This is a genomic window from Parvibaculum lavamentivorans DS-1 (assembly GCF_000017565.1).
GTDB classification, from domain to species: Bacteria; Pseudomonadota; Alphaproteobacteria; order Parvibaculales; family Parvibaculaceae; genus Parvibaculum; species Parvibaculum lavamentivorans.
The window spans coordinates 1,584,218-1,808,540 of record NC_009719.1 but is presented as its reverse complement, the minus strand read 5'-3'; the positions used below and the strand labels follow the sequence as shown (position 1 = coordinate 1,808,540).

The window sequence follows — 224,323 nt, the reverse complement described above, 5'->3', positions numbered from 1 at the left end:
AGGGCCTCGCCTTCCTGAAAGAGATCAGCTCGGTGATCTTCGGCGGCGTGAAGAACTGGCATGAAGGCGACCACCTGAAGGAGGCGGCGGCGCGGGCCGGCCTCGACATGGATGCGCTCGACCGGATCGTGGAGGAAAAGGCCGACAGTCTCGAAGCCGTGATCGCCGCCAACGAGGCGGCGCAGAAGGCGGCGGGACATTGGGGCGTGCCGCTGATGGTGTTCGAGGGCGAACCATTTTTCGGCCAGGACCGCTTGAGCCATCTGAAATGGCGGATGGAGCAGAAGGGGCTGAAGCGGCGCTAGGAGAGCTTGCCCACAAGCCCGAGCTGCGCGGCAATGGCGGCGGCGTGGGCGCGGTTGCGGGCGCCGAATTTCGCCACTGCATTGTCGAGGTGATAGCGGACGGTGGTGGCGGCGATGCCGTTCATCTCCGCGACATCCGCCTCGCGATAGCCCTGCGCAGTGAGGCGCAGGCAATCCCATTCGCGCTGCGTGAGCCGGGCGCGCTCTTCCTCGCGGACCGGATCGCGGCCGGACAGCCGGTCGAACAGCGCCGCGAAATAATGGCCGGCGGCGAGGAGATCCGGCGCGGCGGCGGCGAGCAGCGTCTCCGCTTCATCCAGCATCTGCGGCCCGCACCAGCCGAGCATCGCGACCCGGGCGCGCGGCAGATGGACGGGGACGATCAAGAGCGAATTGAAACCGAGCGCCGCGATCATGTCGGCGACACGCTTCTGCACGCCCTTGTAGGGCGCACGGCGCTTCCTGTGTTCGTCGTAAAGCGTGATGGCGAAAGGCGTGTGCTCGAAGCGGCAGCGGATGTGAACCGGCATGCGGAGCGGCACGCCATCTTCCCACATCGCGGCAATGACATCATCCGCCCAGCCCTGGCGGCGCATGAAGGCCTCGGCGCCCGGCTCCTGAAGCGGCGAGGCGACATCCGGCGTCCAGACGAGGCGCGGCATGGCGAGGAGGCCGGAAATGGCGGCAAGGGCGGCCTCGGCATCGGCCAGCGTTTCGGCATTGCGGAGGGCCCGGACAGGCGCGTGGAAGGCCCGAGGATCGAGCTCGCCTGCGTGGACCTGTTTCGTTCCCGGTTGCCGGCCGACCATTGCATTACCCTGCGGATTTCGAGGGGACGCCGTCCGTTTTATATCCGATATTGCAGATCCGAAAGAGGAAAGGCCGCCGCTGGACCGCCATGCGGCGGGCGGATAGCCTCGCCGCCTGACGCCAAGGCCACACCGGAACGGAAAACCCCATGCAGCGCGACCTCCACGCCATGAGCGCCACGGACTACGACCTCGTGATCGTCGGGGGCGGCATCACCGGGGCGAGCACCGCCTGGGACGCGGCGCTGCGCGGGCTGAAGGTGGCGCTGCTGGAGAAGGACGACTTTGCCCATGCGACGACATCCGGCTCGTCGAAGCTGGTGCATGGCGGGCTCCGCTATCTCGTCAACGGCGAATTGAAGCTCGTGCGCGAGTCGCTTCGCGAGCGGCGCATCTGGGAGAATGTCGCGCCTCATATGGTGCACCCTCTCCCCTTCGTGCTGCCGACCTATGGCTGGGGCATGAAGGGGCCGATCGTGCTCGGCATTGGCCTCGCGCTTTACGACCTCCTCTCCTTCGACCGCAACTGGCTGTCCGACGACGACAAGAAGCTGCCGGGCTTCCGCCGCGTATCGAAGGGAAAGGCGCTCGACCTGATGCCCTCTCTCCGCCGCGAGAACCTGACCGGCGCGATGATCTATTACGACTGCCAGATGTTTGCGCCGGAGCGCCTCTGCCTCGAATGTATCGAAGGCGCGGTGGAACAGGGCGCCGATGCCGCCAATTATGCCGAGGTGACGGGCTTCGAGACGCAAGCCGCGATGGGGCGCGGCGTGCGCGTCACCGGCGTTCACGTCACCGACCGCATGACGGGCGAGAGCGTGACGGTGCGCGGCCGCGTGATCGTGAATGCGGCGGGACCCTGGGCCGACAAGACCATGGCGATGGCCGACGAGACGCCGGCGCGCCGCCTGATCCGCTCCAAGGGCATCCACATCATCACCCGCGACATTTCCGGCGCGAACGCACTCGCCGTGCAATCCGCCATTGGCGGGCATTTCTTCGTCATCCCGTGGCGCGGCCTCACCATCATCGGCACGACGGACACCGTGTTCGAAGACGACCCGGACGAGCTGGGCGTGACGGCGAAGGACATCACCGATTTCCTCGCCGTGGTGAATGACGGGCTGCCGGGGCTGAACCTGAAACGCGAGGACGTGATCCATTTCTATGCCGGCATCCGCCCGCTGGTCGACACGACGCCGCAGGAAGTGCCGGGCGTCGAAACGGGCGAGAGCGCGAAGGATGCGGAGAAGAAGGACAGCTACAATGCGAGCCGCGCCGCGGAGGTCTATGACCACGGCGCCGAAGAGGCAATCGACGGGCTGATCTCGGCCATCGGCGGCAAGTGGACGACATCGCGCCACCTCGCCGAACAGGTGGTGGACCTCGCGCTGAAGAAGCTGGGGAAAAGCGCCAAATGCGAGACGCATTGCACGCCCGTCTATGGCGGCGACATGGCGCGGCTCAAAACCTATGTGGTGCGCGCGCAGAAGCGGCACGCGCATCTGGCGGCGGATGTGGTGGAAAACCTCGTCAATTTCTACGGCAGCCGCATCGACGAAGTGCTGGCGACGGCGGATGAACGGCAAGGCGAGCGCGAGACGCTGCTGCGGCGGCTCGGGCCGGAGAACGCCACCATCGGCGTGCAGGTGGTGCATGCGGTGCGCCGCGAAATGGCGCTGCATCTGGAAGATGTGGTCTTCCGGCGCACGGGGCTCGGCACGGCGGGACATCCCGGCGTTGACGTGATCGGCCAGGCAGCCGAACTGATGGCCCGCGAACTCGGCTGGGACGCAACGACGCTGGCACGCGAAATCGCGGAGACGACGCGGCAGTTCGACACGATACCGGGCGCGCAGAGGGAGGCCGCCGAATGATGCCGCATGTTGCCGCCATCGTGAACCCGCGCTCGGGCGGCGGCCGCACGGGCCGCGCCTGGCGGGTGATTTCCGAGACGCTGGAAAAGGAACTGGGGCCGGTGCGCGCGTATTTCACAGCCTCGCCCTCGACGCCGCATTTCCTGCCGGCCGCCGAACTGACGCGCAAGGCGCTGAAGGACGGCGCGCAACTCGTGATCGCGGTGGGCGGCGACGGCACGATCAGCGAAGTCGTGAACGGCTTTTTTGAAAATGGCGCGCAGATCAACCCGGACGCGCATCTGGCGATCCTGAATGCAGGGACAGGCGGCGACTTCCGCCGCACCTTCGACCTGCCCGACGAAGCCGCCGACTGCGTGAAGCACATTGCGAGCGGCAAGACGCGGCGGATCGACATCGGCCGCCTCACCTTCGTGGCCGAGGACGGGCAGGATACGGACCGCTATTTCGACAATATTGCGAGCTTCGGTCTTTCGGGCGAAACGGTGCGCGCGGTCAACAGCGCCACCTGGCAGAAGTCGCTCGGCGGCAATTTCACCTTCTTCTGGGCGACGCTGGTGACGGCCTTTCGCCACAAGACAAGGCCCGTGCGCATCGTGACCGATACCGGCTTCGACGAGACGCTGAATATCGGCCTCGCCGCCATTGCCAATGGCCGCTATTTCGGCAGCGGCATCAAGATGGCGCCGGAAGCGGAGCCGGATGACGGGCTTTTCGATATCGTGATGATGCGCGACCTCACCTTCATGGACCTGCTGACGGGCACCGGCTCGATGAAGGAAGGCACGCATATCGGAAACGAGAAAGTTTCCGCCACGCGCGCGACATGGGTGACGGCGACACCGCTTGGGCCGGACCCTGTATTGCTCGATGTCGATGGCGAGGGACCGGGCCGCCTGCCCGCCCGCTTTGAAATTCTTCCCGGCGCGATCACGCTCCGGTGCTGACAAAAAGAGATCGGGAGAAACGACCATGACGATCGACCGCACCACATTGCGCTGGAACGGCTGGGGCCCGGTGCGGCAGGAAAATCCGCTGCCGGGCGATGCACCGCAATGGCACTGGATCGAGGAAACGCTGGGTCTGTCGCGCCTGCCCTCGACGCCCGCCGTCGCGCTCCACGACATCCGCCTGCCGCATACGCGGCTGAGCAACGGAACGCTCGGCAAGCTGCGCGAGATCGTCGGCGAGAACCAGCTCCGCACCGATGATTACGAACGCGCTTTCCATGCGCGCGGCAAGAGCTATCACGACCTGCTTTATGTGCGGGCGGGCAATCTCGACATGGCGCCGGACGCCGTTGTCTATCCGCGCAGCGCCGACGAAGTGCTTGCCGTGGTGAAGCTCTGCGCCGAGGAAGACATCTCGCTCATTCCCTATGGCGGTGGCTCCTCCGTGGTCGGCGGCGTCAACGCCATGTCGAAATCGCTCGGCGGCGCGGTCATTACCCTCGACACAACGCTGATGACGCGCATCGTGCAGATCGACAAGGTGTCGATGACGGCGCGCATCGAAGCAGGCATTTATGGGCCCGCGCTGGAAGAGCAGTTGCAGAGCCATGGCGTGACGCTCGGCCATTATCCGCAGAGCTTCCAGTATTCGACACTGGGCGGCTGGATCGCCGCGCGCGGCGCAGGCCAGCAGTCGAACCGCTACGGCAAGGCGGAGAAGTGGCTCGTCTCGGCGAAGCTCGCAACGCCGAAAGGCTTCTGGACGACGGAAGCGACGCCCGCTTCCGCCGCCGGACCGAACCTCAACCAGCTCGTGGCGGGCTCGGAAGGCACGCTCGGCGTCATCTGCGAGGCGGTGGTGAAGATCCACGACCTGCCGGAGCGGAAGGATTATCGCGGCTATCTCTTCAAGAATTTCCAGGCGGGCGTCGACGCGGCGCGGCGCATCAACCATGCGGAAATTCCCGTGGCGATGGTGCGTCTCTCCGATGCGCCGGAGACCTATTTCTTCCAGACCTTCTCCGCAACGAACACCGGCGGGCTGAAAGCGAAGCTGCAACGCGCCTATCTGAAAATGAAGGGCTTCGACAACGCGCCCTGCCTGATGCTGATCGGCCATGAGGGCGACAAGGACACGGTGGTCTGGGCGCAGGAGCAGACGGAGGAAATCTGCAAGCGGCTGGGCGCGCTGGCGCTCGGCACGGGCCCCGGCAAACGCTGGTATCACGGCCGCTTCAACTCGCCCGCCGTGCGCGACCCGATGATGGACCGGGGGCTCGGCATCGACACGCTCGAAACCTCGACCCGCTGGTCGAACATCGCGAACCTGCATGAGAAGGTCATCGCGGCCATCGACACCGCCATGTCGGCCAATATGCCGGAGCAGAATGCGCGCGGCATCGTCATGGCGCATGTGAGCCATTCCTATCCCGACGGCGCGAGCCTCTATTTCACCTTCATCTTTCCGCGCCAGCTCGACCGCGAAGTGACGCAGTGGCAGGCGCTGAAACGCGCGGCATCGGATGCGATCCTGATGAATGGCGGCACGATCAGCCATCACCACGGCGTCGGCACCGACCACACGCCCTGGCTCGGCGAAGAGAAAGGGCCGATCGGCATGTCGATCCTGAAAGCAACCAAGCGCGAGATCGACCCGAAGGGTGTGATGAACCCGGGGAAGCTGCTGGGGTAGCCCCCTACCCCTCCGTCACCATCTTCTTCGACATTTCGATGGCGCTCGCGAAGTCCGTTGCGCGGGTGACGCGGGCGAGTACGCCCATGTCGGCCAGCACGCGGGCGGGCTGCGGCTGGAGGGCGGTGACGATGACTTTCGTGCCATTGCGCTCGCAGCGGTCGATCATGGTCTGGAGCGCGGTGACGCCGGTGGCGTCGATGATGGGCACGGCGCGCATCCGGACGATGAGAACTTTCGGCGTGGCGCCGATGCGGTCCAGCGTCTCGCCGAGACGCATGGCGACGCCGAAGAAGAAGGGGCCGCGAATGAGGCTGGCGGCAACGCCCTCCGGCAATTCATATTCCTGCATGGGCACGAAATCGCGAGGGCTGCTGTCGCTCACATCCTCGTCGATCAGATGAAGATGCGACTGCACTTCGACCGCTTCCGACATGCGGTGCATGAAAAGGAAGGCGGCGAGGACCACGCCGACCTCGATGGCGACGGTGAGATCGACCAGCACGGTGAGCGCGAAGGTGATGAGAAGCACGGCGCGGTCGCCGGCCGGCGCCTTCATCATGTGGCGGAACTTGTCGATCTCGCTCATGTTCCACGCAACCACGAGCAGCACGGCGGCAAGAGCGGCGAGCGGAATATAGGTCGCAAGCGGCCAGGCAAAGAGCATGAAGCCCAGGATGAAGACGGCATGGAGCATGCCGGCGATGGGACCGCGCGCGCCGGCGCGGATATTCGTCGCGGTGCGCGCGATGGCGCCGGTGACGGGAAGACCGCCGACGGCGGCGGAGGCGCAATTGGCAATTCCCTGCGCGACCAGCTCGCCGTTCGAGCGGTGGCGGCGGCCGGTCATGCTGTCGGCAACCATGGCGGAGAGAAGCGACTCGACGCCTGCGAGGAAGGCGATGGTAAAGGCGCTCGGGAAAAGCACGATGAGACGCTGCATCGTGAATTCCGGGAGGGCGGGAGCCGCGAAGGTGGGCTCGAGCCCCGCAAAGCGCGTGCCGATCGTGTCGGTCGGAAGCTGGAAGAGCCAGACAAGCGCGGCGGCGAGCACGACGGCGATGAGAAAGCCCGGCCAGTTGGGCCGGTGGCCGCGCAGAAAGACGATGAGGCCGAGCGAGCCGAGCGCGACCGCGACCGTTTGCGGCGTGATGCCGGGAAGCGCCGCGCCGAGCGCCATCACCTTCTCGATGAATTCCGCCGGCTCGCTTGTCATGGAGAGGCCGAGGAAATCCTTGATCTGGCTCGTCGCGATGATGACGGCTATGCCCGCCGTGAAACCGGTAACGACGGGCTCCGGGATATATTTGATGTAGGTGCCGACGCGCAGAAGCCCGGCGCCGATGAGCATGATGCCCGCCATGGCGCTGGCGATGACGAGGCCGTCATAGCCATGGACCGCGATGACATTGAAGACGACGACGACAAAGGCGCCTGTCGGCCCGCCGATCTGGAAACGGCTGCCGCCAAAAGCGGAAATGAGAAAACCGGCGACGACCGCCGTGATGAGCCCCTTGTCCGGCGTGGTGCCGCTGGCGATGGCGAGCGCCATGGAAAGCGGCAGGGCGACAATGGCGACGGTGAGGCCGGCGATGAAATCGGCGCGGAAATCCCCGAAGCGATAGCCTTCGCGGAGCACGGTGACGAGCTTCGGCACGAAGAGGCCGGATGGTGAGTTCTTGTCGCTTGCGGCCAGTTGCTTGCCCCCCGCTCCGATCAGCCGTTCTCGACGATACGCCTGAGTTCAGCCTTGGCGATCTTTTCGAGCGTCGAGCGCGGCAGCGCATCGACAATCCGAATCTCGCGCGGACGCTTGAAATCCGCAAGGCCCTTGGCGCAGGCTGCGTCGATCTGCGCAGCAAGGTCTTTCGGCGCCGACGCCTCGCCGCCCGGCACCAGAACGAAGAGAACCGGCACTTCGTCCAGCATCGGGTCGCTTTTCGCCACCACCGCGCATTCCTGGATGCCCGGCACGGTCATCACGACGCGCTCTATTTCGGAGGCCGCGACATTTTCGCCGCCGACCTTCAGCATGTCCTTGTCGCGGTCGGCAAAGGAGATGAAGCCGTCTTCGCCGAGCGTCACGCGGTCGCCGGTGATGAAATAGCCTTGCTCATCGAAGCTCTTCGAGGTCGCTTCGGGATTGTTCAGATATTCAAGGAAGAGCGAGAGGCCCGGATATCCGCGCACGAGAAGATTGCCCGTCTCGCCCGGCGCAACAGAAGCGCCATTGTCGTCGAGGATCGCAATTTCATAAGCCGGAGAGGGCTTGCCGATCGACATGGGCCGGTTCGGCAGGTGAATGTCGCCGACGATGCCATGCGTGATCGTTTCCGTCATGCCCCACCAGCCGATGGTCTTGACGCCGAAATGTGCGTCCGTCGGCGGCGCGGAAATGCCGTTGCCCCAATAGCGGTAGCTGTGCGACTTCGGCTTTTCCTGGCTCATCAGCGCGCGGACGCAGAAGGGCACCATGGAGGTCCAGGTGCAGCCATGCTTCGCCGAGATATTCCAGAAGCGCGAAGCGGAGAAACGCGGCTGCAGCACCACGGTGGCGCCCACCCAGAGCGCGGCCAGCACCGAATAGGACTGCGCGTTGGTGTGGAAGAGCGGCAGATAGGTGAGATGCACGTCGGAGGCGCGAAGGTCTTCATGCATGGCGCAGAGCTTCGCACCCCAGAGCGCGTTCGCATGCGTCCAGACGACACCCTTGGGCCGCGAGGTGGTGCCGGAGGTGTATTGCACACCGACGGCGAGCATGGGATCGGGCGCGCGGAGCGGCACATCCGCCGCGTCGCCGTAAAGCGCGGAGAAGCTTTCGGACTTCGCCGGGCGGTTCGTCTCTTTCGGCGCGGCGCCATTATCCGTCTCGGTGACGGCGAGCCATTTGATCTTCCTGCAGGAGGCGGCGACGAGCGAGGCGAAAGCCGGCTGCGTGATCGCGCCCACGACTTCGGCATGGTCGCTGAAGTAGATCAGGTCATCCTCGACGGAGCGTGCATTGGTGGTGACGGCGACGGCACCGAGATGGGCGCAGGCATACCAGGCGATGAGGCTTTCGGGGCAATTGTCGAGATGGATGAGAACACGCTCGCCCGTCTTCACGCCGCGCTTCTTCAGCCCCGCCGCAACTTGGGCCACCTCATGCGCGAAGGCACGGTAGCTCCACGTCTTCGCGGCACCCTCGAACGGCTCCCAGATCAGGAACGGATGCTCTGGCCGCGCCGCGACATGGACGGCCAGCAAATGCGGCACATCGAAATTCGAGAATGGATGAACGAGCGGCGAGCGGAGCGCAGGCATGTTTCTCTCCCCATGTTGTTCCAAGTCCTATAGCGCATGCTTGTGCGCGGTTCCATTCCCGCTCTAGAGTTTTGACCGGGCGTATAAATCCGGGAGGGGACGCGAGCAAAAGCGAGGTCCCACATGACGCCGAAAACAAGGCCGCTTGAGGAAATCCGGGGATTGCTGCTCGATGTGGGCGGCGTTCTCTATCAAGGCAGCGAGGCGCTGCCCGGCGCCGTCGAAGCCGTTCGCCACCTGCGCGAGCGGCAGATGCCGTTCCGGCTGCTGACCAACACGACGCGGACGACAAGGGCCGGACTGACGAAACGGCTGGCGGAGATGGGTTTCGATGTCGGCGAAAACGACATCGTGACGCCGGCGAGCATTGCAGCCTCCGTGCTTGAGCGGGACGGCGCAAGCGCACATCTCCTCGTTCATCCAGACCTTCTGCCCGACTGTCCGCCGGAAGCAACAGCGCCGAACGCCGTGCTGATGGGCGATGCGGGCGAGTATTTCACCTTCGAGCGGCTGAACCGCGCTTTCCGCATATTGGTGGATGGCGGCCGGCTTTATGCGCTCGGCAAGAACCGTTTCTTTCGCGGCGAAGACGGTTTCGAACTGGATGCCGGGCCTTTCGTTGCCGCGCTCGAATATGCAGCGGAGGTGGAAGCAGAGCTGATCGGCAAACCCGCCCGCGATTTTTTCACGACGGCGGCAGCGGAATTGGACCTGGCGCCGGAAGAGGTGGCAATGGTGGGAGACGATCTCGAAAGCGACATTGAGGGCGCACTCGCCGCCGGGTTGCAGGCGGTGCTGGTCAGGACCGGCAAATATCGCGACGGAGACGGTTCAAAAGCAAAGAGAGGCGGCGCACATGTCGCCGCCTCCCTGGCCGAATTCGTGGATGAATTGTTGGCCTAGGCCAGTGCTTCCTTCAGCGCCTTGGCTGCTGCCTTTACCGCGTCGCGCGATACATCGAGCGCGCCCTGCAGGTTGAAGAAGCCGTGAATCATGCCTTCGTAATTGACATACTCGACCTCGACACCGGCTTTCTTGAGCGCCTCGGCATAGGCCTTGCCCTCATCGCGGAGCACATCGAAACCGGCAGTGACGACATAGGCCGGCGGCAGACCGGTAAGCGTCGGCGCGCGAAGCGGCGCGGCGAAGGGATTGGCGGGGTCCTCGCCGGCGTTGACGACATAGTGGTTCCAGAACCAGTCCATGCCTTCGGCTTCAAGAAAATAGCCTTCGGCGAAATCCTTGTAGGACTGTGTGCCGCGCGGCGCATCCGTGACCGGATAGATGAGAAGCTGGAAGGCGATCTCCGGGCTCTTCTCCGCCTTGGCGCGGAGGCAGACGGCGGCCGCGAGATTGCCACCCGCGCTGTCGCCCGCGACCGCGATGCGGTTCGGGTCGATGCCGATTTCGGATGAGTTGCTCTCGACCCATTTGACGGCGGCGAACGCATCATCGAAGGCGGCCGGAAACGGCGCTTCGGGCGCAAGCCTGTAGTGAACCGCAATGACCTTGCAGCCGGCTTCGTTGGCCAGCGTGCGGCAGAGCGCGTCATGCGTATCGAGATCGCCGATGACCCAGCCGCCGCCATGATAATAGACGAGCGCCGGGCCGGTGCCGCCTGCGGCGACGGGCGTATAGATGCGAACGGGAATGTCGCCCGCCGGGCCCGGGATCGTGCGGTCCTCGGTCTTGCCGATGGCGACGCCCTGAAGGTCGAGCATGCCGGCCATGGCGCGGTACATCTCGCGCCCCGCGGCCGGCGGCAGATCGATCAGGCGCGGCGCGTCCGGATCGGCGGAAAGCTGGTCGAGCAGCGCTTTCGCTTGTGGATCGAGTGACATGTCGGAAAGGCCCTCCCCGGCTCTTTTATTTCCTGGAGGACCCTTTTAGCCGCCGGGCGCTATCCGCGCCAAGCGGCAAGTTCGGCTAGTGGAGAACCTCGCCTTCGCGGCTGCGGCGCCCTTCCACCATGTCCAGAACGACACAACGCAGCGTCCGCCACGCGTCGGCGCGCATGTTCTCGCCGATCTGCTCAAGCTCGGTGACGGCGGTATCGGCGTAATAGAGCGCCTTGCGCCCATGCGTATCGACCATATAGGCGGCAAGCAGGTTGATTTCGTGGTCGGTAATCATCGGCATCTCCGGGTGAGCTTTTATGTCCGCACAACCGGTTGCAACCGCCGGACCACAAAGGCCAGCCGGATATTGCTCTTTCAAATCAACAGTTTAATGAAGGCCTCCAGTTCCGGCCCGCAGCACTGGCGGCAAGGTTTACCGGACCGGAAACGCACCGGCGGCGAAATTTGCCGCCCTTCCCTACCAGGGCTCGGCATGGGTGCGGATATCGACCTCGAAGCTCCAGGCCGAGCGCTTCTGGCGGTGGAGCTGGATATAGACATCGGCGATGCCGTCGAGATCGATGAGCCGGCCCTCCTGTTCCCGCTGGGCGGCATATTGCGGCACCATCGTATGAAGCTTCTCGCCCGAGATGCCGCCATCTATGACGACATGGCCGACATGGAGGCCGAGGGGGCCGAATTCCTTGGCAGCACTCTGGGCGAAGGTGCGAAGCCCGCCCTTGGCGGCGGAGAAGGCGGCAAAGCCTTCCTTGCCCCGCATGCTGGAGGAAGCGCCCGTGAAGAGGAGCGTACCCTCGCCGCGCGGCGCCATGTGGTCCGACGCCTCACGCGCGAAGAGGAAGGCGCCATAGGTGCAGACGCGCCAGCTGCGTTCGAAATACTCGGCCGTCATGCCGGAAATCTTGCCGGGGGTGTTGTTGCCCGCATTGTAGATGGCCAGCGCGACGGGGCCCGTCTCCTCCGCGCAGTTCCAGAGGTCGATCACCTGCGCTTCGTCCGTGACGTCGCAGATGATGGCAGTGGCCGCGCCGCCTTCCGCCCGTATCGCCTCGGCGACCGCTTCCAGCTTTTCAAGCGTGCGGCCCGCCACAAAAACGTGAAGCCCCTCGCCCGCCGCCCTGTGAGAGAGCACCGCGCCAAGCCCCTTGTGCGGGCCAACCCCCGCCACGATTGCCGTTGCCGCCATAGTGAAAGCCTTCCGCTGGTTGAGCTGGAAGATATATGGTCAGTTCAGAAAGAGAACCAAGGGCAAAAACATCAGCCGGCGAAGCCGCCTTCATCGAGGAAGGATTGCTCCTCAGGCGTCGTGACCCGGCCGAGCACGGCGTTGCGGTGGGGGAAGCGGCCGAAGCGATGGATGATGTCGCGATGCTCGACGGCAAACTTCATCGTCTCGGGATCGTCGAGACGTTCGGCGAAATAGACGAGGCCGCGCTCCTGCGCCGCGAGATCTTCGGCATGCATGTAGGGCATGTAGAACCATTTGCGCACGGTGACCGGCGTTTCGACATCGAAACGGCGGCGTACCGCTTCATCGGCGAGCGAAAGCGCCTTCGGGTCCTGCAGGAAGGCGCGGTGATCCCCGCGGTAGAGATTGCGGGAGAACTGGTCGAGCAGAATGATGAGCGCAAGCGCCCCTTGCGCATTGCCCATCCAGTCATCGAAACGCCCTTCGGCGGCGGCGCGATGCGCCTCGCCGAAGCGGCGCTTGATATCGGCATCGAAGGCATCGCTCTTCTTGAACCACTTTTCCGGCCCCGCGCCGAACCAGAAATCGAGAACATCGCGAGGCCGAACGCTCTCCATCGTCACACCACGATCACATCGGCGGCGGCAGGCTCTTCATAAAGCCGCTCGACCAGATGCGCGCGGCGCGACGCTGTTGCCGCCTGGTTCACATAGCCCTTGTCGGTGATTTCATGACCGTCGATGGAAGGCGGTTCCAGCATGAGATGAATGCGCGCAATGCGGGTCGAAGAGCCGCCGCCAGCCTTGTTGTGACGGGAAAGCGCCTCGCGGAGATAAGTGGCGACCTTGGGATGCGTGACGACTTCTTCCGGTGCCGCATCATCGGCGAACCCCGCTATCTTGCGGGCGGCGGCGATATTCGGCCAGGCGAGAAGCGCGATATAGGCCCGGTCCAGACCGCAGACGACGGCGTCCTGGACGAGCGGCGAGCAGGCGGCGACGACGTCGGCCCGCAGCGTACCAGTCGACACCCAGGTGCCCGACGAGAGCTTGAAGTCTTCCGTCACGCGCCCGTCGAAAACGAGGCCGAGTTCTGGCTTCTGTTCGTCGAGGAATTTCGCGGCATCGCCGAGACTGTAGAACCCTTCCTCATCGAAAACTTCCGCCGTCTTTTTCGGATCGTTGAGATAGCCGGGCGTTACGGTGCCACCCTTGACGCGCACTTCCATCTTCGCGCCGTTCGGCACGAGCTTCAGCGTGATGCCGGGGACGGGAAGGCCGACAAGACCGACGCGCTCCGTCACCCAATGGACAACGGTGATGCCCTGCGTCTCCGTCGCGCCATACATGGTGGTGAGTGGAATGCGATGGCCGGTCTCTGCGACGGCAAGCGCCTGCATCCGGTCATAGATGTCGCTCGACAGCGTTGCGCCGCCATAGCCCATATATTCGAGATTGCGAAAGAAGTTGGCGCGGAGTTCCGGGTCACGCTCCATCGCATCGGCGAGCATCGCGAAAGCAATGGGCGCGGAGCCGAAGACGCGAGGAGAAACGTCGCGCAGGTTCTTGATCGTCTGCTCGAACATGCCGGGGACGGGCTTACCCGCATCGAGATAGACCGTGCCCCCGGCGTTCATATTGCCGTTGAAGCCGATATTGCCGGCGGAGATGTGGTTCCACGGCATCCATTCGAGGCTTTGCGGGATCTCGTCCGGATCGGGCTCTTCGCTCCGGAGCGCCTCGGCGGCGGCAAGCTGCGTCATCATCATGCGATGCGTCTGGAGGACGCCTTTCGGCATGCCGGTGGAACCGGAGGTGAAAAGATATTTCGCCACCGTGTCATGGCCGATGCGGTCCATCGAGGCGCGAACATCGGCACTGACGGGCGTGGCAACGAGATCGGCATAGGAGGTCGCGCCTTCGATGCTGCCGGTGCAGGTGACGATTTCGGCACCTTCGCCGACGGCGGCGAGCGCACGGGCAAAGAGATCGCCATGATCGGCAAAGATCATCCGCGGGCGCGCGAGCGACACGACATGACGGAGCTTGGAAAAATCCGAGCTCATCAGCGAATAGGGAACACTGATGGGCGCAACGGGCACGCCCGCCTTCATCGCGCCGAGTGCCATGACGGCATGAGCGAGCGAATTGCCCGACAGGATCATCAGCGGCGTATCGGCATCGAGCCCGCGCGCCAGCAGCCCGGTCGCAACGGCATCTGCTTTCGCATTCGCTTCGCCGTAAGTGATGAAGCCCCACGCACCATCCGCGCCGCGCTCACCGATGAATTTACGCTCGGGATGCATGCCCGCGCGCTCTTCCAGAATATGCACGACGCTGCGCTTCATCTCGGGCAGCGGATGATCCGAGGAGATATAAACCGTACCGTCCGTCTCGCGCCGCACGGTTATTTTCGGCGGCTTCTGTTTCAGCGGCTTGAAAGGCGCGGGCGCGCGCGTGTCTTCTGCAAGGCTCATGGGACGTCCTCCGGTTGCGATATGGCGGCGGGCCGCGCGTTCATGGCGCGCGGCCCTTGTTTTTCAATTTTGCCGGCCAGTGGCGCAGGTCAGTTGACCATGCGCGCGCGGCCTTCCCAGAACGGTGCGCGCAGCTCGCGCCGGAGAATCTTTCCCGACGGATTGCGCGGCAGCGCCTGGATGAAATCGACCGATTTCGGCACCTTGTAGCTGGCGATACGCGTCTTCGCGAAGGCGATGATCTCTTCCGGTGTGGCTTGCTCGCCAGGCTTCAGAACGACGATGGCCTTTACCGCTTCGCCCCACTTCTCGTCCGGCACGCCGATGACGGCGGCATCGGCAATGGCGGCATGGCCGAAAAGCGCATTCTCGACTTCGGCGGGATAGATGTTTTCACCGCCCGACACGATCATGTCCTTCACCCGGTCATGGATGAAGAGATAGCCGTCATTGTCGAAGAAGCCGGCGTCGCCCGTATAGAACCAGCCGTCGCGGATCGCATCCTTCGTTGCGTCGGCGCGGTTCCAGTAGCCCTTCATGATCGAAGCACCGCGAATGACGATTTCGCCGACCTCGCCGGTCGGCACATCGGCGCCCTTGTCGTCCACCACGCGCACTTCCATGCCGGGATTGGGGATGCCGCAGGAGCGGAGCTTGCCCTTGGCGGGATCATGCGCCTCCGGCGGCAGGTTGGTCGCGCCGCCCGCCGTTTCGGTGAGGCCGTAGACTTGCACGAAGTCGGCGCCCTTGAACGTATCCTGCGCCCGGCGCAGCACGTCTTCGGCAATCGGCGAAGCGCCGTAGAGGATCTGGCGGATCGACGAAACGTCCGTCGTCGCCATGTTGGGCTGCTGCAGGAGGAAGAGAATGACGGCAGGCACCATGAAGGCGATGTTGATCTTCTCGCTCTCGATGAGCTTCAGGATCGCCTGCGGATCGACATCCTTCAAAATGATGTTCTTGCAGCCGTGGATATTGCCGATGAGGCCGATATTGACGCCCGCGACATGGAACAGCGGCATGCAGACCAGCGCAACTTCGCCCTCGCCCCAATTTGCCCAGCCGGCCTCGCCGCCCTGGGCGAAGATCGACATGTAATTGGCATTTGTAAGCTGCACGCCTTTCGGATGGCCGGTGGTACCGCTCGTATAGAGCTGGATCACGTCATCGTCGGGATCGGCGGGCAGCATCGGATCTTCGGATTTCGCGGCATCGCGCCAATCGTCGAAGGAGGTCCAGTCGTTGCGGCCGCCATCAAGCGCGATCACCTTGCGCACCGTCGGACACTCCGGCAGCACCTTTTCCACGATGTCGTAGAATTCAGCGCCGACGAACAGGATTTCGGTACGGCTGTCATTCAGCACATAGGCAACCTCCGGCGGCGCGAGACGCCAGTTGACGCCCACGACGACGGCCTTCGCCTTGAAGGCGCCATAGAGCATTTCGAAATAGCGGTCGGACCCCTTGCCCATGAAACCGATGCGGGCATCGGGCTTGCAGCCATCCGCGATCAGCGCCTGCGCGACCTGGCTGGCGCGGCGGTCCAGCTCGCCATAGCTCGTTTCCCGCCCCTCGAAGACCTGCGCGATGGCATCCGGCGCGCCCGAGCCCCATACCCGCGTGATGTCGGCTACCGAGCGAACCTGTGCGATATCCACCATTTTCCGTTTCCTCCCGTTGCGCCCGGCTGTCCCCGCGCCGGCTCTCATTGGGGCCGAGTTTAGCCAGCCCTGCGGGCGGGGCAAGCAAAGCCGGGCGCGCCCACGCTTTGTTGATCGCCGGCCCGATTATCCCGCGACCGCTTCCTTGCGCTGGACGCAGCGTCCGCGCCGGTTAGACTGCCTGCAACCAGAAACGCCAGCCAGCGAAGGAACCGACAGAGATGGCCCGCATCCCCTATTTCGATACCGCCAAGGCAACAGGCCGCGCCAAGGACGTCTATGAAAAGCTGCCGAACCTCAACATCTTCCGGATGCTCGGTCATTCGGGCGACATGATCGACGGCTTCATCAAACTCGGAAACGCGATCCTGATTCACAGCGAACTCGATCCCGTTCTCCGGGAAATCGCCATCGTGCGCGTAGGGGTGCTGAAGGGTGCCTCTTACGAGGTCTACCAACATGAGGCGATCTCGCGGAAGCTCGGCATGTCCGAGGAGCTCATCAAGGCGATCCATGAGGGCCCGGACGCGAAGATTTTCGATGAGACGCAACGGGAGGTGATGCGCTTCACCGATGACGTGGTGAAAAACACCCGCGCCTCCGATGCGACCTTCAACCCGCTCGCGGAAAAGCTCGGCTACAAGCAGCTTCAGGAACTCGTCATCACCATCGGTTTTTACACGACCGCCTGCTATTTCCTCGAAACCTTCGACGTCGATATCGAGGAGGCGGGACATAAGTCGGGTGTGAAACTGCCCGGCATGCAGGACTGAGCGATGGCGCGGATTCCCTATCCCGATCCGGCCGGCCTGCCGCCGGAGAACCGGGCGCTGCGCGAAACGCTGCCGCCGCTGAATATCTTCAGGATGCTCTCCGGCGCGGGCACATCCTTTCCGGCCTTCATGCGGCTCATCAACGCTTATCTGAACGATGGCGTACTCGATCCGGAATTGCGCGAGCTGGTGATCCTGCGCGTCGGCCACCTCTGCGGCTCTCGCTACGAGGTGCACCAGCACAAGCGTGTGTCGCGCATGCTGGGTATGAGCGCAGAGCGGATCGAGGCGGCGGCAGGCAGCCTGCCCTCGCCTTACCTGAGCGGCAGCGAAAACGCCGTTCTTGCCTTCACCGATAACCAGGTGGCGCAGGTAAAGGCCGATGACGCTCTTTTTGTCACCGCGCATGAACATCTCGGCGATGCCGGCATGCAGGAACTCGTTATCGTGATCGGCATCTATCTTCTCGTCTGCCGCTACCTCGAAACTTTCGAGATCGAAATCGAGGACGAGGACATTCCGACCAGCGGGCTCGATGAAATAAGAAGGAGCATGGAAAAGCCATGACCGCGAAAGAGGGCTATGTCAGGCCCCTTCCAGCTGAATCGGAAGGCCGGGCGCCGGGCCGGGGACGGCTTCAGGGCCGCAGTATTCTCGTGGTAGGCGGCGGACAGCGCGTCCTCGATGCCGCGACCGACCCCGTGGGCAATGGCCGCGCCATGTCGCTTCTCTTCGCGCGCGAAGGCGCGGAAGTCGCCGTGGCCGACATAAACCTTCCCTCGGCCGAAGAAACCGTTGCACAGATCGTGGGGGAAGGCGGCAAGGGCCACGCGATAAAGGCCGACATATCGAAGCCTGACGACATCACCGCGATGCTTCAGGAAGCCGAAAAGGTGCTCGGCAAGATCGACGGGCTGGTGCTGAATGTTGGCATCGGCGCCGGCGGGCTCGGCCTTGAAGGCGCGACGCCCGAAGATTGGGACAAGGTTCTCGCCATCAATCTGCGTGGTCCGATGCTCTGCTGCAAGGCGGCGCTGCCGAAGCTTGCGGACGGCTCGCCCGTGGTTTTCATTTCATCGATCGCCGGGCTGATCGCCGGTTCGCGCCTGCCTGCCTATGACGCATCCAAGGCAGCCCTTGGCGGCCTGATGCGCCATGTGGCGCTTGAAGGCTCAAAGCGCGGCATTCGCGCCAACATCGTCGCGCCCGGCCTCGTGGACACGCCGCTCGGGCGCGTCGCGACGCAGGGCCGCCCCTCGCGCGGGCGCACGCCTGTGCCTTTCGGCCGGCAGGCTACCGGCTGGGAGATAGCCTATGCGGCGCTTTTCCTTGTCTCGGACGAAAGTGTCTATGTGACGGCCCAGACGCTCGCGGTCGATAGCGGGCTTACCGGCATTTCCTGATCGTCAGGATGCGGCCTTGTAGCCGAAATAGTGCGCGACATTCGCCGTGCGACCTCGAATCGCATGGAGTTCTTCCGGGCTGAACTCGGGCCGGTAATATTCCGGCGGATGGAGCCGCAACCGGGCCCGTTCGACAATGTCCGGTGAGGCGTCGAGCCTGCAGTGCTCGATGATCTGCTGCATGACGAGGTCCGGCTTTTCGCAAAGATCTTCGTAGCGAACGACAAGTGCCGCCTCGGCAAGCGCCGGATTGGCCTCGAAACGCTCCGCGAGATAGCCGTAAACTTCCGCCCATTGCAGCGCCCAGCCTTCGGCCTCCTTGCCTTCAGCCCAAAGGCCGGCAATTTCCGCCGCGGCGCTTTCATTACCGCAATTGATCGGCATCCGGTCCAGACCGAACTCGAAGTGCCCCGCCCGCGCCAGGTGCGCACGCGCTTCCGGATGATTGACCTCTCCCTGAACGAACAGCTTGTGCTGCTTCATCAAGGACGCGATATGCCAGATCGGTCCGCGCACCGGAACGACGAAGCGCGCATCCGGAAACATCTTCAGCAGGTATTCGAGCCGCGTCGTATTGTAATTTGCCTTGGCGAGATAGCGCTGACCGTCGCGCACGAAGAGCAGCTTCCGAATATGAGCACGAAGAAACTCTTCAAATTCCGGATGTCCGTCATCACCTGAAAAAGTCTCGTCCCAGACGCGCTTGTGCAGATGCGGAAAGAAATTCATCCAGATCGGCTCTTCGAATGCCTCGGGACTTTCCGAGGTGACATAGATGCCGTCCTTGTGGGCTCGCTCCGCCGGCTTGTCGTCCTTGAAGGGCATATAGTCGACCAGCTTGTTCCAGAGGATCGGCGTGAAGAGCGGCGGGAAATCGCGGTAACGCTGCGTCGCCACCTGCGGGTGTTCCGCAAGCAGCTCCAGCAACACGGTGCTGCCGCTCCGCGCGAGACCGCTGACCCAGACCGGCGACGTGACCGGAATATCGTCGAACCGGTCCTCGAACAGTTTCGTCTCGAATTTCGCAAGCGACTGCATCAGCTTTGGCCGCTCGAAAAGAAGCCGGCCCACTACATCCATCCACGGGCTGACCATGAATTTGTCGGTCGGCGACGGAGCGGAAGAGAATTCCATGGTCATGCTATTTTCCCCACTTTCTTGATGATGAGCGAGAAGGCGATAACGAAGGTGAAGAAGAGAACCTCCCATCCCCGGAACCATGAAGGACCGAAGGAGAAGACCTCTACCTTCGGCATGGAAAGCTCGACGCTCTCGACAGGGCCGTCATCCGGCAGATAGCCGGAGGGGTTGCCGATCAGCACGTTCCACCATCGATATTTCTCGACAACGGGCGTTGGGCGCGGCAGCGCTAAATCCGAGACGATGTCGCCTTCCGAGGAGCGAACAATGACGCGCCGTTCAACCATCGCAGCTTCGAAGCCGTTTGGCCGCGCTTCTGCCGAAACATCTTCGCCTTCGGCCGGAAAGCGATATCCGTAGTCGTTGGAAATCCAGACGATAAGGGCGAGGACAGGAAGCGAAGCCGCCAGCGCCGGGGGCAAGGCAAGCCATAGCCTCTTGCCGGCGGTGCGAAAGACGCGCGAGATGAGGGGCGAGGCCCCGTCGAACTCTCCATCATAGGCATTGAGCTCCTGCCGGGCGGCAAGCGCTTCAGCTTCCGTAGCGACGAGCTTTTTTTGCGGCGACAAGATCTTGTAGAGCCACATGGACAAAGCCGAAGCGACGAGCGCCCAAAGAACAAGGCGAATTGCCACCGGCAGCGGCGCGAGCGGCATGTCCAGCAATCGAAACAGCGGCGTAGGCAGATCGAAGAAGCCCATGGCCCTAGACCGGCCCTAACGGGCCCGCGACGACCCTGCCGTGTCGCGCGGGTGAACGCGGTCCTCGACAGGTGCGCGACCAGACGTCTGCGCCAGCTGCTGGCGGCGGCGCATCATGCGGCGTATTGGCCAGCCTATGACGAAAGCGGCCGCGGCACCCACTGCCAGCAAGACACCAATCAACGCACCGATGACGCTGAGACCGGCGCCAGGTCCGACATAGGCAAGAGCCGGGCTGGCGACACTCATGGTGAAAATCGCAACGAAAGCAAAAGTCGTTTTACTGCCCATCACTCGTTCCTTTCGGTTAGGGCTACCGATCAATTCGACACCGGCCTGAAAGAAGCATCGATCTCCTCCGGCGTGTAGCGCTTGGCCCAGGCGACAATCGGTATCTGCTTGTCGCCGTCGCCGCCGCGCACAGGATTGACGTATTCCCAGACAATTTCTCCTTCGGGCGTCACTTCCAGAAAGCGGCCCGCTTCAGACTCGGTAATGAGCGTATTGCCGTTCTCCAGCCGCGCAGCTTCAGAACGAAGAACGCTTTTGAGGGGGTCCTGTTCCGACCCCTCATATTGCCAGACGATCTCCATTGTTTCGGGCTTGAACTCGATGACGCGAGAGCCAGCGGGGCCGTTGAAGTTTCCGCCATTGTCGAAGAGGAGAATGTTGCCGTTCGCGAGCGGCTCGGCATCGTGCTGGCCGATCCACGGACCAGTCGTGCCCCAGACAATTTCCTCTTTCTCGGGATCGAGAACGCCGACAAGCTTGATGTTGCGGAAAGAGATCATCAAATCGCCTTCCCGCGCGATGTTCATGGCATCGCCCGCTTCTGCGCCCACATACTTCACCGAATTGCTATGAAGGGGATCTTGCGCGGCGCGGCGCGTAAGGCCGCCATAGAGCCATTTGAAGCGCGACTCGGCGATTACATCGAGTAACGAAAACCGTTTCTGCACATCTCCATCGGGCGAAAGAATTGTCAGAAAATCCTCGATAAGCGGAGTTTCGAGATTTCCCTGTTCCGGCACGGGCTCATGCCGCATTTCATGCGTCAGGAGATAGATTTTTCCGTCGGGGCCGACATCGAGATCGTGATGCGCGCGCTCGTCCAGATAAGTCCAGAGAACATTCGATTCCTTGTCGAGTTTCACGAGGCCAAGGCCCCAAGGCGTGTCGCCAGACCCTTCATAGAGAGCCAGCAGATCGCCATTCGGAAACATGTAGGACTTGCGTATGTAAACGAACGGACCGATGGCTCCGGCTGCTTCTCGTTTCCCGTCCCATATTTCCTCGGGGGGCACATGCCAGCGGTGCACCTCTTTACCGGACATATCGACCAGGAATGCGCTGGCTTCATGGGACGATGTGTAGAGCGTGTAGCCGTTGTGTGCCCGGTCGGCGAGATATGTGACGACACCCCTGTTGTCGTTTCTCGCTTCGTACCAGAGGTCCGTCTTGTATGGATCGCTGTACTGCGTCGATTTAGCGTAAAGCGCCACAGCCGCTTCATGTGCATTTGTCAGCAGCCGGTAAGGCGGGACTTTTGCGATTATGACGTAAGCCCCGACAAGAAAGGCAATGAGGGCTATCGACAGAACGAAGAGAGAAGTGCCGATCCATCCTCCGCCGTCAGACATCGCTTCATTCTCTGAAGCGTCACGGCGGGAAGGGGAATCTGCGGGCTGATAGGTCATTGCTCCTGCCTTATCTTCGCTCGTAAATCCGCCCACCTGGATCGGAGCCCGGAGCTATGGCGATAAAAAGACAGAAGAGGGGCGAGAGAGAGGCAATTGCCGCGATGCTCTTTCGGTCAACGGATTGAAACGGCATCTTGAATAACGGACAGCTTCGCCTGACACTCCCTGAACAAAAATCAGGGGGAAGTACCATGGGTTTGGGTCTCAGCCGGTTTCAATATACGAAGGGCCTGCACGATCTCGGCAATGGCGGCTATGCCTGGCTGCAGCCGGACGGCGGATGGGGCTGGTCGAATGCCGGCCTCATCGTCGATGGGGGTGAATCGTTTCTCATCGATACATTGTTCGACGTACCGCTCACCCGCGACATGCTCGATGCCATGCGGAAGGCGGAACCGAAGGCCGCCGCAAAGATAAACACACTCGTCAACACGCATCACAATGGCGACCACTGCAACGGTAACGAATGCTGCCAGGGTGCTGAAATTATTGCACACAAGCTCGCGGTTGAAGGCATGCGGCACGAACCGCCCGCCCTGCTCGCGGGCTTTCTGGACATGGCACCAGGTCTCGGCGACCTCGGCAAATATGTGAAGCAGTGCTTCGGTCCCTTCGATTTCAAGGGCGTTACGCAAACCCTGCCGGAAGTGACTTTCGAGACGGAACTCACGCGCCATGTCGGATCGAAGGAAATTCGCATCATGCATGTAGGCCCTGCTCACACGCCGGGCGATGCGCTTGTTTACGTTCCGGCCGACAAGACGGTTTTCACGGGCGACATTCTGTTCATCGAGGGGCATCCGATCATGTGGGAAGGACCCGTCTCGAACTGGATCGACGCCTGCGACAGGATCATGGCGATGGACGTTGAAACCGTCGTGCCGGGCCATGGACCCATCACTGGCAAGAACGGTGTGAAGGCGGTACGGGATTATCTGGTCTATGTCCGCGACGAAGCGCGTAAACGCTACGACGCCGGCCTGTCTGCGTTTGACGCCGCGCTCGATATCGACATGACGGACTACGATAGCTGGGGCGACGGAGAACGGATCGTCGTCAACGTCACGACGCTCTACAAGGAATTTTCCGGCGACGACACACCAAACGACGTGCCAACGATCTTTGGCCAGATGGCGGAAATTACAAAAAGACAAGGCCGTCTGAAAGGCTGACGCAGGGGCAAGCTTTCCTCACGCAGGCGTGATGGTAGCGCGGCTGGACAGCGCAACGCACCGCGCGGATGATCCGCCCGAACAAAAACCGGGAAAGCCAAACCCATGCTGACGCTCTACGAACATCCCTTGTCGCCCTACGCGCAGAAAGTGAAGATTTCCGCCCGGGAAAAGGGGCTGGATCTCAACCTCAAGACACCTGATGGTATCGGTGCCGGCACAAGCAGGGGCGAATTCATCGGTGCCAATCCACGCGCGGAAGTGCCCGCCCTGATCGACGGCTCGGTTCAGATATTCGATTCGACCATCATTCTCGAATATCTGGAGGACAAGTTTCCTTCGCCCGCCATGCTGCCCGCCGCGCCCGCGGACCGGGCGCGCGTCCGCATGATCGAGGAAGTGTGCGACACGCATTATGAAGCGATCAATTGGGGTCTCGGCGAGATCGGCTGGTTTGGCCGCGCCACTGGCGCGAAAGCGGACGAGATAAGGCGCCTCGCCGCGGAACAGACTTCAAAAATCCACACATGGCTGACAAGAAAACTCGGCACAGCCGATTGGTTCAATGGCGAGAGCTTCGGCTGGGGCGATCTTTCCCTTGTGCCCTATATCAACGGCTCGGCCGGTTTCGGAAACGCACCTGATGAAGGCTCGGCTCTCGGCCGCTGGCTCGCCCGCACAAACGCGCGTCCAAGCGTCGCACAAACGGCGAAGGAAGCACGCGACAGCATAGCCGGCATGACGGCGGTGGCGAATGTGCTGGAACAGGGGCTCTTCAAGCGCGAGTATCGCGACCACCGGCTTGAATGGATGATGAAGACAGGCGGCGCCGAGATCGTCCTCGAAGGCCTGAAGAAGAATAACATCCGCTTCAGCTACGACTTCGAATAGGGGAACGCATGTCCGCCAACGCGCAATCGATCATCCTGCATCAATACGATATCTCGCCGTTTTCGGAAAAAGTGCGTGTGGTGCTGGGGATAAAGGGGCTCGACTGGTTCGCCTGCGAGGAACCGGTCATCATGCCGAAGCCGGAGCTGGTGGCTCTCACCGGCGGGTATCGGAAGATCCCGGTGATGCAGATTGGCGCCGATGTCTATTGCGACACGCAGATCATCATTCGTGAGCTGGAGAGGCGCTTTCCGAAGCCTTCGATATTCGTCGGTGGCGACCGGGGGCTCGGCTGGGGCATGGGGCTGTGGACCGACCGCAGCTTCTTCATGGCGGCCGTTGCGGTGATTTTCGGCAATGCACCGGATGCAATGGGCGAGGATTTCAAGGCGGATCGCACCAAGCTGATGGGCCGGCCCTTCGACACCGAAGGTATGAAGGCGGCCGCGCCGATGATGGCCGAGCAGCTCCGCGCCAATCTCGGTTGGCTGGAAGAGCAGCTCGGTGACGGACGCAGCTTCCTTATGGGCGATTCGCCCGGCATCGCCGACGCCAATGCCTATTACAACCTTGCCTTCATCCGGTGGATCGTTCCTGCCGCCGCGAAGAGCGCCGACGAAATGCCAAAGCTCGCCGCATGGGAAAAGCGCGTGCGGGAAATCGGCCACGGCAACAGGCAGGAAATTTCGCGGGACGAGGCGCTCGACATCGCGAAAGCTGCAACCTCTCAGGAACAGACGAAGGCGGATGCCGGCGAACCGAACGGCCTGAAGCCGGGTGAACGTATCATGGTGATGGCGGATGACTATGGCCGCGATCCGATTGCCGGCGAGCTTGTTTCATCCTCGGCGCAGCACATTGCCCTGAAACGGAACGACCAGCGTATCGGCGATGTCGTCGTGCATTTTCCGCGTGCGGGCTTTCTTGTGATGCGGGCCTGACATGACTCCCGAACTTGGCACCATAGAGGGCTTTTACGGCCTGCCCTGGGACTGGGACGCGAAAGCCGCACACGTCGCCGCGCTCGCGCCGCAGGGCTATAGCTTTTATCTCTATGCGCCGAAAGCCGATGCCTTCCTGCGCCGCCGTTGGACCGAGCTTCACCCTATGGATGAAGCGGAGCGTCTTGCTGCGCTTGCCGGACATTGCCGGGCTCATGGCGTGCGCTTCGGCATCGGTCTCAGCCCTTATGAGCTCTATCTGAACTTCGACACAGCTGCGCGCGAGACGCTCATACGCAAGCTCGAAAACCTGGATGCCATTGGCATCAACGATCTCGCCATCCTTTTCGACGACATGCGGGGAGACTTGCCTCAGCTTGCCGAAAAGCAGATCGAGATCGTGGACTGCGTGGCTGCACACACGAAAGCAGACCGGCTCATCGTCTGTCCGAGCTATTATTCGGACGACCCTGTTCTCGACCGTGTGTTCGGCGAACGGCCGGCCGGCTATCTTGAGGAGCTGGGCACAACGCTTGATCCTGCTATCGATATTTTCTGGACCGGGCCCCGCGTCTGCTCGAAGGAAATGAGCGTGGAGCATCTGGAGCGCGTGACGGAGACGCTGCGGCGGAAGCCGTTCATCTGGGACAATTATCCAGTCAATGACGGCCAGCGCATGTCCCCCTTCCTGCACTTGCGCGGATTTACCGGACGAGCCGCCGCCACGGGCGCACATGTGGCGGCGCATGGCGTGAACCCAGCCTCACAACCCATGCTGAGCCGCATTCCGATGCTGACCCTCACCGCGCTTTATCGCGATGGTGCATCTTACGATGCGGAGACGGCATTCGATGCGGCCGCAAACGAAGTTGCAGGCGCCCCGCTCGCCCGCATGATCGGGGATGACCTCACTCTCTTCCAGGACAAGGGGATCGACGCCCTCACGGAAACGGAAACGGCGGCGCTGCGAAACCGCTACGCCGCCGTCGACCATCCTTGCGCCCGTGAAATCGTTCTATGGCTGGACGGCCATTGGCGTATCACCAACGAGATCGTCGAGACGCAATAAGGCGTCAACGCGCCGTCATGCCGCCATCGATGACGAGTTCGGTGCCGGTCATGTAACGCGATTCGTCCGAAGCAAGGAAAACGATACCCGCCGCAATATCCGCCGGCAGACCCGCATAGCCGAGCGGCGTCGCCACGGCGATGGCGTTCGGATCAATGGAATTGGCGCCTTCGGCAATCGGCAGAACGCTGGAGGAGACGGATGATGTTCCGCCCGGCGTCATCTTCTGCCAGATCGCTGTGTCGATGATGCCGGGATGGACCGAGTTCACCCGCACATTCATCTGCGCCTGCGCGCATTCAAGCGCCACCGCCTTGGTGAAAAGACGGACGGCCCCCTTTGTCGCGCAATAACCTGCAAGACCGGGTGCGCCCTGAAGGCCGGCGACCGAAGAAATGTTTATGACGGAGCCACCGCCCGAAGCCGCAATAAGCGGGATAGCGTGCTTTACGCCGAAGAAGACGCCATCCACGTTGATCGCCTGCTGGCGCGACCACTCGGCATGAGTCATCTCGAAAATCGAGGCGCCAACCGCAATGCCTGCATTGTTGACCAGAATATGAAGTCCGCCGAACTCCGACTTCGCCGCTGCCACGACCTCCTGCCAGCGCCCCTCATCCGTCACATCCTGCTTGTGGGCCGAAGCAGCACCTCCCGCCTTGACCACAAGCGCGGCCGTTTCCTTCGCGCCCGCCTCGTCCACATCCGTCACGACGACCTTGGCGCCTTCCGCCGCGAGAGCCAGAGCCGCCCCGCGCCCGATACCGCTCGCGGCACCTGTTATCAGCGCCACCTTGCCACTTACCCGACCCATGTTTCTCTCCCGTGAAGTTCGATTATTTTGGTGATTATTGGCTCAAGTCTTAGGGTATTGGCCCTAGGGCCGCAACGCCCCCACTCAAGAGCGGGGGCTGGGCGCAAAAGCGCACTTGTGAAAAAATGTACCTCGGTCTATTTTTGTCGAAATAAAGGAAGGGTGGATGACCAAGCTGTTGAAAGCCGCTGCACGGAAGGCCGACGCTGCCGACGCACCGCCGCGCCGCGCAGGCAAGAAGGAACGCACCCGGCAGGAAATCTACCGGACGGCGATGCGATTGTTTGCCGAGGACGATTACGACAAGGTGACGATCGAGGACATTTGCGCCGGAGCCGGAGTGGCGAAGGCGACATTCTTTCTGCACTTCGCCGGCAAGGCTGCGCTCATTACCGCCTTCAACGAAGAAATCACGCAGGCGATGTCTGAACGCCTTGCCGAACATAAGGGTACGGCGGAGGAGCAATTGTTCTTCATCGCTTCGGTTTTCGAGGAAGCCTGGCGCGACAATGCGACGGTAATGCGCAAGATGCTGAGCGAGTACATGGACCAGCCTGCGAAGCACCTCGTGGCGACAGACCTCAACAAGAGTGTCATCGACCTCGTGTCGTCGATCCTCCGGCGCGGTCAGGAGCGCGGTGAATTTCGGCCAGGCTTCACACCGGAAGTCGGCGCTGCCGCCATCGTCGCAACATGGAGCGCGATCACAGCATGGTGGCAGGAGCATCCGGAAACCGACACCTCCACTTTCAACCGCGAATTTCTCGACATTGCCCTCAACGGGCTGAAAGCAAAGCCGGAAGGCCGAAAGTAGAACCGCGCCGGAAACCGGGCAACAAAATCGCCAAACGGAAAACTCAGGAAAGGATTATTCGACATGGCCGGCAAAAAGATGCGCTTCGGCGCCTTCATCGCCCCGTTCCACCCGCTGAACGAGAACCCGACACTTGCCATCGAGCGAGACATGGAACTGGTCCAATGGATGGACAAGCTCGGTTACGACGAAGCCTGGATCGGCGAACATCATTCTGCCGGCTATGAGCTGATCGCAAGCCCGGAAATCTTCATCGCGACCGCGGCCGAGCGCACCAAGCACATCCGTCTCGGCACGGGTGTTTCCTCGCTTCCCTATCACCACCCGCTCATGCTGGCCGACCGCATCAACCAGCTGGATCACATTACGCGTGGCCGCGTGATGTTCGGCGTTGGCCCCGGCGCGCTTCCCTCCGATGCCTTCATGATGGGGATTGAAGTTGCCAAGCAGCGCGACATGATGGACGAAGCCCTCGACGTGCTCGTACCGCTGCTGCGCGGCGAAACCGTCACCGCGAAAACGAGCTGGTTCGAGCTGAACGAAGCGCGCCTGCAGATGACGCCTTACTCGCGTCCCAGTGTGGAAATCTCGGTCGCAAGCCAGGTTTCGCCGACAGGAGCGACGGCGGCAGGCAAGCATGGACTTGGCCTCCTCTCTATCGGTGCCACATCAGCGGGCGGCTTCAACGCGCTTGCCACCAATTGGGCTATCGCGCAGGACAACGCCAAGGATTGCGGCCAGACTGTAGAACGCGACCAGTGGCGGCTTGTAGGTCCGGTACATATTGCCGAAACCCGCGAGAAGGCGCGCGAGAATGTACGCTTCGGCCTCGAAAAGTGGCTCTACTACTTCCGTGAAGTCGCTGCGCTGCCGCTCGCGCCCTCCGACGGCAGCGACCCTGTGGACGCACTGATTGCCTCGGGTATGGCCGTGATCGGCACGCCTGAAGACGCGATTGCGCAGATCGAACGGCTGCAGAGCCAGTCGGGCGGCTTCGGAGCCTTCCTTCAGATGGCGCACAACTGGGCCGACTTCGAGCAGACAAAGCGTTCATACGAGCTGATGGCACGCTATGTCTTCCCGAAATTCCAGGAATTGAACGTCAACCGCGAAGCGTCGCTCGAATGGGCAAGCACCAACCGGCCGACCTTTATGGGACAAGCCATGATGGCGGTCGGCACACGCGTCGCTCAGCACATCGAGAAGAAGGGGACAGAGAATATCCGCCCGGAAATTCTCGAAGCCATGGGCTTGGGCAAGAAGCCGGACGCCGCTCAGTAAAAGCGCGATGATCGAAACGAAAAGGGCGGCTCCCGCGAGCCGCCCTTTTTTTGACAGGCCCTTCCTCTAAAGCCTGAAATTGCCCGCACAGATTTCGCCGTATAGATGCTGATCGACCAGCACGTACTTCTTTTGCGCCGGGCAATTGAAATAGATCGGTTCGTTGATCACGGAGGGATCAAATCCCTCCTTTACCAGCTCAACCTTGCGGTGCTTGAACGTCCCTGTAACTTCCATTTCCGGCTGCAGCCGCAGGAAGACCGGTACGGCATAGTCGGGAAGCTCCTTCAGCATTTGCTCGCGGAACCGGTGCAGATCGAGAGAGCCGTTCTCCGCGACGATGGAAGCCATGCCGGCCCTGCCATCCGCTCCCGGCACATGAACGCCGTAGACGTTCGCCTCTTTGACGCCTGGAAAAACGGAAATCGCCTCGGCCACTTCGGATGTAGCGACATTCTCACCCTTCCAGCGGAAGGTGTCGCCAATACGGTCGACAAAGTAGAAATAGCCTCGCTTGTCCTGACGCAGAAGATCGCCGGAACGGAACCAAGCATCGCCCTTCTCGAAGACATCGCGAAGGATTTTCTTCTCCGTCTCTTCTTTTTTTGCGTAACCGTCGAAGCGGCCGGTCGGCTGATCTGGGTCATCTGAAATGCGACCCAATGCTTCGCCCGCTTCCCCGGCTTCCGCACGTATGCAGAAACCATCGGGCCCGCGCACGGGCTTTTCGTTCTCGATATCGAATTTCACGATCTCGACATTGAATTTCTTCTTCGCCCAACCCGGAATGCGCCCGATCGCGCCCGGTGTGCCATCGAAATTCATCAAGGCAACATTGCCTTCAGTCGCGCCATAAAATTCCAATATGTGCGGAATCTTGAAACGCTTCTGGAAGGCCGGCCAGATTTCCGGACGCAGGCCATTGCCAACCACCATGCGCAGTTTGTGCTTGCGCTCTTTCGGGTGCGGCGGCGTATTGAGCAGATAGCGGCACAACTCACCGATATACTGAAACAGCGTCGCCTTGTACTTCACGGCGTCGTCCCAGAAATTCGTGGCCGAAAACTTCTGCCGGATGATGACCGATCCACCCACCGTCAATGTCGTCCCGACCGCACAAACGCCACCGGCCGAGTGATAGAGCGGCAAGACGACATACATGCGGTCTTTTTCGGTCGCATTCGTGCCGGCGGCGAAAGCGCCCATCATCGACAGAAGACGGATATGCGGGATACGCGCCGCTTTCGGGTTTCCTGTCGTGCCGCTGGTGTAGATAAAAAGGGCGTCATCATCGAGCGTAACGTTCTTGCGCGTATCGGCAGGCAGCGCGTCATCCGAGTGCTGGGTGAGCGCCGCATTGAGGTCGTTCGCGCCTTGCACCATGCCGCCTTCGGACCAGACTGTCATCGGCCGGTCAAGCTGGTCTGCGGCCGTGGAATAATTCTCCGCGAGTTCGGCCCCGAGAATGAGGTGATTGGCATTGGAAATGTTCAGGCAGTGGGCGAGCGGACCCTTGGTGAGATTGGTGTTGATGAGGGCCGCCGTTGCGCCTGCCTTGATGATGCCGAGCCAGGCCACGAGATACTCGGGGCGGTTTTCCATCATCAACGCGATGACATTGCCGCGACCAATTCCCTGCGATATCGCCCAGCGCGCATAGCGATTTGCCTGCGCGTTGAGGTCTCGATAAGTGATCTTCCGGTCTTCGAAGTAGATCGCGATGTTATTTGGCTTCGAGCGCGCCAATTCTTCGATCTTGTCGGAGAACGTCGCCTCCGGGTTCTCCTTGATCGCCGTCAGCTTTTTCAGAGTGCGGATAGCCGCTTTTGCGAACGTGATTTCGTTGCCGATCCGCTTGACCAAGCCCATCTTCGCCGTGCCTCCCGAGTTTCAATGAACGCTCCGAGCGCTTTCGCCTTTTATGCTTTGACGCGGCGAGACCGTCAAGAAAAGCCGGATTTTTCAGTGTAAAATCGACGTTACCAGCCTCCACGGGTGACAGGGGGGCACGACCACGCCATTATCCCGCACCGCATCAATCGGCTGAAAGCCCGCAATCGAACTGATCTGCAGCGATGAACGACGCGAACGAAGGAACCGAAATCATTCTCGACGTAATCGGACAGCGGTGCCCGCTTCCGGTGCTGCGGGCCCGCAAGCGCCTGCTTCGCCTCGATCCGGGCGCCCTCCTCCGCGTATTCACCAGCGACCCGGTGGCGCGGATCGACATGCCGCATTTTTGTGCGGAAGCGGGGCATGAACTCCTCGAAACGCGCGATCGCGGAACCTGGGTAGAGTTCCTGATCCGGCGCGGTGACCGGCCCGATACGTCCGAGGATGACCTCACAGCAAAGCCGGTCCGCAACCTTCAGACGTAAAACTCCTCGGCAAGAAGGGCGTAGAGAAATTCATCCCGCCAGCCGCCTTGAATATATTTGCTCCGGCGAAATGACCCTTCACGGCGCATGCCGAGCCTTTCCATTACCCGAGCAGATGCCTTGTTGCGCTGATCGCACGTGGCGACAATCCGCTGCAGGCCAAGATCCCTGAAGCCCGCCGCAGCCAACCCCTGTGCCGCCTCCAGCGCATAGCCCTGCCCCCAGTAATCCGGATGAAGAACATAGCCGATATCGGCCGTACGATTATCCCAGTCGACAAGCTTCAGGCCGACGCCACCGATGAGCTTCGGTTCATCGCCCCGCCGCGTGGTGCCCTTCCGGACAATCGCCAGATCGAAGTTGATCCGAGGCCGTTCCTTCTGATCGTCCAGAAAGGCGCGGATTGTCTGCTTGCTTTGGAGAAGCGTATTCGGTCCCCAGATCAGGTAGCGCGTTACCTCCTTTGCGGAGGAATAGGCGTGGACCGCTTCAAGGTCGCGCGAAACAAAGTCCCTCAGCAGCAGCCGCGATGTCTCTATCGGCAGTGCAAGAGAGGGGTCGGCCGACAGCCGCCGCCGCAGTCTCATTTGCGACCTGCCGCCTTGAGTGCCGTCTTTTGCTCCTCGCGAAAGCCGACGACCACGGCACCATTCTCCAATTCGAATACCGGCCGCTTGATGAGCGCCGGATGCGCGGCCATGAGCGCCAGGGCTTTCGCTTCGCCGACATTTTCGCTCTCGCTCTTCGGCAAGCTGCGCCATGTGGTGCTCGACTTGTTGAGAAGCACGTCCCATCCGGCGGCGGCAGCAAATCGCTTGATGTCCGAGGCTTTTATGCCGTCCGCGCGCAGGTCATGGAAACGATGCGGCACCCCCTCCGCGTCGAGCCATTTGAGGGCCTTGCGGCAGGTATCGCAATTCTTCAATCCGTAAACAGTCAGCACCGGCCCAATCCCCCGCCTGCAAGCTTGGCGCTTAGCATAGCGGGGGATGCGGCCGGTGCCAAAGCCCCGGGGAATGATGATGACTGGAAAGCCTCAGGCGGCTTTCTTGAGCTTGCCGTTCTCGCGGTAAACCTGTTCGGCGGCTGATGTAATCGGCTCAACCGCCCGGTAGACGGCCGGTTCTTCAATTTTCAGAAGGGCACGGACTTCCGTCAGCGGCTTCGCGAGCATCGCTTCCCAATCGGTCTGCGGCAGCCATGCAGCCTGTTTGCCATGCCGGTATCCTTCGCGCACCACGCGCCAGATGCCCGCATTCGGCACATGCTTGGCCGTCACGCGCGCACCGACGAGGACGATGAAGCCGATGCCACGATTGCGTGTCTGCGCATAGGTGAAAGCAAGCAGCGCCAGTTCGCCGAGCCCATCTCGCCCATAGCCGGTGGTGACGTGCCACAGATCGTGCTGGTCGCGAAGCCGCTCGCCGAAAATGCGTTGCGCTTCCGAACGCTCTTCGCGCACCCGCACTTCCTCGCTGGCGGCAACGAGACCATCGGCCGTCAGGTTCTCTTCGGCCATGAACGCATAATAGGTGCGGCCGAGCGTCCCTTCCGGGAGACTCGACAGATAAGCGCGATCATTGAGGGCGGCGATCAGGTCCCGCTTGTCGGCGACAATGCGCTTGCCGCTTTCCGTCTTCATGAAGCGAATGAACTGCCTGTCCGTGGAATTGCCGGAAAGTGCGTCGATAATCTTGAAGACTTGCGAAGTGTCTTCCTTGTCCGCAATGAGAGCACGAATAGCGCGCAGCGCCTTGAGAGGCTCGATGCGCTTCCGGCGCGGCTTCGCCGCAGGCTTGCCTTGAAACTCTGCTGGGCTTGCAATCGTCATTGGTCACGTCCCGCTGCTATAATGGTTTAGTGCCATCAGCCTTGGTGAGATATATAGCCATTACTGACATTGTTGTCAATATAAATGTCGCTCAAAAGGAGCTATGTGTGTCCAGCGTTGCTAAGAATTCCGCCGCAAAAGTCGCCTTGTCCGGGAAAACAGCCGAAAAAGCGCCCAAGCGGGTCCGCCGGACAGCAGAAGAGGCGCGGCGGTTGATTCTCGACGCGGCGGAAGAACGCCTGGCCAAGCAAGGTCCCGAAGGGCTGCGGCTGCAGGATATCGCTCGTGACGTCGGCATTTCGCACCCGGCGATCCTTCATCACTTCGAAAGCCGGGAAGGCCTCGTGCGTGCGCTGATTGCGCGCGCCAATGCGCAGTTGAAAGACACCATGCTCACCGCCCTCGGAGGTGGACATGTCAGCACGGATGCCGCCGATCACATCGGCCATGTTTTCGAGGCTCTGAGCGACCGCGGTACGGCGCGGCTTCTTTCCTGGCTGCTCCTGACAGGCCGCGCCTCTGAAAGCTCGGACGCTCACAACATCATGGGCGAGATTGTCGCGGCACTTCAGACGCGGCGGGAGGAATATGCGGCAAGCAAAGGCAAGCCGGCGCCCGACAAGGAAGATACGTTGTTCATGGCGATGCTGACGGCGAACGCCGCTTTCGGGGAAGCAATTGTGGGCCGGCAGCTTGCGGAAGGCGCGGGCCTCGATCAGGACGGCATAAAACGCTTTCGCGCATGGTTCGCGAAGCTGCTGAACGATCACTGGGATGGCGACAGGTAAGGCCGGCCTATTTTTCTTTCCGCCCAAGCAGATTGCGCATCACCGCCACAAGCCGCTCGGAATCGAGTTCCGGCCTGACCACGCGGGCGACCATCAGGCCGTCGAGAAAAACCGACACCAGACTTGCGAGTTCGTCAGCTTCGGGTACTGCGACATTGCCCTCCTGGCGAAGTGCATTTGCAAGCAACTGGACTTCCGTGTCGTAGAAGCGGGCGATCGCTTCATCCGTTTTCGGCGAACGGCGGCCTGAATGCGCATAGTCCAATATCACCTTCAGAAAGCGCGTGATCTCGCCGAACAGCAGGAGATTGCTCGAAAGCCATGCATCCAGACTGTCGATGCCGCCGCGATCGCGTCTTATCTCTTCATAGGCGGACAGAGCATCCGCCAGAGCCTTGCGCACAACAAATTGAAAGAGATCCTCCTTGTCCTCGAAATAATAATAAATCAGCGCCGGATTGATGCCCGCCGCTTCGCCGAGTTCCTTGTTCGACACAGCGGCGAACCCCGACTCCGAGAATAGTTTGAGCGCGGCCGCCGCAATCGAATCGCGGCGTTCTTCGTTCGGGCTTTCCACAGGCGGCCGGCCGACCTTACGGGCTTTTCCGCTCGGGGCTCCTGTCGCGGTCTCTGATTTCCGACCAGTCTTCTTCATGAACCGTTTCTTTTCGTTGGACGGCGCGGCGTGTCATCCTCTCGCAGGACGGGGAATGGCCGGCCACGCCTCCTCCTCGGCTTGCTTCAGCATAGTTTCGAGGTCCTGGATGAGTCGGTCCAGCATTTCCCGCCCTGCCGCAGCGGACGAGCCCGATGGCCGGCCAACGACTCCGTTCGGCGTCACCGCCGGCATGGCATAGCGCCATATCAATCCCGCCGTGACATCTTCGACATCCTCCGCCCTCTCCATTTGGACGCTCTGCGGATCGATAGCCATCACCATCGAGGTCTCCGCCACATTGGCGTGAATGTCGGCGGCGTCGGAGGTGTAGAGCCTGAGAGCTTCATCGGAAATCTCCCAAAGCCCCCGCGCAGCAAACCGCGCATGAGGGTATTCATAGCGAAGCTGCAGAATGGCGCTCTCGATGGAAGGCCCGTTGGTCGCATGGCCCGAGATGAAAAGAAGCCGGTCGATGCCGGAATTGTCGATGGCCCAGCGCGCAAGCTCACAAATCACCCGCGTCAGTGTCTCCGGCGAGAGGGACAGTGTGCCCGGCCATGCATTCGTGTGGCCATAGGAACAACCATAGGGAAGCGCCGGCAACATCGGCAGGCCGCGCCGCCGGCACGCTTCGCGGCAGATTGTGTCTGCGAGAAGCGTGTCGGTGCCGGTTGCAAGATGAGGCCCGTGCTGTTCGGTAGCGCCGATCGGCAGGACCGCCAGCGAACGTCCTTTGGTTTTGACCAGATCGCCGAGTTGGGGACCGGTCAGTTGAGCCCAGGAAGTCATTCGTCGTGCCTCCTCTTTCAATCTTTCAAACAAAAGTCAGGTATTGATCCCGTTCGGCAGGCGAGACCGCATAGAACTGTGCCTCCCATTCCTTCTTCTTCTGCGCGGCGAATATCTCGACGAAGGCGTCGCCGAGCACTTCCCGCGCAAAGGCACTCGCCTCCAGCGCTTCCGTTGCTTCCAGCAAAGTACGGGGCAACCGACGGACATTGCGGCCGGCCCTGAGCGATGTTTCCAGATAGAGATTGTCGTTAAGCGGTTGGCCGGGATCGATCTTCCTGTCGAAGCCATCAAGCCCTGCGTGAAGGCTGAAGGCGGAAGAAAGATAGAAATTGGCGCTCATGTCCGGGGCACGGTTTTCGATGCAGGGCCGGTTCATCGGCAGCCGCAGCATCGCCGAGCGGTTGTTTCTGCCATATGCCTGGAGCACCGGTGCCCATGACATATCCGGCATGTCGCCGCGCGCGATCAGGCCCTTGTAGGAATTGTGCGTCGGGCACGTTATCGCGCACAGCGCCTCGGCGTGTTCGAGCAGTCCGCCGGCGAAATGAAGCGCTTCATCCGTCGCGTCGAGCCCGTAGCCGCGTGCGATCTCACCGGCCTGGCGTGCTTTGGCATCGAACAGATGCTCGCCCGTCTGCGTATCCATCAGCGATATGTTGTGATGCGCGCCGGACCTGAAATCGTTGCTGAAAGGCTTCGGCATGAAACTCGCGACGGCGCCGTGCGCGCGGGCGAGGCTCTTCACCATGAAGCGGAAGAAGGTAAGCCGATCGGCCGTTGTCAGCGCGTCGGCATAGCCGAAATCGATTTCGAACTGGCCGTGTCCGCCTTCCTGATCGAAGGAATAGAGGCCCCAACCCAAATCTTCGACATAGCGCGTCAACTGTTCGAGAAACGGTCCCGCGAGAGATATCTGGTGGAGATCGTAGGCAGGCGTGGGCCCGTGAAAAGCCTCGTGCTGAAGGGGCGCGAGGCCCTCGGCCGTTCGCCGGTAGACATAGAATTCAGGCTCGATGCCGAGATTGAACTTCAGGTTCCTCGTCGCCGCTTTGGCGAGGGCCTTCTTGAGAATGATGCGGCTGCAATTCTCATAGGGCTCGCCGTGGAAGTAGAGGTCGGACGCAAACCAGCAATACTTTTTGTCCCATGGCAGGATCGTTGCCGTCGCAAGATCCGGAACGGCAGCGCATTCATCGAAATGCGGCCCGACAAGTCCCATGCCTTCAAGCGCGCCAACGGTAAAAAGCTCCGACCCACGCACCATGTCGGCCAAGTGGCTGATGGGAACGCATTTCGTTTTCGAAATGCCGTGAACGTCGACATAGGTGGCAAAGCAGTACTCGACGCCCTCACGGGCGAGACGCTCTTGCAGGTCCGTCGCTTGTTGCTGGTCGGTCATCGTCAATCCCTTTATCGGCCGCTTACGCTGTTGTGCACTCACCCCAGACACGCCCGGGCCGAGGCGTATCGATCTGGTAGTCGGTGGCGTGTCGTGTGAAAAAATCCCGTCCGAATTGTTCGGCGCTTGCCAGCGGCCGATGCGGATCCCGCCCGAGGTCGCCGCGCGCATTGCCGTAGCCGTGAACGGTTCCGGCGAAGGTCGACCTCGTGTAGCGGCTGTATTCCTGGAGCTGATGAACGATGCCTGCCGCAACCGTCGGGAATGTTTCCTCGGAGCTCAGCAAAAGCCCGATCCGCTTTCCCGTCATCTGCTCGACAACCAGGGAAGATTGCGGATGGGACGCCGCGACGTAGCAGAACATGCGATCGAAGAAAGCCTTGAGTTGTGCGGACATGCCGTACCAATAGACAGGCGTCGCGACGATAAAACCGTCAGCAGGCAGAAAATCTTCGAGGAAGGTCGCGCGGAAACCATCCTCGATACCGCATTCCCCGTCCGCTCTCCGGCACTGACGGCAGTCCCTCAGGAAACCCGCGACGGCATCGTCCGCGAAAATGAACCTCGTCTCGTGGCCGGCTTCGATCAGTCCCTTTTTGACGGCCTGCGCCAGCGCGGCCGAATTGCCGTCTCGCCTTGGGCTGCCAATGAGGATGAGGGCTTTCATCGTTTTTCTCCGAATTCCGTCGCCGGTTTTGGAGTCGTATTCTAATTTAATTGATCGGTCAATTAAATATATAGCCGGGCTTCTGCGGGGTGATTCAGGGGGTTTTTTGGCCGGGTTATCCCGCGACTGTCATCAAACTGTCATTGAACTGTCACAAACACGCTTCCATCCGTGTACAGATGATATTTCGGGGATAGGCCCCGCCCGAAGCCGGCCCGCCGGACCGCCCCGCCCTGCGGCGAAAACCGGGGACAAGTTTCTTTCACGGAAACTTATCCAGCAAAAAGACCCTCTCCTGCCAAACCGGGTGGAATGCGGCAGGAGGGGGCGGGGATAAATCCGGAGGGGGCGGAAGAGTGGCGAGCCCAGGCTCGAGCCATTCGAAAGGATTTGGTGCCCCTGGCCGGACTCGAACCAGCACGTTGTTGCCAACAACAGATTTTGAGTCTGCCGCGTCTACCATTCCGCCACAGGGGCCCTGAGCGCGGGCGCATCATAATGGGCTGGCCCGCACCTTCAATCGAAAAGAAGGCGGACCCGATATGCGGCGACAAGGCACGGGACAAGGGCCGGGACCCGTGCTTGAATGCCGGTCATGACGGAACGCATCCCCTCCAACGCCATTCCCTGGATCCTGATTGCCGTAAGTGTCGCCACCCTCGCTGGCGCGCTTTTCTTCGAGCATGTCCTTGGCTACGTGCCCTGCTCGCTCTGCCTTCAGGGCCGTCTGCCACACTATTTCGCGATAGGCGCGGCGCTGATCGCGGGCATCCTCTCGCGGGAGGCCAATATAGGGATCGGCGTTCTCGTCTTTCTCGGCCTTTGTCTATTGGCCTATCTGGCGGGAGCGGGCCTCTCCTTCTATCACGTGGGCGTCGAATACAAATGGTGGCCGGGGCCCGATACCTGCGGCGCCGGAGGACTTGTTTCGAACTCGCTCGAAGACCTGCAATCGGCCCTCAACGGCGGCGCGAAGCCGCCACGCTGCGACGATGCCGCCTGGTCGGTATTTGGCATCTCCCTCGCGGGCTTCAACATGCTGATCACTCTGGCACTCGCCGCCCTTTCCGCGCTGCCCCTGCTGCGCTATCTCCGTGAGAGCAGAGGAGAAGCCTGATGTCTGCCACGCCGAAAGCACCCCGCGTCTCCGCACAGCCCGGCCGGGCGCGTGACGCCGCCATCGAGGAAATGATCCGCGTCGACCATGCCGGTGAATATGGCGCCGTGCGCATCTATGAAGGCCAGCGCGCGGTCTTCCGCTACCTGCCGCACAAGCAGGAGATCGCCACCGCGCTCGACCGGATGGCGAAGGACGAGGAAGTTCACCTCGCGCGCTTCAACGAGATCGTGAATGAGCGTGGCGTCAGGCCGACGGCCTTCGCGCCGGTCTGGCATGTCGCCGGCTTCGCGCTCGGCGCGGCCACCGCGTTGCTGGGCGAGAAAGCGGCACATGCCTGCACGGCCGCGGTCGAGGAAGTGATCGACGAACACTACAAGGCTCAGGTGAACCGGCTCGACCAGATGGGCGAGGAAGAAAAGCCGCTTCGCGACACGATTGAAAAATTCCGCCTGGAAGAAGTGCAGCATCGCGATGAAGCGATCGAGGCCGGGGCGAAGGAAGCGCCCGCCTATCCGCTTCTCTCCGGCGCGATCAAGGCCGCCTGCCGGTTGGCAATCAAGGTCTCCGAAAAGGTCTGACGGACCTTACGGCTCCAGCTCGCTGTCCCAGTAGAGATAATCCTGCCAGCTCTCATGCAGATAGTTGGGCGGAAAGGCACGCCCGTTCTTGTGCAGATCACCCACTGTCGGCCGGAACGGCGCCTGCATCGGAAACATTGCGGCGTGCTCGGGCATCTTGCCGCCTTTTTTCAGATTGCAGGGCGCACAGGCCGTGACGACATTTTCCCAGGTTGTCTGCCCGCCCCGCGAACGCGGAATTACGTGATCGAAAGTAAGCTCGAGCCGGGCACTGCAATATTGGCAGGTGAACCGGTCGCGCAGGAAAAGATTGAAGCGGGTGAAGGCGGGAAAGCGTGTCGGCTTCACATAGGATTTCAGAGAGACGACGCTCGGCAACTGCATCTCGAAAGTCGGCGAGCGCACGAGCGTTTCGTAGGAGGAGACGATGTTGACGCGGTCCAGGAACACGGCCTTGATCGCGTCCTGCCATGACCAGAGCGACAAGGGGTAATAGCTGAGCGGTCTGTAATCCGCATTCAACACAAGAGCCGGACAAGCATCCGGTGCCGCAAACGTTCCGTGCACGCCACCCTCCTGAGGCCATTGGCTTCAAAACGATAGGCCTCTACAACGCCTGATCTTACTATATCTGGTGCGACGGGTTTGTGAAGCTGCCAACTTCTGGTTGTGCGCTCATGCTGCCCCGGCCGAACCCTCAAGCCGGCCCGCAAAAGCGTCCGCAATGAAGCGCCCGCCGAGATCGAGGCCCGTCTGGTCGATGCTGTGGCCGAGGCCCGGCGAAACATGCCACTGGACCGCCAGCCCCGCTTCCCCCAACGCCTGAACCGCCTGATGCATGCGCGAAACCGGCAGCATATCGTCCAGATCGCCATGCACCATGAGAACCGGCGGCCGGCAGGTGACTTCCCCGGCCAGCCGTTCAGGGGCGGCCAATGCGCCGGAATAGCCGACGATGCAGGCGGGTGCCACCCTTCGGCGAAGGCCGACGTGAAGCGCCATCATCGTGCCTTGGCTGAAGCCCACCAGAGCAAGGTGGCGGCCATCAAGTCCGCGCAACGCCAGTTGCTCGTCAATGAAGCGGCCGAGAAGCGGCGCGGCGGCGGCGACACCGCGCTCGATTTCCAAAGGATCGAGCCGTGAGATCGGAAACCATTGATAGCCCATCGGATTGCCGTCGCAGGGCGCAGGCGCGTTGGGCGCTATGAAGGCCGCGTCGGGCAGCAAACGCTGCCAATAGGGAGCGAGCGAAATCAGATCATTGCCGTCCGAGCCATAGCCGTGACAGAGAACCACGAGCTGTCTCGCCTTGCCGCTTGCCGCCGCTACGCTCGGTCCCGTCAAAAGCATGGTCTGAAGCCTCCTCTTTCGCCACGGCGCTATGCCGGATAACAATGCGCCCACACACTAGTCGGGGTTTCGATGCAGGAGAAGACAAGCGGGCAGGAGACATTGCGGTTCGCCCCGAGCCCCAATGGCTGGCTGCATCTCGGCCATGCCTATTCCGCACTGTTTGCGTGGGAGATGGCGGCGGCATTGCACGGCCGCTTCCTGCTCCGTATCGAGGATATCGATACCGGCCGCTGCCGGCCGGAATTCGAAGCCGCTATCTATGAAGACCTCGCATGGCTGGGCATCGATTGGGAACAGCCGGTCCGCCGCCAATCCGAGCATTTTGCCGATTATGAGCAGGCGCTGAAAAACCTCCGCGATATGGAAGTCGTCTATCCCTGCTTTGCGACACGCAAGGAAATCCAGGACGCCATCATTGCCTCCGGCGTTCCCCTTCAGAACTGGCCGCGAGACCCCGACGGCGCGCTCCTCTATCCCGGTATCTACAAGGACATACCGCGCGCGAAGCTCAACAAGCTGATGTGGGAAGGCCGCACCTATGCCTGGCGGCTCGACATCGCGAAGGCATTGCAGCTTGCCGAGGCGCGGACGGGAGCACTCATAACCTTTCGTGAAGAAGGAGAAAGTGCCGGGGGTGAACCGAAGAGACTGCCGGTGAAGCCGGAACTCTTCGGCGATGTGGTCATCGCCCGAAAGGACGTACCCACCAGCTATCATCTGGCGGTGACGGTGGACGACGCGCTGCAGGGCGTCACGCTGGTCACGCGCGGGCAGGACCTTTTTCCGGCGACCTATATCCACCGCATCCTGCAGGTGCTGCTGGACCTGCCTGAACCGCGCTATCACCATCACGGTCTCATCCGCGACGAGGAAGGCCGGCGTCTTTCAAAAAGCGCCAAAGATATGGGCTTGCGGGAACTGCGCGCCGCCGGCCACAGCCCCGCCGACATAAGACGCATGGTCGGGCTTTAACCTTTTCGGCTGCGAGAACTGGCGCAAAAGCTGCTTCTGAAGATCAAGACAGGGCGGTTACGTCTCGGAAGAGAACGAAACCGCGCATTTTTGAGCCTCGGGAGCCCCAAAATGACCGGCGCGAGCACATCGGTTGTATCGAAACAGCGCATCGACTGGATCGACGCCGTAAAAGGCCTGACGATCATTCTGGTGGTGATGGAACACACGACCTTCGGTGTTTCGAACGCCATTGGCCAAATGCCCGCCATTTTCGGCGCCATCGCGGAATTCGCCAAACCCTTCCGTATGCCGCTTTTCTTTCTCGTCGCCGGCCTCTTCGCCTACAAGGCGCTTTATGGCGACCTGCGGAAATTCATCGACGGAAAAGTCGTTCACTTTGCCTATTTCTACGTTCTCTGGTCGGTCATCCAGATCGGTATCAAGATGATCCCCCACAGCGGCGCCTGGAACGTCACCTATGTCGACCTGCTGATGATCCCGATCCAGCCTTTTGCCGTGCTCTGGTTCATCTATTCGCTTGCGATGTTCTTCGTTGCGATGCGGCTTCTGCGTGACGCGCGGCCGGCATTCGTTTTCTTCTTCGCGCTGGCTTTGTATTTCACGCGGCTCGACACCGGCTGGATGCTGCTCGACGAATTTGCCTGGCGTTTCATCTGGTTCGTGACGGGTGTCTATGGGGCGAAGCAGATCTTCCAGCTCGCCGACTGGGCGCGTGTCTATCCCGCAAAAGCCGCGGGGCTGGCGATGCTCATGCTCGTTTGCGTCTCGACCGTCGTCTTCTCGCATCTGGTCGATATACGTGCCGTCGAGCTGCTGATGGGATTTGCGGGCGCCGGCAGCGCGATCGTGCTGGTAAGCCTCCTGGCCAATCGCGGCCTCGCCGGCCCGCTTGCCTATGTCGGGCAGCACTCGCTGCAGATCTTCCTTTCCTTCTTCCTGCCCATGGCGGTCATGCGGATCGGGCTGACCCGGCTCGGCCTCGAGAATGGCGATCTCATCACATTGATTTCGGTCATCGTGGCCGTTGCCACGCCGATCCTTGCCTTCAGACTGATCGAAAAAACGCCCTTCGACTTTCTCTACAACCGCCCGGACATGTTCCGGCTGATCGCACCCCGCGCGCACAGGCCGAACATCGTGATGGCAGCGGGCGGCGACTGAGATCAGCCGAGGAAATATCCGAGCAGGAATGTCAGCGTGACGAGGCTGAGCCCGGTCGAAAGCACAACCGTGCTCGAGGCCGCGCCCGGCGCGGCACGGTAGCGATTGGCGAGGATCGAGGAATAGACCCCGGTCGGCGTGGCGGCAAGCAGCGTCGCCGCCGTGACCCAGAGCGGCTCCAGCTCGAAAACATATTGCGTCATCACGAAAACAAGCGCCGGGTGAACCATGAGCTTGAAGAAGGTCGTGATGGAGGCGGCGCCGACCGAACGGCGGATGCTGTAGCGCGTGAGCATGGCGCCGAGCACGAATAGCGCGCAGGGAATGGCGGACCGCGCGATCATCTCAAGCGTCGTGTCGACGATGCCCGGAAGCGGCACGCCGAGCTGGCCGTAAACACCACCGCAGGCAATGCCGATGATGACGGGATTGCGCAATGTGTTCAGCAGGCCTTCTTTCAGGATTGCACCGAAACGCGGCCGCTCCTCGCCTTCGCGCGTGCGCGTCAGTTCCAGAAGAAAGGTCGCGATGGTGAAGAGAATGATCCCGTGGAAAGCGAGAATGAGGAAGACGGGCGTGCCTGCTTCCGGCCCGAAGCCGGTGAGAATGATCGGCAGGCCGAGCATGATCGTATTGCCCTGACCGCAGCCGAAACCGAGCATCACCGCATCGGGGGCCGGACGGCGAAGAATGAAAAGCGCGATCAGCGATCCAGCCGCCCAGACGGCGAGCATCGCGCCGTAATAGGAAATCCAGAGACCCCAGGGAAGCGAGGACGGAAACTCCGTGCCCGCGAGATTGCGGAACAGCAGCACCGGCATGGCGAAGGTGAAGACATAGGTGTCGAGCCCATCGACACCTGCATGACTGATGAGCCTGGTCCGCGCGCCGAAATAGCCGAAGGCGATGACGCCGAAGATCGGCAGCACGAGGCTGAGAGCTACATTCATCGGGTGTTCCGGGGAGGCAGGTGAAAGGCGGGCGGACCTTACAGACCGCCATTCATGCCGTCAAAACACTACCAGTCATAGAGGCCGGTGAATTTCCGGAAGCCCGCGGCCTCCGCCCAGCCTTGCCACTGCGCGCTCACACGCTTCGTTACCGTGGGGCTGCCGCCGCCCTGCCCGACACCCAGCATCATCAGCTCGGCGCAGCCCGGATAAAGCGCCTGCGGACGCGGCAGCGAACCGCCGCCCGCGAGCTTCGCATATTCGGAATCCTCGAAACCGTCGGTGAGCAGGATGATCCGCACATCCGATGCCTCGCAATCGACAAGCTGCGAGGTCGTTTCGAGGAAGGAGACGATATTCGTATAGCCTTGAGCCTTGAGCTTGCCTTCGCCCACCAGCTTCGGCATCGCCGAGATGAGCGCGCCGATCCCTTCCGCCACTGTCTCCGGCTTGGCGCGGGACGAGATCACTTCGTCGATCTTGAGCGCATTGGCGCTTGAATCGTAGGAGCCGAACGTCCGCAGCATGATGCGCGACCTGACCGGCAATGTATCGAGTTCATCGGCTGTGCGCTGGCCGACACGCGCGGCATAGGCGGCGTCCATGACGAGCGGATTGCTCTTCGAGAGATCGAGCCCCACGATCACGGTTTGCGGCCGCGCAGGCGCATCGACGGCCGCGGCGGGGCCCGCAACGATCGGCACCAATGCGAACAGGGCGAGCGCGGCAAGCCGAAACAAACGCGCCCTCATTCGCCGGCCGTAAAGCTTGTGTTCTGGCCGGCAATACGGCGCGAGCCGCGCGGCGGCAACAACTCGCCGACCGGCTCCCGGATCGCTTCGAGGCGCGCGGGGCCTGCCTTCATGGCGTTGCGCGAACGCCGCTCCCACCAATCGTCGAACAGTTTTTCATAGCGGGCGAGATGCCGCGATTCCTCGCACGCCTTCATCCGCTCCGAAAAGGGCGTCGCCGCGCCATTGACGAGTGCGGGCTCCTTGCGGCGTCCAAGGAAGCCGCGTCCGCCTGAGGGTGCCGAGAGAGCCGCGTTGCCCTGACGCCGCGCTTCATCGAGCCCCTGCTCATAGCCACGGCATTCGCGCATGAGCCCGGTCCACAACAAATGCCGCCGGTTCTCGGGGCCTTCCATTTCGGAGAGCGAATGGCGATTGCCGTCATATTCCGCTTCGAGCGAGGCGAGCTTCTCCATATCCGCGCGGCGGTGCCGGAAATCGCGCGCGTGGAAGACGCGGCGAAGCGACTGCACGGCGTAATGAATGCAGAGGGCGGCAACGCCCGTGACGACGAGGAAGACGATGCCGAGAGATGCCATCCAGGCCATGGGTTGCCAGCCGCGCATCTGGTCGACCTCGCTGGCGGTGCGCGCCGTTTCCTGCGTCGCCTCGGTCGCAATGCCGAGGCCCGCCAGCGCATTGCCGAGCGACGAGCCGACGCTGCCGTCGCTTGTCGCGGCGACACCGTTCGGCAGCGACATCAGCGCCAGCAGAAGGCCGACGCCGAGCAGCATGGCGAGCGCGAGCACGAAGACGATGCGCACGAAGACCGCCTTGCCGAACGCACCGAGCTGCTCATAGAGGATATGCGCCGCGACGGTGGCGAAAAGAACCTGCATCGACTTGAAGGCAACGGAGGAGCCGAGCGCGCCCGGCAATTCCAGGAATTCATTCGCGAGGGCCCGCGTCCAGAATTCGCTGACGATCATGTAATCGACGATCAGCGCGCCGAGCGCGATGAGACCGACGATCAGGAAGGCCAGAAAATGGAAACTTGCGAACCGCGCTTCGCGCTCGCTCGCGACGTAATTGCGGGTCATCTGCTCCCGCATGTCTTCGGAGATGAGAGAGACCCGGCCGTTCATGCCTTCACCCTCCGGCTGAAGAAGCCCTTGCGCTTCGGCGCTTCCGTGGCCGCTCCTTCGAGCGGCGCGGCGAGCCGTTTCGCGAGCTCGAGAATTTCGCGTTCGAGCGTCTCCTGCCGCGCCCGCCGCCGCGCAAGCTCGGAGGCATAGGCCGCGTCGAGCTCGGAGAGCCGTGAGAAGATGTGGAGTTCCGGCAAAGGTTCGCCGTTCCGCCCATAATGCCAGGCCGTCTGGGCCTGCCCCTGACCGGCCTTGCCGTTCTGCCCCGTTGTATCGAAACCGTCGCCCATCAGCCGGTCCTTTCTCCACGCACCCCTGCGTTAACAACTTGTTAACTATAACATCGGTGACGGCGGGAACGGAGTCCGCAGAAAATCAATACGTCCGATCGAAACACCGCCAGCCAAATCCTTGAACTGTCTCATTCAAGGACTCCAATGCGGCGGAAACATTATGGGAATATGGCGAGAATGTGATCCGTGTGTCTCAGGCTCACGCCGCCTCTTCGGTGGTGTAGTCCACGAGGCGGACCACATCGGCCATGATGTCGTTGATCTGGAAATCCTTGGGCGTGTAGATCGCGGCGACGCCGGCGGCGCGGAGCGTCTCCTCATCCTCCGGCGGGATGATGCCGCCGACGATCACCGGTATGTTGGCGAGCCCGGCATCGCGCATGCGGTCCATCAGATCCGCCACCAGCGACACGTGACTGCCCGACAGGATGGAGAGCCCGACCACATGGACCTCGCCATCGAGCGCCGCCTGGACGATCTGTTCCGGCGTCAGGCGAATGCCCTCATAGACGACATCCATGCCGCTGTCGCGGGCGCGAACCGCAATCTGCTCGGCACCATTGGAATGACCGTCGAGGCCGGGCTTGCCGACAAGGAATTTGAGACGGCGCCCAAGCTTCGCCGAAACGGCATTGACCATCTCCCGCACGGGATCGAGATCGCCGGGTGCATTGCGCGCCGCGCGTGAAACACCCGTCGGCGCGCGATACTCGCCGAAGGTCTCGCGCAGCGCCGCGCCCCACTCGCCGGTCGTGACGCCCGCCTTCGCGCAGACGATCGAAGGCTCCATGATATTGCGCCCGTCCTTCGCCGCGCGCCGAAGATCGGCAAGAGCGGCTTCGACGGCGGCGGCGTCGCGCGTTTCGCGCCACTTCTTCAGCGCCGCGACCTGCTCCGCCTCGACGCCCGCATCGACCACATGGATCGAGCCAGCACCCGTGGAGAGCGGCGACGGCGCCGATTCCTCGTATCTGTTGACGCCGACCACGACCTGCCGCCCGGCTTCGATCTCTTCGAGCCGCGCGGAATTGGATTCGACGAGGCGCTCTTTCATGTAGGCGCTCTCGACGGCGGCAACCGCGCCGCCCATCTCCTCGATGCGCGCAAGCTCCTCGCGCGCTTCCGCCTTCAGCGCCTCGACCTTCGCATCCATCACCTTCGACCCGTCGAAGATGTCGCCATATTCGAGAAGGTCACTTTCATAGGCGAGGATCTGCTGTGCGCGGAGCGACCATTGCTGGTCCCACGGGCGCGGCAGGCCGAGCGCCTCGTTCCATGCCGGAAGCTGCACGGCACGGGCACGCGCATTCTTCGACAGCGTGACGGCCAGCATTTCGAGCAGTATGCGATAGACGTTGTTTTCCGGCTGCTGCTCGGTGAGGCCGAGCGAATTCACCTGCACGCCATAGCGGAAGCGGCGGAGCTTCGCATCCTCGACGCCGTAGCGGTCGCGGCAAATCTCGTCCCAGAGATCGACAAAGGCGCGCATCTTCGCGATCTCGGTGATGAAGCGCACGCCCGCATTGACGAAGAAACTGATGCGGCCGACGACCTGCGGAAAATCCTTTTCCGGCACCTGCCCGCCTTCCTTCACCCGGTCGAGCACGGCCTGCGCGGTCGCCAGCGCAAAGGCAAGTTCCTGCACCGGCGTCGCGCCCGCTTCCTGCAGATGGTAGGAGCAGACATTGGTGGGGTTCCACTTCGGCACCTGCGTGTAGGTGTAGGAAACGACGTCGGTCAGCAGCCGCATCGACGGCGCGGGCGGAAACACATAAGTGCCGCGCGAGAGATATTCCTTGATGATATCGTTCTGGACCGTGCCCTGAAGCTTCGCGCGGTCCGCGCCATGCTCGTCGGCGACGGCGATATAGAGCGCCAGCAGCCAGGCCGCCGTCGCGTTGATCGTCATGGAGGTGTTCATCTGCTCCATGGGAATGCCGTCGAACAGCGCCCGCATGTCGCCGATATGGGAGACCGGCACACCGACCTTGCCGACCTCGCCTTTTGCCAGAACATGATCGCTGTCATAGCCCGTCTGCGTCGGCAGATCGAAGGCGACCGAGAGGCCCGTCTGGCCGCGCGACAGGTTCGTCCGGTAAAGCTCGTTCGAGGCCTTGGCCGTCGAATGACCGGCATAGGTGCGGAAAATCCAGGGCTGGTCCTTTTTCGGACCGCCCGCGCCGTTTCCACCGTTCCCGCTCATCGCCTTACCTCGCGTCCACAAACCTTTGTCATGCCATTATCACAGGCTTTGCTGCGCTGCAAAAGAGCCAAGCAGCGGCCGCAGGCCCGCAAACGGCATGACGGACACCGCAATAGATTTCGCCGGGCGCCGCAACGCGCTACCCTGCGCGGATCAGAACTGAATCACCATGAATGGACAGAATTTATGTCAGACCTAGATCAAGACCTGTTTCAGCTTGCCATGTCGGAAGAGGCGCGGCCTCTGATGGCGGCTGTGAAAAAACACATCGCCGAAAACGTCGATCCCATCACGGAGGAGTTCTTCCGCCTCCAGGACGAAAAGACCGATCGCTGGAGCTGGCATCCGCGCCAGCTTGAGCTGCTGGAAGGCGCAAAGAACAAGGCGAAGGAATCGGGCTTGTGGAACTTCTTCCTGCCTGAGTCCGAAATCGGTTCCGGCCTCACCAATCTCGACTACGCCTATATCGCCGTCGAACTCGGCAAATCGCCGCTCGCATCGGAATCGCTCAATTGCAGCGCGCCCGACACGGGCAACATGGAAGTGCTGGAGCGCGTCGGCACGCCGGAGCAGAAGAAGAAGTGGCTGGAGCCGCTCCTCAACGGCGAAATCCGTTCCGCCTATGCGATGACCGAACCCGATGTGCCGAGCTCCGACGCCAAGAACGTGCGCACCAGCGCCGTGCTTGACGGCGATGACTGGGTCATCAATGGCGAGAAGTTCTATATTTCCGGTGCCGGCGACCCGCGCTGCAAGATCATGATCGTAATGGTGCGCACGAGCCCGGACGCACCGCCCAGCAAGCAACAGTCGCAAATCCTCGTACCGATCGACACGCCCGGCGTCGAAATTCTCGGGCCGATGAAAGTCTTCGGCAAGGACCACGCGCCCCACGGCCACATGCATATCCGCTTCAACAATGTGCGCGTGCCCAAGGAAAACATCCTGCTCGGCGAGGGCCGCGGCTTCGAGATCAGCCAGGTCCGCCTTGGCCCCGGCCGCATCCATCATTGCATGCGCTCGATCGGCAAGGCGGAGAAGGCGCTGGAACTGATGGTGAAGCGCGCCGCGACGCGCGAAGCCTTCGGCAAGCCGATTGCGAAACTCGGCGGAAACCTCGAGATCATTTCGCGCGCCCGCATCGAAATCAATGCGATGCGTCTCGCCGTGCTTCAGGCCGCGAGGGCGATGGACGTTCTGGGCAACAAGGAAGCCCGCGTCTATGTGAGCGCCGTGAAGGCGATGGTGCCGGAGAAGGTCTGCCTCATCATCGATCAGGCCATCCAGATGCACGGCGCCGCCGGCATCTCGCAATGGACGCCGCTGGCCGACATGTATACCGACATGCGCCACCTGCGTTTTGCCGATGGTCCGGATGAAGTCCATCACATGGTGGTGGGCCGCGCCGAGGTGCAGAAACACGGCCTCTGGTAAGCCCAGCCCGGCAAGCCGGCACGTACAGGAAAGCCGCTATGTGGAACGCCACATAGCGGCTTTTTCGTAGGTTTCCGCCAAATTTCACCGCCGCGCACAGTTTCCGTTGCATCGCGCCGCAAGATCGGAAGAATAGGAAAAAACAAACTGACAAATTATCATATTGGAAACGCCTGATGACCACGACGACCGAGAGCACCGCGCCCGCCCGCACGCCCATCGACAAGGAAGCCCTGCTTGCACGCTACCGCGCGGAACGCGACAAGCGCCTGCGGGACGATGGCAACGAGCAATATCTCCAGATCAAGGACCAGCTCGCGCATTACCTCGACGATCCCTACACGCCGCGCGCCGAACGCGAGCCGAAAACGGATCATGTGACTTTCGCTTTTGTGGGCGGCGGCTTTGCCGGTCTTGTCACGGGCGCACGCCTCAATGAAGCGGGCATCACCGATGTGCGCATCATCGAGAAAGGCGGCGACTTCGGCGGCACCTGGTACTGGAACCGCTATCCCGGCGCGCAATGCGACACGGCATCCCTGATCTACATGCCGCTGCTCGAAGAAACCGGCCATATGCCGAGCGAGAAATACGCCCACGCGCCGGAAATTCTCGCCCAGTGCCAGCGCATCGGAAAACAATACGGGCTTTATGAGAACGCGCTGTTCCACACCGAAGTCGAGAACATGACGTGGGATGCGGACCAATCGCGCTGGGTGATCGAAACAAATCGCGGCGACCGTTTCACCGCAGACTATGTCGGCATGGGTACCGGGCCCCTGCATGTACCGAAACTGCCGGGCATTCCGGGTATCGAGAGCTTCAAGGGCCACTCGTTTCATACGAGCCGCTGGGACTACAACTACACGGGCGGCGACCCCAAGGGCGCGCTGATGGAAAAGCTCGCGGACAAGCGCGTCGCCATCATCGGCACAGGCGCAACCTCGGTTCAGGCCGTGCCGCACCTCGCCAAGGCATGCAAGACGCTCTATGTCGTCCAGCGCACGCCCTCATCCGTCGATGTGCGCGCCAACAAGCCGCTCGATCCCGAATGGTTTGCCTCCATCGCCACGCCGGGCTGGCAGAAACGCTGGCTTGAAAATTTCACCGCCAACCAGGGCGGCGACATCGTCGAGGAAGACCTGGTGCAGGACGGCTGGACGGACCTCTCGCGCCGCATCCGCGCCAGGATCATGGAACTGCCGCGCGACAAGATGACGCCCGAAAACATGATGGCGGCATTCGAGGATTCCGATTTCGAGAAGATGGAAGAAATCCGTTCCCGCGTGGATCAGATCGTTGCCGACAAGGAGACGGCGCAGAAGCTGAAAGCCTGGTATCGCCAGCTCTGCAAGCGCCCCTGCTTCCACGACGCTTATCTTCAGTCGTTCAACACGCCCGGCACGCATCTCATCGACACGGACGGCAAGGGCGTCGAGAAGATCACGGAGAAGGGCTTCGTCGTCGCCGGCGTCGAGTATGAGGTCGATTGCATCATCTATGCGTCAGGCTTTGAAGTCGGCACCGAATGGACGCGCCGCGCGGGCTTCGACCTGACGGGCCGCGACGGGTTGAAACTCTCGGAAGCCTGGGCGGAGGGCATGCGCACCAAGCACGGCATCCACGTTCATGGTTTTCCGAATGCCTTCTTCGTGCAGCCGACGCAAGGCGCGAACCTCATTTCCAACGTGCCGCACAATCTCACCGAAGCGGGCGCGACCATCGCCGCGATCATTTCCCACGCACAGAAGAAGGGCGCGAAGGAAATCGAAGTGACGAAGGAAGCGCAGGATGAATGGGTGGCGCTGCTGCTAACCGGCATGGGCCGGATGATCGGCTCCCCCGACTGCACGCCGGGCTACTACAACAATGAAGGCAAGGCCGCAGGGCCCGCCGCCAAATACAATGTCGGCTACCCGGCAGGCGCGACGGCCTATTTCAAATATCTGGAAGGCTGGCGAAACTCGGGAGAGTTTGACGGTCTCGCCTTTCGCTGAGACGGCATGAAACGAAAGCGCCGGAACCAACCCGATGGTTCCGGCGCTCACGCAACATGGTAGCCGGCAACTGAATTTAACGCTCAGTCGGCGGCGGCCGTCGCCGTCATGCCATTTGCGCGCGCCGCCATGCTCTCGATGTGGCGGCGGCGGGCATCGAACTCGAGCGCGATGCTTTCGTCGTCGGACTGCATCTGATCGACATCCTGATTGGCGTAGTCCATGACGCCCATCTCCTCATAGCCCTTGCGGATGCGCGGGCCCCAGAGGCCGACATCCTTGACGATGGGCACGATGCGCTGGAAGAGCGACGAACGGAACTTCGTCATGAAGCCCGAATTATACATATGCTCGCCGCAGGCGACGGGATCGAGGCCGAGATTTTTCCAAACCTCGACCGCGTCGAAACGGTCGCGCATGAGGTAACTCGCTTCGAGCAGGAACTCCTCGCGCTCGTCGCGTTCCTTTTCGGTGAGCTGCGGATAATAGTCGCGCAGCGCCAAGCGCCCGAAAGCGACATGGCGGCTTTCATCCTGCATCACATACGCATTCACCGCCGCGGCAAGCGGGTTCTGCGCATTGTCGCGTATCTGCGCGAAGGACGCGAGCGCCAGCCCCTCGATCACGACCTGCATGCCGAGATAGGTCATGTCCCAGCGGCTATCGAGCAGCGTCTGCTCGATCAGGTCCTGCAGCGGCTTTGTCATCGGATAGGCAAGCTGGAATTTTTCGAGCAACCGCTTGTAGCTCTCGACATGGCGCGCCTCGTCGATCACCTGCGTCGAGGCATAGAACTTCGAGTCCATGTCCGGCACCTGCGTGACGATCTTCGCCGTGCAGATCAGCGCACCCTGTTCGCCCTGCATGAATTGCGAAAGCTGCCAGGCCTGAAAATGCTTGCGCACATTGGCCTTCTCCTTGCGCGACATCTTCTCGAACTGCGCCATGCCGTTGATCGGCAGCATCTCGTCGGGCAATTGTTCGGGATTGTCTTCGTCGAGTTCCTGGGACCAGTCGAGACGCTCGTTCGCGTCCCACTGCATCTCGACGCCCTTGCGATAGAGGCCCATCATCGCGTTGCGTTCGGGGTCGTAGTTCCAGTTGAACATCGCATCGAAATTCTGCGGTACGGACCAGTGGCTGTCTTCCAGCGCTAATGCATAGGTGTCCTTGATTTTCTGCATCGGTCTCTCCTCCTCCGTGCAATGTGCGTAGTATAACTCCGCAATTGCCTTCCCGCCACCGCAAATAACTGGCGGAATTCCGGCCTTCCGGCCCCGGCCTTTTGATATTGCACCGCAAAATACCCTTGCATCCGCAGCGTCAAATGCCAATGATCCGCGCCAAAGCGGCACCTGAGCGAGCGAGGCAAATATGACGTATACGGAGAAAAAAGATCTCTACGAGGTCGGTGAGATACCGCCCATCGGTCATGTGCCGAAAAACATGTATGCATGGACGATCCGCAGGGACCGGCAGGGACCGCCGCAGCAGGCGATGCAGGTCGAGGTCGTGCCGACATGGGAGATCGACAGCAACGAGGTGCTCGTTCTCGTGATGGCGGCGGGCGTCAACTACAATGGCGTATGGGCGGGCCTTGGCACGCCGATCTCCGTCTTCGACGTTCACAAGCTGCCCTATCACATCGCAGGCTCGGACGCTTCCGGCATCGTCTACGCGGTTGGCGCCAAGGTGAAGCGGTGGAAGGTCGGCGACGAAGTCGTCATCCATTGCAACCAGGACGATGGCGACGACGAGGAATGCAATGGCGGCGACCCGATGTTCTCGCCGACGCAGCGCATCTGGGGCTACGAGACGCCGGACGGCTCTTTCGCGCAGTTCTGCCGCGTGCAATCGCAGCAGCTGATGCCGCGCCCGAAGCACCTCACCTGGGAAGAGAGTGCCTGCTACACACTGACATTAGCGACGGCCTACCGCATGCTCTTCGGCCACCGCCCGCACATCCTTTCGCCCGGACAGAACGTTCTGGTGTGGGGCGCGAGCGGAGGTCTCGGCTCCTTCGCGGTGCAGCTCTGCGCGACGGCCGGCGCCCATGCCATCGGCGTTATTTCCGACGACAGCAAGCATGATTTCGTGATGTCGATGGGCGCGAAGGGCGTCATCAACAGAAAGAATTTCAATTGCTGGGGCCAGTTGCCGAAAGTGAACTCCGAGGAGTTCAACGACTTCATGAAAGAGGCGCGCAAGTTCGGCAAGGCAATCTGGGACATCACCGGCAAGGGTGTCGACCCCGATATCGTGTTCGAACACCCCGGCGAGTCGACCTTTCCGGTTTCCTGCATGGTGGCGAAGCGCGGCGGCATGGTCGTCTTCTGCGCCGGTACGACGGGCTTCAACCTCACCTTCGACGCACGCTTCGTCTGGATGCGCCAGAAGCGCATTCAAGGTTCGCATTTCGCGCATCTGAAACAGGCGAGCGCGGCGAACCAGCTCGTTATCGAACGGCGCATCGACCCCTGCATGTCGGAGGTGCTTCCGTGGGCGGATATTCCGCTGGCGCATACCAAGATGTGGAAGAACGAACATCTGCCGGGCAACATGGCAGTGCTGGTTTCCGCCGCGCGGCCGGGCCTCAGAACGGTCGAGGATACGATTGAAGCGGGGATAAGGGCGGCCTGAAGAGCCGCCCTCAGGCGCGCAGCGCCCGGTTCCACGGCATAGCCGTGAGGAAGCGCGCCATGCCGCAAAAGCCGGAGACGCCGGCAAAGACGAGGCCCGCGCCGACGAAAGCCGAAAGCGCGTAGAAGCCCGGATGCACGCCCGCGCCGAGCGCCACACCGAGCAAGACGAGCGAGCCCGCCGCGATCTGCACCTGGCGCATCAGCTCGAGGGGCTGCGCGGCATCGGCCGCGACGGGCAGCTTCGCCGCCTTCCAGGCATCGATCCCGCCTTCGAGTATATAGGCTTCGCAGCTTTCCGGGGCGGCGAGCTTCGCGGCATTGGCTTTGGTGCGCATGCCGGATTTGCAGTGATAGACGACGATGCCCGCGCCCGCGGCGGCCGGATGGCCGCCAAGCTTCGAGAGCGGCTCATTGACTGCGCCCGGAATATGCTCGCGGGCGAACTCGTCCGGCTCGCGTATGTCGACGATGACGGCGCCGCGCGCGGCCATCGCCTTCGCTTCTTCGGGGGTGAGGGTCCTGAGGCTCATTTTCCGTTCTCCTTGGGGCGCGGGCACACGACGCTCACGCGCAATAAATGTCTTTCAGCGTCTTCATGATCTTCGCGGCATCGGGATCGTCGATCCGGTAATAGACCGTCTGCGCCTCCCTCCGCGTCGCGACGAGGCCGTCGGCGCGGAGCTTCGCCAGATGCTGCGACAGCGCCGACATGCCGAGATCGGCTTCGGCCGCGAGCTCGCCGACACTCGCCTCGCCTTTCACCGCCAGTGCGCACAGCACCAGCAGGCGCTTTTCGTTGGCAAGCAGGCGGAGCATCCGCGCCGCCTCGCCCGCGCTTTCGGCGAGTTTCGAGATATCGCTTTTCATCATCCGCATCGTCCGGCCTCCGGCCGATCTTTATTTCACGTATTGCTAAATTAGTGAATGCTAATATATGTGTCAAGAGACAGACCGGACGGGATGTTGAAAACCGGCCGGAAACGAAGAAGGAGAACCTCATGAGCAACGACAAAAGGCCGGAAATACAGGGCTTTTTCGACGAGGCAAGCAATACGGTGAGCTATCTGGTGGTCGATCCCGACAGCCGCGCCGCCGCCTTCGTCGACCCCGTGCTCGACTACGATCCGAAGTCGGGCAAACTCTCGACGGCAAGCGCCGACAGGCTGCTCGACGCCGCCGAAAAGGCGAAGGCGCGGATCGAATGGATCCTCGAAACCCATGCCCATGCCGACCACTTGTCCGCCGCGCAATATCTGAAGGCAAAGACGGGCGCGAAAATCGGCATCGGCGCGCATATCAACGATGTGCAGAAAATCTTCACGCCCGTCTTCAACCAGAAGGGCCCGACCGACGGCCGCGAATTCGACCATCTGTTCAAGGAAGGCGAAAGCCTCGCGATCGGCGGGCTGACGGTTGAGATGATCGGGACGCCGGGCCACACGCCGGCCTGTGTGAGCTACAGGATCGGCGATGCGGTGTTTGTCGGCGACACGCTCTTCATGCCGGATTACGGCACGGCGCGGGCCGACTTCCCCGGCGGCGACGCGCGCACGCTCTACCGCTCGATCCGGAAACTGCTGGCCCTGCCGCCCGAAACGCGGCTCTTCATGTGCCACGACTACAAGCCGGAAGGCCGCGACCATTATGTGTGGGAAACGACGGTAGCGGACGAACGCGCCCGCAATATCCATGTCCATGACGGCGTGGACGAGGACAGCTTCGTCGCCATGCGCGAAAAGCGCGACTCGACGCTGGCGGCGCCCGTGCTGCTCTTGCCCTCGATCCAGGTCAACATCCGCGCCGGCCACGTGCCGCCCGCGGAGGACAACGGCAAGCGGTACCTCAAGATACCGCTGAATGTGCCGGCGGAGGTGGAGGAGAGCCTCTAGGTTCTCCTACCGCTTTGCCTTGCGGTAGACGTCTTTCCTGTCGCCGATGCGGACGACCAACACGCGCAGCACTTCATCTTCGATGTCGCAGATGATCCGGAAGTCGCCGACGCGGTAGCGCCAGAACTGGCCGAGCGGACCCGAGAGCGGCTTGCCGAAGCTGCGCGGGTTGGCTGCGCCGGCAATGCGTTCGTCCATATACTCGACGATGCGCCGCGCCGATTGCTTGTCGAGCTTGCGAAGCTGGTTTATGGCGTCGTCGGTATAATCAATCGTCCAGGCCAAGGTCTTTTCTCACCTTGGCCGCGGAATGCGTTTTTTCCTCGCCCTTGCGGACACGCTCCAGCACGTCGGCGGCGAGATAATAGTCTTCCATCTCGTCGAGCCCCCGCTCGATGATCTCGCGCAGATAATAGGCGCGGGTGCGCCCCGTCTTCTTCGCGAGAAGATCGAGACGCGCTTCCAGTTCTGCATCGAGGCGGACAGAGGTGGGCATGAGTACCTGCTGTGAATACAGGAAATATATGTATTCAAAGTAGGTAGCTTAGTTCCTTGATGCAATCTCGTACTATCTTGCATGATTCGTATTCTCCTGTTATACGAAAATACGCCGTATTCCTCGTATAGCGAAATGAAAAATGATAGAGCACGAGATTAGAATCAGCGCAGCGACCTTTCAGCGGCTTCAACAGCACGCCGTGCCGTTTGTCGACACCACTCCAGAAGCCGTCATCAACAGGGCCCTGGATGCGCTAGAAGGAACGAGACCGAGTGTGGCTTCGCGCACTAGCGCGCCAGCACCGACAATGGAAAGACGTATCGACCCCCGGGCATTGCCCCGGCTAACTCACACAAAGGTGCTAAGCGCTGAAATCGATGGAAAGTTCATCGAAAGGCCGAACTGGAATCATCTGCTCGACGAAATCTTGCTGATTGCAGCAAAACGATTCAGGAGTTTCGATGAACTTCGTAGTCATTGCCCGGCAAATCTCGTGCAAGGCAAAAAGGAAACAGACGGCTTTGCCTACCTGCAAAAGATCGACTTGTCCGTACAAAGACAGGATTCGAACGCTGCGTGTCGAACGATTGTCACCCTCGCAGAGCGCCTCGGCATTGCCCTCGAGATCAGCTTCATTTGGCGCCCCAAAATGGATGCGCTGTATCCCGGCGAACGCGGCCTGATCAAACTTACTGGCTCGCAGACTCTCTAACTCCCCTTACCGCTCCCAGTAATCCTTCGAGAACATCACTAGCACCGTCAGCAGTTCGAGGCGGCCGAGGAGCATGGCGAAGGCGAGGATGATTTTGGGGCCGTCCGGCAGGGAGGAGAAATTACCGGCGGGGCCGACGACGGGGCCGAGGCCGGGGCCGACATTGGCGATGGCGGTGACGGCGGAGGAAAGCGCCGTCACGAGGTCGAGGCCGAAAGCGGCGAGCGCCAGCGAGACGGCAAGGATCGACCCCATATAGACGAAGACGAAGAGCGCGACGGAGAAAACGATCTCCCGGCTCACCGTGCGGTCGGCATAGCGCAATGTCTGCGCGACATGGGGATAGAGCGTCTGGCGGACCTGGCTCTTGAAAAGGAGCGCGAGAATCTGCAGACGGAACATCTTGAGGCCACCGGACGTCGATCCCGTGCAGCCGCCGATGAACATCAGGATGAAAAAGGCCATGATCGCGAACGGCCCCCAAAGCGTGTAGTCGGTGCTGGCGAAACCCGTTGTGGTGACGACGGAAACCACGTTGAAGGCGGTGAGCTGCAACGCCTCAAAAAAATGATAGTCGCCCCGGGCGGCGAGCCAGAGTGCCATGAGGACGGAGGTGACGGCGAGCATGGTGATGAAGGCGCGCACCTGCGGATCGCCCCACAATGTTTCGCCGGTGCCGCGCAGCGTCTGCACATAAAGGATGAGCGGCAAGGCACCCGAGACCATGAATATGATGGCGGCCCAGTGAATGAAGCTGCTGTCGAAATAGCCGAACGACGCATCATGGGTCGAATAACCGCCGGTCGAGATGGTCGTCATCGCATGGTTGAGCGCATCGAACGCGCTCATGCCGCCGATGATATAGGCCAGCGCGCAAAGCAGGGTGAGCAGCAGATAGACCTCGCCGATGGCGACCGCGATCTGACCCGGGCGCGGCAACACTTTTTCCGTGCGGTCGGAACTTTCGGTACGAAAGAGCTGCATTCCGCCGACACGCAGGAACGGCAGAATGGCGACCGCCGTGACGATGATGCCGATGCCGCCCATCCATTGCAGGAGCGAGCGCCAGAGAAGAAGGCCGGGCGGCGTTGCATCGAGGCCGACCATCACCGTGGAGCCCGTGGTGGTGAAACCGGACATGGCCTCGAAGAAGGCGTCCGTATAGCTCATATCGACCTTGGAGAAGGCAAAGGGCAGCGCCGAGAAGGCGCTGAGCGACAGCCAGCCAAGCGTGGTGACGAGGAAAGTGGCACGGTGGCCGAGATCGCGGTCCTCCGTCTGGTTGGAAAGCATCAGCGCGCCGCCGACAAAGCCGGTGACGACGGCGCTCGACAGGAAGGCTTCCCAGTCGCCGCTCTCGGCGACAATCTCAGCCAGAACCGGGACCAGCATCACGACGGAGAGCGCGATGAGGAGCGCGCCGATCACGAGGCCGACGACCTTGGTGCTGTCGGCGAAGGAGACTCTGGCGCCGTCCATGAAAACCCCCGTCAGGCCCGCCCGGAGAAGGCGATTAACCGAATCGTCCGTCCGGCTGGCCGGAGCGGAGGGTTCGAGATATATAGATATTGAACGGCCCATGCCATGACCCGTGGGCCTATTCCCGCAATTCCGGTTTCACTTAGCGTGAGATCCGCCCTCCCGCGCCGTCCGTATCAGAAGCCGTCACACGAGCGAGTTCCTCCATGAGCCAGACCCAGAGCGCCGCCTCCGCATCCCGCACGGGCGCCAATGCCGACCTTCTGCTTGCCGATCTGCTGCTGCTGACGGGGCAGGCGGTGGAGGCGGCGAACAAGCTGCTCGCCCAGGCGAAAACAGCCGTGTTCGCCAAGGTGGCGAAGGACGGCAAGGTTTCGGCGGCGGCAATCGAGCGCGAACAATTTGCGGTGCATGGCTTTGCCTGGCTGGCAACCTATGTGGAGGCGCTGCGCCAGCTTGCCGCCTATGCCGCGCGGATGACCGAAGAGGGACGCTTCGGCGAGTTCGAGGCGCTGATCGTGCAATTCGCCTTCGGCGAATATCTGAACCAGATTTCCGGCGGCATTCCGATGAGCCAGGTGGAGACGGTCCGGCCGCTCGATCTCGGCATTTCAGATGGCGACCATGCAGGCTTCCACACCGAAGCCGTGCGTACGCTTTGCGCGGCAGGCAACACGCGCGGAACGCGCGCGCGGCTCGCCGAACTCATCGCGGCGAATGCGGGCGCGGCGACCTTCGGCGACACGGGGCTTGAGGAAACCTACGACGCAATCCGCGACCAGATGCGCCGCTTCGCCGATGCCGAAGTCATGCCCCATGCGCATGAGTGGCATCTGAAGGACGACTACATTCCGATGCCCGTGGTCAAACAGATGGCGGAGCTTGGCGTCTTCGGCCTGACGATCCCGGAAGAATTCGGCGGGCTCGGCCTCGGCAAGGAATCCATGTGCGTCGTCTCCGAGGAATTGAGCCGGGGCTATATCGGCGTCGGCTCGCTCGGCACGCGCTCCGAAATCGCGGCCGAGCTGATCCTTGGCGGCGGCACGAAGGAACAGAAGGACAAGTGGCTGCCGAAGATCGCGAGCGGCGAAGTGCTGCCGACGGCGGTCTTCACCGAGCCGAACACGGGCTCCGATCTTGCCAGCCTGAAGACGCGCGGCAAGCGCGACGGCGACGTCTACAAGGTGAACGGCAACAAGACATGGATCACGCATGCGGCGCGCGCCGATGTGATGACGCTGCTCTGCCGCACCAATGACGAGCCGGGCTACAAGGGACTGTCCATGCTGCTGGCCGAAAAGCCGCGCGGTGGCGACGAAGAGCCCTTCCCGGCGAAGGGCATGTCCGGCGGCGAAATCGAGGTACTCGGCTATCGCGGCATGAAGGAATTCGAAATCGGTTTCGACGATTTCGAGGTGAAGGCGGAGAACCTTCTGGGCGGCGAGGAAGGCCAGGGCTTCAAGCAGCTCATGCAGACCTTTGAGAGCGCCCGCATCCAGACGGCGGCGCGCGCTGTCGGCGTTGCACAATCTGCGCTCGAACTCGGACTTCGCTACGCGCAGGACCGCATCCAGTTCGGCAAGCCGATCTACGACTTCCCCCGCGTGAACGGCAAGCTCGTCATGATGGCGGTCGAGATCATGGTGGCGCGCCAGCTTACTTATTTTGCCGCGCGCGAAAAGGACGGCGGCAGGCGCTGCGACCTTGAGGCGGGAATGGCAAAGCTTCTCGCCGCGCGCATCGCCTGGGCGGCGGCGGACAATGCGCTGCAGATCCATGGCGGCAACGGCTTCGCACTTGAATATCCGGTAAGCCGCGTGCTGTGCGACGCGCGCATCCTCAACATCTTTGAAGGCGCGGCCGAAATCCAGGCACAGGTAATCGCCCGCCGCCTGCTGGAAGGCGGAAACTGATGGCCGATTATGTTGTCTGGCTTGGGCCCGTCGCGCTCGGCGCCGTTCTCGTGGTGCTGCTGCTCGGATTGCTGAACATGATGCGCGGCGGCTCCGCGAACCGCTCGCAGACGCTGATGCGCTGGCGGGTGGGGCTGCAGTTCCTCGCCATCATCGTCATCATGACGGGGCTCTACCTGACGAGCCGGTGACGGCGGAACTGCCTCTGCCTTTTCGCTTGGCCGTTGCGGGACGAGCCTTATGATGCGGTCCGCCCTATCTCCTTCAAGGAGATCTCGATGAGAGGAGGCCCCCCATGACCACCAGGACGATTTCCGCCGCCGAACCGCCGAAAAAAACCGTAACGATTGCCGGCCGTTCCATGGCCTATAGCGAGATGGGCGAAGGCGACCCGATTGTTTTCCTGCATGGCAATCCGACATCCTCCTATCTGTGGCGGAACGTCATGCCGCATCTGGCCGACCAGGGCCGCTGCATCGCGCCCGACCTGATCGGCATGGGCGACAGCGACAAGCTCGAACCCTCAGGCCCTGAACGCTACACCTTCCGCGAGCACCGCCGTTTTCTCGAAAGCTTTCTGGAAGCGCTGGGCATCCACAAGAACGTGACGCTGGTGATCCATGACTGGGGCTCGGCGCTCGGCTTCGATTGGGCGAACCGCAACCGGGGCGCCGCCGAAGGCATCGCCTATATGGAAGGCATTGTCCGGCCGCTCGAATGGGACGAATGGAACGAGGATGCACGCCGCATCTTCGAGGGCTTCCGCTCCGATGCCGGCGAAGAAATGATCCTGAAGAAGAATCTCTTCATCGAGGCGGTGCTGCCGGGCTCGATCCTCCGCAAGCTGACGGACGAGGAAATGGCGGTCTATCGCCGCCCCTTCGCCAACGAGGGCGAGGACCGGCGGCCGACACTCTCCTGGCCGCGCCAGATACCGCTTGGCGGCGAGCCGGAAAATGTGGTGGAAAGCGTCGCCGATTATGCGCACTGGATGTCGGAGAACGACCTGCCGAAACTTTTCGTCAATGCCGATCCGGGCGCCATCCTGACCGGCGCGCAGCGCGAATTCTGCCGGAGCTGGAAGAACCAGACGGAAGTGACCGTGAAAGGCAGCCATTTCATCCAGGAAGACAGCCCGCACGAGATCGGCGAGGCAATCGCCAAATGGCGCAGAAGCTGGCGCGCCGCGCCGAAGGCTTGATCGCGCGCGCCGAAAAGGCGAGGCTTTGGCCTTGATGCGAGGGAGGATGAAGCCATGACAACGGCGGAGACGAAAGACGCAAACGGCAATTTCAGCACCGGCTTCAAAAGCTTTCATTGGGCGGCCGGCGTGCTTGTGCTGCTGATGCTCTATAGCGGCTTCACGCTGAGCCGCGAGACCGCGACCTGGCATTTCGGCACCGGCATCGTGGTGCTGGTGCTGATGGTGGGCTGGCTCGCCATTCGCGGCCGCCAATCGCGCCCGCCCCTGCCCGCCGACATGCCGCGCTGGCAGACAATCACCGCCAGGGCGACGCATCACAGCCTTTATCTTCTGGTGACGCTGCAGCCGATATTCGGGCTGATGATGGTGACGACATCCGATCGCGAGCCGGTGGCCTTCGGCTTCATTCCGCTGAAGATCGCGGAGAACGGCGTCATCAACGAGATCGGACATGTCGGCCACATGATAAATGCCTACCTGCTGACGGCACTGGTGCTGCTCCATATCGCGGGCGCGCTGGAACATCACTTCATCCGCCGCGACAATGTGCTGAGGCGGATGCTGCCTTTCGGAAAGGCCTGACGGCGCGAATGGTTACGCTCAACCGGATATACACGCGGACCGGCGACAAGGGCACGACGGCGCTGGCAAGCGGCGAGCGCGTGCCGAAACACGCGCTCCGCATCGAGAGCTATGGCACGGTGGACGAGACGAATTCCGTTCTCGGTATTGCGCGGCTCCATACGGGCGGCATGGCGCGGCTCGATACCATGCTGATGCGCATCCAGAACGACCTCTTCGATCTCGGCGCCGACCTCGCGACGCCCGACCGGGGCGAGCCTCTCGGCTATGAGCCGCTGCGGATCGTGGATGCGCAGGTCGAACGGCTGGAAAAGGAAATCGACGAGTTGAACGGCGCGCTGGAGCCGCTGCGTTCCTTCGTGCTGCCGGGGGGGACGGCGGCGGCCGCCCATCTCCACCTCGCCCGCACCGTCTGCCGCCGCGCCGAGCGGCTGGTGACGGCGCTGATGGAGGAGCCGGACGAGAAGGTGAGCGAGGCGGCGCTCCGCTACCTGAACCGGCTCTCGGACTTCCTCTTCGTCGCCGCCCGCTATGTCAATCATGGCGAGGATGGGAACGGCCCCGGCGACGTGCTCTGGGTGCCGGGCGGCAGCCGCTGAACAACCGGGATTCCCTATTCGTTGACAGGGGAGGGCCAGCCCACTAGGTTCCCGCACCGCAACAGCAGCTATGTGGCAGCGGGCGCGTTTGGCCTGGTTTTTCCCGGAAAACAGCCGTTTTCAAGGCAGCCAGCCGCCCCCAGACTACACCAAAACCGGCGCCGAGGTTCCGCGAGCCGGGGGCATCCATTCCCCGGGTCCGCGCCGCCAAGGCAATGCGCAGGGAGTCCGCCTCGATGAAAGTCCTCGTCCCGATCAAGCGAGTGGTCGATTACAACGTGAAAGTCCGAGTGAAATCGGACGGCAGCGGCGTCGATCTCGCCAATGTCAAAATGTCGATGAACCCGTTCGACGAGATCGCCGTTGAAGAAGCGGTGCGCCTCAAGGAAGCGGGCAAGGCGACGGAAGTCGTCGCCGTTTCAATCGGCGTCCAGCAGACCACCGAAACCATCCGCACCGCGCTCGCCATGGGCGCCGACCGCGGCATCCTGGTGAAGACGGACGAAACCGTCGAACCGATCAACGTCGCCAAGATCCTGAAGGCCGTGGCCGAGCAGGAACAGCCCGGCCTCATCATTCTGGGCAAGCAGGCGATCGACGACGATTGCAACCAGACAGGCCAGATGCTCGCCGCCCTTCTCGGCTGGGCACAGGGCACCTTCGCCTCCAAGGTCGAGATCGACGGCGAGACGCTGAACCTGACCCGCGAAATCGACGGCGGATTGCAGGTGCTGAAGCTCAAGATGCCGGCCGTCATCACGACGGACCTGCGCCTCAACGAGCCGCGCTATGCATCGCTGCCGAACATCATGAAGGCGAAGAAGAAGCCGATCGACGAGAAGGCACCGGGCGACTACGGCGTCGACGTGAAGCCGCGCCTCGAAGTGCTGAAAGTAAGCGAGCCGCCGCAGCGTTCGGCCGGTATCAAGGTCGAAACGATTGAGCAGCTCGTATCGAAGCTGAAGGAAGCGGGAGTGATCGGATGACCACGCTTGTTATTGCAGACCACAACAACAAGGCGCTGAACGACGCCACCGCGAAGACCGTGACCGCCGCGTCGAAAATCGGCGGCGACATCCACGTGCTCGTGATCGGCCAGGATTGCGGCGCCGCCGCCGAAGCCGCCGCCAAGCTCGACGGCGTGAAGAAGGTGCTGGTTGCCGACGACGCGCTCTACGCGCATCCGGTTGCCGAGCCGATTTCCGCTCTCGTGGTGAGCCTTGCGGGCAACTACGACGCGATCGTCACGGCCGCCACCACCATCGGCAAGAACTTCATGCCGCGCGTGGCCGCCCTTCTCGACGTGGCGCAGATCTCGGAAATCACCGCCGTTCAGGGCGCCGACACATTCGAGCGTCCGATCTATGCCGGCAACGCCATCCAGACCGTGAAGTCGTCGGAAGCGAAGAAGGTCATCACCGTCCGCACCACCGCCTTCCCGGCGGCCGGTCAGGGCGGCTCGGCCTCCGTCGAGAAGATCGGCGCGGGCGAGAACCCCGGCCTTGCGGAATTCGTGGACGAGAAGCTCACGAAATCCGACCGCCCGGAACTCACCTCCGCCAAGGTCATCATTTCCGGCGGACGCGGCATGCAGAATGGCGAGAACTTCGCCATGCTGGAAAAGATCGCCGACAAGCTGGGCGCCGCCGTCGGCGCCTCGCGCGCCGCGGTCGATGCGGGCTTCGTGCCGAACGACTACCAGGTCGGCCAGACCGGCAAGGTCGTCGCGCCCGAGCTTTACATCGCCGTCGGCATTTCCGGCGCGATCCAGCATCTCGCGGGCATGAAGGACAGCAAGGTCATCGTCGCCATCAACAAGGATGAAGAGGCGCCGATCTTCCAGGTCGCCGATTACGGCGTCGTCGCCGACCTCTTCAAGGCGATCCCCGAGCTCGAGGCGGAGCTGACCAAGATCGGCCTCTGAGACCGGCGCCCTCGCGGGCGGCCTGTAATGACAAAACGGCGCATCCGGGAAACCGGCGGCGCCGTTTCTCTGTCCGGTTGGCCGGAATTGAAGCGTTATGGTGTGTCCCCGGCCTCATTCTTTGCTACCTTATTCGCCGGACCGGCCCGCAGGCGGCACGGGTAGTGAATGACCAGCAGCAGTTACGAAAGACGGGTAATGACATTTCGCAAGGTTGGCGTGATCGGCGCGGGGCAAATGGGCAACGGTATCGCGCATGTCTGCGCCCTTGCCGGCTATCATGTCGGGCTCTACGACATCTCGGGCGACCGCATCCAGGCGGGGCTCGCCACGATCGACGGCAACCTGTCGCGGCAGGTATCGAGCGAGCGCATCACCACCGCCGAGCGCGACGCGGCGCTGGAGCGCCTGACCGCCGCCGAGACGATGGAGAGCTTCGAGGACGCCGACATCGTGATCGAGTCGGCCGTCGAGAATGAAGAGATCAAACGCAAAATTTTCGCCGAACTCTGTCCGCATCTGCGCGAGGACGCGCTGCTTGCGACCAATACGTCTTCAATCTCGATCACACGCCTCGCCGCCTCGACCGACCGCCCCGAACGCTTCATGGGCATGCATTTCATGAACCCGGTGCCGGTGATGGAGCTCGTCGAACTGGTGCGCGGCATCGCCACCGACGATGACACATTCGACAAGATCCGGCATTTCGCCGAGACGCTTGGCAAGAAGATCGCCAATGCCGAAGATTTTCCGGCCTTTATCGTCAACCGCATCCTGCTGCCGATGATCAACGAGGCGGTCTACACTCTTTATGAGGGCGTGGGCTCGGTCGAGAGCATCGACAAGGCGATGAAGCTCGGCGCAAACCACCCGATGGGACCGCTGCAGCTTGCGGACTTTATCGGCCTTGATACCTGCCTTTCGATCATGCAGGTGCTGCATGACGGATTGTCGGATTCCAAATACCGGCCCTGTCCGCTTCTGGTAAAATATGTCGAGGCCGGCTGGCTCGGCCGCAAAACGCAGCGCGGTTTCTACGATTATCGGGGCGAAAAGCCGGTGCCGACGCGCTAGGAATTTTTAACCACGGCCATGCGAAACTGCTCCGTGCGTCACAGAGCGCAGGAACGGGCGGAAAATTGGACGACAGTTTCGCGCAGGGCGAGAGAGCCCGCAAGATCACGCACGAACCGCAATTCATCGACACGCCGGAGCATTCCGCCGTGGCGGAATTTCACGCCTATCTGGAGGCGAAGCGCGGCTCGCGCGAAATGGCGGATCGCGCCGACATAAAGCCGTCCGAGATTGTCCGCTTCCTGCCCAACATGATCATCGCCGAAGCGGTGGACGGCGGCGAAGACTTCCGTACACGTCTCTTCGGCACGGCGCTCGTCGAACTGCTGGGCGAGGAGCGGACGGGCAAGCTGCTCTCCGAATTCGCCGAGGAAAGCAGCCTCGACACCGACCCCGCCGCCGTCCAGACCCGCTGGCTCTACATCACGCGGAAAGCCTTTTTCGGCCGCAAGCCCGTTTTCCTGAAAGTACCTTTCGCCGCCTCGAACCGGCTCTACCTTGTCGGACATGCGATCTCGGCACCACTCACCGCCGGCGGCACCGAACCGGCGCAGACCATCGGCGCGATGTTCGTCACCCGCGCGGATTGACGCTCGCCGGACGAAGCGTATTCTGGCCGGCTTCGCGACAGGCGAAGCGTGACCGCAAGGAACGCCGCCATGTCCGCCGACCATCCAGACGACCCCCTTGCCCTGAACCTCGCTCGCTGGGAAGAGCAAGTCGACATCCATGTCGGTTCCGACTTCTACCGGGTGAAGGAATTTCTCGCCGGCGAAACGAGCCTTGATCCGCTGGTCGCAGGCGAACTTGGCGACGTCACGGGAAAGAAGCTCCTTCACCTGCAATGTCATTTCGGCCTCGACACGCTGTCGCTCGCGCGGATGGGTGCAATTGCGACAGGGCTCGACTTCTCACCGAAAGCGATAGTGGCGGCGAGGAAGCTCGCGGCGGATGCGGGGCTCGACGCCCGTTTCATCAACGCCCGCGTGGACGAGGCGGCCGAGGCGGCGGGCACCGGCTACGACATCGTCTTTTCAAGCTGGGGCGTGCTGATGTGGCTGCCGGACCTTGAGGTGTGGGCAAGGAACATCGCTTCATGCCTCAAGCCCGGCGGCTTTTTCTATCTCGCCGAGGGCCATCCGCTTCTCTGGGCGCTGGACGACGAAGGCAACTCGGTCGAGGAAAACCTCCGCATCGTGCGTTCCTATTTTCTCGAAGGTCCGCAGCAATGGGAGAACGCCCATGATTATGCCGAGCCCGGCGTCACGCTCGCGCATTTCCGCAGCAGCGAATGGCAGCACACGCTGGGCGAGGTGATTTCCGTGCTGGCGGCGGCGGACCTTCATATCGAGTTTCTGCACGAGCATGACGTGCTGCCCTGGCCAGGCGTGCCGAGCATGGAGCGGGTGGACCGCTTTTACTTCAAGGCCCCGGACGGCGCGGCGCGCCTGCCGCTCAGCTATTCAGTAAAGGCGAGGAAGGTTCAGTAAGCCGCCAGAGCCGCTTCGATCAGCGCCTTTGCGTCTTCGCTGTCCCAATGGGCGGGCCCGACCATGCGGCCGATCTCCTCACCCTCCGGCGAGAGGAGCAGCGTGGTGGGCAGGCCGAAAGCCTTGAGGGTGAAATTCGCCTTGCCGCTGGTATCGGTATAGAGGCCGAGATGCGCCGCCCCGACCTCTTTCAGGAAGGCGCGGGCAAGCTCGAGCCCGTTCCGCTCGACGCTGAGCGCGACCACCTCGAAGCGCTCGCTGCCCATTTCGGCCTGGAGCGCATCAAGCGCCGGCATTTCCTCGCGGCAGGGCGCACACCAGGTGGCCCAGAGATTGAGCAGGACGAGTTTTCCCCGGAAATCGGCCAATGTCCGGTCCCGGCCCTCGCCATCCACAAACCGGACCTCCGGCAGGGCCAGGGGCGCGCCAGCGCGGAAATTGGCCACTTCGCCGGTGGCGGCTGCATCGAGGGCCGCGGCAGAGCCGGAAAGGGCCGCCTCATCGTCCGGGTTGCCGCCCCCCCGGCCTATCAAGTATACCGCCCCAGCGGCCAGAAGGGCCGCGCCGGCCAGCATGGCAATAAGTTTCGGCTTCATCTGAACCATCCGCTAGCCTTCAACGCCTCGGGTTTGAGGTCGCACCGCCGCCCGGAGAACGACATGAGCAACAAGATGTGGGGCGGCCGCTTCGGCGAGGGCCCCGACCGGATCATGGAGGAAATCAATGCCTCCATCGGCTTCGACCAGCGCTTCTTCGCCCAGGACATCAGGGGCTCGAAGGCGCATTGCCGCATGTTGGCGGAAAAGGGAATTATCTCAAGCGAAGATGCCGCACAAATCGTCGCGGGGCTCGACGTGGTGCTGGCCGAGATCGAGAACGGCACGTTCCATTTCAAGCGCGAGCTTGAAGACATCCACATGAACGTGGAATCGCGGCTTGCCGACCTGATCGGCGCGGCGGCGGGCAGGCTTCACACCGCCCGCTCGCGCAACGACCAGGTGGCGACGGATTTCAAACTCTATATCCGCGACACGATCGACCATTTGGACGAGCAGCTTGCCGATTTCCAGCGCGCGCTTGTCGACCGCGCCGAAGAACACGCGGCCACGATCATGCCGGGCTTCACGCATCTGCAGACCGCGCAGCCCGTGACCTTCGGCCATCACTGCCTCGCCTATGCCGAAATGGCCGGGCGCGACCGGGGACGGCTGGCCGATGCAAGGCGGCGGCTCAACGAAAGCCCGCTCGGCGCGGCGGCGCTGGCCGGCACATCCTTTCCCATCGACCGCCACATGACGGCGGCGGAACTCGGCTTCGACGGGCCGACGCGAAATTCGCTCGACAGCGTCTCCGACCGCGACTTCGTGCTGGAAACGCTGTCGGCGGCGGCGATTGCCGCGACGCATCTTTCGCGGCTCGCGGAAGAGATCGTGATCTGGTCGACGCCGGGCTTCGATTTCGTGCGGCTGACCGACGGCTTCACCACCGGCTCCTCGATTATGCCGCAGAAGAGAAATCCCGATGCGGCGGAACTGGTGCGCGCGAAATCCGGCCGCGTGATCGGCGACCTGACCTCGCTCCTGATCGTCATGAAGGGCCTGCCGCTCGCTTATTCCAAGGACATGCAGGAAGACAAGGAAGCGGCCTTCGACGCGCTCGACGCGCTGTCGCTGTCGCTTGCCGCGATGACCGGCATGGTGCGGACGCTGACCGTGAACGAGACGGCGATGCGGAATGCGGCTTCGCGCGGCTTTTCGACCGCGACCGACCTTGCCGACTGGCTGGTGCGGGCGCTCGGCCTGCCCTTCCGCCAGGCGCATCACGCGACCGGCGCGCTGGTGGCGAAGGCGGAAAAGAAGGGCACGGACCTCGACGGCCTGACGCTCGCCGAAATGCAGGAAGTGGAGCCCGGCATCACGGATGAGGTATACTCGGTACTCGGCGTCGACAATTCGGTGGCGAGCCGCACGAGCTTTGGCGGCACGGCGCCCGACAACATACGCGCCGCGGTGCGCCGCTGGCGGGACGAGCTTGGCTCATAAGGGGGATTTGAGGATGACGACGCGACATCTGACAGCGGCCGTGCTTGGCCTCGTTCTCCTGACGGCTCTTTCAGCCTGCGGCCGCAAGGGCCCGCTGGAACTGCCGCCGGATGCGAACCGGGCGGAAGCGGAGCCTGTTCAGGCCGAGCCCGTCACCAGCCTGCCCGGCGAGGAAGGCCCCGTCGACGCGCAGCCGATCGACCGGAGCATGAACGATCTCTCGCCGCGCGGTCTGCGAAACTACTGACCGCTCCGCCGGCCCGGCAACGGGCCGCAGCCAGCCGGAAGCCGACAACCGATGCACCACTTCGAGTACCGCGACGGCGTTCTCCATGCCGAGGATGTCGCCATTTCCGACATAGCGGCCGCCATCGGCACGCCCTTTTACTGCTATTCGAGCGCGACGCTCGAACGGCATTACGAGGTTTTCGCGGGCGCCTTCAAGGGCCAGCCCGCGCGCGTTTGCTACTCGGTGAAGGCGAATTCAAACCTCGCAGTCATCGCGACGCTGGCCCGGCTCGGCGCGGGCGCGGATGTGGTGTCGGAAGGCGAACTCCGCCGTGCGCTCGCGGCGGGTATTCCGGCGGAGAAGATCGTCTTCTCCGGCGTCGGCAAGACGGAAGCCGAAATGGCTTTCGCGCTCGAAACCGGCATCGACCAGTTCAACGTCGAATCCGAGCCGGAGCTTGAACTGCTGGCGGAACTTGCCGCCGCACGCGGACTGACGGCGCAAGTCGCCATTCGCGTGAACCCCGATGTCGACGCGAAGACGCATGAGAAGATCGCGACCGGCAAGGCGGAGAACAAGTTCGGCATCTCCTGGAAGCGGGCGCCCGCCGTTTATGCGCGCGCGCGCGAATTGAAGGGCGTGAAGGCCTGCGGCATCGATGTCCATATCGGCAGCCAACTGACGGCGCTCGAGCCTTTTGCCGCCGCCTTCGAGCGCGTCGCCGGCATGGTGGAGGCGCTGCGGGCGGAAGGCCACGAGATCACCCATATCGACCTTGGCGGCGGGCTCGGCATTCCCTATCGCGGCGACAATGATGTGCCGCCGCACCCGGACGAATATGCGGCGATGGTGAAGCGCACCATCGGACATCTCGGCTGCGAACTGACCTTCGAGCCGGGCCGTCTGATCGCGGGCAATGCAGGCATTCTCGTCAGCCGCGTGATTTATGAAAAGCAGGGCGACGACCGCGCCTTCCTGATCGTCGATGCCGCGATGAACGACCTGATCCGGCCGACGCTTTATGACGCCTTCCACGACATCCGCCCGGTGACGGAACCGGCGGAAGGCGCGGCGCGCGTGAGCTATGACGTTGTCGGCCCCGTCTGCGAAACGGGTGATTTTTTCGCCAAGGCACGCGAATTGCCGCGCCTGAAGAGCGGTGATCTCGTCGCCATCATGTCGGCGGGCGCTTATAGCGCGGTGCAGGCCTCGACCTACAATACAAGGCCGCTGGTGCCCGAAGTGATGGTGAAGGGCGCAACCTTCCAGGAAGTGCGTGCGCGCCCCAGTTATGACGCAATGCTGAAACAGGATATTATTCCCTCCTGGCTCGAATAGGTCGCAGCAAGCGCCCGGAGCCGCAACGGACAGGTTGAGGGCTTCAGGCATTGTTCGGCCGCAGAAACGATAATCCGGAACGGAAAGAGAAAGCGGCGCGCGGCACGATGCTGCCTGCCCGCGTGGAGCGGCGCGTGCGCGTTTCCCGCGCATTGCTGGTTCTCGAAGCCCTGCTGCCCGCCCTGTGGCCGGCAACGGGCGTGGCCGGATTTTTCATTGCGCTCGCCTTGTTCGGCCTCTTCTCCGGCTTGTCGCCGCTGCCGCACTGGCTTTTGCTGGCAGTCTTCGGCGCAGCCATCGTCTGGCTCCTGTGGCGCGGCTTTCGCGACTTCCATTGGCCGAGCCGCGACGAGGCGCTGCGCCATCTCGAAAAATCATCCGGCCTACCGCATGCGCCGCTCTCGGCCTATGAAGATGTGGCGGCGGAGAATACCGGCGACCCGGCGCTCTGGGCCGCGCATCGCCGCTGGATCGCCGACCGGCTGAAACGGCTTCGCCTCGGGCTACCCGCATCGCTGCTTGCGGCGCGCGATCCCTTCGCGCTGCGCGCCATCGTGCTGCTGCTGCTCGTGGTGGGCGTGGCGGGAACGGGCCCCGGCCATCTCGACCGCATCGCCGATGCGCTTGTGCCCGGCGCGAGCGGCGCACGGGCGGCAAGCATCGAAGCCTGGGTGACGCCGCCGGGCTATACCGGCAAACCGCCTGTCTATCTTGAGCGCCGCGCCGACACCGAAGCCATGGCATCGCTGACGGTGCCGGAAGGCGCGACATTGTCTCTGCGCGTCCACGGGTTGAAAAACGCGCCGCTGCTCGAAAGCCATGGCGACGAGCGCGCCAAGCCGCAGCCGCTGAACACGGTGAGCGACGGCAATTACGCGATAGACGCACCCTTGACGGAGAGTGCCGATGTCGCGCTGACGGAAGGCGGACGCATGATCCGCGCCTGGCACATCGAGGTGACGCCGGACAAGGCGCCACAGATCGCCTTTGCCGGCCCCCTCGAACAATCGGCCTCGAATGCGCTGCGCCTTGTCTACAAGGTGACGGATGATTACGGCGTCGTCTCCGCCGAAGCGCGCATCGCGCTCACCCGGAAGGAAAAGCCGGACGCACCTAAAATGGATGTGCCGCAACCGCGCGTGACGGCACCGGATGTAAAGCTGACGCTACCCTCGGCGCGGCCGCGCGAGGCCGAGGGCGCGACCTATGCGGAATTGACGGCGCATCCCTGGGCGGGGCTCCCCGTCACCATCACCCTCGCCGCGACGGACGACAAGGAGCAGACCGGGCTTTCCGAACCGCTGCATATCGTGCTGCCCGCACGCCAGTTCACCGACCCGCTCGCGCGCGCCATTATCGAGCAGCGCCGCCGCCTCGCCCTCGATCCGCGCTCGGGCGCCAGCGTGGCGCGCTTCATCGACAATTTCACGCAGGATGCCGACCGCTATATCGAAGACAAATCCGTTTTTCTCTCGCTACGCGCGGCCTATTGGCGGCTGACCGAAGCGCGGCGCGACACCGACCTGACCGGCATCTACGACCTTCTATGGTCGATTGCGCTGAGGATCGAGGATGGCGACCTCTCCCTTGCCGAGCGCGACCTGCGCGATGCCCGCAAGGCGCTTGCCGATGCGCTGGCGGAAGGCGCCGGCAACGACGAAATCGCAAAGCTAATGAACGACCTCAAATCCGCCTTCGACCGCTATATGCAGGCGCTTGCCGCGCAACAGGGCGAGATGCCGATGATGAGCGAGATGCCGGATGGCAATGCGCAGACCATCGATCGCGGCGAACTCGAAGACATGATGAATGCCATTGCCGAACTGGCGCAAAATGGCGCCCGCGAACAGGCAAGCGCGATGCTGGAGCAATTGCAGAACATTCTCGAAAACCTGCAAGTGCCGCAACAAAACGCACAGATGAGCCCCGGCGACAGGGCGATGAGCGAAGCCATCGACGAGATGGGCCAGTTGATTGGCAAGCAGCGCGAATTGATGGACCGCACCTTCCGCGAAATGGAGCGGCAGCGCGCCGATGGCGATCAGGGAACGCCGCTCGGCATGCCGGATGGCAGGCAGCAGCCCTCGCTCGACGGGCTGGCGGCCGAACAACACGCATTGAGCGAACAGTTGAACGATATTTTGAGCAAGCTCGGCGAAGCGGGCGCCGAAGCGCCGGACGCGCTGGCGGAAGCCGGAAACTCGATGAAGAGCGCCGAAGACCGCCTCGGCGACGGCCGCGCAGACCGCGCCACAGGATCGCAGGGACAGGCAATCGAACGCATGCAGGCGGGTGCCCAGGCGCTTGCCGACAAGCTGATGGAAGGAAAAGGCGGACGCGGTCGAGGACAGGGCCAGGCGGGCACCGACCCCTTCGGACGCCCGATGCCTCAATCCGGCACCGCATCCGGCAATGAAGTCACCGTACCGGACAAGATCGACATGCAGCGCGCGCGGCAGATCCTCGAGGAGCTTCGCAAGCGCGCGGCGGAACTGGGCCGGCCGCAAATCGAACTCGATTATCTCGACCGGCTGCTGCAGCGGTTCTAGGCGGTCTTGCCCTCAAGCACTGCCGCAACGCGCGTCACCAGTTCATCGAGCGTGAAGGGCTTCAGCAGAATGTCGTGGATGATCGCGTCGAGCCCATGGGCGCGTTCGCGCTGGCCTGAATAGCCCGTCATCAGCATGATACGAAGCGCCGGCGCATCGCGCGATGCGAGCAGCGCCAGCGAGACACCGTCCATCACCGGCATGAGAATATCCGTCAACAGAAGATCATGCGGCCGGTTCGCCTCCCGCGCGCGGGTCAACGCTTCCAGCGCATCGCTGCCATCGCCGACACCGGAGACCTCATGTCCCGCGCCGCCAAGCGCGCGGACGACGAAGGTTCTGACATCGGGTTCATCTTCCGCAACGAGAATGCGCGCCATTGAGGTCAAGGCTCCACATAGCCGACAAAGGGCAACTGTCTAAAAGCATGCGCCACATCCATGCCGTAGCCCACGACAAAACGATCCGGACAGTCGAAGCCGACGAAATCCGCCTCGATATCGACCGCGAGCTTGCCCGGCTTGCGCAAGAGAACGCATGTCCTGACGCTGCGCGCGCCACGCGCCGCCATCAGATCCTTGGCGAAGGCAAGCGTGCGGCCCGATTCGAGGATATCGTCGACGATGAGAACATCGCGCCCGGAGACCACGGCTTCCGTGTCGCGCACAATGCGGACTTCGCCGAGCGACGTGGTGCCCGCGCCGTAGCTCGAAAGGCTGATGAAATCCATGTCCGGCTCGACGCCCGCCTCATGCAGCGCGCGCAGAAGATCGGCGGCGAAAATGAAACTTCCCTTGAGGATCGGAATGACGAGCGGATCGGCACCAGCCGCAGCCGACACATCCGCCGCGAGCGCCCGCACCCTCGCCGCAATCTCCTCCGCCGGATAAAGCACCTTGATGCGGGCACCCTTCGGCGCGAGGCTGCTCATTCGTCTACTCGTCCACCGCCGGCGCAGCGTCCGGCCCGTCTTCCGCCGGCACATCCAGGGGCGCCGCTTCTTCTTCGGCGGGAAGCATCGCTTCTTCCGGTGGCAGAGGTGCCGTCTTTTCGGCAAAGCGCACCTCGATATCGCGCGCCTCGGGCGGCGGGCTCGACAGGCGCGTGATGAAGGGCGCGGCCTCGTTCGGCGGCAATTGCGTTTCCGCGATCGCAAAGGTCCAGTGGTAAAGCTCCTGCTGCTTTTCATCGAGCAGGGCGACACGAAGGCGGGGCAGCGCAACACGCTCGCCGCTTACATTGACCACCTCGCCGCGCACCGCGAGCACCGGCAAGCCTTCTTCCGTCTGCCGCTCATAGGAGACATTGCGGAATTCGAGACCGCGCAGATTGATCGGCTCGCCGAGCGCCGCATAGACCTTCGTGGTCGCGGGCCAGGCGGCTGCTATTTCCATCCGGTAGAAATATCCCGCGCCGAGCGTCGCGCCGACAAAGAGCGCGAGCACCACCCAGCCCGCCGCCGTGAGCGTCTTGCCCCGGCGCATGGTGGCGGCGCGGCGAACCTCGGCCCTGAACCTGTTGCCGATATCGGCGACGCTGCGTCCACTCTTCGCTTCCGGCTCTTTCTCGTCGGAAACCTTGTCGCCAAAGACAATGTCGTCTTCCTCGGGCGCCGGCCTGGGAGCCGCGACATCGCCGGCGGCACGGGTGTCCGCTGCCGATTTCTCGCCAAAGATTTTTTTACGGCCCGCCAGCGCCGCGACGACCGGTGCGGGCGCTTCCACGGCGCCTTGCGGATCGACGCGCTGCGTGGCGGCTGCTTCGATATCCGAGGGCGGCGACTGGTGCCAGCTATGGCCGCACTTGGCGCAGCGCACCTTCCGGCCCGCCGGTGCGAAGGACGCAGCATCCACCGGGTAGCGCGACGAGCAGGACGGGCAGGTGATGATCATCCGGGGCAATCGATCTGGTATATGGACAGCCGAAACGGAACCCCGGCACGGCCCCTGAACAGGGGCACGGGACCGGGCTCCCGAAGGAGCCTATTGAAAGATCGCGCATGGTTAAAGGCGCGTTAAAAACCTCGCGGCGATGGCCGGTATTTCGCGGAAACAAGCGGCTTCCGCGCCGTCCGGCCTCCATCGCATGGCCGGTTCCATGATACCGTCGCAACCATGATTCGCTTCGAGAATGTGGGCCTGCGCTATGGCATGGGGCCGGAAGTGCTGCGCGACGTGAATTTCCACCTCGCGCCGGCCTCTTTCCACTTTTTGACCGGCCCCTCGGGCGCCGGCAAGACATCGCTGCTGAAGCTGATGTTTCTTGCAAACCGGCCCTCGCGCGGCCTCATCACCATGTTCGGCCAGGACATTGCCACCCTGCCCCGCGCCGACCTGCCGCCGCTCCGCCGCCGCATCGGCGTGGTGTTCCAGGAGTTCCGGCTGATCGACCATCTGACGACATATGAGAACATCGCCCTGCCATTGAAAATTCAGGGCAGGAAGGAAGAGAGCTACCGCGCCGATGTGGAGGAGCTGCTCGCCTGGGTCGGCCTTGGCGACCGCATGAACGCAAAACCGCCGACGCTTTCGGGCGGCGAGAAGCAGCGCGCCGCCATTGCGCGCGCCGTCGTCGCGCAGCCGGACGTGCTGCTTGCCGACGAACCGACGGGCAATGTCGACCCGGAAATGGGCCAGCGCCTGTTGCGGCTTTTTGTGGAGCTGAACCGGCTCGGCACCTGCGTCCTCATCGCGACGCATGATCGCGCGCTGGTAGAGGCGGCCGGCGCGCCGGAACTGGTGCTGCGCAACGGGGGGCTGACCGTCCGTGGCTGACCCGCTTCGCCATAAGGCCCGCACGGGCACAGGCCGCGCCGACCCGGCGCCGACCTTCCATGACGAGGAGCGCGGGTTCGGCAGAACGCTCGCGGCCCTTCTGGTTGAGACGCGAAGCGTGATGCCGGCGGCGGGCGCCACCGGCGCATCGCTGATGCTGGTGGTCGCCGCCATGGGCTTTCTTGCAAGCCTCGCACTTGGCGCCGCTCTCTCCGTGGGCGCGAAGACAAACGAATGGTCGAGCGACCTTTCAGGCGCCCTCACCATCGAAATCCGCCCTTCGCGCAACATGGCGCCCGATGAGCAGGTTGACGCCGTGATGACGGTGCTGGCGCAGACGCCGGGCGTCATCTCCGCCTCGCCCCTGTCGCTCGACGACACGGCGGCGCTGCTCGAACCCTGGCTCGGCCGGGGCATGGTAACGAACGACCTGCCGCTGCCCCGCCTGATCGACATCCGGATCGACACAGACGCACCTCCCGACCTTTCCGCCCTCGCCATCGACACGGCCGCCGCCGCACCCGGCGCATCGCTCGACACGCACCGGCAATGGCGGTCCGAACTGATGAGTGCGGCGCGCTCCGCCGAATGGCTGGCTTTCGGCATTCTCGCCGTCGTGGCCGGCACGACCATCGCCATCGTGGTTTTCGCGACTCGAGCTGGCCTCTCCGCCAACCGCGAGGTGGTGGAGGTGCTGCATCTGATCGGCGCGCGTGACCGTTTCATCGCGGCGGAAGTGCAACGCCATTTCCTGCACCTCGGATTTCGCGGCGGATTGATCGGCACGGCCATCGGGGCCCTGACATTCCTTGCCCTCAATCTGGTGGGCGGCGCGGGGGACATGTTCCTGATCGCCGCCTCGGGCCTCGCGCCGGAGCACTATCCCTTTCTCCTCGCTATCCCCTTCGCCGCCGCCCTTGTCACCGTGATGACAGCCCGATTAACCGTCTTCAGCACACTGGAGCGCATGCTTTAGGGCCCGGGAACGGCGCTTTACTTAAGGCGCGCCGCCCATATCATGTGCGCCGACCGGGCTATGATAGAATGAAAAGCGGGTAGACGGGCCCGGCAACAGGCGAGAGCGGACAATGGCGGCCAGCGAAACGCTGCGGCACAGAACAGGGCGGCGCACTCTCCGCATTCTCGTGGGCTTCACGGCGCTGCTCGCGGCGGCCTATGTCGCCGGCTTTTTCCTCTTTACCGCCGAACTGGAACGGATACCCCCTGTTCGCGTGCCCGTGGCGGACGGCATTGTCGCGCTGACGGGCGGCCCCGACCGCATTACCGCCGCCTACAAGCTGCTGCAGGAAGGCAAGGGTAACCGGCTGCTGATTACAGGCGTTCATCCCGATGTGAGCGTCGCGTCGCTGAAGGAGATGGTGCCAGGCGGCTCGGCCAAGTTCGATTGTTGCGTCGATCTCGGCCATATGGCCGAGAACACCATCGGCAATGCGACCGAGACCGCCGAATGGGTGCGCGAAAGGAATTACCGCTCGATCATCCTGGTGACGAGCACCTATCACCTGCCGCGCGCGCGGCTCGAACTTGCCCGCGCCATGCCCGATGTCGAAATCAGCGCCTTTCCTGTCTTCCAGGATACGCTTCATCTGGATGGCTGGTGGGCTTATCCCGGCACCACACGGCTGCTGATTTCCGAATATACGAAATATCTGCTGACGCTGACCTATGGGCGCCAGTCGTCCATGCAGTCTTGAACGGAAAGGACCGCGCTCCCTTGCTCTGGCTCCGCTCCGCTGCCTTCAACCTGGTCTTTTATGCTGCTTCGGTGGTTATCGTGATCGCCGCAACCCCCTGCTTCCTGCTGCCGCGACGCTACACCATCCGCGCGATGGCCGCATGGTCGCATATGACGCTGTGGCTGCTGCGCGTTCTGGCCGGCACGCGCTATGAGGTGCGCGGCAGCCTGCCTGAAGGCGGCGTGCTGGTCGCATCCAAACACCAGTCCATGTGGGACACGATCGTGATGACCGCGATCCTGAACAACCCCGCCATGGTGCTGAAGCGCGAGCTGCTCTGGATTCCCTTTTACGGCTGGTATGCGCAGAAGGCGCGCATGATCGCCATCGACAGGGGCGCGGGCTCGAACGCCATCCGCCGGCTCGTCTCACAAGGGAAGGCGGCAATCGCCGAAGGACGGCCGATCGTGATCTTCCCGGAGGGAACGCGCTCGGCGCCGGGCAGCAAGCTCGAATACAAGCCCGGCGTCGCCGCGCTCTATCGGCAGCTCGGCGTGCCTTGCGTGCCGGCCGCCGTGAATTCAGGCCTCTTCTGGGGACGGCGCGGCTTCGCGCGAAAGCCCGGCACCATCCTGCTGGAGTTTCTGGAGCCGATCCCGGCCGGGCTCGACCGAAAGAGCTTCATGGCCGAACTCGAAACGCGGATAGAGACCGCGACCGGACGTCTGCTGGCGGAGACGGGCGGCAACGCCCAGCCTGTGGAAAATCAGCCCCAAGCCTCTCTGTGAAATCCGGGGATATCTGGAATTTCTTAATCTCTACAACCATTTAATAGGGCCCGCTTTGTGACAGAAAGCGGACAAAACCAGAACGTTGATTTGCGCCCGATGCGCGCCTAGGCTGCCCTCATGAAAGCGATCGCCGAACAGATTTGGGATATGAAATACCGCCTGCACGGGCCGGACGGCACCCCCGTCGACCTGACCGTGGACGATAGCTGGCGGCGCGTGGCCAACGCGCTGGCGGAGGCGGAAGCCCCCGAGGCGCGCGCGCACTGGGCAAAGCGTTTTCATGAGGCGATGGCGGGCTACCGCTTCCTGCCCGCCGGCCGCATTCTCGCGGGCGCAGGTACGGGGCGCGACGTGACGCTCTTCAATTGCTTCGTGATGGGCGAAATCCCCGACACGATGGAAGGCATTTTCCAGAACCTGAAGGAAGCCGCGCTGACCATGCAGCAGGGCGGCGGCATCGGCTACGACTTCTCGACATTGCGCCCGAAGGGCGCGCCGGTGAAGGGCGTGGGCGCGGACGCGTCCGGCCCCCTCTCCTTCATGGATGTCTGGGACGCGATGTGCCGCACCATCATGTCGGCAGGCTCGCGCCGCGGCGCCATGATGGCGACCATGCGCTGCGACCATCCCGACATCGAAGCCTTTATCGAGGCGAAGCAGGAGCCGGGCCGCCTCACCATGTTCAACCTCTCGGTGCTCGCGACCGACGCCTTCATGGCGGCGGTGAAGGCGGATGCCGACTGGGAACTGACTTTTGGCGGCACCGTGTTCAAGACACTGAAGGCGCGCGCGCTCTGGGACCGGATCATCGCCGCGACCTATGCCTATGCCGAGCCCGGCGTCATCTTCATCGACCGCATCAATGCGCGGAACAATCTCTATTACGCGGAGACGATCCACGCGACGAACCCCTGCGGCGAACAACCGCTTCCTCCCTATGGCGCCTGCCTTCTCGGCTCGATCAATCTCGCGGCGCTGGTGAAGGAACCCTTCACCGAAAACGCGCATATCGACGAAAGCGAATTGTCGGAACTCGTGCATGTTGCCGTGCGCGCGATGGACAACACGATCGACGTATCGCGCTTTCCGCTGCCCGAGCAGCGCCATGAGGCCACGGCGAAGCGCCGCATCGGCCTCGGCGTGACCGGCCTCGCCGACGCGCTCATCATGTGCCGCGCGCGCTATGGCTCGGAAGCCTCCGTCACGCTTATCCGCAAATGGATGAAGGTGCTCTCGCGCGCGGCCTATCTCGCCTCTGTCGACATTGCGAAGGAGAAGGGCCCTTTCCTCCTTTTCGTCGCCGACGCCTATCTCGCGGGCGAAACAATCTCGGCGCTCGACAAGGATATTCGCGACGCCATTGCCGAACACGGCATCCGCAATGCGCTCGTGACGTCGATTGCGCCGACCGGCACGATTTCGCTCTTCGCGGGAAACGTCTCTTCGGGTATCGAGCCCGTCTTCGCCTATGGCTACAAGCGCAAGGTACTGATGCCGGACGGCACGCGGCGCGAGGAACATGTGCGCGACCAGGCGGTGGAGAAATTCCGCGAAATGTTCGGCGCCGAAGCGGCGTTGCCGGACTATTTCGTCAACGCCCAGGACCTTTCGCCCGCAGCACACATCGCGGTGCAGGCCGCCGTGCAGGACTATATCGACAGCTCGATCTCGAAGACGATCAATGTACCTGCGGATATTTCCTTCGACGATTTCAAGAGCGTCTATATGGACGCTTACGAGAAGGGCCTGAAGGGCTGCACGACCTATCGGCCGAGCGATGTGCGGGGCTCCGTGCTGTCGCTTGAGGAGGCACCCGCCGAAGCGCCGCAAGCCGCGCTGCCGCTTGACGCACCCGCCGCCGGCGAGCGGTATGAAAAGGACGGCGTCGTCTATATGTCGAAGCCGCTCGAACGCGAGACAGTACTGCCGGGTTTCACCTACAAGCTGCAATGGCCGGAAAGCGACCACGCGATCTACATAACCATCAATGATATTCTGCAGGATGGCAGGCGCCGCCCCTTCGAGATTTTCATCAACTCGAAGAACATGGAGCACTACGCATGGACGGTGGCGCTGACGCGGATGATCTCGGCCGTCTTCCGGCGCGGCGGCGATGTGACCTTCGTGGTGGAAGAGCTGAAGGCGGTGTTCGATCCGCGCGGTGGCTCATGGATGAAAGGCCGCTATGTGCCGAGCCTGCTTGCCGCCATTGGCGAGGTGATCGAGCAGCATATGATCGACACCGGCTTCATTGCCGCGAAGGACGGACGCCCGGTGACGGAAGCCCTGCGTGCGGTCGCCGGAGGCCCGCCGCCGCTGCAAAACCCGGTCATAACCGGCCTCAAGGGGTGCCCGCGCTGCGGCGAGCGCGGCATGGTGCGCCAGGAAGGCTGTGAAACCTGCACCGCCTGCGGTTACTCGAAGTGCAGCTGAGTTTCGGCCACCGCCCTTTTCCTGACGCAAAATCCCTCTAGATACATTCCGCACCCCGACCATCGGAAGGAACCGGATGCAGAGGCCGGCTCAACTTTCTGTCCGCAAATTCCTGCTGCTTCAGAATCCGAACAGCGGCGGCGGAGGCGGCTGGGACACGGATTCTTTCCTTGCGGCGGCGCGAGAACTGGGCATTGAGGTCCGGCACGAACGGCCGGACGATCCTGCCATTTGCGTCCGGCTTTTGCGGGAGGCGCAAGAGGTGGATGCGGTGGGCGTGGCCGGTGGCGACGGTACCTTGAGCCCGCTGATCGAATGCCTTGTCGAACGGAAACTGCCCCTTCTCGTACTGCCGGCAGGAACCGCAAACGACTTCGCACGTTCACTAGGAATGCCGGAAAATGTCTTTCAGCTGGCGGCGCTGCTTCGCGAAGGACGGATTTCCGAGGTCGATGTGGGCTATGCGAACGACAAGCCCTTTCTCAATGCCGCCAGCATCGGCATGACCAACACGATCAGCCGCTTGCAGACAAAGGAGCGGAAGAGAAGGTGGGGCGTGCTGAGCTACGCGATCAGCGCCATTGAGGCGGGACTGAAGTCACGTTCCTTCAGGGCAATATTTGAAGATGGATACAGCCGCCGCGAGATGCGCTGCATCCAGCTTCTCGTCGGCAATGGCCGCTTCTATGGCGGCGGCATGACTGTGCATACCGATGCGACGCTGACCGACGGAACACTGCACCTTTATGCCGCGGTGCCGCGTTCTATTTTCGGGATGGCCGCGCTTCTTCCCTTCCTCCGCTTCGGGCGGACCGATCTTGCGCCTGAGGTATTTTGCGAGGAGGGAGCGGAAATCTCGATTACCACCCATCCGAAGCGCCATGTCTTTGCCGATGGCGAAGAGATCACGGAAACGCCGGTGCGGTTTCGCGTTGCCCGGGCTGCGCTCACTGTGATCGTTCCAAGGGAGAGAACGTCATGAACACCGTCATGCTGACGCCGGAAGAAGCCGGCCTGAAGGCTCTGGGCGTGGCCTGCCAGTCGGCCAGCCGCTTTTACGAAACGGCCGCAGATGTGACCCATGGTCATTGGCAGGATTTCGCGAAACGCCGCACCGGGATATATGCGGCGGCCGCGCTTCGCATTGCAGAACTTCTGCAGCGCGACGAGCTGTTGCCCGGCACGCCCGACGAGGACATGGAATGGCTGAAGCAACTCGCATTGCGCGCCCAGGCCGCGCTTTCGGGCGATGAGGCGGGGACACTGCTGAAGAGTTTCACCCGCGCCGAACGCAGGATATGGGACGCGCTCGGCGAATTCGGCGCTGCGGGGATCGCGCCCGGCTGCGCTGAGATTGCAAACTCGCTTGCCAATACGGCGATGGAAGGTTTTCTCTGGCTTGGAGAAGAGAAAGAGGTTTTCCTGAAGGAACGCGGCGAATAGATCCGGGGGAAGGGCATGCGGGGCTTTGCACATCACATCGATTTGACGGTGACGGACCCTTGGGCGTCAGCGCCTTTCTACGATACGGTGCTCGGCTATATGGGCTACAGGCGCTGGTCGGAAGACGAACATGGTATCGACTGGGAGCACGCAACCTCACCGGACCGGCTGCCGACCATCGGCATCTTCAAGGCCAAGGGGCCGAACGCTGCAAGGCAACATGATCGTTATTCGCCCGGCCTTCATCACATTGCCTGGATCGCCGAAAGCCGCGAGGATGTCGACGGGCTCTACCGGCTGCTTGTCGAAAATGAGGCGCTCGTGCTCGATCCGCCAACGGATTATCCCGAATATGGCGATGGCTATTACGCCCTCATGTTCGCGGACCCGGACGGGCTGAAACTCGAATTCGTCTATGAACCGCGCTGAGCGCGAAGGCGCGACTCGGCCTATGATCGCACCATGACGCCACTGACAATTTCCAATGCGGATGCGCGACGGCTCTTTCTCCACAGCCATGCGCTGTCGGGTCCGCATGCGGAGCCGCACGCGGCCGAGGATACGCTGACGCTTGTGCGGCGGCTTGGTTTCGTTCAGCTCGACTCGATCAATACCGTCGAACGCGCGCATCACCTGATCCTTTTTTCTCGCACCCCGCATTACCGCCGCGAGCATCTGGAGATGCTGCATCATGACGAGACCGCGCTGTTCGAACATTGGACGCATGATGCCTCGCTCATTCCCATCGAGTTCTATCCACATTGGCGCCACCGCTTCCAGGCGGCGAAGGCGCGAATAAAGGAGAACCCGCGCTGGCAGGACCGCATCGGCCCGGATGGTGCAAAGGTCATCCGTAACGTGAGAGCGCGCATCCGTCGCGAAGGCGGCCTGATGGCGCGCGATTTCGAGGACAAGGGAAAAGGCGCCTGGTGGGGCTGGGGCCCATCGAAAACGGCACTGGAAACGCTGTGGCGGACGGGCGAGCTTGCAATCGCGCGGCGCGAGGGCTTCGAGAAAGTCTACGATCTCGCTGAACGCGTCATTCCCGAGCCGATACGCGGCGAACGGCCGAGCCGGACCGCGACAACGGATTGGGCCTGCCGCGAGGCAATGACACGTCTTGGCCTTGCAACCCCGCAGGAACTGGCGGCCTTCTGGAAGCTTGTGTCCATCGACCGCGCCAAGGCATGGGCGGTCGCGGCGCTGAAACGAAAGGAAATCGTCGATGTACTGGTGGAAGGCGCCGATGGCACCCTTCGCCCCGCCCTCGCGCCGGCGGACATTGAAGATTGCCTCCACGCCGCGCCGCCTCCGCCGGAGGAGATGCGATTTCTCTCGCCCTTCGACCCGGCGATCCGCGACCGCAAACGCGCGGAGCGGCTTTTCGGCTTTGACTACCGGATCGAGGTTTTCGTACCCGAGGCGAAGCGGCGCTATGGCTATTACGTCTTGCCGCTGATCGAGGGAGACAGATTTATCGGCCGCGCCGACGTGAAGGCGCATCGCGGCGAAGGGCGGCTTGAAGTCAAAGGCATCTGGCTCGAACCGGGAATGAAGCTTGCCAAATCACGTGAGCGTGCCGTGTTGCGCGCGTTGACGGACCTGGGCAGCTTCACCGGAACTCCAGAGATCGATGCAGACGCTGCTCTACGGCGCACCAAAGCCGGCTGAGGCCTTTGTCGGGAAGACCCGCTTCGTCGAGATGACGGACAGTGCTTTCGAGGTAATCGGGATTGGGGCCCGACCGCCCTTCCCCCGCCGCAATCAGGCAGACCTGCTCCTCAAAGGACAGACGCCCTGCATATTGCTTGTGGGCGCGGTCGACAACAAAGCAGAGGGCATCAACGCGCGCGCCAGTATCGACGAGCTCCACCTGTTTCACTACATCGCGATACACAAGCGTCACCTGTTCCCGTGCCTGAAGATAGCGCCGCGTCTCATCCGCGCGTTCGCCCGCCACGCGAAAGGCGACGCCCCGGCAGGAGCCGCCTGCATCGAGGCCGAACACCAGCCCGGGCTTTTCCGGCGTTCCGCGATGGACATGGCTATAGACGCAGAAGGAACGGTGATATCCGCGCAGCCGGGCGGGGCGGCGCTCCTCATGCTCGAAGCCGGGCCGCCACATGAGCGAACCATATCCAAAAACCCACAAATCCTGCATGCTGTCTCTCTCGTTGCGAGGAGACTATAGAATTGCGGCGCGACAGGAAGCAAAGCCGGTAGTCGCAGATGATGAGTGAGTAGCGGATGACAGATCCTGTAACCGACATAAGGCCCGCCCCTCCCAAAAGGCGCTGGGGCCTCTTTCTGCCGGCTGCGGCCCTGCTGCTGCTCGTGGCGGTCTACACCGTCTACTGGTTCACAATCGCGGGAGAACTGCGCGAGGGCGTGGAAGCCTTTGCGGCGCGGCGCGATAACGGCCTCGTCGTGAGCTGGGACGATCTTGCCATCACCGGATACCCATACCGGATCGAGGCAGACTTCACCGCCCCTGGTGCCAGCGCGCCGGACGCCCCCGAGGAGTGGGCATGGCACGGCGAAGGGGCGGCGTTCGCATTGCTGCCCTACAATTTGCGGCACGTCATCGTCAATCTCGAAGGCGAGCAGACATTCAGCTATCGCGACGTAACGGCATCCGCGCCCGCGCGAAACGAAGCACGCGCCACGGCCGCCAAGGCCTGGGGCAGCTATGTCGATGTGGCGGATGCCCCTTTCGGCCGCATCGCGATAGACATCGAGGAACTGGATGCGCGGCACCGCCGGGGCGCAACCGGGCTGAACGACCGCTTGACCGCCGAGCGCCTGCAATTCCACACCCGCGCCGCCATCGACGAAGCCAATGGCCTCATAAATGGCAGCTATGATGTTGCCATTCAGGCCGATGGCGTGGTGCTCGAAAGCGAAGAAAAGATTTTGGCACTGGGGCCCAATATCAAGCAGATCGTCGCCCAGGCGCGGCTGCGCGATCTGCCGCAGACGCCGCATGTGAGCGCCATCGAACTCCTGCGTGAATGGCAGCGGACAGGCGGCGTGCTGTCGATCTCGGAGCTGATCGTGAAATGGGGGCCGCTCGATCTTGCCGCACATGGCGAATTCAAGCTCGATGCACGGCGCAGGCTCGAAGGCCAGTTCGACGCAAAGATCACCGGCTTCGAAACCTTGCTCGATGCGATGGTTCGAGACGGCCTCGTCAAAGAACGTGAGGCAAACGTAGCGCTGGCCGGGCTCGTTCTTGTTTCACAGTTTCAGGGAAAAAAGACGAATGAAGTCCGCATCCCGGTGATGATGCGCGAAGGCCTTCTCTATCTCGGGCCGCTTGCGGTTGCCAGGCTCGAGCCGCTCTACTGAACGTCGTCCTCGTCGGCGGCTTTGGCATGAGTGGGGTTACGGCCGAAATTCGGCGCGGCGATATCCTGGCCTGCATCGATGATCGACCGGCGGATTGCCCGCGTGCGCGTGAAGAGATCGAACAGCGCATCGCCATCGCCCCAGCGGATAGCACGCTGGAGTGCCGTCAGGTCCTCGGAGAACCGGCCCAGCATTTCAAGGATCGGTTCCTTGTTGTTGAGACAGACGTCGCGCCACATGGTCGGGTCCGAGGCGGCAAGGCGCGTAAAATCGCGAAAGCCGGAGGCGGAATATTTGATGACTTCCGACTGTGTAACCGCTTCGAGATCGCTCGCCGTGCCGACAATGTTATAGGCGATGATATGCGGCAGATGGCTCACAATCGCGAGGACGAGATCATGATGGCGCGGCTCCATCACATCGACATTGGAGCCGCATGCCGTCCAGAAGGCGCTGAGTTTCTCAAGTGCTTGCGGTTCCGTGCCGGGAACCGGGGTCAGGATGCACCAGCGGCCATCGAAAAGTTCGGCAAAACCCGCATCGGGCCCTGACTCCTCGGTGCCTGCTATCGGATGCCCGGGGATAAAGTGCACACCCTCCGGCACATGCGGCCCGACATCGCGCACCACCGCCATCTTGACCGAACCGACATCGGTCAGGATCGCGCCTTTTTTTAGCACCGGCTCGATTTCGGCTGCAACACTTCCAAGTGCGCCCACAGGCGTACAGATGACGACGAGGTCGGCATTCTTCGCCGCTTCCGCCGCCGTTTCATGGGCGCTGTCGATGAACCCGATTTCCAGCGCACGTGCGCGTGTCTCGACGGAGCGCGCATAGCCGCTCACATGGCCGGCAAGCCCCGCGCGCTTCATGGCATGGCCCAGCGAGCCGCCGATCAGACCAAGCCCCATCAGCGCCACACGCTCGAAATGCGGCTTCGCACTCATGACGCGCGTGCCTTGCCGACGAATTCGGCAAGCGCGGCGACGACCAGACGGTTCGCCTCCTCCGAGCCGACCGAGAGCCGCAGATATTCCGGCAACCCATAAGACACCATCTGGCGCAGGATGAGGCCCCGCTTTATCAGGAAGGCGTCAGCATCCTTTGCCGTCTGCCCCGCTTGAGGAGGAAAATGGATGAGGAGGAAATTGGCGACGCTTGGCGCAACATCGAGCCCCAGTTTTGAGATCTCTTCCGTGAGCCAGGCGAGCCATTTGTCATTATGCGCGCGAGACTTCTCAAGATGGGCCGTGTCGAAAAGAGAGGCAATGCCTGCCTTCATCGCCGGGATCGATACATTGAACGGCCCGCGGATACGGTTGATCACATCGCAGACATGGGCGGGCGCATACATCCAACCGAGACGCAGCGCCGCAAGGCCGTAAATCTTGGAGAAGGTGCGTGTCATGACGACATTCTCGGATGTGGCAACCAGTTCAATTCCCGCCTCATAGTCGTTGCGGCTCACATATTCGCTGTAGGCCGCATCGATGATCAGGAGAATATCGGGACGCAGGCCCGCCTGAAGCCGGCGAACCTCATCGGCCGGCAAATAGCTGCCGGTCGGATTGTTCGGATTGGCGAGAAAAACGATCTTCGTCTTCGGCGTAACGGCCGCGAGGATCGCATCCCCATCGGCGCGGAGGTTTTTCTCCCTCACCTGAACGATCTTCGCGCCCGCAGCCTTGGTCACGATCGGGTAGACGAGAAATCCGTGCTCGGTCGAGATCGCTTCATCTCCTTCGCCGAGATAGGCCTGGGCAAGAAGATGCAGCAGCTCGTCCGAGCCCGCGCCGCATACGATGCGGCCGGCATTCAGCCCGTACCGTGAAGCAATCGCCTGCCGCAGCTCATCCGCACCGCCATCCGGATAGAGAGCCATGGCATCGGCCGCCGCCATGAAAGCCTCCTTCGCACTCGGGCTCGCACCAAGCGGCGTCTCATTGGCGGACAGCTTGAAAACCTTGCCGGCGCCCTCGGCCCCCGCGCGGCCGCCGACATAGGCTTCAATCTCGAGAATGCCGGGCTGGGGCGTCGGACGATTGCTCATCTTTTCATTCGCCATCGGTCGCTCGCTCGATCGGATTCGCGTAGCCGCCCAGAAGCCGTGCCTCCAAAATCGGGCCGCCTTCCAGCGCCGCGAGACGCTTGTCATCCTCCGCCACATGGAACGGCATGGAAATCAGGTAGATGTGACTGGAAGGTCCATCCGCAAGTTTAGCGTCAGCGATCCGCTGGCCTGAAAATCCGGCCGCTGCGACCAGAGAGGTGACGCGGCTGTCGCTCAGGCTTTCCGACGACGAAATGGCAACGAGGCTCGTATCGTCGCCCGTCGGCTCGAAACCGGTCTGCGCCACCACAAGCGCCCGTACATGATTTTCGCCTTCCGCCACGTCGATGAAAGGCAGGCAGGCGACAACGCGCGCCTCAGACTGGCCACCGGCAGCAAACATCACCCACCAGTCGGCGGCGGCATGAGTTCCAGGCTCCGGCAAGATACCGACCACAGACCTGTCCTGAACAACACGGCGCAAGACGTCGCGCGCATTGTCATGCAGCTCCATCGGTGTCGACGAACCGTAATAGCTGCGCGCGAGGTCCCAGAAACTGAGCGCGCTGCCATCCTGGCCTCCGAAAACATCCACGCGGAAGGGGCCCTGAATGCGCGTCATGGCCGCTATTATTTCCCGCCAGAGCCGGAAAATGACGCGGACAGGGAGGCTTCCCCGATGCCGCTCGGCAAGGCGCCTGAGAACCTGCGCCTCGCGGGCCGGGCGGAAAGCGACAAAGCTGCCCTCCCCCGCCGCGCTCGCCGCACGCGCTTTCGCTTCCGCGACCTCGACGACGAGTTCCGTCCGCTTCATCAGCAAATCGTGAAGCGCATCATCCAGCGCGTCGATTTCCTTGCGGACCTCGGCAAGCGCTTTTTCAGGGCTGGTCGTCTCGATCGTCATTTCTGCTACTCGGCGGGGAAACGGGCTCGCGGCGGAGCCCCTCTCCCCGGTCCGCAAGAGCGGTATTCATACGAGGGCAACCTGCTAAAATCAAAGAAAACATTGACATTTTGGGGGGTGCATCCCTAGCTATGCACCCTGTTTGGCGGGGGCCGCAGAGCCTTTTTCCAAGGCGCCTAAGCCACAAAAACAGCGCAGAGGCGCAATGAACACGATCGAGAAGGCGGGAGGCCGGCCCGAGGCCGGAAACCCCGGCAAAGCGGCAGATACTGGCGACCGGGTCAACGCGCATAGCGCCGTTATGACCTTCGGGGCCGACGAGCCGCTCGCCCTCGATTCGGGCGTCAGCCTCAGCCCGTTTACCATTGCCTACGAGACCTACGGCACCCTGAACGCCGATAAGTCGAACGTGGTATTGATCTGCCACGCCCTGACGCTCGACCAGTATGCAGCGAGCACACACCCGCTCACCGGCAAGCCGGGCTGGTGGCCCTTCATGGTCGGCCCCGGTCTTCCCATCGATACGGACCGCTTTTTCGTCATCTGCCAGAACGTTGTTGGCGGCTGCATGGGCACCACCGGGCCGAAGGACAACGACCCGAAGACCGGCAAGCCCTATGGCCTCAATTTTCCCGTCATCACCATCGGCGACATGGTGCGCGCGCAGGCGATGCTGCTTGACAAGCTCGGCATCGGAGACCTGTTTTGCGTAATCGGCGGCTCGATGGGCGGGATGCAGGTCCTTCAATGGGCGGCTGCTTATCCCGATCGCGTGTTTTCCGCCATTCCAATCGCGACCGCTGCGCGCCATTCCGCGCAGAACATCGCCTTCCACGAGGTCGGCCGTCAGGCGATCATGGCCGATCCGGAATGGAAGCAGGGCGGCTATCTTTCGAATGGCACCACACCCGGCAAAGGGCTGGCGGTCGCGCGCATGGCCGCGCATATCACCTATCTGTCCGAAACCGCCTTGCACCGGAAGTTCGGCCGCAATCTGCAAGACCGGGACAGTGTCACCTATGGTTTCGACGCGGATTTCCAGATCGAAAGCTATTTGCGCCATCAAGGCTCGACCTTTGTCGACCGCTTCGATGCGAACTCCTATCTCTACCTCACGCGCGCGATGGACTATTTCGATCTGGCAGCCGACTACGGCGGTGTCCTCGCCAACGCTTTCAGAGGCACAACATCGCGCTTCTGTGTCGTGTCCTTCACAAGCGACTGGCTGTTTCCTACCTCCGACAACCGGCAGATCGTCCACGCGCTGAACGCTGTGGCTGCAAATGTAAGCTTCGTCGAAATCAGGACCGACAAAGGCCACGACGCCTTCCTGCTCGATGAACCCGAAATGTTTGCAACGCTGCGGGGCTTTATCGACAGCGCCGCGCGCACGCGGGGCCTTGTCGCATGAGTACGGGCAATAGCCAGGCCGCCAGCCGCATCGACCTCGACCTCATTGCGCAGATGATTGCGCCGGGTAGCCGCGTGCTCGATGTCGGCTGCGGCGACGGCGACCTGCTGGCGTTGCTGCAAAGCAAGAAGAATGTCGACGGACGCGGCGTTGAGCTGAGCCAGGAAGGCGTGAATGCCTGTGTCGCGCGCGGGCTCTCCGTCGTTCAGGGCGATGCCGATACGGACCTTGCAGCTTATCCGGACGGGGCGTTCGACTATGTGATCCTGAGCCAGACGATCCAGGCGACACGTAACCCGAAGGAAGTCATGCGGGCGCTGAAGCGCATCGGCCGTTGCGTCGTCGTGTCATTTCCGAATTTCGGTAACTGGCGCGTGCGGCTGAAACTGCTCTTCAGCGGGCGCATGCCGGAGACGCGGTCGCTTGGTTATTCCTGGTACGACACGCCGAATATCCACCTTTGTACGCTGCTAGATTTCGCCGAGCTCTGCGAAGATCTTGGGCTCAAGATCGAGGATGCGGTGACGGTAACCGGCAACCGGGCGCGCCGCATTTCAAGGCCGGGAGCAATCGCCAATCTGCTGGCAAGCGACGCCGTCTTTCTGCTATCGCGCCGCGACTGACGGCTGCTCAGCCTTCTTCCTGCCGCGATGTCATGGACCGCGCGGGCGACGGGATGGGCGCAATCGCGCGAACGCGGGCTTTCACCTTCCGGCTGACGGGAAGAGGTGTCGCGGCATAAATCTGTTTCGTCGCCTCGACGATGATAACACCTGAAAAGCGCGGCCAGAGGATATGTCCCGCCCGTTCCCAGGCGGAAGCGGAGCGCAGCAGCGGCCGCCAGTCGAACGGCGGCGCGAAGAGCGCGACTTCCCAGGCGGATGGGCTGAACATCGACTCCCGGAGAAGTTGCGTGAGCTGTACCCGCGAAAAGGGTTGGCCATGGCCGAACGGCGTCGCCTCGCGCCGCGCCCAAAGCCCCCGGCGGTTCGGAACCACTATCAGGACGCGACCGCCGGGCGCCAGCACCCGCCATATCTGACGGAGCATGCCCCGCATCGACTCACTGGCCTCAAGACCGTGAACGACCAGCACGCGGTCCATGCTCTCGTCTTCAAGTGGCAATTCACGCTCATCCACCAGCCCGGTGAGCGATTTTCCCTCCGGCGGCCAGTGCAACACGCCCTGACGGGCAGGCATCAGACCGACAACGCGCTGCGCTTCAGATAGAAAAGGGGCGAGATAGGGTGTGGCAAAGCCAAGGCCGAGCATATTCAGACCCCGCACATCCGGCCAAATCTGCCTGATACGCCTTGATATATGGTACTGCGCGGCTCGTCCGAGCGGGCGCCCATAAAAGTCGCGCAGATCGATCACATCCATATTCATTGCGGAAGCCTATCAAATTTCACCCCGCCGCAACGGGTTCACGTAAGGGGCCGGGCGCATTACCTTGCAGGAAGGCTACATCAGATCGCGCTAACAGGATGCAAAAGCACCTGAAACAGCCAGCCCATTGGCGGCGCTGGGAGGAAAAATGACAAAGCTCCAGATCCACCAGTTTCCCTGCCTGAGTGACAATTACGGCTATCTTGTTCACGAACCTTCATCGGGAATGACTGCGGCCATCGATACGCCGGAGGTGAAGCCGATCCTTGATGCACTGGCGGAAAAGGGATGGAAACTCACCCATATCCTCAATACGCACCATCATTTCGACCATGCCGGCGGCAATGCGGAGCTGAAGGAGAAGACGGGCTGCACAATCATCGGGCCGAAGGGCGAAGAGGGAGCTATCCCCGGCATCGACCGCGCTGTACAGGAAGGCGATATAGTTGAGCTCGGCGCCGCCCGGGCCCGCGTTCTCGACGTGCCGGGGCACACGCGCGGCCACATCGCCTACAGCTTCGACGACGATCACATTGCCTTTGTCGGCGACACATTGTTTGCGCTGGGCTGCGGCCGCCTTTTCGAGGGGACGGCGCAGCAAATGTGGACGTCGCTCGGCAAATTGATGGCCCTGCCGGACGACACGGTCGTCTATTGCGCCCATGAATATACGCAATCGAACGCCCGCTTCGCACTCTCCGTCGAACCGCAGAACGAAGCGCTGATTGCCCGCGCGAAAGAAATCGACGCTAAGCGGGCGCGAGGCGAGTGGACCGTGCCGACGACCATCGGTCTCGAGAAGGCGACCAACCCCTTCCTGCGCGCCGCAAGCGCCGATTTGCGCCGGACAATCGGGCTTGAGACCGCCGCTGACGTCGATGTGTTCGCCGAAACCCGCAAACGGAAGGACAATTTCTGACATGACATTGGATACCGGCCTCGACGCCGACGGCATCATCGAACTTCTCCAGTTGAAGCCTCATCCTGAAGGCGGCTATTTCGCCGAAACCTTTCGCGATCCGGCGGGCGGCACCCGTGCCTATTCAACTGCCATCTATTATCTGCTGAAGGAAGGAGAGCGCTCGCACTGGCACCGCGTGGACGCCGCCGAAATCTGGCACTGGTATGGAGGCGGACCTCTGGCTCTTTCCTTCTACGAAGAAGGCCGCGAGGCAGAGACGCGCATTCTCGGCAGCAACCTCGATGCGGGGGAGCGCCCGCAACTCGTGGTGCCCGCAGGCATCTGGCAAGCGGCCGAGCCGCTTGGCCTCTGGACACTTGTCGGCTGCACCGTCGCGCCGGGCTTTGAATTTGGCGGATTCGAGATGGCGGAGCCGGGCTGGCAGCCGGGTTAACCGCGTTCGCCTCCCGACTGTTGCGGCTTTGCCCTGTCTACTTGTCCAGCTCCGGCTAGACTGAACCTGGCGACGGGGCGGCGAGCCTTGGCGGACCGGCCGAGAAGATGGGGGCGCCAGTTGAAATTTCTTTTGATGATCCTGACTGCGACAGCCGCAGCACTTTGGACGGCGCCGCCGGCAGCAGCGGCCGCCGCACACACATGTCAGACGGAAACGCCGGTCATTGGCGTACCGACAAAAGGCGGACCCGCCTATGGCGGCATGCAGTATCCGCGCATGGTCGGCCTCGGCCCCAAGGAGGTCGCGCTTACCTTCGACGATGGGCCAGATCCCAAAACCACGCGGCGCATTCTCGATATTCTGGACCGGCACTGCGTCAAGGCGACATTCTTCATGGTCGGTATCTATGCCGAACGTCATCCTGAGATCGTGCGCGAGGTTGCGGCGCGCGGTCATACGATCGGCACCCATACATGGTCCCACCCAAACAATTTGCGCCCCTTCTCGGCCACGCAAGCGCAGCGGGAAATCAGACGGGGGTTTGCCGCCGTCGAGGCCGCGCTTTCGCGGGCACCGGAAGAAGACCGGAACAGGCTGGCCCCTTTTTTTCGCTTTCCTGGCCTCAATGACAGTAAATCCCTGATCGAATGGCTTGGGCAGCGCAACGTGGCGACCTTCTCCTGTGAATTCGGCGCCGATGACTGGAAGTCCATCAGCTCGGCACAGGTGCGCATCCGCGCGATCCGCAACATCGCTTCCGTCGGCAGGGGCATTCTGATCCTTCACGACACCAAGCCCCGGACGGCCGAAATGCTCTCCGATTTCATCATGGCGATGCGGCAGCAGGGCTACAGCTTTGTGCAGATGGTGCCGGAACCGGGCGGGCGCGAAATGGCGGCAGGCGCTCAGGACCCTCTGATCGGGCCCGTCCGGCGAGCGGATGCCGCCTCGGTCCTTCTCGGTACCATCATCGAGCCGTCGCTTGAACCCCCGGCGCCTCTCCGCTAGCCTTCTCTTATGAAAAATCGTGCCCGATCGAGAAACTCACTGCTTTCGCGCCGCGACGTGCTCGCATTGGGCGCTGGAGCTGCCGTTTTGCTCGCGGCACCTTCGATCTTGCGAGCGGACGCGCCGTATAAACGCACGCTGAGGATGCAAAGCCTGAACTCCGGGGAGAAGCTCGATCTCGTCTACTGGGCCGATGGCGACTATCTGCCGGAGGCACTGAAACGCGTCGAATGGTTCATGCGCGACCTGCGTGAAAACAAATCCGCTCCGACAGACCCCCGCCTCCTCGACCTTCTCTGGGAAATCGACCAGAACACGCGCTCGAAAAATCCGATCTACACCATGTCGGGCTATCGCACCGAAAAGACCAATGCCTGGCTCGATGCGCGCGGCAATGGTGTCGATCCCGGCAGCTTCCATATGCGCGGCATGGCGATGGACATCACGCAGGACTTTCTCGACCCCGAGGAAGTCTATCGCGTGGCAAGGAAGCTCGGACGCGGCGGCGCGGGCTTCTATCCCACAAAGACGCCTTATGTTCATGTGGATGTCGGCCCGGTCGACGCCTGGGTCTACCCGACACCCGGACGGCCCGGCCGCGATCAGGAATATGACGAGCTGATGGCGGCGGAATCCGGTACGGGTTGACCGCACAAGCGATACGGATGAACCAAAAGGCCGATCCTGAGGACCGGCCTTTATGCTTTACGGCGAGAGACTTCAGCCCGCGATATATTGCGCGCCGTTGACGGTGATGGTTGCACCGGTAACGAAGCAGGCATTCTCGTCGGCAAGAAATTTCACACAATGCGCGATCTCGTTGCACTTGCCGAGCCGCCCGACTGGAATTGTCGAGATAATGCCCTCAAGCACCTTTTCCGGCACGGCGGACACCATATCCGTGTCGACATAACCGGGCGCGATACAGTTCACCGTCACGCCTTTCTTCGCCACTTCCTGCGCCAGCGCCTTGGTGAAGCCGATGACGCCGGCCTTGGCCGCCGAATAATTCGTCTGCCCCATCTGGCCTTTCTGGCCATTGATCGACGAAATATTGATGATGCGCCCGAAACCACGGTCACGCATGCCGGCGATCAGCGGTTGGCACATATTGAACATGGAATCGAGATCGACGCTCATAACCTCGCGCCATTGCGCCAGCGTCATCTTGTGCAGCATGCCGTCGCGCGTTATCCCCGCATTGTTGACAAGCACATCGACCGGGCCCAGCTCGGCCTCGACCGAGGCAATGCCTTGGACGCAAGCATCATAGTCGCCAACATTCCACTTGTAGCTTTTTATGCCGGTTTCCTTGGTGAAGGCAGCAGCCGCCTCTTCATTGCCCGCATAATTCGCGGCAACGGTGTAGCCTACGTCGCGGAGCGCCAGCGAGATTGCATGACCGATGCCTCGCGTACCGCCGGTTACAAGCGCTACTTTGCTCATTGTGGAATGTCCCTGTTCTGAATAGCCAGCGTTCCGCTCGGACGGCGATCTCAATCGCGCCCTTGCAATATTTCCCAGTCGCGTCAGTCGCGCTCCACGCAGAGAGCGATGCCCATACCGCCGCCGATGCACAGCGTGGCAAGACCCTTCTTCGCGTTCCGCTTCTCCATCTCGTGGAGCAGCGTGACGAAGACGCGGGCGCCCGAGGCGCCGATCGGATGGCCGATGGCAATGGCACCGCCATTGACGTTGACGATATCGGGGTTCCAGCCGAGATCCTTGTTGACGGCGAGCGCCTGTGCGGCAAAGGCCTCGTTCGCTTCCACGAGGTCAAGATCGTCAATGGTCCATCCGGCGCGCTTCAGCGCCGCGCGGGAAGCCGGGATCGGCCCCGTGCCCATGACCGCCGGATCGACGCCCGCATGCGCCCAGGAAACGATACGGCCCAGAACCTTGCGGCCCTCTTTTGCCGCCCTGTCGGCGCCCATCAGCACGACGGCCGCGGCCCCGTCATTGATGCCGGAAGCATTGGCGGCCGTAACCGTACCGCCGTCTTTTTGAAAGGCCGGTTTCAGGCCCTTGATGCCATCAAGCGTTACGCCCGACTTGATGTATTCGTCGATGTCGATAACGGTGTCGCCCTTGCGCCCCTTGATCGTGACAGCTGCGATCTCGTCCTTGAATTTTCCGGCCTTCTGCGCGGCTTCGGCCTTGTTCTGCGAGGCGACGGCAAAAGCGTCCTGCTCGTCGCGGGTCAATTGCCATCGCGCGGCGATGTTCTCCGCCGTCTGGCCCATGTGGTAGCCGTTGAAAGCATCCCACAACCCGTCCTTGATCATCGTGTCGGCAAATTCGAGCGCGCCCATCTTCTGGCCGGCCCGCAAATAGGCGGAGTGCTGGGCCTGGCTCATGCTTTCCTGCCCGCCGGCCACCACAATCTCGCTGTCGCCATTAACGATCGCCTGATAACCGAGGGCGACCGCGCGAAGGCCGGAACCGCAGAGCTGGTTGACGCCCCAGGCGGGCACCTCCACCGGAAGTCCGGCATTGACGGAGGCCTGCCGCGCCGGGTTTTGCCCTTGGCCGGCTTGCAGGATTTGCCCCATAACCACTTCCGAGACCTCGGCTTTGTCGATCCCGGCCCGCTCGATGGCGGCTGAAATGGCCACCCGTCCGAGTTCATGCGCAGGAAGGCTGGACAGCGTGCCGTTGAACGCGCCGACAGGCGTTCGCGCCGCGCCAACAATAACCACTTCAGTTCCGGATTTGCTCATGGCTTGCTCCCTGGCCCGGCCCAGCAGGCCGTTCGGTTGTGTCTTCAGCGCAAGGGATGCTCCAGCCGGCAGGGCGGCATGCCCTCAGGCCGTCTTTTTCTGTGCATCGCAATGCGGGACTTGCGCAGTGCAACAATACCGCGTCACAATGCCAAAAGACAGGGGGCAAGGGGCCTCGGCGGCCGCAATTTGCCGCAGTTTTAGAATGCGGGCCCCGATGCAGCAACATCGCTAGCGAGAGATTGGGAAAGCCGTGGCAAAAAAGACTTCATCCACGGACGATGACGTCATCGTTATCAAGAAATACGCGAACCGCCGTCTCTACAACACAGCGACGTCGAGCTATGTGACGCTCGACCATCTGTGCGAAATGGTGAAAAAGGGCCAGGAGTTCGTGGTTCGGGACGCCAAGACGAGCGAGGACATTACCCGCTCCGTCCTCACGCAGATCATTTTCGAGGAAGAGGGCAAAGGCCAGAACCTGTTGCCGATCAATTTCCTCAGGCAGCTGATCCGCTTCTATGGCGACAGCCTCCAGAGCTTTATCCCCTCCTATCTCGAAATGAGCATGAACAGCTTCTCCAAGGAGCAGGAGAAGCTGCGCAATCGTGTGACGAATGTTCTTGGGGGGCGTGAGCGCCTGACCCAGTTCGAGGATCAGATCCGCCACAATCTCGAAATGTTCGACAACGCCATGCGCATGTTCACGCCCTTCGGGCGGGGCAGCGCCTCTTCGCGCGAAGCGAAGGAAGAGGCCAAGGGCGCAAAGCCGACGGAAACGCCGGCAGCCGAGCCTCGCGATAGCGAACTGGATGAACTTCGTCGCCAGATAGCGCAAATGCAGGCGCAGCTCGAGGCCCTGTCGAAGAAATAGCTAGCCCTCAGGCCACCGTCCGCTTTGTGTCGATGCCGGCCAATGGACGCGGCAGGGTCATGCGCGGCTCGCCGAGATAGAAACCCTGCAGATACTCGACGCCGAGATTCCTCAGCATCACCACTTCTTCCTCGTTGCTCACCCATTCCGCCACGGTCGGCAGATTGAAATTGCGCGCAAGGTCGACGAGCGTCCGAACAAAAAACTGGTTATCGGGATTGGTCGCCAGATCGATGACGAATGAGCCGTCGATCTTCACCATGTCGACATCGAGCGTCTTCAGGTTGCGGAACGAGGTGTAACCGGCGCCGAAATCGTCGATGGCGATCTGACATCCAAGCTCGCGAAACGTTGCTACGAAATCGGTCAGTTCCGAGACCTCGTGAATGGCAACCGTCTCGGTAATCTCGATGACGAGCCGTTCGGCGAGGTGCTTGTCCCTGTCCAGATGCGAAGCGAGCGTGTCCCGCCACAGACGATCGCCTGTCGTGCGCCCGGACACGTTGAGCGAAAGCTTGACGTCGGGACGCGCGCGAAGCGTCTCCACCGCAAGCTCCATCACGCGGTAGTCGATCAAGCCGATCAGGCCGAGCTTTTCCGCCACCGGCACAAAATGGCCCGCCGCCGCAATGTTCCCATCCGGCTGCTCCATGCGCACGAGACACTCGTACATCATGGGCTCACAGGTCGTTGCATCGACGATGGGCTGGTAGGCGATACGAATACGCTTGTCGTTGAGAGCGGTGATAAGTTCATCCGCGACGTTGATGTTGCGAAGCCTTGTCTTCTCGCGCTCGCGTGACGGCGCATAGACAACATGGCTGTCGCGAAGCCTTTGCTTGGCGGAAACGAGAGCCTCTTCCGCGCGCGCCAATGCCTGATCGACGCTGGATGCATGACCGGGAAGCGCGATCGAGCCCGCCGACACGGTAACGGCGACGGGACCGCGCGCCGTCATCACGACCTTGTCGCGCACCTCTGCCAGAAGACGGTCGCAGACCGCACTGAGCCGCTCTTCATTGCAGTTGGGCAGAACGAGTCCGAACTTGTTACCCGCATAGCGGCCGAGCGAGTCGCCGCGCCGCGCCAGGCCGCGCAGGCGCTCGCCGACACAGACAATCACCTCATCGGCCACATCGAAGCCGAAGGCGTCGTTGACGAGTGCAAGATTATCCACGGCAACGAGCAGAAAAGCGGAATTCTGACGGCCGCGCTGCGCCGCGATCATCGCGTCTGTGAGGGCTTCCTTGAGACGAACGCGGTTCAATAGCCCCGTCAGCTCGTCATAAGTGGAAAGACGCACGAGTTCTTCTTCGCGCTTGTGCCGCTCGTCGATCGCACGTAGCACTCCCACCGCGAAGGCGGGCGCCCCATCCGGGCCGCCAAACCAGCGGCCACGATCCTCGACCCAGCGCATGCCGCCAAAATCGTCGCGAATTCTGTATTCGAGATTGTAGGGAACACCAGAACCTGCGTCGCTTTCGCGCGAGCGACAAATGCTTTCATAACGGCTCGGCCCGTCCGTCACGAGACGCGACGTGAAATCCCTATGTGTGGATATTTTTGAGATCTCGGAAATGCCGAGGAGAATTTCGGAGCCCGGTCCCCAGTACAAGAGGTCATCGTCGATGGACCAGCGATAAGCAGCATCGCCCACGGCTTTCACCGCGTTCATCAACAAATCGTCTGTTTGCGCTCCCGTTGGGTTTAGGTCGTCAGGCCCACCGACTCTGCGCGCATCCTGCGTCTTCGAGTCCAAAACACCGCTCCTGCCGTAATCTCGTTACTCAGGCACTTCGCCCATGACGAACACTTCTGCGTCCGTTGCGGTGATAATTGCGCGGCAGCCGTTAAAATTTAGAAAAGCGTCATAACGACTAAAGCTTTAATAAATCTCGTTAATTCGGCACAACGTACCGATCTGAAACGTTTATGGCGGTTCCGGCCCCTCCCGCGCTCCCCCAATTCATGGCAGGTTTCTTGCGTTCCATACCGCAGGTGAGTTGCCCGGCCACGCGCGGGCTTGCGGTTAAAGTTAAGTGAGACTGAATGTCGGGGATTGAGCGCATAAGAGGAACGCAGCGCGCGCTGCCGGGGCCGTCCCGGCGGGCGGAAGACGCGCCGCGCGCAAAGCGCATCGAACCGGCCCCCATGGCGCAGCGTGAGATCGCAAGTCACGCCGGCCTCGGTCATGTTCCTCTCACCGGAACACGCCCCGTCGCCGCCTTTCTCGCGCAATATGTCGACCAGCATTGGCCGTGGCCGCGTTCCCCGGCCCGCAAGGCGGAAGAACGCCATCAGGCGACAAGCGCTTACATCGGCGCCGACATGCTGCCGGATCTTCTGGCGGAAACGCTCCGCACCGGCCATCACGACCGCAAACTCTGAACTTCTGAAAATCAGTAGCCGATCGCCGCCCCGTCCTTGCGAGGATCGGAGCCGCCCGTCAGCGTGCCGCGTTCATGGTCGATTACAATCGCCTGACCGCCGCCATGCGGCAGGAATGTGTCCCGGATTTCGTGGCCCCGCGCAAGCAAGCCCTCCCGCGCTTCCGCCGAGACAGGATGTTCAAGATCGAGCCAGTTCGCCCCGGGGAAAGCCCGGGGACAATCCAGCGCCTCCTGCACATCCATCCCGTAGTCCAGCATGTTGGTGACAAGATAGACATGCCCCACTGCCTGATAGGCGCCCCCCATCACGCCGAACGGCATCACCGCTTTTCCGTTCTCCACCATCATGCCTGGAATGATCGTGTGAAGCGGGCGCTTGCCGCCTTCAACACAGTTGGGATGCCCCTCCTGCATGACGAAACCCGATCCCCGGTTCTGGAACATGACGCCGGAGCCGGGAGCGAGAATGCCCGCGCCGAAGCCGAAGAAAAGCGAGTTGATGAAGGAGACGGCGTTGCGATCCTTGTCGACCACGGTGAGATAGACCGTCTCGCGATTGAGGGGATCCCGCAGCGACGACAGGTCGGCGATCCGCCGATCGGGATCGATGCGCGCGGCAAGTTCCGCCGCGACCTGCTCCGACAGAAGATGATCGACGGGAACCTCGCGAAATGAAGGGTCGGCGACATACTTATCCCGCATGTCGTAAGCGAGACGGGCGGCCTCCATGTCGTAATGAAAACGGAGCGCGCCTTTCGGATCGAGACCATCGAGACCTGTGCGCGACAGAATGTTCAGCATGACAAGCGCGGTGATGCCCTGCCCGTTCGGCGGAATTTCATAGATGTCGCGGCCGCGATAGCTCGTCTTGATCGGCGTCACATAGTCGGATTTCGTCGCTGCGAAATCCTCAAGCGTATGAAAGCCGCCCAACGCATTGAGCTTCTTCACCATGTCTTCGGCAACGGGACCTTCGTAAAACGCATCGCGGCCTTTCTCGCCGATGAGGCGGAGTGTCTTCGCGAGGGCCGGCAGACGATACTTGTCCCCGGGTGATGGCGCGTTACCGTTGACGGTATACTGTGCAAGCGCATCTGCATCCTTCGCGATATGGCCTTTCAGAAAATTCCATTCGAGGGAAATCCGCGGCGCGACCGCGAAGCCTTCCTCCGCGAGACGGATTGCAGGTTCAAAAACACGGCCGAGCTCCATCGTGCCATGATCGGCGAGAAGTCTTGCCCATGCATCGATTGCACCGGGTATGGTGACGGAATGGACACTGTTGAGTGTCAGCGCGTCGACACCGGCCGATTTGAGTTTTTCAAGCGAGATTGCCTTCGGTGAACGGCCGGAGCCGTTGAGGCCGACAATATCCCCGCTTCCCTTCTTCGACAGCAGCGCAAAACAATCCCCGCCTATGCCGGTATTGTAGGGTTCGACCACACAGAGAACCGCGCTTGCAGCAATGGCTGCATCCACGGCATTGCCGCCCGCCCTCAGAATGGAAATGGCCGCTTCCGCCGCCAGCGGTTGCGAAGTCGCGCACATGCCGTTGACGCTGTGAACGGTGGAACGGCCGGGCAGGTGAAAATCACGCATGAGAACCTCAGTTTTGTCGTGTCGCGAGGATAAGCGATTGCAAGTCGGCGATGGCACGCTCGATCCTCACCAGCCGCGCTTCCATCTCCTCGAGTTTCTCCATGAGCGCGGCATCGGAAGGACCGGCCTTCGCCGGAGCGGGCGATGGCGTTGCAATGCCCGCCCGCGTCACCACATCCGCGGCAGGAGCCCCGAGAACGCGGGCAAGCATCGCCACCTCATTCGGCTTCAGCTCGCGCTGATCCTTCCATATTTCATCGATCTCGCTTCTGGTGAGCAGAAGCGCCGCCGCCAAATCGTCTCGGGTAAGGCCCGACGCCTTCAGCTTCGTATCGAACCATTCCTGATCGAAGAAAAGCGCCATGCCCTTCCCTCATCGTCCTTTGAAAACCGGAGCACGTTTCTCCAGGAAGCTTTTTACGCCTTCCCGATGATCCTCTGTTTCGAAAAGCTTGCCCAGCGTGCCGCTGACCCAGCTTCCGATTTCGCGGAGGTCGCCATAGGCGGTGCGGCGGAGCCCTTCCTTCATGAAGCGGAGTGCCAGCGGCGCATTGACCGCAATGCGATCGGCCATCGCAAGCGCCCGCTCCATGAGCTGGTCATGCGGCGTTACCTCCGTTACGAGGCCGATACGCTCGGCTTCTCTCGCGCCGATGACATCGCCTGTAAAGAGTAGCTCCGCCGCTTTTGCCGGTCCTACGATGGCCGGCAGCCGCCAGAGGCCGCCGACATCCGTGATAAGCCCCCGCTTGATGAATATCTCACCGAACTTCGCCTGTTCCGAGGCAATGCGAATATCGGCGAAGAGCGTGAGCTCCATGCCCCACCCGACAGCGGCGCCGTTGACGGCCGCAATGACTGGCCTGTCGCATTCAAGCGCGGCGACGGCCGCAGGGGTAGGCTCCGGCCGGACAGCGGTGAGGCGCTGAACGCTTTTTCCGTGTTCCTCGCCCGTCATCATCTCCTTCACGTCTTCGCCAGAGCAGAAAGCAGGGTCGGAACCGGTGACAACCACGCAGCGGACATCCGTATCGGCGGAAGCCGCGCGGAACGCCGCCTCCACTTCATCATAGGCACGGCGATTGAGCGCATTGCGCCGTTCCGGGCGATTGATGGTGATAATGGCGACATGATTGCGCACTTCATAGAGAACGCAGGTGAAGTCCGCCGGGGATATCCTTTCCGCTTTCGCCATCTGTTTTCCTCCTCCCATACTTTTTTGAACTACTTGAATTCGCCAAGCGCATCCGTACCGGCATCGCCGAGTTTCGACCCGCCGTCGCAATCGACAATGGTGCCGGTGATATATTTGGCGTTATCGGTGGAGAGAAACAGCGCCATGTCGCCGATATCCGTCTTGGTGCCATAATCGCGCAGCGCGATGCGGGATTTGATCGCCTTTTCCATTTCAGGCGTCGGCGCAAGGCGCGCCATGCCCTCGGTATCGGCAATCGGACCCGGGGATATTGCATTCACCCGTACACCGGCCGGGCCCCACTCCATCGCAAGGCATTTCGTCAGCATGTTGATGCCCGCCTTCGCGGCGCAGACATGCGCCTGGAAAAGCGACGGGTTGACCGCCTGCGGTGCCGTGATCGAGATGAGCGAAGCGCCGGGCCGCGTCAGATACTGAAAGGAAGCCCGCAGCACGTTGAATGTACCGATGAGGTCGATATCCACGACCGTCTTGAAGCCATTGGACGACATGCCGAGCGCCGGCGCCACGAAATTGCCCGCCGCACCGGAAATCACGATATCGAAATTGCCGAACCTGTCGTTCGCCTGTTTCATCGCTGTGTCGACCGAATTGAAATCCCGCACATCGGCGGCCATCCCGATCGCTTCAAAGCCTTCGTCGCTGATCGTCTTTGCCGCTGCGGTGATCTTTTCGTGGCTGCGGCTGATAAGCGCGATCTTCGCGCCGGCGCGCGCGAAATGCTGCGCAATGCCGAGATTGATCCCGCTCGATGCGCCGGCGACGAAAGCTGTCTTGCCGGCGAGCACCTGGTCCTTGAAAGCACTGGTCATATCGATCTCCCTGAAGTCCCGTCGATTGAGATCGGCGGCGCGCGAGGGACGAGCGTCTGCCTGCCGTTTCGCCCGCATCAAGCCCGCATTTCTGCCATGCTGCAACCCTGCCCCGGCCCGCTTGCGGCATTTGTAGACGCTCCGCCGACGCACTAGACTGCGGGCTCTTCAGCCTTCCGCAAGGGAAGACTGACAGTGACCGCGCGTAACAAACGGTAGCGACACAATGGCAATTTTGAAGGGCGTTGGGATACTCACGGCGGCGCTGCTTCTCATCATGCTGGTGAGTTTCTGGGCCGCCGGCCGCGCCCGGCCGATCCTCGACGAAGCAGCCCGCTCCTCTCTCGCCGCCAAGGGCCTGGCTTACAGCTTCATCGAAACCGCCGACGGCACCGTGCATTACCGGCTGGAAGGCCCTGAGGACGCACCGCTGGTCGTGCTTGTCCACGGCTTCTCGACCCCCTCTTTCGTCTGGGACAACTATTTCAAACCGCTGACGGAAAGCGGCTACCGCGTGCTCGCCTATGACAATTTCGGCCGCGGCCTCTCAGACCGCCCCCGCGCGGTCTATGATGCCGAGCTTCTGGACCGGCAACTCGTGAACCTGCTTGACGCATTGAAGGTCGACAGGCGCATCGATCTCGTCGGCTATTCGATGGGCGGCGCCATCGCCACCATATTCACTGCCCGCCACACGGAACGCGTGCGCTCCTTGACGCTGATAGCGCCCGCAGGCCTCGGCGTTGCGATGGATGACAATGTGGAACTGCTGAAGCGGCCGCTGCTGGGAGACTGGATCGTCCGGCTTTTCGGCACGCGCCTGTTCTACAGCGCCGCCGCACAGGAAGCCAAAAGCGCGCCGAACCCCGGCGCCTTCCTGGAAGGCTTCAACCGGCAACTGGAATATCGCGGCTATGGCGATGCGTTGCTGTCGACCATGCGGCATTATCCCCTGGCAGCTTCGGAAGCTTCCTTCGCGAAAGTCGGCCGCTCGGCAGTGCCCGTTCTGGTGATCTGGGGTGAAGCCGATGAAATCGTGCCGTATGAATATTCGACAAGGCTGATGGAACTCATGCCGGAGGCACAGCTTCGGTCCTATCCCGCCGCCGGGCATAACATCACCTTCGCGCAGCCTGAACTTGTCAGCGGGCTTCTGCTGGATTTCCTGCGCGTGCAGGACATGAAGGTGACATCGGCAGGCGCCGGCGGAAAACCGAGAGGGCCGCTCGCCCGGCTCGAACCGCGAAAATGCGGAAGCTGCTCCAAGGATTCCGCAGATACCGCAGGCGACATGACCATCGAGCCGCCTTCGAACTGAGTTCGTCAGCCGGGAAGGTAGCAAAAGGTGAACGAACCGCTCGTGACAGAGATCGGATGGCGCGCGCCGCATGAACTCTTTCATGCGCTGGCGGCGGAGCCTTTCGCCCTGCTTCTCGACAGCGCGACAGCCGGGCCGGACCGCGACCCTGCATTGCATGGCCGCTGGAGCTTTATCGCATTCGATCCCTTCGACCGGCTGGTTCTGCGTCCAGGCGAGATCGCCAATCCTTTCGCGGCGCTGAAGACCAAGCTCGCGGGTTTCGCCGCACAGGCGCCCTCGCCCTCCTTGCCGCCGTTTTCCGGCGGGGCAGCCGGTTTCTTCGGCTACGGGCTCGGACGCACGCTGGAGCGCCTGCCGCCTGAGGAAAAGCCCTTCGCGATCGACGACCAGCACCTTCCGGACATGGCGCTCGGTTTCTACGACGTCGTCCTGGCTTTCGATCTTTGCGCACGTCGCGCCTTCATCATCTCATCCGGTTTGCCGGGAGGCGAACCGGACCGGGCAAAACGGCGCCTGACCGAAATCCGCTCCCGCATCGAGGAACTGCCGAGCATTAGCCGCGCGGCGTCGGCCGGTACTGGGCAAATAGTCTCGAATTTCTCGCGGCAGGCTTATGAAAAAGCCGTGTCGCGCGTCATCGACTACATCCATGCCGGGGATATTTTTCAGGCAAACCTCTCGCAACGCTTCGAGGCACGGCTGTCGCCGGAGGATGATGCTTATTCGCTCTACCTGCGGCTGCGAGCCGCAAGCCCCGCGCCTTTCTCATCCTTCTTCAATTTTGGAGAGGGAGCGATCGTGTCTTCGTCGCCGGAACGCTTCCTCGCCTGCAGCGGCGGCGCCGTCGAGACAAAGCCCATCAAGGGCACGCGGCCGCGCGGACAAACACCGGAGGAAGACCGCCGCCTCGCGGCCGAACTCCTGAAATCGGAGAAAGATCGCGCGGAAAACGTGATGATCGTCGATCTCTTGCGGCATGATATATCCCGCGTTTGCGCCGATCATTCCGTGGTTGTCGAGAAGCTCTGCGAACTCGAAAGCTTTGCCAATGTGCATCATCTCGTATCGACGGTGCGGGGACAATTGAGAGAGGGCGAAACGCCGGCCGATCTCCTTGCGGCCTGCTTCCCTGGCGGCTCCGTCACCGGCGCACCGAAAAAACGCGCGATGGAGATCATCGCGGAGCTTGAGCCGACGACGCGCGGACCTTATTGCGGCGCCGTCGGTTATCTCGGCGCGAATGGCGGCATGGACACCGCCATCTCGATCCGCACCTTGGTCGTGAAGGGAGACCGCGTTACCTTTCAGGCCGGAGGAGGAATTGTGGCGGATTCCGATCCCGCCTCGGAGTATGAGGAAACACTTGCCAAGGCGCGCGATATGCGGCGCGCGCTCGGCGCCGCACCCGAAGAAGCTGAAAGCCCCGCCTTGTCCGGAGCGCATGCATGATCCTCGTCATCGACAATTTCGACAGCTTCGTTCACAACCTCGCGCGTTATGTCGGCGAGCTCGGCTATCAGCGGCGGACGATCCGGACGGACGAGATCGGCGTTGCGGAAGCGCTGGCGCTGAAGCCTGAGGCGATCATTCTCTCGCCGGGCCCTTGCGGACCGGAGGAGGCAGGGATTTCCATTCCGCTGGTCACGGCCGCAGCCGAACATGAGATCCCGCTACTCGGTGTTTGCCTTGGCCACCAGGCCATTGCAGCCGCGTTTGGCGGGCGCATCCATCGCGCGCCGAAGCCGGTGCATGGCAAACCCTCGCGCATTCTGCATGAGGGTGGGGATATCTTCAGCGGATTGCCGAGCCCGTTCACTGCCGGCCGCTACCATTCGCTGATCGCAGAAATTGCCGAAAAAGGCCCCCTCCGCGAAACCGCCCGCACGGAAGACGGGATTCCAATGGCGCTCGCACATCAGAGCCTGCCGATTTTCGGCGTACAGTTTCACCCGGAATCGGTGCTGACCGAACATGGCCATGCACTCCTCGCGAACTTCCTGAAGCTCGCGGGTGCGACGCCTGGCGAAGTGAGGCGCACAGCATGAAAATCTGGCTCAGCGGCGCAATAATGGAAGCGGAAGCAGCGCGCATAGATCCCGCGGACCGTGGCTTTCTGCTCGGCGACGGGCTTTTCGAAACGATGCTGGCGCGGAACGGGCATATCTCGTTCTTCGAAGAGCACCTGATGCGGCTGGTGAGCGGCGCCGACATGATCGGCATCGAAATGCCGTTCGGACCCGTGCATGTCGAGGAAGCCTGCAAGGCATTGCTCGAGGAGAATAAACTCGACTCGGCGCCGCGCGCGTCGCTGCGGCTGACGCTGACCCGCGGTCCCGGCCCGCGCGGCCTCGCCCTGCCTGCAAACGCATCGCCGACCGTCATGATTTCCTGTGCGGCGGCGCCCAATCCGCCGGAGCGTCTGAACGCGATTATCGCCACGCCGCGCCGTAACCCCTGGTCGCCCGCCGCGCGGCTGAAAGCCTTGCCCTATCTCGACAATGTGCTCGCGAAGGAAGAAGCGCGGATGAAGGGTGCGGATGAAGCATTGATGCTCGAAACAAGCGGCAACCTGGCCTGCGCCAGCGCGGCCAATATTTTTTTGTGGGAAGGCGAGAGACTTATCACCCCCTCGGAGCGCTGCGGCATACTGCCCGGCATTACGCGGGCGGCGCTGCTCGAACTCGCGCCCGATATGGGGATAGAAACAAGCGAAGACGAAATTGCACCGGCCCGCATCGCTCATGCATCGGGCGCCTTTCTCACCAATTGCCTGATGGGGCTGGTGCCGCTGGCGCGGATTGACGGACGGGTTATCCCCGCGCACCCGATGACCGCGCGTCTCGCCGCGGCCTACGAGCTCCTGCTCGATGCCGCGGACGAGAACGACTGAGATCTATTCGCCAACCGTGAAGTCGCGGCGGGCGGCGGTGATGGTGACGGTAAAGCCGGCAACCACGTCGAACAAAGCCAACAGGACCAGCATGAAGAATGTCGAGGTGCCGAACTGCGGCAGTACAATGAACTGCACCAGCGCAATCAGCAGCACAAGCATGGAAAGCGCGTGATTGACGATGGTCGATGCCCCGGTCTTCGTCGAATTGATGAGTTCGAGGAAGAGCAACATCAATCCGAGGAAAAGAAGCAGATCGCCGACGGTGATCGTCCACATTGCTCCGGAAATGAGGGTGATGGTCGTGATCTGCGAATCCATCGTCAGGCCGGTTAGGTAGACGATGATGTTGTAAGCAATGATGGCGATGGCCATCAGCGGCAACGTGCCTAGCATGTCATATCCCTCTTTTTGCCCCACAAACCGGCTCTACATGTGCCACTCTAGCACAATCGCACCATAATCCGCTATCAAACGGAGCTTCCGGATGAGCATGACCAACGCTGCGGCGCATTTCTCACAGAGCTATGCGGAGGCGCGGCGGCGATTTTTGGCGGCGGCGGAGGCGGCGGGGGCGCGCGTTAACCATCACGAACATCCGATGGCGGGACCGGACGGGGAAAAGCTGGCGACGGATGTGGCGCGGCTGGGGCCGGATGATGCGAGATTTGTTCTCGGGATCGGTTCGGGGACGCATGGCGTCGAAGGCTATTGCGGCTCAGGCGTACAGACGGCGCTCTTGAGCGAGGGCTTCGGACGCAACCTGCCGCCGGACACGGCCATCATCTTCATCCATGCGATCAACCCTTACGGCTTTGCATGGAATCGGCGGGTGAACGAGGACAATGTCGACCTCAACCGCAACTTCCTCGATCACTCCAAACCGCATCCGGAAAACCCCGGCTACGAGGAACTGGCAAGCGCGATCAACCCGCCCGACCTGTCGCCGGAAACGATGGCTGAAAGCCGGGACAAAATGAAAGCCTATGCCGAGAAGCACGGACACCCGGCGATGCAGCACGCGCTGAGCGCCGGCCAGTATACGCATGCCGACGGAGTGCAGTTCGGCGGGCGCGAACCGGTCTGGTCGAACCGCACGCTGAGGAAGATCATCCGCGAGGAAATGGGCGCGGCGGAGCGCGTGATATTCGTGGATATCCATACCGGCCTCGGCGCGCGCGGCGCCGGTGAGATGATCTGCACGGACCCCGAAACGGCGGACACTTTCAAACGGATGAAAGCCTGGTGGGGACCGATCGTCCGCTCGACGGTGGGCGGCGGCTCCGTCTCTTCCGATGTGCCGGGCTCGATCCCCGTCTGCTTTGCCGAGGAGCTCGCCGGGCGCGAAGTGACGTCGGGCGGCCTCGAATTCGGAACGGTGCCGATCCGCGAAGTGACGGTGGCGCTGCAATCCGACAACTGGCTGCACCAGAATGGCGGCCACAAGAACCCGAAAGCAGCGGAAATCGCGAAGAAGACCCGCGACGCCTTCTATGTCGATGAGGCCGACTGGAAGGACATGGTGACAGCGCAGTCGCGCGATGTCTGCGCGGCGGCGCTGAAGGCGCTCGAAGCCTGACCCGGAAAATGAAAACGCCGCCCCGAAAGGCGGCGTTCAAAACATCGGCAAAGCCAGTAAGGCTTATTCGCCCTTCGGCTTCAGGATTTGCTTGCCGCGATACATGCCGCTCTTCAGGTCGACATGATGCGGACGATGCAACTCGCCCGAATCCGGGTTCTCGACATAGGCCGGCTGCTTCAGCGCATCGGCCGAACGGCGCATGCCGCGCTTCGACGGGGTGGTTTTCCTCTTGGGGACGGCCATATGCTTCAGGCTCCGATTGCATCGCGGGAACGGTCCGGCCGGAAATGCCCGGGGCCCTGCCCTCACGAAAAAGGCTTTGAAAACAAGATATTGGCTGCGGCGGGACGAAGATCGCCCTGAGCCCACGGCCTTTGGCGGGCCTTATACAGTGAAATTGGCCCGGAAGTCCATAAGGGCAGCGGAAATCCGTCAGTTAAGGGCCACAACCGCGCATTCATCCGCAGGGACGACGGCACGCGCGCAAGCGGCACGCGCGCTCGCCTCGCTGGCAAAGGGCCCCATGCGGACGCGGTGAACCTGCTCGCCCGATATGTGGGCGGTGTCGATCGAGACGCGCTGATCGCCCTTGAGATCGGGCTCGCGGCCCAGAATGTCGAAATAGCGGCGGCTGGCGCGGTCTATGCCGCTATAGGCGCCGAGCTGCACGTAGTAAGAGCCGGACGCCACCGGCGCGAGCGAGGCGACGCGTATCGAACTGTCGCGCCCCGGACGGACAAGCGGCTTCGGCGGCGTGGCGGAAATCGAGCCGGTGACAAGGCCGGCATAGGGATCGTCGCTCCAGGACGCCATCTGGACCTGTGGCCGCGCCACAGGCTTTGCGGCGGTTCGCGACACGGTGGGGATCGCCCTTGTCTGCTCGACCAGATAGGTCATGCCGCCGCGATCATAGGCGGAAGCCTGGCTCGGCTCGACGAGCCCGCGTTCCTTCTGCATGACGAAGAGACCGATCAGAATGGCGCCGAGCACCAGCCAGAAACGGTCCCGCTGAACCTTGTCGAACATGAGAACCCCCATTCCCTCGCCGCGCAAAGCCGCGACGGGGAAAGGGTGGCCCGGCCATGGTTAACTCACACTTAAAGCGGCTCGATTTGGCACAGAAAATTGTACGAAACGAGAAAATATACAACAAAATCAGCGGGTTAATCAGGCCGCCAAAACGGTCTTCGCGTCGCGGTAATCGACCCCCAAGGCGTCGGAGACCGCCTTGTAGGTGAGCTGACCCTTGTGGATGTTGAGACCGGCCATGAGATGCGGATTGCCGAGCAGCGCCTCCTTGTAGCCCTTGTCGGCGAGCGCCAGCGTGAAGGGCAGCGTGGCGTTGTTGAGGGCGAAGGTGGAGGTGCGGGCGACGGCACCCGGCATGTTCGCGACGCAATAGTGAACCACATCATGCATCACATAGGTCGGGTCGGCATGGGTGGTCGCGTGGGAAGTGGCGAAGCAGCCGCCCTGGTCGATGGCGATATCGACAAGGACCGAGCCCTTTTTCATCCGCTTCACCATATCTTCCGTGACGAGCTTCGGCGCGGCGGCACCGGGAACAAGCACGGCGCCGATGACGAGATCCGCGCCCAGCACGCTTTCCTCGATCGCATCGACCGTCGAATAGATGGTGTTGAGGCTTGGACCGAATTGCATGTCGAGCTCGTAGAGGCGATGCAGGTTGAGGTCGATGACGGTGACATGGGCTTCGAGGCCCATCGCCATGCGCGCCGCATTGGTGCCCGACACGCCGCCGCCGAGAATGACGACCTTGGCGGCGGGAACGCCCGGAACGCCGCCGAGCAACATGCCGCGTCCCCCTTGAGCGATCTCGAGGCAATGGGCGCCGGCCTGGATCGACATGCGGCCCGCCACTTCCGACATCGGCGCGAGAAGGGGAAGCCCGCCGCGGCTGTCCGTCACCGTCTCATAGGCGATGGCGACGCAGCCCGAATCCAGCAGGCCGCGCGCCTGCTCAGGGTCCGGCGCGAGATGCAGATAAGTGAAGAGAATCTGGCCCTCCCGCAGCATTTTCCACTCGGCCGTCTGCGGCTCCTTCACCTTCACGATCATGTCGGCGGCGGCGAAAATCTCGGCTGCCGTATCGGCGATCCGCGCGCCGGCGGCCACATATTGCTCGTCGAAAAGCCCGATGCCGAAGCCCGCGCCCTTCTGCACCAGAACCTCGTGACCGTGATGCACGGCCTCGCGGACGGCGGGCGGCGTCATGCCGACGCGGTATTCATGGATCTTGATTTCCTTGGGAACGCCGATGCGCATAGGGGCCTCGTGAGGGGGAGGGAAACTGCGAAAAGTGTAACGCGGGCGCGAGACGTCTCCAAGACGAGCGGCCTGTCCAATCGAGGACCAGCGTCTATTATCCTAAGCATCCGCCGCCCCCGGAAAGAGCGGCGCGCAAGGCGCTATCTCCATGAATAGCTTGAACATCGGCATTTAATGGCGCACGCCGCACGGAGGCTGGATGGCGGGAGGACGTTATCTTAAACACCGGCATGAAGAGGCGCCGCCGCCCCGCCTCTCATGCTAGGAAACGGCATGAGCTATTTTTTCGACAATGCCCTCAGAACCGCGATCAGGACGCGGCTCGATCTCTTCCCCCGCGAGGCGCTGCATCAGGGCGCATTGAAACGCGCGGCGGTGGCGATCGCCGTGGTGCCGCATGAGGAGAAGGCGGGCTTTCTGCTGACGCGGCGGGTGGCGAAACTGACCTCCCATGCCGGCCAATGGGCGCTGCCGGGCGGCCGGCTCGATGAGGGCGAGGGCCCCGTGGAGGCGGCGCTGCGGGAGCTGCGCGAGGAGGTGGCGCTCGACCTTCCGCCGTCCGAAGTCCTTGGAATGCTTGACGATTATCCGACGCGCTCCGGCTATCTCATCACCCCTGTCGTGGTCTGGGCGGCGGACCTTGCCGCGATGGCGCCCAATGCCGACGAGGTGGCGTCGATCCATCCCTTCCCGCTCTCGGAGCTCGAGCGCGAGGGCTCGCCCCTCTTTCTCACCATCCCGGAAAGCGAGCGGCCGGTGATCCGCCTGCTGCTCGGCGAAAGCCATGTCCATGCGCCGACGGCGGCGGTGCTGCATCAGTTCGCCGAGGTGGGACTGGCCGGACGCGCGACCCGCGTCGCCCATATGGAGCAGCCCGTCTGGGCCTGGCGCTGAGCCTCAGGCGGCCTGGAGCGGGCCCTGCCGGCGCCCCGGAAAACCGAACCCTTTCAAGGCCTTGGCCGGAAATCGCGCCCATGCCTTTTCATGGAAATAAAAGACCACCGTGTTGACCGCAGGCTCGATCAGCGCGACGCCCGCCGCGATCGTGACCTCGCCGGTCAGCAGATAGACGACGCCGAAACCCACCGAAAAGTGGAGCGAGCCGTAGCTGATGGTCTTCAATATGTCGCGCATGATCCTGAACCTTCCAAAGCCGCTCTTGCGACTTATTCTCATTTAAGAGAAGGAGGCTCACATGTCAAGGGGTGCGGAAAAAGAGCCGACCGTCATCGAACTGTCACGAAACTGTCATGGAGAATTTTGGAGGGTGCCGGAGCGACCGCAGCTGACTTGTCCCCGGCACGCGCGGCGCCATTAGAAGACGAAAACGGAAGACGGCCGCGATACGCACGGATGTACGAAACCGCCAAAGCGGTAAGCCGCCGTCTCCTTCCGCTTACCTCTGGAGGAGACCGCCCATGCTTTCTGAAATGCGCGCCCGCCGCACCATTTCCGTAACCGACTTCCGCAAGAACCCCGTCCGCCATCTCGGCGACGCGAAAGGCGACACGCTCGCCGTCCTCTCGCACAACCGGGTGGAGTTCTACGCCGTGCCGCCCGTGCAGTTCGAGGCGCTGCTTGACCGGCTGGAGGCGTTGGGAGGAAGGGGGTGAGGGTGGCGGTTGCCGCTCCCCCTCACCCTTCCCGCCTTCGGCGGGCGTTCGAGGCTAGAAAAGGTCCACCGGACCTTTTCCAAGATGCCTCTCACCCCTCTCCCCAAGGGGAGAGGGAGACGTTCGTCGCCTTTTCTTACCCTCTCCCCTCGGGGAGAGGGAGGGAGCCGTCGTCAGACGGCGGAAGGGTGAGGGGGAGCCGCAAGGATGGCGGAGCCGGGTCAACGGGAAGGGTGAGGGGCCTTCTGCAGTTCGAGGAGGATCATCTCAAGCACGCCTTCCGTATTCGCGAGCACGTCGGGATTCCAGAAGCGGATGACGCGGTAGCCGCGCAACTCAAGAAAACGCGTGCGGCGTTCATCGGCAGGATTGTCCGCATGCTGACTTCCATCGAGTTCGACGATCAACTTGCGTTCGGCGCAGACAAAATCGGCGATATAGGGGCCGACGGAGAACTGTCGGCGGAACCTGAAGCCGCCCAGCATGCGATTGCGGAGGTGCAGCCAGAGGCGGGCTTCGGCGTCTGTCGCGTCGACACGCAGCTGGCGGGCGCGGGGAATATTCTGGCGCTTCAATTTGCGGCTCCCCCTCACCCTTCCGCGGCCTTTAGGCCGCTCCCTCCCTCTCCCCGAGGGGAGAGGGAAACTATGTCGCCTCTCTGCTCCAACTACAAAGCATCACGCCAGCGTCAAGATCACCGGGCCGTTTTTTGTCACCACCAGCGAGTGCTCATATTGCACCGTCGGCGCAACGGGGTCGGCGAGGAGGGTCCAGCCGTCGGCTGCCTCCGCGGCGTAGTCGCCGCCCATCGAGAGGAAGGGTTCGATGGTGAAGACGAGGCCTTCATCCATGCGGCGGCGGTCGGAGGGGTCGCGCCAGGTGGAGATGGCTTCGGGCTCCTCATGGAGGGAGCGGCCGATGCCGTGGCTGGCAAGGTTGCGGATGAGGGAGTAGCCGCGTTTTTCGGCGAAGCTCTCGATGCGCTCGCCGATCATGTTGAGCTTCGCGCCGGGACGGACGGCACGGATGCCTTCCCACATGGCCTTCCTGCCGTCGCGGCAGAGATTTTCGATCTGTGTACGGACGGGCGGCACGGCGAAGCTCGCGCCGGTGTCGCCGAAGAAACCGCCCTTCTCCGCCGAGACATCTATGTTGACGAGATCGCCGGCGCGGATGATGCGCTCACCCGGAATGCCATGCGCGATCTGCTCATTGACGCTGATACAGGTGGCGCCCGGAAAGCCATAGGCAAGTTCCGGCGCGGAGCGCGCGCCCTCGCGCTCGAGCAGGGCGCGGCCGAGATCGTCGAGCTCGCGCGTCGTCATGCCCGGCTCGAGGGCGGCGCCCATCGCCTTCAGCACCTCGGCCACGATGCGGCCGATGGCGCGGAGGCCTTCCAGTTCGGCTTCGGAGGATATGGTCATGGCGGCAGTCTAGCGCGGCGGCGGCAACGAGGCTTGGAAAAATGAGGATCGCGGAACCCGCCGCCCGGAACCCCGAAAGACCGCCGGAGAGGCAATCGGGCGCCTGTTCCGGCCCATGCGGAAGCAGGCTGCCCGAATTTTTTGCATCGCACATCGGCCCGCTGGCCAGTCTGCACCGTTCCGTTTAAAATTTTCGACGCCGGAGCCCCCGCAGGCGGCCCCTTCGCTTGCGCTGACGTAAAAACCAATGAACACTGACGATCTCTCGGCCGTACGACCTCTGGCAGGGGGCGGGGCACATACATCTAAAACGGAGGACAGAATTCAATGAACCGTAAAAGAGGCATGGCCGGACTGCTGGGGGCGCTATCGCGCCGGCAGTTCATGACGGGAGCCGCCGCTGTCGGCCTGAGCATCACCGCGATGCCGAAATTCGTTTCCGCGGCCGAAGAGAAGAAGCTGACTTTCGCCAACTGGGACACCTATATCGGCGAGACGACGCTGGACGACTTCAAGGCCGAGACGGGCATCGAAGTGACGATGGACCTTTTCGCCGACGTGTCGGAGCTTTTCGCCAAGATGCGCGGCGGCAATCCCGGCTACGACGTGATCGTGCCGTCGAACGACTGGGTGCAGCGCATGATCCAGGCGGGCATGCTGCAGGAACTCGATCATTCCAAGATCCCGAACATCAAGAATATCTATCCGCGCTTCATGGACGAACCTTTCGATCCGGGCCGCAAATACTCCCTGCCCTATATGTGGGGCACGGTGGGCATCGGCTATCGCAAGTCGAAAGTAAGCGCGGTGCCGGACAGCTGGGGCGCGCTTTACGACAGCGACGAATATGCGGGCCGCAGCGCGCTCTTGTCCGATTGCGGCACCATGATCGGCTGCGCGCTGAAATATCTCGGCTATTCGCTGAACTCGACCGACAAGGCCGAGAACGAAGCGGCCGCCGAACTCATCATCAAGCAGAAGGGGAAGATCAAGGCCTTTGCCGAGGATAACGGCCAGGACCTGCTCGCCGCCGGCGAAGTCGACGTCACGATGGAGTATAGCGGCGACATCGCGCAGCTGATGTCCGAGGATGACGACATCGGCTATGTCGTCCCGAAGGAAGGCGGCATCATCTGGGAAGACGTTCTGGCGATCCCCGCCAGCGCGCCGCATCCCGAAAACGCGCACGCCTTCATCAACTACATCCACTCGCCCGAGCCGAACCAGCTCATCACGGACTACATCCAGTTCGCGACGCCGAACAAGGCCGGCTTCGACCTGATGCCGGAAGAGTACCAGACGAGCGAAGTGACCTTCCCGCCGGAAGATGTGGTGGCCGTCTCCGAAGTGGCGAGCTATCTGGGCGAAGAGGTGACGCAGATGCGCGAGGCACTCTGCACCAAGATCAACGCCGCATAGGCGGAACCGGAAAGGCGGGCAGGAAATTGCCCGCCTTTTTCTTTCTTCTCTCTTTTTCCTTTTCCGCCATTGTGCTTTTCTGATGGCGGAAGCGGAAAGGGAGACCGGCGGAAAGGCGGAGGCGCCGCGCCGTCCCGGTCTTGCCTTGTGCCTTTGTTCGCTACGCTTGTTCGTTTGCCCTTCGGGGGGGCTTGGCCTGCATGGAAAACTGGAAGAACTCAGCGCGCGCCTTCTGGGTGGCCTTTGCGCCACCTACATTCTGGCTTGCCGCTTTCTTCATCCTTCCGCTGTCGCTGATCTGGCTTTACAGCTTCAGCTCCAAGACCGGCATTCTCGACATCACGCTGGACTGGAATCTCCAGCAATATGCCCGCGCGCTTGAGCCGCTCTATCTCGGCATTTTCTGGAAGTCGATATGGATGGCGGCGGCAACGACCTTCATCTGCCTCGTCGTTTCCTTTCCCGTCGCCATCGCCATCGTCTTTTCAAAGCCGCAGATGCGGATGTGGCTGCTGCTGCTCGTCATCCTGCCCTTCTGGACCAACCTGCTGATCCGCACCTATGCGCTGATCGCGGTGCTGCGCACCAACGGCTTCATCAATAACGGGCTTGAATGGATCGTGGTGAACGCGGACTGGGCGCTCTCCTTCATCGGCCTTGGCGACAACACCATCATCGGCCCCTTCACGCCGCTGAAGCTGCTCTACAACAACACCGCCGTTATTTTCGGCCTTGTCTATGTGAGCCTGCCCTTCATGGTGCTGCCGCTCTATGCCGCGCTCGACCGGCTCGACCGCTCCTATCTCGAGGCGAGCCTCGATCTCGGCGCCGGGCACACACGCACCTTCTTTTCCATCGTCGTGCCGCTGGCGCTGCCGGGCATCGCGAGCGGCATCGTCATCACCTTCATTCCGGCCATGGGCTCCTATCTCACGCCCGACCTGCTCGGCGGGACGGACAGCTACATGATCGCCAACGTGATCGCGAGCCAGTTCAAGCAGGCCAATAACTGGCCCTTCGGCGCGGCGCTGAGCTTCCTTCTCATGTATGCGACCTTCTTCGCGCTGGCCATTCGCGCCGTGCTGATGAGGAAAGAAGGACGGGGAGACAAGCGATGAACATCTTCCGCCGCAACCCCGACCCCATCGGCCCGCTCGATTATGCGCGGCGCTTCTGGCTGCGCGCCATCGTCGGCCTCACGCTGTTCTTCCTTTATGCGCCGATCATCGGCCTCATCGCCTTCAGCTTCAACGACAGCCGCCGCAACGTCGTCTGGCGCGGCTTCACGACCGACTATTATGTGAAGCTGTTCAACAATGACGGGCTGATGCTCGCCTTCGGCAACTCGCTGACCATCGCGCTCTTCACGACCTTCTTCTCGACCTTGCTCGGCGCGCTGACCGCCTATGTGCTGTGGCGCTACCGCTTTCCCGGCAAGGCGATCTATGAAGGCGGCATGGCGCTGCCGATCGTCATTCCCGAAATCTGCATGGGCGTCGCGATGATGGTGTTCTTCGCGCGGATCGGCTGGCCGTCCGGCATGCCCTGGCCGCTCAACCTGTCCGCCATCACCATCGCGCATATCGCCTTCTCGTTCCCCTTTGCGGCCATCGTCATCCGGGCGCGGCTGGAAAGTTTCAACCGGGAACTGGCCGAATGCGCCCGCGACCTCGGCGCGAACGAATACCGCGTCTTCCGCGACATCGTGGTGCCGCACATGAAGCCGGGCCTCATCGCCGGCGCGCTGCTCGCCTTCACGCTGTCGCTCGACGACTTCGTCATCACCTTCTTCACCGCCGGCCCCGACACGGTGACCTTCCCGGTGAAGATCTATTCCATGGTGCGCTTCTCGGTGACGCCGGAGGTGAACGCCGCCTCGACGGTGCTGATCCTGCTGACGCTCGTCGTCACCGCCTTCGCGCTCCGCATGCAGAACCGCAACAACATGCTGGGGAGCAGCGGCCACTAGCCGCCTTCCCCGTCTGAACCCGCAGCCAGAATTCCAGAGCCAGAGACCAGATCATGACGGACCAGCCCATCATCCAGATCAAGAACGTGAGCAAGGTCTTTGGCGGCACCGTCAAGGCGGTGGACGAGGTGAACCTCGAAGTGGGTCGCGGCGAATTCTTCGCGCTGCTCGGGCCCTCCGGCTGCGGCAAGACCACGCTGCTCCGCATGCTGGCGGGCTTCGAGGTGCCGACCCATGGCCAGGTGATCGTCGACGGGCAGGACATGTCGAAGGTGCAGCCGAACAACCGGCCCATCAACATGGTGTTCCAGTCCTATGCGGTTTTCCCGCATATGTCGGTGGAGCAGAACGTGGCCTATGGATTGAAGATGGACCGGCGGCCCGCGAAGGAGATCAAGGAACGGGTGGCGGAGGCTCTCGACCTCGTGAAGCTCGGCGGCTATGGCAAGCGCATGCCGGACGAAATGTCGGGCGGCCAGCGCCAGCGCGTCGCGCTGGCCCGCGCGCTGGTGAAGCGGCCTTCGGTGCTGCTGCTCGACGAACCCCTCTCCGCGCTCGACGCGAAGCTGCGCGAGGCGATGCAGCTCGAACTGGTGCGCCTGCAAAAGACCGTCGGCATCACCTTCGTCATCGTGACGCATGACCAGTCGGAAGCCTTGTCGATGGCGAACCGCATTGCGGTGATGAATGCCGGCACCGTGCAGCAGGTGGCGCCGCCGACGACGCTTTATGAAATGCCGGCCAACCGCTTCGTCGCCGACTTCATCGGCAAGATCAACATGATCGAAGGCGACGCGGTGGCGGCAGGCGACGGCCAGGTGAAGGTGACGGCGCCCGTCATCGGCGATGTAACGCTGGCGGGCACGGCAACGGGGAAGGTGGCGCTCGCTGTCCGGCCGGAAAAGATTTTCGTCGCCGATACGCAGCCGACGGACCCCGCCGTCATCGCGGTGAAGGGCAAGGTCGGCGAAGTGGCCTATTTCGGCAGCTACAGCAACGTCTTCTTCGACATCGGACTGCCGCAGCCCTTGCAGGCCGACATCTCGAACGTCTCCAGCGACATCGAGGAAATCATCTTCACCGCCGGCGAGGAATACTGGGTCTACTGGCGCAAGAGCGACACGCTGGTGCTGGGGTAAGAGGCGCTCAAACGTCCTCTTCCGCCGTCGGCAGAACGCCGCTGGCACTGATCTTTTCGACATCGCGGACGATCTTGTCGATCAGCATGAGCGGCACCATTTCGCTCAGCGTACGGATGCCGTTGACGGCGAGCTTGGCGGCGGCGGGCTGGTCGAGCTTGTCGCCGAGGCGCGAATAGAAGCCGACCACGGCGCGGCGCGCGAGCAGCTCGATCATCTGCGGATAGATTTCATAGCTCTCGACGGTGTAGCCGATATCGGGCGTGAAGCCGTCTGCCCTTGTCTGCGCGATGATTTCCATGATGCGGACATTGCGCTGGTTGAGCCACTCGCCACCGTCGCGGGTCTCGATATGGATGAGACCTATTCCGGCGAATTTGCGAATCTCGTCGACCGTAAGCCGCGTTGCCTTCGCGACGTCGGCGAGTTTTTGCGGCGCAAGGTTGCGTCCGTCCGAGAGAAGCGGTCCCATCGCAACCTCAAGGCCGATCAGCGCCTCGAAGCCCTGCGCCGGCTCACCCATCTCGGAATTGACGATGACCTTGATGACGGAGAGCGGCAAATGGCGCTCCTGCTGCAGGCGGCGGATGAGATTGATGCGCTTCACATGCTCGCGCCCGTAAGCCGCGACATTGCGCTTCGGCCGTACCGGCTCGGGCAACAGGCCCTCGCGAATATAGTAGCGGATGGTCTCACGGCCGATTCCGGTCGCGGCCTCCAGTTCTTTCATCTTCATAGGCTTGGCATTTTCATAGGCTCGTCATCGGTCCCTGTCTGAGCGCCGGGATTTGGACCCAGTCTAACAGAGTCGCGGCGAAAGGCAGGGGGGCGAATATCGCCGGTTTTCCGGCACTTTCGGGACAAACCTCTGTGCCTTGCCGCTCATCTGTCTCTCCCGCGATCGCCATAGCGGGCGATTTCATTCATCAATTCGACCTGTATCTGCTGGATCTCCATGAGGCGCTGCCACTGATGGATCAGCAGGTGGTCGAGTTTTTCGGCGCCTGGATGGCGGCGAGGCAGGAAAGCACGAGATTGAGCAGGATGAAAGGATAGGGATCGAACGGATCGGCGAAGAGCCCGGCGAGATTGAGCCCGATCCAGCCGAACAGGACCGCCCCGAAAAAGAGGATGAAACGCCAGCTGCCGCCGAAATCCGCAATGACGTCCGACAATCTTTCGCCGACCGTGCGCGTTCCCTCGAAAACCTCCTCGGCATTCTCTGCGAGGATGTCGTTCTCCTCCAGGCTCCGGAGGACTTCCTTTTCCAGCTCGTCGAGTTGGCCCTTGTCCGCCTCGATGGCGCGGCGGACATAGAGGTCGCGGTAATGGTCGAGATGGCGGTGGCAGAGAAAACCCTCGGCCGGCAGGTCCGGATGGTCGGCCCGAACGAGATCGAGAACGGGCTCGTGAATGGCGGCGAAGGGCACGAGCCCGCCGCGATGCTCTCCCGGCGGGCAAAGCGCGCAATGGTGACGCTCTCCGCCTGCGTGCTCATGTGGTTTCGACATCGGCGCGGCTCCCCGCTGGCCTGATCGGTATGGCCTGCTCAGTATAGGGAAGACGGGCGCGGAGGGCGGATAAAAAAGAGGCGGCGCATCGCTGCACCGCCCGTATTTTCAGACCAAAGATATCAGAGACGCTCGACAATCGTGACATTGGCGAGGCCGCCGCCTTCGCACATGGTCTGCAGGCCGTAGCGCTTTTTCTTGTTCTTCAGCGCGTGGACGAGCGTCGTCATGAGCTTGGTGCCGGAAGCGCCGAGCGGATGGCCGAGCGAGATGGCGCCGCCATTGACGTTGAGCCGGGCCGGGTCCGCACCGAGCACCTGGAGCCAGGCGGCGGGGACGGAAGCGAAGGCCTCGTTCACTTCATAAAGATCGATATCCTCGATCTTCATGCCGGCCTTTTTCAGCGCCTTCTCGGTGCCGGGGATCGGCGCCTCGAGCATGATGACCGGATCGCCGCCGACCACCGTCATGTGGTGGATACGGGCGAGCGGCTCGACGCCGAGCGCCTTCAGGCCCTTTTCGTTGACGATCATGACGCCGGACGCGCCGTCGCAGATCTGCGAGGAGGAAGCGGCCGTGATGGCGCCGCCTTCGACGAGGAGCTTCACATTCTTGATCGCTTCGAGATTGGCGTCGAAGCGAATGCCTTCGTCGACCTTGTGCATGTCCTTCGAGCCGTCCTCGAGCGCAATTTCGAGCGGCACGATTTCCTCGTCGAAGAGACCGGCCTGGGTGGCCGCAATCGCCTTCTGGTGGCTGTTATAGGCAAACTCGTCGAGCTGGTCCTTGGTGAGGCCGTATTTCTTGGCCATCATTTCAGCACCGGCGAACTGGCTGAACTGGATGTTCGGATAACGCTCCTCGATGTTCGGGCTCTTGTAGATGCCGAAACCGTTCTTGAAGGGGAGCGAGATCGGCATGCCCATCGGCACACGCGTCATGCTTTCGATGCCCGCCGCGATGACGACATCCATCGCGCCCGACATGACGGCTTGCGCGCCAAAATGAAGCGCCTGCTGCGAGGAACCGCACTGGCGGTCGACGGAGGTTGCCGGAACGCTCTCCGGAAGGCCGGACGCGAGCACCGCGTTGCGCGCGATGTTCATGCCCTGCTCGCCCGCCTGGTCGACGCAGCCGACAATGACGTCCTCGATGAGCTCGGGATCGGCGCCTGTGCGCTTCACCAGCTCGTCGATGACCTTGCCGCCCATATCGGCCGGGTGCCAATCCTTCAGTTTGCCGCCTTTGCGGCCGCCCGCAGTGCGCGCGGCGGCGACGATATAGGCTTCAGCCATTGTCAGTCTCCCTGTGCTGGACCGGCGCACGCGAAGGGCGGCGCCGCGACTTGTTCATGCGTATAGACAGTTTCTATGTATATACACGTTAGGATTCAACGGTCATTTTGCAATGCGTCTGGCGCACATCTTGTACATGGGCGGCCTCTTGTCCAGCCGGAAACATCCGCTTGCAAGCCGCCGAAACTCTGCCCAATGTTATGAGAAAGCCTTGTGCCGCAACAATTTAGCGGTTTACGCAACGTCACGGCGGCATTGCCCGGCACCCGGGCTGACCGGATTTCGACAGTGCGGCGCGCGGAACGAACGGAGCCCCGGAAAAGGGCGGAGGGAGAGAAGGCAATGACGGACAAAACCATCGACAATGCGATCGTCAATCCGAAGACCTATGCGCATGTGGATGAGTTCCACAGGCTGTTCACACAGCTCCGCAAGGAAGAGCCGGTGCGCTGGACGGAGCCGGACGGCTTCCGCCCCTTCTGGACCGTTTCCAAACATGCCGACATCATGGAAGTGGAACGGCAGAACGACAAATTCCTCAACGATCCGCGCCTGACGCTGCAGACGATCGAGGTCGAGGAAGAGGTGAAGAAATTCACCGGCGGCAATTCAAAGCTGATCCGCTCGCTGGTCGACATGGACAATCCCGACCACCGCAATTATCGCGGGCTGACGCAGGCCTGGTTCATGCCGCCCAACCTGAAGGCGATTTCGGCGCGCGTCGAGGCGCTGGCCGAGAAATATATCGACCGGCTGGAAGCAAAGGGCGGCGAATGCGATTTCGTCTCCGACGTCGCGGTCTGGTATCCGCTGCGCGTCATCATGACGGTGCTCGGCGTGCCGGCGGAAGACGAGCCGATCATGCTGAAGCTGACGCAGGAACTGTTCGGTTCGACCGATCCCGACATGAAACGGCCGGACGCGACCGAAACGGTGAATACGGTGACGGAATTCTTCAACTACTTTACCGCGATGACCGAGGACCGCCGCAAGAACCCGAAGGACGACGTGGCAAGCGTGATCGCAAACGCGACCATCGACGGTGAGCCCATCGGCCATCTGGAGGCGATCTCCTATTACATCATCGTCGCCACCGCCGGCCACGACACGACAAGCTCGACAGCGGCGGGCGGGCTTCTCGCGCTGATGCAGAACCCGGAGGAATTTGCGAAGCTGAAAGCGAACCCCGAAGGGCTGCTCGGCGGCGCCATCGACGAGATGATCCGCTGGACGACGCCGGTGAAGCATTTCTTCCGCACGGCTGCGGTGGATTACGAACTGCGCGGGCAGAAGATCAAGGCGGGCGACAATCTGCTGATGTGCTACTGGTCCGCCAATCGCGACGAGGAAGCCTTCGACGATCCCTTCTCGTTCAAGATCGAACGCTCACCGAACAAGCACCTCGCCTTCGGCTATGGCGCCCATCTCTGCCTCGGCCAGCACCTCGCGAAAATGGAAATCCGCGCGCTCTACAAGGAACTGCTGGCGCGGCTCGACCATATCGAACTCGCGGGCGACCCGGCCTGGGTGGAAGCGAGTTTTGTGAGCGGACTGAAGCGGCTGCCGATCAGGTATTCGATGAAGCGCAAGGCGGCTTGAGGGTTTTCTCTCTCATCGTCATTGCGAGGAGCGAAGCGACGAAGCAATCCAGAGCGGCAGGCGCCTGAGCAAGCGGATCCTGGATTGCTTCGCTTCGCTCGCAATGACGAAACATTGAAAAAGGCGGCCCGTTGAGGCCGCCTTTTTGTTTTCAAAATCTTACCTTACAAGTCACTCTTCTCCCGCCACAAAGCATAAGGCACCCAGTAGAAAGCGGGGGCGCCTGGAAGGCGCATAACGTGCGTGGTCGCCGGCGGATACATTTCGTTCAACCACGGCAACTTCTTTTCCAGACCGTAGGTAACGGAATCTTTTGTGATCTCGATCCACACGCCCCGGAGTTGCACAGCAGATCCAATTGCCTTTGAAAATTCTTCTGCACTGAGAACTCTTGCGGAAGCGTAATCATTTTTGTCCGGCAACCATATGAATTGGGGAAGAATATCTTCCCTCAACTTGACCCGCCCGCGTGACCGCATGGTCTTCCGGACACGGTCGGCTGTATGCGGCGGACCGCGATAGGCCGGCGGCTCGTCTGCGAGGAAGACGAGAAACGGAATAACGCTGGTGCTTTCACCCGGCACATTGGTGTTCGTGTTGACGGGAATCAGAATGCATCCATGCTCTTCGAGATCGACTAAGAGGGCCTGACCGAAGGCGCGACGTTGATGCGTGCCGACGGAAAGGAATGTGGGCGTTTTCTCCCAATAGACACCGAAAACGTTTGAGGCTTGGCGCACCTCGCCGTCGACCTCGACTTCCACAGTCATCCGGTAATTGAAGAAGTACTTGGGATAGAACAAGCGATAGGTCGCCACCACGACCAGAATCGCAATAGCGACGTAAAGAATCGCTTTCCCGAATGCTCGCATCGAAGCTCTCCCGTGCAGCACCTGCCGCACCTCGACATCATCGGTAAAACGGTAATATTCGGTGAATGAGGTAAGGCCCATGGGTCCCGGCTTTCGCCGGGATGACATCGTTGGGGTGGCGAGCCGCACCGGAAATAAAAAAGGCGGCTCCTGCGAGCCGCCTTTTTATTTGCCGTGAAGCCCACGCTTATTCGTAAACGAATTCCGGGCCGTCGAGGTCGATCTGCGGCAGCTCGTCCTTTTCGCGCCAGTAGTCCTGCGTGTGCTGCCACTCATATTTGTCGCCGCGCTTCGGCAGGAGATGCATGCTGCGCATGAGATAGCCCGGATTGAAGTTTTCCGGATCGATCCAGGGCAGGCGCTTCATGTCCTTGTCCGCTTCCGGAATTTCGATCGTGACCGATTTCGCCTGATGGCTGCTCATATGGTTCAGCAGGCGGCAGACGAAATCGCCCATGAGGTCGACGCGGAGCGTCCAGCTTGCGCGGAAATAGCCGAAGACCCAGGCCATGTTCGGCACGCCGGTGAACATCATGCCGCGCCATGTGACCGTGTCGGCGAAGTCGATCGGCTCGCCATCCTTGCTGAAGGCGATGTCGCCGAGCACCGACAGGTGGAAGCCCGTCGCCGTGATGATGATATCGGCTTCAAGCTCCTTGCCGGATTTGAGCAGGATGCCCTTTTCGGTGAAGCGTTCGATCTCGTCCGTCTCGACGGAGGCCTTGCCCGACGCGATGCCCTGAAAGATGTCGCCATCCGGCACGAAGGCGATGCGCTGGCGCCAGGGGCGATAGCTCGGTGTGAAATGCTTCTCCACGAAGTCTTCCGGCAGGAAGAGCTTCACCGCGTCGAGCAGTTCCTTGCGGACCACTTCCGGTTCCTCGAAGGAGCGGCGCGTGAACAGATCCTGATTGTGCAGGATTTCCTTGCGGGTGATTTCGTGAATCCAGTTCTCGTCGATCTGCAACTCGCGCAAACGGTTCGCGAGTTCGTTCTCGTTACGGCCGGGAATGAAATAGGTCGGCGTGCGCTGCAGGAGCGTCACATGTTCGCAGTCGCCGGCGATGGCGGGAACGACGGTTGCCGCCGTGGCACCCGACCCGATGACGATGACCTTCTTGCCCTTGAGGTCGAGGTCTTCCGGCCAGGTCTGCGGATGGACGATCCTGCCGTTGAACTTGTCCATGTCCGGCCATTCGGGCGTGTAGCCCTGATCGTGGCGGTAATAGCCCTGGCACATCCAGAGGAAGTTGGTGGTGAAGCGAAGCTCCTCGCCGGTATCGGCGCGCACGGCGCGGACGGTCCAGAGCGCGTCTTCCTTCGACCAGTCGGCGGAGACGATCTTGTGGCCGTAGCGGATATGGCGGGCGAGATCGTTCTCCTCGATCACTTCCTTCATGTAGTTGAGAATCTTGTCGGCCGACGCGATGGGATCGCCCGTCCAGGGCTTGAAGCGGTAGCCGAACGTGTAGAGGTCGCTGTCGGAACGGATGCCCGGATAGCGATGCGTGTGCCAGGTGCCGCCGAAGGTCTCCATCGTTTCGAGAATGACGAAGCTCTTGTCCGGCGACTGCTGCTGGAGGTGATAGGCCGAGCCGATGCCGGAGATGCCCGCACCGACGATCAGCACATCGAAATGTTCTACCTGCTGCGAGGCGGCTGGAGCCGGCCTGGTAAGCGTTCCTGTATCTGGCATTTCCCTGACTTTCTTCCGTGGCGCTTCTTTATGTCGCCGAATTTCCGATAGCCTATCATGCGGCGATGAAATCTAGGGTCAATACCCTAATTTTGTCGCGAGCGGATTAATTGACGCAGGGGCCTTCCGGGGAAAATGCACCGAAAAGCCCCGAATGGCGGTTTTCAGCCGGAAACCTGAATTCAGGCGGCGGCGGAGGGCGCCTCGGCGAGCCCGGTTGCCAGATAGGCCTGCCAGGCGGCGACCAGAGCCGGGGCCTCGCCCGCGCCGAAAACATAGCGGTCGGGCCGGACGAGGAGAGCCGGCGCACCCTGCATGAGGGCGGCGAGACGGCCTTCGGCATCGGGCAGGAGGGCGGAGAGAAGAACGGCGCCACCGGCATCGCCAAAGGCGCGCGAGGCCGCGCAGGCGTCGCGAGTAATGAGAAGCGCGGCATAGCCCGCCTCGTCGTCGAGACGGCGGCCGCTTTCATGGCCGGGCTCGGGGCAAACACTGCCGCCGCCGGCAAGGACGCCGGATTTGAGCCCGTCGAGCCCGATCATGGGGTTCATCCGGGCGGCTTCCGGCTGGGCGAGCATGCCGGCGTCGCGGGCGGCCGCTTCCTCCGCATTCTGTGTACAGACGAGTTTCCCCATCATCACGGCCATGCCGGTGATCATGCGGACATGCGGCTCGCGCTCCGGCTGGTAGCTGTCGAGCAATGCGGTCTCGGCCCGGCCGCGCAGCACGGCCTCGATCTTCCAGGCAAGGTTCGCCGCATCACGCACGCCCGAGCAGAGCCCCTGCCCCATGAAAGGCGGCATCTGATGCGCCGCATCGCCCGCGAGAAGGACGGGGCCCTTGCGCCACGTCTTCGCGATAAGCGCGTGAAAGCGGTAGACGGCGCGGCGCTCTATATCGAGCGAGGCCGGATCGGCGAAGGGCGCTACAAGCTCGGCGAGTTTCGCGTCGGTGGATACCTCTTCCGGCGTCTCGCCCGGCATCAGCATGAACTCCCAGCGGTGACGGCCCGGCGCCATCGGCATGGAGGTGACGGGGCGCGCGGGATCGCAATGCTGCATGCCGATGGTGGAGAGGCGCGTCACGCCGTTCTTCAGCACCGTGTCGATGACAAGCCATGGTTCGTCGAAGCCGAGATCGTCAAGCGCGATACCGGCGATGCGGCGCACCATGCTGTTGCCGCCGTCGCAGCCGATAATGAAACGGGCCGCGACTTCGTAAGCGCCCTCGGGCCCGGCAACAGTGGCGACGATGCCGCCGCCGCTTTCCTCATAAGCCGAGAGCGCGTGGCCGAGGCGGGCGGAGACGCAGGAGATGCCGCCGAGACGGTCGCGAAGCGCATGCTCGAGCGTCGGCTGGTGAAACATCGAGGAGGCGGGCCAGCCGGTCGGCGCGAGATCGCCCTCGGGACGGAAGCCCATCAGCAACTCGCCCGCGCCATTGCGGAACTCATAGGTGGAGAGCGGCTGGCTCGCCTTTGAGACGGCTTCCGCGCCGCCCGCGAGATGGAGGAGGCGCATGGTTTCGTGATCGAGATGCGCGGCGCGGGGCAAGGGATAGACGCCGGTGTCGCGCTCGATGGCGATGACGGAGACGCCACGGCTGCCGAGATAGACGGCAAGCGCCGCACCAACCGGCCCGAGCCCGACAATCAGAACATCCGCTTCCTCACGCATTTTTATGCTCCCCCTTTGCCATCGAACTTTTTAAGCGGCCTCGATGATCGTCTCGGCCTTTTCCGGCACCACGCGATTTTCGATGTAGCCGAGCTTCTCGACTTCGACGCGCACCACATCGCCTTCCTTCAGGAGTTGCATCGGCTTCATCGCCGCGCCGATACCGCCCGACGTGCCGGTGAAGATCACATCGCCGATATCGAGCGTGAAAGCCTGCGTCAGATGCGCGATCTGGTCGAAGCAATCGAAGATGAGATGTTTCGTGTTGGAATTCTGCCGGAGCTCGCCATTGACCCAGCATTTGATGTCGAGCGCATGCGGATCGCCGACTTCGTCCGGCGTCACGATCCACGGGCCGATGGGGCCATGCGTGTCGAAGCTCTTGCCGATCTGCCATGTGTTGGTGCGGAGCTGCCAGTCGCGCACGCTGACATCGTCGCCGACGAAATAGCCGGCAATCACTTCATGCGCGCGTTCCTTCGGCACATGCTTGCAACGCTTGCCGATGACGAAACACATCTCCGCCTCGTAATCGAGAAAGGCGGAAACGGAAGGGAGCGCGATGTCGGCATAGGGGCCGGTGATGCAATTGTGCTGCTTGTTGAACCAGACCTGATGCTCGGGCATCGGCTGGCCGGATTCCTCGACATGGTCGCGGTAGTTGAGACCGATGGCGAGAACCTTGCCGGGATTGGGGATCGGCGCGAGGAGCTTCACGGCCGAAAGCGGAAGGGCGGCACCGCCCTTTGCCACTTCCCGCGCGCGGGCGAGAGCCGCCTCATTGCCGATCAGCGATTTCATGTCGCGCGGCAGCTCCGGCGCGGCTTTGGAAAGGTCGACGATACCGTCGTCGCGAACGACGCCAATGCGCACCGAGCCGCCTTCGCTGAAAGTTGCGAGCTTCATGGATGTCTCCCTCAGGATTGTTTCTAGCTGCCCATCGTGGGCGGGGCTTCGGGGCCCCATTGATTGCCCATCAAATCGCCGAGCCCGCGAACTTGTGGCGGCGTCTCATTGTTGAAGAGATCGCCATCTGTCCAGTGCTCGACGGTGTGACCCCAGGGATCGCGCCAGTAGTCGAAAATCTGGCTGCCCAGGATGTGACGGCCGACGCCCCATTCGTGACGGCGGCCTGCTTTTTCGAGATGATTGTGGCCGGCCATCAGGTCGTCGAAATGCGCGACCTCGAAGGCGGCATGATTGAAACCGGGCTGGCCGGTGCCGACGAGAAAAAGCGTGTGGTGATCGACATGGGTGCGCCCGCGATCGCAACGCATGAAGGCGCCGAGCGGCGCGCCGGGCGCAAGCTCGATTTCATCGGATGTGACGAGGCCGAAGCGGGATTTGTACCAGGCTTCGCTCGTCCGGAAATCCGTGACGTTGATGACGCAGTGGCCGAGGCGCTTGACCTGCGACGGGCCGGGCGCGACGCGGAGCGGTTCGCCGGCGCGCACCCGCGCATCGCCATCATTATGGACGAGCTTGCGGGCGACGGGGAGCTTCTCCGGCGAGACCTGGCCTGCAACGACATCGATCGGGAACCCGTCCGGATCGGTGAAGTGGACGATCCTGCCGCCACCCGGCGCCGGATTGTCCTCAACGGCAAGGCCATGCTCGCCAGCAAGCTTCTCGAGATCGGCGACGCTTTCGGCATAGAAGGCAATGCCGACAAAGCCGGGCTCGCCCTTCTCCGTTTCGTGAACGAAGGGATGCGCGTCGGTGCCGCGCATATAAAGATGCGTATCGCTGCGCGCGGCGCGCGCCATTCCGAACTCGACGAGAAATTTTTCCATCTCGTCGAGATCCGGCGCGCGGAAGCGCACATAGGCGATATCCGTGACTTTTATCATGATGTCCTCCTGGCTTTTATTTGAAGCCGATGGTGCTGAAGTCACAGGGCCGCGCGAGAATGTCTTCGATCTCCGCCGTGGCAACGCCGAGGCCGCGCAGCAGCACGGTTGCGATGTCGCGCGCATAGCCCTGCCCGCGCAGGATTTCCGGACCCGCAACATTGTCGAGCAGATGCCGCATGGCGATGGTGCCGAGGCCGACGACGAGATGAAGCGCCACTTCCTCGCTCGGTACATGGATGCGGACCTTGGCGATGCCATCGCGAATATCGCCCAGCAGATGCTCGTTGCCCTGCCGGTCGAGACCGGACCCGCTGTCATAGAGACGCGCGAGAAGCATTGTCTTGACCGGGTTCTGCATGGCGCAGGCCATGAACAGGCGGACACCGCGCGCGATGCGCTCCGCCGGATCGTCGATGCCGCGATTGAGCTCTTCGACGGCGGCGTTCAGCTCATGCCGGATGCCCGACGCGACGGCGCGCGCGATCTCGGCCCGGTCGGTGAAGTAATTGTAGAAGGTGCCTTTGGCGACGCCCGCCAGATCGACGATCTCGTCGATCGTGGTCGCGTCCACGCCCTGCCGCGCGAAGAGCTGCATCGCGGCCTCGACCAGAATGAAGCGCATCTGTGCCCGGCGGCGCGATCCCGCATCCTCTGTCTTTTTCGCCGCCGCCCTGCCCGCCATTGCCGTCTCCCGAAGCTGATTTGACTAAATAGTCATAAATTGACTAAACAGTCAAGCAAGGCCGTGCGCAATGGCTTTCCGGGTTCGCGAAGTCATGAAAACGAGAAAGCGCGGCGTAAAGATCAGCGCGGGCCGCCGAATGGGCAGGAAGAGCCGCCGCCCTGGTTTTCACCGCGCGCGGGACTTCCGGCGGGAAGCAATCCTTCCAGCAGGAGGCCGATCTCCAGATCGATCAGCGCTTCCCTGTCGGTCCAGGGAAAATGCTCATGCGTGATGAGGAGTGAGACGATGCCGTGTCCCGCCGCCCAGATCGCCTCGGAGACGAGATCCGGGTCGAGATCGCGTGTCGCCCCCGCTTCGACCACCTGATGGACGCAGCTATCCAGCATGTCGAAGGCAAGCGAGCCTTTCGAGGGCGTGAGCTTCGCTTCCTCGGTGCGCGGTACGGCGACGCCGGCACGCACCAGCCCGGACATCGGCGTCATGAAGACGAGGCGGTATTCCTCCGTCCGCGACAGGCCGAAATCGATATAGGTGCGCATCGCGCGGCGAAGCTGCGCCAGAGGCTCCGTTTCCTGAGAAACCGCCACCTCGAAAACATGGAGGAGGTCGCTGAAGAAGTCTTCGATAATGACGAAGAGGATCGCTTCCTTGTTCTCGAAATGCTGGTAGATCGCCGCCTGCGTGATGCCGACCTTGCGGGCGATCTTGCGCATGGAGACATGATCGATTCCATCATCGAGGAAGAGCGACTTGGCGGCCGCCACGATCTGTCTTCGCCGCTCTTCGGGTGCGAGCCGCTGGCGCGCCGCCGACGCACGCTTCCGCTGTGCTTTGGCGGGCGAGTTGACCTTCGCTGAAGCTCTTTTGACGGTTTTTGCGTCTTTCGATGCCATTTCCGCTAATTAACACCGTTCACCGGCCTTGACCAGCAATCAGAACCCCCTAAATAAACACCGTTCGGTAAGTTGGGGAGGTTGTGATGACTGGGTTTCCGCGTTTTGTACTTGTCGCGGTTTTGGGGGCTTTTGCCCTTGCAGGATGCGGCGAGGAAGCCAGCCAAACCGCCGAGGCGGAAACGGCCATCCCCGTCCTGGTAGCGGAGGTGCGGACGGCTCCCGAAGCGGGCTTCGTCACCGCCTATGGCCTCGTCCGGCCGGACCGGGAAGCCGCCCTCTCCTTCAAGATTTCCGGGCTCGTGCGGACCATCGCCGTCGATGCCGGCGACATCGTCCGCAAGGGCGACACATTGGCCGAACTCGACATGCGCGAGATCGATGCCGATGCGAGGCGCGCCAATGCCGCCGCCATCAAGGCGAAGCGCGACGTCGACCGGATTGCGCCGCTCCTCGAAAATGGCTTTGTGAGCCGACAGCGCATGCAGGACGCGCAGACCGCCTACGACCTGGCGCTGGCCGAGCGCAGCCGCGTCGACTTCAACCGCTCGCTTTCAAGGATCGTGGCGCCCGCCGACGGCGTGGTCCTGTCGCGCCTTTCCGAGCCGAACGAAATCGTCAATCCCGGCCAGCCGATCCTGACTGTGAGCCAGGGCGGCGGCGGCTTCATATTGAAGGCGGGGCTTGCCGACCGCGACATGGCACGCATCCAGCTCGACGCCCGCGCCTCCGTGACGCTCGACGCCTTTCCGGGCGAGAAGCTCGCCGGCACCGTCCGCCGCATTGGTGCGGCAAGCGAGGCGCGCACCGGGACATTCGAAATCGAGATCGCGCTCGATAACGCGCCGCCCGGCACCGCGAGCGGTTTCATCGGCGTAGCGCAGATTGAACCGGCGGACGAAAATGCGGCGGCTCTCGCCGTTCCGGCGACCGCAATCCTTGAAGGGCATGGCGCGGTCGCCAATGTCTATCTGCTCGACCGGCCAAGCATGACGGTGCGCCAGAAACGCATCGGCATCGGCCGCATCAGCGGCGACGAGGTAATCGTCACGGACGGCCTCAAGGCAGGCGACCAGGTGGTGAGCGCGGGGGCGCCCTATTTACGCGAAGGCGCGAAAGTCCGCGTGGTGACTGACCTGAAAGCGGCACGTGCCGAAACGGCGTCCGAGGACGAGGCCGCTCGTCCATGAACATCAGCAGCATCAGCGCCTTCTCCGTCCGGAACTGGCAATTCACGCTTGTCGTCTTCGGCATGTTGATAGCGGTCGGCCTCAGCGCCTTCAATTCCATTCCGCGCGCCGAAGATCCCGATATGAAGGGGCCTTTCGCCATCGTCAACGTGGCCTTGCCTGGCGCGGACCCCGCCGATATCGAGAAGCTCGTGATCCGGCCCATCGAGGACGCGATAAACCGGCTCGACGATCTCGACGAAATCAAGAGCCGTGCCGAGGACGGGCTCGCGATCATTCAGGTGCAGTTCGACTGGTCGACCGATCCGGACAAGAAGTATGACGACGTGGTGCGCGAGATAAACGCACTCCGGCCGACGCTTCCCGCAGGTATCCGCCGCCTCGACATCAACAAGTTCCGCACGTCGCTTACCAATGTCGTACAGGTGGCGCTTGTTTCGGAGACGGCACCGAACCGCGTGCTGGAAGACCTCGCGGACGATCTCACCGATGAAATCTACCGCGTGCCCGGCGTCCGCGACGCCGAGGCCTGGGGCTTGCCGCGTTCGGAAGTGCGCGTATCCATCAATTTCGGACGTCTCGCCAATCTCGGCATTCCCGTGACGGCGGTGGCAAACGCGGTCGGCGCCGACGCCTCCGAATTGCCCGGCGGTCCCATTCACGCCGGCGCCCGGCGCTTCAACCTCAAGACGGCTGGCGGCTATGACAGTATCGAGGATATTCGCAATACGGTGATCGGCTATTTTGGCGGCAACATCGTGCGGGTGCGCGATGTCGCCGAGGTGAGCTGGGCGACCGAAGAGGCAACCTATCTCGGCTGGTACAACGGCGAGCGCGCCGTCTTCGTGACCGCGAACCAGAAGGAAGCGCAGAACGTTTTCGACGTGCGCAATGGCATCTACGAGGTGCTGGACGAATTCGAACCGCACCTGCCGGCGGATGTACGAATGGAACGCGCCTTCGACCAGACGGTCTCCGTGTCGCACCGGCTGAGCCGCCTCTATCTCGATTTTGCCATCGCGGTAAGCCTTGTCGCCATTACCCTGCTGCCGCTCGGCTTCCGCGCCGCCGGTATCGTGATGGTTTCGATCCCGCTATCGCTTGCCATGGGCGTGGCGCTGCTCGATTTCTTCGGCTTTTCGCTGAACCAGCTATCGATTGCGGGGCTGGTGCTCGCGCTCGGCCTTTTGGTCGACGATTCCATCGTCGTGGTCGAGAACATCGAGCGCCATTTGCGCGAAGGCAAGAAACGCTATGAAGCGGCAATCGCCGCGACTTCGCAAATCTCGCTTGCGGTGGTCGGCTGCACGGTGGTGCTGATCCTCGCCTTCCTGCCCTTGCTCTTTCTGCCGGGCGGCGCCGGAAAGTTCACGCGCTCGCTGCCCGTTTCCGTTCTCTTCACCGTTTCGGCGTCGTTGCTTGTCGCGCTGACCATCATTCCCTTTCTCGCCAGCCGGCTCCTCAGCGACAAGGCCCACCCGGAGGGCAATATTTTTCTGCGCATTGTGATGCGCGGCATTCACACGATCTACCGGCCGCTTCTTCACATCGCACTCGGCTGGCCGCGTGCGACAACCTTCGCCGCCATGCTTGTCTGCGTCACAAGCCTGGCGCTTGTGCCCCGTATCGGCTTCAGCCTGTTCCCGCCCGCCGACAGCCGGCAGTTCCTCGTGCAGATCGAAACGCCGCAGGGGACGAGCCTTCAGGAAACCAAAAAAGTACTCGACTATGTGACCGAGACGCTGCGCGCCCGGCCGGAAATAGACTGGGTCATCTCCAATCTCGGCCGCTCCAATCCGCAGATCTACTACAACGAGAACGCCCGCGAGCAGCGCGCCAACAAGGCCGAAGCCTTCGCGCAGATGGCCGAATTCGACCAGGAGAGGACACCGATCCTGCAGGACGAGCTGCGCGCCGAATTCAACAAATATCCCGGCGCCCAGATCGTGCTGCGCGTCTTTCAGAACGGACCGCCCATCGAAGCGCCGATTGCGGTGCGTATTTTCGGGCCCGACCTGCGCGTGTTGAAGGAGCTCGCAGCCGATGTGAGCCGCATCGTGGAAGACGTGGAGGGCACGCGCGATGTGGTGAACCCCGTCCGCTTGGACCGGACCGACTATAATCTCGGGCTCAACACGGAGAAGGCTGGCCTGCTCGGCGTGCCGCCGGGCGAGATCGACCGCACGGTCCGCCTTGCCATTGTCGGGGAAACGGTCGGCGCCTTTCGTGAGGCGGACGGCGACGAATTTCCCATCGTGGCGCGACTACCGCTCGAGGAGCACCATGCGATTCAGGCCTTGCAGAACGTCTTCGTACCGACGGCAAGCGGCGCCTCGATACCGCTCAACCAGCTCTCGAGCCCTTATCTCGAGTCGAGCCCCGGCCGCATCGACCGTTTCGACCGCCAGCGCCTCGTCACCGTGACGGCCTATACCAGAACCGGCTACAACACCGAGAAAGTGACGAACGAAGTTTTCGAGGCCATCGCCTCGCTGCCAAAACCGCCGGGCTACGATTTCCGTGCGGGCGGCGAGATCGAAGCACGGCAAGAGGGCTTCTCCGGCCTTACCAATGCCGTCCTGATCGCGATCTTCGGCATTCTCGGCGTGCTTATTCTGGAGTTCCGTTCGTTCCGCACGACGCTCGTGGTGGCGGGCGTCATCCCGCTCGGCATTGTCGGCGGGCTGGTGGGACTCTGGCTCTCCGGCTATTCGCTGTCCTTCACCGCGGTGATCGGCTTCATCGCGCTGATCGGCATAGAGATCAAAAGCTCGATCCTGCTGGTCGATTTCACGAACCAGCTCCGCCGCCAGGGCGTGCCCTTGAAGGAGGCGGTCGAACAGGCGGGCGAGATCCGCTTTCTGCCGGTACTGCTGACCTCGATGACAGCGATTGGCGGGCTGACCGCGCTCGCGCTTGAGGGATCAGGTCTCTATTCGCCGCTTGCCTTCGTCATCATCGGCGGCCTCATCTCTTCGACCGTGCTGTCCCGGCTGGTGACGCCCGCCATGTACCTTCTGCTCGCGCCGAAGGAACTGGACGAACCGGAAAGGGCGCATGCGCAAATGCAAGGCGCGCCCGCCGACTGACGGCGGAAAGCACTCCTCGGCCGCCGGACGGACTCCCTCATCCGCCGCGGCCAAAGAGAAAGGGCGGCCCTCTCGCGAGGCGCCGCCCTTTCGATTTTCAGACCTGACGGGGCGATCAGTGCCCGCGCATCACCGCACGCGCTTCCTCTTCGGAAAGCGGCTCGCGCTTCAGCGGCCAGATATACTCGAAGACCGCAACCAGCGCCGGCAGCAACGTCACCGCACCGATCATGTTGACCATGAACATGAAGGTGAGGAGCAGGCCCATATCGGCCTGGAACTTGAGCGCCGAGAACGCCCAGGTGCTGACGCCGATAGCAAGTGTGCCGCCCGTGAACATGGTTGCCGAACCCACGTCGTAGAGCGCCTGGAGATACGCCTCATGCGGGTTCTTGCCCATGCGCATATAGCGCTGCATACGGTTGTACTCGTAGATGCCATAGTCGACACCGATACCGACCGCGATGGCGAGAACCGGGAGCGTCGATATCTTGAGTCCGATGCCCGCCGCCGTCAGGAACCAGTCGCCGATAATGGTCGACAGGATGAGCGGCAACACGCAGCAAAGCGCACCGCGCCATTCGCGATAGGTGAGAATGACGAGCGTCATGACCACCGCGTACACATAGAGCAGCATGGGCAGCTCGGACTTATGCACGATTTCGTTGGTGGCGGCGACGATCGGGACGTTGCCCGTACCGACGCGAAGGTTGATGCCCTCGTATTTGTTTTCAGGGGCAGCCATCCACGCTTCGAGTTCGTTGACGACGTGCTTGACTGTGCCGGCCTTCGTATCCGCGATGAAGATGGCGACGGCGGCTGTGGAGCAGTCGGCGTTCACGATGCCAGACGAGCTTCCGATGCTGGAGGTCGCCTGGGCGAGAGCGGCCGGATTGCGCGGCAGGTTCTGCCACTTCGGATTGCCCTCCTGCCACATGCTGTTGATCTTGCGCGCGAGGATCGGAAGGCTGATGACCGACTGCACGCCATCCACATTACGCATGTGCCAGCTGAAGCTCTCGAGATAATGCATCTTGCCGTAATCGACGCAGACGACATCTTCCGATTCGACGATCACGGTCAGCACGTTGAGACCGAGGTTGAACTTCTCGGCGATATAGCGGCTGTCCTGATTGTAGCGCGCATCCGGCCACAACTCGCCCGCACCCGCATGGACGTCGCCGATCTGCTTGTCGCGGGCCTCGTAGAAGCCGATGCAGCCGACGATGAAGCAGATGATGACGAACGGAAAGGCGATCGGCGGTGTCGCGATCCGGGAGAGGGCCGGCCAGAGCTTGGCACGGGTCTCCATGGCGCGACGAACCTTCGCACCATACTCCTCTTCCGGCGGCGCCACATAGGACACCAGCAGCGGCAGCATGATGAGGTTCGAGATGATCTTGAACCCGATACCGATCGACGCCGTGATCGCGAGTTCCTGGATCATGCCGATCGGAATGATGTAGAGCGTCGCAAAGCCAGCCAGCGTGGTCAGAAGTGCCACGAGGCCCGGACGCAGCAGGAAGGTGAAGGTCGCGCGCGCGGCCTCGTTCTTGTTGAGACCGGCGGCCATCTCCGCGCCGACCATGTTGATCTGCTGCACGCCGTGGCTGACGCCAATGGCGAAGACGAGGAACGGCACGAGCACGCCGAGCGGGTCGAGGCCGAAGCCGAGAATATGAAGCAGGCCGAACTGCCAGACGACCGAGCAGAGCGAGGCGCCGACCGTGACCGCCGTCAGGACCCATGAGCGGCAATAGAGCCAGAGCATGAAGGCGGTGAGGAAGAAGGCCACCGAGAAGAAGGTGACGACGGAGGAAGCGCCGTCCGCGATGTCGCCAACAAGTTTCGCAAAACCGACGATCTTCACATCGACCTTGTCCGAGACATATTTGTCGCGAAGATCGGTTTCGAGCTTGCGCGCCACGTCGAAATAATCGAGGCGCTCTTGCGTCTCCGGATTGAAGTCGAGAAGTTCGGCGCGGATCATCGACGAACTGAAATCGTTGGAAACGAGACGTCCGACGAGGTCGGCGCGCAGCGTGTTCTGCAGAACCGTATCGATGTCTTCGTCCGTACCGGCGAAATTGGCCGGGATCACGTCGCCGGCTTCAAGACCTTCTTCCGTAACGGCGATGAAGCGCGTGTTCGGCGTCCAGAGCGAGGTGACCGTGTGGCGCGCGACACCGGGAATATAGAAGAGATCCTGGGTCGCATCGTTCAGCGTATAGAGGAAGTCCTTCTCGAAGATATCGCCTTCCTTGTTCTCCAGCACCACCAGCACGCGGTTGCCGCCGCCGAAGCTCTCGGAATACTCGGTGAAGGTTTCGATGTAGGGATGGCCGATAGGAAGCATCTTCGTGAAGCCGGCATCCATCCGCAGTTGGGATGCGAAGATGCCCATCACGACCGTGAACGCCAACAGTGCCACTAGAATGACGGCACGCAGGCCGAACACCAGATTTTCAATACGCTGCAAAGTAACCTCCCCTTTGGGACGCACGGTCTTTTTGCGGGGACCGCGTCGGAGTTCTCAGGATGTTGCGGAGCGTTATGCTCTTCTTGGATTTTCGCCGGCTTCTTTGGAGCCCGGGCGACTTATATCAGGTGCCGCCCTTTCGGGGAGCGGCTTGCCACAGGAGCCGTCAGACGTTCGTTTGTCCGGCCATCCCCTGCACCGGCATGGGCGGTGCCCGCGGAAAATGCCCGGCCGGGAGCGGCGGCATTTCGGCACTGGCCGGTTCAAGAGCAAACCCGGCAGGCCGGAGAACCCGCCCGGTATCACGCACGGCGAACGGGACGACGCCCGAACCGTTGCCGCGCATGGACTTCTCTTTCCGCACCAGGTCCTGGTTTCGCAACACGTCTTCGTCGGAGAGACGAAGCTGCGTCTGCGAGGCAGACCGCTCCAGCAGGGAGTCCCGCACATACTCGTCCGTCAGCATCGAGGCACGGGCCATGCCCGTGACCGCAATGACGCCAAGGAAAGCCAGAAAGGCAATCGTCGCGATGGCAGGACGCGGCGCCACTTCAAGCTGAAGCAGACTCCCGGCAGCCTTTTTCCTCGCAGAAAACCCGATCAAAGCACAATTCCCCTAGCACCGTACTGAGGCGCATGAGGGGCCTATCTAACATGCTGCCCTGCGTTGGCACAGCCATATTTGCGGCGCCCTCCCGCCGAAAAAGCCTGCAATACCTGCAATTTGCGCTCATACGTATACGCATGGCTCCGGACCTCAACTCCGCAATCCGCGTAATTGACGCTGAGCGGCGGGACGGGCGCGCTGCCATCATGGTTAATTCCCTTCGCGTGTTTCGCCGCCCTTGCGCCTGCGGAACGGTATTTCCGTGCGACATGGTGATGCAGCGGCGCCAGCGCACATCCCCGAAAAAGCCACTTAACTGCTATGGTTTTTCTGCTGGGTGGAATTGGGGCTATGCGGCGTAACTGCGCATGCGCACCGCGTCTCCGCCGCCCGGCGTGAGGCAACGCATATGAAGGACAGCGTGATATGGCGGTTTCAGGGGCGCCGGGAGTAAAGCTTCCGGGGACGATGACGACTGCGGCCTGGCTGGTCGCGGGGGCGCTCGTCGCAGGAGCACTTCTTTCAATCGTAGTTGCAGGCAAAGCACAGGACGCGCCGATTGCCGCCCATGCCTGGCTCTTTGCCTTCTCTTTCCTGGCAGGCGCCATGGCCCTCTGGCAGCGCCACTTCTCGGCCGAAGCGCGCGGCCCGGCGGCAATCGACGAAAGCGCCGGCTACAATGACGGCGTCGTCAAGGCCGGCGCCATTGCCACCCTGTTTTGGGGCGTGGCGGGCTTCCTCGTCGGCGTGGTGATCGCCTTCCAGCTCGCCTTCCCGGTGCTGAACTTCGACACTGAATTTCTGAACTTCGGCCGGCTGCGCCCGCTGCACACCTCGGCCGTGATCTTCGCTTTTGGCGGCAACGCGTTGATCGCGACATCGTTCTATGTCGTGCAGCGCACCTCCCGAGCCCGCCTTGCCGGCGACGTCGCGCCGTGGTTCGTCTTCTGGGGCTACCAGCTCTTCATCGTCGTGGCGGCGACCGGCTACCTGATGGGCGTTACCCAGTCGAAGGAATATGCCGAACCGGAATGGTATGCCGACATCTGGCTCACCATCGTCTGGGTCACCTACCTGTTGGTCTTCCTGGCAACGCTCGCGAAGCGCAAGGAACCGCACATCTACGTGGCGAACTGGTTCTATCTCGCTTTCATCGTGACGATCGCCATGCTGCATATCGGCAATAATCTGGCGATTCCCGAAAGCCTCACTTCGTCGAAAAGCTATGCGCTCTTCCCCGGCGTGCAGGATGCACTGATCCAGTGGTGGTATGGGCATAACGCGGTCGGCTTCTTCCTGACCGCGGGCTTCCTCGGCATGATGTACTACTTCATCCCGAAGCGCGCCGAACGCCCCGTCTATTCCTACCGGCTGTCGATCATCCATTTCTGGTCGCTGATCTTCCTCTATATCTGGGCAGGCCCCCACCATCTTCACTTCACGGCGCTGCCCGACTGGGCACAGACCCTCGGCATGACCTTCTCCATCATGCTGTGGATGCCCTCATGGGGCGGCATGATCAATGGCCTGATGACGCTGTCCGGCGCCTGGGACAAGCTCCGCACCGACCCCGTGATCCGCATGCTCGTCGTCTCGGTCGCTTTCTACGGCATGTCGACCTTCGAAGGCCCGGTCATGTCGGTGAAGGCGGTGAATTCGCTTTCGCACTACACGGACTGGACCATCGGTCATGTGCATTCCGGCGCGCTCGGCTGGGTTGGCTTCGTCTCCTTCGGCGCCGTCTACTGCCTGGTGCCGTGGCTCTGGAAGCGCGAGCGGCTCTATTCGCTCGCCCTTGTGAGCTGGCACTTCTGGATCGCCACCATCGGCATCGTTCTCTACATCACCGCGATGTGGGTCTCCGGCATCCTGCAGGGCCTGATGTGGCGCGCCTATGACGCGCAGGGCTTCCTCGAATACTCCTTCGCGGAAACGGTTGCCGCCATGCATCCCTTCTATGTCATCCGGGCCCTTGGCGGCGTGCTCTTCCTCATTGGCGCGCTGATCATGGTCTACAACTGCTGGCGGACCATCCTCGGGCATGTCCGCGAGAGCGAACCCTTGTCCGCGACCGCGCCAACGGCGCCCGCCGGCGCAACGCTTCAACCGGCCGAGTGAGGAATCCAGATCATGTCAAAAAAGTTTTCTCACGCGACCGTCGAAAAGAACTCCATTCTGCTTCTGGTGCTGACGCTGATCGTCGTCGCCATCGGCGGCCTTGTGGAAATCGTGCCGACCTTTCTCATCAAGAGCACGATTGAGGACGTAAAGGGCGTTCGTCCCTATAGCCCGCTCGAACTGGCGGGGCGCAACATCTATCTGCGCGAAGGCTGCTACAACTGCCATAGCCAGATGATCCGTTCGCTCCGCTCGGAAGTGGAACGCTATGGCCATTACTCGCTGGCCGCCGAAAGCAAATACGATCACCCCTTCCAGTGGGGCTCGAAGAGAACGGGACCCGACCTTGCCCGCGTCGGCGGCAAGTATTCCGACGAATGGCACCGGCTCCATATGGAAGCGCCGCGCTCAGTCGTACCTGAATCGGTTATGCCCGGCTATCCCTTCCTCGCCAGGAAGGCACTGGACTATCGCAACATCGACAAGGCGCTGCAGTCGCTTGCGATGGCGGGGGTACCCTATGGCGAAGAAGAAATAGCCAATGCCCGCGCCGATCTTCAGGCACAGGCAACGCCCGACGCCGACATCGACGGGCTGATGCAGCGCTATCCGAAGGCCGTTGCACGCGATTTCGACGGCAACCCGGCAATGATTTCCGAACTGGATGCCCTTGTCGCCTATCTCCAGATGCTTGGCACCCTCGTGGACTTCAATGCCTACGAGAACGCCGACTTCAAGCAATAGGGGCGCTCCATGGAAAGCCAATCCACTTATGAACTGGTGAGAACATGGGCAAGCGCCGGCGGCCTTGTCTTCATGGTCGTGCTGTTTGCCGGCATCGTCGCTTATGCACTGTGGCCGAAGAACAAGAAAAAATTCGACCGGCTGGCGCATCTGCCCCTGCAGGACGACGACAAGCCCGCAGATTCAAAAAAAGCTGAAAACGGCGATACCGACAGCACGGAGACCGGACGATGAGCGACCACAAGCAGAGAGAGAAAGACGATATCACCGGCGTCGAAACCACCGGGCACGAATGGGACGGTATCCGCGAACTCGACAACCCCATGCCCAAGTGGTGGCTCTATACCTTCTACGCCTGCATCGTCTGGTCCTTCGCCTACTGGATCGTCATGCCGACATGGCCCTACCTCTCGGGCGGCGTCTGGACCTATACCAAAGGCGTGATCGGCTATGAGCAGCGGGAAGTCGTCAACAATGAACTCGCCGCCATCGCAGACGGGCGGGCCGAAACGATGCAGCGGATCGCGGCCATGCCGCTTCGCGACGTGGCCGCCGACCCGGCCCTGATGGAAGTGGCGCTCGGTGCCGGCAAGGCTGCCTTCGGCGACAATTGCGCGCCCTGCCATGGCTCCGGCGCGCAAGGCGGCAATGGCTTCCCGAACCTGAACGATGACGACTGGATCTGGGGCGGCACGCTGGACGACATCCGCGCGACCCTGATGCACGGCATTCGCTGGGACGCGGACGAGGACACACGCCAGAACATCATGATGGCCTATGGACGCGACGGCATTCTTACCCGGGCTGAAATCGCCGACGTTACCGAATATGTGCTTTCGCTCTCGAACCGGTCCGAGAACATGGAAGCCGCGGCACGAGGCGCGGAAACCTTTGCGAGCCAATGCGTGGCGTGTCACGGAGAAGGCGGCAAAGGCAACCGTGAACTCGGCGCCCCCGATCTCAGCGATCACATCTGGCTCTATGGCGGCGACCGCACGAGCATCCTGCAGAGCGTGTCAAACGGACGCAGCGGCGCCATGCCTGCTTGGGGCGGACGTCTTGGAGAAGGCACTATCAATGCGTTGACGCTCTATGTGCATTCCCTCGGCGGCGGCGAGTAACGTTGCCCCGGCCGGGCGTGTTTTTCGAGTAAGCAGATGACGGATACCGCGACAGGCCTCGAACTCCTTGCCCGGCAAGCCACGGGGCAGGCGGGGCCTGCTGCGTCCGGCGCCGGCAACCCGCATGGAGACGAAGGCGAACGCTACACGGCGGTGAATTCCGAGAAGAACCGCCCGCTTTATGAAAGCCGGGTCAAGGTCTATCCGAAACTCGTCCACGGCACTTTCCGCAAGCTGAAATGGCTCGTGATGGCGGTGACCCTCACAATCTATTACGTGACGCCCTGGCTGCGCTGGGACCGGGGACCGGGCCTGCCCGACCAGGCGGTGCTTCTCGATTTCCCCGCCCGGCGCTTCTACTTCTTCTTTCTCGAAATCTGGCCGCAGGAATTCTACTACGTCACCGGGCTTCTCATCCTCGCCGCACTCGGCCTGTTCCTGGTAACGAGCGTGGCAGGCCGCGTCTGGTGCGGCTATGCCTGCCCGCAAACGGTCTGGACCGACCTCTTTCTCCATGTCGAACGCTTCTTCGAGGGCGAACGCGCGGCGCGCATCCGCCTCGACAAATCGCCATGGACGGCGGCAAAGCTCGCCCGCAAGACGGGCAAGCATTTGTCCTGGATCCTCATTTCGCTGGCGACCGGCGGCGCCTGGGTCTTCTATTTCGCCGATGCACCGACGCTCGCAGGCGACCTGACGACCTTCGATGCACCTGCCATCGCCTATCTCTTCATCGGGCTTTTTGCGCTGACGACCTATACGCTGGGCGGCCTCGCCCGGGAACAAGTCTGCATCTACATGTGCCCCTGGCCGCGCATCCAGGGCGCCATGTTCGACGAAGAATCCCTTCTCGTCAGCTACAAGGAAGATCGGGGCGAGAAACGCGGACCCCACAAGAAAGGCACGAGCTGGGAAGGCCGGGGCGACTGCATCGATTGCGGACAATGCGTAGCCGCCTGCCCGATGGGCATCGACATCCGCGACGGCATGCAGCTCGAATGCATTCAGTGCGCGCTTTGCATCGACGCCTGCGACGAGATCATGGACAAGGTGGAACGCCCCCGCGGCCTCATCGCCTATGACACGCTCCGCAACCAGCAGCGGCGCAGCGCCGGAGAAACCCCGCGCCTCAACATCGTGCGGCCGCGAACCATCCTCTACACACTTATCCTCGGCCTCGTCGCGGCTATCATGCTGGTGGCGCTCGTCAACCGTTCGACACTCGAACTGAGCGTGTTGCGCGACCGCAATCCGCTTTTCGTCACCTTGTCCGATGGCAGCATCCGCAACGGCTATGAAGTGAAGATCGTCAACAAGGAACACAGCGAGCGGACATTCGGCATTTCGGTCGAAGGCGTCGAGGGCGCCGTTCTGACGCGGCCGGCCCTGACCGGCGACAACGGCCCGCTGCTGGTCGTCGGCCCGGACAAGCTCGGCACGGCGCGCTTTTTCGTCAGCCTGCCCGGCGATCGCGCCAGCAAGCTGAACGGAGAAGCAGAAATGAACTTCATCGTCACCGATCTTGAGAACGGCAAGACCGTCGCCAGGGCGACGACATTCCGGGGGCCTTCGAAATGACGATCCATGACAGCGACTACCGGCCCAGGGGCCCGAAGCTGACCGGACGGCGAACTCTGATGCTCTTCGCCGGATTCTTTATCGTGGTCTTCGGCATGAACGGGTTGATGGTCTTCCAGGCGCTTTCGACTTTCGATGGCGTGGAAGTGGAAGGCGCCTATCAGAAGGGCCGGGCCTATAATCATCTCCTCGCCCGGATGGAAGCGCAGGAGAAACTTGGCTGGAAGGCCGCAATCGACGTTGCACCGGCGAGCAACGGCGATACCGCGCTTACCGTGACCTTTACCGACGCGGCCGGGGCGCCGCTTGAGGGCCTTGCCGTTCACGGCACTTTCTGGCGGCCGGTGGCGGCCGGCGAGGACCGGCGCATGAGCCTTACGGAAACGGCGCCGGGCATCTATACGGCGGTATTCGCCCTCGCCCACTCCGGCAACTGGCTTGTCCGCATTTCCGGAACGGGCCCGCAGGGCGAAACCTTTACCGAGGAACAGCGCGTTTTCGTGCGCGGCTGAGGGCAAGCATGAGCGACACGGCAACAAGGGCAATGGAAGCGCCGAGGGCGGACCCCGCCCTCTTCGTGCGGAAAACGCCGGAGGGCCGCGACCGCCTCGACCTCGTCGTTGCCGGCATGCATTGCGCGGGATGCCTGCGCAAGGTGGAGCGCGGGCTGACGGAATTGCCCGGCGTCGAATATGCCCGCGCCAACCTGTCGACCAAGCGGGTGACGGTCAGATGGGACCCGGCCCTGCTGAAAGCCAGCGCCATCACCGGAAAGCTTGGCGAAATCGGCTTCAATGCCGTTCCATTCGACCAGAAACTCACCAGCGCGATGGATGAGGGCGAAGGCCGCTCGCTCCTGCGCGCCCTCGGCGTTGCCGGGTTTGCCGCCGCGAATGTGATGCTCGTCTCGGTTGCCGTCTGGTCAGGCCTCGTGACCGATATGGACGAGACGACGCGCGCATTTTTCCATTGGGTTTCCGCGCTGATCGCGCTTCCCGCCATTGCCTATGCCGGCCAGCCCTTCTTCCGCTCGGCACTGCGGGCGCTGCGCGGGCGCGCGATGAATATGGATGTACCGATCGCGCTCGCGGTTATCCTCGCCACGACGATGAGCCTCGTCCAGACCATCGTGAATGCGCGTCATGTGTATTTCGATGCCAGCGTGACGCTGCTTTTTTTCCTGCTGATCGGCCGCTATCTCGACGTACAGGCGCGCGCGAAAGCCTGCTCCGCGGCGCAGAACCTGCTGGGACTGCGCGCTATTGCGGCAACGCTGATCGCGCCCGACGGTTCGCAGCGTTCCGTCGCCATCGAAAATCTCGAGCCGGCGATGCGCGTCATCGTGGCTTCGGGCGGGCGCATTCCCGCCGATGGCGAGGTGATGAGCGGCATCGGCGATGTCGACACCAGCCTCGTGACCGGCGAGAGCGTGCCGGAAGCTGTGAAGCCGGGCTCTACCGTCTTCGCCGGAACGCTTAATCTCGGCGCACCCCTGGTCATCCGCGTGACGAAGCGCGACGATGACAGCCTGCTCGCCGAAATCGTGCGGCTGATGGAAAGCGCCGAACAGGGCCGCGCACGCTATGTCCGCATCGCCGACCGCGCGGCACGCCTTTATTCTCCGGCTGTGCATATCATGGCCTTTGGCACGCTCGCGCTCTGGTTCGCCCTCGGCGCGCATTGGGAAACGGCGCTGACACATGCGATTGCGGTCCTCATCGTCACATGCCCCTGCGCGCTCGGCCTTGCCGTGCCCGTGGTTCAGGTCGTGGCGACAGGACGGCTGACGCGCCAAGGCGTTCTCGTGAAGGCAGCAGACGGACTGGAACGGCTTGCACAGGCGGACACCATTGTCTTCGACAAGACCGGTACGTTGACGCTCGGCCGCCCGCGCCTGATGAACGCCAAAGAAATCCCCGCCGCCGATCTCGCGCTCGCCATGGCGCTGGCCGGCAAGAGCCGCCATCCGCTTTCCGTCGCTCTGGCGGGCTGCGGGCGGACGCTGCCATTGCCGCTGCTCGACGACATTCGCGAGGAACCCGGCATGGGCCTTGAGGCGAAGCTTGGCGGCGAGACGATCCGGCTCGGAAATGCAGGCTTTGTCGAAGTTTCCGGAAACGGGCCCGATCACGCGGGCTCCGAACTCTGGCTCCGGTGCGGCGCCAAACCGGCGGTTTGCTTTCGCTTCGAAGACACGCCAAGGCCCGATGCGAAGGAAGCCGTTGCCGCGCTGAGAGCACGCGGCTTTGCCATCGAACTTCTTTCCGGCGACCGCGAGCCGGCGGTGCGCAAGCTCGCGGACGAACTGGGGATAAAGGAGTGGCGCGCCGCCGCGCGGCCGGATGCGAAGATCGCGCGGCTGGAAGAACTGGCGGCGCTCGGCCGGAAAGTCGCGATGATCGGCGATGGGTTGAACGATGCGCCCGCGCTCCGCGCCGCGCATGTCTCGATCTCGCCGTCGGACGCCGCCGATGTGAGCCAGACGGCGGCGGATTTCATCTTCCAGGGCGCACGGCTGTCGCCCGTCATCGAGGCGGTCGATGTCGCGCGGCAGGCGCGGCGGCTTGTCTTCGAGAATTTCGGGCTGGCGCTTGCCTATAACGCCGTGGCGGTGCCGCTGGCGGTGGCAGGGTTTGTGACGCCGCTTGTGGCGGCTGTTGCGATGTCGAGTTCCTCGATCACCGTGACGCTCAACTCGCTGCGGCTGAATTTCGGCGGAAGAAAGGAAGCCAGGTGAATATCCTCGTCTTCCTCGTGCCTGCCGCGCTTATTCTCGGACTTTTCGGTCTCGCCGGTTTTCTCTGGTCGCTCAGGAGCGGCCAGTATGACGATCTTGAAGGCGCGGCGCAGCGCATCCTGTTCGACGATGAAGACGACAAGCCGGACGAAGAGAAGAATTAGGAACCCGCAAGCGCCCGATGCGCATGCCATGTGGCATGGCCGAGCAGCGGGAAGATGACGACGAGGCCGAGAAACCCGCTCGCAATGCCGAAGGCCGTCAGCAGCGTCACGATCCACGCCCAGAGCAGCATCGGCCAGAAATTATGGCGCACCGCCTCGATGCTGGTGAGGACCGCCGTCACCGCGTCTATATCGCGCGCAAGAAGCAGCGGCGCCGAAATCGCGGAAATCGAAAAAACGACGAAGGCCAGCACCGCGCCCGCCGCAGTGCCGACGACGAGAAGCGTGAGGCCGCGCGATGTCAGCAGCAGGGCGGGGATAAAGGCGGAAAGCGGCGGCAAGCCGACCGGGCCGTAAAAAAGCGCGAAGAGCCAGCCCGCGATCTGCAGCCAGACGATCATCGCGCCCATCAGCATCGCACCGAGAAAGGCGAGCTGCGTGAGGTTGCGCGTCGAAACAAAGGCGACATCGGCGAAACGGACGGGAAGCCCGGCCTCCAGGCGGCGGCTCGCCTCGTAAAGTCCGACGGCGAGCATCGGCCCGAGAAGCAGGAAGCCTGCTGCCATGACGGGAAGGAAGGCCCCGAGCTTGAAAAGAAAAAGCAGGCCCGCAAGCGACAGCGAGATGAGGAAGAAAACGAAGCCGTAAGCGAGGCTGATCGAGGGCACGGCCCGCATGTCCGCCCATCCCGCCGCAAGCCAGCGCCAAGGCTCGTCCGCGCGGATGCGGCGGACACCGTGCGATGCGCCCGGCACAAGGGCCGTTTTCTCCAGCAAAACACTCATCCCCACCCCTCCCAAGGCTTTCCAGCGGCAGCGTTCATGCTACTCCCCCATACCCATGCCGTCCATGTGGACATGCTCGCAAAGACGTGACTGCAAAGTGAAGCCGGGCGCGGCGGGATCGTCCTATATCTTCGTAAGAGAAACAGGACATACCTCCCGAAGGGAGCACCTGCCTGACAACGGATGGAGCTTGACGTGAACCGTTTCGTATTCCTGCTCGGCCTCGTGCTCCTCGTTCTGACGGGTTTCGGCGCGGCCCATGCGCAGGAAACCTCGAACAAGGAAGCCGTGGCGATCTTCGCGGGCGGCTGCTTCTGGTGCATGGAACCGCCCTTCGACAAGACCGAAGGCGTCATCAGCACGACGTCGGGCTATACCGGCGGCATGAAGGCGAACCCGACCTACAAGGAAGTTTCCGCCGGCGGCACCGGACATGCGGAAGCCGTGAAGGTCGTCTACGACCCTTCAAAGGTCAGCTACGAGCAGTTGCTTCATGTTTTCTGGCAGAATATCGACCCGATCCGCAAGGACGCGCAGTTCTGCGATGTCGGCAGCCAGTATCGCAGTGCGATTTTCTATCTCGACGAGGAACAGCGGCAGCTGGCGGAAAAATCGAAGGCAGAGCTCGACGCCTCGGGCCGCATTCCAAAGCCGGTTGTCACGGAGATCACCAAGGCCGGACCCTTTTATCCGGCCGAGACCTATCACCAGGATTATTATCTGAAGAACCCGGTCCGCTATGCCTATTACCGCTGGGGCTGCGGCCGCGACGCGCGGCTCGAGCAGCTCTGGGGCGACGAGGCGGGCCGCCATGAGGAGTAGGAAATGATGTCACGACGCATGTTTTTCGGCAGCACGGCGATTGCGGGCGTTCTTGCAGCGGCAGGGCTGATGGCGCGCGGCGGCAATGGAAACGCCAGTGAAAACGGTAGCTTCGAGGTGACGAAGACCGCGGATGAATGGAAGGCGGCGCTGACGCCGGAGCAATATTACGTGCTGCGCGAGCATGGCACCGAGCGCGCCGGAACGAGCCCGCTCAACAAGGAAAAGCGAGCCGGCACATACACTTGCGCGGGCTGCGACCTGCCGGTCTTCAGCTCGGAAACGAAATATGAAAGCGGCACCGGATGGCCGAGCTTCTATGCGCCGCTCGACAATTCCATCGGCACCTCTGAAGACCGCTCGCTCTTCATCACGCGGACGGAAGTCCATTGCCGCCGCTGCGGCGGACATCTCGGCCATGTCTTCGACGATGGCCCGCCGCCAACCGGAAAACGCTATTGCATGAACGGCGTTGCGATGCTGTTCAAGGCGGCGGGCGCCGCCTGATCGCCTGCACCGTGTCTTCCAGCGAACGCAGAAAACGCGAGCGGTCCTCCTTCGAAAAGGCAGGACCGCCGCCCTTCGACTGACCCGTCTCACGCAGCTCCCGCATCAGGTCGCGCATGGCGAGCGCCATGCCGATACTGTCCTGCGTGAAGGGCCGTCCATCATGACCGAGCGCGGCGGCGCCCTTCTCCAGCGCGCGGGCGGCAAGCGGAATATCGCCAGTGATTACAATGTCTTGCGGCCCTGCCCGCTCGGCGATCCAGTCATCCGCGACATCCGGCCCGGCGGGCACCACGACCTGCTTCACCAGCGGATGGCCGGTCGGCCGCATGCCGCTATTGCTGACGATATGGACGGTGAGCCCATGCCGCTCGGCGACCTTCACCGCCTCGTCCTTGACCGGGCAGGCATCCGCATCGACGTAAATTTCGGTCATGTTTTCAATGATTTGCTGATTTCGTTCATGCCCGATGATAGCTTGCGCGCGTGAACGCATCTCCTGAAAAAATCGACGGCGCGAAGCCCCTTGCCGCCATTATCGGCGGCGGACCCGCAGGGCTTATGGCGGCTGAAATGCTGAGCGAACAGGCGGAGGTGCATGTCTTCGACGCCATGCCCTCGCTGGCGCGGAAGTTTCTGCTGGCCGGGAAGAGCGGCCTCAACATCACGCATGGAGAGGAATTCGCGAGCTTTATCAATCGCTTCGGCGATGCGCGCGAAAAGCTGCGGACGGCACTCGAAGCCTTCACGCCGCAGGATGTGCGCGACTGGGCGGCGGGGCTCGGCATCGAGACTTTCGAGGGCAGCTCGCACCGCATCTTCCCGCGCCAGATGAAGGCCTCGCCGCTGTTACGCGCGTGGATTCAAAGACTTGGCCGCGCGGGCGTTACCTTTCACACGAAACACAAATGGCGCGGATGGACGGATGACGGCGCGCTCGTCTTCGAGACGCCGGACGGCGAACGCCTGTTCACACCGGCGGCGACTGTGCTGGCACTGGGCGGGGCGAGCTGGCCGAGGCTCGGATCGGACGGCGGATGGACCAGGCTGCTCGCCGAAAAAGGCATACGCATCAATGAGTTGAAGCCCGCCAATTGCGGCTTCGAGGTGAGCTGGAGCGAGCACCTGAAGACGCGCTTCGCAGGCCACCCCGTGAAGTCCGTTGCGCTCGAATTCGGCGGTACACGGATCAAAGGCGACTTCGTGGTGACGGAGACGGGGGTGGAGGGCAGCGCCGTCTATGCGCTGTCGGGCCCGCTTCGCGACGAAATCGCGAGCAATGGCAAGGCTTTACTGAAAATCGACCTCGCGCCGGACCGCGACGAGGCGCGGCTTGTGCGCGAGCTGGAACGGCCGCAGGGCAAAAGCTCGATGGCGAATTTCCTGCGGAAAGTGGCGGGGATAGAGGGTGTGAAGGCGGCACTTCTGCGCGAGGCGGGACCGGACCTGCCCTGGGATCCGACGCAATTGATGAAGCGTATCAAGCACTTGGAGCTGGTGCTGACCGCCCCGCGACCGATCGCCGAAGCCATCTCGAGTGCGGGCGGCATTGCGCTTGATGATCTTGGTACGGATTATATGACGTCTGTCCCTGGCCTTTTCGCGGCAGGCGAAATGCTGGATTGGGAAGCGCCTACAGGGGGTTACCTGCTGACAGCGTGCCTTGCGACAGGCCGCGCGGCGGGCCTTGGCGCGGGTGAATTCCTCGCGCGGACGCGCTGACTGTCATCGAACTGTTATTGAACTGTCATAAACGGTTTATGCCCGGGTGAAGGTTCGATCTGTGGACGGATGATTTTGCCGGTGAGCCGGCTTATCCCCCGTGGGGATAAAGCGGGCGGAGCGTGACGCTGCTGCTTATCCCCGGGCGGGGATAAATTTCTTACATCGCCCTGAATAAAAATTGTTATGCCCCTCCACCAACTCGTCACCCCCGGGCTTGACCCGGGGGTCCAGAAAACCTCCGCAGAAGAGTTTTCCGAAGAAGGACGCCGCTTGCGCGGCTACTGGATTGCCGGGTCAAGCCCGGCAAAGACAGTTTAAAAATTCCACTTCAAGCGTTCTTCACCAGCATGCCGCCATCGACGGGAATGGCGACGCCGTTGAGGTAGGAGGCGGCGGGGAGGACGAGGCTGAGCGTCATATGCGCGACTTCTTCCGGGAAGCCATAGCGGCGGAGCGGCACGCGGCGCTTGGCGAAGATCTCTTTATGTTCGTCCGGTATCTCCGAGGTGATGCCGGTGCGGATCGGACCGGGGCAGATGCAGTTGACCGTGACGCCCTCGCGGCCAAGCTCGACGGCGAGCGCGCGGGTGAGGCCGATGACGCCATGCTTGGCGGCGACATAGGTGGAGTTGCCGGGCGTCGCGCCGAAGCCTTCGGTGGAAGCGATGTTGACGATGCGGCCCTCGCCCGATTTCTTCAGCGACGGCAGCGCCGCACGCACGAAACGCATATGCGCGGTCAGCATCACGTCGAGCGCCAGGGTCCAGACATCTTCATAATCGGGCTCGGAAATGCCGCGGAAGGTCGAGAGGCCGGCATTGTTGACGAGAATATCGAGGCCGCCGAAATGCGCCTCCACTTCCTTCACGACACGGACGATCCCTTCGGCGTCGGCGACATCGAGCGCCCAGCCATGCGCCTCGCCGCCCTCGGCCTTGATCTCGGCGACGACGGCATCGACACGATCGTGCTTCAGATCCAGCACGGCGACTTTCGCGCCCTCGCCCGCGAAGATATGCGCGGTGGCGCGGCCCATGCCGCTCGCTGCGCCCGTGACCAGCGCCACCTTGCCCGCGATCGAGCGGCTGAGCTTGCGGATCGGTTCCATCGTCTCTCTCCCTCTGCATATTTTGTTGTGAAGGGAGAGTAGCGAAAGCCGGACGCCCGCGCGAGGTTGAACGAAGGGCGCGCGGGCGCGTTCTGGCAGAAGCGCGGAAAGTTGCGGAAGGATGCGAAAAGATGACCATGACGCTCGGGAAAGCCATTGCGCTGGCCGCGGCCGCGCATCGGGACGAGACCGACAGCAAGTCGGGCGAGGCTTACATGCTGCATGTGATGCGCGTCGTGCTGGCGGTGCGCGGCGGGAAGGAGCGCATTGTCGCGGCGCTGCATGATGTGGTCGAGCATGTGGAGGGCTGGAGCTTCGAGCGGCTGGCATCGGAAGGCTGCGATGCGGAGACGGTGGCCGCTGTCGATGCGCTGACGCGGCGGGACGGCGAGGCCTATCTCGATTTCGCGAAACGCGCCGCGGCGAACGCGCTGGCGCGGCCGGTAAAGATCGCCGACCTTCGCGACAACCTTGCCGCCGTGCTGGAACATGAACCGGAAGAAACGCGGGAAGAGAAGGCGAGGAAATACCGGGAGGCGCTCAGCCTGATCGGCGCGGCCGAAGACTGAGCGCCTTGGAAGAATGGTTTTCGCTAGCCGACGGTGATGCCGTTCAGCGAGCCGAGCAGGCCGAAGACCTGAAGCAGCCAGATCACCACCGCCACGACGACCACGATGTTCAGGATGCTTTTGATCTTGCTGTCCATTGGGATGTAGGTGTTGACGAGCCAAAGCAGCACGCCGATCACAATCAGGATCACGATCAAATTGAGAAGAGGCATATGGGATTTCCTTCAGGATTGCCTCCGGAAGGACCTGCCCTGCCGGAGTGACCGCGCGTGCCGAAACCCGCCTCGGAGGGAAGCGGGCAGAAGTTAAACGCCGGTGAGGGGAAAAGTTTCCATAGAAAATTGAAAGGCCGGAAACAGGACAAGTCCCGCCCCCGGCCGAAGGCTCACGCGTCGAGAATGACCGGACCGAGCTTTTCACAGTCGCGCTTGTCCATATCCTCCGCCAGCACCGGCGCCTTTTCCGCCGGAGCGGGGGCAGGAGCCGGCTTTGCGGCGGGTTCGGGCATGGGCTGCACGGGGTTCGACTGATACCTGATCATGAGGGGGAGCCTTTCAGGCGGCCGCCGGAAAGAAGGCGCCGCGTACTATAAATGGGAAAGAAACAAGTATTTACAAGGAGGAAAATTATATTGATTCCCGTCCACGAAACGGAAAACTGAATTTCATTTATCTACACAGAGTGAAAACTAACGAATATTGCAAAACGCAACAATAATAGAGGAAGAGATCGGCGCCCGGCACCCCGATGCCGGGCGCATGGAGGCTCACTCCAGCGTGAAGGCGACTTTGAGCTTCACCTGGTAATGCCCAACCTTGCTGCCTTCGATATGGCCGCGCGTTTCGACCACTTCAAACCAGCGCAACTCGCGGAGACTCTTGCCCGCTTTTTCAACCGCATTCGAAATCGCATCCTCGATGCCTTTCGGCGATGAGCCGACGATTTCGACGACCTTGTAGACATGTTCGGACATGGCGATCTCCTCTTGCCGTTTCTCTGGATGCGGAGGGAGATGGAGCGATTGCGCGGCGCGGCAAGGGCGGCGGAGCCTCCGTCCCTTCAGCCACAAACCAGATGTCATCCCGGCGAAAGCCGGGACCCAATCCACGCGAAATCGCTTTGACAGCTTTTCAGTTCTGTCCCAGCGCAATCGCCCCACACCACAGTTCTTGCCGAGGGAACCAATGGGTCCCGGCTTTCGCCGGGATGACACTTCTATTCTTGATTTGCGGCCCATTTTCAGAAGCAAAGCACCGCAGCCGGAAAGCATGGCTATTGCGGCCGTGCTTTGGCAGACTGGGGAGAGCGACGAAAACAAAGCCGGAGACAATCCGGGAAGGAGTGCCATGCCTCTCCGGTTGCGTCTTTTCTTCTTCACGCTTCTCGCGATCTGCGGCGCGGCGCTGCCGCTTGCCGGACAGGACGCGGTCGAGCCCGCTGCGGCGGAAGCGGAGGCGCCGCTTGCCATCGTCGCGACCGTGACGGGCGCTATCGGCCCGGCGACGGCGAAGCAGATTTCGGATGCGATCGAGGCGGCGGAAGAGCGCGAGGCGGATGTGCTCATCATCCGCATCGACACGCCGGGCGGGCTTGTCAGTTCGACGCGCGACATCGTCTCCGACATTCTCGCATCCGAAGTGCCTGTCGCCGGCTATGTCTGGCCGGCGGGCGGACATGCGGCGAGCGCCGGCACCTATATCGTCTATGCGACGAATGTGGCGGCGATGGCGCCGGGGACGAATATCGGCGCGGCGACGCCTGTTTCCATGGGCGGCGGCGGCATGCCCGGCGCACCGGAAGAGACGCCGGAGGACGGCGCGGAAAAGCCCGCGCCCTCGAACGACCAGGCGCTGGCGAAGAAGGCGACGAACGACGCCGTGGCGCTGATCACCGGCCTTGCCGAACGCCACGGACGGAACGCCGAATGGGCGGAGGAAGCGGTGCGCGAAGGCGTGAGCATTGGCGCGCGCGCGGCGCTGGAACAAGGCGTGGTCGAGATCGTCGCCACCGACCTCGACGATCTGCTGGCGCAAATGGACGGCCGCGAGACGGAAACGGCGGCGGGGCCGAGAACGCTCCGCACCGCGGGCGCGCAAATCGAGCATGTCGAACCGGGCTTCATGACCCAGGTGCTCGCCATCATCAGCAATCCGAATGTCGCCTTCCTGCTGATGATGATCGGCGTTTACGGCATTATTTTCGAACTCTCCAATCCCGGCTCCATCGGCCCCGGCATTCTCGGCGCGATCTGCCTGCTGCTCGGGCTTTACGCGCTCAATGAATTGCCGCTCGATTATGCGGGGCTGGCGCTCATCCTGCTCGGCATCGGGCTTATGGCGGCGGAGGCCTTCACACCCGCCTTCGGCGCCTTGGGCGCGGGCGGCCTCATCGCCTTCATTTTCGGCTCGGCCATCCTCATCGACAGCGACAGCCCGGAATTCCAGCTTTCCTGGTGGACCATCGGCGGCACCGGCATTGCGAGCGCCATCCTCATCGCCGTCATCATCGGCTATGCGCTGCGCGCCATGGGCCGCCCCGTGGTGACGGGGAAGGAAGAGATGACGGGCGCCGAGGCGCGCGTGCTCGAATGGGCGGAGGGCGAAGGCTGGGTTCACGTGCATGGCGAACGCTGGCACGCGCGGGGACCGCTGAGCCTTGCGCCGCAGAGCCTGGTGCGCGTCGAGGAGATGGACGGGCTGACGCTTGTCGTGAGCGAAGCGCGCGGCTGACGGTGCGAAGAATGCCCCACCCTCCCCCTGCGGGAGGGTGGAGAAGAAGAAATATCGAGGCCGAACGCAAAGGAAAGATCATGGGACTGACATTTTACCTCCTGCCGGCGATCCTCATTATCGCCTTCCTGTTCTCCGCGATCCGGGTGCTCCGGGAATATGAACGCGGCGTCGTCTTCACACTGGGCCGCTTTACCAATGTGAAGGGGCCGGGGCTCATCATCCTCATTCCGATTATCCAGCAGATGGTACGGGTGGATTTGCGTACCTTTGTCGAGGACGTGCCGACGCAGGACGTGATCTCGCGCGACAATGTGTCGGTGAAAGTGAACGCGGTGCTTTACTTCCGCATCGTCGATCCGCAAAAGGCGATCCTGAATGTCGAGGATTACCTCACGGCGACGAGCCAGCTGGCGCAGACGACGCTGCGTTCCGTGCTCGGCAAGCACGAACTCGACGAAATGCTGGCCGAACGCGACAAGCTGAACGCCGACATTCAGTCGATCCTCGACGAGCAGACGGATGCCTGGGGCATCAAGGTGGCGAATGTCGAGATCAAGCATGTCGATATCGACGAGAGCATGATCCGCGCCATTGCGAAGCAGGCGGAAGCCGAACGTATCCGCCGCGCCAAGATCATCAACTCGGAAGGCGAGCAGCAGGCGGCCGAAAAGCTGGTGGAGGCGGGACGCATTCTCGCCGGCGATCCGCGCGCGATGCAGCTTCGCTATTTTTCGGCGCTGCACGACATAGCCGGCGACCGCACCAACACCATCGTCTTCCCGCTGCCCATGGACCTGATCGAAGCGATCAGACACCCGAACAAGGGCTGATGCCGCGCCGCGAACGGCGATCCATCCAAAAGGGTTCGATCCCCGCTCGCGGCCGCATGGCCCTTCCCCGGATAATGCAACCCGCTGCAACGGCCGATATTCGAGTCGGCGCCGTTGCGGCATGCATTGCAACCAGGGGAAGGGCTCATCATGAACAACATCCGGTATGCACCGGGCTGGAAGAAGAACGACACCGCCCTCGAGGCGGCGGCGGCGGCGCTGTGGCACGAATATGGCGCGCTGCCGCATGGCGTTACGCCCGAGGCGCGGGCGAAGGAAATCTGCTGCGCCGCTTTTGACGGCGACAGGATGATCGGCGTGTCGACAATCGACATCCGCCCCTATCCGCCGCTCCGCAACAAGCGCTTCGGCTTTCTGCGCGTCTTCACGCGGCCAGACTATGAGCAGCAGGACGTTGCCATCGGCCTTGCATCGCGGTGCCGGGACCTGCTGGAGGAATGGTCGATCGCCCATCCGCAGGCGGGCCTCGCCGGCATGGCGGCGATCTACCAGTCGCCGAAACTCGGCCATTACCCCATCGGCGAATCGGGCCTGACCCTGATCGGCTATACGCCGGAAGGCTTTCAGGTGCGCGTCGTCTGGTTCAACCACCTGCCGCTGACGGAGGGTTATCCCGTCCGCCTGCACGCAGAAAACGAACAATCGAAAACAGGAAAGAAAGCAGTATGAGCAACGTCACCATCGGCTCCCGCGAGGACAGCAGCAGCCTCCACCGTTCCTATGCCGTGCTCGCGGCGGGAACGCTTGTCGCCATCGCCATTGTGGTGACGGCGCTCACCGCGCCCGGACGCGGCATCGTCGCCAATCCGCAAGGCGGCGTCTGGATCGAACGCGACGGCACGCTCTTCCTCTGCCGCGCCAGCACGAGCGGCCCGGCGCCCTGTGTCGACCTCGCGACCGGACAGCCGCTCACCTACGCCGAACTGCCGCGCTGACCTTCAGCTCTCCGCAGCAAAGGCCGAAAGAAAATGGCGCCCCGGAAATTTCCGGGGCGCCACAAGTTTGAGGAGGTTAGTGTGCGAGGGTCGTCTTCTTCAGGAGGTCAGAACGCCCAGCGGATCGCCGCCGAGAGTGCCTGTTCGTCGTAGTCGCTCTGGAATTCGCCATCATAGGTGACGCGAATGCTGAACTTGTCGGAGGCTTCGTAGGTGATGCCGGTACCGACGCCGTAGGAGATGTCGTCGCGCGGGGTCGTTTGCGTGACGAAGACGCCGCCGCCGACGATCTGGCCGGTAATGGCGCCATCGGGATCCGCGAGCTCGCCGAGGAGCTTGACGCCGAACTCGGGGATGAGCTTGCCGCCGCCATCGAGCGGCATGGTGTAGCGGGCATTGACGCCTGCCACCGCACGGAGCGAGTCCACCGTCTGCGAGTTGACGCTGATCGGCAGCGGACCCGTTTCGGCGTAGCCGTCGATATCCACCCTGTTGTAGCGCAGGCCGACATTGGGGGTGAGATCCCACTGGCCGGAGACGATCATGTAACCGGCTTCGGCGCGGGCGACGAACTGCGTACCGTCGTAATCGGCCGTATTGACGCTGCCGAGCGATGTCCGCCGGCTGTCATAGGTGTTCATGCCGTAGCCGAGCGCGCCGTTCACATACCAGGCCCCCGGACGCCAGCTCATATAGGTGGTGAAGCCGTAGCCGGCGATGTCGTTGGTCGAGTTTGCACCGGCGCCGTTTTCCTCAACGTCGGAGGCGATGTAGAAGCCGCCGAAGCCGAGCCTGAGCGCGGGCGCCACTTCGCCGTCGAGGCCGAGGCTGACGCCCCAGCTATCGGCGTCGAAGCCGTTGACGCCGCTTGGCGTGAAGGAGGCCTTGGAGCCGCCGACCCGGCCCCAGAGCGCCCAGTTGCCGTCGCCGCCGAGAACCGCGTCACCGGCGGAGAGGCCCGTCATGCCGCCATCCGCGACCACGAAGCCGCCACCGCTGAGACGGTCCATGATCATGTCGTAGATGAGATCGGTCGAGGCGATGGTGGCGCCGGCCGAAGCGTTGCTCTCGTCGGGCACCGTATCCTTGATGACCTTGAGGAGAGCGGCGAGCTGCTCTTCTTCCGTTTCGAACTGCAGCAGATACTGCACGAGCGGGTTGTCGAGCGGCTGCGTCTCGATATAGACGTCGAGCGCGGAGGCGACGCTGAGAAGGTTGCCGGTTCCCTTGGCTTCCGTTTCGAGATCGAACGCGGTTTCCTCCACCTCGATCCTGAGGAAGAGTTCGTCGGCCGCCCCTTCGCTCACCACATCGCCGTTCATCACCTTCAGGAACTTGAAGAGGATGAGGTTGTCGGTGACGGACGCACCGTCATCGGTGACGCCGCTCTCGCTCTCTGAAGAGGCGATCAGGAAATCGCTGCCGACCGTCTCAGTGAAGCCTGCTCCGGCATCCACATGAATGGTCGAGCCGCTGGCGAAGCGAACCGTGTCGCCCGTGACGACGCCGGCACCATCGCCGGTGAGGCCCGTTTCGAAGGTGCCGCCCTCGTCGAAGACAACATCGCCCGAGAAGCCGAAGCTGCTGCCAGCGACGACCTTGAGGCGGCCGAGGACCGACGTTTCGTCCGCGAAAGCGAAGGCGTTCTCGATCGTGGTGGCGAGCGTTGCATCCTCGCCGACCAGGATTTCGCCTTCCTCGGTGTGGATGTTCACGCCGTCGAAGACCGTGGTGCCGCTGGAGAAGCCGACAAAATGGGCATTCGAGATGGCATAGCCTTCGATGCCGTCGCTGAAGGTGACGGTATCGTCCTGTTCGAAGAGGACATGCAGGTCGCCTTCGCCGTCGCCATGAATACCCTTGGCGATGGAGACGCCGGTGCCGGAGATCGTCACCTCGTCTTCGCCGTCACCGGTGAAGATGGCGCCGCCGACCGTGCCGCCATCGACGATGATGATGTCGTCGCTCTCGCCGAATGACGTGTCGATGTCGCCCGACACGCTGCCGGTGTTGACGATATAGGTGGAGGCAAAGTCCTCATAATCGTAGGCCGAGACATGGATGCTGCCTTCGACCTCGCCATGGTTCGCGATCGAGGCATATTTGGTCTCGAAGGCGTAGATCGCCACGTCGCCGGACGAGATGACGCCGTCTTCCGTGTTGGTGACATGAACCGTCGGGCCGGAAACGCGGACGGCATTGGCATATTTGCCCGTCGCCTCGATGGTGCCGGAGTTGTAGACGGTCGTCGTCAGATCGCTATAGGAGTCCCCGACAACGGCATGGGCATATTTGCCGGATGTCGAGATCGTGCCGGAATTGTCGAGCGAGACGGACCAGCCTCGCATATCGACGCCGAAAGCCTCGTCGCCGCTCGTCTGGATGGTGCCGCTATTGTCTATGTCGACCTCATCCCCGGAAGCAGAGATGCCATTGGCACCTTCACCATGGGTGATGATGGAGCCGCTGTTATAGACATCGACATCGCTCTCGCCGGAAGCCCAGATGCCATCGGCTTCATCGCCATGGGTCTCGATCAGGCCGGCGAGGATTTCCTCATCCTCCCCTTCGCCAATCGTCATCGGCGCATTGGCCACAGTAACATCGCCCTCTTCCGAGAAGGCGACGATGCCCTGGGCGCCCTGGCCGTAAGTGGTGACCGAGGAACCGACATTCCAGACAAGGGCATCGGCGGAGCTGTACTCGTCGCTTTCGCCATCCGTCCAGACGCGGATACCGACCGCGCCGAGGCCGTTGGTGACGATGCTCGATGCGTATTTGTTCATCGCCATGGCATCGCCGTCTTCGCTGATCGCGAGAAGACCATGCGCATAGGCGCCGTTGGTGACGATGGACGCGTTGTACGCGTTGAAAGCGATCGCACCGCCCTCGTCAACCGACATCGCGGCAACGCCATAGGCGTGATCGCCACCCACCGAGTAGCCCTCCTCATGGAGGACGCCCGTAACGACGTCGCCATAGAGGTTACCGGCGACAGCGCCGCCATTGCTCGATACCGCGAGGACACCGATAGCGCCGTCGCCTGTGGTGACGATGGTGGAACGGAAATCCGCGGGATCATATTCGCCTTCGGGAAGAGCTTCCGCCAGCACATCCGCAATCTCGCCCAGGACGCCGGAGCCCATTTCGGTTCCGATCCCGCTGAAGCCGGCAAGGAGCTGCGGCGGCAAGCCGTTCACGGCGATGGCGTAGCTGCCTTCGCCGCCTTCGCTGTATTCGCTGCCTTCGAGCGCATCTTCGACGCTTTCGAAGCCGGACACCGCGACCAGACCGTGGGCATCGTCGCCCGATGTCGAGATCGATCCGCCCAGCACGTTAAGGGCTGCCGCGAAATTACCCTCCGCGACGGCCACGACGCCCATGGCATCGTCGCCCCGCGTTTCGACGGAACCGATATTGCCGGCGAGCGCGATGCCCGAAATATCGAAGTAGCTGTAGCCGTCGTAATGTTCCCGGCTGGTGGCGGTTACGATGAGACCTGTGGAATCTTCGCCCCAGGTGTCGATGGTGCCTGAATTGACGCCGGCTGCCGTGCCTTCCTGCGTCTCGATCCTGATACCCTTCGCCTTGTGGCCATAGGTCGTCACATCGCCCGTATTGAGAACGAGAACGGTATCCTCGGCGAAGACGTCGATGCCATGCGAGCGCCAGCCGCCTTCCGGCTCGCCCTCTTCAAGGGACCCTGTCGTGATCGTACCGCTGTTGACGACATAGGCATCGCCCAGCTCGACATCGACCTCGATGCCCGCGGCGCGCGACGCCGTGGTGACGATCTCGCCATCATTGACGATAACGGCATTTCCTTCCTCGACATCGGCCGAGACAGCCGCCTTCCACCTGCGATCGGAGGAGACCGATCCGGCATTGCTCACATAGGCGTAATCATCGGCTTCGATGCTGATATTGCTGTAGATGAAACCGTCATTGACGACATAGACGACGTCGCTCTCGTCGACGCGAATGGCGGCGCCGTCTTCCGAGCGGATGATGCCGTAAATCGTCGTGTCATAGGCATCCGTCTCACCCGGAACCAGAACCGCCTGGTTGGTGATGCGGACCGTTTCGCCCGAGGCGCGGACGGCATCCGCCTCTTCGCCCGACGCCTGGATCAAGCCGGAATTGTTGAGCGTTACCTCGCCATATTCTTCATCGCCTTCGAGATCGACAGCATGGCCGTCGCTCCCCCAGGTCTCGATGCTGCCGGTATTCGTGAGAGTGACGTCATAGCCTTCGAGCTCGACGCCCTTGGCCTTGCGGCCGGAGGCTTCGATGTCGCCATCATTGACGACGACGACATCGCCTTCCTCGGCATCGATGGCGAGAGCCGCTTTCCACTTGCGATCGGAGGAGATCGACCCCGTATTGACGGCATAGCCGTATTCGTCGGTCTCGATGCTCACATTGCCGTAGATGGCGCCATTATTGTAGAGGCGCGCATCGTCCGCTTCAGTGACATGAATGGCGGCGCCGTCTTCCGACCGGATGACGCCATAATCGACGACTTCTTCGTCTTCCTCGATGACATCGTTTGTAATGCGCACCGTCGGGCCGCTGGCGCGGATTGCATCCGCTTCCTCGCCGGTCGCCTGGATCAGGCCGGTATTGACGATTGTGGTGGTGTCGATGCCGCCGGAATAGGCGACCACTGCATGGGCGTCCTCGCCATAGGTCTCAATCGTGCCCGCATTGGAGAGCGAGACGGTGTCGCCGAAGATGTAGACGCCGTGAGCGTCTGCTCCATAGGTCACGATGGAGCCGTCTGCCGTATTGACGACATCCACATCGTCGCCATGGGCCCAGATGCCGAGCGCTTCATCACCTTCGGTGACGATCGAACCGCTGTTCGCGATCTCGACATCACCCTCTTCAGCATTCGCCGAAATACCGCTCGCACTTTCGCCGGAGGTTTCGATGCTGCCGCTATTGGAAATTTCAATAATGCCGCCGAAGCTGCCATAGCCGTATTCGCTGTCGAGCGCGGCCCAAATACCGTGGGAATAGGTACCGTCTGTCGTGATCGTGCCGCTGTTCACGACATCGACACTGTATTTCGCGGTAGCGGAGATGCCGTGGGAGTCTTCGCCGCTCGTCCCGATGAGGCCTGCATTGTCCGCCGACGCGGACCCTTCCAGGGCTTCGGCGACCATGCCATGCGACTCGGACGACGTGGTAACGATGGTGCCGAACGCGGTGTTCTCTACAGCCGCGTCGTCCCAATTCGAATAGGCGGCAATACCGTGATGTCCGTCGCCGAGATAGGCGTAGTAGCCGTACTCCTCATCGGTCTCGACCCAGGTCGTATTGTCGCCGGTGAAGATCGAGCCGTTATTGACGATGGCCATATCGCTTTCACCGACAACGACGATGCCGGCATTGTCGTGATCGTGCTCGGAGGTGTTCTCCGTCGTGTCGATGAAGGAGCCGGGCCCCAGCACCAGCGTGACGTCGTCGACGCCGGAATCATATTCGATCGTGTCGTCGAACGTGCCGGCGCAGGTATAGGTTTCGTTGATCGGGCCGACGCAAGTTCCCGCCGCCGCATTTCCCGTGCCCGCTATGCCGACCGCAAGCACCGAAGCGCCGGACAGCATGGCGGCGGCGAAGACGCGTTTTACGCCGCTCGCCGTCTTGCCGGATGAATGGGCCGTTTGCACGACGCCGCCATAATAGCTGTAGGCGGAACCGAGCAGGCTGCTGTCGATGGCGCCGGTTGTGCCGGTGATGTTTTTCGAATGTCGCGTCGTCATGTGGAGCCCCCAAGGAGATATAATTCGGGGCACAGACTGCGCGTGGGCCGGAAAACGCTCCACCGGAGTTGCAGCCAAAAAGGCGCGATGTTTTATGCCAAACCGGAGAGAAAACGAGACGTTTTCTGCGGCGTCCTGCGCTAACCCATGCTTTCCGCGGAAAAGACGGAAGCGGCGCCAGCAGAGCGGTTAGCGACTCGTTACGATTGATTCAATCTGGCACTGGAAGCGGATGAATCCGTTTGCGCGGGCGGCGGGAAAAAGAACCGCCCGCGCACCGGAATCACGCGCCCGCCGCCGCGACGGCTACGGGCTTTTCTTCGCGGGCGATGGCGGGCGCGCCGTTTTCGATGGAGATCTCGCTGCGGATCGAACCGTCGAGGAGCCCTGTCGCCTTCGGGCATTTGACGCCCGGCAGCACGAAGACATCGAAGAGTTCGCGCACATCGCCGCTGAGCCTGATCCACTCCACGATGTCGCCATTTCGCAGATCCACGACCTGCACACCGCACCATGGCTCCGCGTCGCGCTTCGCCAGTTCGCTGTCGAGCTCAAGGCCGGAGAAGCTGCCGTCGCGCGGCAGGGACAATCCGATCAACGCGTAATGCCCGTGGAACGCGAGGCCGCGTGCAAAGCCGGGGAGGAAGGCGACGGGCTCCGGCTTTCCGGTCTGCCTGTCGACGCGGCAAAGCCGGCCGCGCCCGCTGTCGAGCACCCAGAGCTGGCCATTATGGACACGCGGCGAATGCGGCATGGAGAGGTCCTCCGTCACCATCGCATTGCTGCGCACATCCATGATGCAACCGCCGGAAGCACGCCTGTCGCGCCAGCCGGTGATGATGTCGCTCTTGCAGACGGCGGTGACGTAGGCGGCCTCGCCCTCCTCCATCGCCAGCCCGTTCAAATGGCACCTGTCTTCCGGCGCGAGGCGGGAAATGAAGGGTGGCTTCCACAAGGGCTTGAAGCTGTGCGTCAGGCTGAAGGCGGAGAGGCAGGAATATTTAGTGTTGACGAAAATGACGCGGCCGCTTTTCTCGACGCCGATTTCATGCGCGTCGAGATCGCCTGTCGTCTGCGCGTTGCGCGGCACGAAGTTGCGATCGAACCCGTCGGATAGCTGGCCGGGGCGAAGCACGTTTTCCAGCCGCCATATCTGATACTGCGTGGCGAGATAGAGACGCTGCGGCGTGGCGGCGACGCCCATCGCATGAAGGAAGTGACGCTCGTGAAAGCTGACGCGGCCCTTTGGCAGGCGGCCGATCAGATAGAGCCTGCCGCTCTGATAGGAGGTGAAACCAAAGCTGAGATTGGTGCGCTCCATCCATGAGCTGAGGCCGCGCGAACAGGAAATCTGCACGCCTTGCTTTTCCGGCGCCTTTTCTTCCGGCTTCGCGGATGCTTTCTGCTTCGTCGCTTTCTTTTCCGGCTTGTCCGTCCCCACCTGCATCTCCTCTGAAAAATTGCTTCCTGTTTGGATATGAAACACCGCCGCCCGGCGGCCGCATCGGCATAAGAATCGAGAGGACGGCGCCGCGCCGGATGCAACCGCTTGCAACAGGACACATTGCAGCATGGGCACGCGAAGATTCTCGACTTCTATTGGCTCCATTTCCGCAGCTATCGAAAAGGGAGCAAGGCCATGAGCGCGCCGCGGAAAGGCGCGTTGAAGGAGGTGCAGGCGAAGGCGGGAAAGCCCGCGCCCGCACAGGAAAAGCGCCCGGGCTTTGCCCCCGAAACCTGGTTTCCGGCGCCGGTATGGTCGCGGCATGTGCCGGATCATGAGCGCATCAACGCGCATATTCTGTCCGTTCTGGAGGAACTGGAGGCGAACGACCGCGCCATCACGCGCTCCAATGTGGGCGGCTGGCACAGCGCCGCCGACCTTCACCTGCGGCCGGAACTGAGCGAGATCAGGCGCATCATCGGCAATGCCTGTGCCGGCTGCGCGACGCATCTGTCGTTCGACTTCGACCGCTTCGAACTGATTTTCCAGGAGATGTGGCTGAACCGGAACGGCCCGGGCGACTTCAACAAGGCGCATGTGCACCCGAACTCGATCCTGTCGGGCGCCTATTACGCGAAGGTGCCGCCGCTTTGCGGCAATATCGAATTCTACGATCCGGTGCGCGAACGGGTGATGAGCACCTTTCCGGTGAAGGAGCGCACGCGCGCGAACACGCAAGCGATGGAATACAAGGGCAAGGAAGGGCTGCTGCTGATCTTCCCCGGCTGGCTGCAGCATTCGGTGCAGCCGAACCGCAGCGAGGAATCGCGGGTTTCCATCAGCTTCAACATGGGCTTCAGGAAGAAGGCCGGTTAAACGCGGCCCCTAAACCGGACACCGAAAAGCCCCCTCGCCGGGGGCTTTTTTTGTCGGTTCCGAATAGGGTTGCATTCTGGCCCCAAGCTGGTAGTTTTTAATTGTAATTCTAATGTAAGGGCCGGAGAGCGACATAATCCGGATTACCGACGCACAGGAGATTGGCAGATGAACACGTCAACAAGCGGCAAGTGTCCAGTGATGCATGGCTCGATGACCACCGCCGAACGCTCGGTTACGGAGTGGTGGCCCAATGCGCTGAACCTCGACATTCTCCATCAGCACGACACCAAGCCCAACCCGATGGGCAAGGACTTCGACTATCGCGAAGAACTGAAGAAGCTCGACGTCGCGGCGCTGAAAAAGGATCTTCAGGCGCTGATGACGGACAGCCAGGACTGGTGGCCGGCCGACTGGGGCCACTATGGCGGCTTGATGATCCGCATGGCCTGGCATTCGGCAGGCTCTTACCGGCTGTTCGACGGCCGCGGCGGCGGCGGCACCGGCAACCAGCGTTTCGCGCCCCTCAACTCCTGGCCGGACAATGGCAATCTCGACAAGGCGCGGCGCCTGCTCTGGCCGATCAAGAAGAAGTACGGCAACAAGCTGAGCTGGGCCGACCTCTACATCCTTGCCGGGAACGTCGCCTATGAATCCATGGGGCTGAAGACCTTCGGCTTCGCCTTCGGGCGCGAGGACATCTGGCACCCGGAGAAGGACGTCTATTGGGGCTCCGAGAAGGAGTGGCTGGCGGAAAGCGTGCTCCGCTACGCGAACGAGGAAGACCCGGAATCGCTCGAAGCGCCGCTGGGCGCCGTCCATATGGGCCTCATCTATGTCAACCCGCAGGGCCGCGACGGCAAACCCGATCCGCTGAAATCCGCGCATGACGTGCGCGTGACCTTCAAGCGCATGGCGATGAACGACGAGGAGACGGCGGCGCTCACCGCCGGCGGCCACACCGTCGGCAAGGCCCATGGCAACGGGCTCGAATCCAATCTCAGCGCGCCGCCCGAGGCCGCCGACATCGAGGAACAGGGCTTTGGTTGGGTGAACCACAAGACCCGGGGCGTCGGCCGCGATACGGTGACGAGCGGCCTCGAAGGCGCCTGGACGAGCAAGCCGACTACCTTCGACATGGGCTATTTCGACATGCTGTTCGGCCATGAATGGGAGCTGAAGAAGAGCCCCGCCGGCGCCTGGCAGTGGCAGCCCATCGACATCAAGGAAGAAGACATGCCGGTCGATGTGGAGGATCCCTCGATCCGCCGCATGCCGATCATGACCGATGCCGACATGGCGATGAAGGTGGACCCGATCTACCGCGAAATCTGCGAGCGGTTCCGCAAGGACCCGGAATATTTCAAGGACACCTTCGCGCGGGCCTGGTTCAAGCTCACCCATCGCGACATGGGCCCGAAGGTCCGCTATGTCGGACCGGAAGTGCCGGCAGAAGACCTGATCTGGCAGGACCCCATCCCCGCCGGCAATACGAGCTACGACGTCGGCGCGGTGAAGGCAAAGATCGCGGCCTCGGGCCTTTCCGTCTCCGAGCTGGTCTCGACCGCATGGGACAGCGCCCGCACCTATCGCGGCTCCGACATGCGCGGCGGCGCGAACGGCGCCCGCATCCGCCTCGCCCCCCAGAAGGACTGGGTAGGCAACGAGCCGGAGCGCCTGAAGAAGGTGCTCTCCATGCTCGAACCGATCGCCAAGGCAACGGGCGCGAGCCTCGCCGATGTCATCGTGCTCGCGGGCAATGTCGGCGTCGAACAGGCGGCAAAGGCAGCGGGCTTCGACATTGCCGTGCCCTTTGCACCGGGACGCGGCGACGCGAGCGCCGAGCAGACGGACGCGGAGAGCTTCGAGGCGTTGGAGCCGCTCGCCGATGCCTATCGCAACTTCCTGAAGCGGGACTACGAGTTGCCGCCGGAAGAGTTGATGCTCGACCGCACGCAGCTGATGGGGCTCACCGGTCCCGAGATGACGGTCCTTGTCGGCGGCATGCGCGTCATGGGTACGAACCATGGCGGCACCAGGCACGGCGTCTTCACCGACCGCGAAGGCGCGCTGACGAACGACTTCTTCGTCAACCTGACCGACATGGGCAATAGCTGGGTGAAGAATGGCGGCCACTACGACGTGCGCGACCGCAAGACAGGCAAGACGAAGTGGACGGCAACCCGCGTCGACCTCGTCTTCGGCTCGAACTCGATCCTGCGCGCCTATTCGGAAGTCTATGCGCAGGACGACGCGAAGGAAAAGTTCGTGAAGGACTTCGTGGCCGCCTGGACGAAGGTCATGAACGCCGACCGCTTCGACCTGAAGAAGTAACGCTGCACCTCAGGTGCGAAACAAAATGAGCCGTCCCCGGAGAAATCCGGGGGCGGCGTTTTTGTTCTGGAAGTTTCAGCCGCTGACGGACGGCGGACACTCAACGCGGCGCCGCACGCTCCTCAGGCCAGCTTGACGACAGGCCGCGCAGGATCACCTTCATCAAGTTCCTCAGCCCGGATTCCATGTCGATGCCCGCCTTCGCCGCAGCTTCGACATGGGCCGGGTGGACGAAAACGGTAACGGCGTCGCGCACGACCCCTGCCGCAATATCCGGATCGTCGACGACGAACTCGCGCCTTTCCACGCCGTCGGCAATGATCCTGCGGACGAGGCCCGTCATCCTCTGCGCGTAATCGAGAACGAGGTCGGGGCGCTCTTCCAGGATGCGCCGGTAGAGCGCGTGCATCTCGGCGTCCTGAGCGTATTTCCGACACTTGCTCTGGTGGAGTGCGAGAACCAGCGCCAACAGGCGGGCGGAAGCAGGTCCATCGGCCTCGACGAAGGTTTCGGCAAGCACCGCCTCCTCGGCCATCGTCGCTTCAGCCAACGCATCGAAAATTTCGGCCTTGGACCGGAAATGCCGGTAGATCGCCGAATGCGACAGACCCATGGCCTGGGCGATATCCACCACGTTTGTCTTCGCTTCGCCAAAGCGGCGGATCAGGTCGGTTGCGGCCTGCAGGATGCGATCGCGCTGGCTGGGTTCGGCGGTATCCATGGGATCAGTTCTTACGCAACGGCTCAATAGAATGCAACATGTAACATATTTCATATTTTGTATTGTGTATCACCCTCAGCTCTGCCAAGCTCCCTGTGTCCAACCACGGAGCAAGCACATGACTTCTGAGCAAACAGTCCCGCACCGGATCGCCCTGGTGACCGGCGGATCAGGCTTCGTCGGGGGGCACCTCATTTCCCGGCTGATCTCCGAGGGTTGGCGGGTCCGTGCCATCGGCCGGTCGGCCCAAAGCCTCGCCGCCGTCGAGGCACTTGGGGCCGAACCGAAAGAGGCCGACCTCACCGATAAAGCGGCGCTTGCGCGGGCCATGGATGGGGTGGACACGGTCTTTCACGTCGCCGCCCATTTCAAACTCTGGGGACCAAAGCGAGTGTTCCGCGCGATCAATGTCGGTGGCGCGCGCAACGTGATCGCCGCGGCCGAACGCGCAGGTGTCCGCCGGGTCGTCTATGTCAGCGCCGCCGCCGTCGTCATGGGACGCCCGGAGCCGCAAATGCAGGCGACCGAAGATCTTCCGCTGCACCGCATGCGGTTTGCCCCCTACTCGGCAACCAAGGCCGCAGCCGAGAAGATCGTGCTTGCCGCCAACGGACGCCGCGAAGGCTTTACGACGGTGGCAATCCGCCCGCCTTTTATCTGGGGCCCCGACATGCCGGCGCTCGACCACATGGTCGAGACAGTGAAGGCCGGCCAGTTCCAATGGGTGGCGGGCGGCAGTCAGGCGATGTCCACATGTCATGTGGAGAATCTCTGCCATGCCGTGATTCTCGCCGCCGATCACGGCAAGGGAGGTCAGGCCTATTTCGTTTCGGACGACGCGGATACGACGCTCAAGGCGTTCCTCTCGCACCTCCTGGCCAGCCGCGGCGTCGAGCCCGGGGACCGCACCGTTGCTTTCGGTCTGGCCTGGACGATGGCCGGTATCATGGGAGCCGTCTGGCGCCTCTTCCGCCTGAGAGGCGAGCCCCCCATCACACGGCAGATGCTGCGCCTGATCGGCAAGGACTTTACGCTCAATATCGCGCGCGCCCGCAGCGAACTCGGATATGCCCCTGGTGACCGCGGAAGAAGGGCTCGCGGCGATGCAACCGACGGGATGACGGATGCCGCATCCTTCGACGCGCCGGAACCGGGGCCGCCGCTCACGTCATCGTGGAGATCGTGGAGCGGAAGCGGGCGAGCGCATAGCTGAAGAGCGCCGAGCCGATCAGCGCCAATGCCAGGAATTGCGGCCAGACCACGGAGAAGCCGGCGCCCCGATAGAGAATGGCCTGCGCCAACATCACGAAATGCGTGGTCGGCGCGGCGAGCATGAGATAGCGCACGGTATCCGGCATGCTTTCGCGTGGCGTCGTGCCGCCCGAAAGCATTTCGAGCGGCACCAGGATGAGGATGATGAGAAGTCCGAACTGGGGCATGGAGCGCGCGATGGTGCCGAGGAAAATACCCATCGACGTCGTGGCGAAGAGATGGAAGAGCGCGCCCACGAGAAAAAGCGCAATCGAACCCTCGATCGGCACGGAGAGAAATCCCTCCACGACAAAGATGAGCGAGAACGCACAGGCAGTAAGCACGACCAGTGCCATCGCCCAGAGTTTGGCCGTCATGATCTCGAACGGCGTGACCGGCATGACGAGGAGATGCTCGATGGTGCCGTGCTCGCGCTCGCGGATGAGCGCCGCCCCTGTCAGCACGATGGAGAGCAGCGTCACATTGTTGATGACCTCCATGACGGAGCCGAACCAGGACTTGTTGAGCTCCGGATTGAAGCGGGCGCGCAATTCGAGATCGACGGGCAGTTCCGTATCCGCCCGGTAGCGCCGGGCAAAGCTCGTGACCTCGCCCGTCACGATGGACTGGATATAGCTGCTGCCGGTGAAGGCCTGCGTCATGCGCGTCGCATCGACATTGAGCTGGATGACAGGAATGCGCCCCGCCAGCACGTCGCGCTGGAAATTGGGCGGGATGTCGAGCGCAAATGTGTCGAGGCCTGAATCCATGCGCGCATCCATCTCGGCCTGATCGATCAGCGATGGGGTGATGAAATAAGGCGGGTAGAAAGCATCCACGATGCGAGCCGAGAGCGGCGAGCGGTCCTCGTCGACGATCGCTATAGCCGCCTTGTTGAGTGCTTCCGGCATGGCGGTGGCCGCCGCGTAAATGGCGAGCGTGAAGGCATAGACGATCAGCAACAACATGGTCGGATCGCGGCCGAGGCTGCGAAGCTCCTTCACGCCCAGATTGAATATATTGGCGACACGCATGGCTCAGCGCTCCTGCTTTTTCAGGAACAAGGCACTGAGACAGATCAGCACCGGAGCAGCGATGAGAAGCGGCACGAAGGAAGCCTGCAGATCGCTGAAATCGAGCGCCTTGGAAAAGGTGCCGCGCACGATGGTAAGGTAATACGTCGTCGGATAGACCTGCCCGATCAGCGCCCCCACACCTTCGAGCGAGGAGACGGGATCGATGAGGCCGGAGAATTGCGCGGCCGGCAGGATGGTGAGGATCGCGGTGCCGAAAATAGCGGCGATCTGGCTGCGCATGAGAGACGAGATCAGGAGGCCCATGGCGGTGGAGGACAGGACATAGAGAAACGTCGCCGCCGTAAGCGTGAGGACGCTTCCCTTCACCGGCACGCCGAAGAACAGGACCGCGAAGAGAGCCAGCAGCACGAAATTCAGCATGGCGAGCGCGACATAGGGAAGCTGCTTGCCGAGCAGAAACTCGAGCCGCGTGACCGGCGTCACATAGAGATTGACGATGGAGCCGAGCTCCTTTTCGCGCACGACGCTGAGCGCGGCGAGCATGGCCGGGATCAACATCAGGAGGAGCGGTATCACCGCAGGCACCATCGCAACGATGCTCTTCACATCGGGATTGTAACGAAAGCGCGTTTCGATGGTGACGAGGCTTGTCACCGGAATGCCCTCCTCCACCGCCTTCATTCTCAGCCATTGCGAATGCATGCCCGCGACATAGCCCTGAATCGTCTCGGCGCGCGTCGGCATGGCGCCGTCGATCCAGGCACCTATCTTGACCTGCCGCCCTCGTGCAATGTCACGCGCGAAATCCGGCGGTATTTCGATGGCAAGAGAAAGCTTGCCCGCGCGCATACGCCTGTCCAGATCGGCATAGTCGACAATCTCGGGTTCTTCCGTGAAATAGCGCGACCCCGCGATATTCAGCGTGTAGTCGCGGCTTGTCGTCGTGCGGTCCCGGTCGAGAACGGCGAAACTCATATCCTCGACATCGAGATTGATGCCGTAGCCGATCACGAACATCAACATCACACTGCCGATCAGCGCGAGCGTGGCACGGACCGGATCTCGTTGCAGTTCGAGCGCCTCGCGCCGCGTGTAGCTGAACATGCGGCCTGGACTGAAGCGGCGTCGCGTTGCCTTCTCCTCGGACACCTGCGCCTCGCCCTGCGCCAGTATATCGTGATCGAGCGGTGCGTCGCTGACCTCGCCGCCGGCACCAGCCTCCTTGAGGCAGGCGATAAAGGCATCTTCCAGCGTGGCGGCGGCATGGCTTTCGACGATGTTCGCGGGCGTGTCGCTGACGAGAACGCGGCCGGCATGCATCAGCGATATGCGATCGCAGCGCTCCGCCTCGTTCATGAAATGGGTGGAAATGAAGATCGTGACCTTGTCGCGCCGAGAAAGCTCCACCAGCATGCGCCAGAAATTGTCGCGCGCGACCGGATCGACGCCGGATGTGGGTTCGTCGAGGATCAGCATTTCCGGCCGGTGGATCATGGCAACCGCAAGAGAGAGGCGCTGGCGCTGGCCGAGCGGCAACTTCTCCGGCAGGAGATCGATGACGTCGGCAAGGCCGAAGCGCGATATCATCTCGTCGATACGCGACGGGATATCACTCGCGGGCACATCGAAGAGCCGCGCGTGAAGCTCGAGATTCTGCCGCACCGTGAGTTCGGTATAGAGCGAGAAGCCTTGCGACATATAGCCGACGCGGCGGCGGATGCCGATGCCGTAACTGTCGACCGGCTGGCCGAACAGCCATGCCTGACCCTCGCTCGCGGGCAGAAGGCCCGTCAGCATCTTCATCGTCGTCGTCTTGCCGCAGCCATTCGAGCCCAGGAAGCCGAAAATCTCGCCGCGTTCGATCCGGAAACTCACATTGTCGACCGCCGTGAAATCACCGAAACGCATGGTGAGGCCGCGTGCCTCGATAGCGATCTCGCCGTCAGCCGAGGCATCGCGTGGCGGAATGTCCACGGGGCGATGCTCGCGGCGCTTTTCTTCCGGCAGCAGCGCGATGAAGGCCGCTTCGAGCGAGGCGGCCCCGGTTCGGGCGCGGAGCTCGGCAGGCGTCCCCGTCGCAAGCACCTGCCCTGCATCCATCGCCGCCAGCCAGTCGAACCGGTCCGCCTCCTCCATATAGGCGGTTGCGACGACCACGCTCATTTGCGGGCGCTCGTCGCGGATACGCTGGATCAGCTCCCAGAACTGGCGGCGCGACAAGGGATCGACACCCGTGGTGGGCTCGTCGAGCACAAGCAGATCCGGATCGTGGATCAGCGCGCAGCACAGGCTGAGCTTCTGCTTCATGCCGCCTGAAAGTTTCTGCGCCGGGCGGTCCGCGAAGGGCGCAAGGCCCGTGCTTTCGAGAAGTGCCGCAATCCGGCGTTCACGCTGCGCGCGACCGTGACCGAAGAGACGGCCGAAGAAATCGATATTCTCGAAGACGGACAGAGTGGGATAGAGGTTCTTGCCGAGGCCCTGCGGCATGTAGGCGATGCGCGGGCCGATGGCACGGCGATGATCGGGCTTGCGCATGTCGCCGCCGAAAACCTCAAGGCTTCCCTGCTGCAGCGCGCGGGCACCGGCGACGAGCGAGAGAAGGCTCGATTTGCCGACCCCGTCCGGGCCGATCAGTCCGACCATTCCGCCTTCGGGAATATCGAGCGTGACGTTCCGCAGTGCATATTGCCGGCCATATTGCAGCGTGACATCCCGAAGACGCGCGACGGCCGGAGGGGCCGTCATTGGGGCAGCTTGACCTGCAACTCGGCCGGCCATTCGACGCGCGGATCGAGGCGCACATAGGCCATGCCGGGCAGTCCCGTCTTCACGTTGCGGATATGCTTGCGGAGAAGGTCGGGGTCGATGGAGGCCTTGACGCGGAACATGAGCTTCTCGCGCTCGTCCAGCGTCTCCACCGTCTTCGGCGTGAACTGCGCGACGTCGGCGACGAAAGTCGCTGTCGCGGGAATGACATACTGGGGCGCGGCGTCGAGCACGAGATGAACTTCCGCGCCGAGCGCGACGCGGCCCGCCGCATCGGTCGGCAGGAAGAACGTCATGTAGACGTCGCTGACGTCGATCATGTTCAGCACCTTGCCGCCCGCCGCCACGACTTCGCCCGGCTGCGTCACCCGGTACTGGATGCGTCCGTCGCGCGGCGCGAGCAAGGTGGCGTCTTCTATGTCGGCTTTGAGACGCTCGATCGTGGCGCGCCCGGCCTCTACTTCCGCCTCGGCGCCGATGACCTGCGACTTCGCGGTGGCGATGGCCGCATCCGACGCGGCGAGCTGCGCTTCGGCGGCGCTAACCGCCGCCTTCGCCGCTTGAAAGCGCGCGCGATCATCATCCAGCGTCTGGCGCGAGGCCGTGCCTTTGGAGGTGAGTTGTTCGGTGCGGTTGAGCCGGCTCTGCGCGGCGTCCAGCTCGGCACGGCGCTGCGCGACGACCGCCGTGGCGGCGGCTTTTTCCGCCTGCCGCTGCTCCACCTGGCTTTTCACGCTTTCGACGCCAATCACCGCCTGGTGCAACTGCGCTTCGGCCTGACGAAGCTGCGCTTCCAGCGAGGCGGTACCGAGCTTGACCAGTATCTCGCCGGCGGTAACGAAATCGCCTTCGTCCACGAACATTTCCTGCACCCGGCCGGGCGTCTTCGCGGCAATGTCGATCTCCACCGCCTCGATGCGCCCATTGCCGCTGGCGAAGCCTTCCGCGAGCCCCTCATTGTTGACGGATTGCCAGATGAAATAGGCGGCCACCGCTGCCGCAAGCGCCGCCCATGACCTCAGCAACATGGTTCGGTTCAGATACCGCATCCGCAAAGGATACGCTTTCTACGGAGAAAAATCACTGCGACACAAAGGCCCCGGTGCCTCAGCCAGCGGACAGATGAGACAGCATGGTTTACATTTTTTCTTCAACCCCCGGCGCGATCCGCCTGCCGGGCTTTGCCACGGCGGCGGAGGGCGGCATCAAGCCGGGCGCTTGAAGATCAGCGAGGTGTTGACGCCGCCGAAAGCGAAATTGTTGGACATGGCGAATTCGGCATCGATGTCGCGGAAGCCGCCGACGATGTAGTCGAGCTCGCCGCATTTCTCGTCGACGTTGCGCAGGTTCACATTGGGCGCGAAGCTTTTCTCGCGCATCATCTCGATGGTGAGCCAGGCCTCGATGGCGCCGCAGGCGCCGAGCGAGTGCCCGAAATAGCCTTTCAGCGAATGGATCGGCACGGCGGGGCCGAGGACGCGCGAGGTGGCGATGGTTTCGGCAACATCGCCCTGCAGCGTCGCGGTGCCATGGCCGCTGACGAAGCCGATGGCCTGCGCCGGCAACCGGGCATCGGCGAGCGCCAATTCAAGCGCGCCGCCCATGGTTTCCGATTTCGGATCGGTGACGTGCGAACCATCCATGTTTGTGCCGAAGCCGACGATCTCGGCAAGGATCGTTGCGCCGCGCGCCAGCGCATGTTCACGCTCTTCGAGAATGAGCGAGGCGGCGCCTTCGCCGATGACGAGGCCGTCGCGGTCGCGATCATAGGGACGCGGTGCGGTTTCGGGCGCATCATTATGGCAGCTTGTCGCAAAGAGCGTGTCGAAGACGATGGCCATGGTGGGGCAAAGCTCTTCGGCGCCGCCGGCGATCATCACATCCGCATGACCGTATTTGATGGCTTCGTAGGAATAGCCGACCGCCTGCGAGCCCGACGTGCAGGCCGACGACGTGGTGATGACGCGGCCCTGCAGGCCGAAGAAGATGCCGATATTGATGGCCGCCGTGTGGCTCATCATCTTGATGTAGCTCATGGCGCTGAGGCCGGTCGCCTCGCCCGTATCCATGAAATGGACGAAGCCCTTTGTCGGCTCGGTCGATCCATAGGAGGAACCGAAGGCGACGCCGGTGCGGCCTGAGGTGAGAACGGGATCTTCCGCAAGACCCGCATGACCGAGCGCCTGCTCCGCCGAATGCACGGCGAGCGCGGCGACGCGGCCCATGGAGCGCATCTTCTTGCGCGGAAAAATCCTGTCATGTTCGAAACAGGCGGCCGGTGCGCCGAGCCGCGTCTTCAAATCGCCGAGCCTGTCCCAATCGCCGATATAGCGGACGCCGGTGCGGCCGGCTGCCATGGCGGTACGGATCTCGCTCCATTCGCTGCCGAGCGGCGTGATCCCCGCCATGCCCGTTACCACCACCCGACGCATCAGCACATGCCCCCGTTTACCGATATGACCTGCCGCGTCATGTAGCCCGCCTCATCCGACAGAATGAAGGCGACGATGCCGGCGATCTCGTCCGGTTGCCCGAGACGCTGCATCGGGATCATCTTCAGGATTTCCTCGACCGGCGCCGCCTCGATCATAGCGGTTTCTATGACGCCGGGCGCCACGCAATTGACGGTGATCTTCCGCGTCGCGAGCTCGACCGCCAGCGCCTTGGTGGCGCCGATGATGCCGGCCTTGGCGGCGCTGTAATTCACCTGGCCGCGATTGCCGGTGATGCCGGAGACCGACGAAATGGTGACGACGCGGCCGCCATCGCGCCGCCTTATCATCGGCATGACGAGCGGATGGACGACATTGAAGAAGCCGCCGAGATTGGTATCGACGACGCCGTCCCAATCCTCGCCGGTGAGGGCGGGGAATGCATTGTCGCGCGCGATGCCCGCATTGAGGACGATGCCCCAATAAGCGCCATAGGCTGCGAGATCGGCTTCGAGGGCGGCAAGGGATGCGGCGCGGTTCGCAATATCGAAGCCGAGGATGCGCGCCGTGCCGCCGGCTTCCTCGATGGCGCGGCGCGTTTCGTCGGCGCCTGCCTTGTCGGAACCGTAATGCACGGTGACGGGGAAACCATCGCGTGCGACGCGGAGCGCGATGGCGCGGCCGATGCCCTTGCTGGCACCGGTAACGAGAATGCCGCGCTTTGCATTTTCGCTCATGTTGCTTCTCCCGGCATGTCGAACGAACCGTCTTCGGGCCGGTAGACATTGATGGTGGCGGTGACGCATTCCTCGCCGCCGATACGGATGACACCGTCGAAAGCCGCCATGCCGTTCTCGTTGAAAGTTAAATCGACGCGGACGCGAAGCGTTTCGCCGTCCGCAAAATAATGCCGCGTCGATTTATAGCGCCGTGTGCCGAGAAGAAAACCTATAGCGGGCGGCTCGCCGCTCCCGCGGCGGAGCTCGCCGTCATAGGCGGCAATCGTCTGCGCCAGATATTCAAGGCCGACATAGGCGGGAACGCCCGCGCCGGGGCGAAAGAAGGTGGCGTGTTCGGAGATCGTCACTTCCGAGACCGCATGGGTCTGCGACGCTTCGACCAGCCGGTCGATCAGCAGCATGGTGCCGCTGTGCCGGACGAGCTCGCCGATATGGGGAAACGCCTGCTGCATCACGCGCGCGCCAGGATGAGGGCGAGATTGTTGCCGCCAAAGGCATAGGAACAACTCATCATGTAGCGGCCTTCGACACGCTCGCCGGGACGATCGGTGAGATGAAGCACGGGAAGCGCCGGGTCTGCTTCGCCGTCCCAGAGATGCGGCGGCGCCTCGCCGCGCGAAAGCGCCATGGAGACGAATGCCGCCTCGCAGGAGCCCGCCGCGCCGAGCATATGGCCCGTCAGCGCCTTGGTCGAACTGCAGGGGAGATCGTCGCCGAAAATCCGCTGCGTGACCTGCGCCTCCATCGCATCGTTGAGGCGCGTCGCCGTGCCATGGAGATTGAGATAGGCAATGTCGGCGGCTTCAATGCCCGCATGACCGAGCGCCTGGCCGATGGCGAGCGCGGCACCGCCGCCTTCCGGGTCCGGCGCGCTCAGATGGTGGGCATCGGAGCTCTCACCCCAGCCGGCGATGCGGACGTCATTTTCTTCGCGCGTCAGCAGGAAGAGCGCACCGCCATCGCCGATATTGATGCCATCGCGATTTGTGCTGAAGGGATTGCAGCGGGCGGAAGAGATGGAATCGAGAACCGAGAAACCATTGAGCGTCAGGCCGCACAGCGTATCGACGCCGCCGGTGATGACCGCATCGCAGAGCCCCGCCTGCAGCAGGCGCGCGGCGCTGACAATGGCCTTGCCACCGGATGTGCAAGCAGTGGAGACGCCGTAGCAGGGGCCGCCCGCGCCCGTGACCGCCTGAACGAAGGCGGCGGGATCGCCAAGCTCGTGACGCCTGAAATGAAAATCATTCGGCCAGACGCCGCCCGTCATCTTCCGCGCCAGCGCATGTTCCCAACTCTCGATGCCGGATGTGCTGGTGCCGATCACGATGCCGACGCGGGACGGGCCGTACGCCGAAAGGGCTTCGTGGATTGCGGGCAGAAGCGGCAGAAGGCAATGATGGATGAGACGATTGTTGCGGCTTTCCCACTCGGCAAGTGCGGGAGGCAGGTCGGCAAGGGGAAAACGCAGCCGGCCGACAGGCGGCGTGCGGCCGTCGCTGAGTGTTTCCGTTTGCGCGAGCCCCGACGGATCGCCCGCGAAAAGCGCATCCGACACTTGTGCCCAATCCGCGCCAAGCGCATTGGCGACCGAGGATGCGGCGATGTAGACGGGCGCATTCATTCCGGCGCTACCCACTGGCTGTCGATGGCGAGCTGGTAATCATAAGCGAAATTTTCGAGCTGCGCCGAACCCTCCCAGGGGTTTCCCGTGGGCCGCCGTACCTCGACGAGAAGGTCGCCATTGCGGAAAATCCGCCGCGCGCCGCTGCCCGATGTAACCAGCGTTCCACCGGTGAGCGCCGCGCGGAGCGCCTCTTCCGGTGCATAGACCAGCATGAAATCGGCAAGGAGCCGCGCGGCTGGCAGGCTTTCCGGTGCGATACCGCGCCGTACGGCCACGGCGCCCTCATGCCATTCGATGGTCATGACCAAGGGACCGGAAGGCACGGTCATGGCGAGCGCGAAGCGCGACGGCGACGTTTCGATTGTGGCCTGAAAGCGATCCACCCTGCCGCCATGGCTTGCCCGGACGAGCTGCACCGCATTGGCGGAGGGACCGAAAGGCGGCACCTCGGGCAGCGTCAGCGAAACGCCCGGCGCAATCCGTTGCTGCGCGGGCAAGGGCGGCGCACCGGCCGCACAACCGGCGACGAGGAGCAATACCGGCAGAATGAAACCGATCAGCCGCACAACTCTTCCACCATCTTGAGATATTTGCCCGGCTCTCGGACAAAGGGGTTGGCCTCGTCCCAGGCGTAGCCGGCAAGCACCGAGGTGATCATCTTCTTGATCTGGTTCGCATCCGCCGGCTGGCTGAAGATAATTTTCTGCAGCGAGCCGTCATACCAGCCGCTGACATAGGCGCGGAAAGTCTCGACGCCTCGAGCAAGCGGCTGTGCGAACTCCTTGTCCCAGTCGGGCGTTTCACCCTTAAGCTGCCTGACAAGCGCATGCGTTGCGAGCGAGGCCGATTTGAGCGCGATGGTGACGCCTGAGGAAAACACGGGATCGAGAAACTCGCCCGCATTGCCGAGCAGCGCGTAGCCGGGGCCGGTGAGGCTGCTGACACGGGCGGCATAGCCCGATATTTCGCCAACATCGCGCACGCGGCGCGCATTCACGAGAAGCTCACCCATCAGACCGGATTCGGCGACAAGTGAGGCGAGCTGTTCCTCTCGCGTCGAACCATAGGGTGCAAGATGTTCGGGTTTACCGACGACGCCCATCGAACAGAGACCATCCGCCAACGGGATCATCCAGTACCAGATTTCGCTGTTTCGCGGATTGACCGTTATGAGGATCTTGTTCCGGTCGTATGCCTGTGGCGGGATGTTGTCTTCGACATGGGTGAAGATCGACATGCGATCGGGGAAGCCCGCTGGCGATTCAAGATCGAGAAGACGCGCCAGCACGCGGCCGAAGCCGCTCGCATCGAGAACGAAACGTGCGGTGATCTCGCGCTCATTGCCTTCTTCGTCGCGCACCGTGAGGCTGGGGGCAACGGGATCGGGCCGCATCGCGATGACGGTTTGTCCGAAGCTCACCTTCGCGCCCTTGCGCACCGCACCCTTTGCGAGGAGATCGTCGAACTTGTCGCGGCGAACCTGATAGGTCGTGCCCCAGCCATCCGAACTTTTCATACGGAAGTCGAAGCTCTCCTCCCTGTCGCCGTGACGGAACATGGCCCCGTTCTTGTGCTGGAAGCCAGCCTCGACGACATCGCGCAGCAAATCCGCTTCTGCGAGCCACTCCATGGCCTGCGGCAACAGGCTTTCGCCGATGGAGAAGCGCGGAAAATGCGCCCGCTCCAGAACCTCGACCGAAAAGCCCGCACCGGCCAGCATGGCAGCCGCAACCGAACCCGCCGGCCCGGCGCCGATAATCACGACATCAGGATTCACTTTCTTCCCCACCCGACACGCGCACGCTTCGTCCTCTCGCGAGGGGCGAAAGCGCCAGCGACACGAAAATGCCCACCGCCACGGTGACGCCGAAACTCTTTACGGGCAAGACCGAACTGAGGCCGAGGAGCCCGACCGAGATACAGGTCATCAAGGCGGCGAGGACGATGCCCACCCTGGTCCATTTACCATCTTCGCCGGGATGTTCGCGCTGGAAGATTGCATAATCGACCCCCGCGCCGACGACCAGAAAGAGGCCCATGGCGGAAAAGAAGGAAAAGGGCAGGCCGAGCAGCATGACAATGGCGGGAGTCACCAGAACCGCGAGAAGCGCCGGAACGAGGATGCGCAGAGCCGCGAGGCGGCGATAGATCAGAAGCAACATCAATGCGGTGGCGAAACAGGCGGCGGCGACGCCCAGGACGGCGAGACGGCGATAATCGGCGAAGAGGCCCGAATAGATGGAAACCGGATCGACCAGCTGCCATGCGCCCTCCCCGCCCGGTGGCAGGGGAAAGGCCCGCGCAACCGGCAGGATGGACCAATAGGTGCCGGAGGTTTCGCCTCGAAGCGCGGCGGCGAGCGGCGGGAGCGGCGCCTCCGCCCCGCGCTCATAGGGAGAGGCGTCTGCCACGCCGAGCGCCGCGGCAAGCGGCTGCAGATGGGGAGCGATGAGCCGCGCCTTCAGAAGATCCCCATCGCGCTGCCGCACGCCGGGTGAGGGGTCGATACGGCTGGCCGCCAGAATGACAGCTTCGCCGTCCTCCGGCGGAAGTGCGGCGAGCAAAGCCTCTTCGCGGGCAATGGCCTCCGCGGCGGAACCGCCGCGCACAAGAATGAAGGAGGTGGAGGGCGCGAAGCCCGCTAGCTCGCGCAGACGCGCTTCCTCTGCCGCGAGAACGGGAGAGGGCGCCTGCAGGCCGCGCACATCGTCCAGCACGCTGCCAAACCGCCAGCCCGCCGCGAGAAACAGAAGAACAACCAGCACGGCAACACCCAGCCAGCGCGGACGCGGTGTCCGGGCGAGCCAGACATCCGCATGGCGCGCGATCCAGGCAGCGCCCGGCCCCGTCGCCACGCGGCCGCCCTCGACGAAAGGCACCAGCCAGAGCGTGCCGGCCCATGCCGCGATGAGGCCCGCCATGCCGAAGACGGCGACCTGCCGGAAGGCCGGAACGGGAAAGGCGAGCAGTGCCGCAAAGGCGCCGATAGAGGTGAGCATGCCGAGCGTCAACGGTTTGAAGAGGCGCGCGCGGCGCGCGGCGCTCGAGCCGGGCGCTTCGCCAATGCCGGTGACGAGATAATAGGTGGTGTAGTCCACCACCATGCCGATCAGCGCGGCGCCGAAGACGAGCGCCATGACATGGATGCCGCCAAAGGCCAGAAGCGTGGCGGTGAGGCCGGTGACGAGCGCATAGACGACCATCGAAAGCGCGAGCGCCGGTGCACGAAACGACCGGAACATGAGCCAGTAGAGAAGGAGAATGGCGGCGAGCGTTATCCCGCCGATAGCTGAGACTTCCATGCGCGCCCGCTCCGCACCGTAAGCGGCGTGAAAGACGGCGCCTGCCCGCAAGAGCGCAAGCCCCTGCGGTTCCCATGCCGCGCGCCAGGCGGCGACGGCGCCGGCGATCTCGTCCTGCACATCGAGACGAAAGACCGAGGCTTCTATGCTGCCCGACAGCATACCCGCCGTTCCCGGCTGGAACGCGCGCGGCAGAAGACAGCCGAGCAGGCGGTTGGTGAGAAGGAAGGGATCGCTTTTCAGCAAGCCGCCTGCGCCGGTGCTTCCCGGCGCATACCACTGGCGCAGGGCATCGTTCGCAATGACCTCACCCTCTCGCGCCTCGAGAAGCGTCCGGTCCGCCGGACAGAGGAGCGATGCGCGATGCGCGAAGAACCAGCGCCAGAGTGCTTCGCCGTCGGCATCGGCGGCACGGAAATGGCCGGTCGCGGAAAGCACCTCGGAAAGATCGGCAAGGGCGGAGCGCCGCAAGGCCGCCGTACCGCCCTCTACGGCAAAGGCGACGCGGTTCGACGCTACCTCGTTTGCCCGGGTGACGGCGGCAGCGAGCGCGGGGTCATGCGTGTCGGCCGGAAGAAGCGAAATGATGTCGGTGTCGATGGCTCTTTCGATGCGGGTGGCGGCAAAGAGGAGAGCGGCAATAAACCCGAACGCGATCAGGAAAGCCGGCCACCGCGCCAGGCTCATGGCGCAACATCCGCCGGCGCGAACTCGATCACCTGCCGGTCGCCGCTTTCGCCGCCGATTTCAACATGCGTAACATCTTCGCAGCCACGCACCATAATCGTGCCGAGAACGGATTTCATACGTTCCTGAACCGGCGTCAGCATGATTTTCCACTCGCCGCTTTCAAGAATGACGGGCGGGGAAACGTCGAAGATCGTTTCGAGCTCGGTCCACTGGCCACGCATCAATGCAGCGGCGGCGCGCGCGATGCCCGCGCCCATATTGGCGGGACCGGCGCTTACCGGCTGCGGGGCGCCGCCATCGACGGCCTCGGTGATGCCCTCCGCCGTAATGACCGTTTCCACATCGAAAGGTTTCAGCATATGCCAGGCGATACGACCGTCTTCCGCGCGGAGCACGCCTTCCGATTTGAGCGGCCGCGACATGCCTTCGATATGACGCTCCTGCGTGAAGCTGCGCGTGACAGCCTCTTCGCGGATTTCGTCTGGCATGGGACAGGTCGCCGCCTGCGCGGGCAAGGCGAGCGGGACAACCGTGAGGCCGACGAGGAGCGCTCTTCTCATGCGAGCCACGGCGAAAGCTTCTCGCGCAGGACAGGAGGCGTTTCCCATTGCATTTCCTTCGTCGCGATGTCGAGCGCCACATGAACGGTATGGCCGCGGGTGATCTTGCGCCCCGATTCCGGATCGCGGATCAGGTAGTCGATTTTGAGGCGGTTTTCCCATTCGACGACGCCCGCCACAACCTCCGCGCGCTGCGCCAGTTCAAGCGGCCGGTAGTAACGGATATGCATGTCGATGACCGGCCAGGCAAAGCCGGAGTTTTTCATTGCCGCATAGCCATAGCCGATCTTCGTGAAAAGGGCCGCGCGGCCGAGCTCGAAATATTTGGCGTAGTTGCCGTGCCAGACGATGTTCATCGGATCGAGATCGTGAAAGTGAACATCGACCGGGGCGGCGGCGCTGACGATCGCCTTCATAGGCTCCCCCCTGCCCGCCCGAACGGCCAATCAAGCGTCCAAGCACCGCGATCGATACCGGCGCAAAGATCGCCAAGCAGGCGATCGAGCGGCCTGTCTTCCTCGATGAAGGGAATGGCGGCTTCAAGTTCCTCGACGAAAGCGGTGAGCGGGCCTTCAAGATCGGATGCCGCAATCTCGCCGCTGCGGAGGCGAAGCCTTATTGCCTGGCGGCAGGCGATGGCAAGGGCCGCTGCCACCTGTTCCGTGAGTTCGAGCACGCGCAGCGCGTCGCGCGCGGCGATGGTGCCCATCGAAACCTTGTCCTGATTGTGACATTCGGTCGATCGCGAAAAGACGCTGGCCGGCATGGTGAGTTTCAACGCTTCGGCGGTCCAGGCGGAGGTTGCGATCTGGAGCGCCTTCAACCCGTGATTGATGGCCGCGCGCGGACCTTCGACGCCCGAAAGATTTGCGGGGAGACCATTATTGAACCGCGTGTCGACGAGAAGCGTCATCTGCCGGTCCATCAGATCGGCGATGTTCGCAACGAGGTTTTTCAGACTGTCCATCGTGAAGGCGACATGGCCGCCATAGAAATGGCCGCCATGAAGAATGTCGCCGCTGGCGGGATCGATCAGCGGGTTGTCATTGGCGCTGTTGATTTCCGTTTCAAGAATGGTGCGGAAGGAAGGCAACATGTCCTCCAGCACGCCGATGACATGCGGCGCACAGCGGATGGAATACCGGTCCTGCAGGCGCGACGGCTCATGCCTGCGCGCGAAGGCGGCGAGATCGGCGCGAATGCGGGCGGCAACAAGCATCTGACCGGGATGCGGCTTTGCACTGTGAAGCCGCTCGTCGAAATGCGCGGGATTGCCCATCAAGCCCATGCAGACGAGCGAGGTGAGGCGCGTCGACAGCGCGGCGAGATGGATCGCCTTGGAGAAAGCGATGGCGCCGAGACCGGACATGACGGCGGTGCCGTTCATCACAGCCAGCGCCTCTTTCGGACGCAGCGCGATGGGCGCGAGACCTGCTTCACGGAACGCATCCGCCGACATCATCTCCCGTCCGTTGAAGCGGACCATCCGCTCCCCAGCCAGCGCACCCGCGACATAGCTGAGCGGCGTCAGGTCACCGCTCGCGCCGACCGATCCCTCGGCGGGGATCATGGGCAGGATGTTTTGCTTCAACATTTCGGCGAGGAGTTCGACAAGGCCGAGACTGACGCCGGACCAGCCGTGAACGAGCGAGGCAAGACGAACAGCCATGACCGCACGCGTTTCGGCTTCCGAAAGAATGCGCCCCGTGCCAACTCCGTGAAACCTTGTGAGGTGGAGCGGCAATTCGGCAATCAACTCGTCGGAGACAGGCGTCGTGCATGAATCGCCATAGCCGGTCGTGACGCCATAGATCATGCCATCGCGGCGGAGCGTCTCATCGACATGAGCGGCTGAGCGCGCGACAGCTTCCCGGAAGCCGGCACCGGCGCCGAGACGCGAGGGCGCGATGCCCGCCGCAATGGCACGGACATGCTCAATGGTGAGGCGCGTCTCGCCGAATACCACTTCACCGGAAATATCGTCGGCTACTGCGTCCACTTTACTGCCCCTCGAACTTGTCGGAAGAAACCGGCGGCTGGAGCCCCGCCGGACGCCAGAAATCGAAAAAATTGAACCATTGTAGCGGCGCGATACGCAAATGACTTTCCAGCCGTGCCGCATATCGCCCGACGGACAAGGCCAGCGCTTCTTCACGGCCTTTGCGCGGCAGTTCGATCCTGTCCGCGAACCGTTCGAAGCGGATGCGATGGCGTCCGCCCTCGCGAAGGCAGAAAAGCAGGTAGACCGGACATTTGAGCAGCCCGGCCAGAATGTGCGGACCTTGCGGAAAAGGCGCGGGCTCACCGAGAAACGGCACCCAGCTTATACGTTCATTGCCGCTGACGGGCACCCTGTCTGCAGCCATGACGATCCACTCACCCCTCGCGATCGCTTCCTGGAGCAGGATTGCCGTGTCCGGCCCGACCTCGGTCACCTGAATGACCCGGACGCTGGCCGAGCCCGAAACCTCACCGATAAGACGGTTGAAACGGACGGCGTGGGCAGTGTGCACCAGCACGTTGACGCGCCAGCGGTCGCCCAGCGTCGCCAGAGCGCGAAGGATTTCTGGGTTGCCGAAATGTGCCGTCAGCACCACCGCGCCCTCGCCGCCTTGCTTGGCAGCGGCGAAAGCGCCCTCATCCACACCGTCGACGGCCGAAGGCGGAATGTTGCCTGTCCATGCGGCAAGCTTGTCGACGGCTGAAGAGGCGAATGTGAGGAAATGTCGGAACGACAAAAGCCAGTTCGGCTTCGAAGCGATGAGACCGGCGGCATGAGCGCGAGCGAGATAGCCGAGAGAACCGCGCCGCTGCTCCGTACCTGTGAGAAAGAAGAAGAGCACGACCGGCGACATGACGGCCAAAGAGCCGGTAGACAAGGCCGAGGAGCCAGAGCCCCGCATAGCTGCCACGTTCGCCTATGGCGGCCCAGTGAGATGAAGAGCGGGAGGACGAAGGAGAGAGACCGAGCATGCGGGAAAGAAGGATGCCGGGCAGCCGCGCAAGCATGAGAAAGAACAGCTTGGCGTGCATTCCGGAAAGACGCAGATTATCGTCCCACATCGCAAAATTGGAATGATTGCCGGCGGGATAGGTAACGGCGACCGGAAGCGTCACGACATCCACGCCGCGCCAGACGAGGCGCACCAGTATCTCCGTGTCGAACGCCATACGCCGGGAAATGCCGGCAGCACGCGCCGCGGCAAGTGTCTCGGCCACGGGATAAACGCGGAAGCCGCACATGCTGTCGACGATGCGAAAGGAAAGCGTGTTCACGGCTACCCAGAAATGCGTTATCCAGCGGGCGATGCGCCGGCTCTGCGGCACCGTTTCGTCATAGACCGGCTCGCCCGTGACGAGGGCATGGGGATGCGTGCGGGCGGACGCCAGCAGATCCGCCACGCGCGCGAGATCGTGCTGGCCATCGGCGTCGACTTGCACCGCATGCGTAAAGCCGCGCATCTCGGCGCGGGCGAGACCATCGAGCACCGCAGCGCCCTTGCCGCCATTCACATCGCGCCGGCACAGCTCCACGCCATCATGCGATGCCGCGAGACAGGCAATGCGCTGCGCGGCATCGGGCGCATTTCCATCATCGACGATAATGACAGGCAATCCTTGCCCGCGCAGAAACTGGACAATCCGGCCAAGTGCCTCCGTGTGCTTGTATGTCGGAATGACCGCACATGCGTTTACGCCATTCACGGATCGCTCCTGAGCGTGCCACTCGCCACGACCTCGCCGTCAATGCTGTATTTGAAGTCGAGGCGCGAACCGCTTCTCTCGAGCGCCAGCGATATGCGCTCTTCCGGCTGCATGACGCGTTTGAACTTGATGCGGGACATTTCCCTTCCATCGAAAACGGAGCCCCATATCCGCTCGGCAAATTTCGCCGCGATGTGAAGCTGTGCAACGCCGGGAAGGATCGGCTGATCCGGGAAATGGCCTTCGAACCAGCGGAGGTCCGGCTGCAGGCGAAGGTCGAACCGGGCACTGTCGCCATCGACATCGCTCGCATCGATTTCCGGCAGCTCAGGCGAGACGAAGAGCGCGCGGAGATCGGCTGCGACACGTTTTCCCTGCGCATTCTCGGGGAGCCGGGAAATGAAACGCCAGTAGCGCGGCTGCTCCATAGATTCAAGGCGCGATTTGAGCGCGGTGCGCAAATGACGGGAGAAGCGAAAACGGCCCATACGCGCGAGCAGAGCATCGCCCTCGGCCGTCAGCACCACGGCGGCGCCAAGCGCACCCTGCCGTGCGGGGAGGTCGATAGCCGCAGCGTCCGAGACTTCCGGTTGCGACTTCAGCACGTCCTCCACGCGCGGCAGCGACACCCGCTTGCCCTCAACTTTCACGATACGGTCGAGACGGCCCTTGAGCACGAAACGGCCATCCTCACTTATCTCAACCGCGTCCCCCATGGAGAGAAAACCTTCATGGCCGGTGAAGGGCGACCTGACCGCAAGCGCGCCTTCGTCATCGGAGCGAATCTCGACCTCGGGCATAGGCGTCCAGGGAATACCCGCAGCGCTTTGTTGCCTCCAGGCGACGCCCCCCGTTTCCGTGCTGCCCAACACCTCGACAGGGATAACGCCAAACTGCGCGCCTGCATTCTGCGCGTCCTGGAGAGAAAGCGGTCCGCCCGAGGAAAAAATCGCCGCAGGTACGACAGGCAAATGGACGGCAGCGGGTATCCGCGACAGATGGGCGGGGCTCGATACAATGACGCCGCCGGGCTCCAGCCACGCCGCCACCGCTTCCCATGTTTCGAGTTGCGGCGAAAAAATCCGCGCCCCCGATGAGAGCGGCCAGAGAACGCGAAAAAGCATTCCGTATATATGCTGGTGCGAAACGGTTCCGGCGACCGCACCATCCGGCGCGCCCCATTGGCGGCGCAGCACCTCAACTTCCGCCGCGAGTTGATGCAGCGACTTCATGCAGAGCTTGGGCTCGCCGGACGAGCCGGAGGTGAAGAAAGAAACCCGGCCATCCGGCAGAGGCGGAAGGACCGCGTCCGCCTCATCCGGCACGCAGACAGAGGCCGGGATCGCATTCACGCCGTACAGATCGCTCACGAAGGCGGCGCCGCCGGCACCTATTTCGCGCAGATAATCCGGCGCGGCATGTCCGGGCAGGCGCACTTCGCGGCCGGCGGCAAGTGCGCCGGCGAAACCTGCGATGAAGTTCGCGGCATCCTCGCAATAGAGAACGACAGGCGCCTCGCCTGCGCCGAGATACTCTGTGACACGCCGCGCGGCTGCGCGAATACGCCCCGCCGTCGCCGCTCGTTTACCATCTGTGGCAACGAGCGTTTCAGGTGCTGCGGTGGACAGAAAATGCCAGAGACTTTCCATCATGCCGGCCCGTTCCGCGCGCGCACGCGCCGGCGTACGGTAAACTCGATTGCGAAGAGAGAGCCTGCAAGAAGATAGCTGATGAAGCCGTTGTAAAGCCCCCAATAGAAAAGGTCGCCCTGTTGCACGGTCCACAAGGCGACGATAGCGTTCAGCGCGAAAAACCCCACCCAGACATAAGTGACTTTCCGGGTGTAGCGCACACCCCGCATGTCGAGATCCGGCTCCATGATCCGGGCGAAACGCTCGATCATGCTCGGAGGGCGGAACAGGGTAACGACAAAGGCGACAAGCATCGTAACGCTCATAAAGACGGGATAGAGCCGCGCCGCAAGGTCGGGAGCCACCGTGCCGACAGCAAGCACACCGGCGGCAACGGCGACGAGACAGATCGTCATTGCAAGAGGAACGGGCACCGCCCGCGGAAGGAGAATACGCGCGGCAATGCAGCCTACCAGCGCAACGATGATGGGCCAGGGTCCTATCCAGCGCAGACCGATCGCCGTTGCCATCGGGATGAGCAGCATCGCGATCGTCAGGGCCGTAGCCCAGGGATCAGGCCGCCTGGCCGAGAAGCTCATGAACCTGGTCGATGACATCGCGAACCGTCCGCACCGAGCGGAACTGTTCCGCTGAAACCTTGCGGCCGATAAATTCCTGGAGTTTGAGAATGAGGTCGACTGCATCGATGCTGTCGAGATCGAGATCATCCGACAGGTGGGCATCGAGCGAAATCCGCTCTTCCGGGATTTCGAAGAGTTCGATCAGAAACCCTTTCAGCTTCTCGTAAATTTCATCCCGGTTCATGAACCTGCCCCTGCTGCTGCCGCGTGATAAAGCGCGCCAATGCCCTCACGCTTGAGAAGTGACCGGCAAGATCTTCATCCTTCGAGTCGATCTTCACGCCAAACGTCTTCTGAATTTCGATACCGATTTCGAGAGCATCGATGGAATCGAGCCCGAGCCCTTCCCCGAAAAGCGGCTCTTCCTCGTCAATGTCCTGAGCGGAAATATCTTCCAGATTCAGCGTCTCAACGATGAGACGCCGAATTCGATCTTCGATCCGTTCCATGCCCCACTTCCCCCGTCAGCCACTCGGCCAGAAAATCGTTCAGACGCCGCGCGGCAATAGATGGCACAGATTCACCTATATAAGCCCCGGTTTCAACCAATCCGTGCACCGTGATGGTAAAATGCATGCGGCGCGGGGGAATCTCGTACCATTTCTGACCCTTCATCAGGGTCGGCGGTTCGCACCTTATGGTAACCAGACGTATCGGCGAGCCGGCCCGGATCGCGATATTCGCCACGCCACGCTGCAGTTTGACAGGTGCGTCCGGAACCGTGCGGGAGCCCTCAGGGAACACGATAAGGTTGTGTCCCTGGGCGAGCATACGTGCACAATCCGCGACAAGCGTCTCCGCATCGCCGTCGTTACGGATATAGCCGGTTGCATTAACCACGCCGCGCATGAAGGGGTTGCGCCAGATGTCCGCTTTCACGATGCATTGCGAGCGGCGCATCAGCGACATCAGCAACACGACATCGAGAAGCGTCGGATGGTTCGCGACAACGAGCACGCCCTCGTCCGTAGCCAGCGCCTCCGCATTATGCACCTCGAAATCGAGGACACCCATCACGATCATGAAATTCCGGTGCAGGCGAAACATGATGTGCACGAGGCGCTGCGCATGGGCGGCCCGCCTTTCGCGATCCCTGACCACGAGGTTCATCAGCGGGAAGACCGTGAGTGACAGGACAAGACCGCCAATGCCGAAAAAGAAAAAGGAAAGCCCCGTCCCGAAGAGCCTCCAGAAATAATCAAGCCGCTTCATCGGAGGATTTTCCCAAACGCCACAGCGATCCTTGCGAACGCCATGACAACGCGGGCGCATCGGAGCAAAGACTGTCCACGAGCCGTCTTACAAGAAGTTCCGCAGGCGGATTTTCGAGCGCCGCGGGAGATGCGTCCCCGGCGGCGCTACGCGTAATCGAGACCGCGCGCGCCTCTCCGGGCTCGGCAGAGAGCCGCAGCGCGAATGCGGCACCGCCGGCATCCTCATCTGCAAACTGACGGTAGATGTCGGGCAGCGGAAGATCGGCAAAGACAAGCACAAGCCGGAGATGCGGCCGCTCTCCGAGGCGAAGCCATGCTTCCGCAAGGCCCGCCGAGAAAGTTTGCGCACCGGCGGCAATCGCCGTATGGCCGATCCGCGCCTTGCGAGCGAGATCGAGCACGCCCGGCACCGCATTATGCACTGACATCGAAAACCCCGCAGGCGACATCGGTTCGGTTGCAACAAGCGCCGCCAGCAATTGATGCGCGAGCGAGAGGTCGCCATAGCGCGAACAAAAGACAATGTCCGCGTCTCCTTCCGGAGCTATGCCGAGGCCGCAGGCAACCCCCATGCGCGCAAGCGGACCAAGGCGGCGTCTCAACCCCGCCGGAATATCCGCGTCGGCCGCACAAGCACCGAGCCGCACCGGCGGTTCGCCCGGCGCATCTGCAAGCATCGCCGCCCAGGATTCGACAAAGACGGCGGACAGGCCTGCCGGACCGGGCATTGCGCGATCGGATTGCATCGCTCCCTCCCCGGAACGCTTTACCAAGCCGGCACCGGCATCGCCTCCGTCGCCGGCTTCGGCCGGAGCTACTTCGCCAGTTTGACGACTTCACCCTTGAGGGCGACGCCAGACATCAGAAAGCCAACGCGGCATTCATATTCCGTATCGCTCTTGCGTTCCTTGCCGTCATAGACGCTGACGATGTTGATCACCGCGTTGCCCCCGCGCAGCTGCGCCTGATGCTGCAACTCGATAAAGGTCGACAGCGCCACATGCTGACAGGTTTCGGCATCCGACTTGGCGAAGGCATTCGTCTTCTTTCTTGAGGTGACGGTGCCAAGGGATTCCACGACTTGCGGATGGGCCGTATCGCCGAAATAGAAACCGACCGAACCGTCGAGCTTCTCTCGCGCGGCAGGTGTTTCGAGCGCCGGCTTGACCGGCATCATGACGATCTTGTCCGCCGCGCCGGCTGGCAGGACGCCAAGCCCGACAGCAAAGCCGCAGGCGGTTAAAAGCAACCGAACGGAATAATGGAAATTTCTGCTCACGACCCACACCCCCCGTGCCGAGCAACAAATCTCAGATCAAACTCGGGCATGACCGGATAATTATCAAGCCGTAAGTGGCGGAGAGGGTGGGATTCGAACCCACGGTACCCTTGCGAGCACGCCGCATTTCGAGTGCGGTACTTTCAACCACTCAGCCACCTCTCCGCAGAGGACGGGCAGGGCCTCTGGGCCGCCCGTAGGGTCGAAACGGCGCGGAATGTAGACGCGACACCTCGCTTGCACAAGACCGGATCTCGGCCCCAAAGCAGGCAGTTGGGCGAAGTTCCCGCGTCCTGCTAGGATGGCGCCATGAGCGACACCCGGAGCGAACGCGAAAAGCCCGTCCCTGCGCCCCTGCCGCGCACCCGCGTGGCCGCCGCATGGGCCGTACATGCCTTCACGGCCAGCGGCGTCGTCACCGGGCTCCTGGCCATTGCGGCGTTGATCGCGGGCGACCTTCGCCTGGCTCTCCTCTGGCTGGGAGCAGCCCTCATCATCGATGGCTTTGACGGGCCAATGGCTCGCCGGGTCCGGGTCAGCGAATACGCCCCTCGTTTCGACGGTGCGATACTGGACCTCGTGATCGACTACCTGACCTACACGGTAATACCGGCGCTGCTCATTTTCCGCTTCGGACTGGTGCCGGACGGCTGGGGCATTCCCGCTGCCGCCTACATTATGACAACCTCGCTCTATTGCTTCGGCAACAGGGAAATGAAGACCCCCGACAACTATTTTTCGGGCTTTCCCGCCGTCTGGAACATGGTGGTTCTTTACTTTTATATCGCCGGAACCGGCCCTTGGCTCAATCTCGCGGTCATCGCGGTCCTGGGCATCCTCACCTTCGTGCCCCTGAAATTCGTCCATCCGTTCCGGGTGGTTCATCTGCGGGTACCGACTTTGCTCGCCACCGCGATATGGGCCGCCGCCACCTTCTGGCTGGTATTTCAAAGCGTACCGGGGATCTCCCTGGCCGCTACCGCCCCACTCGCTTTCTGGGCCTTCTGGGCAAGTTCTCTTTATTTTCTCTGCCTGTGCGCCTGGCGCAGCTTCCGCAAGGCGGCAGCGGCCTGAAAAGCCTTGAAATCGGCCATTCCAGCGCGATTCCATCGCTTGACACTCCGACCTCCCCCTGTATATTGCGCGCCAATTCGGCCCGTGCCGCTCCAACAGGCGGCGCGCCGGTCTTTATTTCGTTAAATGGTGGATTTACCGATGTTCGCAGTCATCCGGACCGGCGGCAAGCAATACAGGGTCGCGAAAGACGATGTGCTCGAGGTTGAGCGCAACGGCGGCGAAGCCGGCGACAAGATCGACCTCGAAGTCCTGATGCTGGGCGGCGAAGGCGGCACGCTCAAAGTCGGCGCGCCGCTCGTCGATGGCGCCAAGGTCAAAGCCGAGATCGTCGAACACACGCGCGGCCCGAAGATCACGATCTTCAAGAAGCGCCGTCGCCAGAACTATCGCCGCAAGAACGGCCATCGCCAGGATCTGATGCTCGTCAAGATCCTCGACATCGCCGGCTAAGCGGCACGCAGGAGTAGAAACATGGCCCATAAAAAGGCAGGCGGTTCATCCCGCAACGGTCGCGATAGCGCCGGCCGCCGTCTCGGCGTGAAGAAGTTCGGTGGCGAAAGCGTCATTCCGGGCAACATCATCATTCGCCAGCGCGGCACCAAGTGGCATCCCGGCCGCAATGTCGGTATCGGCAAGGATCATACGATCTTCGCGAAGTCGGAAGGCGTTGTGGAATTCCGCAACGGCAAGAACGGCCGCTCGTTCGTATCGGTTGTCGTTCCGGCAGAGATGCCGGCCAAGGCGGCTGACTGATATCGAGGTGTACGCCACCTCGGGTGGCGACCATCGGAATATAGAGAGGGAGATGGGCCGCCATCTCCCTTTTTTCATGCCCTTTCGGGATGACCCCGATGCAGGAAGAACTGAAGACGGAACAACTGCTCCTGAGACCGCTGCGCGAGACCGACGCCGAAAGGCTCGCCGGCCTCGCCAACAACTGGAATATCGCGCGGATGCTCTCCCGCATGCCTTATCCCTACGCACTCAATATGGCGCAGGACTGGATCGCCCGCACGGCGGCGGAACGCGCCGAGGGTGAGGAATTCGTCTACGCGGTGACGAACGGCGAAGGCTTCATAGGCACCTGCGGAATCCAGGCCCATGCAAACGGCACACATGAGATCGGCTACTGGATCGGCGAGCCTTACTGGAACCGCGGCTATGCGACCGAGGCGGCCCGAGCCGTACTTGCAGACGGGATTACCCGCTTCGGTGCGGAAACGATCGTCTCCGGGCATTATTGGGAGAACCATGCTTCGGGCCGCGTACTGACGAAGCTCGGCTTCCGCTATACTGGCGAGGAATATCGCTGGTGCGCGGCACGACAGGAAAAAGTTCGCTGCCTCACGATGCGGCTGGCGCGATTGGACAATTGAGATGAAGTTCCTCGATCAGGCGAAAATCTATGTCCGCTCCGGCAATGGCGGCGCCGGCTGCGTGAGCTTCCGGCGTGAGAAGTTCATCGAGTTCGGCGGACCGGACGGCGGCGATGGCGGCAGGGGTGGCGATGTCATCGTCGAATGCGTCGAGGGCCTCAATACACTGATCGACTACCGCTTCCAGCAGCATTTCAGGGCGAAAACCGGCACGCATGGCATGGGCAAGAACCGCGCCGGCGCGAACGGCGCCGATGTGGTGCTGAAGGTGCCCGTCGGAACGCAGATTTTCGAGGAAGACGAGGAAACGCTGATCGCCGACATGACGGAAGTCGGCCAGCGCATCGTGCTGCTGAAAGGCGGCAATGGCGGGTTCGGCAATGCCTACTTCAAGAGTTCCACCAACCAGGCGCCCCGCCGCGCCAACCCCGGCCTTGAAGGCCAGGAAAAGACCATCATCCTGCGGCTGAAACTCATTGCCGATGCCGGGCTGGTCGGCCTGCCCAATGCCGGCAAATCGACATTCCTGGCCGCCGTGAGCGCCGCGAAGCCCAAGATTGCCGACTATCCCTTTACGACACTGACCCCCGGCCTTGGCGTCGTAACGATCGACACCCGGAGCTTTGTGCTGGCCGACATTCCCGGCCTCATCGAAGGCGCGCATGAAGGTGCAGGCCTTGGCGACCGCTTTCTCGGCCATCTCGAACGCTGCAGCATCCTCATCCATCTGGTCGACGGCACGGCGGAAGACGTCGCGGAGGCCTATCACATCATTCGAGGCGAAATCGAAGCCTATGGCGCCGGACTGGAAGACAAGCCGGAAATTCTCTGCCTCAACAAGATGGATGCCTTGAGCGAGGAAGAGCGGGAAGAAAAGCTCGCGCTTCTTGCAGAAGAGAGCGGCAGCGAGGTCCGCCTGCTTTCCGGCGTATCGGGCGAGGGCGTGAAGGAAGTGCTCCGCCTTGCCGCCGACGAAATCTGGAAGACGCGCGCCATGGAAAAGGCGGAAGCTGCCACGGGTGAGGAAGAAGAAGGCTGGAAACCATGAGCGCTCAATCGACGGGTGCATCTCTCGCTACCGCGCAACGCGTTGTCGTTAAAATCGGCTCAGCGCTGCTGACCGATCCCGAAACGGGCAAGCTGAACCGCACCTGGCTGCAGGCACTGGTGGAAGACGTGGCGCGGATGCAATCGCGCGGACAGGAAATGCTGATCGTTTCCTCCGGCGCGATCGCGCTCGGCCGGCGCGCATTGAAGCTCCCGCCCGGCAAGCTGAAGCTGGAGGAAAGCCAGGCCGCCGCCGCCGTGGGCCAGATCGGCCTTGCCCATGCCTTTCAGGAAATACTTTCCGCCTATGGCTTCTCTTGCGCGCAGATCCTTGTGACGCTTGAAGATACGGAAGAACGCCGCCGCTACCTCAACGCGCGTTCGACGATTTCCACACTGCTGAAATTCCGCGCCGTTCCGGTCATCAATGAGAACGACACGGTCGCAACGAGCGAAATCCGCTATGGCGATAATGACCGCCTCGCGGCACGCGTCGCCAGCATGGTTTCGGCCGATTGCCTGATCCTTCTGTCGGATGTCGACGGGCTCTACACCGCCCCGCCCCATCTTCCCGGCGCGCGCCACCTCGCCGAAGTGGCCGAGATCACGCCGGAGATCGAAGCGATGGCGGGCGATGCGGCGAGCGAATTTTCACGGGGCGGCATGAAGACCAAGATTGCCGCCGCTCGCATCGCGACCGAATCCGGCGCACGCATGGCGATCGCGAACGGACGCGGCCTGCATCCCCTCAAAGCATTGGAGGAAGGCGCGCGCTGCACCTGGTTCGCCGCGCATTCGACGCCGGTGGCCGCCCGAAAGCGCTGGATATCCGGGTCGCTGAAGACGCTCGGCACCATTTTGATCGACGACGGCGCGGTGCGGGCTCTCACTCAGGGCCGAAGCTTGCTTCCCGCCGGCGTAACAGGCGTCGAGGGCGAGTTCGGCCGCGGCGACGCCGTCAGCGTGCGCGACGGCGCGGGCGTCGAAATCGCGAGCGGTCTCAGCGCCTATTCGAGCGGGGACGCGCGGGCCATCATGGGCCATTCGAGCCACGAAATAGAGGAACTGCTCGGCTATTCGGGCCGCGCGGAAATGATCCATCGCGACGATCTGGTACTTAAAAGGGCTGAAATTCGCGAGCGCGATCCCCATTAAATAAGCCAAGTTGAAACTCTTCCGCCTGCCTGAAATACTCGGGCGGCTCTCTGAACAACAGGTAGTGCAAGTGAATATCCTGAAAATGAACGCTGACAGGCAGGATGTTTCTCTTCTGATGGAGGAGATCGGCGTCGCAGCGCGCAGCGCCTCGCGCTTGCTCGCACAAGCCCCGACCAAGCAGAAGGACGCCGCGCTGCTCGCCGCCGCCATGGCCGTGCGCGCCAATATCGACGATATTCTGGCGGCGAATGCCGAAGATGTGGCCGACGCGGTGAAAAGCGGCACCGCGCCCTCGCTGATCGACCGCATGACGCTCGACACGAAGCGCATCGAGGCGATCGCGCGCGCGCTTGAGGAGATTGCTGCCCTGCCCGATCCTGTCGGCGCAACAATGGCTGAATGGGACCGGCCGAACGGCCTCCACATTTCGCGTGTACGTGTACCGCTGGGCGTCATCGGCATCATTTATGAAAGCCGGCCCAACGTCACCGCCGATGCCGGCGCGCTGTGCCTCAAATCCGGCAACGCTGCGATCCTGCGCGGCGGCTCGGACGCCATGCGTTCGAGCCAGGCCATCCACGCCTCGATCCTCGAAGGCGTCATTGCGGCCGGCCTGCCGGAAGCGGCAATCCAGCTCGTACCGACGAGCGACCGCGGCGCGGTGGGTGAAATGCTGAAGGGGCTCGGTGGAAATCTCGACGTGATCGTACCGCGCGGCGGCAAGAGCCTCGTGGCCCGGGTGCAGGAAGAAGCGCGCGTGCCTGTGTTCGCTCATCTCGAAGGCGTCTGCCATGTCTATGTCGATGGCGAAGCCGATCTCGACATGGCGCGCAACATTGTGCTGAACGCGAAGCTTCGCCGCACCGGTGTTTGCGGCGCAGCTGAAACGCTGCTGGTGGATGAAGCCTGCGCGGCGACGCATCTCGCGCCGCTGGTGGCAGCACTGATCGCGGAAGGCTGCGAGGTGCGCGGCGACGAGGCGGCACAAAAAGCCGATCCCCGCGTGAAGCCTGCAACGGAAGACGACTGGTACACCGAATATCTCGACAGCATTATCGCCGTCCGGGTGGTCAAGGGCGTCAAGGATGCGATTTCCCATATCGCGAAATATGGCTCCAGCCACACGGAAGCGATCGTCACCGCCAACCAGGTGACAGCCGACAGATTTCTCGCGGAAGTGGACAGCGCCATCGTGCTGCACAATGCTTCGACCCAGTTCGCCGATGGAGGCGAGTTCGGCATGGGAGCGGAAATCGGCATCGCAACCGGCAAGTTCCATGCGCGCGGCCCGGTCGGCGTCGAACAGCTGACAAGCTTCAAATATCTGGTGCGCGGTAGCGGCCAGGTCCGGCCCTGACGGCCGCCGCGTGGCACGCCGCGAGCTGCTGACGCCGGGGCTCAAGGTCGGGCTACTGGGCGGCTCCTTCAATCCCGCCCATGAAGGGCATCTGCATGTAACGCGGATGTGTTTGCGCGCGCTTGGACTCGACCGGGTCTGGTGGCTCGTATCGCCTCAAAATCCGCTGAAATCCGATGCCGGCATGGCTTCCTTCGACCGCCGCCTCGCCTCGGCGGAGAAGATGGCGCGCGACCCCCGCATCTGCGTCAGCGATATCGAAGCACGGCTCGGCACACGCTACACCGTCGACACGCTCGCCGCCCTCACATCGCGTTTTCCGCAAATCCGGTTCGTCTGGCTGATGGGAGCCGACAATCTGATCCAGCTGCCGCATTGGGCCCGCTGGCGGGACATCGTCCAGACCGTGCCCATTGCCGTCTATCCGCGCCCTGGCTTCACGCTGAAGGCACGGTTGTCGCCCGCCGCCACAGCATTGCGCGACGTCACCCTCGATGCGACGGACGCCGCCCTTCTGCCTTTGCTCACGGCGCCTGCGCTCGCATTTCTCGACGGGCCCGAAAGCAGCCAGTCGGCGACATCGATCAGAGAGCGTGGCGGCTGGTCGTTGCGGTAAAACTGCATCGTCACCGCGCTTTTCCAATACCGTCATTGAATTGAGGCATATTGAGCCTTATTCTATCGGTGTCGGCGCGTGTGTGGGCTGGCAGTGGTAAATGTGCGGTATGCGAAAACAAGGAGCCTGTTCCTGAACAGACAGTCACCGGACCTCAAGGTCCTCAAGTCCGAAAGGACAAAGCCCGCAAGGGCCAGTGAGAAGGCCACCGCCGAAAAGGCGAAAAAGGCCGATGCCGGCAAATCTTCGGAGATGCTCGCTCTCGTGCTCGAGAGCCTGGACGAAGACAAGGCCGAAGACGTGGTTTCCATCGATCTGACCGGAAAGACACCTATCGCCGATCACATGGTGGTCGCGAGCGGGCGGTCGCAGCGCCATGTCGGCGCGGTAGCCGACCATCTCGTGCGCCGCCTGAAAGAGGCGGGTTTCGGCACGTCCCAGGTCGAAGGAATGAAACAAGGGGACTGGGTGCTCATCGACGGCGGAGACGTGATAATCCATGTCTTCCGGCCCGAAGTACGCGAGTTCTACAGACTGGAGAAAATGTGGTCCGCCGATATTCCGGCCGACCAGCTGGCCGTCTGAGGCAATAGCCCCCTCAGACGACGCCGGCACTTCTCTCCGCGTCCGCAATTGGCCGGCGCCATGCCGGACGGGGGAATATGCGCGTCCAAATCTGCGCCGTGGGCCGGCTGAAGGCCGCACCTGAAAAGCATCTTCTCGACGATTACATCTCGCGCCTCGACGCCACAGGACGCGGAATCGGCATTTCCGCGCTGCCGGTCTGCGAGGTGGAAGAGAAGCGCCGCCTTCAAGGCTCGGAGCTGATGGAACGGGAAGCGGAACTTCTGCTCGCGGCCATCCCGAAGGGCGCACTCATTATCGCGCTCGACGAGCGGGGCCGCATCGAGACGAGCGAAGCCTTCGCCAAACGGATCGGAACATTGCGCGACAGCGGCGCCGCCGACCTCGCTTTCCTGATCGGCGGTGCAAACGGCCTTGCGCCTGCGCTGCGGGAACGGGCGTCCCATGTGATGGCTTTCGGCGCAATGACATGGCCGCATATGCTGGTCCGCGTCATGCTCGCGGAGCAGCTCTACCGTGCCGTAACGATACTCTCCGGCCACCCCTATCATCGCGCCTGAAAGGGAACCGCGACGGCATGCGCGCGCAAGTGGACACGTTGCGGCGCTTGCACTAGTTTTCAATATCGCTCGCAGATGAGCGCGGCGATTCGAGCCGCTTTTACTGGCTCGCGGATTATCAAGATTATCATGGCTGCAATGACCGGCGTTCGACCTCTTGTCCTTGTCTTGCTGGACGGCTGGGGTGTCCGGACGGAGCGCGAAGGCAATGCGCTCGCGACAGCGCGCACACGCATATATGACCGCCTCGCGGCGGCTTCCCCGCAAAGTCTGCTGAGGGCGTCCGGCGAGGCTGTGGGCCTGCCTTCGGGGAAACCAGGCTATGCGCAGGCCGGCTACGCGGCACTCGGTGCTGGACGGCCCATAGAACCGCCGGCCGCGCGCATTACTCCCGCCTTTCAACATGACGGCTCCGCGGATATTGCCGCGCATCCGGTTCTACGTGATCTCATCTCCCGCGTGCGTCCGCTGGGCGGGGCCGTTCACCTGATCGGCACGATGACGCCTTCGGGCATTTCCGGCCATCAGCGCTATCTTGCCGTGCTCGCCGCACTTCTCAGCCATGAGGGCGTCAAGGTCTGGGTTCATGCCGTGATGGACGGCCAGGACACCCGCGCCCAGAGCGGGATCGAACATCTTTCGGAATTCCTCGACGACATAGCAGGCGCTGAGAACGCGGAGCTCGGCAGCGTAATGGGAAGAAGCTTCGGCTTCGACGACCTTTCCGACCCCGCCGCCATCGCGGCCGCATGGCGGGCCCTCGCCAATGCTGAAGCACCGTATACGGAATATCCCACCGCCTATCTCGATCAGTGCTACCGCAAGGGCGTGAATGACGACCGCATACCGCCGTCCATTGCCTCCTCTTATCGTGGCATCCGGCAGGACGATGCCATTCTTCTCGTCAATCTTCAGGCAGACCAGGCGCATGGCCTTCTCGGCGCGTTGATCGACCCCGCCGCCACAGGCCTCGCTGCGAAAGCGCCTTCTCTGAGCGGCGTCTACTCGCTGGTGCGGCTGGCATCGCCTCTCGGCGCCGAGGTGGAGCCGCTTTTCGAGGCCATGAGCTTCAAGGGAAGCCTTGCGGAAACGATCGCGCAGGCGGGCCTCAGCCAGCTCACGCTGACCGAGACGGCAGCGGAAGCCAGCCTCTGGAACTTCGCGCGCGGCGGCGCAAAAGCACTTTTCCCGGGCGAAACCGTGCTCGTCACCGATACGCCGCCGCTCGCCCAGGCGGAAAAGAAGCCGGAACTCGCTTCCGCCGCGATCACCGAAGAATTGCTGGCCGCCCTGAAAAAGGGCGAACACGATGTAATCACCGCCAATTTCTCCAATGCAGCCATACTGGGCCGCACCGGCAACATCCGCGCGACGGTGGAGGCGATCGAAGCCATCGACAAATGCCTCGGAAAGATCGCAGCTCAAGTCGACAAGCGCGGCGGCACGCTCGTGCTTTGCGGCATGTATGGCAAGGCGGAGATGATGCTCGATCCCGAGACCGGCGGAGCATGGCGTGGCACGACGACATCCGACGCCCCGCTCATCATCATCGGCGGTCCGAAAGGGCTCGAATTGCAGGACGGAACGCTTGCGGATGTCGCGCCGACGCTGCTTCACCTTTTAGGCCAGAGCGCACCGCGCGAGATGACGGGCCGCTCGCTCATCGCCACCTCCGTCCCAGACCGGATCAGTGCATAAGCGCGCTCATAGAAGGCTCGGACCGCTCCTTCTGGCGGCGGGCCTTTTCGCGATCCCTCTCCATGCGCCGCAAGCCGAGACAATGGAACCCGGCGAGCTCGACAAGCTGCAACGGCAGATCGATACAAGCCGCGAGCGGCAGAAGGAATTGCAGGCGCAAGCCGCCGCCGCCCGCCAGGAAGCCGACGAAGTCCGCGGCAAGCTGATCGAAGCCGCCGCCCGCGTCCAAGCCTACGAAGCCGAGGTGTCGGCCTCGGAGGAAAGGCTGCAGGGGCTGAAGGGTGCCGAGGCCGTGATCGCCGCGCAGCTCGAACGCAGGCGCGACGAGATGGCGGAGCTGCTGGCGGCGCTGACGCGGCTCGACAGGCACCCGCCTCCCGCGCTCGCCGTGCGCCCCGACGACGCCCTGGCCTCGATCCGAAGCGCGCTGCTGCTCGGCGCCGTGGTGCCCGAGCTTCAGACGGAGGCCACCGACCTCCGCGACCGGCTGGAGCAACTGGCCGCGCTGCGTGAAGACATCCTGAGCGAGCGGGAAACGCTCGGCACCGCCCAAGCCTCGCTCGAGGAAGAACGCCGCGAACTGGAAGCGCTGCACGACCGCAAACTCGTCATAAGCAGCAAGCTCGCGAAAGAGGCCGAAGGTGAACAGGAGACGGCAGAGAGGCTCTCGAAACAGGCGACGGACATTTCGGACCTCATCGCAAGGCTGGAAGCCAGCGCCGCCGCGCGGCTGCCCGCCATTCGTCCTGAACCGGCACGCCCTGAGCCTGAACCTTCCAGGGCCCCTGCCGCCGAACCGGAGCCACAGACGCAGGTTGCCAGTGTTTTACGGCCACCCTCCAGCCCTCCGGTCATGCCGTCTTCGCGTCTTTTTTCGGACGCAAAGGGCCTGATAAGACCGCCGGCGGCCGGAACGATCGTGCAGACCTTCGGCAGCCGGGACGCGGCCGGGGCCCGCGCCCAGGGATTAACCCTCGTGACGAGACAAAATGCACAAATTGTTGCCCCATTTGACGGGAGAATCTCCTATGCGGGTCCGTTCCGGCACTACGGGCAACTCTTGATAATATCGGTCGGTGAAGGCTACCATGTGTTGCTGGCGGGCATGTCGGGCATTGACTGCGTCGTAGGTCAAAGCATCCTCGCTGGAGAACCGATCGGCACGATGGGCCGGTCGGCTGCCCGGAACGATCTGGCTGCACAGGATACTTCGCCGCAGCGGGACGGGATTGGAGGTCACGGGCCGGCACTCTACATAGAGTTCCGGAAGGACGGTGATCCGATCGATCCTCGCCCATGGCTGTTGATGAGTGACAAGAAGGCACGTGGTTAAATGAACAAGTCCGTCTTCGCTGGCTTTGCGGTCGGTACCTTCCTGTCCTTCGCTGCCGTTATCGGCATGAAGCAGGGTTTCCTGGACACGCCGGCATACGCCGCCAGCGACTCCAATACCTATCGCCAGCTCAATCTCTTCGGAGACGTGTTCGAGCGCGTGCGTGCGGATTATGTCGAGCCGACGGATGACGCCAAGCTCGTCGAAAATGCCATCAACGGCATGCTGACCTCACTCGATCCGCATTCGAGCTACATGACGCCCAAGACCTTCCGCGACATGCAGGTCCAGACGCGCGGCGAATTCGGTGGCCTCGGCATCGAGGTCACGATGGAAAACGGCGTCGTTAAGGTGGTGACGCCAATCGACGACACGCCGGCCAGCCGCGCGAACCTCCGCCCCAACGACTACATCACGCATATCGACGGCACGCAGATCCTCGGCATGACACTGAGCGACGCGGTCGACAAGATGCGCGGGCCGGTCGATACCGAGGTTACGCTGACTGTCGTCCGGAAGGGCGAGGAAGAAGCCTTCGACGTCAAGCTCAAGCGCGACATCATCACCATCAAGTCGGTGAAGTACAATCGCGAGGGCGACATCGGCTATATCCGCATCACCTCATTCAACGAGCAGACATCCGACCTGCTCGAACAGGCGATCTCCGATCTTTCCAAGCAGATCGGACCGTCGCGGCTGAAGGGCTTCATCCTCGACATGCGCAACAATCCGGGCGGTCTGCTCGACCAGGCCATTTCGGTGAGCGACGACTTCATCGACGGCGGCGAAATCGTATCGACGCGCGGCCGCCACGCCGAAGACACGCAGCGCTACAACGCGCGCAGCGGCGACATCACCAATGGCCGTCCGATCATCGTTCTCGTGAATGGCGGTTCGGCGAGTGCATCGGAAATCGTTGCCGGTGCATTGCAGGACCATCGCCGCGCGACTGTGCTCGGCACCCGCTCCTTCGGCAAGGGTTCCGTGCAGACGATCATCCCGCTCGGCTCCGACGGCGCGCTGCGCCTCACCACCGCGCGTTACTACACGCCGGCCGGCCGCTCCATTCAGGCGAAGGGCATCGATCCCGATATCATCGTGACCCAGACGGACCCCGAAGCAAAAGAGAAGAAGAAGCAGACCAGCATCGGCGAATCCACGCTGCCCGGGCATCTGGCCGCCGAAGAAGGCGATGAGATGGCCGGCTCCGACAGCTTCGTGCCGAAGGACAAGAAAGACGACAAGCAGCTTCTTTACGCGATCGATCTCCTGAACGGTGCGCGCAAGGATGCCGCGTATCTTGGCGGCAGGACATCGAGCGCGATGGCCAACTGAGGCTCTCCGCAAGCGCCGGAGACAGTTTGCAAACATGGTGGCGAAGATAGCGGCGACAGGCTCCGGCCCGAACGAGAGCGGGCCAGAGGACGGCGACGGACGCTACCGTCCACGCCTGCTGCTGATTGCCGCGGCGCTTGTGGCGCTCGCCTGGACCGGCACGCTCGGCTGGCTTTACTTCTCCGATAACCGGCTGGCGGGCGAGCCCGTGGTCCATGTGGCCCTGGCGCCGGAAGAACCTGTGGAGGAGCCCGCTGCTCCTCCGCAGGCGGAGGAACCGGCCGGCATGGAGACGCCCGCCCCGCCGCAGGATGAACCGCAAGGCGAGACGCCACCCCTCGACCTCGACCCCGACGAACTCAGCCCGGATGAGAGAGCGTTGCTCGATGCGGCGCGCGACCTGAACAACGGCATCGACCGGGGCATCGACGCCGACGTGGCGGACGAAGTGAAGATCGTCGGCGCGGAAAGCGTATCGGGCGGACGCGAAACGCCGCTGGCCGAGCCCGCCGAAATAAAACTCGCACCCGTTCCCGATCCCGCCCTCGTCGAGAAAACCGCGCAAGGACCGCTTCCGAAAATTGCCGCCGATGGCCGCAAGGCGTGGCAGGTCTATGCGCGGCCTGTGCCGGACGGCACGCCGACAGACCGGCGCATCGCGCTTGTCGTGAGCGGCATGGGCATCAGCGAAAGCGCGACGTCGCATGCGATCGATGTGCTGCCGCCGGAAGTGACGCTGTCTTTCGCGCCTTATGGCACGGGCCTTCAAGGCTGGATCGACAGGGCGCGCGCGGCGGGACATGAAGTCCTGCTCGAGCTGCCGATGGAGCCCTTCGGCTATCCGCAAAACGACCCCGGCCCCCACACGCTTCTGACGAGCCTTCAGCCGAAGGAAAACATTGAACGGCTAGAATGGCTGATGAGCCGCTTCTCGGGCTATGCGGGCGTGATGAATTATCAAGGCGCGCGCTTCACGACATCTGCGACGGCGCTCAAGCCCGTCGTCGCGGCGCTCGGAGCGCGCGGACTTCTCTATGTCGATAATGGCGCATCCGCGAGAAGCCTTGCGCCGCAGCTTGCCGGCGAAAGCCGCATGCCCGCCGTACAGGCGACGCGCATCATCGATCCGGTGCAGAACCCCGAAGTCATTGCGACGTCGCTCGACATGCTGGAGAAGACGTCGAGCGAAACGGGAAGTGCCGTCGGCGTGGCGTCGGGCTTTCCTGTCACGGTCGATGCGCTTGCGGAATGGGCGAAGACATTGCGGAACGACGGCTATGTTCTTGTGCCGGTAACCGCCATCGCACGCGAATAGCAAACGGAAAGAGCGAAAGAATGCCGCGCCACAGCGACAAGAAGGAACCGGTCGCACCGGAGACGCTGCCTTACCGGCCCTGCGTCGGCATCATGCTGATCAACCGCGAAGGACTTGTCTGGGTTGGCAACCGGATACAGGAAGTCGACACAGGAAGCACGCTGACATGGCAGATGCCGCAGGGCGGCATCGACGAAGGCGAGAGCCCGGAGGAAGCGGCACGGCGCGAGCTGATGGAAGAGACGGGTACGGACAAAGCGCAGATCGTCGGCGAGACGAAGGACTGGCTTACCTACGAATTGCCGCCGCATCTTGTCGGCATTGCGCTGAAGGGAAAGTATCGCGGACAGAAGCAGAAATGGTTCGCCATGCGCTTCACCGGCGAGGATTCCGACATCGACATTGCAGCCGACGATCATCAGGAATTCAGCGAATGGACATGGGTTCCGATCGAGGAATTGCTGGAGCTGATCGTGCCTTTCAAGCGCAGTGTTTACGAGCGGCTGGTGCGGGAATTCGCGCCTTTCGCGGTGCCGCAAGAGGGCTGAAATTCTCCGTAACAGGCCCGACTGTCATCGAACTGTCACCGAACCGTCACAAAGACCGTGGCGACTGCTTTCGAGGCTCTCCGCAGGCGGAGAGTGAGCCGCTTATCCCCGCTTCCACACGCCAGCCCTCGGGCCGGAGGGGGAGGACAAGCGGCCGGGGATAAATATATTTTCACGCGCCGCGCGAAAACTTGTCCCCGCCCGCGCCAAACTCACGCCGCCCTCTCCCACTCCGCGATGATCTCGCGAAGCTTTTCGACAAGCGGCATCGCCCGCGTCTTGAAGGCGTATTCCGCGTAGTCCCATCGCCGGCTTTCGCGGAGGGCGAAGATGCGCTGCAGTTTTTCCTCGGCGCTCGCGACCAGGAAAACCAGCCGGTCGATCTTCGGCTGCGCGGCGGCGGGAGCCGTGTCGCGGACGTTGCGGATCGTCTCGCGCAACATATCGAAGCTGCCGGTGTCGAAGGCAAATGGCGGCTCCTCGCCGCTAAGCGGAATATGCTGGAGAAGCGCGGTGCGCAGATCTTCAAGATCGCCGCGCAAGCGGGCGACCGGATCTATGGCGACCGCATCTTCCGGCGAGGAATCCGCGAGCATGGCATTCAGCACCTCCGCCGATATCGCCTGCGCTTCGCCAAGCGCGGGGCGCACATCTTCGTTGAAGAGTTGCAGGCCCGGATAGCGATTTGGCGTGCCAATGATCGCGGCGACGGCGCTTTGTTCGCCGATCATCTGCCCGACCACCCGCTTCATCTCGACAAGCTGGACGAGCCGGCGCCCATCCTTCCATGTGGTGGAGCGGCGCTCGATGGCATCCGTTGCGGATTGCAGCCGCACAGTGGCATCGAGCCATTCCTGCCGGAAGCCTTCGCCATCGGTGAGGAGATAGCCTTCAAGCGCGATCAGGCTCGCTTCGCGTGCGGAAGAAAACTCCGAAAGAAGCACGCTGAAATCCGCTTCGGCGGCGGCAGGTGCATCGGAGGCGGCACCATCCGCGACGGCATTCGAGGCGGTCACGGCATTCGCGCTCGCCGGTTCGTCAACGCTGCCGAAGGAGAGGAGAAGGACGGCGATGCCGGTAACGACAAGAAAAAGCCCGGCGATCCACAACCGCATACGCGGACGACGCGGCGAAAGGAAACGGAATGCCGGAAGACGAAAAGGATGATTGCGGCGGCGAGCCCCGGATGGCTGTCTCTGCGCGCCTGGCGGAAGTCCGTACCGCGTACGCCAATAGGCTTCCGCATCGCGTGTCGCTGAGAAAGGCATACATACCTGACAGTGCCGTGCCCCGAACAACGAAATCCTTTATAGCTCCAAAGGTTCCACGCCTGAAGCAAATATTTGTATGGGCATTGTAATGAATCGTGGCGAAGCCAGATTCTGCTGGAACTCTCACTGGTTGCGTCGCAGAATGCGGATGGCGGGGTACGCCGGTGGATGACGCGCGAGACGCAGTCAGAGGCCGCGAGATTGCATCCGGAGGATGTAAGACCCATGCGCCGCATAGCTCCGATACTCGCCACCATGCTCGCCGCCTTCATCGCGATTGACGATGACGCACGCAACATGACCGCGAAGCTTCTGCGCGGCAGCTATGCGCTTGCGGCCGGAGAGGAAGCGCCATTGCCGCTTCCGCGCCCGCCCTTTCTTGCCGTTGCCGATCTTCACGAATGCCTGCGCGGCGAAAGCCCTTCCATCAGCGGCAACGCCTTTGCGGATTACTGCGCCGACCTTGCAAGCTTCATCGAACCGCAGACGCTGAGCGCAGAGGCGCTCGCCGCCACCGGGGCGGCGGAAACGCGGGAGGAAAAGAAGGGACCGCGCGGAAAGAAGAATGACAGCGGCGACGAGCAGGAAGAGGAAGTGATGACAGGCGAGGCGGCGCCTGCTGAACTGCTGCTTGCCGCCGCACCCGCGAGCAAACCTGTCGCGGATCTTCAGACGGAGCCGCGCTGCATGATCGACGCGAGCGGCGCGGCCAGCACACGCATAGACGGCGTCTGGGTGAAATCATTGCCGAAATATGTCGGCGGCTCGCGCGACACAGCCGCCGGCGGCGAGGCGAGCCGCGTCGTGTCCGTACCCTCCGGCTGCGAAGTCGGAAGCCCAAGCGATGCGACGGTTCTTTATGCCGGGAGCTTCAAGGGCTATCTCGGCGTCGTCATCCTGCAGACGGGCGACAAGGGACGGATAACGGTGGCGGGACTTGGCGGCATCGCCGTTGCGCGTGGCGACACCATCAAGCGCGGCGCGGTGCTCGGCTCGACATCAAGCGCCGCTGCACCGGCGCTTGCAGGCGCAAGCGAGGCCGGCGAGGCGACATTGCTTTATGTCGGCGATATTGAGGATGTCGGAGAGGTGGCGGCGGCAAGCTCCGCCTCCTGACGATCAGCCTGCCGCCGCTCAAACGGCAGCGCGGGCGAGCTTCCAGTTGCGGAAGCGCCAATAGCGCCAGGCAAGCGAGGAGACCGCGCGCATCAACGCGCCATGCGGCTTGAGGCCCGCCGCCTTGCCAACCATCGAGATCAGCCGTTCGACATGCTGACGGCGATAGAGACCGAGGGCGCGCTTCTCGTAAGCCATGGCGAAGAGTTCGCGCTCATAGGGCACGCTGCCATCTGCCGGCGTATTGGCCGCGTAATAGGCGCAGGCAAGTTCGTCGTCATCGGCTTCCGAGACGCGGCCAAGCGCGACGCGGATACGGTCGAGGATCGAGGGCGGCGTTTCGCCGAGATCGTTGAACTGATCGTAGAAGAGCTTGTAGTGGCGGAACTCATCCGCCGCGATGTTCGCCGCGATCTGCTTCAGCACCGGCTCGTCGGTCGCATCCTTGATGGCGGTGTAATAGGAGGAGGTGCCGCTTTCGACCACGCAACGCGCGATCAGCTCACCGCCGCGGCTGCCACGCACGCTTTCAATGGCGTCGGTCGGAATGGAATAGCCTTCGCGGAAACGCCTGAATGCCTCCTCGAAGCTGAAGCCCGGATCGGCCAGCTCCGCCCAGCGCGCAAGCGCCTGCCCGTGCTGCACTTCTTCCCCGCCCCATTTATGGATCGCTTCCTTGACGTCCGGACGATCCGAAAAGACGTTGCAGAGATAGGTGACGTAGTCGGGGGCATTGAACTCGACCATCGCGGCCGCCTTCACGGCACGCAGAATGTCCGGATCGACCTTCGAGGGGTCGAAATCCTGCCATCTGATGTCGTCAAGCGTCCAGTGACGGCTCATGAGCAAATCCCGTTCGCGAAATCCGGTGCCGGGCGCGCCCGGCATTTGTGACAATAACAATATAATCGGGAAGAGCGGCGGGTTTAAGACCCGGCAAAGGGCCGATTGCCGCAGCGGGAAAGTCCGCTTCTGCCACCCTCCCCCTGTGGGAGGGTCGAAATTTGAGAGCGCAGCGAAGCAAACTTCGGGGAGGGGTCTCTGCCCCGCCCGGCTGAACGCGCTACCGGTGGCGGTTTCGACCAGCGCCGCGACCCCTCCCCAAACGGCTTTCAGCCGTTTGACCCTCCCACAGGGGGAGGGTGGCAGGAAGGGATGGAATGCTCAGACCGTGTGGCGAAGCTCTTTCAGGTGGTCGAGCTTTTCCAGCGCGGACTGGCGCTTGTCGTCGTTCTTCGCGTCCGCCACGTCCTTGTCGGCAAGGGCGATTTCGCGGTCGAGCGCCGTCGCGTCGAGATCGGCAAGCGGTACCGTGAACTCGGCAAGCACCGTGAGGCCGGCAGGCGTCACCTCGGCAAAACCGCCGCGCACGAAAATGCGCTGACGCGGCGCGCCCTCATTCTCGACCTCGATGATGCCGGGGCGGAGCGTCGACATGACGGGCGCGTGGCCCGCCATGATGCCCATGTCGCCCTCGGAACCGGGTATCACCACCATGTCGACCTGCCCTGAAAAGAGCAGCCGTTCCGGCGACACGAGGTCGAAATTCAGCTTCTCAGCCATGTGTCCTTACCTTACCCGGTCGAAATACCAAGCGGATTACGCCGCTTCCTTGGCGAGACGCTCGGCCTTCGCGACCGCATCCTCGATCGTGCCGACCATGTAGAAGGCCGCTTCCGGCAGGTGATCGTAGTCGCCGTTGCACAGACCCTTGAAGCCCTTGATCGTGTCCTTGATGTCGACGAGGACGCCCGGCGTGCCGGTGAAGACTTCGGCGACGAAGAAGGGCTGCGACAGGAAACGCTCGATCTTGCGGGCGCGGGCGACGACGAGCTTGTCTTCTTCGGAGAGCTCGTCCATACCGAGAATGGCGATGATGTCCTGGAGCGACTTGTAGCGCTGCAGGATTTCCTGCACCTGGCGCGCGGTGTCGTAATGCTCCTGGCCGACAACGCGCGGCTCGAGAATACGGCTTGTCGAGTCGAGCGGGTCCACGGCGGGATAGATGCCCTTTTCCGAGATCGCGCGGTTAAGCACGGTCGTCGCGTCAAGGTGAGCGAAGGACGTGGCGGGCGCCGGGTCTGTCAAGTCGTCGGCGGGCACGTAAATGGCCTGCACGGACGTGATCGAGCCCTTGGTGGTGGTGGTGATGCGTTCCTGCAGCGCCCCCATGTCGGTGGAGAGCGTCGGCTGATAGCCCACGGCGGAAGGAATACGGCCGAGAAGGGCCGACACTTCCGAGCCCGCCTGCGTGAAGCGGAAGATGTTGTCCACGAAGAACAGCACGTCCTGGCCCTTGTCGCGGAAATGCTCGGCGACGGTGAGGCCGGTCAGCGCGACACGGGCGCGGGCTCCCGGCGGCTCGTTCATCTGGCCGAACACGAGGGCGCATTTCGAGCCGGTCGTGTCGCCGTTGTTTTCGTTCGGATCCTTGTTCACGCCGGACTCGATCATCTCGTGATAGAGATCGTTGCCCTCGCGCGTACGCTCGCCGACGCCGGCGAACACCGAATAGCCGCCATGCGCTTTCGCGATGTTGTTGATGAGCTCCTGGATGAGCACGGTCTTGCCGACGCCGGCGCCGCCGAAGAGGCCGATCTTGCCGCCGCGCGCATAAGGCGCGAGCAGGTCGACGACCTTGATGCCGGTGACGAGCATCTGCGCTTCCGTCGACTGTTCGACGAAGGACGGCGCTTCCTGATGGATTTCGCGGCGCGCTTCATGCTTCACGGGGCCTGCTTCGTCCACCGGCTCGCCGATGACGTTGATGATGCGGCCGAGCGTACCCTCGCCGACCGGCACCGTGATGGCATTGCCCGTGTCGCGGACTTCCTGACCGCGGGTCAGACCCTCGGTGGTGTCCATCGCGATGGTGCGGACCGTGTTCTCGCCAAGATGCTGCGCGACCTCGAGGACGAGGCGATTGCCGCCATTGGTCGTCTCGAGCGCGTTCAGAATGGCGGGCAGGTTGTCGGTGAACGTGACGTCCACGACGGCGCCGATGACTTGGGCGATCTTTCCGACTGCGTTGCTCATGGTCTTTCCTTGACTCGTCCCGTGCGGACGTCCTAGAGGGCTTCCGCGCCCGAAATGATTTCGATCAGTTCCTTGGTGATCATCGCCTGCCGCGAACGGTTATAGGTGATGTTCAGCTTCTTGATCATGTCGCCCGCATTGCGCGTGGCATTGTCCATCGCCGACATCTTGGCGCCGAATTCGCCCGCCACGTTTTCAAGCAGGGCGCGGAAAATCTGCACCGAGAGATTACGGGGCAGAATGTCCTTCAGAATTTCGCCTTCGTCGGGTTCGTACTCATAGACGGCGCCGCCGAGATCGACGCTGCCGCCCGCATCCGCCGGCACGCTGGCAGGGATGAGCTGCTGCGCGGTCGGTATCTGGCTCACCACGTTCACGAACTTCGAATAGAAGATCGTGGCGACATCGAACTCGCCGGCTTCGAAAAGATCGATCACCGTGCGGGAAATGTCCTCGGCCTGCTCGAAGCCGATGTGACGGATGCCCGTGAATTCGTAGGACTTCACGATGCGGCTGGCATGATCGCGCTTCAGCGCGTCGCGGCCCTTGCGGCCGACGGTGAGGATCTTCACCGTCTTGCCTTCGCCGACCAGCTTGTTGATGTGCTGGCGCGCCAGCCGGACGATCGACGAATTGAAACCGCCGCAGAGACCGCGATCGGCAGTGGCGACGATGACGAGATGCACCTGATCGCTGCCCGTACCCGCCAGAAGCGCCGGCGCATCCGAACGGCCGGTCATACCGGTTGCGAGGTTCGCCAGCACGCGGTCCATACGCTCGGCATAGGGCCGCGCGGCTTCCGCCGCTTCCTGCGCACGGCGCAGCTTCGCGGCGGCGACCATTTGCATCGCCTTCGTTATCTTCTGCGTCGCCTTCACACTGGCGATGCGATTTCTCAGGTCCTTGAGGCTAGCCATTCGCCTTTACCTTTTCGCCGTTCTCTTTTCGATCAGGCGAAAGCCTTGGAGAAATTCTCGACAGCGGATTTCAGTTTGGCTTCCGTGTCGGCGGAAATCTGCTTCTCGCTGCGGATCGCATCGAGAATGCCGGGATGGCTCGACCGGATGTTGCGAAGCAGATCCTGCTCGTAACGGCCGACATCGGCCACCGGCAGCTTGTCGAGATAGCCGTTGACGCCCGCATAGATCACGACGACCTGTTCTTCGACCTTGAGCGGCGAGAACTGGCCCTGCTTCAGAAGTTCCGTGAGGCGCGCACCGCGATTGAGAAGGCGCTGCGTCGCGGCGTCGAGATCGGAACCGAACTGCGCGAAGGCCGCCATTTCGCGGTACTGCGCGAGCTCGCCCTTGATCTTGCCGGCAACCTGCTTCATCGCCTTGATCTGCGCCGACGAACCCACGCGCGACACCGACAGGCCGACGTTCACGGCCGGACGGACGCCCTGATAGAAGAGGTCGGTCTCGAGGAAGATCTGGCCGTCCGTGATCGAGATCACGTTGGTCGGGATGTAGGCCGACACGTCGTTCGCCTGCGTTTCGATGATCGGCAGCGCGGTCAGCGACCCATTGCCGTTTTCATCGTTGAGCTTCGCGGCGCGTTCGAGCAGGCGGGAATGGAGATAGAAGACGTCGCCCGGATAGGCTTCGCGGCCCGGCGGACGGCGCAGCAGCAGCGACATCTGGCGGTAGGCGACGGCCTGCTTGGAAAGGTCGTCGTAAACCACGAGGCCATGCATGGCGTTGTCGCGGAAATATTCGCCGAGCGTGCAGCCCGCGAAGGGAGCGAGGAACTGCAGAGGCGCCGGGTCCGACGCGGTGGCCGCGACGATGATCGTGTATTCAAGCGCGCCGTTTTCTTCCAGCGTCTTCGCGATCTGCGCGACCGTCGACCGCTTCTGGCCGATGGCGACATAGATGCAGTAGAGCTTCTGGTTTTCGTCGTCGCCCTGGTTGAGCGGCTTCTGATTGAGGATCGCGTCGATGGCGATGGCGGTCTTGCCGGTCTGACGGTCGCCGATGATGAGCTCGCGCTGGCCGCGGCCGATCGGGATCAGGGCGTCGATCGCCTTGAGGCCGGTCTGCATGGGCTCATGCACGGATTTCCGGGGGATGATGCCCGGCGCCTTGACGTCCACGCGGCGGCGCTCCACGCCCTCGATCGGGCCCTTGCCGTCCAGCGGATTGCCCAGCGGATCGACGACGCGGCCGAGCAGGCCCTTGCCGACGGGAATGTCCACGATGGCGCCGGTGCGCTTTACGGTGTCGCCTTCCTTGATGTTCCGGTCGGAACCGAAAATCACGACGCCGACATTGTCCTCTTCGAGGTTCAAGGCCATGCCGCGGACACCGCCCGGGAACTCGACCATTTCGCCGGCTTCGACATTGTCGAGACCGTAGACGCGGGCGATACCGTCACCGACGGAGAGCACCTGGCCGATCTCGGAAACCTGCGCCTCTGCGCCGAAATCCTTGATCTGCTGCTTGAGGATGGCGGAAATTTCCGCAGCCTGAATGTCCATCAGGAGGCCTCTTTCATGGCAATCTTGAGAGAATTGAGCTTGGTCCGCAGGGATGAATCGACCATCCGGCTGCCGACCGTGACGATGAGCCCGCCGAGAAGGGATGCATCGACCTTGGTATTGATACGAACGTCGCGGCCGGTGGCGGATTTGAGCGCCGCCTTGAGGCTCTCGACCTGCGCTGCCTGAAGCGGGTGAGCGGAGACGACATCGGCCGTCATTTCACCGCGCTTGCGGGCAAGAAGGGTCGTGTAGGCGCCGATCATGTCGGAAAGGCCGAAGAGACGGCGGTTCCTGATGACGAGGCCGATGAAATTCTTCACGAGGCCGGAGATACCGGCCTTTTCGAGCACGGCGCCGAACGCCTTTGTCTGATCTTCGGCGCTGAAAATCGGGCTGCGAACGAGGCGCACAAGGTCGCTGCTCTCGTTCAGCATGGCGGAAATCCGCTCCAGATCGCCGGCAACGGCGTCAAGCGCACCCTCGGCGTCCGCCAGTTCGAAGAGGGCCGTTGCATAACGGCCGGCCACGCCAGAAACGGGATGATCTGATGACACGTGCGGCGCTCGCCTGTCTTTGCTCATGGAAGCCGGCGCACCGGATTTTCAGGTATGCGCCAAGCCGTTGAATTCGTTAGTAAAATTTGGCCTAAAAAGACCGCGGGCGACCCGGTTTTGCCGAGGCCGGGCGTTAGGTAACACAAGCTCCGCGCAGGTGCAACAACGCGGCGGGTAAGTGACCGTACCTGCGGCATTTTAGACTATCGGGAAAGCCGGCAGCGGCACCTTCCGCAGGGGAAAGCTTGCGCTCTTGCGGGAGGGAAGGCGGAGCCCGTCAGCCCGCCTTGCGGGCCGCCGTGTGACGCTGGGCGATCTTCAGCACCTCTTGCGCCTTGTCGGGCATCTGGGCGCAGAGTTTCTCGCAGAATTCGAGAATCTGGTCGATCGTGAGCGTCACCTGGGAACGGGCCGCGGGCGCGGCGGCGGCTGCGGCCTCGCGGGCCTTCTTCGCCTTCTGCCCGAGCGAGAAGAGCTCGTCGTCGAGGAGCCCTTCAAAGGCGAAGTCGCGCTCCTTGGTGAAGAACCAGGAAGGATAGCGCGAGAGATTTGTCTTCTCCGTCAGCCCCGTCACCTTGAGTTCGACATCGAGCGCCCTGGCGAAACTGTTCACCGCCCATTTCACCAGCGGCCAGTCATCGTGATAGTCGTCGCCGGCGACCACGCCGCCGACCTTCACCTTGGCGAACCAGTCGACGAAGGACTTGCCGCCCTCCTCGCCGGTATGGGCATAGCCGTCGAAATAGATGAAATCGAAATAATGATCGTCGAATAGCGCCAGCGCATCGTCGAAGGACATGCGAAGAAGCTTGTAGTTCTCTTCGATGCCGACATGTTTCAGAGCACGGACATATTCGGCGGTGTCGTGATGATCCGAGTAGAGATCGACGCCATAAAACATCCTGAACTTGCCGCTCTCGACCATGCGGCGCGAAAAGATGCCGCCGGCGACGCCGAGCTCGATGCCGACATTGCCGCTGCCCTGGAGTGTGTCGATGACATTGTGACGGTAGAGCCCCTGCTCGATCCGGACCGGGACTTCGGGCGTCTTTGCCCGGGCGAGATTGCCGGTTTCGCTATTGGCCATGATGGAGCCCCTTTTTGCCTCAGGCGAACGCGGAATTCCCGGGCGACACGCTACCCGGCGGCACCATCCGGCGGCGCCCTTCACCCTGTGCACATGTTTGAAGAACATGGTTGCGATAAGGTTAAGAAACCCGCCCTACATGAAGCTGTAGGGATCGATATCGACCGAGACGCGCACCGCGTTCGGGATTTTCATGTCGGCGAGCCAGGCCTGCATATAGGACTGCACATTGACGTTGCGCCCCGCCTTGACGAGGAAGCGGAGCCGCGTGCGGCCCCTGAGCAGCGCCATAGGCGCGGGCGCGGGGCCGAGCACCGAAACATTGTCCGCCTGCGGAGCACGCCGCGACATCTCGCGCGCGACCTTTCGCGCAAGCTCGGCATCGGGCGAGGAGATGACGACGCCGACAAGGCGGCCATAAGGCGGCAGCGAGACACGCTCGCGCGCCGCCGCCTCGCGGACGAGGAACTCATCGCGCCGCCCGGAGACAAGCGCGCGCATGACATTGTGTTCCGGCATCCATGATTGCAGGAAGACGCGGCCCGGACGCTCGGCGCGCCCTGCCCTGCCCGCCACCTGCTGCAGCAACTGGAAGGTGCGCTCGCCCGCGCGCAGGTCGCCATTCTCCAATCCGAGATCGGCATCGACCACGCCGACAACGGTGAGCCAGGGAAAGTGATGGCCCTTGGCGACGATCTGCGTGCCGATGACGATATCGACCTCGCGATTTTCGATGGCGGCGAAGACGGCTTCATGCGCCGCGGGGCCGCGCAGATTATCCGAGGAGACCACAGCGACACGCGCTTCGGGGAAAAGCGTCGCGACTTCTTCCGCGATGCGCTCGACGCCCGGCCCGCAGGCAACCAGCGTATCTTCCGCGCCGCAAGAAGGGCACGCCTTCGGCACCGGCGCGCTATAACCGCAATGATGACAGGCAAGCTCACGGCGGAAGCGATGCTCGACGAGCCAGGCCGAACATTGCGGACATTCGATGCGATGACCGCAGGTACGGCAAAGCGTGAGCGGGGCATAGCCGCGCCTGTTGAGAAAGAGCATCGCCTGTTCGCCCGCCTCGAGCGCGCGCGCAATTTCCGTGACGAGGAGCGGCGAGAGCCAGGCCCCGCGCTCCGGCGGATGAAGACGCATGTCGATGGCACTGACATCCGGCAGCTCGGCCGCGCCGAAACGCGCATCGAGACGCACCGAGGCATAGCGCCCCTGCTCGACATTGACCGCCGTTTCGAGCGAGGGCGTCGCCGAACTCAAGATGACGGGAAACTGGCCGAGCGAGGCACGCACCACCGCCATGTCGCGCGCATGGTAAGCGACGCCGTCTTCCTGCTTGAAGGCGGCGTCATGTTCTTCGTCGACAACGATGAGGCCGAGATCGGGAAAGGGAAGAAAGAGTGCCGAGCGCGCGCCGACCACGACGGAGACGCTGCCCTCCGCGACCGCGCGCCAGACACGGCGGCGCTCGCGGGACGGCACATCCGAATGCCACTCCGCCGGACGGCAGCCGAAACGGCGCTCGAAGCGTTCGAGGAACTGGCTGGTGAGCGCAATTTCCGGCAGCAGGATCAAGACCTGCTTGCCGCGGCGGAGCGCGGCGGCCACCGCCTCGAAATAGACTTCCGTCTTGCCGGAGCCCGTTATGCCATCGAGCAGCACGGCGGCGAAACGCTCCGCCTCGACATGGGCCGTGAGAAGCGCGGCGGCTTCTGCCTGTTGCGGCGAGAGGTCGATGCCGCTCGCATTCGGCTGCGGCGCATCGAACGGCAATTCGGTCGGCAGGTCGACCGGCTGCAGCGTGCCCGCATCGACAAGCCCGCGCACCACGCCATCCGATACGCCCGCTTCTTCCGCGAGCTCGCGCACGCTGCGCGCGAAGCCATCGGACGCCGTTTCGACGACGCGGAGGCGGGCGGGTGTCATGCGAGGGGGGCGCCTGTCGCAGAGGCGGTAGGCCGTCCGCATCCGCTGCGGCTCCAGCGCGCCGGGCGCGCGAATGGTTAAACGCAGGACCGAGCCTGCCGGTGAAAGCGTGTAACCCGCCACCCAGTCGACAAAGCGGCGCGAGACCTCCGGCATCGGCGGCGCATCCAGCACCTCGATGATGGATTTCAGCCTGTTATGGCCGACCTCGCCCGTGCCCTCGCCCCAGACGACGCCCAGAAGCTCCTGCGGCCCGAGCGGCACAATGACATAATCCCCCGGCCGCACGGTCATGCCGGCGGGGACCTTGTAGTCGTAAGGCTTTGGCAGGGCGAGGGGAATGAGAACGCTGACGCTTGTCCAGCCCGGCGCCGTGCCTGTGGATATTTCGGAAGCCATTCGAATTTGCTCGGGCGGATGCCGGTGAAGAAGATCGAAACCGAAGCGACACTGTAACGCCTCATAAAGCAAGCGGCACGACGGAGCTTGCGCCAAACCGCATCCCCTTGCAAAAGGGGGAGCGTTCGGCGCGGCTCTCGACTACACTCACAAGCGAGACGACCGGGGCCCCACCGACTTACCGAAAAGATTCCAGCTTATGAAATTCTTCGTCGACACCGCCGACATCGCAGAAATCCGCGAACTGGCCGATACCGGCCTTCTGGACGGCGTAACCACCAACCCTTCCCTTATCGCGAAATCCGGCCGCAACTTTCTCGAAGTCGTGGAGGAAATCTGCGGCGTGGTCGAAGGGCCGGTAAGCGCGGAAGTGACCGCGCTCGATGCGCCGACCATGATCGAGGAAGGGCGCAAGCTGGCGAAGATCGCGAAGAACATCGCCGTCAAGGTGCCGCTCACCTGGGACGGGCTGAAGACCTGCAAGGTGCTGACGGGCGAAGGCACAATGGTAAACGTAACGCTCTGCTTTTCCGCCAACCAAGCGCTGCTGGCGGCGAAGGCGGGCGCGACCTTCATCTCGCCCTTTATCGGCAGGCTCGACGACATCAACCTGGACGGCATGGAACTCATTCACGAGATAAGGGAAATCTACGACAATTACCCGGCTCTCGAGACCGAGATTCTTGCCGCCTCGATTCGCTCCGCGAACCACGTCAAGGATGCGGCGCTCGCAGGCGCCGATGTCGCGACCGTGCCGCCCGCCGTGCTGAAAGGCCTTGCGGCGCATCCGCTGACCGACAAGGGGCTGGAAATGTTCATGGCGGATTGGAAAAAGACCGGCCAGAAGATTCTGTAAGGGAATTTCTGTAGAGAAAATCGGCAGAGCAAAGACTTTAGAAACGCTCTTGGGGGATGCTGAGGCGATGAGCCAGCAAAACGACAGCACCGAAGCAAAACGGATGGACGACATCGGCGCAGCACTTGCCGCCGACGAGGTGAAAGCCTATCTGCGCCGCAATCCGGACTTGCTGACCGACGACCCGGACCTGATCGCGGCGCTGGTTCCGCCGTCGCAATCGACCGGCCGCAATGTCGTCGACATGCAGCAATTCATGATCGGGCGGCTGCAGAACCATGTGCGGATGCTGCGCGACATCCAGTCGGACCTCATCGAGGCCTCCTCGCTGAACAGCCTGGCGCGCGAACAGGTTCATGCGGCGACGCTGAAATTGCTCGATGCGCGCTCCTTCGAGCATCTGATCGAATATACGACGTCTCCCGACGGGCTTGCCCGCGTGCTCGGCATTCGCGCGGCGACGCTTTGCATCGAAACCGCGAACAGCGTTTCCGGCATCGGCATTCGCGGCGTGCGGGTGCTCGAACCGGGCGGCGTCGACCGCATTCTCGGAACCGGCGAACGCTGCAAGCTGGCGCCGCATGTGCGCGGCAGCCGCGGGCTTTACGGCAACATGGCGGACGATGTGCATTCCGAAGCCCTGGTGCGGCTCGACTTCTCGCCCGTCTCGCCGCCCGGATTGCTGGCGCTTGGCGGCTTCGAGCCCGACCAGTTCCATCCCGACCAGGCGGTGGACCTGCTTGAATTCCTCGCCGATGTCGTCGAGCGCTGCGTGCGCCAATGGCTCGACCTGCCGCCCGCGCGATAGGCGGCGCGCCCGCGCCGGACGACGCCGCGCGGACGATCCCCGCGAGCGGGGATGCACGGACCGAAATCCGCAACTGGTATTCCCACCTGATGGGCGAGCGGCGCATGAGCGAGGCGACGCTCATCAATTATCATCGCGACCTGACGCGCTTCTTTGAATTTCTGGTGGATCACCTCGGCGGACCGGCGACGCTGAAGGATCTCGGCCGGCTGGAGCTGCGCGACTTCCGCGCCTTTGTGAGCCAGCGCCGCAAGGACGGGCTGCAAAGTCGCTCCCTGGCGCGGATGCTGTCGAGCGTTCGCTCCTTCTTCCGCTTTCTCGACCGCACGCATGTGCTCTCGAACGCATCGGCAACGGCGCTGCGCTCGCCGAAGCTGCCGCACGCCATTCCAAAACCGCTGACCGCTGCCGGCGCGCGCGAGCTGCTGGACGAAGCCGAAATCGCCCATGAGGAACCCTGGATCGGGGCGCGCGACATTGCGGTGCTGACATTGCTTTATGGATGCGGGCTTCGCGTGTCGGAGGCGCTGGGCCTCAACCGGAGCGAGGCACCGCTGAAGGACGTGCTGCGCATCACCGGCAAGGGCGGCAAGGAACGGGTCGTGCCTGTGCTGCCGGCGGCGCGAATGGCTGTCGACGATTATCTGAGGCTTTGTCCGCACGGACTTGCGAAAGACGATCCGCTCTTTGTCGGCTCACGGGGCGCGCGGCTCGGCCAGCGGCAGGTGCGCGAAACGATGACGCGCCTCAGGCGGCGTCTCGGCCTGCCGGAATCGGCCACGCCCCATGCGCTCCGCCACAGCTTTGCGACGCATCTTCTGGCGGGCGGCGGCGACCTGCGCTCGATCCAGGAACTGCTCGGCCATGCGAGCCTGTCGACCACGCAGATGTATACGGAAGTCGACGCCGCGCGGCTGCTGGAGGTTTACGACAAGGCGAAGAGAAGGCGGTAGAGAGGCCACCCTTCTTCCACCCTCCCCCTGCGGGAGGGTGGCAGGAAAGGGACGGACTTACATATGGATCGGCAGGCCCGTGACCGCCAGCGCGGCTTCCTTGATCGCTTCCGACATGGTCGGGTGCGCGATGCACATGCGGGCGATGTCTTCGGAGCTTGACGAGAATTCCATCGCGGTGACGGCCTGCGCGATCATTTCGCCCGCGCCGACGCCGATGATGTGAATGCCGAGGATGCGGTCTGTCTTCTTGTCGGCGAGAATCTTGACGAAGCCTTCGGTGGTCTTGTTCGCCTTGGCGCGGCCATTCGCCGTGAACGGGAACTTGCCGGCATTATAGTCGATGCCCGCTTCCTTCAACTGCTCTTCCGTCTTGCCGACGCTTGCGACTTCCGGCGAGGTATAGACGACGCCGGGGATGACGTCGTAATTCACGGCGCCGTAATGGCCCGCGAGCTGCTCGGCCAGCGCCACGCCCTCTTCCATCGCCTTGTGGGCGAGCATGGGGCCCGCGACGCAATCGCCGATCGCATAGATGCCGTCGACATTGGTCTTGAAGCCCGCGTCGATTTCGACGCGGCCGCGCTTGTCCGTCTTCACGCCGAGTTTGTCGAGGCCGAGGCCTTGCGTATAGGCGGTGCGGCCGATGGAGACGAGCACGACATCGGCATCGAGCGTTTCGGCGTCGCCGCCCTTGGCGGGCTCGACCGAAACCTTGAGGCCGGATTTCTGCTTCTCGACCTTCGACACCTTGGCGCCGAGCTTGAAGGCGAAACCCTGCTTCTTGAGGATGCGCGTGAAATTCTTCACGACCTCGCCATCCATGCCGGGAAGGATGTTGTCGAGGAATTCGACCACGGTGACTTCCGCGCCGAGGCGGGACCAGACGGAACCGAGCTCAAGGCCGATGACGCCGCCGCCGATGACGAGGAGTTTGCCCGGCACCTTCTCGAGCGTGAGGGCGCCTGTGGAGGAGACAATCGTCTTTTCGTCGATCTCGATGCCCGGCAGCCTTGCGACATCGGAGCCGGTCGCGATCACGATGTTCTTCGCTTCGAGCACGCGGTCGCCGACCTTCACCTTGCCCTTGGCTTCGATGCGGCCTTCGCCCTTCACCCATTCGATCTTGTTCTTCTTGAACAGGAACTCGACGCCCTTGGTGTTGCCGTCGACGGCTTCGTCCTTGAAGGAGAGCATCTGGCCGAGATTGAGCTTCGGCGTCCCGACCTCGATGCCCATGCCGGGGAAGCTGGCGCTCGCCTCGTGGAACAGTTCCGATGCGTGGAGCAGCGCCTTCGAGGGAATGCAGCCGACATTGAGGCAGGTGCCGCCCAGACGGTCGCGCTTTTCGACCACGGCAACCGAGAGGCCGAGCTGCGCCGATTTGATTGCGCATTCATAGCCGCCGGGCCCGGCGCCGATCACCACGAGGTCGAATGAGTCAGCCATTGTTTACCTCAGAGGTCGAGCAGGAGACGTTGCGGATCTTCCAGCGATTCCTTCACGCGGACGAGGAAGGTGACCGCTTCCTTGCCGTCGACGATGCGGTGATCGTAGGAGAGCGCGAGATACATCATCGGGCGGATTTCGATCTTGCCGCCGACGACCATCGGCCGCTCCTGGATCTTGTGCATGCCGAGAATGCCGGACTGCGGCGCGTTGAGGATCGGCGTCGACATGAGCGAGCCATAGACGCCGCCATTCGAGATGGTGAAGGTGCCACCCTGCAAATCGTCGAGCTTCAGGTCGCCATCGCGGGCACGCCGTCCGAGATTGTTGATCGCCTTTTCGATTTCGGCGAGCGAAAGGTCCTGCGCGTCGCGCAGCACCGGCACGACAAGGCCGCGATCCGTGCCGACGGCAACGCCGATATTGTAGTAATTCTTGTAGACGAGTTCCTCGCCGTCGATCTCGGCATTGACGGCCGGAAGCTCGCGCAGCGCATGGATGCAGGCCTTGACGAAGAAGCCCATGAAGCCGACACGCACGCCATGCTTCTTCTCGAAGAGATCCTTGTATTGCGTGCGGAGCGCCATGACGTTCGTCATGTCCACCTCGTTGAAGGTGGTGAGCATGGCGGCGGTGTTCTGTGCTTCCTTGAGGCGCGTCGCAATGGTCTTGCGGAGCCGCGTCATCTTCACTCGCTCTTCGCGGGCGCCATTATCCGCCCGCGCGGCGGGCGCCTGAACGGGGGCGGAGGGCTTCGCTTCGGCCTTGCCGGATGCGGCTTCCTCGGCATCGGCCTTTGTCACGCGGCCGCCCTTGCCGGTGCCTTCGACCTTCGAAACATCGAGATCGTTTTCGGCGGCGACGCGGCGGACGGCGGGCGAAGGTTCGGCATCGGCAGGCTTTGCCGGCTCCTTCGCTTCCTGCTTTTTCGGCTCTTCCTTTTTCGGCTCCGGCTTCGCCTCGGCCTTTTTCGGTTCTTCCTTCTTCGCGGCGGGCGCGGCGGCTTTCGCACCACCTTCGCCGATCGCGCCGAGCAGCGCGCCGACCTCGACCGTCTCGCCATCGGCCGCGACGATTTCAGACAGGACACCGGCGGCAGGCGCCGGCACTTCGACCGTTACCTTGTCTGTTTCAAGCTCGACCAGCGGCTCGTCCACGGCCACGCTGTCGCCCGGCTTCTTGAACCATTTCGCGACAGTGGCCTCCGTCACCGACTCGCCCAGCGTGGGCACGCGAATTTCCGTCGCCATTGGTCTTCTGCCTTTCCGAACGCTTCTCCGCGCCGCGAGATCAATCGATCTTCAGCGCTTCCGAAAGAAGCTGGTTGAGTTCCTGATTGTGCCTGCTCATGAGGCCCGACGCCGTGGCCGCCGATGCCGGACGGCCGGCATAGGTTGCGCGGCGATAGCGCGTGCCGACATGATTGAGCACCCATTCGATATTGGGTTCGATGAAGTTCCAGGCGCCCATGTTCTTCGGCTCTTCCTGGCACCAGACGAATTCCGCTTCGGGAAAACGCGCCAGCTCCGTCATCAGCGACTTCGCGGGAACGGGGTAAAGCTGCTCCACGCGCAGGATGTAGATGTCGTTGATGCCGCGGCGCTCGCGCTCTTCATAGAGATCGTAATAGACCTTGCCCGAGCAGAGCACGACGCGCTTGATGTCCTTGTCGGGCAAAAGCTTGATCTTCTGGTCGGGCAGCAGCTCCGCATCGTCCCACAACACACGGTGGAAGGACGAACCGGCACCGAACTCCTCGATCCTCGACACCGCCCGCTTGTGACGCAGAAGGGACTTCGGCGTCATCAGGATGAGCGGCTTGCGGAACTTGCGGTGCATCTGCCGGCGCAGAATGTGGAAATAGTTCATCGGCGTGGTGCAGTTCGCGACCTGCATGTTGTCTTCCGCGCACATCTGCAGGAAGCGCTCGAGGCGGGCGGAGGAATGTTCCGGCCCCTGCCCCTCATAACCATGCGGCAGCAGCATGACGAGGCCCGACATGCGAAGCCATTTCCGCTCGCCCGACGAAATGAACTGGTCGATCACGACCTGCGCGCCGTTTGCGAAGTCGCCGAACTGCGCTTCCCAGAGCACAAGCGCATTCGGCTCGGCGAGGCTGTAACCATACTCGAAACCGAGAACGGCGGCTTCCGACAGCATCGAGTTGATGACTTCGTATTCGGCCTGGCCCTCGGAGATATTGTTGAGCGGCACGTAACGGTCTTCGGTCTGCTGATCGTTCAGCACCGAATGGCGCTGCACGAAGGTGCCGCGCTCGGAATCCTGACCCGAGAGACGGACCTTGATGCCCTCGGAGACCAGCGAACCGAAGGCGAGCGCCTCCGCCGTCGACCAGTCGATGCCTTCGCCGGTTTCAATCGATTTCCGCCGATTGTCCAGAAAGCGCTGGATGGTCTTGTGGATGTGGAAGCCTTCCGGCACCTCGGTGATCTTGCGGCCGATCTCACGCAGCCTGTCGACCTCGACGGCCGTTTCGCCCCGGCGCGCTTCGCCTTCCGCCTTGCTGAAGCCGGACCAGCGGCCATCGAGCCAGTCCGCCTTGTTGGGACGGAAAGTGCCCGCGGCCTCGTAATGACTTTCGAGCTCGGCGCGGAAAGCAGCAAGCCGCTCATCGACTTCCGCCGCCGTCATCAGGTTTTCCTCGATCAGCCGCTGCGAATAAATCTGCAGCGTCGTCGGATGATCCTTGATCTTTTCGTACATGAGCGGCTGCGTCATGCTCGGATCGTCGCCTTCGTTATGACCGAAGCGGCGATAACAGAACATGTCGATCACGACAGGCTTGTTGAAGCGCTGGCGGAACTCGGTCGCGATCTTGGCGGCATGGACAACCGCTTCCGGGTCGTCGCCATTCACATGGAAGATCGGCGCCTGCACCATCTTCGCCACATCCGAGGGATAGGGCGACGAGCGGCTGTTGATCGGGCTCGTCGTGAAGCCGATCTGGTTGTTGATGATGAAATGGATCGAGCCGCCTGTCCGATGCCCCTTGAGGTCGGACAGGCCGAGACACTCGGCGACGATGCCCTGGCCCGCGAAGGCGGCATCGCCGTGAATGAGGAGCGGGATCACCGAACCGCGCTGGCGGTC

222 protein-coding genes and 2 tRNA genes (2 of these 224 cut by a window edge) are annotated in these 224,323 nt (G+C 62.6%); 109 read left to right on the top strand and 115 right to left on the bottom strand.

The genetic code is table 11. The features are described from left to right. Positions 1–305: the 3' portion of a 2-hydroxychromene-2-carboxylate isomerase gene (locus PLAV_RS08470; protein WP_012110583.1), read on the top strand. 343 nt of this gene lie to the left of the window's left edge; 305 of the gene's 648 nt are visible here — the last part of the coding sequence; its start codon lies beyond the left edge, outside the window; its stop codon occupies positions 303–305. On the opposite strand, the gene PLAV_RS18860 is transcribed toward PLAV_RS08470, so the two are convergent. Then, the gene (locus tag PLAV_RS18860; RefSeq protein ID WP_012110582.1) at positions 302–1,114 is read right to left on the bottom strand and encodes a helix-turn-helix transcriptional regulator; all 813 of its coding nucleotides are present in this window, start codon (positions 1,112–1,114) and stop codon (positions 302–304) included. The genes PLAV_RS08470 and PLAV_RS18860 overlap by 4 nt on opposite strands. Positions 1,115–1,263: 149 nt before the next feature. Here PLAV_RS18860 and PLAV_RS08460 point away from each other — a divergent pair, with 149 nt between their 5' ends. From PLAV_RS08460 to PLAV_RS08450, 3 genes are read left to right on the top strand one after another with little or no spacing between them, the layout of a single operon-like run. After that, positions 1,264–2,994: a glycerol-3-phosphate dehydrogenase/oxidase gene (locus tag PLAV_RS08460; RefSeq protein WP_012110581.1), complete on the top strand. Its 1,731-nt coding sequence runs from the start codon at positions 1,264–1,266 to the stop codon at positions 2,992–2,994. Then, positions 2,991–3,941: a diacylglycerol/lipid kinase family protein gene (locus PLAV_RS08455; RefSeq protein ID WP_012110580.1), complete on the top strand. Its 951-nt coding sequence runs from the start codon at positions 2,991–2,993 to the stop codon at positions 3,939–3,941. Before PLAV_RS08460 ends, PLAV_RS08455 begins: the two co-directional genes overlap by 4 nt. 25 nt (positions 3,942–3,966) lie before the next feature. Next, positions 3,967–5,637: an FAD-binding oxidoreductase gene (locus PLAV_RS08450; RefSeq protein WP_012110579.1), complete on the top strand. Its 1,671-nt coding sequence runs from the start codon at positions 3,967–3,969 to the stop codon at positions 5,635–5,637. A 4-nt stretch (positions 5,638–5,641) separates the two neighbouring features. Here PLAV_RS08450 and PLAV_RS08445 read toward each other — a convergent pair whose 3' ends face one another. Together PLAV_RS08445 and PLAV_RS08440 are read right to left on the bottom strand one after the other, a co-directional pair. Then, positions 5,642–7,294 carry a SulP family inorganic anion transporter gene (locus tag PLAV_RS08445; protein WP_012110578.1) on the bottom strand — a complete coding sequence of 551 codons (1,653 nt, stop codon included), beginning with the start codon at positions 7,292–7,294 and terminating at the stop codon, positions 5,642–5,644. A 59-nt stretch (positions 7,295–7,353) separates the two neighbouring features. Beyond that, the gene (locus PLAV_RS08440) at positions 7,354–8,940 is read right to left on the bottom strand and encodes an AMP-binding protein (protein ID WP_012110577.1); all 1,587 of its coding nucleotides are present in this window, start codon (positions 8,938–8,940) and stop codon (positions 7,354–7,356) included. Between the two features lie 123 nt (positions 8,941–9,063). On the opposite strand from PLAV_RS08440, the gene PLAV_RS08435 reads away from it, so the two are divergent. After that, positions 9,064–9,843 carry a TIGR01458 family HAD-type hydrolase gene (locus PLAV_RS08435; RefSeq protein WP_012110576.1) on the top strand — a complete coding sequence of 260 codons (780 nt, stop codon included), beginning with the start codon at positions 9,064–9,066 and terminating at the stop codon, positions 9,841–9,843. Here PLAV_RS08435 and PLAV_RS08430 read toward each other — a convergent pair. The 6 genes from PLAV_RS08430 to PLAV_RS08405 all read right to left on the bottom strand — a co-directional run bounded on the left by PLAV_RS08430 (position 9,840) and on the right by PLAV_RS08405 (position 16,125). Beyond that, on the bottom strand, positions 9,840–10,781 hold the full coding sequence (locus PLAV_RS08430; protein WP_012110575.1) for an alpha/beta hydrolase: 942 nt from the start codon (positions 10,779–10,781) through the stop codon (positions 9,840–9,842). The genes PLAV_RS08435 and PLAV_RS08430 overlap by 4 nt on opposite strands. 85 nt (positions 10,782–10,866) lie before the next feature. Continuing rightward, positions 10,867–11,073 (bottom strand): hypothetical protein, encoded by a 207-nt coding sequence (locus PLAV_RS08425; protein WP_012110574.1) that lies wholly within the window; start codon positions 11,071–11,073, stop codon positions 10,867–10,869. 183 nt (positions 11,074–11,256) lie between these two features. Next, the gene (locus PLAV_RS08420) at positions 11,257–11,985 is read right to left on the bottom strand and encodes an SDR family NAD(P)-dependent oxidoreductase (RefSeq protein WP_012110573.1); all 729 of its coding nucleotides are present in this window, start codon (positions 11,983–11,985) and stop codon (positions 11,257–11,259) included. 71 nt (positions 11,986–12,056) lie between these two features. Next, complete coding sequence (locus tag PLAV_RS08415; RefSeq protein WP_012110572.1) at positions 12,057–12,605, bottom strand: DUF924 family protein; 549 nt, start codon at positions 12,603–12,605, stop codon at positions 12,057–12,059. 2 nt (positions 12,606–12,607) lie between these two features. Beyond that, on the bottom strand, positions 12,608–14,464 hold the full coding sequence (locus PLAV_RS08410) for an AMP-binding protein (RefSeq protein WP_012110571.1): 1,857 nt from the start codon (positions 14,462–14,464) through the stop codon (positions 12,608–12,610). Positions 14,465–14,553: 89 nt separating this feature from the next. Then, positions 14,554–16,125 carry a fatty acid--CoA ligase gene (locus tag PLAV_RS08405; RefSeq protein ID WP_012110570.1) on the bottom strand — a complete coding sequence of 524 codons (1,572 nt, stop codon included), beginning with the start codon at positions 16,123–16,125 and terminating at the stop codon, positions 14,554–14,556. A gap of 221 nt (positions 16,126–16,346) precedes the next feature. Between PLAV_RS08405 and PLAV_RS08400 the strand changes: the two genes are divergently transcribed. From PLAV_RS08400 to PLAV_RS08390, 3 genes are read left to right on the top strand one after another with little or no spacing between them, the layout of a single operon-like run. Beyond that, positions 16,347–16,898 carry a carboxymuconolactone decarboxylase family protein gene (locus tag PLAV_RS08400; RefSeq protein WP_012110569.1) on the top strand — a complete coding sequence of 184 codons (552 nt, stop codon included), beginning with the start codon at positions 16,347–16,349 and terminating at the stop codon, positions 16,896–16,898. Positions 16,899–16,901: 3 nt separating this feature from the next. Further along, positions 16,902–17,465, top strand: a complete 564-nt coding sequence (locus tag PLAV_RS08395; protein ID WP_012110568.1) for a carboxymuconolactone decarboxylase family protein — start codon at positions 16,902–16,904, stop codon at positions 17,463–17,465. Then, positions 17,462–18,301 (top strand): SDR family NAD(P)-dependent oxidoreductase, encoded by an 840-nt coding sequence (locus tag PLAV_RS08390; protein WP_012110567.1) that lies wholly within the window; start codon positions 17,462–17,464, stop codon positions 18,299–18,301. Before PLAV_RS08395 ends, PLAV_RS08390 begins: the two co-directional genes overlap by 4 nt. A gap of 3 nt (positions 18,302–18,304) precedes the next feature. On the opposite strand, the gene PLAV_RS08385 is transcribed toward PLAV_RS08390, so the two are convergent. Genes PLAV_RS08385 through PLAV_RS08370 form a run of 4 tightly spaced genes read right to left on the bottom strand, consistent with a single transcriptional unit; the run spans position 18,305 to position 21,782 of the window. Beyond that, on the bottom strand, positions 18,305–19,441 hold the full coding sequence (locus PLAV_RS08385) for a sulfotransferase family protein (protein WP_012110566.1): 1,137 nt from the start codon (positions 19,439–19,441) through the stop codon (positions 18,305–18,307). After that, positions 19,438–20,142 carry a hypothetical protein gene (locus tag PLAV_RS08380; RefSeq protein WP_012110565.1) on the bottom strand — a complete coding sequence of 235 codons (705 nt, stop codon included), beginning with the start codon at positions 20,140–20,142 and terminating at the stop codon, positions 19,438–19,440. Before PLAV_RS08380 ends, PLAV_RS08385 begins: the two co-directional genes overlap by 4 nt. A 15-nt stretch (positions 20,143–20,157) precedes the next feature. Then, positions 20,158–20,433: a hypothetical protein gene (locus tag PLAV_RS08375; RefSeq protein ID WP_143710189.1), complete on the bottom strand. Its 276-nt coding sequence runs from the start codon at positions 20,431–20,433 to the stop codon at positions 20,158–20,160. Between the two features lie 29 nt (positions 20,434–20,462). Next, a complete protein-coding gene (locus PLAV_RS08370) occupies positions 20,463–21,782 on the bottom strand; it encodes an arylsulfotransferase family protein (protein WP_012110563.1) in 1,320 nt (439 codons plus the stop codon). Between the two features lie 251 nt (positions 21,783–22,033). Between PLAV_RS08370 and PLAV_RS08365 the strand changes: the two genes are divergently transcribed. The 4 genes from PLAV_RS08365 (at position 22,034) to PLAV_RS08350 (ending at position 25,915) form a co-directional block, all read left to right on the top strand. Beyond that, on the top strand, positions 22,034–23,014 hold the full coding sequence (locus tag PLAV_RS08365; protein ID WP_012110562.1) for an MBL fold metallo-hydrolase: 981 nt from the start codon (positions 22,034–22,036) through the stop codon (positions 23,012–23,014). 105 nt (positions 23,015–23,119) lie between these two features. Then, positions 23,120–23,905: a glutathione S-transferase family protein gene (locus PLAV_RS08360; RefSeq protein ID WP_012110561.1), complete on the top strand. Its 786-nt coding sequence runs from the start codon at positions 23,120–23,122 to the stop codon at positions 23,903–23,905. A gap of 8 nt (positions 23,906–23,913) precedes the next feature. Further along, positions 23,914–24,846, top strand: a complete 933-nt coding sequence (locus PLAV_RS08355) for a glutathione S-transferase family protein (protein WP_012110560.1) — start codon at positions 23,914–23,916, stop codon at positions 24,844–24,846. 1 nt (position 24,847) lies between these two features. After that, positions 24,848–25,915, top strand: coding sequence for a beta-N-acetylglucosaminidase domain-containing protein (locus PLAV_RS08350; RefSeq protein ID WP_012110559.1), 1,068 nt, complete (start codon positions 24,848–24,850; stop codon positions 25,913–25,915). 4 nt (positions 25,916–25,919) lie between these two features. Here PLAV_RS08350 and PLAV_RS08345 read toward each other — a convergent pair whose 3' ends face one another. Continuing rightward, positions 25,920–26,729, bottom strand: coding sequence for a glucose 1-dehydrogenase (locus PLAV_RS08345; protein WP_012110558.1), 810 nt, complete (start codon positions 26,727–26,729; stop codon positions 25,920–25,922). Positions 26,730–26,895: 166 nt separating this feature from the next. Here PLAV_RS08345 and PLAV_RS18855 point away from each other — a divergent pair, with 166 nt between their 5' ends. After that, positions 26,896–27,543: a TetR/AcrR family transcriptional regulator gene (locus tag PLAV_RS18855; protein ID WP_012110557.1), complete on the top strand. Its 648-nt coding sequence runs from the start codon at positions 26,896–26,898 to the stop codon at positions 27,541–27,543. A 63-nt stretch (positions 27,544–27,606) separates the two neighbouring features. Then, positions 27,607–28,824: an LLM class flavin-dependent oxidoreductase gene (locus tag PLAV_RS08335; RefSeq protein WP_012110556.1), complete on the top strand. Its 1,218-nt coding sequence runs from the start codon at positions 27,607–27,609 to the stop codon at positions 28,822–28,824. A gap of 66 nt (positions 28,825–28,890) precedes the next feature. Here the strand turns inward: PLAV_RS08335 and PLAV_RS08330 are convergent, their stop codons facing one another. Further along, a complete protein-coding gene (locus tag PLAV_RS08330; RefSeq protein WP_012110555.1) occupies positions 28,891–30,693 on the bottom strand; it encodes a long-chain-acyl-CoA synthetase in 1,803 nt (600 codons plus the stop codon). A gap of 206 nt (positions 30,694–30,899) precedes the next feature. On the opposite strand from PLAV_RS08330, the gene PLAV_RS08325 reads away from it, so the two are divergent. Next, complete coding sequence (locus PLAV_RS08325) at positions 30,900–31,202, top strand: sulfurtransferase TusA family protein (protein ID WP_012110554.1); 303 nt, start codon at positions 30,900–30,902, stop codon at positions 31,200–31,202. On the opposite strand, the gene PLAV_RS08320 is transcribed toward PLAV_RS08325, so the two are convergent. The 3 genes from PLAV_RS08320 to PLAV_RS08310 all read right to left on the bottom strand — a co-directional run bounded on the left by PLAV_RS08320 (position 31,193) and on the right by PLAV_RS08310 (position 33,033). Next, positions 31,193–31,789, bottom strand: coding sequence for a GNAT family N-acetyltransferase (locus PLAV_RS08320; protein ID WP_012110553.1), 597 nt, complete (start codon positions 31,787–31,789; stop codon positions 31,193–31,195). The genes PLAV_RS08325 and PLAV_RS08320 overlap by 10 nt on opposite strands. Beyond that, entirely contained in the window at positions 31,786–32,145 is a 360-nt protein-coding gene (locus PLAV_RS08315; protein ID WP_012110552.1) for an arsenate reductase, read from the bottom strand. Before PLAV_RS08315 ends, PLAV_RS08320 begins: the two co-directional genes overlap by 4 nt. A 93-nt stretch (positions 32,146–32,238) precedes the next feature. Further along, positions 32,239–33,033 (bottom strand): Coq4 family protein, encoded by a 795-nt coding sequence (locus PLAV_RS08310; protein ID WP_012110551.1) that lies wholly within the window; start codon positions 33,031–33,033, stop codon positions 32,239–32,241. Between the two features lie 107 nt (positions 33,034–33,140). On the opposite strand from PLAV_RS08310, the gene PLAV_RS18850 reads away from it, so the two are divergent. Continuing rightward, positions 33,141–33,821: a TetR/AcrR family transcriptional regulator gene (locus PLAV_RS18850; protein WP_012110550.1), complete on the top strand. Its 681-nt coding sequence runs from the start codon at positions 33,141–33,143 to the stop codon at positions 33,819–33,821. Positions 33,822–33,828: 7 nt separating this feature from the next. Here PLAV_RS18850 and PLAV_RS18845 read toward each other — a convergent pair whose 3' ends face one another. The 5 genes from PLAV_RS18845 to PLAV_RS08280 form a co-directional block, all read right to left on the bottom strand. Further along, positions 33,829–34,476, bottom strand: coding sequence for a TetR/AcrR family transcriptional regulator (locus PLAV_RS18845; RefSeq protein ID WP_012110549.1), 648 nt, complete (start codon positions 34,474–34,476; stop codon positions 33,829–33,831). A 33-nt stretch (positions 34,477–34,509) separates the two neighbouring features. Then, complete coding sequence (locus tag PLAV_RS08295) at positions 34,510–35,268, bottom strand: creatininase family protein (protein ID WP_012110548.1); 759 nt, start codon at positions 35,266–35,268, stop codon at positions 34,510–34,512. 25 nt (positions 35,269–35,293) lie between these two features. Then, positions 35,294–36,670, bottom strand: coding sequence for a glutamine synthetase family protein (locus tag PLAV_RS08290; protein ID WP_012110546.1), 1,377 nt, complete (start codon positions 36,668–36,670; stop codon positions 35,294–35,296). A gap of 22 nt (positions 36,671–36,692) precedes the next feature. Continuing rightward, entirely contained in the window at positions 36,693–37,337 is a 645-nt protein-coding gene (locus PLAV_RS08285) for a flavodoxin family protein (RefSeq protein ID WP_012110545.1), read from the bottom strand. A gap of 391 nt (positions 37,338–37,728) precedes the next feature. After that, positions 37,729–37,814: transfer RNA gene (locus tag PLAV_RS08280), tRNA-Leu, on the bottom strand. Positions 37,815–37,932: 118 nt separating this feature from the next. On the opposite strand from PLAV_RS08280, the gene PLAV_RS08275 reads away from it, so the two are divergent. Beyond that, on the top strand, positions 37,933–38,454 hold the full coding sequence (locus PLAV_RS08275; RefSeq protein WP_041536500.1) for a disulfide bond formation protein B: 522 nt from the start codon (positions 37,933–37,935) through the stop codon (positions 38,452–38,454). After that, on the top strand, positions 38,454–39,035 hold the full coding sequence (locus PLAV_RS08270; RefSeq protein ID WP_012110542.1) for a demethoxyubiquinone hydroxylase family protein: 582 nt from the start codon (positions 38,454–38,456) through the stop codon (positions 39,033–39,035). Before PLAV_RS08275 ends, PLAV_RS08270 begins: the two co-directional genes overlap by 1 nt. Positions 39,036–39,041: 6 nt before the next feature. On the opposite strand, the gene PLAV_RS08265 is transcribed toward PLAV_RS08270, so the two are convergent. Both PLAV_RS08265 and PLAV_RS08260 read right to left on the bottom strand, forming a co-directional pair. Continuing rightward, on the bottom strand, positions 39,042–39,602 hold the full coding sequence (locus PLAV_RS08265; protein ID WP_012110541.1) for an HNH endonuclease: 561 nt from the start codon (positions 39,600–39,602) through the stop codon (positions 39,042–39,044). 108 nt (positions 39,603–39,710) lie between these two features. Continuing rightward, a complete protein-coding gene (locus PLAV_RS08260) occupies positions 39,711–40,385 on the bottom strand; it encodes an alpha/beta hydrolase (RefSeq protein ID WP_012110540.1) in 675 nt (224 codons plus the stop codon). Positions 40,386–40,457: 72 nt separating this feature from the next. On the opposite strand from PLAV_RS08260, the gene gluQRS reads away from it, so the two are divergent. Both gluQRS and PLAV_RS08250 read left to right on the top strand, forming a co-directional pair. Continuing rightward, positions 40,458–41,360 carry a tRNA glutamyl-Q(34) synthetase GluQRS gene (gene gluQRS, locus PLAV_RS08255; RefSeq protein ID WP_012110539.1) on the top strand — a complete coding sequence of 301 codons (903 nt, stop codon included), beginning with the start codon at positions 40,458–40,460 and terminating at the stop codon, positions 41,358–41,360. Positions 41,361–41,471: 111 nt separating this feature from the next. Further along, entirely contained in the window at positions 41,472–42,524 is a 1,053-nt protein-coding gene (locus tag PLAV_RS08250; RefSeq protein WP_012110538.1) for an acyltransferase family protein, read from the top strand. A gap of 2 nt (positions 42,525–42,526) precedes the next feature. Here PLAV_RS08250 and PLAV_RS08245 read toward each other — a convergent pair whose 3' ends face one another. The 5 genes from PLAV_RS08245 to PLAV_RS08225 form a co-directional block, all read right to left on the bottom strand. Next, the gene (locus PLAV_RS08245; RefSeq protein WP_012110537.1) at positions 42,527–43,474 is read right to left on the bottom strand and encodes an AEC family transporter; all 948 of its coding nucleotides are present in this window, start codon (positions 43,472–43,474) and stop codon (positions 42,527–42,529) included. A 68-nt stretch (positions 43,475–43,542) separates the two neighbouring features. Continuing rightward, the gene (locus tag PLAV_RS08240) at positions 43,543–44,214 is read right to left on the bottom strand and encodes a hypothetical protein (protein WP_012110536.1); all 672 of its coding nucleotides are present in this window, start codon (positions 44,212–44,214) and stop codon (positions 43,543–43,545) included. A gap of 8 nt (positions 44,215–44,222) precedes the next feature. Then, a complete protein-coding gene (locus tag PLAV_RS08235) occupies positions 44,223–45,350 on the bottom strand; it encodes a hypothetical protein (protein WP_012110535.1) in 1,128 nt (375 codons plus the stop codon). Further along, positions 45,347–45,640, bottom strand: coding sequence for a hypothetical protein (locus PLAV_RS08230; RefSeq protein ID WP_012110534.1), 294 nt, complete (start codon positions 45,638–45,640; stop codon positions 45,347–45,349). The genes PLAV_RS08235 and PLAV_RS08230 overlap by 4 nt, the downstream gene beginning before the upstream one ends. Positions 45,641–45,842: 202 nt before the next feature. Then, positions 45,843–47,846 (bottom strand): protein meaA, encoded by a 2,004-nt coding sequence (locus PLAV_RS08225; protein ID WP_012110532.1) that lies wholly within the window; start codon positions 47,844–47,846, stop codon positions 45,843–45,845. A gap of 186 nt (positions 47,847–48,032) precedes the next feature. Here PLAV_RS08225 and PLAV_RS08220 point away from each other — a divergent pair, with 186 nt between their 5' ends. Further along, positions 48,033–49,280, top strand: a complete 1,248-nt coding sequence (locus PLAV_RS08220) for an acyl-CoA dehydrogenase family protein (protein ID WP_012110531.1) — start codon at positions 48,033–48,035, stop codon at positions 49,278–49,280. A 176-nt stretch (positions 49,281–49,456) separates the two neighbouring features. Further along, a complete protein-coding gene (locus PLAV_RS08215; RefSeq protein WP_012110530.1) occupies positions 49,457–51,277 on the top strand; it encodes a flavin-containing monooxygenase in 1,821 nt (606 codons plus the stop codon). An 83-nt stretch (positions 51,278–51,360) separates the two neighbouring features. Here the strand turns inward: PLAV_RS08215 and PLAV_RS08210 are convergent, their stop codons facing one another. Next, complete coding sequence (locus PLAV_RS08210; RefSeq protein ID WP_012110529.1) at positions 51,361–52,461, bottom strand: ferritin-like domain-containing protein; 1,101 nt, start codon at positions 52,459–52,461, stop codon at positions 51,361–51,363. A gap of 190 nt (positions 52,462–52,651) precedes the next feature. On the opposite strand from PLAV_RS08210, the gene ccrA reads away from it, so the two are divergent. Then, the gene (ccrA, locus tag PLAV_RS08205) at positions 52,652–53,917 is read left to right on the top strand and encodes a crotonyl-CoA carboxylase/reductase (RefSeq protein ID WP_012110528.1); all 1,266 of its coding nucleotides are present in this window, start codon (positions 52,652–52,654) and stop codon (positions 53,915–53,917) included. Between the two features lie 10 nt (positions 53,918–53,927). Here ccrA and PLAV_RS08200 read toward each other — a convergent pair whose 3' ends face one another. Both PLAV_RS08200 and PLAV_RS08195 read right to left on the bottom strand, forming a co-directional pair. Beyond that, positions 53,928–54,449 (bottom strand): rhodanese family protein, encoded by a 522-nt coding sequence (locus PLAV_RS08200; protein ID WP_012110527.1) that lies wholly within the window; start codon positions 54,447–54,449, stop codon positions 53,928–53,930. Between the two features lie 34 nt (positions 54,450–54,483). Next, positions 54,484–54,795, bottom strand: coding sequence for an ArsR/SmtB family transcription factor (locus tag PLAV_RS08195; RefSeq protein WP_012110526.1), 312 nt, complete (start codon positions 54,793–54,795; stop codon positions 54,484–54,486). A 122-nt stretch (positions 54,796–54,917) separates the two neighbouring features. Between PLAV_RS08195 and PLAV_RS08190 the strand changes: the two genes are divergently transcribed. Next, positions 54,918–55,808, top strand: a complete 891-nt coding sequence (locus PLAV_RS08190; RefSeq protein ID WP_012110525.1) for an MBL fold metallo-hydrolase — start codon at positions 54,918–54,920, stop codon at positions 55,806–55,808. A 6-nt stretch (positions 55,809–55,814) separates the two neighbouring features. Here the strand turns inward: PLAV_RS08190 and PLAV_RS08185 are convergent, their stop codons facing one another. Together PLAV_RS08185 and relB are read right to left on the bottom strand one after the other, a co-directional pair. Continuing rightward, entirely contained in the window at positions 55,815–56,093 is a 279-nt protein-coding gene (locus PLAV_RS08185) for a type II toxin-antitoxin system RelE family toxin (protein WP_012110524.1), read from the bottom strand. Then, entirely contained in the window at positions 56,077–56,304 is a 228-nt protein-coding gene (relB, locus tag PLAV_RS08180) for a type II toxin-antitoxin system RelB family antitoxin (RefSeq protein ID WP_012110523.1), read from the bottom strand. Before relB ends, PLAV_RS08185 begins: the two co-directional genes overlap by 17 nt. A 142-nt stretch (positions 56,305–56,446) precedes the next feature. Here relB and PLAV_RS08175 point away from each other — a divergent pair, with 142 nt between their 5' ends. Next, positions 56,447–57,019: a T4SS efffector SepA family protein gene (locus tag PLAV_RS08175; protein WP_012110522.1), complete on the top strand. Its 573-nt coding sequence runs from the start codon at positions 56,447–56,449 to the stop codon at positions 57,017–57,019. Positions 57,020–57,025: 6 nt separating this feature from the next. On the opposite strand, the gene PLAV_RS08170 is transcribed toward PLAV_RS08175, so the two are convergent. After that, positions 57,026–58,498, bottom strand: coding sequence for a TrkH family potassium uptake protein (locus PLAV_RS08170; protein ID WP_012110521.1), 1,473 nt, complete (start codon positions 58,496–58,498; stop codon positions 57,026–57,028). A gap of 206 nt (positions 58,499–58,704) precedes the next feature. Here PLAV_RS08170 and PLAV_RS08165 point away from each other — a divergent pair, with 206 nt between their 5' ends. From PLAV_RS08165 to PLAV_RS08120, 10 genes are all read left to right on the top strand, one after another. After that, the gene (locus PLAV_RS08165; RefSeq protein WP_012110520.1) at positions 58,705–60,411 is read left to right on the top strand and encodes an acyl-CoA dehydrogenase family protein; all 1,707 of its coding nucleotides are present in this window, start codon (positions 58,705–58,707) and stop codon (positions 60,409–60,411) included. Further along, positions 60,411–60,602 carry a twin transmembrane helix small protein gene (locus PLAV_RS08160; protein ID WP_012110519.1) on the top strand — a complete coding sequence of 64 codons (192 nt, stop codon included), beginning with the start codon at positions 60,411–60,413 and terminating at the stop codon, positions 60,600–60,602. Before PLAV_RS08165 ends, PLAV_RS08160 begins: the two co-directional genes overlap by 1 nt. Positions 60,603–60,706: 104 nt before the next feature. Next, positions 60,707–61,612, top strand: coding sequence for a haloalkane dehalogenase (locus tag PLAV_RS08155; protein ID WP_012110518.1), 906 nt, complete (start codon positions 60,707–60,709; stop codon positions 61,610–61,612). A gap of 54 nt (positions 61,613–61,666) precedes the next feature. After that, positions 61,667–62,197 (top strand): cytochrome b, encoded by a 531-nt coding sequence (locus PLAV_RS08150; RefSeq protein WP_012110517.1) that lies wholly within the window; start codon positions 61,667–61,669, stop codon positions 62,195–62,197. Between the two features lie 8 nt (positions 62,198–62,205). Then, the gene (locus PLAV_RS08145; protein WP_012110516.1) at positions 62,206–62,796 is read left to right on the top strand and encodes a cob(I)yrinic acid a,c-diamide adenosyltransferase; all 591 of its coding nucleotides are present in this window, start codon (positions 62,206–62,208) and stop codon (positions 62,794–62,796) included. A 236-nt stretch (positions 62,797–63,032) separates the two neighbouring features. After that, positions 63,033–63,782, top strand: coding sequence for an electron transfer flavoprotein subunit beta/FixA family protein (locus tag PLAV_RS08140; protein WP_012110515.1), 750 nt, complete (start codon positions 63,033–63,035; stop codon positions 63,780–63,782). Then, positions 63,779–64,720, top strand: a complete 942-nt coding sequence (locus PLAV_RS08135; protein WP_012110514.1) for an electron transfer flavoprotein subunit alpha/FixB family protein — start codon at positions 63,779–63,781, stop codon at positions 64,718–64,720. The genes PLAV_RS08140 and PLAV_RS08135 overlap by 4 nt, the downstream gene beginning before the upstream one ends. Positions 64,721–64,918: 198 nt before the next feature. Further along, positions 64,919–65,794, top strand: coding sequence for a 3-hydroxybutyryl-CoA dehydrogenase (locus PLAV_RS08130; RefSeq protein WP_041535913.1), 876 nt, complete (start codon positions 64,919–64,921; stop codon positions 65,792–65,794). Positions 65,795–65,859: 65 nt separating this feature from the next. Beyond that, entirely contained in the window at positions 65,860–66,384 is a 525-nt protein-coding gene (locus PLAV_RS08125; RefSeq protein ID WP_012110512.1) for a PAS domain-containing protein, read from the top strand. 69 nt (positions 66,385–66,453) lie between these two features. Then, complete coding sequence (locus tag PLAV_RS08120) at positions 66,454–67,284, top strand: class I SAM-dependent methyltransferase (RefSeq protein WP_012110511.1); 831 nt, start codon at positions 66,454–66,456, stop codon at positions 67,282–67,284. On the opposite strand, the gene PLAV_RS08115 is transcribed toward PLAV_RS08120, so the two are convergent. After that, positions 67,278–67,880, bottom strand: a complete 603-nt coding sequence (locus PLAV_RS08115) for a TlpA family protein disulfide reductase (RefSeq protein ID WP_245545251.1) — start codon at positions 67,878–67,880, stop codon at positions 67,278–67,280. The genes PLAV_RS08120 and PLAV_RS08115 overlap by 7 nt on opposite strands. A gap of 63 nt (positions 67,881–67,943) precedes the next feature. Here PLAV_RS08115 and argH point away from each other — a divergent pair, with 63 nt between their 5' ends. Genes argH through PLAV_RS08095 form a run of 4 tightly spaced genes read left to right on the top strand, consistent with a single transcriptional unit; the run spans position 67,944 to position 73,442 of the window. Further along, positions 67,944–69,326: an argininosuccinate lyase gene (gene argH, locus PLAV_RS08110; RefSeq protein ID WP_012110509.1), complete on the top strand. Its 1,383-nt coding sequence runs from the start codon at positions 67,944–67,946 to the stop codon at positions 69,324–69,326. Positions 69,327–69,339: 13 nt separating this feature from the next. Continuing rightward, positions 69,340–69,573, top strand: a complete 234-nt coding sequence (lptM, locus tag PLAV_RS08105; RefSeq protein WP_012110508.1) for an LPS translocon maturation chaperone LptM — start codon at positions 69,340–69,342, stop codon at positions 69,571–69,573. Positions 69,574–69,624: 51 nt separating this feature from the next. Continuing rightward, a complete protein-coding gene (gene lysA / locus PLAV_RS08100) occupies positions 69,625–70,893 on the top strand; it encodes a diaminopimelate decarboxylase (RefSeq protein ID WP_012110507.1) in 1,269 nt (422 codons plus the stop codon). A 50-nt stretch (positions 70,894–70,943) separates the two neighbouring features. Then, complete coding sequence (locus tag PLAV_RS08095; protein WP_012110506.1) at positions 70,944–73,442, top strand: TIGR02302 family protein; 2,499 nt, start codon at positions 70,944–70,946, stop codon at positions 73,440–73,442. Here the strand turns inward: PLAV_RS08095 and PLAV_RS08090 are convergent. From PLAV_RS08090 to PLAV_RS08080, 3 genes are read right to left on the bottom strand one after another with little or no spacing between them, the layout of a single operon-like run. Continuing rightward, a complete protein-coding gene (locus PLAV_RS08090) occupies positions 73,439–73,822 on the bottom strand; it encodes a response regulator (protein ID WP_012110505.1) in 384 nt (127 codons plus the stop codon). The two genes, PLAV_RS08095 and PLAV_RS08090, sit on opposite strands and share 4 nt — an antisense overlap. Positions 73,823–73,827: 5 nt before the next feature. Continuing rightward, the gene (gene hpt / locus PLAV_RS08085) at positions 73,828–74,373 is read right to left on the bottom strand and encodes a hypoxanthine phosphoribosyltransferase (protein WP_012110504.1); all 546 of its coding nucleotides are present in this window, start codon (positions 74,371–74,373) and stop codon (positions 73,828–73,830) included. A 4-nt stretch (positions 74,374–74,377) separates the two neighbouring features. Beyond that, complete coding sequence (locus PLAV_RS08080; protein WP_012110503.1) at positions 74,378–75,334, bottom strand: DUF3426 domain-containing protein; 957 nt, start codon at positions 75,332–75,334, stop codon at positions 74,378–74,380. Positions 75,335–75,556: 222 nt separating this feature from the next. Here PLAV_RS08080 and ftsE point away from each other — a divergent pair, with 222 nt between their 5' ends. The 9 genes from ftsE (at position 75,557) to PLAV_RS08035 (ending at position 84,251) form a co-directional block, all read left to right on the top strand. Then, the gene (ftsE, locus tag PLAV_RS08075; protein ID WP_012110502.1) at positions 75,557–76,216 is read left to right on the top strand and encodes a cell division ATP-binding protein FtsE; all 660 of its coding nucleotides are present in this window, start codon (positions 75,557–75,559) and stop codon (positions 76,214–76,216) included. Beyond that, positions 76,209–77,192: a cell division protein FtsX gene (locus PLAV_RS08070; RefSeq protein ID WP_012110501.1), complete on the top strand. Its 984-nt coding sequence runs from the start codon at positions 76,209–76,211 to the stop codon at positions 77,190–77,192. The genes ftsE and PLAV_RS08070 overlap by 8 nt, the downstream gene beginning before the upstream one ends. Positions 77,193–77,304: 112 nt before the next feature. Continuing rightward, positions 77,305–77,931, top strand: a complete 627-nt coding sequence (locus PLAV_RS08065) for a YdcF family protein (RefSeq protein WP_012110500.1) — start codon at positions 77,305–77,307, stop codon at positions 77,929–77,931. Positions 77,932–77,951: 20 nt separating this feature from the next. Beyond that, entirely contained in the window at positions 77,952–78,701 is a 750-nt protein-coding gene (locus PLAV_RS08060) for a lysophospholipid acyltransferase family protein (RefSeq protein ID WP_041535912.1), read from the top strand. Between the two features lie 120 nt (positions 78,702–78,821). Beyond that, positions 78,822–81,137, top strand: a complete 2,316-nt coding sequence (locus tag PLAV_RS08055) for an adenosylcobalamin-dependent ribonucleoside-diphosphate reductase (protein ID WP_012110498.1) — start codon at positions 78,822–78,824, stop codon at positions 81,135–81,137. A gap of 76 nt (positions 81,138–81,213) precedes the next feature. Further along, positions 81,214–82,119 carry a YegS/Rv2252/BmrU family lipid kinase gene (locus PLAV_RS08050; RefSeq protein ID WP_012110497.1) on the top strand — a complete coding sequence of 302 codons (906 nt, stop codon included), beginning with the start codon at positions 81,214–81,216 and terminating at the stop codon, positions 82,117–82,119. After that, positions 82,116–82,580 (top strand): hypothetical protein, encoded by a 465-nt coding sequence (locus tag PLAV_RS08045; RefSeq protein WP_012110496.1) that lies wholly within the window; start codon positions 82,116–82,118, stop codon positions 82,578–82,580. The genes PLAV_RS08050 and PLAV_RS08045 overlap by 4 nt, the downstream gene beginning before the upstream one ends. A gap of 15 nt (positions 82,581–82,595) precedes the next feature. Continuing rightward, the gene (locus PLAV_RS08040) at positions 82,596–83,009 is read left to right on the top strand and encodes a VOC family protein (RefSeq protein ID WP_012110495.1); all 414 of its coding nucleotides are present in this window, start codon (positions 82,596–82,598) and stop codon (positions 83,007–83,009) included. Between the two features lie 33 nt (positions 83,010–83,042). Beyond that, on the top strand, positions 83,043–84,251 hold the full coding sequence (locus tag PLAV_RS08035; RefSeq protein ID WP_012110494.1) for a winged helix-turn-helix domain-containing protein: 1,209 nt from the start codon (positions 83,043–83,045) through the stop codon (positions 84,249–84,251). On the opposite strand, the gene PLAV_RS08030 is transcribed toward PLAV_RS08035, so the two are convergent. Next, entirely contained in the window at positions 84,193–84,741 is a 549-nt protein-coding gene (locus PLAV_RS08030; protein ID WP_012110493.1) for a gamma-glutamylcyclotransferase, read from the bottom strand. The genes PLAV_RS08035 and PLAV_RS08030 overlap by 59 nt on opposite strands. An 86-nt stretch (positions 84,742–84,827) precedes the next feature. Here PLAV_RS08030 and PLAV_RS08025 point away from each other — a divergent pair, with 86 nt between their 5' ends. Continuing rightward, positions 84,828–85,928, top strand: coding sequence for a DUF2125 domain-containing protein (locus tag PLAV_RS08025; protein WP_012110492.1), 1,101 nt, complete (start codon positions 84,828–84,830; stop codon positions 85,926–85,928). Here the strand turns inward: PLAV_RS08025 and PLAV_RS08020 are convergent. Genes PLAV_RS08020 through pheA form a run of 3 tightly spaced genes read right to left on the bottom strand, consistent with a single transcriptional unit; the run spans position 85,922 to position 88,882 of the window. Next, positions 85,922–86,875: a prephenate/arogenate dehydrogenase family protein gene (locus tag PLAV_RS08020; RefSeq protein ID WP_012110491.1), complete on the bottom strand. Its 954-nt coding sequence runs from the start codon at positions 86,873–86,875 to the stop codon at positions 85,922–85,924. The two genes, PLAV_RS08025 and PLAV_RS08020, sit on opposite strands and share 7 nt — an antisense overlap. Next, entirely contained in the window at positions 86,872–87,993 is a 1,122-nt protein-coding gene (gene hisC / locus PLAV_RS08015) for a histidinol-phosphate transaminase (protein ID WP_012110490.1), read from the bottom strand. The genes PLAV_RS08020 and hisC overlap by 4 nt, the downstream gene beginning before the upstream one ends. Beyond that, positions 87,983–88,882 (bottom strand): chorismate mutase, encoded by a 900-nt coding sequence (gene pheA, locus PLAV_RS08010; RefSeq protein WP_012110489.1) that lies wholly within the window; start codon positions 88,880–88,882, stop codon positions 87,983–87,985. Before pheA ends, hisC begins: the two co-directional genes overlap by 11 nt. 301 nt (positions 88,883–89,183) lie before the next feature. Between pheA and metX the strand changes: the two genes are divergently transcribed. Together metX and metW are read left to right on the top strand one after the other, a co-directional pair. After that, the gene (metX, locus tag PLAV_RS08005; RefSeq protein WP_245545270.1) at positions 89,184–90,293 is read left to right on the top strand and encodes a homoserine O-acetyltransferase MetX; all 1,110 of its coding nucleotides are present in this window, start codon (positions 89,184–89,186) and stop codon (positions 90,291–90,293) included. Then, complete coding sequence (gene metW, locus PLAV_RS08000) at positions 90,290–90,916, top strand: methionine biosynthesis protein MetW (RefSeq protein WP_012110487.1); 627 nt, start codon at positions 90,290–90,292, stop codon at positions 90,914–90,916. Before metX ends, metW begins: the two co-directional genes overlap by 4 nt. 7 nt (positions 90,917–90,923) lie before the next feature. Here the strand turns inward: metW and PLAV_RS07995 are convergent, their stop codons facing one another. Next, positions 90,924–91,682 carry a methyltransferase domain-containing protein gene (locus tag PLAV_RS07995; RefSeq protein ID WP_012110486.1) on the bottom strand — a complete coding sequence of 253 codons (759 nt, stop codon included), beginning with the start codon at positions 91,680–91,682 and terminating at the stop codon, positions 90,924–90,926. Between the two features lie 148 nt (positions 91,683–91,830). Here PLAV_RS07995 and gloB point away from each other — a divergent pair, with 148 nt between their 5' ends. The 4 genes from gloB (at position 91,831) to PLAV_RS07975 (ending at position 94,696) form a co-directional block, all read left to right on the top strand. After that, the gene (gene gloB, locus PLAV_RS07990; protein WP_012110485.1) at positions 91,831–92,601 is read left to right on the top strand and encodes a hydroxyacylglutathione hydrolase; all 771 of its coding nucleotides are present in this window, start codon (positions 91,831–91,833) and stop codon (positions 92,599–92,601) included. A 1-nt stretch (position 92,602) separates the two neighbouring features. After that, on the top strand, positions 92,603–93,037 hold the full coding sequence (locus PLAV_RS07985) for a cupin domain-containing protein (RefSeq protein ID WP_012110484.1): 435 nt from the start codon (positions 92,603–92,605) through the stop codon (positions 93,035–93,037). A 120-nt stretch (positions 93,038–93,157) separates the two neighbouring features. Beyond that, on the top strand, positions 93,158–94,048 hold the full coding sequence (locus tag PLAV_RS07980) for a polysaccharide deacetylase family protein (protein WP_049767742.1): 891 nt from the start codon (positions 93,158–93,160) through the stop codon (positions 94,046–94,048). 9 nt (positions 94,049–94,057) lie between these two features. Then, positions 94,058–94,696 carry a peptidoglycan L,D-endopeptidase MepK gene (locus tag PLAV_RS07975; RefSeq protein WP_083762529.1) on the top strand — a complete coding sequence of 213 codons (639 nt, stop codon included), beginning with the start codon at positions 94,058–94,060 and terminating at the stop codon, positions 94,694–94,696. Positions 94,697–94,768: 72 nt separating this feature from the next. Here PLAV_RS07975 and phbB read toward each other — a convergent pair whose 3' ends face one another. Both phbB and PLAV_RS07965 read right to left on the bottom strand, forming a co-directional pair. Further along, positions 94,769–95,494, bottom strand: coding sequence for an acetoacetyl-CoA reductase (phbB, locus tag PLAV_RS07970; RefSeq protein ID WP_012110481.1), 726 nt, complete (start codon positions 95,492–95,494; stop codon positions 94,769–94,771). Positions 95,495–95,577: 83 nt separating this feature from the next. Beyond that, entirely contained in the window at positions 95,578–96,768 is a 1,191-nt protein-coding gene (locus PLAV_RS07965; RefSeq protein ID WP_012110480.1) for an acetyl-CoA C-acetyltransferase, read from the bottom strand. A 253-nt stretch (positions 96,769–97,021) separates the two neighbouring features. Here PLAV_RS07965 and phaR point away from each other — a divergent pair, with 253 nt between their 5' ends. After that, positions 97,022–97,642 (top strand): polyhydroxyalkanoate synthesis repressor PhaR, encoded by a 621-nt coding sequence (gene phaR / locus PLAV_RS07960; protein ID WP_012110479.1) that lies wholly within the window; start codon positions 97,022–97,024, stop codon positions 97,640–97,642. A gap of 7 nt (positions 97,643–97,649) precedes the next feature. On the opposite strand, the gene PLAV_RS07955 is transcribed toward phaR, so the two are convergent. Then, positions 97,650–99,317, bottom strand: a complete 1,668-nt coding sequence (locus PLAV_RS07955; protein WP_049767740.1) for a putative bifunctional diguanylate cyclase/phosphodiesterase — start codon at positions 99,315–99,317, stop codon at positions 97,650–97,652. Between the two features lie 374 nt (positions 99,318–99,691). Here PLAV_RS07955 and PLAV_RS07950 point away from each other — a divergent pair, with 374 nt between their 5' ends. Beyond that, a complete protein-coding gene (locus PLAV_RS07950; protein WP_012110477.1) occupies positions 99,692–100,030 on the top strand; it encodes a hypothetical protein in 339 nt (112 codons plus the stop codon). An 11-nt stretch (positions 100,031–100,041) separates the two neighbouring features. Here the strand turns inward: PLAV_RS07950 and ggt are convergent, their stop codons facing one another. The 4 genes from ggt to PLAV_RS07930 are packed head-to-tail and all read right to left on the bottom strand — an operon-like array spanning position 100,042 to position 103,659. Then, positions 100,042–101,631, bottom strand: coding sequence for a gamma-glutamyltransferase (gene ggt, locus PLAV_RS07945; RefSeq protein ID WP_012110476.1), 1,590 nt, complete (start codon positions 101,629–101,631; stop codon positions 100,042–100,044). Between the two features lie 7 nt (positions 101,632–101,638). After that, on the bottom strand, positions 101,639–101,995 hold the full coding sequence (locus tag PLAV_RS07940) for a transcriptional regulator (RefSeq protein ID WP_012110475.1): 357 nt from the start codon (positions 101,993–101,995) through the stop codon (positions 101,639–101,641). A gap of 9 nt (positions 101,996–102,004) precedes the next feature. Then, entirely contained in the window at positions 102,005–102,826 is an 822-nt protein-coding gene (locus PLAV_RS07935; protein ID WP_012110474.1) for an enoyl-CoA hydratase/isomerase family protein, read from the bottom strand. A gap of 29 nt (positions 102,827–102,855) precedes the next feature. Next, positions 102,856–103,659 (bottom strand): SDR family oxidoreductase, encoded by an 804-nt coding sequence (locus PLAV_RS07930; RefSeq protein WP_012110473.1) that lies wholly within the window; start codon positions 103,657–103,659, stop codon positions 102,856–102,858. 226 nt (positions 103,660–103,885) lie between these two features. Between PLAV_RS07930 and PLAV_RS07925 the strand changes: the two genes are divergently transcribed. From PLAV_RS07925 to PLAV_RS07910, 4 genes are read left to right on the top strand one after another with little or no spacing between them, the layout of a single operon-like run. Further along, positions 103,886–104,977 carry an alpha/beta fold hydrolase gene (locus PLAV_RS07925; protein ID WP_012110472.1) on the top strand — a complete coding sequence of 364 codons (1,092 nt, stop codon included), beginning with the start codon at positions 103,886–103,888 and terminating at the stop codon, positions 104,975–104,977. 27 nt (positions 104,978–105,004) lie between these two features. Further along, complete coding sequence (gene pabB, locus PLAV_RS07920) at positions 105,005–106,429, top strand: aminodeoxychorismate synthase component I (RefSeq protein ID WP_041535911.1); 1,425 nt, start codon at positions 105,005–105,007, stop codon at positions 106,427–106,429. Beyond that, positions 106,426–107,025 carry an anthranilate synthase component II gene (locus PLAV_RS07915; RefSeq protein WP_012110470.1) on the top strand — a complete coding sequence of 200 codons (600 nt, stop codon included), beginning with the start codon at positions 106,426–106,428 and terminating at the stop codon, positions 107,023–107,025. The genes pabB and PLAV_RS07915 overlap by 4 nt, the downstream gene beginning before the upstream one ends. Further along, the gene (locus tag PLAV_RS07910) at positions 107,022–107,870 is read left to right on the top strand and encodes an aminotransferase class IV (RefSeq protein ID WP_012110469.1); all 849 of its coding nucleotides are present in this window, start codon (positions 107,022–107,024) and stop codon (positions 107,868–107,870) included. The genes PLAV_RS07915 and PLAV_RS07910 overlap by 4 nt, the downstream gene beginning before the upstream one ends. Before the next feature lie 3 nt (positions 107,871–107,873). On the opposite strand, the gene PLAV_RS07905 is transcribed toward PLAV_RS07910, so the two are convergent. Further along, positions 107,874–108,266 carry a hypothetical protein gene (locus PLAV_RS07905; RefSeq protein ID WP_012110468.1) on the bottom strand — a complete coding sequence of 131 codons (393 nt, stop codon included), beginning with the start codon at positions 108,264–108,266 and terminating at the stop codon, positions 107,874–107,876. Positions 108,267–108,357: 91 nt separating this feature from the next. Here PLAV_RS07905 and PLAV_RS07900 point away from each other — a divergent pair, with 91 nt between their 5' ends. Then, positions 108,358–109,449 carry a M14 family metallopeptidase gene (locus tag PLAV_RS07900; protein WP_012110467.1) on the top strand — a complete coding sequence of 364 codons (1,092 nt, stop codon included), beginning with the start codon at positions 108,358–108,360 and terminating at the stop codon, positions 109,447–109,449. A gap of 63 nt (positions 109,450–109,512) precedes the next feature. On the opposite strand, the gene rpmF is transcribed toward PLAV_RS07900, so the two are convergent. The 3 genes from rpmF to ald form a co-directional block, all read right to left on the bottom strand. Beyond that, positions 109,513–109,695 (bottom strand): 50S ribosomal protein L32, encoded by a 183-nt coding sequence (rpmF, locus tag PLAV_RS07895; protein ID WP_012110466.1) that lies wholly within the window; start codon positions 109,693–109,695, stop codon positions 109,513–109,515. Positions 109,696–109,884: 189 nt separating this feature from the next. After that, positions 109,885–110,478: an SPOR domain-containing protein gene (locus PLAV_RS07890; RefSeq protein WP_012110465.1), complete on the bottom strand. Its 594-nt coding sequence runs from the start codon at positions 110,476–110,478 to the stop codon at positions 109,885–109,887. A 141-nt stretch (positions 110,479–110,619) separates the two neighbouring features. Then, positions 110,620–111,738, bottom strand: a complete 1,119-nt coding sequence (ald, locus tag PLAV_RS07885) for an alanine dehydrogenase (protein ID WP_012110464.1) — start codon at positions 111,736–111,738, stop codon at positions 110,620–110,622. Positions 111,739–112,014: 276 nt separating this feature from the next. On the opposite strand from ald, the gene PLAV_RS07880 reads away from it, so the two are divergent. Beyond that, on the top strand, positions 112,015–112,635 hold the full coding sequence (locus PLAV_RS07880) for an NUDIX hydrolase (protein ID WP_012110463.1): 621 nt from the start codon (positions 112,015–112,017) through the stop codon (positions 112,633–112,635). 3 nt (positions 112,636–112,638) lie between these two features. Here PLAV_RS07880 and PLAV_RS07875 read toward each other — a convergent pair whose 3' ends face one another. Beyond that, on the bottom strand, positions 112,639–112,875 hold the full coding sequence (locus PLAV_RS07875; RefSeq protein ID WP_041535909.1) for a DUF2061 domain-containing protein: 237 nt from the start codon (positions 112,873–112,875) through the stop codon (positions 112,639–112,641). A gap of 284 nt (positions 112,876–113,159) precedes the next feature. On the opposite strand from PLAV_RS07875, the gene PLAV_RS07870 reads away from it, so the two are divergent. After that, positions 113,160–113,354, top strand: a complete 195-nt coding sequence (locus tag PLAV_RS07870) for a type II toxin-antitoxin system Phd/YefM family antitoxin (protein ID WP_012110461.1) — start codon at positions 113,160–113,162, stop codon at positions 113,352–113,354. A 221-nt stretch (positions 113,355–113,575) separates the two neighbouring features. On the opposite strand, the gene PLAV_RS07865 is transcribed toward PLAV_RS07870, so the two are convergent. Together PLAV_RS07865 and map are read right to left on the bottom strand one after the other, a co-directional pair. Next, positions 113,576–113,929, bottom strand: a complete 354-nt coding sequence (locus tag PLAV_RS07865; RefSeq protein ID WP_012110460.1) for an endonuclease domain-containing protein — start codon at positions 113,927–113,929, stop codon at positions 113,576–113,578. A gap of 102 nt (positions 113,930–114,031) precedes the next feature. Continuing rightward, positions 114,032–114,778, bottom strand: a complete 747-nt coding sequence (gene map, locus PLAV_RS07860; protein ID WP_012110459.1) for a type I methionyl aminopeptidase — start codon at positions 114,776–114,778, stop codon at positions 114,032–114,034. 327 nt (positions 114,779–115,105) lie between these two features. On the opposite strand from map, the gene PLAV_RS07855 reads away from it, so the two are divergent. From PLAV_RS07855 to PLAV_RS07840, 4 genes are all read left to right on the top strand, one after another. Continuing rightward, on the top strand, positions 115,106–116,197 hold the full coding sequence (locus PLAV_RS07855; protein ID WP_012110458.1) for an ABC transporter substrate-binding protein: 1,092 nt from the start codon (positions 115,106–115,108) through the stop codon (positions 116,195–116,197). Between the two features lie 200 nt (positions 116,198–116,397). Continuing rightward, on the top strand, positions 116,398–117,315 hold the full coding sequence (locus PLAV_RS07850; protein ID WP_012110457.1) for an ABC transporter permease: 918 nt from the start codon (positions 116,398–116,400) through the stop codon (positions 117,313–117,315). Next, positions 117,312–118,166, top strand: coding sequence for an ABC transporter permease (locus PLAV_RS07845; protein WP_012110456.1), 855 nt, complete (start codon positions 117,312–117,314; stop codon positions 118,164–118,166). Before PLAV_RS07850 ends, PLAV_RS07845 begins: the two co-directional genes overlap by 4 nt. Positions 118,167–118,219: 53 nt before the next feature. Beyond that, on the top strand, positions 118,220–119,305 hold the full coding sequence (locus PLAV_RS07840; protein ID WP_012110455.1) for an ABC transporter ATP-binding protein: 1,086 nt from the start codon (positions 118,220–118,222) through the stop codon (positions 119,303–119,305). Between the two features lie 7 nt (positions 119,306–119,312). Here the strand turns inward: PLAV_RS07840 and PLAV_RS18840 are convergent, their stop codons facing one another. The 3 genes from PLAV_RS18840 to PLAV_RS07825 form a co-directional block, all read right to left on the bottom strand. Then, a complete protein-coding gene (locus PLAV_RS18840) occupies positions 119,313–120,041 on the bottom strand; it encodes a MerR family transcriptional regulator (RefSeq protein WP_012110454.1) in 729 nt (242 codons plus the stop codon). 241 nt (positions 120,042–120,282) lie between these two features. Then, positions 120,283–120,816, bottom strand: coding sequence for a DUF1003 domain-containing protein (locus tag PLAV_RS07830; protein ID WP_012110453.1), 534 nt, complete (start codon positions 120,814–120,816; stop codon positions 120,283–120,285). Between the two features lie 122 nt (positions 120,817–120,938). Next, positions 120,939–122,111 carry an acetyl-CoA C-acetyltransferase gene (locus PLAV_RS07825; RefSeq protein WP_012110452.1) on the bottom strand — a complete coding sequence of 391 codons (1,173 nt, stop codon included), beginning with the start codon at positions 122,109–122,111 and terminating at the stop codon, positions 120,939–120,941. Between the two features lie 342 nt (positions 122,112–122,453). Between PLAV_RS07825 and PLAV_RS07820 the strand changes: the two genes are divergently transcribed. Further along, positions 122,454–123,710, top strand: coding sequence for a cytochrome P450 (locus PLAV_RS07820; protein WP_012110451.1), 1,257 nt, complete (start codon positions 122,454–122,456; stop codon positions 123,708–123,710). 164 nt (positions 123,711–123,874) lie between these two features. On the opposite strand, the gene PLAV_RS07815 is transcribed toward PLAV_RS07820, so the two are convergent. The 7 genes from PLAV_RS07815 to PLAV_RS07785 all read right to left on the bottom strand — a co-directional run bounded on the left by PLAV_RS07815 (position 123,875) and on the right by PLAV_RS07785 (position 131,256). Further along, entirely contained in the window at positions 123,875–124,663 is a 789-nt protein-coding gene (locus tag PLAV_RS07815) for a hypothetical protein (protein ID WP_041535908.1), read from the bottom strand. A gap of 106 nt (positions 124,664–124,769) precedes the next feature. Continuing rightward, positions 124,770–126,278: a flavin-containing monooxygenase gene (locus PLAV_RS07810; RefSeq protein ID WP_012110449.1), complete on the bottom strand. Its 1,509-nt coding sequence runs from the start codon at positions 126,276–126,278 to the stop codon at positions 124,770–124,772. Positions 126,279–126,460: 182 nt separating this feature from the next. Continuing rightward, positions 126,461–127,954, bottom strand: coding sequence for a bifunctional 3-(3-hydroxy-phenyl)propionate/3-hydroxycinnamic acid hydroxylase MhpA (gene mhpA, locus PLAV_RS07805; protein WP_012110448.1), 1,494 nt, complete (start codon positions 127,952–127,954; stop codon positions 126,461–126,463). A 30-nt stretch (positions 127,955–127,984) separates the two neighbouring features. Continuing rightward, positions 127,985–128,860, bottom strand: a complete 876-nt coding sequence (locus PLAV_RS07800; RefSeq protein WP_012110447.1) for a fumarylacetoacetate hydrolase family protein — start codon at positions 128,858–128,860, stop codon at positions 127,985–127,987. A gap of 23 nt (positions 128,861–128,883) precedes the next feature. After that, positions 128,884–129,804 (bottom strand): VOC family protein, encoded by a 921-nt coding sequence (locus PLAV_RS07795; RefSeq protein WP_012110446.1) that lies wholly within the window; start codon positions 129,802–129,804, stop codon positions 128,884–128,886. Between the two features lie 16 nt (positions 129,805–129,820). Then, positions 129,821–130,489, bottom strand: coding sequence for a TetR/AcrR family transcriptional regulator (locus PLAV_RS07790; protein ID WP_012110445.1), 669 nt, complete (start codon positions 130,487–130,489; stop codon positions 129,821–129,823). Between the two features lie 122 nt (positions 130,490–130,611). After that, on the bottom strand, positions 130,612–131,256 hold the full coding sequence (locus PLAV_RS07785; RefSeq protein ID WP_168713181.1) for a TetR/AcrR family transcriptional regulator: 645 nt from the start codon (positions 131,254–131,256) through the stop codon (positions 130,612–130,614). A gap of 215 nt (positions 131,257–131,471) precedes the next feature. Here PLAV_RS07785 and PLAV_RS07780 point away from each other — a divergent pair, with 215 nt between their 5' ends. Both PLAV_RS07780 and PLAV_RS07775 read left to right on the top strand, forming a co-directional pair. Further along, positions 131,472–132,575 (top strand): efflux RND transporter periplasmic adaptor subunit, encoded by a 1,104-nt coding sequence (locus tag PLAV_RS07780; RefSeq protein WP_012110441.1) that lies wholly within the window; start codon positions 131,472–131,474, stop codon positions 132,573–132,575. Beyond that, positions 132,572–135,664, top strand: coding sequence for an efflux RND transporter permease subunit (locus tag PLAV_RS07775; protein WP_012110440.1), 3,093 nt, complete (start codon positions 132,572–132,574; stop codon positions 135,662–135,664). Before PLAV_RS07780 ends, PLAV_RS07775 begins: the two co-directional genes overlap by 4 nt. A 115-nt stretch (positions 135,665–135,779) precedes the next feature. Here PLAV_RS07775 and PLAV_RS07770 read toward each other — a convergent pair whose 3' ends face one another. Together PLAV_RS07770 and PLAV_RS07765 are read right to left on the bottom strand one after the other, a co-directional pair. Continuing rightward, positions 135,780–138,143, bottom strand: coding sequence for an efflux RND transporter permease subunit (locus PLAV_RS07770; RefSeq protein WP_012110439.1), 2,364 nt, complete (start codon positions 138,141–138,143; stop codon positions 135,780–135,782). Between the two features lie 166 nt (positions 138,144–138,309). Continuing rightward, on the bottom strand, positions 138,310–138,747 hold the full coding sequence (locus PLAV_RS07765) for a hypothetical protein (RefSeq protein WP_012110438.1): 438 nt from the start codon (positions 138,745–138,747) through the stop codon (positions 138,310–138,312). A gap of 471 nt (positions 138,748–139,218) precedes the next feature. Between PLAV_RS07765 and ccoN the strand changes: the two genes are divergently transcribed. Genes ccoN through ccoS form a run of 8 tightly spaced genes read left to right on the top strand, consistent with a single transcriptional unit; the run spans position 139,219 to position 147,212 of the window. Then, entirely contained in the window at positions 139,219–140,868 is a 1,650-nt protein-coding gene (gene ccoN / locus PLAV_RS07760; RefSeq protein ID WP_041535905.1) for a cytochrome-c oxidase, cbb3-type subunit I, read from the top strand. A 12-nt stretch (positions 140,869–140,880) separates the two neighbouring features. Further along, a complete protein-coding gene (gene ccoO / locus PLAV_RS07755; protein ID WP_012110436.1) occupies positions 140,881–141,612 on the top strand; it encodes a cytochrome-c oxidase, cbb3-type subunit II in 732 nt (243 codons plus the stop codon). Positions 141,613–141,621: 9 nt separating this feature from the next. Continuing rightward, complete coding sequence (locus tag PLAV_RS07750; RefSeq protein ID WP_012110435.1) at positions 141,622–141,846, top strand: cbb3-type cytochrome c oxidase subunit 3; 225 nt, start codon at positions 141,622–141,624, stop codon at positions 141,844–141,846. Then, positions 141,843–142,733 (top strand): cytochrome-c oxidase, cbb3-type subunit III, encoded by an 891-nt coding sequence (gene ccoP / locus PLAV_RS07745; protein ID WP_012110434.1) that lies wholly within the window; start codon positions 141,843–141,845, stop codon positions 142,731–142,733. Before PLAV_RS07750 ends, ccoP begins: the two co-directional genes overlap by 4 nt. Positions 142,734–142,769: 36 nt before the next feature. Beyond that, a complete protein-coding gene (ccoG, locus tag PLAV_RS07740) occupies positions 142,770–144,311 on the top strand; it encodes a cytochrome c oxidase accessory protein CcoG (protein WP_012110433.1) in 1,542 nt (513 codons plus the stop codon). Continuing rightward, on the top strand, positions 144,308–144,823 hold the full coding sequence (locus PLAV_RS07735; protein WP_012110432.1) for a FixH family protein: 516 nt from the start codon (positions 144,308–144,310) through the stop codon (positions 144,821–144,823). The genes ccoG and PLAV_RS07735 overlap by 4 nt, the downstream gene beginning before the upstream one ends. Before the next feature lie 8 nt (positions 144,824–144,831). Beyond that, the gene (locus tag PLAV_RS07730) at positions 144,832–147,048 is read left to right on the top strand and encodes a heavy metal translocating P-type ATPase (RefSeq protein WP_012110431.1); all 2,217 of its coding nucleotides are present in this window, start codon (positions 144,832–144,834) and stop codon (positions 147,046–147,048) included. Continuing rightward, positions 147,045–147,212 (top strand): cbb3-type cytochrome oxidase assembly protein CcoS, encoded by a 168-nt coding sequence (gene ccoS / locus PLAV_RS07725; protein WP_012110430.1) that lies wholly within the window; start codon positions 147,045–147,047, stop codon positions 147,210–147,212. The genes PLAV_RS07730 and ccoS overlap by 4 nt, the downstream gene beginning before the upstream one ends. Here the strand turns inward: ccoS and PLAV_RS07720 are convergent. Then, the gene (locus PLAV_RS07720) at positions 147,209–147,997 is read right to left on the bottom strand and encodes a DUF2189 domain-containing protein (protein ID WP_012110429.1); all 789 of its coding nucleotides are present in this window, start codon (positions 147,995–147,997) and stop codon (positions 147,209–147,211) included. The genes ccoS and PLAV_RS07720 overlap by 4 nt on opposite strands. 195 nt (positions 147,998–148,192) lie before the next feature. Between PLAV_RS07720 and msrA the strand changes: the two genes are divergently transcribed. Both msrA and msrB read left to right on the top strand, forming a co-directional pair. Then, positions 148,193–148,819: a peptide-methionine (S)-S-oxide reductase MsrA gene (gene msrA / locus PLAV_RS07715; RefSeq protein WP_245545249.1), complete on the top strand. Its 627-nt coding sequence runs from the start codon at positions 148,193–148,195 to the stop codon at positions 148,817–148,819. Between the two features lie 3 nt (positions 148,820–148,822). Continuing rightward, positions 148,823–149,326, top strand: a complete 504-nt coding sequence (gene msrB / locus PLAV_RS07710) for a peptide-methionine (R)-S-oxide reductase MsrB (protein ID WP_012110427.1) — start codon at positions 148,823–148,825, stop codon at positions 149,324–149,326. Here the strand turns inward: msrB and PLAV_RS07705 are convergent. Continuing rightward, positions 149,304–149,762: a YaiI/YqxD family protein gene (locus tag PLAV_RS07705; protein WP_012110426.1), complete on the bottom strand. Its 459-nt coding sequence runs from the start codon at positions 149,760–149,762 to the stop codon at positions 149,304–149,306. The genes msrB and PLAV_RS07705 overlap by 23 nt on opposite strands. A gap of 50 nt (positions 149,763–149,812) precedes the next feature. On the opposite strand from PLAV_RS07705, the gene PLAV_RS07700 reads away from it, so the two are divergent. Beyond that, positions 149,813–151,048 carry a BaiN/RdsA family NAD(P)/FAD-dependent oxidoreductase gene (locus PLAV_RS07700; RefSeq protein ID WP_012110425.1) on the top strand — a complete coding sequence of 412 codons (1,236 nt, stop codon included), beginning with the start codon at positions 149,813–149,815 and terminating at the stop codon, positions 151,046–151,048. 331 nt (positions 151,049–151,379) lie between these two features. On the opposite strand, the gene PLAV_RS07695 is transcribed toward PLAV_RS07700, so the two are convergent. Beyond that, a complete protein-coding gene (locus PLAV_RS07695) occupies positions 151,380–152,159 on the bottom strand; it encodes an SDR family NAD(P)-dependent oxidoreductase (RefSeq protein ID WP_012110424.1) in 780 nt (259 codons plus the stop codon). A gap of 131 nt (positions 152,160–152,290) precedes the next feature. Between PLAV_RS07695 and PLAV_RS07690 the strand changes: the two genes are divergently transcribed. Then, positions 152,291–152,728 (top strand): metal dependent phosphohydrolase, HD region, encoded by a 438-nt coding sequence (locus tag PLAV_RS07690; RefSeq protein ID WP_012110423.1) that lies wholly within the window; start codon positions 152,291–152,293, stop codon positions 152,726–152,728. 23 nt (positions 152,729–152,751) lie between these two features. Here the strand turns inward: PLAV_RS07690 and PLAV_RS07685 are convergent, their stop codons facing one another. The 3 genes from PLAV_RS07685 to PLAV_RS07680 form a co-directional block, all read right to left on the bottom strand. Continuing rightward, positions 152,752–152,940, bottom strand: coding sequence for a Thivi_2564 family membrane protein (locus PLAV_RS07685; RefSeq protein WP_012110422.1), 189 nt, complete (start codon positions 152,938–152,940; stop codon positions 152,752–152,754). Between the two features lie 173 nt (positions 152,941–153,113). Then, the gene (locus tag PLAV_RS19645) at positions 153,114–153,269 is read right to left on the bottom strand and encodes a hypothetical protein (RefSeq protein ID WP_168713180.1); all 156 of its coding nucleotides are present in this window, start codon (positions 153,267–153,269) and stop codon (positions 153,114–153,116) included. A gap of 225 nt (positions 153,270–153,494) precedes the next feature. Further along, positions 153,495–153,701: a dodecin gene (locus PLAV_RS07680; protein WP_012110421.1), complete on the bottom strand. Its 207-nt coding sequence runs from the start codon at positions 153,699–153,701 to the stop codon at positions 153,495–153,497. Positions 153,702–154,074: 373 nt separating this feature from the next. Here PLAV_RS07680 and PLAV_RS07675 point away from each other — a divergent pair, with 373 nt between their 5' ends. The 4 genes from PLAV_RS07675 to PLAV_RS07660 all read left to right on the top strand — a co-directional run bounded on the left by PLAV_RS07675 (position 154,075) and on the right by PLAV_RS07660 (position 157,246). Further along, entirely contained in the window at positions 154,075–155,457 is a 1,383-nt protein-coding gene (locus PLAV_RS07675) for an NfeD family protein (protein ID WP_143710187.1), read from the top strand. A gap of 80 nt (positions 155,458–155,537) precedes the next feature. Beyond that, on the top strand, positions 155,538–156,290 hold the full coding sequence (locus PLAV_RS07670) for a slipin family protein (RefSeq protein WP_041535904.1): 753 nt from the start codon (positions 155,538–155,540) through the stop codon (positions 156,288–156,290). Between the two features lie 150 nt (positions 156,291–156,440). Continuing rightward, entirely contained in the window at positions 156,441–156,980 is a 540-nt protein-coding gene (locus PLAV_RS07665) for a hypothetical protein (RefSeq protein ID WP_012110418.1), read from the top strand. Continuing rightward, positions 156,977–157,246, top strand: coding sequence for a hypothetical protein (locus PLAV_RS07660; RefSeq protein WP_012110417.1), 270 nt, complete (start codon positions 156,977–156,979; stop codon positions 157,244–157,246). The genes PLAV_RS07665 and PLAV_RS07660 overlap by 4 nt, the downstream gene beginning before the upstream one ends. A 107-nt stretch (positions 157,247–157,353) precedes the next feature. Here the strand turns inward: PLAV_RS07660 and PLAV_RS07655 are convergent, their stop codons facing one another. Next, positions 157,354–163,014, bottom strand: a complete 5,661-nt coding sequence (locus tag PLAV_RS07655) for an autotransporter outer membrane beta-barrel domain-containing protein (RefSeq protein ID WP_012110416.1) — start codon at positions 163,012–163,014, stop codon at positions 157,354–157,356. Between the two features lie 283 nt (positions 163,015–163,297). Then, positions 163,298–164,461: a TIGR03032 family protein gene (locus PLAV_RS07650; RefSeq protein ID WP_012110415.1), complete on the bottom strand. Its 1,164-nt coding sequence runs from the start codon at positions 164,459–164,461 to the stop codon at positions 163,298–163,300. A gap of 192 nt (positions 164,462–164,653) precedes the next feature. On the opposite strand from PLAV_RS07650, the gene PLAV_RS18835 reads away from it, so the two are divergent. Continuing rightward, positions 164,654–165,334, top strand: coding sequence for a TIGR02466 family protein (locus PLAV_RS18835; RefSeq protein ID WP_012110414.1), 681 nt, complete (start codon positions 164,654–164,656; stop codon positions 165,332–165,334). 168 nt (positions 165,335–165,502) lie between these two features. Then, on the top strand, positions 165,503–167,668 hold the full coding sequence (katG, locus tag PLAV_RS07640) for a catalase/peroxidase HPI (protein ID WP_012110413.1): 2,166 nt from the start codon (positions 165,503–165,505) through the stop codon (positions 167,666–167,668). A gap of 100 nt (positions 167,669–167,768) precedes the next feature. Here katG and PLAV_RS07635 read toward each other — a convergent pair whose 3' ends face one another. Beyond that, complete coding sequence (locus tag PLAV_RS07635; protein ID WP_041535903.1) at positions 167,769–168,389, bottom strand: TetR/AcrR family transcriptional regulator; 621 nt, start codon at positions 168,387–168,389, stop codon at positions 167,769–167,771. 118 nt (positions 168,390–168,507) lie between these two features. Here PLAV_RS07635 and PLAV_RS07630 point away from each other — a divergent pair, with 118 nt between their 5' ends. Then, positions 168,508–169,602: an NAD-dependent epimerase/dehydratase family protein gene (locus PLAV_RS07630; RefSeq protein WP_012110411.1), complete on the top strand. Its 1,095-nt coding sequence runs from the start codon at positions 168,508–168,510 to the stop codon at positions 169,600–169,602. Here the strand turns inward: PLAV_RS07630 and PLAV_RS07625 are convergent. The 23 genes from PLAV_RS07625 to PLAV_RS07520 all read right to left on the bottom strand — a co-directional run bounded on the left by PLAV_RS07625 (position 169,553) and on the right by PLAV_RS07520 (position 191,429). After that, positions 169,553–170,674 (bottom strand): ABC transporter permease, encoded by a 1,122-nt coding sequence (locus tag PLAV_RS07625; protein ID WP_012110410.1) that lies wholly within the window; start codon positions 170,672–170,674, stop codon positions 169,553–169,555. The genes PLAV_RS07630 and PLAV_RS07625 overlap by 50 nt on opposite strands. A gap of 3 nt (positions 170,675–170,677) precedes the next feature. Then, positions 170,678–173,422 (bottom strand): ribosome-associated ATPase/putative transporter RbbA, encoded by a 2,745-nt coding sequence (rbbA, locus tag PLAV_RS07620; protein ID WP_012110407.1) that lies wholly within the window; start codon positions 173,420–173,422, stop codon positions 170,678–170,680. Further along, complete coding sequence (locus PLAV_RS07615) at positions 173,419–174,492, bottom strand: HlyD family secretion protein (RefSeq protein WP_012110406.1); 1,074 nt, start codon at positions 174,490–174,492, stop codon at positions 173,419–173,421. Before PLAV_RS07615 ends, rbbA begins: the two co-directional genes overlap by 4 nt. Before the next feature lie 156 nt (positions 174,493–174,648). Further along, on the bottom strand, positions 174,649–175,875 hold the full coding sequence (locus PLAV_RS07610) for a beta-ketoacyl-ACP synthase (RefSeq protein WP_012110405.1): 1,227 nt from the start codon (positions 175,873–175,875) through the stop codon (positions 174,649–174,651). Next, the gene (locus PLAV_RS07605) at positions 175,875–176,612 is read right to left on the bottom strand and encodes a 3-ketoacyl-ACP reductase FabG2 (protein ID WP_012110404.1); all 738 of its coding nucleotides are present in this window, start codon (positions 176,610–176,612) and stop codon (positions 175,875–175,877) included. Before PLAV_RS07605 ends, PLAV_RS07610 begins: the two co-directional genes overlap by 1 nt. Continuing rightward, positions 176,609–177,067 carry a hotdog family protein gene (locus PLAV_RS07600; RefSeq protein ID WP_012110403.1) on the bottom strand — a complete coding sequence of 153 codons (459 nt, stop codon included), beginning with the start codon at positions 177,065–177,067 and terminating at the stop codon, positions 176,609–176,611. The genes PLAV_RS07605 and PLAV_RS07600 overlap by 4 nt, the downstream gene beginning before the upstream one ends. Continuing rightward, positions 177,067–178,239, bottom strand: coding sequence for a beta-ketoacyl-ACP synthase (locus PLAV_RS07595; protein ID WP_012110402.1), 1,173 nt, complete (start codon positions 178,237–178,239; stop codon positions 177,067–177,069). The genes PLAV_RS07600 and PLAV_RS07595 overlap by 1 nt, the downstream gene beginning before the upstream one ends. Beyond that, positions 178,236–178,808 carry a DUF3261 domain-containing protein gene (locus PLAV_RS18830; RefSeq protein ID WP_012110401.1) on the bottom strand — a complete coding sequence of 191 codons (573 nt, stop codon included), beginning with the start codon at positions 178,806–178,808 and terminating at the stop codon, positions 178,236–178,238. The genes PLAV_RS07595 and PLAV_RS18830 overlap by 4 nt, the downstream gene beginning before the upstream one ends. Further along, positions 178,799–180,019 (bottom strand): NAD(P)/FAD-dependent oxidoreductase, encoded by a 1,221-nt coding sequence (locus PLAV_RS07585; RefSeq protein WP_012110400.1) that lies wholly within the window; start codon positions 180,017–180,019, stop codon positions 178,799–178,801. Before PLAV_RS07585 ends, PLAV_RS18830 begins: the two co-directional genes overlap by 10 nt. Beyond that, entirely contained in the window at positions 180,009–182,231 is a 2,223-nt protein-coding gene (locus PLAV_RS07580; protein WP_012110399.1) for an MMPL family transporter, read from the bottom strand. The genes PLAV_RS07585 and PLAV_RS07580 overlap by 11 nt, the downstream gene beginning before the upstream one ends. After that, entirely contained in the window at positions 182,228–182,794 is a 567-nt protein-coding gene (locus tag PLAV_RS07575; RefSeq protein ID WP_012110398.1) for a LolA-related protein, read from the bottom strand. Before PLAV_RS07575 ends, PLAV_RS07580 begins: the two co-directional genes overlap by 4 nt. Further along, on the bottom strand, positions 182,791–183,210 hold the full coding sequence (locus PLAV_RS07570) for an acyl-CoA thioesterase (RefSeq protein WP_012110397.1): 420 nt from the start codon (positions 183,208–183,210) through the stop codon (positions 182,791–182,793). The genes PLAV_RS07575 and PLAV_RS07570 overlap by 4 nt, the downstream gene beginning before the upstream one ends. Continuing rightward, positions 183,207–184,793 carry an HAL/PAL/TAL family ammonia-lyase gene (locus PLAV_RS07565; RefSeq protein WP_012110396.1) on the bottom strand — a complete coding sequence of 529 codons (1,587 nt, stop codon included), beginning with the start codon at positions 184,791–184,793 and terminating at the stop codon, positions 183,207–183,209. Before PLAV_RS07565 ends, PLAV_RS07570 begins: the two co-directional genes overlap by 4 nt. A gap of 1 nt (position 184,794) precedes the next feature. Then, positions 184,795–185,439: a lysophospholipid acyltransferase family protein gene (locus tag PLAV_RS19780; RefSeq protein ID WP_049767735.1), complete on the bottom strand. Its 645-nt coding sequence runs from the start codon at positions 185,437–185,439 to the stop codon at positions 184,795–184,797. Continuing rightward, positions 185,432–186,499, bottom strand: a complete 1,068-nt coding sequence (locus PLAV_RS18820) for a glycosyltransferase family 2 protein (RefSeq protein WP_083762525.1) — start codon at positions 186,497–186,499, stop codon at positions 185,432–185,434. Before PLAV_RS18820 ends, PLAV_RS19780 begins: the two co-directional genes overlap by 8 nt. After that, positions 186,496–188,151: an ApeI family dehydratase gene (locus PLAV_RS07555; RefSeq protein WP_012110395.1), complete on the bottom strand. Its 1,656-nt coding sequence runs from the start codon at positions 188,149–188,151 to the stop codon at positions 186,496–186,498. Before PLAV_RS07555 ends, PLAV_RS18820 begins: the two co-directional genes overlap by 4 nt. Continuing rightward, positions 188,148–188,747 (bottom strand): COG4648 family protein, encoded by a 600-nt coding sequence (locus tag PLAV_RS07550; protein WP_143710186.1) that lies wholly within the window; start codon positions 188,745–188,747, stop codon positions 188,148–188,150. Before PLAV_RS07550 ends, PLAV_RS07555 begins: the two co-directional genes overlap by 4 nt. Next, positions 188,704–188,955, bottom strand: a complete 252-nt coding sequence (locus PLAV_RS07545; protein ID WP_012110393.1) for an acyl carrier protein — start codon at positions 188,953–188,955, stop codon at positions 188,704–188,706. The genes PLAV_RS07550 and PLAV_RS07545 overlap by 44 nt, the downstream gene beginning before the upstream one ends. Beyond that, entirely contained in the window at positions 188,942–189,220 is a 279-nt protein-coding gene (locus PLAV_RS07540; protein ID WP_012110392.1) for a phosphopantetheine-binding protein, read from the bottom strand. The genes PLAV_RS07545 and PLAV_RS07540 overlap by 14 nt, the downstream gene beginning before the upstream one ends. Continuing rightward, positions 189,180–189,983 (bottom strand): lysophospholipid acyltransferase family protein, encoded by an 804-nt coding sequence (locus tag PLAV_RS07535; RefSeq protein ID WP_012110391.1) that lies wholly within the window; start codon positions 189,981–189,983, stop codon positions 189,180–189,182. Before PLAV_RS07535 ends, PLAV_RS07540 begins: the two co-directional genes overlap by 41 nt. Beyond that, the gene (locus PLAV_RS18815) at positions 189,970–190,731 is read right to left on the bottom strand and encodes a beta-ketoacyl synthase chain length factor (protein ID WP_012110390.1); all 762 of its coding nucleotides are present in this window, start codon (positions 190,729–190,731) and stop codon (positions 189,970–189,972) included. The genes PLAV_RS07535 and PLAV_RS18815 overlap by 14 nt, the downstream gene beginning before the upstream one ends. A gap of 68 nt (positions 190,732–190,799) precedes the next feature. Next, positions 190,800–191,264, bottom strand: coding sequence for a hypothetical protein (locus PLAV_RS07525; RefSeq protein ID WP_012110389.1), 465 nt, complete (start codon positions 191,262–191,264; stop codon positions 190,800–190,802). A 75-nt stretch (positions 191,265–191,339) separates the two neighbouring features. Continuing rightward, positions 191,340–191,429, bottom strand: a tRNA-Ser gene (locus tag PLAV_RS07520). Positions 191,430–191,573: 144 nt separating this feature from the next. Between PLAV_RS07520 and PLAV_RS07515 the strand changes: the two genes are divergently transcribed. The 15 genes from PLAV_RS07515 (at position 191,574) to PLAV_RS07445 (ending at position 205,269) form a co-directional block, all read left to right on the top strand. Continuing rightward, positions 191,574–192,338 (top strand): CDP-alcohol phosphatidyltransferase family protein, encoded by a 765-nt coding sequence (locus tag PLAV_RS07515; protein ID WP_012110388.1) that lies wholly within the window; start codon positions 191,574–191,576, stop codon positions 192,336–192,338. Between the two features lie 141 nt (positions 192,339–192,479). Next, positions 192,480–192,791: a 50S ribosomal protein L21 gene (rplU, locus tag PLAV_RS07510; RefSeq protein WP_012110387.1), complete on the top strand. Its 312-nt coding sequence runs from the start codon at positions 192,480–192,482 to the stop codon at positions 192,789–192,791. 21 nt (positions 192,792–192,812) lie between these two features. After that, positions 192,813–193,094, top strand: coding sequence for a 50S ribosomal protein L27 (gene rpmA / locus PLAV_RS07505; protein ID WP_012110386.1), 282 nt, complete (start codon positions 192,813–192,815; stop codon positions 193,092–193,094). 98 nt (positions 193,095–193,192) lie between these two features. Further along, on the top strand, positions 193,193–193,717 hold the full coding sequence (locus PLAV_RS07500; RefSeq protein WP_012110385.1) for a GNAT family N-acetyltransferase: 525 nt from the start codon (positions 193,193–193,195) through the stop codon (positions 193,715–193,717). A 1-nt stretch (position 193,718) separates the two neighbouring features. Next, entirely contained in the window at positions 193,719–194,765 is a 1,047-nt protein-coding gene (gene obgE, locus PLAV_RS07495) for a GTPase ObgE (protein ID WP_012110384.1), read from the top strand. Then, positions 194,762–195,919: a glutamate 5-kinase gene (gene proB, locus PLAV_RS07490; RefSeq protein WP_012110382.1), complete on the top strand. Its 1,158-nt coding sequence runs from the start codon at positions 194,762–194,764 to the stop codon at positions 195,917–195,919. Before obgE ends, proB begins: the two co-directional genes overlap by 4 nt. 85 nt (positions 195,920–196,004) lie before the next feature. After that, complete coding sequence (locus tag PLAV_RS07485) at positions 196,005–197,279, top strand: glutamate-5-semialdehyde dehydrogenase (protein WP_012110381.1); 1,275 nt, start codon at positions 196,005–196,007, stop codon at positions 197,277–197,279. Positions 197,280–197,289: 10 nt separating this feature from the next. Continuing rightward, positions 197,290–197,895, top strand: coding sequence for a nicotinate-nucleotide adenylyltransferase (locus PLAV_RS07480; RefSeq protein ID WP_012110380.1), 606 nt, complete (start codon positions 197,290–197,292; stop codon positions 197,893–197,895). Between the two features lie 102 nt (positions 197,896–197,997). Continuing rightward, a complete protein-coding gene (gene rsfS / locus PLAV_RS07475) occupies positions 197,998–198,480 on the top strand; it encodes a ribosome silencing factor (RefSeq protein ID WP_425357297.1) in 483 nt (160 codons plus the stop codon). Between the two features lie 77 nt (positions 198,481–198,557). Continuing rightward, entirely contained in the window at positions 198,558–199,040 is a 483-nt protein-coding gene (gene rlmH / locus PLAV_RS07470; protein WP_012110378.1) for a 23S rRNA (pseudouridine(1915)-N(3))-methyltransferase RlmH, read from the top strand. 129 nt (positions 199,041–199,169) lie between these two features. After that, a complete protein-coding gene (locus tag PLAV_RS07465; RefSeq protein WP_041535898.1) occupies positions 199,170–200,738 on the top strand; it encodes a 2,3-bisphosphoglycerate-independent phosphoglycerate mutase in 1,569 nt (522 codons plus the stop codon). 82 nt (positions 200,739–200,820) lie between these two features. Then, positions 200,821–202,071 (top strand): murein hydrolase activator EnvC family protein, encoded by a 1,251-nt coding sequence (locus PLAV_RS07460; protein WP_049767734.1) that lies wholly within the window; start codon positions 200,821–200,823, stop codon positions 202,069–202,071. Next, the gene (locus PLAV_RS07455) at positions 202,072–203,406 is read left to right on the top strand and encodes a S41 family peptidase (RefSeq protein ID WP_012110373.1); all 1,335 of its coding nucleotides are present in this window, start codon (positions 202,072–202,074) and stop codon (positions 203,404–203,406) included. Between the two features lie 34 nt (positions 203,407–203,440). Further along, entirely contained in the window at positions 203,441–204,721 is a 1,281-nt protein-coding gene (locus tag PLAV_RS18810) for a divergent polysaccharide deacetylase family protein (protein WP_012110372.1), read from the top strand. Between the two features lie 20 nt (positions 204,722–204,741). Continuing rightward, positions 204,742–205,269: an RNA pyrophosphohydrolase gene (locus PLAV_RS07445; RefSeq protein WP_012110371.1), complete on the top strand. Its 528-nt coding sequence runs from the start codon at positions 204,742–204,744 to the stop codon at positions 205,267–205,269. 212 nt (positions 205,270–205,481) lie between these two features. Here the strand turns inward: PLAV_RS07445 and PLAV_RS07440 are convergent, their stop codons facing one another. After that, on the bottom strand, positions 205,482–206,384 hold the full coding sequence (locus tag PLAV_RS07440) for a hypothetical protein (protein WP_143710185.1): 903 nt from the start codon (positions 206,382–206,384) through the stop codon (positions 205,482–205,484). A gap of 381 nt (positions 206,385–206,765) precedes the next feature. On the opposite strand from PLAV_RS07440, the gene PLAV_RS07435 reads away from it, so the two are divergent. Then, a complete protein-coding gene (locus PLAV_RS07435) occupies positions 206,766–207,656 on the top strand; it encodes a peptidoglycan DD-metalloendopeptidase family protein (protein WP_041535896.1) in 891 nt (296 codons plus the stop codon). An 18-nt stretch (positions 207,657–207,674) separates the two neighbouring features. Here PLAV_RS07435 and PLAV_RS07430 read toward each other — a convergent pair whose 3' ends face one another. The 8 genes from PLAV_RS07430 to PLAV_RS07395 form a co-directional block, all read right to left on the bottom strand. Next, entirely contained in the window at positions 207,675–208,499 is an 825-nt protein-coding gene (locus PLAV_RS07430; protein WP_012110368.1) for a ferritin-like domain-containing protein, read from the bottom strand. A gap of 321 nt (positions 208,500–208,820) precedes the next feature. After that, positions 208,821–209,219 (bottom strand): F0F1 ATP synthase subunit epsilon, encoded by a 399-nt coding sequence (locus PLAV_RS07425; RefSeq protein WP_012110367.1) that lies wholly within the window; start codon positions 209,217–209,219, stop codon positions 208,821–208,823. A gap of 36 nt (positions 209,220–209,255) precedes the next feature. Then, positions 209,256–210,692 (bottom strand): F0F1 ATP synthase subunit beta, encoded by a 1,437-nt coding sequence (gene atpD, locus PLAV_RS07420; protein WP_012110366.1) that lies wholly within the window; start codon positions 210,690–210,692, stop codon positions 209,256–209,258. 32 nt (positions 210,693–210,724) lie between these two features. After that, the gene (locus tag PLAV_RS07415) at positions 210,725–211,609 is read right to left on the bottom strand and encodes a F0F1 ATP synthase subunit gamma (RefSeq protein ID WP_012110365.1); all 885 of its coding nucleotides are present in this window, start codon (positions 211,607–211,609) and stop codon (positions 210,725–210,727) included. 32 nt (positions 211,610–211,641) lie between these two features. Further along, the gene (gene atpA, locus PLAV_RS07410) at positions 211,642–213,171 is read right to left on the bottom strand and encodes a F0F1 ATP synthase subunit alpha (RefSeq protein ID WP_012110364.1); all 1,530 of its coding nucleotides are present in this window, start codon (positions 213,169–213,171) and stop codon (positions 211,642–211,644) included. Continuing rightward, positions 213,171–213,755: a F0F1 ATP synthase subunit delta gene (locus PLAV_RS07405; RefSeq protein ID WP_012110363.1), complete on the bottom strand. Its 585-nt coding sequence runs from the start codon at positions 213,753–213,755 to the stop codon at positions 213,171–213,173. The genes atpA and PLAV_RS07405 overlap by 1 nt, the downstream gene beginning before the upstream one ends. 250 nt (positions 213,756–214,005) lie before the next feature. Continuing rightward, positions 214,006–214,815 carry a class I SAM-dependent methyltransferase gene (locus PLAV_RS07400; protein ID WP_041535895.1) on the bottom strand — a complete coding sequence of 270 codons (810 nt, stop codon included), beginning with the start codon at positions 214,813–214,815 and terminating at the stop codon, positions 214,006–214,008. 135 nt (positions 214,816–214,950) lie between these two features. Next, positions 214,951–217,146, bottom strand: coding sequence for a primosomal protein N' (locus PLAV_RS07395; protein ID WP_012110361.1), 2,196 nt, complete (start codon positions 217,144–217,146; stop codon positions 214,951–214,953). A 199-nt stretch (positions 217,147–217,345) separates the two neighbouring features. On the opposite strand from PLAV_RS07395, the gene fsa reads away from it, so the two are divergent. From fsa to PLAV_RS07380, 3 genes are all read left to right on the top strand, one after another. After that, positions 217,346–218,002, top strand: a complete 657-nt coding sequence (gene fsa / locus PLAV_RS07390; RefSeq protein WP_012110360.1) for a fructose-6-phosphate aldolase — start codon at positions 217,346–217,348, stop codon at positions 218,000–218,002. 67 nt (positions 218,003–218,069) lie between these two features. Further along, positions 218,070–218,810 (top strand): DUF484 family protein, encoded by a 741-nt coding sequence (locus PLAV_RS07385; protein ID WP_012110359.1) that lies wholly within the window; start codon positions 218,070–218,072, stop codon positions 218,808–218,810. Then, positions 218,783–219,763, top strand: coding sequence for a tyrosine recombinase XerC (locus PLAV_RS07380; protein ID WP_012110358.1), 981 nt, complete (start codon positions 218,783–218,785; stop codon positions 219,761–219,763). Before PLAV_RS07385 ends, PLAV_RS07380 begins: the two co-directional genes overlap by 28 nt. A gap of 57 nt (positions 219,764–219,820) precedes the next feature. Here the strand turns inward: PLAV_RS07380 and lpdA are convergent, their stop codons facing one another. The 3 genes in view from lpdA to PLAV_RS07365 are tightly spaced (at most 40 nt apart) and all read right to left on the bottom strand, a layout consistent with a single transcriptional unit that may run on beyond the window. Further along, positions 219,821–221,212, bottom strand: a complete 1,392-nt coding sequence (gene lpdA / locus PLAV_RS07375) for a dihydrolipoyl dehydrogenase (protein WP_012110357.1) — start codon at positions 221,210–221,212, stop codon at positions 219,821–219,823. An 8-nt stretch (positions 221,213–221,220) separates the two neighbouring features. Continuing rightward, entirely contained in the window at positions 221,221–222,462 is a 1,242-nt protein-coding gene (gene odhB, locus PLAV_RS07370; protein ID WP_012110355.1) for a 2-oxoglutarate dehydrogenase complex dihydrolipoyllysine-residue succinyltransferase, read from the bottom strand. 40 nt (positions 222,463–222,502) lie between these two features. Continuing rightward, positions 222,503–224,323 carry the 3' portion of a 2-oxoglutarate dehydrogenase E1 component gene (locus tag PLAV_RS07365; protein WP_143710184.1) on the bottom strand. The gene runs 1,374 nt beyond the window's last position, so only the last 1,821 of its 3,195 coding nucleotides appear in the window; its start codon lies beyond the right edge, outside the window; it ends in the stop codon at positions 222,503–222,505.

What these genes read in the sequence shown, in the direction of transcription:
- PLAV_RS18860 (WP_012110582.1), bottom strand. Translation starts at nt 1,114, where the DNA reads ATGGTCGGCCGGCAACCGGGAACGAAACAGGTCCACGCAGGCGAGCTC.
- PLAV_RS08460 (WP_012110581.1), top strand. Translation starts at nt 1,264, where the DNA reads ATGCAGCGCGACCTCCACGCCATGAGCGCCACGGACTACGACCTCGTG.
- PLAV_RS08455 (WP_012110580.1), top strand. Translation starts at nt 2,991, where the DNA reads ATGATGCCGCATGTTGCCGCCATCGTGAACCCGCGCTCGGGCGGCGGC.
- PLAV_RS08450 (WP_012110579.1), top strand. Translation starts at nt 3,967, where the DNA reads ATGACGATCGACCGCACCACATTGCGCTGGAACGGCTGGGGCCCGGTG.
- PLAV_RS08440 (WP_012110577.1), bottom strand. Translation starts at nt 8,940, where the DNA reads ATGCCTGCGCTCCGCTCGCCGCTCGTTCATCCATTCTCGAATTTCGAT.
- PLAV_RS08435 (WP_012110576.1), top strand. Translation starts at nt 9,064, where the DNA reads ATGACGCCGAAAACAAGGCCGCTTGAGGAAATCCGGGGATTGCTGCTC.
- PLAV_RS08430 (WP_012110575.1), bottom strand. Translation starts at nt 10,781, where the DNA reads ATGTCACTCGATCCACAAGCGAAAGCGCTGCTCGACCAGCTTTCCGCC.
- PLAV_RS08425 (WP_012110574.1), bottom strand. Translation starts at nt 11,073, where the DNA reads ATGATTACCGACCACGAAATCAACCTGCTTGCCGCCTATATGGTCGAT.
- PLAV_RS08420 (WP_012110573.1), bottom strand. Translation starts at nt 11,985, where the DNA reads ATGGCGGCAACGGCAATCGTGGCGGGGGTTGGCCCGCACAAGGGGCTT.
- PLAV_RS08415 (WP_012110572.1), bottom strand. Translation starts at nt 12,605, where the DNA reads ATGGAGAGCGTTCGGCCTCGCGATGTTCTCGATTTCTGGTTCGGCGCG.
- PLAV_RS08410 (WP_012110571.1), bottom strand. Translation starts at nt 14,464, where the DNA reads ATGAGCCTTGCAGAAGACACGCGCGCGCCCGCGCCTTTCAAGCCGCTG.
- PLAV_RS08405 (WP_012110570.1), bottom strand. Translation starts at nt 16,125, where the DNA reads ATGGTGGATATCGCACAGGTTCGCTCGGTAGCCGACATCACGCGGGTA.
- PLAV_RS08400 (WP_012110569.1), top strand. Translation starts at nt 16,347, where the DNA reads ATGGCCCGCATCCCCTATTTCGATACCGCCAAGGCAACAGGCCGCGCC.
- PLAV_RS08395 (WP_012110568.1), top strand. Translation starts at nt 16,902, where the DNA reads ATGGCGCGGATTCCCTATCCCGATCCGGCCGGCCTGCCGCCGGAGAAC.
- PLAV_RS08390 (WP_012110567.1), top strand. Translation starts at nt 17,462, where the DNA reads ATGACCGCGAAAGAGGGCTATGTCAGGCCCCTTCCAGCTGAATCGGAA.
- PLAV_RS08385 (WP_012110566.1), bottom strand. Translation starts at nt 19,441, where the DNA reads ATGACCATGGAATTCTCTTCCGCTCCGTCGCCGACCGACAAATTCATG.
- PLAV_RS08380 (WP_012110565.1), bottom strand. Translation starts at nt 20,142, where the DNA reads ATGGGCTTCTTCGATCTGCCTACGCCGCTGTTTCGATTGCTGGACATG.
- PLAV_RS08375 (WP_143710189.1), bottom strand. Translation starts at nt 20,433, where the DNA reads ATGGGCAGTAAAACGACTTTTGCTTTCGTTGCGATTTTCACCATGAGT.
- PLAV_RS08370 (WP_012110563.1), bottom strand. Translation starts at nt 21,782, where the DNA reads ATGTCTGACGGCGGAGGATGGATCGGCACTTCTCTCTTCGTTCTGTCG.
- PLAV_RS08365 (WP_012110562.1), top strand. Translation starts at nt 22,034, where the DNA reads ATGGGTTTGGGTCTCAGCCGGTTTCAATATACGAAGGGCCTGCACGAT.
- PLAV_RS08360 (WP_012110561.1), top strand. Translation starts at nt 23,120, where the DNA reads ATGCTGACGCTCTACGAACATCCCTTGTCGCCCTACGCGCAGAAAGTG.
- PLAV_RS08355 (WP_012110560.1), top strand. Translation starts at nt 23,914, where the DNA reads ATGTCCGCCAACGCGCAATCGATCATCCTGCATCAATACGATATCTCG.
- PLAV_RS08350 (WP_012110559.1), top strand. Translation starts at nt 24,848, where the DNA reads ATGACTCCCGAACTTGGCACCATAGAGGGCTTTTACGGCCTGCCCTGG.
- PLAV_RS08345 (WP_012110558.1), bottom strand. Translation starts at nt 26,729, where the DNA reads ATGGGTCGGGTAAGTGGCAAGGTGGCGCTGATAACAGGTGCCGCGAGC.
- PLAV_RS18855 (WP_012110557.1), top strand. Translation starts at nt 26,896, where the DNA reads ATGACCAAGCTGTTGAAAGCCGCTGCACGGAAGGCCGACGCTGCCGAC.
- PLAV_RS08335 (WP_012110556.1), top strand. Translation starts at nt 27,607, where the DNA reads ATGGCCGGCAAAAAGATGCGCTTCGGCGCCTTCATCGCCCCGTTCCAC.
- PLAV_RS08330 (WP_012110555.1), bottom strand. Translation starts at nt 30,693, where the DNA reads ATGGGCTTGGTCAAGCGGATCGGCAACGAAATCACGTTCGCAAAAGCG.
- PLAV_RS08325 (WP_012110554.1), top strand. Translation starts at nt 30,900, where the DNA reads ATGAACGACGCGAACGAAGGAACCGAAATCATTCTCGACGTAATCGGA.
- PLAV_RS08320 (WP_012110553.1), bottom strand. Translation starts at nt 31,789, where the DNA reads ATGAGACTGCGGCGGCGGCTGTCGGCCGACCCCTCTCTTGCACTGCCG.
- PLAV_RS08310 (WP_012110551.1), bottom strand. Translation starts at nt 33,033, where the DNA reads ATGACGATTGCAAGCCCAGCAGAGTTTCAAGGCAAGCCTGCGGCGAAG.
- PLAV_RS18845 (WP_012110549.1), bottom strand. Translation starts at nt 34,476, where the DNA reads ATGAAGAAGACTGGTCGGAAATCAGAGACCGCGACAGGAGCCCCGAGC.
- PLAV_RS08295 (WP_012110548.1), bottom strand. Translation starts at nt 35,268, where the DNA reads ATGACTTCCTGGGCTCAACTGACCGGTCCCCAACTCGGCGATCTGGTC.
- PLAV_RS08290 (WP_012110546.1), bottom strand. Translation starts at nt 36,670, where the DNA reads ATGACCGACCAGCAACAAGCGACGGACCTGCAAGAGCGTCTCGCCCGT.
- PLAV_RS08285 (WP_012110545.1), bottom strand. Translation starts at nt 37,337, where the DNA reads ATGAAAGCCCTCATCCTCATTGGCAGCCCAAGGCGAGACGGCAATTCG.
- PLAV_RS08275 (WP_041536500.1), top strand. Translation starts at nt 37,933, where the DNA reads ATGACGGAACGCATCCCCTCCAACGCCATTCCCTGGATCCTGATTGCC.
- PLAV_RS08270 (WP_012110542.1), top strand. Translation starts at nt 38,454, where the DNA reads ATGTCTGCCACGCCGAAAGCACCCCGCGTCTCCGCACAGCCCGGCCGG.
- PLAV_RS08260 (WP_012110540.1), bottom strand. Translation starts at nt 40,385, where the DNA reads ATGCTTTTGACGGGACCGAGCGTAGCGGCGGCAAGCGGCAAGGCGAGA.
- gluQRS (WP_012110539.1), top strand. Translation starts at nt 40,458, where the DNA reads ATGCAGGAGAAGACAAGCGGGCAGGAGACATTGCGGTTCGCCCCGAGC.
- PLAV_RS08250 (WP_012110538.1), top strand. Translation starts at nt 41,472, where the DNA reads ATGACCGGCGCGAGCACATCGGTTGTATCGAAACAGCGCATCGACTGG.
- PLAV_RS08245 (WP_012110537.1), bottom strand. Translation starts at nt 43,474, where the DNA reads ATGAATGTAGCTCTCAGCCTCGTGCTGCCGATCTTCGGCGTCATCGCC.
- PLAV_RS08235 (WP_012110535.1), bottom strand. Translation starts at nt 45,350, where the DNA reads ATGAACGGCCGGGTCTCTCTCATCTCCGAAGACATGCGGGAGCAGATG.
- PLAV_RS08230 (WP_012110534.1), bottom strand. Translation starts at nt 45,640, where the DNA reads ATGGGCGACGGTTTCGATACAACGGGGCAGAACGGCAAGGCCGGTCAG.
- PLAV_RS08225 (WP_012110532.1), bottom strand. Translation starts at nt 47,846, where the DNA reads ATGAGCGGGAACGGTGGAAACGGCGCGGGCGGTCCGAAAAAGGACCAG.
- PLAV_RS08220 (WP_012110531.1), top strand. Translation starts at nt 48,033, where the DNA reads ATGTCAGACCTAGATCAAGACCTGTTTCAGCTTGCCATGTCGGAAGAG.
- PLAV_RS08215 (WP_012110530.1), top strand. Translation starts at nt 49,457, where the DNA reads ATGACCACGACGACCGAGAGCACCGCGCCCGCCCGCACGCCCATCGAC.
- PLAV_RS08210 (WP_012110529.1), bottom strand. Translation starts at nt 52,461, where the DNA reads ATGCAGAAAATCAAGGACACCTATGCATTAGCGCTGGAAGACAGCCAC.
- ccrA (WP_012110528.1), top strand. Translation starts at nt 52,652, where the DNA reads ATGACGTATACGGAGAAAAAAGATCTCTACGAGGTCGGTGAGATACCG.
- PLAV_RS08200 (WP_012110527.1), bottom strand. Translation starts at nt 54,449, where the DNA reads ATGAGCCTCAGGACCCTCACCCCCGAAGAAGCGAAGGCGATGGCCGCG.
- PLAV_RS08195 (WP_012110526.1), bottom strand. Translation starts at nt 54,795, where the DNA reads ATGCGGATGATGAAAAGCGATATCTCGAAACTCGCCGAAAGCGCGGGC.
- PLAV_RS08190 (WP_012110525.1), top strand. Translation starts at nt 54,918, where the DNA reads ATGAGCAACGACAAAAGGCCGGAAATACAGGGCTTTTTCGACGAGGCA.
- relB (WP_012110523.1), bottom strand. Translation starts at nt 56,304, where the DNA reads ATGCCCACCTCTGTCCGCCTCGATGCAGAACTGGAAGCGCGTCTCGAT.
- PLAV_RS08175 (WP_012110522.1), top strand. Translation starts at nt 56,447, where the DNA reads ATGATAGAGCACGAGATTAGAATCAGCGCAGCGACCTTTCAGCGGCTT.
- PLAV_RS08170 (WP_012110521.1), bottom strand. Translation starts at nt 58,498, where the DNA reads ATGGACGGCGCCAGAGTCTCCTTCGCCGACAGCACCAAGGTCGTCGGC.
- PLAV_RS08165 (WP_012110520.1), top strand. Translation starts at nt 58,705, where the DNA reads ATGAGCCAGACCCAGAGCGCCGCCTCCGCATCCCGCACGGGCGCCAAT.
- PLAV_RS08160 (WP_012110519.1), top strand. Translation starts at nt 60,411, where the DNA reads ATGGCCGATTATGTTGTCTGGCTTGGGCCCGTCGCGCTCGGCGCCGTT.
- PLAV_RS08155 (WP_012110518.1), top strand. Translation starts at nt 60,707, where the DNA reads ATGACCACCAGGACGATTTCCGCCGCCGAACCGCCGAAAAAAACCGTA.
- PLAV_RS08150 (WP_012110517.1), top strand. Translation starts at nt 61,667, where the DNA reads ATGACAACGGCGGAGACGAAAGACGCAAACGGCAATTTCAGCACCGGC.
- PLAV_RS08145 (WP_012110516.1), top strand. Translation starts at nt 62,206, where the DNA reads ATGGTTACGCTCAACCGGATATACACGCGGACCGGCGACAAGGGCACG.
- PLAV_RS08140 (WP_012110515.1), top strand. Translation starts at nt 63,033, where the DNA reads ATGAAAGTCCTCGTCCCGATCAAGCGAGTGGTCGATTACAACGTGAAA.
- PLAV_RS08135 (WP_012110514.1), top strand. Translation starts at nt 63,779, where the DNA reads ATGACCACGCTTGTTATTGCAGACCACAACAACAAGGCGCTGAACGAC.
- PLAV_RS08130 (WP_041535913.1), top strand. Translation starts at nt 64,919, where the DNA reads ATGACATTTCGCAAGGTTGGCGTGATCGGCGCGGGGCAAATGGGCAAC.
- PLAV_RS08120 (WP_012110511.1), top strand. Translation starts at nt 66,454, where the DNA reads ATGTCCGCCGACCATCCAGACGACCCCCTTGCCCTGAACCTCGCTCGC.
- PLAV_RS08115 (WP_245545251.1), bottom strand. Translation starts at nt 67,880, where the DNA reads ATGAAGCCGAAACTTATTGCCATGCTGGCCGGCGCGGCCCTTCTGGCC.
- argH (WP_012110509.1), top strand. Translation starts at nt 67,944, where the DNA reads ATGAGCAACAAGATGTGGGGCGGCCGCTTCGGCGAGGGCCCCGACCGG.
- lptM (WP_012110508.1), top strand. Translation starts at nt 69,340, where the DNA reads ATGACGACGCGACATCTGACAGCGGCCGTGCTTGGCCTCGTTCTCCTG.
- lysA (WP_012110507.1), top strand. Translation starts at nt 69,625, where the DNA reads ATGCACCACTTCGAGTACCGCGACGGCGTTCTCCATGCCGAGGATGTC.
- PLAV_RS08090 (WP_012110505.1), bottom strand. Translation starts at nt 73,822, where the DNA reads ATGGCGCGCATTCTCGTTGCGGAAGATGAACCCGATGTCAGAACCTTC.
- hpt (WP_012110504.1), bottom strand. Translation starts at nt 74,373, where the DNA reads ATGAGCAGCCTCGCGCCGAAGGGTGCCCGCATCAAGGTGCTTTATCCG.
- PLAV_RS08080 (WP_012110503.1), bottom strand. Translation starts at nt 75,334, where the DNA reads ATGATCATCACCTGCCCGTCCTGCTCGTCGCGCTACCCGGTGGATGCT.
- ftsE (WP_012110502.1), top strand. Translation starts at nt 75,557, where the DNA reads ATGATTCGCTTCGAGAATGTGGGCCTGCGCTATGGCATGGGGCCGGAA.
- PLAV_RS08065 (WP_012110500.1), top strand. Translation starts at nt 77,305, where the DNA reads ATGGCGGCCAGCGAAACGCTGCGGCACAGAACAGGGCGGCGCACTCTC.
- PLAV_RS08055 (WP_012110498.1), top strand. Translation starts at nt 78,822, where the DNA reads ATGAAAGCGATCGCCGAACAGATTTGGGATATGAAATACCGCCTGCAC.
- PLAV_RS08050 (WP_012110497.1), top strand. Translation starts at nt 81,214, where the DNA reads ATGCAGAGGCCGGCTCAACTTTCTGTCCGCAAATTCCTGCTGCTTCAG.
- PLAV_RS08045 (WP_012110496.1), top strand. Translation starts at nt 82,116, where the DNA reads ATGAACACCGTCATGCTGACGCCGGAAGAAGCCGGCCTGAAGGCTCTG.
- PLAV_RS08040 (WP_012110495.1), top strand. Translation starts at nt 82,596, where the DNA reads ATGCGGGGCTTTGCACATCACATCGATTTGACGGTGACGGACCCTTGG.
- PLAV_RS08035 (WP_012110494.1), top strand. Translation starts at nt 83,043, where the DNA reads ATGACGCCACTGACAATTTCCAATGCGGATGCGCGACGGCTCTTTCTC.
- PLAV_RS08030 (WP_012110493.1), bottom strand. Translation starts at nt 84,741, where the DNA reads ATGCAGGATTTGTGGGTTTTTGGATATGGTTCGCTCATGTGGCGGCCC.
- PLAV_RS08025 (WP_012110492.1), top strand. Translation starts at nt 84,828, where the DNA reads ATGACAGATCCTGTAACCGACATAAGGCCCGCCCCTCCCAAAAGGCGC.
- PLAV_RS08020 (WP_012110491.1), bottom strand. Translation starts at nt 86,875, where the DNA reads ATGAGTGCGAAGCCGCATTTCGAGCGTGTGGCGCTGATGGGGCTTGGT.
- hisC (WP_012110490.1), bottom strand. Translation starts at nt 87,993, where the DNA reads ATGGCGAATGAAAAGATGAGCAATCGTCCGACGCCCCAGCCCGGCATT.
- pheA (WP_012110489.1), bottom strand. Translation starts at nt 88,882, where the DNA reads ATGACGATCGAGACGACCAGCCCTGAAAAAGCGCTTGCCGAGGTCCGC.
- metX (WP_245545270.1), top strand. Translation starts at nt 89,184, where the DNA reads ATGACCTTCGGGGCCGACGAGCCGCTCGCCCTCGATTCGGGCGTCAGC.
- metW (WP_012110487.1), top strand. Translation starts at nt 90,290, where the DNA reads ATGAGTACGGGCAATAGCCAGGCCGCCAGCCGCATCGACCTCGACCTC.
- PLAV_RS07995 (WP_012110486.1), bottom strand. Translation starts at nt 91,682, where the DNA reads ATGAATATGGATGTGATCGATCTGCGCGACTTTTATGGGCGCCCGCTC.
- gloB (WP_012110485.1), top strand. Translation starts at nt 91,831, where the DNA reads ATGACAAAGCTCCAGATCCACCAGTTTCCCTGCCTGAGTGACAATTAC.
- PLAV_RS07985 (WP_012110484.1), top strand. Translation starts at nt 92,603, where the DNA reads ATGACATTGGATACCGGCCTCGACGCCGACGGCATCATCGAACTTCTC.
- PLAV_RS07975 (WP_083762529.1), top strand. Translation starts at nt 94,058, where the DNA reads ATGAAAAATCGTGCCCGATCGAGAAACTCACTGCTTTCGCGCCGCGAC.
- phbB (WP_012110481.1), bottom strand. Translation starts at nt 95,494, where the DNA reads ATGAGCAAAGTAGCGCTTGTAACCGGCGGTACGCGAGGCATCGGTCAT.
- PLAV_RS07965 (WP_012110480.1), bottom strand. Translation starts at nt 96,768, where the DNA reads ATGAGCAAATCCGGAACTGAAGTGGTTATTGTTGGCGCGGCGCGAACG.
- PLAV_RS07955 (WP_049767740.1), bottom strand. Translation starts at nt 99,317, where the DNA reads ATGAACGCGGTGAAAGCCGTGGGCGATGCTGCTTATCGCTGGTCCATC.
- PLAV_RS07950 (WP_012110477.1), top strand. Translation starts at nt 99,692, where the DNA reads ATGTCGGGGATTGAGCGCATAAGAGGAACGCAGCGCGCGCTGCCGGGG.
- ggt (WP_012110476.1), bottom strand. Translation starts at nt 101,631, where the DNA reads ATGCGTGATTTTCACCTGCCCGGCCGTTCCACCGTTCACAGCGTCAAC.
- PLAV_RS07940 (WP_012110475.1), bottom strand. Translation starts at nt 101,995, where the DNA reads ATGGCGCTTTTCTTCGATCAGGAATGGTTCGATACGAAGCTGAAGGCG.
- PLAV_RS07935 (WP_012110474.1), bottom strand. Translation starts at nt 102,826, where the DNA reads ATGGCGAAAGCGGAAAGGATATCCCCGGCGGACTTCACCTGCGTTCTC.
- PLAV_RS07930 (WP_012110473.1), bottom strand. Translation starts at nt 103,659, where the DNA reads ATGACCAGTGCTTTCAAGGACCAGGTGCTCGCCGGCAAGACAGCTTTC.
- PLAV_RS07925 (WP_012110472.1), top strand. Translation starts at nt 103,886, where the DNA reads ATGGCAATTTTGAAGGGCGTTGGGATACTCACGGCGGCGCTGCTTCTC.
- PLAV_RS07915 (WP_012110470.1), top strand. Translation starts at nt 106,426, where the DNA reads ATGATCCTCGTCATCGACAATTTCGACAGCTTCGTTCACAACCTCGCG.
- PLAV_RS07910 (WP_012110469.1), top strand. Translation starts at nt 107,022, where the DNA reads ATGAAAATCTGGCTCAGCGGCGCAATAATGGAAGCGGAAGCAGCGCGC.
- PLAV_RS07905 (WP_012110468.1), bottom strand. Translation starts at nt 108,266, where the DNA reads ATGCTAGGCACGTTGCCGCTGATGGCCATCGCCATCATTGCTTACAAC.
- PLAV_RS07900 (WP_012110467.1), top strand. Translation starts at nt 108,358, where the DNA reads ATGAGCATGACCAACGCTGCGGCGCATTTCTCACAGAGCTATGCGGAG.
- rpmF (WP_012110466.1), bottom strand. Translation starts at nt 109,695, where the DNA reads ATGGCCGTCCCCAAGAGGAAAACCACCCCGTCGAAGCGCGGCATGCGC.
- PLAV_RS07890 (WP_012110465.1), bottom strand. Translation starts at nt 110,478, where the DNA reads ATGTTCGACAAGGTTCAGCGGGACCGTTTCTGGCTGGTGCTCGGCGCC.
- ald (WP_012110464.1), bottom strand. Translation starts at nt 111,738, where the DNA reads ATGCGCATCGGCGTTCCCAAGGAAATCAAGATCCATGAATACCGCGTC.
- PLAV_RS07880 (WP_012110463.1), top strand. Translation starts at nt 112,015, where the DNA reads ATGAGCTATTTTTTCGACAATGCCCTCAGAACCGCGATCAGGACGCGG.
- PLAV_RS07875 (WP_041535909.1), bottom strand. Translation starts at nt 112,875, where the DNA reads ATGCGCGACATATTGAAGACCATCAGCTACGGCTCGCTCCACTTTTCG.
- PLAV_RS07870 (WP_012110461.1), top strand. Translation starts at nt 113,160, where the DNA reads ATGCTTTCTGAAATGCGCGCCCGCCGCACCATTTCCGTAACCGACTTC.
- map (WP_012110459.1), bottom strand. Translation starts at nt 114,778, where the DNA reads ATGACCATATCCTCCGAAGCCGAACTGGAAGGCCTCCGCGCCATCGGC.
- PLAV_RS07855 (WP_012110458.1), top strand. Translation starts at nt 115,106, where the DNA reads ATGAACCGTAAAAGAGGCATGGCCGGACTGCTGGGGGCGCTATCGCGC.
- PLAV_RS07850 (WP_012110457.1), top strand. Translation starts at nt 116,398, where the DNA reads ATGGAAAACTGGAAGAACTCAGCGCGCGCCTTCTGGGTGGCCTTTGCG.
- PLAV_RS07845 (WP_012110456.1), top strand. Translation starts at nt 117,312, where the DNA reads ATGAACATCTTCCGCCGCAACCCCGACCCCATCGGCCCGCTCGATTAT.
- PLAV_RS07840 (WP_012110455.1), top strand. Translation starts at nt 118,220, where the DNA reads ATGACGGACCAGCCCATCATCCAGATCAAGAACGTGAGCAAGGTCTTT.
- PLAV_RS18840 (WP_012110454.1), bottom strand. Translation starts at nt 120,041, where the DNA reads ATGAAGATGAAAGAACTGGAGGCCGCGACCGGAATCGGCCGTGAGACC.
- PLAV_RS07830 (WP_012110453.1), bottom strand. Translation starts at nt 120,816, where the DNA reads ATGTCGAAACCACATGAGCACGCAGGCGGAGAGCGTCACCATTGCGCG.
- PLAV_RS07825 (WP_012110452.1), bottom strand. Translation starts at nt 122,111, where the DNA reads ATGGCTGAAGCCTATATCGTCGCCGCCGCGCGCACTGCGGGCGGCCGC.
- PLAV_RS07820 (WP_012110451.1), top strand. Translation starts at nt 122,454, where the DNA reads ATGACGGACAAAACCATCGACAATGCGATCGTCAATCCGAAGACCTAT.
- PLAV_RS07815 (WP_041535908.1), bottom strand. Translation starts at nt 124,663, where the DNA reads ATGGGCCTTACCTCATTCACCGAATATTACCGTTTTACCGATGATGTC.
- PLAV_RS07810 (WP_012110449.1), bottom strand. Translation starts at nt 126,278, where the DNA reads ATGCCAGATACAGGAACGCTTACCAGGCCGGCTCCAGCCGCCTCGCAG.
- mhpA (WP_012110448.1), bottom strand. Translation starts at nt 127,954, where the DNA reads ATGCGTGAGGAAGCGGATGTTCTGATTGTCGGGCTCGGGCCGGTTGGT.
- PLAV_RS07800 (WP_012110447.1), bottom strand. Translation starts at nt 128,860, where the DNA reads ATGAAGCTCGCAACTTTCAGCGAAGGCGGCTCGGTGCGCATTGGCGTC.
- PLAV_RS07795 (WP_012110446.1), bottom strand. Translation starts at nt 129,804, where the DNA reads ATGATAAAAGTCACGGATATCGCCTATGTGCGCTTCCGCGCGCCGGAT.
- PLAV_RS07790 (WP_012110445.1), bottom strand. Translation starts at nt 130,489, where the DNA reads ATGGCGGGCAGGGCGGCGGCGAAAAAGACAGAGGATGCGGGATCGCGC.
- PLAV_RS07780 (WP_012110441.1), top strand. Translation starts at nt 131,472, where the DNA reads ATGACTGGGTTTCCGCGTTTTGTACTTGTCGCGGTTTTGGGGGCTTTT.
- PLAV_RS07775 (WP_012110440.1), top strand. Translation starts at nt 132,572, where the DNA reads ATGAACATCAGCAGCATCAGCGCCTTCTCCGTCCGGAACTGGCAATTC.
- ccoN (WP_041535905.1), top strand. Translation starts at nt 139,219, where the DNA reads ATGACGACTGCGGCCTGGCTGGTCGCGGGGGCGCTCGTCGCAGGAGCA.
- ccoO (WP_012110436.1), top strand. Translation starts at nt 140,881, where the DNA reads ATGTCAAAAAAGTTTTCTCACGCGACCGTCGAAAAGAACTCCATTCTG.
- PLAV_RS07750 (WP_012110435.1), top strand. Translation starts at nt 141,622, where the DNA reads ATGGAAAGCCAATCCACTTATGAACTGGTGAGAACATGGGCAAGCGCC.
- ccoP (WP_012110434.1), top strand. Translation starts at nt 141,843, where the DNA reads ATGAGCGACCACAAGCAGAGAGAGAAAGACGATATCACCGGCGTCGAA.
- ccoG (WP_012110433.1), top strand. Translation starts at nt 142,770, where the DNA reads ATGACGGATACCGCGACAGGCCTCGAACTCCTTGCCCGGCAAGCCACG.
- PLAV_RS07735 (WP_012110432.1), top strand. Translation starts at nt 144,308, where the DNA reads ATGACGATCCATGACAGCGACTACCGGCCCAGGGGCCCGAAGCTGACC.
- PLAV_RS07730 (WP_012110431.1), top strand. Translation starts at nt 144,832, where the DNA reads ATGAGCGACACGGCAACAAGGGCAATGGAAGCGCCGAGGGCGGACCCC.
- PLAV_RS07720 (WP_012110429.1), bottom strand. Translation starts at nt 147,997, where the DNA reads ATGAGTGTTTTGCTGGAGAAAACGGCCCTTGTGCCGGGCGCATCGCAC.
- msrB (WP_012110427.1), top strand. Translation starts at nt 148,823, where the DNA reads ATGATGTCACGACGCATGTTTTTCGGCAGCACGGCGATTGCGGGCGTT.
- PLAV_RS07705 (WP_012110426.1), bottom strand. Translation starts at nt 149,762, where the DNA reads ATGACCGAAATTTACGTCGATGCGGATGCCTGCCCGGTCAAGGACGAG.
- PLAV_RS07695 (WP_012110424.1), bottom strand. Translation starts at nt 152,159, where the DNA reads ATGGAACCGATCCGCAAGCTCAGCCGCTCGATCGCGGGCAAGGTGGCG.
- PLAV_RS07690 (WP_012110423.1), top strand. Translation starts at nt 152,291, where the DNA reads ATGACCATGACGCTCGGGAAAGCCATTGCGCTGGCCGCGGCCGCGCAT.
- PLAV_RS07685 (WP_012110422.1), bottom strand. Translation starts at nt 152,940, where the DNA reads ATGCCTCTTCTCAATTTGATCGTGATCCTGATTGTGATCGGCGTGCTG.
- PLAV_RS19645 (WP_168713180.1), bottom strand. Translation starts at nt 153,269, where the DNA reads ATGATCAGGTATCAGTCGAACCCCGTGCAGCCCATGCCCGAACCCGCC.
- PLAV_RS07680 (WP_012110421.1), bottom strand. Translation starts at nt 153,701, where the DNA reads ATGTCCGAACATGTCTACAAGGTCGTCGAAATCGTCGGCTCATCGCCG.
- PLAV_RS07675 (WP_143710187.1), top strand. Translation starts at nt 154,075, where the DNA reads ATGCCTCTCCGGTTGCGTCTTTTCTTCTTCACGCTTCTCGCGATCTGC.
- PLAV_RS07670 (WP_041535904.1), top strand. Translation starts at nt 155,538, where the DNA reads ATGGGACTGACATTTTACCTCCTGCCGGCGATCCTCATTATCGCCTTC.
- PLAV_RS07665 (WP_012110418.1), top strand. Translation starts at nt 156,441, where the DNA reads ATGAACAACATCCGGTATGCACCGGGCTGGAAGAAGAACGACACCGCC.
- PLAV_RS07660 (WP_012110417.1), top strand. Translation starts at nt 156,977, where the DNA reads ATGAGCAACGTCACCATCGGCTCCCGCGAGGACAGCAGCAGCCTCCAC.
- PLAV_RS07655 (WP_012110416.1), bottom strand. Translation starts at nt 163,014, where the DNA reads ATGACGACGCGACATTCGAAAAACATCACCGGCACAACCGGCGCCATC.
- PLAV_RS07650 (WP_012110415.1), bottom strand. Translation starts at nt 164,461, where the DNA reads ATGCAGGTGGGGACGGACAAGCCGGAAAAGAAAGCGACGAAGCAGAAA.
- PLAV_RS18835 (WP_012110414.1), top strand. Translation starts at nt 164,654, where the DNA reads ATGAGCGCGCCGCGGAAAGGCGCGTTGAAGGAGGTGCAGGCGAAGGCG.
- katG (WP_012110413.1), top strand. Translation starts at nt 165,503, where the DNA reads ATGAACACGTCAACAAGCGGCAAGTGTCCAGTGATGCATGGCTCGATG.
- PLAV_RS07635 (WP_041535903.1), bottom strand. Translation starts at nt 168,389, where the DNA reads ATGGATACCGCCGAACCCAGCCAGCGCGATCGCATCCTGCAGGCCGCA.
- PLAV_RS07630 (WP_012110411.1), top strand. Translation starts at nt 168,508, where the DNA reads ATGACTTCTGAGCAAACAGTCCCGCACCGGATCGCCCTGGTGACCGGC.
- PLAV_RS07625 (WP_012110410.1), bottom strand. Translation starts at nt 170,674, where the DNA reads ATGCGTGTCGCCAATATATTCAATCTGGGCGTGAAGGAGCTTCGCAGC.
- rbbA (WP_012110407.1), bottom strand. Translation starts at nt 173,422, where the DNA reads ATGACGGCCCCTCCGGCCGTCGCGCGTCTTCGGGATGTCACGCTGCAA.
- PLAV_RS07615 (WP_012110406.1), bottom strand. Translation starts at nt 174,492, where the DNA reads ATGCGGTATCTGAACCGAACCATGTTGCTGAGGTCATGGGCGGCGCTT.
- PLAV_RS07610 (WP_012110405.1), bottom strand. Translation starts at nt 175,875, where the DNA reads ATGCGTCGGGTGGTGGTAACGGGCATGGCGGGGATCACGCCGCTCGGC.
- PLAV_RS07605 (WP_012110404.1), bottom strand. Translation starts at nt 176,612, where the DNA reads ATGAGCGAAAATGCAAAGCGCGGCATTCTCGTTACCGGTGCCAGCAAG.
- PLAV_RS07600 (WP_012110403.1), bottom strand. Translation starts at nt 177,067, where the DNA reads ATGCAGCAGGCGTTTCCCCATATCGGCGAGCTCGTCCGGCACAGCGGC.
- PLAV_RS07595 (WP_012110402.1), bottom strand. Translation starts at nt 178,239, where the DNA reads ATGAATGCGCCCGTCTACATCGCCGCATCCTCGGTCGCCAATGCGCTT.
- PLAV_RS07580 (WP_012110399.1), bottom strand. Translation starts at nt 182,231, where the DNA reads ATGAGCCTGGCGCGGTGGCCGGCTTTCCTGATCGCGTTCGGGTTTATT.
- PLAV_RS07575 (WP_012110398.1), bottom strand. Translation starts at nt 182,794, where the DNA reads ATGAGAAGAGCGCTCCTCGTCGGCCTCACGGTTGTCCCGCTCGCCTTG.
- PLAV_RS07570 (WP_012110397.1), bottom strand. Translation starts at nt 183,210, where the DNA reads ATGAAGGCGATCGTCAGCGCCGCCGCCCCGGTCGATGTTCACTTTCAC.
- PLAV_RS07555 (WP_012110395.1), bottom strand. Translation starts at nt 188,151, where the DNA reads ATGATGGAAAGTCTCTGGCATTTTCTGTCCACCGCAGCACCTGAAACG.
- PLAV_RS07550 (WP_143710186.1), bottom strand. Translation starts at nt 188,747, where the DNA reads ATGTCATCGACCAGGTTCATGAGCTTCTCGGCCAGGCGGCCTGATCCC.
- PLAV_RS07545 (WP_012110393.1), bottom strand. Translation starts at nt 188,955, where the DNA reads ATGAACCGGGATGAAATTTACGAGAAGCTGAAAGGGTTTCTGATCGAA.
- PLAV_RS07540 (WP_012110392.1), bottom strand. Translation starts at nt 189,220, where the DNA reads ATGGAACGGATCGAAGATCGAATTCGGCGTCTCATCGTTGAGACGCTG.
- PLAV_RS07535 (WP_012110391.1), bottom strand. Translation starts at nt 189,983, where the DNA reads ATGAAGCGGCTTGATTATTTCTGGAGGCTCTTCGGGACGGGGCTTTCC.
- PLAV_RS18815 (WP_012110390.1), bottom strand. Translation starts at nt 190,731, where the DNA reads ATGCAATCCGATCGCGCAATGCCCGGTCCGGCAGGCCTGTCCGCCGTC.
- PLAV_RS07515 (WP_012110388.1), top strand. Translation starts at nt 191,574, where the DNA reads ATGAGCGACACCCGGAGCGAACGCGAAAAGCCCGTCCCTGCGCCCCTG.
- rplU (WP_012110387.1), top strand. Translation starts at nt 192,480, where the DNA reads ATGTTCGCAGTCATCCGGACCGGCGGCAAGCAATACAGGGTCGCGAAA.
- rpmA (WP_012110386.1), top strand. Translation starts at nt 192,813, where the DNA reads ATGGCCCATAAAAAGGCAGGCGGTTCATCCCGCAACGGTCGCGATAGC.
- PLAV_RS07500 (WP_012110385.1), top strand. Translation starts at nt 193,193, where the DNA reads ATGCAGGAAGAACTGAAGACGGAACAACTGCTCCTGAGACCGCTGCGC.
- obgE (WP_012110384.1), top strand. Translation starts at nt 193,719, where the DNA reads ATGAAGTTCCTCGATCAGGCGAAAATCTATGTCCGCTCCGGCAATGGC.
- proB (WP_012110382.1), top strand. Translation starts at nt 194,762, where the DNA reads ATGAGCGCTCAATCGACGGGTGCATCTCTCGCTACCGCGCAACGCGTT.
- PLAV_RS07485 (WP_012110381.1), top strand. Translation starts at nt 196,005, where the DNA reads ATGAACGCTGACAGGCAGGATGTTTCTCTTCTGATGGAGGAGATCGGC.
- rlmH (WP_012110378.1), top strand. Translation starts at nt 198,558, where the DNA reads ATGCGCGTCCAAATCTGCGCCGTGGGCCGGCTGAAGGCCGCACCTGAA.
- PLAV_RS07465 (WP_041535898.1), top strand. Translation starts at nt 199,170, where the DNA reads ATGGCTGCAATGACCGGCGTTCGACCTCTTGTCCTTGTCTTGCTGGAC.
- PLAV_RS07460 (WP_049767734.1), top strand. Translation starts at nt 200,821, where the DNA reads ATGGAACCCGGCGAGCTCGACAAGCTGCAACGGCAGATCGATACAAGC.
- PLAV_RS07455 (WP_012110373.1), top strand. Translation starts at nt 202,072, where the DNA reads ATGAACAAGTCCGTCTTCGCTGGCTTTGCGGTCGGTACCTTCCTGTCC.
- PLAV_RS18810 (WP_012110372.1), top strand. Translation starts at nt 203,441, where the DNA reads ATGGTGGCGAAGATAGCGGCGACAGGCTCCGGCCCGAACGAGAGCGGG.
- PLAV_RS07445 (WP_012110371.1), top strand. Translation starts at nt 204,742, where the DNA reads ATGCCGCGCCACAGCGACAAGAAGGAACCGGTCGCACCGGAGACGCTG.
- PLAV_RS07440 (WP_143710185.1), bottom strand. Translation starts at nt 206,384, where the DNA reads ATGCGGTTGTGGATCGCCGGGCTTTTTCTTGTCGTTACCGGCATCGCC.
- PLAV_RS07435 (WP_041535896.1), top strand. Translation starts at nt 206,766, where the DNA reads ATGCGCCGCATAGCTCCGATACTCGCCACCATGCTCGCCGCCTTCATC.
- PLAV_RS07430 (WP_012110368.1), bottom strand. Translation starts at nt 208,499, where the DNA reads ATGAGCCGTCACTGGACGCTTGACGACATCAGATGGCAGGATTTCGAC.
- PLAV_RS07425 (WP_012110367.1), bottom strand. Translation starts at nt 209,219, where the DNA reads ATGGCTGAGAAGCTGAATTTCGACCTCGTGTCGCCGGAACGGCTGCTC.
- atpD (WP_012110366.1), bottom strand. Translation starts at nt 210,692, where the DNA reads ATGAGCAACGCAGTCGGAAAGATCGCCCAAGTCATCGGCGCCGTCGTG.
- PLAV_RS07415 (WP_012110365.1), bottom strand. Translation starts at nt 211,609, where the DNA reads ATGGCTAGCCTCAAGGACCTGAGAAATCGCATCGCCAGTGTGAAGGCG.
- atpA (WP_012110364.1), bottom strand. Translation starts at nt 213,171, where the DNA reads ATGGACATTCAGGCTGCGGAAATTTCCGCCATCCTCAAGCAGCAGATC.
- PLAV_RS07405 (WP_012110363.1), bottom strand. Translation starts at nt 213,755, where the DNA reads ATGAGCAAAGACAGGCGAGCGCCGCACGTGTCATCAGATCATCCCGTT.
- PLAV_RS07400 (WP_041535895.1), bottom strand. Translation starts at nt 214,815, where the DNA reads ATGGCCAATAGCGAAACCGGCAATCTCGCCCGGGCAAAGACGCCCGAA.
- PLAV_RS07395 (WP_012110361.1), bottom strand. Translation starts at nt 217,146, where the DNA reads ATGGCTTCCGAAATATCCACAGGCACGGCGCCGGGCTGGACAAGCGTC.
- fsa (WP_012110360.1), top strand. Translation starts at nt 217,346, where the DNA reads ATGAAATTCTTCGTCGACACCGCCGACATCGCAGAAATCCGCGAACTG.
- PLAV_RS07385 (WP_012110359.1), top strand. Translation starts at nt 218,070, where the DNA reads ATGAGCCAGCAAAACGACAGCACCGAAGCAAAACGGATGGACGACATC.
- PLAV_RS07380 (WP_012110358.1), top strand. Translation starts at nt 218,783, where the DNA reads ATGGCTCGACCTGCCGCCCGCGCGATAGGCGGCGCGCCCGCGCCGGAC.
- lpdA (WP_012110357.1), bottom strand. Translation starts at nt 221,212, where the DNA reads ATGGCTGACTCATTCGACCTCGTGGTGATCGGCGCCGGGCCCGGCGGC.
- odhB (WP_012110355.1), bottom strand. Translation starts at nt 222,462, where the DNA reads ATGGCGACGGAAATTCGCGTGCCCACGCTGGGCGAGTCGGTGACGGAG.